This window comes from Bacillus sp. V5-8f, assembly GCF_002863565.1.
Lineage (GTDB): Bacteria > Bacillota > Bacilli > Bacillales > DSM-1321 > Peribacillus.
Map to the genome: position 1 here is coordinate 230,687 of NZ_PGUW01000004.1, position 229,422 is coordinate 460,108.

Consider the following 229,422-nt stretch of genomic DNA (forward strand, 5'->3'; position numbering starts at 1 on the left):
GCATAATTAGGCTTCAGAGTGTTAGCTTTGATGGAGGAAACTAAGAAACCATCCAGGATCATTGTTTCTGGATGGTTTTTTACATTTATTGTTCTTTTTTACCAAGCCCTTTTGTACTGTACAGGCGGTTCAACTTCATGCCGCAGTTCTTTAGCGGCATTTCTAGGCCAGTAAGGATCACGCAAAAGCTCGCGGGCAAGGAGTACTAAATCAGCCCGGTTATTTTGCAAAATTTCCTCTGCCTGGATGCCTGAAGTAATTAGGCCTACAGCCGCGGTATCAATGCTGGCCCCATGTTTGATTGTTTCACTGAATGGTACCTGATAACCCGGATAAGCCTTAATCTTTGCGGGAACGACTGCTCCTGAACTAACATCAATTAGATCGACTCCGTCTTCTTTCATCCAGCGGGCCATCTCCACATACTTCTCTGCTGTCATGCCTTCTTCATGATAATCATGGGCCGATAAGCGGACGAATAATGGGCCGTCCCAGACTTCCTTCACAGCGGCTATCGTTTCCTTAAGGATGCGGTAACGGTTTTGGGCGGCGCCCCCATACTCATCTGTCCGTTTGTTGCTTAACGGAGAGAGGAATTGGTTGATTAGGTAGCCGTGGGCAGCATGTAGTTCAATCACATCGAAGCCGGCTTTTATTGCACGCTCTGCGCCAACTTTAAAGGCTTGAACTGTTTCTTCAATATCCTTCTTTGTCATTTCTCTTGGGGTTTTATATTGATCGTTAAATGCAATTGGCGAAGGAGCTATAATCTCTTCTCTAACCTCCGATTTCCTCCCGGCGTGGGCCAGCTGGATTCCGGTCATGGCACCCTGCTCTTTTATCAATGAAACCAGCTTAGCCAACCCTTCAACATGCTCATCACTCCAAATCCCCAGGTCGTTGACTGAGATTCTCCCCTGAGCCGTGACTGCTGTCGCTTCGGTTATGATCAAACCGACACCACCGACTGCCCGGCTGGTATAATGGGTTTTATGCCAGGTTTGTACGAGGCCGTCCTCGTCAGGGCAGGAGTATTGGCACATAGGTGACATCACAATACGGTTCTTCAATGTTACATTCTTAATCTGGTAAGGTGAAAATAGCTTTGCACTCATGCTTCCACTCTCCTTGCATCTTTGGATTCAAATACAAGGTTAGTATATCAATCATTGTAACTGACTACTATAAATCTGATTGGTTCGCCTTATACTCTAATGCATTACCTGTTGGGCGCGTGCCCCCAACACGGTAATACGTTCGGACGCAGAATCCTTTCAGGCCATGTTAAGCTTTATCTTGCGTTTAATAAGCTTTCGGCTAGCTCATCGCTGATTTGCCGTCCCAATTTTTTAGATTGCATGGCTGCCTCTTGAATGCAGGAAATAACTGCTGCTTGAACACCGCTATCCTCCAAGACATTAAGACCAGCTTCCGTTGTTCCTCCCGGGGACGTAACCTCTTTGCGGAGAACAGCCGGGGACTTATCAGATTGGCTCAACATTGCCGCTGCACCGATCAACGTCTGGATAATCAATTGCTTGGCAGTCTCCGCGTCCAGCCCGATTGTCAGCGACGATTTTTCCATTGCTTCCACCAGATAGTAAATATAGGCCGGACCGCTGCCTGATAATCCGGTTACCGCATCCAGCTGATCTTCTTTGACGGTAGTGACAGTCCCAATTGTTTCAAAAAGCTCTTGGGCCAGATCAAGATCATGCTCACTTGCATGTTGATTGCCGGCAATAGCTGTTGCAGATTCTCCTACAGCCGCCGATGTATTTGGCATCGCACGGATAATAGAAACCTTCTTGCTGATTAGGCCCTCCAGGCTTGCGGTGTGAACGCCCGCGGCTACTGATATAAGCAGCATTTGTTCGCTGATAAAAGGCTTCGCCGCCTCCATTGCTCCAAGAATATCCTTTGGCTTTACGGCAAGGAATACAATATCGGCATCCTTAAGCAGCGTTTCTAATGATTCCGAAATAGACACCCCATACCGGCTTTGCAAAAAAGCAAGTCTATCTTTATCGCTCCTGTTTGTTATATAAATTTCTTTCGGTTTGACAATATCTTTCGCAACCATTCCTGATATGATGGCTTCTGCCATCGATCCTGCACCAATAAATGCAATCTTTCTCATAAAAATTCCTCCCTATGTAAAACGATTAAAATCAAAAAAGACCCTTCATCCAAATAAAGGACGAAAGGCCTTAGCTTCCGTGGTACCACCTTTGTTCATCTTCCTTTTAATATGGAAAGATACAACTCTTGTAACCGTTACCGCCGGTCGGACGCCAGGTTTTCCTGAAGGCTCATAAGGTAGGTTCAATATCCTAACGGAACTGTGAAGCCTTTCAGCCGATGGGCTTCACTCTCTTTAGCCATAGGGTATTTACTGGTCTTATTCATTGCCATGCCGTTTTAATTTTACTAGTGATTATGAGGTAAGGACAGGTCTCATGTCAACAAAGGATTGTTAGAAAAGTCAAAAAAATAATTCCAAACTATGTGAAAATAATGACAACCAACTTTCTTAGAGGTAATATATGTATAAATAAAATGTTTTGTACTTGTTTTTATTCCCGGCTTTCCAAAGGTTAAGAAAAGAAAATATCCTGCATGAACAGGTAGCAACCCTCCAACACAAACATTTAATAAGCATAAAGAAATCTAAAGTGGGGGATAACTGCCAGTCAATGTCCGAATGGTTCAATTAAACATCACGACGGCATGAACCATCCTTATGCGAGTTTTACTTTATATAAATATAACATTCAAGGTGGCAGAAAAATGACAGAATGGAACAATGGCGTTGCAAAAATCTCCTTGCCGACACCTTTTCCGGTAGGAGATGTAAATGTTTATCTCTTAAAAGGAGATGCTTTGACATTGATTGATACTGGCCTAAGCACAGAGCAAGGAAAAGAAGCGCTGATACGGGGCTTGGGGCAGGTTGGATTGAGGTTGGAAGATATTGAGCAAATTGTGTTAACTCATCACCACCCCGACCACGCAGGAGGCCTTGGACTTTTTTCACAGGATGTTCCGGTATATGGCCATCCGAATAACCAAAGGTTTCTTCTGATGACCGATGAATTTATTGAGGAACACGAGCGTTTTTACCTCGATTTTGCACGTAAGCTCGGGGTTCCTGAGGATTATAAGAAGATGATTGCCCAAATCCGGCGCTCTGCGAAATATGTCAGCCCACGCGTTCTTAGGTCTGGACTCATCGAAGGGGATGCAGTTCCGGCACACGCTGATTGGAAGGTGATAGAAACACCAGGTCATGCACAGAGCCATATCTCGTTCTACCGGGAAAAAGACGGTGTGATGATTGGTGGGGATCACCTGCTTGAAAAAATATCACCTAACCCGTTGATGGAGCCTCCCATTCATCCGGGGGAGGAACGGCCCAAGCCTCTGCTCCAATACAATGAATCGTTAAATAAATGGCTTGGCATCCCTATTTCTATGCTGTATACCGGCCATGGCAACGAAGTGTTTGATGTGCCGGGCGTCATTAAAAAACAGAGGGAACGCCAGCACCTTCGTGCGATGAATGTCAAAAAGATGCTTGAAGGAAAGGCCTTATCAGGCTTCGAGGTTTGCAGGCGGCTCTTTCCTGCTGTATATGAGAAGGAATTGGGCCTTACGCTGTCGGAAACGGTTGGGCAACTTGATTATCTTGAGAATTTAGGAGAAATTAAAGCAGAAGAAAAGTCAGGAACCATTCTTTATTCTGTTCGCCAATGATAAGGTGGGATTTGTATGGGTAGGCTGCAAGGAAAATGTGTGGTGATTACGGGGGCTTCCGGGGGAATCGGAAGAGAGACGGCCCTCCGGGCGGCAAAGGAAGGGGCGCGAGTTGTCCTTCTAGCACGAAGCATCGATAAATTAAATCAATTGAAGGACGAAATATCTGGCAGCTACCAAACAGAAGCCTTTGCGTTTAAGCTTGATGTAGCCGACACGGCAAAAATTAAACCGCTATTTGAAGAGATTACAAGAATTGCCGGTGAAATTGATGTGCTTGTGAACAATGCTGGTTTTGGGGTTTTTAAAGAAGCTCATGAGGCCGACCCAGAAGAGGTGAAAGCAATGTTCGATGTCAATGTGCTTGGATTGATTTCATGCACACAGGCTGTCATTCCCTCCATGGTGCGACGCAACTATGGACATATCATTAACATTGCGTCACAGGCTGGCAAAATCGCTACCCCGAAATCGAGTGTCTATTCGGCGACCAAGCATGCTGTATTGGGCTATTCAAACAGTCTCCGCCTCGAGCTGATAAGAGAGCATGTGTTTGTAACAACCGTTAATCCAGGGCCAATAGCTACGAATTTTTTTGATATTGCGGACCAATCCGGAACTTACGTAAAGAATATCCAAAAATTCATGCTGAAACCGGATTATGTCGCAGAAAAAATTGTTTCCGCCATGCTTACGAAAAAACGGGAAATCAACCTGCCCGGATGGATGAATCTGGGGAGCACCCTTTACACCTTATTTCCAAGAACTGTAGAAGCAGTTGGGAAAAATGCCTTTTTTAAAAAATAGAAGTCCGTTCCCTATGGCATAGGATCATTTCTCGTATCATCTCTTTTAAAAAAGGGACGATTTTCTTTACCAAATCTGGTTTTTTGTGTATGTTTCAAGTGTATTGTTTGAAATTCTTATGGTTTTAGAGTTTTCGCCTATTGGGGGAGTTGGAGGGAAGCAAATGAATACAAAAGCTATGTTGCTGCTGACTATTTTTAGTGTGGCATTTGCATTAGCTGGCTGCGATCCCGGGCACGGAACGAATAACGAAGAAATAAATAAAGGGGAAACCGGATATATCACTGACGTGGCTGATGCGAAAGAAGTGTTGATTAAAACCACCTATTACAAAGTATCAGAAAACACGTCGATTAAAGATTCAAATGGCGAAAAACTAAAAATAAGCGATTTGAAAATAGGGATGAAGGCTAAGGTCTGGTATGCAGGGGAAATGGAAGAATCGCTTCCAGGCCATGCAAATGCAAGGCTGATAATTATCCAGAAAGATGACGAAAGCTTGCAAGAACAGAACGTTGTGTCTTCCGTAATCTCAAATATCCAGGAAGGGGAAAACCAGCGTTTTTTTGTCTGGAAGCTGACATATCTTGCTGATGAACGGGCCTACCAGCTGGAAATGATGAGTCGTTCCAATTTGGATAGCTCTTTCACAGTGACGGTGGATGAAACATCATATAAAGTTTTATATAAGGAGTAAAAGGCTTTCAGCTTTTTAAAGGGAACAGGGGCGGTTTCTTACACATTTTTGCCCTTGTTTTGTTTTTACTTTTTATAGTTTTATAGGGTCCTTGCACCGAGATAACGCGGTCCCCAATATGTATTATTAAGGTATGCGATGGTTACTCATTTGGATGAAGTGGCGCTAATGAATTGTCTATTGCCGATGTAAATTCCAACATGGGATACACCTGATTTGTTAGAAGAAGTGTCAAAAAATACGAGGTCCCCTACAGATGGTGCCGATACTTTAATCCTACATTTGTATACAAGGATACGGACGTTGTAGGCAAGGTGATTCCCTGCGAGCTTTGGAATACATAATAGATAAATCCGGAGCAGTCAAAGCAACAGCGGTCGCGGCAATCCATTTTTTCATTATACAACTCGTCCTCCTAGTACATCCATCAATCTCTTATATTAATATCCTACAATGTTTTTTATCTGCGTTATGTGTCATTTTCTTTACAAAAGACAGAAAAATAGAATTATCACAAGACCTCTTGCCAAACCTCTGATTGTTGCCGCATTTCATGTAATTTCATCGTATTTGTTTAAATAAAAGAAATATTTTTCCAAAAATAACTTCAGATAATCTCAGCCAAAAATGGAATTTGTGCGGAAATCAGGTTAAAATGTTGAATTTTGCAGTGAAATTTCCATTGAACACGAACGTGTATTCGATTAAGATATGGGTATAATAAAAACGAACATACATTCTAGGGAGAGGAGGGGCGCAATGGTCGATTACACCACGATGCCAAAGCACCAGATTCTATGCATTGACATGAAGAGTTTCTATGCAAGCTGTTCCGCTGTCATGCTCGGCCTTGATCCCCTCGAATGCCATTTGGCTGTCATCGCCAACAAAGACCGCTCCGGCAGTGTCGTGCTGGCCGCATCCCCGAAGCTAAAAAAAGATTTCGGCATCAAAACCGGGTCGCGGATGTTCGAGATTCCGGATGATCCCCGGATTATATTGGCGGAACCTAAAATGGCCACTTATTTGCGGATATCCACTGAAATCACCCGGCTGTTTAATCGCTATGTCCCAAAGGAAGCAATTCACGTGTACAGCGTAGATGAAAGTTTTTTGAAGGTGGATGGCGCCCACCCTTTGTGGGGCGATGCCCGCACCATTGCCGCAAAAATCAGGGATGAGATCGAACGTGAATTCCAGCTTCCCTGCGCGATCGGAATTGGGCCAAACATGCTTTTGGCAAAGCTTTGTCTTGATTTGGAGGCCAAAAAGAAGGGGATTGCCGAATGGACATACGAGGATGTGAAGACGAAGCTCTGGCCGATTTCACCGCTTAGTGAAATGTGGGGAATTGGCAGGCGGGTGCAGAAAACGCTGAATGGGATGGGCATTTTCACCGTGGGGCAATTAGCCAACTACAGCCTTGAAAAACTCGAAGCCAAATTCGGGATTATGGGAAACCAGCTTTATTACCATGCCTGGGGCATAGACATGTCCGATATTGGCGCCCCGATTATGGAGGGGCAGATCAGCTTTGGAAAAAGCCAGATCTTGCTTCGGGATTACAAAGAAGAAGCGGAAATAAAGCACGTGATCCTGGAAATGTGCGAGGAGGTGGCAAGGAGGGCGCGCGCCCACCGGAAAGCGGGACGCACTGTCAGCCTTGGGATCGGTTACAGCCAGGAGGAATTTGGCGGCGGCTTTCATCGCTCCAGGTCAGTTGAAGAGCCGACAAATATTACAATGGATGTGTACAGGATATGTCTTGAACTGTTTAAGGAAAACTATATGCCCAAAACAGTCAGAAGCATTTCCATCACACTTTCAAACATTACCGATGATAATGAGATGCAGCTCACGCTGTTTGACCCGTTACGCTGGAAAAGAAGGAAGCTGGGTTATACTGTGGATGGTATTCGCCGCAAGCATGGTTCAAAGGCGCTGCTTAGGGCCGTGTCCTACACGGAGGCTGGAACCGCTCTCCATCGGACCAAGCTAGTTGGCGGACATAAGGCATAGGCGCGCGAATTTAAAATTTGGCGGGCATTGGCCTGCGGCGTGCAGGACTGGCCGGAAATACACTTGTCGAGCTTGCACAGGATGTCACCAAAAAATCAAAGATTTTTTTGGTTGCGAAGTGGTGATTCCTGGAAGCCTTCCTTGTGCTGACGTTGACGTTTGCCACAGGACAAGGAACACTGCGGAAGCGATACATCGCACGAAGGAAAGCGATAGCTTTTCGAGCACGTGGCAGAAGTTAGTCGACGTTCATTACAAAAGGGCGCTTCCGCTTTTCTAATAAGGAGGGACTTAACCAATGATTCGGGATCGGGGACGCATCAAATGGACATCAATGATGCTGCCTGAGCACGTAAAGCTGCTGCGTGATTGGGCCGAGGAGGATACCTATGAAGAAAGGAAGGAGTTGGACGAACAGCAGCTGGAAGAAATGAATATGGCAATCGGCGAGGCCATGGAAACCGGCTCAGCCGTTTTGATCACCTACTATAAAAACCGCCGGCACCAGCTATTGATTGGCACGATCCATTATTATAATGAGGTACAGCAAAAGCTACATGTTGTAGATCGGTTCGACGAGCCCCATTATGTCCGTATCTCTGACATTGTTGATGTGCGCTCTGCAGGAGACGTAATGTAGGACCCTGTGGTGAGCAGCACGTCCTTAAGAAAACTCGCCGACGTTGGCGAGTTTCCTTGCGAGATGCACGTTTTTGCAAGTACCATTATTCTTGTCCGTCTTCTTTGATAACGCGGACCTTTGACTCAAACTTGCCTTTATGTGAGCCGTCACAGAATGGCTTGTTTTGGGACAAACCGCAGCGGCATAAAGAGAAAGTTGGCTTCGTTTGAAAAACGTTGCCCTCCCCATCGAGCAGCTCGACATCTCCTGTAATCCTCAGCGAACCATTATCATTTACTTTGATTTGAACCTTCGACATCCTAAATTCCTCCTCATTATGCTTATATCACACATTATTATCCTAATCGCAGAAGTATTCATTTTCAAATATTTTCTAAAAAATAAGCGGTAATCAAAAAAGTTAACAGGATGAAAGTCGTTCGGTATAATAAGATTCTCCGATACTAGTACGCGAAATAGAAAGGGAATCGCACAATGAAAATAGAATGGACTGAACAAGCAATCAATAAAATTTCCGATAAAATCAAGGAAAAACAGGGGCATATCACGTTAAACTATGATACGGACGGATGCGGGTGTGTCGTGAACGGAGTAACAAACCTTTCATTTACGGATAGCCATGAACCCGACCATGAAAAAATAGAGACGAACTTTCTGCCAGTTTTTCTGGATAAAACAAAAATGATTTTCATGGATGAAGCTATGAAAATTGATTTTGTACCTGAAGTAAACACCTTTCAGCTGAAAAGCCCAAATGGGGTTCTGAATCCGCGTATGAGCTTTTTTGACAGGACGGAAGGGTGATCAGGGGAGGGCCATTTCAATGGCCCGTCTGTTCGGTGAGTTGTGGAAAAACCAGTTTGTTCAGGAAACTATCAATAACTTTTTCATATTCCTGGCTGTTTTCATTATAAGAATGGGCGTGGGCGCCGTTGGCAGCTATAAATAGCTGCTTGGGGCCTTCTTTTTCTTTGTATAGCTCCTCTGTCATAGAGGCTGGAATAAAATCGTCAAGCTCGCTATGGATGAACAATACCGGCTTTTTTATGTTTTTTATAAAGGAAATTGGCGATATGTCCTTCACTCGAAAACCGCCGCGGAGCTTCACAAAGGCAGCGCCGATCGGCAGTACCATCCAGGCTGGCAGCGGAACCTCCCTTTTTAGCTGATGCTTGATCTGGGCTTCAAAATCTGAAAAAGGGCAGTCCGCCACATAAAAATCGGCCCCGTCCTCGATTGTCCCGGCGTAAAGCAAAACAGTGGCGGCCCCCATTGATTCGCCGTGGATTCCAAGGGTGATATCATTGCCTTTTCTACGTTTTAACTCATCTACGACTGCTTTTAGGTCGAATTTTTCAAAATGGCCGTAGCTGCTAGTAAGGCCCCCGGATTCCCCATGTCGACGGTGATCATAAATAACAGCATTAAACCCGCGCTGCAAAAAAATGTTCATATATTTAATCGAATTGATTTTATTCTCCGTAACGCCGTGGCAAATGATTATCCATTTTTTCGAGTGGTGGGGCTCGGCAAAGACACATTTTAAATGATAACCAGACGGGGATGAAACCCAAATCTCTTCTTTTGGAAGCTTATCATAATCAGAAATGATAAACCGATTGGCTGCGATTTCCCGGTTCCGCACCAACTCTACGTCTTTCTTTTTCATGAAAAGTATCCTTTGGGAGAAATACATGCCTACAGCAACGATATAAGCAAAAAGGGTCCCAGCAATAACAAGCCATTTCTTCATGTGAATCCTCCATTTCTATGAAGTTGTTTCTGTATTTTACCATTTATGGAAGGCTGGATGCACACCCTTCCGCGGCAAATTGCAAAAAGTGAGGGCAATGCGTGATATAATAAAGATAAGTAAATGGGGAGGATATAAAAATGAAAAAGAAGCAGCAAAAAAATAGTAATCGCCATTATCAATCACCAAAAAAGGAAGATGACTCGTTGAAGCTTGGGGATCTTCTCGGTGGGGAGATCATGGACCGGCTTCGCGAAACACAAAAGCAGCTTTCTGACGCGGAAGCGAAGAAAAAAGCCGCTGAGGAAGCTAGAAAAAAAGAAGAGCGAAGATTAAAAGAGAAAAATAAATCTTTTGAAGAATTGCTAAATGAAAGCGGAATGGATTGGAAAAAATTTAAGTGAATATAAATGTAATGCTCCCTGTAACAATAACGTCGGCATCAATCGTCCGGTACGCCAGAGCTGTAATTGGTCGACTCAAAGCTACAGTTTCTATAATAACGCGGTTAGTAGTGCTTGTACGTCAAGCTTAGACATTCATGTATGTTGCAAATTTTATACATTCTTTTATTACAATAAGGGAACCATCTACCTACGTAGGAAATGGAATGGTTCCCTTATTTGCACGTTATTCCCGGTGTGCCTCATAAACGCCCGCTTTTGTCAGCTTTTTCAGCAGGGTCAATTCTTCTTCGGAAAGCGGCTTAGCGCTTGTAGCGCGGCAATTTTCTCGGAGTTGTTCAATTGAACTTGCCCCAGGGATAACTGCCCCCACAGCCGGATGTGATAAGACATACTGGATCGCAGTCTCGTTCAAACGCCTAGGAGCAAGCCTGTCCTTCAATGCAAGCAATAAATCCTTGAGATCTTCATAGCTATAATCTAAATAGCCATTCTCTTTGTTAGCTTTTTCAAGCATTTTATCGCTAAGAACACCTTTAGCTATAGGGCCTCTGGCAATGACGTGGATATTGTTTTCCATTAGAAGCGGCATCCATTCCTCCGGGCGCCGGTCAAGCAGGCTATACTGCATCATTACCGAAACGATCGATGATTTTTTTGCATATTGTTTGATGACGTTTGGACGAATGGAAGAAATTCCGTAATAGCGGATTAATCCCTCTTTCTTCAAGTCTTCAAACGCACCGATGGTTTCTTCTATATTGTCGTCCGATGTTCCGCCGTGAAGCTGATACAGGTCGATATAATCTGTCTCTAGCCGCTTCAGGCTATCTTTAACTGCGTTCTTTATGTACTCGGCCGACGGATCCCAGCCCCAACCGTCTTTTGATTCGTTCCAGCGGTTACCAACCTTTGTGGCAATGACGACCTGATCCCGGACTGATTTAAGGGTTTTGCCGACAATTTCTTCATTACGGCCGAAATCGTATAAATCTGCTGTATCGAAGTAATTGATCCCTTCGTCCAAGGCGGCGTTGATGATAGTAGCTGCTTGTTTCTCATCCGTTCCAAGAGACATGCATCCCAAGCCAATTTCCGAAACGGACAAATTGGAATTGCCCAGTTTTCTTTTTTTCAAACGTTTCGCTCCCTTTCGTGCTGGATTTTATATCATTGTATAGCAGGAAGGGCTCCAGCACAAAGGATACAGCCTTCTGCCTGATGGCTTGAATAACTAATTTCTTGAACAAACAAATTCGGTTTTAGATCCCGCAGCCGGAATTATTTTATCCGCTTTAATATTGGCAACAGTGTGTGTCCATTTACGTCGCGGACCCAATCATTTACATAAGTATACTTTGTCTCGAATTGTTTAAGCTTTTGCTTGATTTCCCAAGCCTTGCCGGCCATTATGATCCCATTATCGAACACATATACCTTCACAAACATGACCTCCCAATATATTAAATAAACATATCAGCCAACAAGATGCCTCACGCGGTGAAGTTCCTCAGTATTATGGTAAAATGTATGAACAAATATCCTTACATTAGAACAGGGAGGGTACAAATGAAGAAATTTGAGGAAAAAACCCTATCGTCAGAAAAAATATTTGAAGGAAAAGTGATCAGTCTGCAGGTTGATGAAGTGGAGCTTCCTGACGGAAACAGAAGCAAACGGGAGATCATCAAGCATCCCGGAGCGGTCGCTGTCATTGCAGTAACAAATGAAAATAAGATCGTAATGGTTGAGCAGTATAGAAAAGCATTGGAACGCAGCCTTGTTGAAATACCAGCAGGAAAGCTTGAAAAAGGGGAAGATCCGGTTGATTCTGCGTGCCGCGAGCTTGAGGAAGAAACTGGATATGGTTGTGAAAGCATGCAGCACATCACTTCTTTTTATACGTCACCGGGCTTTGCCGATGAAATTGTCCATCTATATTTTGCGCGAGGCATCCAAAAAAAACAAAACGCAGCTAGTGTTGATGAAGACGAATTTGTCGAGGTGTATGAACTTTCGCTTGAAGAGGCAGAGCAATATATGGAGGAAGGAAAAATCCGGGACGCAAAGACCGCTTATGCCGTTCAATATTTGCAGCTTAGAAAGGCGCTGGGATATTAAATGAATTTTTATTATGCCGATTTACATATTCATATCGGCAGAACCAAGACAGGAAAGGCTGTAAAAATTACAGGTGCAAAAACATTAACTCTCGAGAAATTGCTTAAGGTATCGCATGAACAAAAGGGACTTGATATGGTCGGGGTCATTGATTGCCATTCACCGGAAGTGATAGAAGAAATCGAGCAGTTGATTTCAAAGGGCGACGTCACGGAGGATACGGAAGGCGGCCTTCATTATGGGACAACCGCGTTCATACCTGGATCTGAAATTGAAATTTATGATAATAACTGCAAGGGGCCAATCCATGTGCTGGCCTATTTTCCGACACTTTCTGGCATAAAGGATTTTTCAAGATGGATGAGCGGCTTTGTTACGAACATCAATTTGAGCTCCCAAAGGATTTACTGTGATGCAAAAACGCTACAGCAGAAAGTGAAGCAGCATAGTGGCCTTTTTATTCCTGCGCATGTTTTCACTCCTTTTAAAAGCCTGTATGGAAAGGGTGTCACCAAGAGCCTTGAAGAGGTATTTGATCCCAATCTTATTGACGGAATTGAGCTCGGGCTTAGTGCGGATACGGAAATGGCCCAGAACATAGACGAGTTGAACCGTTTTACATTTTTAACAAATTCCGATGCGCACTCCCTAAACAAAATTGCAAGGGAGTATCAGGAGTTGAAGCTTGAAAAACCGAATTTCCGCGAGCTTGAAAAGGCATTAAAAGAAATAGACCGCAGGAAGATCGCTGCTAACTTTGGCTTAAATCCTCGACTGGGCAAGTACCATCGCACCGTTTGCCAGGCATGTTTACATCCGGTTGACAAGGCGGACGGAATCTGTCCGGAATGTGGAAGCGAAAAGTTCGTCAAAGGTGTTTCCAGTCGGATCAAGGAACTTTCAGATTCGGCTTCTTTAGTAGAAAAAAGGGAGCGCCCCCCTTATATCCATCAAGTGCCGCTAGAGTTCATCCCTGGATTAGGGCCGAAATCAATGGAGCGGCTGCTGGATGCCTTTGGAACAGAAATGAATATACTCCACCGTGTAAGTCTGGAGAAACTGAAGCAAGTCGTGCCAGAAAAAATTGCCGGCTTTATCGATTTAGCAAGAACAGGCAAGATGGCATTCAAAGAGGGTGGAGGCGGAAGATACGGAAGAGTTACAGCAGAATAAGAACCGGATTGTGGACCGGACGGATTTATCCAAAAACTAAAATAAACTTGCCAGCTTTTTGTCAAACAGTTTTTTTCTTTGTTTAAGCCTGGTTGTTAAAACAAAAAATAAAAAAGCAAGAAAATCTGTACAAGGAGCTGGTGATATGAAAGAGCAACAGGGCAACACACCTAAAAAGAGTGCAGGAGCTATTCGGAATGATGTATTTAATCGAGAAGAATTGAATAATGCACATGTCCAGCGTGGAACATCAACGGATCAAACCGGTGAAGATATGATTGATGGGGACAATTTAATGGCGAGAACATAAGAGAATCTCGTAATTGTAAAAGAGGGCAGCCTATGACCGGGCTGCCTTCTGTTGTTGTCATACCCAGTGGAACCGATGAAAACATCCCTTTCTTCGCGGTGAAATTGTGTGCGCAGATTTTTCAGCTCTATAAATCTTGTAACCAAAATGATAGTCATAAATAGCCCTCCTAAACATAGAATCTAGTAATGACAAGCGGGAGGATATAAGATGAAAAAAAGGTCTGCCATACAAAATGCTGCAAAAAAACATATCACCGAACATTCCTCATTATATGTTTTCATAACCGTGTTGTTTTTAATGGGTGTCATATTTGGGGCCGTGCTGGTAAATAGTCTAAGCTTTACGCAAAAAGAGGATTTATTTTATTATCTGTCCCGTTTTTTCGGACAGGTTTCACAAGGGAAAGTAGCCTCGGATCATGAAATGTTTATGACAAGCCTAGCTCATAATGTAAAATATATCGGGTTCATTTGGATATTAGGAATCTCTATCATTGGTTTGCCGGTTATTCTCGTTTTACTTTTTTTAAAAGGTATGGTCGTGGGTTTTACGGTGGGATTCCTGGTCAACCAGATGGGATGGAACGGCTTTTTACTAGCGTTCGTTTCCATCCTTCCGCAAAATATTTTTATCGTCCCCATTTTTATTATCATTGCGGCAATGTCTGTGTCGTTATCGATAAAAATGATCCGCAGGGTTTTATTAAAACAGGTACGTGAGCCGTTAAAGCCTATCATTTCGCGATACATCTTGTCCCTTGCCGTTTCTATCGTATTCCTTTCGGCAGCAGGAGCGATTGAGGCATACATGTCACCGGCTCTCATGAAAAGTGTTGTCAGCTTCCTTGGGAAATAGGTTTCAGAGGACAACATGAGCGTTGCATCGCACGAGAAATTCAGCTTTTCGAGGGTCTCATCACAAAAATCAAAGATTTTTTGACTGAGAAAACTTTCGCCGAAAACATTATCTGGTGACGTGAACGATGCTGCATGCTGTAGCGGGGTTAGTCGATATTCTTTACCTAAAAATGTTTTTTTTTACTATAAGAAAAATATAACTTGGCAGCTCTGGTGTTAGACGACGTAGCGGCGCCAAGTTTAGGAATAAAGTAGAACACAGGCTAATAACGCCACATCCCCATGTCTTCGCCTGTTTGACCCAGATCCTCACAAAGCTACTGCTTTATTTCTGCGATATAATGCTGCCGAAGCCTTCCTTGTCCTGTGCGCCTAACTACCCGTGTGACTTCGCCTTTACAAGGCTTGCCAATCGGCGAGTTTTCTAACGTTGTAACAATTGTATTTTGACAGTTTTCCCTCTTTTGTTATAATAATATAGATAGTGGCGCGGGAGGGAAAAGGTATGGAAAGCAGAATTGATAGAATAAAGAAACAGTTGCACTCGTCAAGCTATAAACTCACACCCCAGCGGGAAGCAACCGTCCGCGTTTTACTTGAGCATGAAGAGGATCACCTAAGCGCAGAAGACGTTTACCTCCTTGTCAAAGAAAAGTCGCCGGAAATAGGTTTGGCAACTGTATATCGTACACTAGAATTGCTTACCGAATTAAAAATAGTAGATAAAATAAATTTTGGAGATGGAGTGTCCCGATACGATTTAAGGCAGGAAGGAGCCGCCCACTTCCACCACCATCTAGTGTGCATCGAATGCGGTGCGGTTGATGAAATTCAAGATGACCTGCTTGAAGACGTGGAGGCCATCGTGGAACGGGATTGGAACTTCAAGATAAAGGACCATCGATTAACATTCCATGGGATCTGCCACAGATGCCAGGAAAAAATACAGGATGACGATGAATGATTACATAACCTTTTCCATGCGGAAGAGGTTTTTATTTATATAATCATCTTTTTCTTACTCCATTTCTTTCGGTAGTATGTATAAATCTTGTCCGAGCTGGCATAGATTGAAAGAAGAGAAGGTACGCACGAAACAGTATAAATATCGGAATACCAGAAATAGGGAGGGAAAAAGATGAGTTCTCCTTTTAAGGCAGTAGTCCACACAGTGAAAGTTTTCATTCTCTTCGTGGGCTTTACTGTTCTTTTTTACATCGGAATGATATGGTTGAACAGAGAGTATGAAAACTATCATCGGTATGAAGAGCCTAAGGGAGCGGCAATAAAGGTAACAAAAGCTGTGGAATCCAGCAGTGATTCCTGGTTTGACCGATTGATGCTTCTGTATCTAAATGGGGAGTAATGTTAATGGAAGACCAATTAAGAGATTTTATTCATTTTTTAACGGTGGAAAAGGGTTTGGCAAAAAATACGTTAATTTCTTATGAGCGTGATTTAAAATCCTATATGGCCTATTCAAGGAATGTGGAGCAGCTCACCTCCTGGAATGAATGCAGGCGGGTGCATATCATCCATTTTTTATCTCATTTAAAGGACCAGGGGAAATCGTCAAAAACGCTCGCACGCCATATCGCATCCATCAGGTCCTTTCATCAATTTCTGATTCGGGAAAAAGTGTGTGACCAAGACCCATCGGTTCATATCGAAACGCCGCAGGCAGAGCGGAGCCTTCCAAAGGTGTTAAGCATGGAGGAGGTTGAAGCTTTGCTTGAGGCACCTAAATTGAAGGATGAGTATGGTTTGAGGGATAAAGCAATGCTCGAACTCCTTTATGCGACAGGCATGCGGGTCAGCGAGCTTATTAACCTGGATGTTGGTGACATACATGCAACAATGGGATTTGTACGCTGCATAGGAAAAGGAAATAAGGAACGGATCATTCCAATTGGGAAAACGGCATTACATGCAATCGAACAGTATTTAAATAAGGGCAGGGGAAAGTTTGCTTCAGGCAGCAAAAAGACCGAGTCCCTTTTTTTAAATCATCATGGAAACAGGCTAACCAGGCAAGGCTTTTGGAAAATTTTAAAAAAGCTGGCCAAGGACGCACGTATTGAAAAAGAACTGACCCCTCATACGTTAAGACATTCGTTCGCAACCCATTTATTGATGAATGGCGCAGACCTTCGCGCCGTACAAGAAATGCTTGGCCATGCGGATATCTCAACAACCCAGATCTACACGCACGTGACAAATGTTCGGTTGAAGGAAGTGTATTCTAAGTTCCATCCACGTGCCTGAAACAATAGATTAATAGACCGTAAAGCAGCTGGCAAAAGAGTGAGTAATTAAAATTGTCTTTTCGGCCAGCTTTTTACATTTATTTTGTCGTTGAATCACAATTTATATTTGTCACGACGAAATTAAATTGTTTACAATATAGTTGTCAGACTTCTGACTTTTCGTTAGTTTACATATGTTTTAAAGGTTATTTGGGTTTTTTGGGGGTAAAATGAAACATTATAGAAGAAGAATTGAATACATAGGAGGGACAAACATGCAGGAAAATTCTCGTTTTAAAAGAATATTTTTAATTGTGATGGACTCTGTTGGAATCGGGGAGGCGCCAGATGCCGACTTATTTGGCGATGAGGGCTCCGACACCCTTGGGCATATCGCTGAGAAAATGAATGGATTGAATATGCCCAATCTAGGAAAAATGGGACTCAGTAATATCCGTGAAATAAAAGGGATTGAAAAGGCCGTTCAGCCAACCGCCTATTATACGAAGATGAAAGAGGCTTCCAGAGGGAAGGATACGATGACCGGACATTGGGAGATTATGGGGTTAAATATCAGCACACCGTTCAAGACATTCCCCAATGGATTTCCGGAACTACTGATTCAGGAACTGCAGGGAAAAACGGGTAGAAGCATCATTGGCAACAAGCCGGCAAGCGGTACGGAAATTATTGAAGAGCTTGGCGCGACACATATGGAGACTGGTGCGTTGATTGTATATACGTCTGCTGACTCGGTCCTGCAGATTGCCGCGCATGAAGAAATTGTCCCTTTAGAAGAATTATATAAAATATGTGAAATTGCGCGCGAGATCACAATGGCTGATGAATTCAAGGTTGGCCGCGTCATCGCGCGTCCATTTGTCGGTGAACCAGGGAACTTTAAGAGAACTGCAAACCGGCATGATTATGCTTTGAAGCCATTCGGCAGAACGGTCATGAATGAGTTGAAGGATGCGGGCTATGACATTCTGGCAATTGGTAAAATCTCCGATATATATGATGGTGAAGGTGTGACAGAGTCATTCCGGACGGTTTCCAATATGGATGGCATGGAGAAGCTGCTTCAAACAATCGATATGAACTTTACCGGGTTAAGCTTTTTGAATCTTGTTGATTTCGATGCCTTATATGGCCATCGCCGTGATCCACAAGGATATGGCGAGGCACTCGAGGAATTTGATGCCAGAATCCCTGAGGTACTAGGAAAATTAACAGATGAAGATTTATTGATAATTACTGCCGACCATGGAAACGACCCAGTTCATCCTGGTACGGACCATACACGTGAATATGTGCCGTTGCTTGTGTATTCCAAACGTTTTGGAGAGGGCAAAGAAATTCCTATCCGGGACACTTTCGCTGATGTCGGGGCAACTGTTGCAGCCAATTTTAATGTAAAAATGCCTTCTTTCGGCAAAAGCATTTTTGGAGATATGAAATAAGGAGAAAAATAATATGTTTGAGAAATTAAAAACTGCAGCTTCATTTATTGAAGGAAAGCTTAATGGCAAGCAGCCGGAAATAGGCCTGATTTTAGGATCCGGCCTGGGTGTGCTTGCTGACGAGATTGAAAATCCAGTGAAAATACCTTATCAAGATATTCCAGAGTTTCCGGTTTCAACAGTTGAAGGCCATGCTGGCCAGTTGGTCATTGGGCAGCTTAGTGGCAAATTGGTTGTGGCGATGCAGGGAAGGTTCCATTTCTATGAGGGCTATTCTATGGATAAAGTCACGTTTCCGGTACGGGTAATGAAGTTACTCGGTGTCGAGACGCTTATTGTTACGAATGCGGCAGGCGGCGTAAATGAAAGTTTTCAAGCCGGTGATCTAATGCTCATCACCGACCACATTAATAATACTGGGACAAATCCGTTGATCGGGCCGAATGATGAGCGTTTTGGCCCGCGTTTTCCAGATCTGTCGGAAGCCTACAGCAGGAATTTGCAAGCTATTGCTAAAAGGGTAGCAGAAAAATTGAATATTGACTTAAAAGAAGGAGTTTATGTGGGAAATTCCGGACCAACCTATGAAACTCCATCTGAAGTAAAGCTGGCTAGAATACTGGGTGGAGATGCGGTTGGAATGTCAACCGTACCGGAAGTCATTGTTGCAAGGCACTCAGCAATCAAGGTTCTAGGTATTTCTTGCATCACAAACATGGCAGCTGGAATTCTCGATCAACCGCTTTCCCATGAAGAAGTGATTGAAACCACGGAAAAGGTAAAATCCAGCTTTTTAAGCTTCATTAAAGAAATCGTCCACGAAATCTAAAATTACAAATTGGGTGAATACCTCCACAAAGGGTGATTGAAATGAGAATGGTTGATTTAATCGAAAAAAAACGCGACGGCTTGGAGTTATCAGCGGAGGAAATCAAGTTTATCATTGCGGGGTTTACGAATGGCTCCATCCCGGATTATCAAATGAGCGCCCTTTCGATGGCCATTTTTTTTAAGGGGATGACGGAAAAGGAACGTGCCGACTTAACGATGGCAATGGTTGAATCCGGTGATCAAATAGACCTATCCGCCATAGAGGGAATAAAGGTGGATAAACACAGCACCGGGGGAGTTGGTGATACGACTACCCTGGTGCTTGGCCCGCTTGTTGCTGCCGTAGGTGTACCCGTGGCCAAGATGTCAGGCCGCGGCCTCGGCCATACAGGAGGGACCATTGATAAATTGGAGTCCGTTTCCGGTTTCCATGTTGAAATTGAAAAGGAACAATTTATTGATTTGGTAAACCAAAACAAGCTTGCTGTCATTGGCCAAAGCGGGAATTTGACGCCGGCGGATAAGAAGCTTTATGCCTTGCGCGATGTAACCGCTACTGTGGATAATATCGCACTGATCGCAAGCTCCATTATGAGCAAGAAGATTGCTGCCGGTGCGGATGCCATCGTTCTTGATGTTAAAACAGGTGCTGGGGCATTCATGAAAACCCTTGAGGATTCGGAGGAGCTGGCCAGGGCGATGGTAAACATCGGAAACAATGTTGGCCGCAACACGATGGCTGTGATCTCTGATATGAGCCAGCCGCTTGGTTATGCAATAGGAAACGCACTCGAGGTAGAAGAAGCAATCAATACGCTTAAGGGAGAAGGCCCCCAAGACCTGACCGAGTTATCTCTCACACTAGGAAGCCATATGGTACTGCTAGGCAAAAAGGCAAAAAGCCTGACAGAGGCCCGCTCCTTACTCGAACAATCTATTCAAGACGGTTCAGCTTTGCGTGCTTTCAAGGTATTCCTTGAGGCCCAGGGAGGGGACGCGGCTGTTGTAGATGATCCTTCTAGATTGCCTCAAGCAAAATTTACCTTTGAGCTTCAAGCAAAACAAGATGGGTTTGTTTCAGAAATCGTAGCGGACGAGGTCGGTACGGCTGCCATGCTGCTTGGGGCAGGACGTGCGACAAAGGATTCTGTCATCGACCTGGCGGTAGGACTGGTTTTGCGGAAGAAAATTGGCGATGAAGTGAAAGCAGGTGAATCTTTAGTTACGATTTACAGTAATTTCGAAAACGTTGAAGAAGTAAAGGAAAAACTGTACCAAAACATTCTGGTTTCAAGTGAGAGAGTCGAAAAGCCAACTCTAATTTATAAAGAAATCATGGCATAATGACCTAATGAAAGCTGATTCAGCGGAGATACCTCCGGTTGAATCAGCTTTTTTTGCGTAAAGCAGAACACTCGATAACTCTGCCAAAATTCTTATTTTTTGCCTATTTGCACCCCATCCTTCCACCCAGAAATCAGCCCCGCCGTTTTCTCATACGTTCTTGGCTTCATTATTTCTTTAAGGCCTAAGCGTTCCACATAAAAACACCGTGGTGTTTTTGGTATTTTTCGAAAGCCGCAAATCGAAATGAGCGAGCTATAAACTCGAATTTATTATTGCATTCGCCAAATGGTTTAAATTAATTCTCTTTTTTTATGACCAAATCTGTATAAATTTGGCTCCGCTGGAAATGCTGTTAGCAGTATCGTATAGCAGTGGTTTTTCCTGCTGTTTCTGATTGTCAAATGGACTTATCCTTGCCGGCAGCTAGCGCCAATATCAGAAGCGTGCCGGAAGAAAGTCGTGCATTCAATAGGAGGGGTTTGTATGAAGAAGCGCTTTCTTATATTTTGCTTCTCAATAGTGGTTGCTGCAAGTACGGCTGTTCCACGAGTGGACGCCGCAGAGAAAAAGGGGGTTGATCTGGCTGAAAATGCGAGATCTGCAATCTTAATCGAACGAGATACGGGGGCTGTTTTGTATGAAAAGAATTCGAATCAGGAACTCCCTCCCGCAAGCATGACAAAGATTATGACGATGCTCTTGATTATGGATGCATTGGATAAAGGTGAGCTGAAATATACCGAGAAAGTACGTACGAGTGAATATGCGGCCTCAATGGGAGGATCACAAATATTCCTCGAGCCGGGCGAAGAGATGACCGTTGAGCAGATGATGAAGGGGATTGCAATCGGATCTGGCAATGATGCATCTGTTGCAATGGCTGAAAAAATTGCAGGGTCACACGAGGAATTCGTGGACAGAATGAATGAAAAAGCAGCTGAATTGGGATTGAAACATACAAAATTCCAAAATGCCACCGGTCTTCCGGTTGATGACCATTATAGCACGGCACATGATATGGCAATCATGGCGAAAGAGTTGCTTAAATACGACGATATTACACGCTTCACAGGCACGTATGAGGCATATTTGCGTGAAGATAGCGACAAAAAGTTCTGGCTGGTGAATACGAACAGACTCGTTAAATTCTATCCAGGTGTTGACGGCCTGAAGACAGGATTTACGAATGAAGCCAAGTACTGCCTGACCGCAACCGCTAAAAAAGGTGATATGAGGGTTATTGCTGTAGTCATGGGCGCCCCGACACCGAAAGAGAGAAACGCACAAGTAACAAAAATGTTGGATTACGCTTTTTCGCAATATGTAACACACCCTATTTATAAACGGGGAGTTGCCTTGAAGTCTGTCAAGGTAAACAAAGGAAACAGGAAAACAGTCACTGGTATAACGAGCGAGCCAATATCCCTTTTAACAAAAAGAGGGGGTAATGCAAAGGATTATACTAAAACGATCAAAATGGATAACAACTTGAACGCCCCGATCAAGAAGGGCGATAGGATTGGGACTTTCACGGTAATGAAAGATGGCAAGATATTGGTAAGTTCACCGATTATCGCAAAGGAAAACGTCGATAAAGCAAGCTGGTGGGAAATGTTTAAGCGTTCATTTGGTATGTTTACTCAAACTAAATAAGTTAAACCAACTGTACATTGATATTTAATGTAGTTATTTTTTAGCTCATTTATGCCCCAACTACATGGACTAAGGAAAAAGCGAGCTTTCTCTTGGTCCTGCAGCTGCAGTAACCTTTCCCTTTCAGCTATGCTGACAGGCATGTGAAACCCTTGGTTTCACATGAATGAGCCAAATATAATGTATCAGCATTTATAAGATTGCTGTCAAATAACATGAAACCGGAACTATTTTCGGCGAATGGCCACTAGTTTTGTCGCTAGGAAGGAAATTGCAGCGGAAAAAGCGAATTTGACTCATTATACGACAGATAAGGAGGCTGTATATAGTGAGTCTTGCTATTGATATGGAAGCCAAACATGATGTCCTCTGCATCCGGTTGAATGGGGAGCTGGACCATCACACAGCTGAACAATTGAAAAATCTCGCAAGTGCAGCGATTCAAAAGGAAGGCATTAAACATATCATCTTGAATCTTGAAGGGCTTTCTTTTATGGATAGCTCCGGGCTCGGAGTGATTCTGGGGCGTTATAAGCAAATCAAACAGAACCACGGTGAAATGGTTGTCTGCGCAATCTCGCCATCAGTAAAGCGATTATTTGAAATGTCAGGATTGTTCAAGATTGTTAAACTAGAACTTTCCGAGGAAAACGCTTTACAAAGATTGGGGGTTGCGTAGAGATGAAGAATAAGATGGAAATGCAATTTTCGGCTCTAAGCCAGAATGAGTCCTTTGCCCGCATTACAGTGGCTGCGTTCATTGCACAATTAGACCCGACTTTAGATGAATTGACCGAAATAAAAACCGTAGTTTCTGAAGCTGTGACAAACGCGATCATTCACGGTTATGAAAATGACTCAGAGGGAATTGTCTATATTTTCGTATCGATTGACGGGGACGTTGTCGAATTGACGATTAAGGATGAAGGAATTGGAATTGATGATGTAGATGAAGCCATCCAGCCATTATATACAACTAAGCCGGAACTGGAACGCTCCGGGATGGGGTTTACAATCATGGAAAACTTTATGGATGAAATGCAGGTCATTTCCAATAAGGGCGAAGGCACCATCATTCGTTTAAAAAAGCACTTATCAAAAAGTAAAGCTTTGTGCAATTGAGGGAGTTTTGCATATGGATGTGGAGGTTAAAAACACGAAGAGCCAGGTCCATTTAAAGGATGATGAACTCCGGAATTTAATCCGGCGCAGCCAGAGCGGGGACCAGGAAGCAAGAGACATGATTGTAAAAAGCAATTTAAGATTGGTATGGTCAGTGGTCCAGCGCTTTTTGAACAGAGGCTATGAACCGGATGACCTGTACCAGATCGGCTGCATTGGCTTGCTGAAATCAGTCGATAAATTCGACTTGTCCTTTGATGTGAAGTTTTCTACCTATGCCGTGCCGATGATAATCGGTGAAATCCAGCGCTTTATCCGGGACGATGGTACGGTAAAAGTCAGCCGTTCCTTAAAGGAAATGGCAAATAAAATTAGGCGTGCCAAAGAAGATTTGTCAAAGACACTGGGCAGGGTACCAACGTTGAATGAGTTGTCGCAGCATCTTGAACTGTCGCCAGAGGAAATTATCATGGCCCAGGAAGCAAGCCGAAGCCCATCTTCCATTCATGAAACGGTATATGAGAATGACGGGGACCCGATCACACTGCTTGATCAAATTGCAGATACAAATGAATCCAAATGGTTTGATAAAATCACGCTGAAAGAGGCGATTGCAGAACTGGATGAAAGAGAAAGGCTCATCGTCTATCTTAGGTACTATAAGGATCAAACCCAATCAGAAGTAGCTGTGCGCCTGGGAATTTCACAGGTTCAGGTTTCCAGGCTGGAAAAAAAGATACTGCAGCAAATGAAAAATCACATGGATCAATGATCCGTGTGTTTTTTTTGCGAAAAGGAGCATTTAGGTAAAAAATAATAAATAATCGTAAATGGTTGTTGATTTCACTTTAAAAAACGAATATTATATTACGTGGATTTCTATTTATTCGGCTTTTATGCACACACGGGGGTTAAACATGATGTTTGAACGATATTTTTCTTTAAAAGAGCACGGTACGTCCACCCGTACAGAGGTTTTTGCAGGAGTAACGACCTTTTTGACAATGGTGTATATCATTATTGTAAATCCTGCGATTCTTTCCTCGGTTGGAATACCGTTTGAACAAGTCTTTATGGCAACTATCATTGCTGTCATAACTGGTACTTTAATTATGGGATTCTTTGCTAAGCTTCCGATTGCTATTGCGCCCGGCATGGGATTGAATGCTTATTTTGCAAGTGTAGTGGGGGCACATGGCTTATCATACCAAACTGTATTCGGAACGGTATTCATCGCGGGATTATTGTTTATAATATTAAGTGTATCCAAGCTGCGTGAAACGATCATTACAGCTATTCCTGATTCCTTAAAGTATGGGATCACATCAGGGATTGGGTTATTTATCGCTTTTCTGGGATTAAGGCAAAGCGGTATTGTGGTGCCTAATAACGATACCATGATTACTTTGGGGAACTTGCATGAACCCGTAACATTTTTAACCATCATCGGGTTATTCCTAACACTTATCCTTATGGCAAAAAATGTAAAAGGTGCTCTATTCTTTGGCATGTTGGTTACCGCTATTATAGGATATTTTATGGACTTGCTAAATTTTGATAAAATCGTCTCAGCCCCGCCGTCACCGGTGTTTTACGACATTGATATTGCGGGGGTGTTTTCAAACAGTCTTTATGCGGTTGTGTTTGCTTTCTTGCTGGTAACGCTTTTTGATACTACCGGCACAATGATTGCGGTGACGGAACAGGCTGGGTTGATGAAAAATGGGAAGTTCCCAAGGGCAAAAAGGGCCTTCCTTGCCGACGCTATCGCTACCACGGTAGGATCCCTGTTTGGGACAAGCCCTTCGTCTGCGTATGTAGAATCCAGTACAGGGGTTGCCGCTGGGGGGAGAACAGGATTAACAGCCGTGGTCGTAGCTGTTTTATTTGCTATATCGACGTTCTTTTCACCGTTGATTGCCTCAATATCTTCACTTGCTTCGATCACAGCTCCGGTATTAATCATTGTTGGTTGCTTTATGATGGAAGGGTTGGCACGGATCAAGTGGAAAGAATTCGATGAAGCTTTTCCAGCGTTTATTATCATCCTGACCATGCCCCTTACATCAAGCATTTCAACCGGGATTGCAATTGGATTTATTACGTATCCTTTAATGAAAATATTTAGTGGGAAAGCTATAAATGTACACCCTCTTATTTATGTTTTTGGTGTAATTTTCTTGATTCAAATGGTTTTTTTCCCGACTCATTAAATCTTGTAAAAATATAAAGAATGATACCACAGACTTATCTGAGCTGTGGTATTTTTTTTTTTTTTTTTTCCAAATTGTGGTGCTCCTGTTTTTTCGTATGTTACCAGGCTGCCATATGCATACTACACATAAAGGAAATTGATGTACGAGGTGTGTGAATGATGGAAAACCTGCTGTATGTACGGATGCGTTACCGCGTGGAGGCAAAGACAAATCAGAAAGTAAAAATGAAAGATATTGCGAAAATAGTGGGTCCTCACAGCCTGGCCGCCGAACTTAAAGAGATAGATTTATTAACTGTCACCCATGAGGATAATAATATCATCATTGTTGACATTATCCAGATGATCGATAAAATCCGGGAGATAAACCCGGATATAGAGGTGCAGGCTGTGGGTCCATCCCATACAATCATTGAAGTGGTTTTGGAAGCTAAAAAGGTACCCTGGGGAATGTTTATCGGGGTTTGGCTGCTTTTGTTTATTGGCGCTGCCATCACGATCATGAACTTCCATGTTGACGTAAGCATGCAAACCGTCCACCAAAATCTGTTCAAAATTATAACAGGCAGGGAAGACAGTAAACCGCTGCTTATCCAAATTCCCTATAGCATTGGGCTTGGACTTGGAATGATGGTATTCTTTAACCATTTCTTTAGAAAGCGTTTTAATGAGGAACCTAGTCCGCTAGAAGTAGAAATGTTCAATTACCAGCAAGACTTGGACCGATACGTTACGATGTATCAAAACCAGGAAAGCATCAGACGTCTTGATGACAGGTAAAATCATCTTTGCGGCGTTCGTCGGATTTGCTGGTGGTCTGGCAGTTGGCGCCGGATTTGTAGCGTTCCTCACCGTTTTAAAAGTGATTCCGAGATTGACCCAGCTTACAAAAACAAGCAAAATGATCCACCATTATGAATTTGCGATTGTAGTCGGGGTCGTTGTCGGAGGGTGGTTAGGCCTTCAAAATGTCAGTTTAGGCTTAACGAAGTTCTTATTAATGCCAATTGGCCTTGCTGACGGGATTTTCAATGGGATGCTGGCTGCAGCGCTTACTGAAGTATTGAATGTATTTCCAATCATTTCGAAGCGCATCGGGGTCGATGACAAAATCGTATATCTCATGATGGCATTCGTTTTTGGGAAAGTTACGGGATCATTGTTCCAGTGGTTATATTATGTAGATCTTTAAAGCACATGGCGACTTAAACAATACTGCTGATTCATTCGATGGCTTTTGAAAGATGCTTGATAAGTGGGGCATTTTGCTGAAAGGATACTTGTTATGGAAGAAAAAAGAAAAGTCATTTTAATAACCGATGGCGATGTGTATGCAAGGCGTGCAGTAGAACTTGCAGCAAGGGCGGCGGGTGGAAGGTGTATTTCATTGTCGCAGGGCAATCCATCTGTTCTGACAGGAGAAGAGATCGTTTCGCTCATCAAAAGCACACCACATGACCCGGTCCTGGTTATGTTTGATGACAGCGGCCTGGTGGGAGAGGGCTGCGGCGAGACGGCAATGCGGTATGTAGCAAATCATGAAGACATTGACGTTCTTGGCATAATTGCGGTTGCTTCCAATACAAGACATGGGGAATGGACGAGGGTCGATGTATGCATTGATCATAACGGACAGCTTACTCCTTACGGGGTGGACAAATACGGCACCCCTGAATATGAATTAGGGCGAATCAACGGTGATACCGTATATTGTGTGGATGAGCTGCATGCCCCCATCGTGGTGGGTGTAGGGGATATCGGAAAAATGGCTGGAAAAGATGATTACCGAATCGGGGCACCCATCACAAAAATGGCAGTGGAAATCATTCTTGAAAGGAGCGGGTATCATGGTATCGGAAACCAAAACAGCAATGAAACCGATTCCTGACAGTGTCAGCGATGTAGAAACCTTCATGAAAGAGAGGGTAGGCCTTGGTGTCAGCTTCGACCTTGGAGTCCGTAAACTAAAGGTTCTAGGAAAAGATGTTCACGTGTATTATGTAACTGGTCTGCTCGAAGCTGGCGTTATGGTTGCGGTAGTTAAAAACATTATAGCCCTTAATAATCAGGATTTAAATACGACCAAGTTATATGACATTTTAAAGAACAGAATCGTTCATCAGCAGGTTAAAGAAGTTGAGACGATAGACGAAATGGTTGACCAGGTTCTATCCGGGCTAATTGCGGTCGTGGTGGATGGCACCCCAAAAGTACTGATTGTAGATGTTAGAAGCTACCCTGGAAGAACACCCCAGGAGCCGGATACGGAAAAAACAATCCGCGGGGCCAGGGATGGTTACACCGAGACCATCGTGGTAAATACAGCTTTGACAAGGCGGCGCATTAGAGACGAAAGATTACGATTTGAAATCACAAAAGTCGGAGAGAGGTCAAAAACAGATGTAGCAATTGGATATATAGAAGGCGTTGCCGATCCTGATCTTGTTGACACCATCCGGAAAGAATTAAAAAACATCGACATAGACGGGCTCACTATGGCAGATAAGACAATAGAGGAATTCATTGTCCATCAAGGATATAATCCCTTTCCGCTTGTCCGTTATACAGAAAGGGCTGATGTAGCGGCCACGCATTTATTGGAGGGGCACGTGATCATCATAGTGGATACTTCACCAAGCGTAATTATTACTCCGACCACAGTTTTTCATCATATGCAGCACGCGGAAGAATACAGGCAATCTCCTGCTGTAGGAACCATGATTAGATGGGTGCGTTTTGTCGGAATCTTCGCATCGTTATTTTTGCTTCCATTTTGGTTATTGTTTGCAATGGATCCATCCTTTCTTCCTGAATCGCTGGAATTTATCGGGCCAAAGAAACAAACCAGCATACCGATAGTTGTCCAAATATTTATCGCTGATTTCGGGATGGAGTTTTTACGAATGGCAGCAATCCATACCCCGACCCCTCTCTCGACGGCGATGGGTTTAATCGCTGCAATTTTAATCGGCGAAATTGCAATAAATGTTGGCTTATTTGTACCGGAAGTAATCCTGTACGTTGCTGTGGCAACAATTGGGACGTATGCTACTCCAAGTCTTGAGCTTAGCATTGCAAACAAGATTGCAAGGCTGTTTTTGTTGGCTCTAACAGCTTTCTTCCACGCACCGGGATTAATCATCGGCATTACCGTTTTTATTCTATATTTGGCAGGTAAAAAAACCGTAAATACGCCATATCTATGGCCGCTTTTGCCATTCTATCCCAAAGCTTTTTCCCATATTCTATTCAGGCGACCGGTTCCGGGTTCGAGCATCAGGCCAAGCATTGTCCATCCGTACGACAGGTACAGGCAGCCGAAGTAAACTTTATATTGATGTTACAAGAAACTTATGATAATTTATTATGAAGGATAAGCCAATATTAAATATGGGTATGACTGGCAATACGTTGAAATAGAAAAAAAATATGAGGCAGGCTCTAACAAATAAGGAATATCTCTGTTGCGGACAGTGTTCTTATATGGGTCCGCCTCATTTGTTTAGGGAGAAAAGCTCCTTACCAGCGGAAGGGGAAATAGACATGCACTTTTACGGAACAGCAAATGTAAATGACAAGGGGCACCTTGAAATAGGCGGTGTCGATACGATGGAGCTCGCAGCCCATTTTGGGACACCTCTTTATGTATATGATGTTGAACTGATTCGAAACAGGGCAAGAGGCTTTAACAAGACTTTTGAAAAGTTGGGGGTTAAAGCCCAGGTAGCTTATGCAAGTAAGGCTTTTTCGTCGATTGCCATGGTTCAGCTTGCAAAAGAAGAAGGCTTATCGTTAGATGTTGTCTCCGGAGGGGAATTGTATACGGCATTAAAGGCTGACTTTCCAAAGGAACGAATTCATTTCCATGGCAATAATAAAAGTGTTGAAGAACTAGAAATGGCTCTGGACCATGAAATAGGCTGTATCGTCGTGGACAATTTTTCAGAACTTTCCCTCCTTGAAGGGTTATGCGCTGCAAGAAGGCAATCTATTCAAATTCTGCTCCGGGTTACACCTGGAATAGAAGCGCATACTCATGATTATATTTTGACAGGCCAGGAGGATTCCAAGTTCGGATTTGACCTTTTAAACGGGCAAGCGGAACGCGCTCTAAATCAGGCGCTTCAAAGCGATTGGATTGAAGTGCTTGGACTGCACTGCCACATCGGCTCACAGATTTTTGAAACAACCGGTTTTATTCTGGCAGCAAGAAAAATAATCTCTCAATTAAAAAACTGGCACGCATCCTTTGGCTTCCAGCCGAGCGTACTTAACCTTGGCGGCGGATTTGGAATCCGTTATACGGAAGAAGATACACCGCTCCCAGCATCTGTTTATGTGGAGGAAATTGTGAAGGAAGTCAAGAATCAGCTTGAGGATTCCCAATTGGCTATGCCTGAGATCTGGATTGAACCCGGCCGGTCCCTTGTTGGTGATGCTGGAACTACCCTTTATAAAGTAGGCTCTGAAAAAGAGGTTCCGGATATCAGAAAATATCTTGCTGTTGATGGGGGCATGAGCGACAATATCCGTCCGGCATTATACGATGCCAAGTATGAAGCGGTTTTAGCGAACAGGCCGTTAGAAAAGCCGGAAGAAACAGTGTCCATTGCCGGGAAGTGCTGTGAAAGCGGAGATATGCTGATTTGGGATCTGCCTCTTCCAAAGGCAGACCGCGGAGATATTTTGGCTGTTTTTTGTACAGGGGCATATGGCTATTCAATGTCGAATAATTATAACCGGATCCCAAGGCCTGCTGTCGTTTTTGTAGAAAACGGCGAAGCAAGGCTGGTTATCAAGCGGGAAACATACGAGGACCTCATCCAGTTTGATGTCCCATTACAGGAAGCCATCAAAACTAAGTAATTAGTAAAAAAGCGGAACCAGGATATTCTGGTTCCGCTTTTTTATAAAATTCCTTTATAAAGATTACATCTTAAGAAAACAATGCTTTGATTGCATCGATCAAACTTCCGAAGAACTCTTTTAGTTTATCAAGGAATGTCTGGCCTTCTTCTGATTGCAGAAAGGTTGTCAATTTTTCTTTTGCCTTATCTAGTTGGTCCCCAACCTGGTTCCAGTCGATATTCAAGTCCTTTAGTTTATTGAATAAATCTACTAAACTTTGAATTTGTGCATCAGTAAGCGTAATGCCGAGGTCTTTTGCCGATGTTTCAATGATATCGCGGACCTCTGCTTCTGTTTCAGGCGGGTTTTCTGCCATATTTTCCTTTATCTTTGTCATTAGCGCCGCTGCTTGGTCAGAACCGACTTCGTCACCCAGCTTTGCTGTTTTAACCATTTCTTCATTGGCAGCCTGTTTTACATCCTCGGGAATCGCTTTGTCAGATGAAACTTCATAGGCTTTAATAATCCCTGTCAGGGCAGCTGTACCGGACACTGAGACCGGGGCAGTGATATATATGGAAGCATTTTTTACACCAGCTGTGGCCAGCGCATTTATATACATTTCTTCCGTTACCCAGTTGATATTCTTTGTTTGGACTTTAAGCCCTGTTCCTGAATCTTCATGTGTGATGGCAGATGATGAAATAGCCTTAGTCCCGATCAAACGTTTTGGAATATGATTCCCAAGATATTGATGTTCTTCTGCATTTGTAACAGTAAGGATTTCTACTCCTTCAGGAGCATTCATCTCGGCAAGAAGCGCCCGCTTTTGTTCCTCGGTCAAATTTTGGCCCAATGTAACGGTCATATCTCCAACAGCAGCATCAGCAAACGCCGTAATTGGCAGTGTAAAACTTACTAAGAGGGATAGGATCATCCAAGTTTTTATTAGTTTAGTTTTCATATTTCTCCTCCTTATTACTATAAGACGAAAACTGTTTACAAAAAGATTCATACTTTTTAATTTAAGAAGATGCCCCACTAGAACAGTATAATCAGATTGCCCCCCAGTTTCAAAAATTTTTTTCAGTTACGCTACTGTATAAGGCAATTTAAAAGGTGAATCGTTCCTTTATAATCGTGATTTGTCAGAAATGGGGAATGTATTGTAGAATATAACATTATACAAGAAAACGCTTCAGCAAATGATAGATTACTAGAAGAATCGTGAGGAACATACCGGTTAAAGCGGTATTGAAACGGAAACACTAATTCTGTATGATAGTAATTGGATCCACTTATACTTAGACTCACAGGAAGTGGGTCACACAGGCGTTGCTACAGGACGTAGCGATTTAGCCTGTGTTCTGCTTTATACAAGGAAGAAAGTTAATACTTCCTTCCCAAAAATAAGACGGTCTTTTGTAACGAGGGATAACATATGTTAATTAAATACAAAAAAAGCTATGAAAAAATTGCAATGGGCCTGTTATCATTTATGCCCACTGAAAAAGATATCAAAAAACTTCAGCAAACAATGAAATCTTATGAAAATGAAGAAAATATGCATCTCTTTTTATGGAAGGACGAAGATATTATCGGCCTAATAGGAGTGAGGGGGGACGACAGTCAGCATTTGACTATTCAACATATTTCGGTCAACCCGTCATTCCGCCAGCAAGGTGTCGGCAAACGAATGATAAAGGCTCTTAAGGAGCTGTATCCAGATAAAGAATTAAAGCCGAATGAATATACAGCCCCATTCATGGATCATTGTGATTGGGAGCACAGTGAAGATTTACAATAAGTTCAAATGGAACTAGTGGAAAAATATGGTAAACCTTATTCCGACGAGGAATAAGGTTCTTACGTTTTGCGGGCATTGCCACGATGCCTTATGGACAACTGATGTTCCCGTTCCTGGATGACATCGCTCCGGTCACGCAGGGAATGCCTGTTCACAAGCTGCGTATTGGCCAAGTCACTTTTTGAACGCCAAGGAATTCGCCGTTCCACACACATTTTTTTACAAGTTTCAATTAAAGCTGGCTCAATTAGAGGAAGATCAATGCTTTCATAATCAGCCTTGATGTTCATTCGATCTATCGTTTCAAAGAGCAATATTAGCATATCCTTGTGATTCATGCCCAGGTTCATTATTTCCGTAGGTTTCTTTTCTAGTATTGAAACTGCCTTTTTCATCGTTTTTAAAGCGCCCTTCACGTTCCTCCTCCTATAATGATAGAAAGAGACGGCAACCTGGATCAGTCCCACCCAATGCGATTCCCGTTCTCCTGGCGCAGCCTCTTTCCAGTACTCTTCCAAAACCTCATGGCATTCAAAGTAATCTCGGTCTCCATGAAAATGGACCAAGTATAATAAATATGGACCGGGATAGTTCAAATATTACCAGCTCCTTTTCTTATGTAGACAACATTGTAACATATTCAGACTGCTACACTAATCCTCTCTTGTTCCCTTATTCACAAAAGACTGACATCTCTTTGTCAGCAACCATCTGATTCCTGCGCAAAAACCAAGGTCCCAACTAAACAAGAAAAATCAATAATACGAAGATCAAACACGCGGTTGTTAAAAGTTTATCCACTATAGAGGCTCTTTCGTTCTCAATATTTTTCAACTGCATTCTCAAATTATGATAAAGTGCAAAAAAGTGTTTTTAGAAAATATTTGCGGCCTTAAATAGGGGGATACCTATTGGATAAGTTCCTGCAATCCACTATACTATGAATAGCCGCCAAATCTAGCAGGCAAAAGCAATATTGAATATAGCGGGGTTTTATATTATGTACAAAATTAAAATTGATGCATTTGAAGGGCCGATGGATCTGCTCCTTCATTTGATCAATCGCCTGGAGATAGATATATACGATATCCCAATGGCTGAAATCACCGAACAATATGTTGGATATATACATGCCATGAAAGAGCTGGAATTGGATGTAGCGAGTGAGTACCTGGTTATGGCCGCGACATTGGTTGCCATAAAAAGCAAGATGCTCCTTCCAAAACACGAAGAGGATTTCCATGAAGATAATGGAGAAGGATTTGGATATGAAGAGGATCCAAGGGACGAGCTAGTGGAAAAGCTGCTGGAATACCGGAAGTACAAAAATGCAGCCCATGAATTTAAGGCTCTAGAAGAAGAGCGGAATCTTGTCTTTACTAAGCCGCCAAGCGACTTATCCGAATTTTCACAGGCCGATGACTCCGCGAGGGTCGATTTAAACATCAGCCTTTATGACATGCTCGGGGCCTTTCAAAAGCTTCTCCGCCGTCAAAAATTACAAAAACCCTTATTTACCAAAGTTGCACGCCAGGAAATTTCAATTGAAAAACGCATGAATGAAATTGTGGCCGACCTGAGGGCATTCGGCGGGAGAAAAGCCTTCTTTGAATTATTTCCAAATCCTGATAAAGAACATATAGTGGTTACCTTTCTTGCAGTTCTTGAATTGATGAAGCTGGGTGAGATTTATGTGGATCAGGCAGGCAATTTTTCAGAAATATTTGTTGCAGCTAAGGATGGTGTAGAAGCAGTTGGAAGTTATTAATTGGAAAAGCATCCTAGAGGCGTTGCTTTTTGCCGCCGGAGATGAGGGGCTTTCCCCGAAGCAAATTTCGACGGTCCTTGACATCACTGAAATACAGGCCGTCGATATCGTTGAGTCATTAAAGGCCGATTATGAAGATGATACCCGGGGAATACACCTGTTGGAAATAGCCGGAGTGTATCAGCTTGCCACCAAAAAGGAGCATTCTGCTTATTTGAAACGACTGGTAGAAGCCCCTGGCGCTCACGGTTTGTCGCAGGCGGCGCTGGAAACATTGGCAATCATCGCCTATAGACAGCCCATTACCAGGGCAGAGATAGAGGAAATCAGGGGTGTGAAAACAGAGCGGCCCCTTTCTACACTTGTTTCAAAGGTTTTGGTAAAAGAAGTCGGCCGTGCGGAAGGCTCGGGCAGGGCATATCTTTACGGTACAACAAAGGAATTTTTGGATTACTTCGGGCTTAATTCCTTGGATGAGCTTCCACCACTGTCGGAAAATGGCGAGGAAGGCTACGAGCAGGAGGAAGCCGACCTCTTTTTCGGGAAATTCCAAGACACAATCGAATAACAATTTATTCAGAATTGTGATAATATACTAATAACAATATTTCTTCATTTTCGGAGGGATTGCATTGGTTATTAGAGAATGCAAGGGTTATGAGCTAGAAAAAGCGCAGTCCAATTCCCCGGAAGATTTTTTTAACCGGTCAACCGTAACCTACATAGAGGATGGTGAAGAGAAAACACTCCACGTATTATATGTACGTTATTTTGATGAATTTATAAATGAATTCACACCTTATTCTGGAAATCCACTTTTTTCAACCGCTGGAAGGCTGATCTTTTTATATGATATTGTAGCCTTGGTTTGCCTGGTGAAAAACCCTGGGTTCAAATCCAGGAGGCGGGCATTCATCAATTCTAAGCAGGAGTTCATTTCTTATTTTAATGGGGTGGATCTCGGGAAGCTGCCGGAAGTGTTTGAATCACTCGGACAGCATAAAGAATTTAGGCTGGTTCCCGGTTTTGCTTTCACATCTTGACCAATTTACCAAGATCTTAAGGAGGGTTTTCGGTTGGGGAATTTAATTGTTAAATCTCAGCTTGAGGACGTAAGGAGTTTTTTAGCAGACACGGTTGATAGGCTGGAGAATTTCTTAAATGAGACGACCTACTCGAAACTTCAGCAAGAAAAAAGCGGTGAGGAACATTACTATAAAGGGCTGTTATCAAGCATTAGAAGACTGCTTGTATATTGTGAAGAGGGTTTGGAAGCATGCCAAATTGTCCTGAAAAATGAAATGTTCAACAAAGCGGCAGCCGAAAAAACTTTGTACAGGATTTACCATCAATGCATCGAAGAATACTTTGCTCCAAAGTCTGACCGCTGGTATGAAGACAGCCGCAGTGCCTATACCGGAAAAAACTCCATTAAATTTCATTCCGAGGTACCCGAAAGCATTACGGCCTTACTAAAGGATCTCGAAGCAGGTTTCCAGGCTATGCGTGAAGATCTGGCATTCTATGAAACAGATTACCGTACGAAAATGATGCAATCTAAATAATTTTGTGAGAGACGGACTGACAGCATCCGTCTTTTTTTCTTGCTAGGAAAACTTCACTCTTGCTTCTTTTTTTCATAAGATACAATGTTTTACCAATTGTATGGGCTCTCGAATGTTGACACTTAACGGGTGAGCAGCATGGAGGAAGACCGGATATGAGAAAAAGGGACGGGAGGAAAGGAAATGAATGAATACCGCGACTATGGAACCCAAGTAGCACAATGGGCGGAAAGTATATCCGAGCAGCTGGATCAGCATGGATTGCAGGAGAAACTAGTTAGGCGCTTAGAGGAAGTGCAGGCCCTGTCCGCTTCCGTTATCCATGGAAATGCTTCCGAGGAAGAAATCGAATTATTGCGCCAGACTGCGCAATCACTGTATGACGAAGCTGATAAATTAATACAGGATGCAGCCCGTGGGGAGCATAATGAGAATCATAGAATGAAATCAATTGAACCCGGAAAACACACTTTGCCGCCGCTCCCATATCCATATGATGCATTGGAGCCTGCCATTTCAGCTGAAATCATGAGGCTTCATCATGATCGCCACCATAAGACTTATGTAGACGGTTTAAACAAAGCGGAGCTCATGATGAAAAAAGCCAGGGAGACGAATAATTTTGAGCTTTTGAAGCACTGGGAACGGGAAGCAGCCTTTCATGGCTCTGGCCATTACCTTCATACCCTATTCTGGGAAGTGATGGCACCTGGCGGGCGAGGAAGGCCGGAAGGAGAACTGCTGAAACAATTAGAAAAGGATTTTGGCAGCTTCGAATCGTTTAAAAAACACTTTAGCGAAGCTGCTAAACAAGTGGAGGCAGTCGGGTGGGCCCTGCTTGTTTGGTCGCCGCGTTCAAGACGATTGGAAGTATTGCAGGCAGAAAAGCATCAGAACCTGACACAGTGGGATACAATCCCTCTTCTGGTACTGGATGTTTGGGAACATGCTTATTATCTGCAGTATACAACGAACAGGGCGTCCTACGTAGAAAATTGGTGGAACGTCGTAAATTGGCCTCATGTTGCCGGAAGATTTGAAGCTGCCCGGAAGCTTGTATGGCCAGCTTTTTGACTTGGTTTATTCATGGATACGGAATTCACGGCCGATTGGCTCCTGCCGGTCGGTCTTTTTTATGATCAAAATTTTTCTGGGAAGCTTCCTTGTTGCTCGCGGGGCCTGTGCCATAGGTGATGATAGCCGGCATTCCTTTTTGATTATTTTTATTCATAACCCTTGTCCCCTTGCATAAACTTGTACAAAACATATAGGGACGAGGGAATATCCATGAATTTTTTATATAAAAGGATTCCAATATTTTTGATTATTCTTTTGACTATTTCTTTATATCCCGCCCGGTCGAATGCCTCACTGCCAGTCAGTGCACATAGCGCTGTATTGGTGGAACAGAAAAGCGGCAGGGTCATTTATGAGCATAATCCTCATGAAAAAAGCAGGATTGCCAGTATTACCAAGATCATGACGGCGATTTTGGCTATTGAATCTGGCAAGCTTGATGAAACGGTAACGATAGGAGGCCAGGCAGTAGGTACTGAAGGGTCTTCCCTGTATTTAAAAAATGGTGAGAAGATAAAGCTTGAGGATTTAACGTATGGGTTGATGCTCCGCTCGGGAAATGATGCCGCTGTTGCCATAGCTGAGTATGTTGGCGGAAGCTTGGATGGTTTTATATGGATGATGAACCGTAAAGCCGAGGAGATCGGCATGAAAAACACCCACTTTTCGAATCCGCATGGACTTGATAATACTAAGGCCCATTATTCAACAGCCTATGATATGGCGATGCTTACCCGTTACGCAATGAATAATGAAACATACAGGAAGATTTCTGGAACAAAGGTTCACCGTGCGCCAAATTCAATGGAAAGCTGGGATTATGTGTGGCGGAACAAAAACCGGTTGTTGACGCAGTTATATGAGTATTGTACGGGAGGAAAAACCGGATACACAAAGCTTGCCAAACGGACATTAGTGACTACCGCTTCTAAGGATGGCCTTGATTTGGTAGCAGTAACGCTGAATGCTTCAGATGACTGGAATGACCATATTTATATGTACGAGTCTGCCTTTAAGGAATATAAAAATACGGAAATTTTATCAGCCGGTTTGATAAAAGAGGTCAAAAAATCCCCATATAAGGGTAACGTTCATATAAAACATACTTTTTACTACCCCTTAAATGAAAAAGAACAGAATGATATTACGGTTAAAATAAAACTTCTTAAGCCGGAAAAACATTGGAAATCGAAAGAAGACTTTCCAGATAAAGTTGGGATGGCAAAGGTTTATTTAGGCCGGGAGTTGATCGGAACCAGGTCGATTTTTTACGGAAAAGCACGACAAACATCCATCAGACAATCGTGGGGCTCTCTATGGAAAGAAACGTTTATCTATACAATGGGGTTAAAGAAACATGGTTAATTATTTATGGGTTGGTATGACAGTCATTGGTGTATTGTTCGCCATGGTTAACGGAACGATTGATGAAGTCAACGAAGCCTTGTTCAGGAGTGCAAAGGATGCAGTCACCCTATGCTTTGGACTAATGAGTATCCTTGTTTTTTGGCTGGGCTTGATGAAGATCGCGCAGGAATCCGGCCTGCTTGATAAGCTGTCCGCGCTTTTCAGGCCAGTAGTGCGGCGGCTATTCCCTGAAGTCCCGCCGAACCACCCAGCAATGGGTTATATTCTTTCGAATATGATGGCCAATTTTTTTGGCCTTGGGAATGCAGCCACACCACTCGGGATAAAGGCAATGGAGCAATTAAAAGAATTAAACGGGGGCAAGGCGACGGTAAGCCGGTCGATGATCACTTTTCTGGCGATCAATACTTCGAGCATAACCTTGATCCCGACAACTGTGATTGCAATCAGAATGACGTACCACTCAGCAAGTCCTACGGATATTGTTTTCCCAACTATTATGGCAACTGCCATTTCAGCAGTGGCAGCCATTGCAATTGACAGGTATTTTTACTTAAAGCGCAGCCGGAATGGGGTGAAATAATTGCACTGGATGACCACGGTTTCGGTTTGGATGATTCCCCTATTAATCTGTTTTATTCTCATTTATGGAACCGCCAAAAAGATTCCTACCTATGAGGCATTTGTTGAAGGTGGAAAAGAAGGAATCACGATGTCCTTCTCGATCATTCCATTTTTAGTGGGGATGCTTGTTGCAATATCGGTTTTCCGGGCATCAGGGGCACTTGATTTCATTGTCCAATTTTTAAAACCGCTCCTGGAGTTGCTGCATATTCCTGCTGAAATTTTGCCCCTTGCTATTATCAGGCCGATTTCTGGGACTGCAGCGCTGGGAATGACAAGTGATTTGATTTCGTTTCATGGACCTGATTCATTCATTGGCAGGCTTGCAGCGACTATTCAAGGAAGCACAGACACTACCTTTTATGTCTTGACTGTATATTTTGGTGCCGTGGGAATTAAAAAGATGGGAGATGCCATCAAGGTTGGCCTGCTCGCGGACCTTGTGGGAGTTATCGCAGCTATAGTAGTTGTCACATTAGTATTTGGAACGAATTGAATGCTCGAAAAAAATGACAGCGAAAACGCTGTTTTTTTGCGTTTGCCGATTACTATTCGAAAGTTGTCAGAAAATATGAAATTTTGGTGAGAGAAATCTCCATATGGTAAACTCTTAAATGAAAGCAGGGTTCACGCTCTCACTGATGTAATTTTTTTATAACTGATGTAAACAATGAAGGTTAGGTGGGTGCGGAACTAACAATATATTTGTTTTTTACTGCAATGTCCCATAATGGATGAATGGCTGATGGGGCGGGAACAGAAATCTAGGGAATTTTAAGAGGTGAAAGCTATGGAGCGTTTACAAAAGGTTATTGCCCACTCGGGGCTTGCTTCAAGAAGAAAAGCGGAAGAAATGATCAAGGAAGGAAAAGTGAAAGTTAACGGAAAAATCGTTACAGAGCTAGGTACAAAAGTGGGTCCAACCGACAAAATTGAGGTCGATCAAGTTCCGGTTACAAAGGAAGTTCCGGTTTACTATTTGTTTTATAAGCCACGCGGGGTTATTTCTGCGGTATCGGATGATAAGAATAGGAAGGTTGTCACAGACTTCTTTCCTGAGGTAATAGAAAGGATATATCCCGTTGGCCGCTTGGACTATGATACATCCGGGCTGCTGATTTTGACAAATGACGGCGAATTTGCGAATACCTTAATGCATCCAAAGCATGAAGTGGATAAGGTATATGTGGCAAAGGTAAAAGGTATTCCTCTTCGCGAGAATCTACGCAAGCTTGAACGAGGGATAATTCTTGAGGATGGTAAGACTGCTCCCGCCAAAACAAAAGTATTGTCAATTGATAAGAAAAAGCAGACTGCTATAGTCGAAATCACCATTCACGAGGGAAAGAACCGGCAGGTAAGAAGAATGCTTGAAGCCATCGGACACCCTGTATTAAAGCTAAAACGGGAGAAATATGGTTTTCTTACATTGCACGGGCTTTCTGCTGGTGAGTCGAGGGAACTGACCCCCCATGAAGTGAAGCAGCTGCGGGCTTTGACAGTTACTGACCAAAATCGGTTGCGATGACTGACTTTTCAGGGATTATGTGATTTTTTCGAAAAAGTAAGAATATTGTCACATAACCTTCAAAAATGTGAACAAAGTGTTCATATTGTTAAATGATATAATGGAGGGACGAATATTACTGGAAGCAAGGGGAGTTTATATGGAGAAGAAAAAAAAACGCCTGGTAATAAGGACAGTCATCCTCTTGTTATTGGGGGCAGCTTTGATCTATACCTTATATGCTAACTTTACAAAAGACGTGAATAGTGCAGCAAAGATTGGCTCAGAGGCTCCGGATTTTGTATTGACAGACCTTCAAGGCAATAAGCATAAGCTATCAGATTACAGGGGCCAAGGGGTTTTTCTGAACTTCTGGGGCACATGGTGCAAGCCTTGCGAACGGGAAATGCCATATATGGATAACCAATATAAAGCATATAAAGATCAAGGTGTGCAAATTTTGGCTGTCAATGTAGGTGAATCCAATTATTCAGTTCAGAATTTTGTAGATAGACATAAACTATCTTTTCCAGTGCTAATCGACAAAAATTCACAGGTACAGACCGCTTATGATATCGACCCCCTTCCTTTTACCTTCCTTATTGATAAGGATGGAAAGATTGTTGATACTGCACAAGGGGAATTGACGGAAGAAATCATTGAGAATCATATGGAGAGGATTAAACCTTAATTACGGGGAGTTTTCTACATGGCTGATGTAAAATGCGAATGCGGGCATATGAATCCGCATGGAACGGTCCTTTGCGAGGCATGCGGCAGGATTCTGGATGAGTCACAATCAGAAGCGAAACTTGTGGACATGCGCTACGAGGGAAGTGCCAGACGTTCGCAGGTCTACAATAAAACGATTATTGATAAGATATGGAACTTTTTTTCCTCGGTTAAGGTCGGCGTCTGGCTAATTGTCATCACGTTGGTAGCTTCTGCAGCCGGTACGATTTTTCCCCAGGAAATGTACATACCTCCGACAGTGACGGCAGACCAGTACTATGAGCAGGAATACGGGTGGTTTGGAAAATTATATTACAATCTCGGCTTTCATAACCTGTATAGCTCATGGTGGTATTTAATATTAATAGCGTCTATCGGCATGTCAATCTTAATTGCGAGTATTGACCGCTTTTTCCCACTATCCCGTTCTTTGAAAAAGCAAAGAATAGCAAGGCACGACGGCTTTTTAAAACGACAGCGGATCTTTGGAATTACAAAGACTGAAGACAATGAGATAGATTTCAAACTGATTGAAAAAGAACTAAGGGGTCACCGCTACAATGTACGAGTGGAAAACGGAAACATCCTGGCTGAAAAAGGGCGTTTTTCCAGATGGGGTCCCTATGTCAACCATATCGGGTTGATCGTATTTCTTGTTGGTGCCATGCTCCGGTTTGTCCCTGGAATGTATATCGATGAGCTTCTGTGGATCCGTGAAGGGGAAACGAAGGAGATTCCCGGCACAAAAGGGGAATACTTCCTTTCCAGCGAAAAGTTCATCATTGAGGTATATGAAAAAGACAAAGAGCATGAGAACTTTTCCAATGCCATCGAAAAGAATGGAATGATAGCTAAAAACTATCAATCTAATGTTACTTTGTATAAGCGAGAAGGCAACACATTACCCGGGGAAGACCCGAAGCTTACAAAAATTAAAGACCATAAAATTAAAGTCAACCTACCGCTAAAATTTGACCATTATGCTGCTTACCAGGTCGACTATAAGCTGGATGAGCTTAGCAAAATGAAATTTCATCTCACAAACAAGGAATCCGGTAAAAAGTTCGGATTGATGATTGTGGATTTGTATGATCCAAAACCGAAATATGAATTGGACAAAGGCTATTCCGTGCAATTGATGAGCTATTTTCCGGATTTTGAATTTGATGAGAATGGAGAGCCGAGCACGAAATCAAAGATTCCCAATAACCCGGCATTCATCTTTAAAATGTTTACACCTGAGAAACCTAAGGGAGAGGTAAGTTTTGTGGCCATTAAGCAGACGCTGGAGCCTTTAGGCGAAAATGACTATAAGCTTGCATTCGCCGGAATCGATACCAAAAACGTTTCAGCCTTAACAATAAGAAAAGATTTAACTCTCGGTATTCTTATCGCGGGAGGAATCATCTTCATGGTCGGCGTAGTTCAGGGTGCGTATTGGAATCATCGCCGTATCTGGATTCACAAGAAGAATGGGGAAGTTTGGTGTGCTGCCCATACGAACAAAAACTGGCATGGCTTGAAACGGGAAATAAACCGGATTATCGAGAATACTAGTCTTATAGAACCGGCCGACCAGCTTCAAGACGGGAAGCCATCAAAAAAGGGGAAGATTAATAGTGGCTCAATTAAGCAGTAATCTTTTATATATTGCATTCGTTTTATATTTGGTTGCTACCTTTTTCTTTGCAGGTTCCATTAAGGATAAAAGAGGGCAGGCAGATAAAGGGCAAAATAAGTGGGCGTTCTTTGGTATCTGTGTAACATTAGCTGGATTCATCTCGCAGCTTGGCTATTTCATTGTAAGATGGTTGGCAAGCGGCCATGCCCCGGTAAGTAATTTATTCGAATTCACAACCTTCTTCGGCATGATGCTTGTCGGTGCTTTTATCATAATCTACTTTATTTATAAAACACCAGTGCTTGGTGTATTTACGCTTCCTGTAGCGGTTCTTGTTATCGCCTATGCCAGCATGTTCCCAAGGGATATTTCTCCTTTAATTCCTGCGCTGCAGAGTGACTGGCTTCATATCCATGTCACGACAGCAGCAGCCGGGGAAGCGATCCTTGCTATCAGCTTTGCGGCCGGGCTGATTTATTTATTGAAATCAGTCGACCAATCAAAATCCAATAAAAGCACATTTTGGCTTGAAGCCACGATGTTTACTTTAGTTACGACTCTCGGCTTTGTCGTAGTGGTGACTATTTTTTCATTCATGGATTATAAATCGGATTTCGCCTATATTGACAAGAATGAGGTAGAGGCCAAACTCACATATAATGTACCTGCATTGATCGGGCCTCATGAAGGAAAACTGTTGACAGCGGATCGAATGGAGCCTCTAATTGAAGTCCCTGCCATCATAAATGCCAAGAAATTGAACACGGTTTTATGGTCGATCTTTGGGGGAGTCGTGTTGTATGGCATAATCAGGCTTATCCTTCGAAAAAGGATATCTGCCCAGCTTCAACCACTTGTAAAGAATGTTAACCTAGACTTGGTTGATGAGATAGGCTACCGTTCGGTGTTAATCGGTTTTCCAATTTTTACGCTTGGCGCGCTTATTTTTGCAATGATTTGGGCTCAGATGGCCTGGACCCGTTTTTGGGGCTGGGATCCTAAAGAGGTATGGGCTCTCATAACATGGTTGTTTTATGCAGCCTTTCTTCATCTACGGCTGTCACGCGGCTGGCACGGGGAGAAATCGGCGTGGCTTGCCATGATTGGATTTGTTATAATCATGTTTAATTTAATAGCTGTAAACCTTGTAATTGCCGGGCTGCACTCATATGCGTAAAGCAATACCGGCGCAATGAGGATTTTCTGTACACTAGTTAGAAGGGGATGAAGTCGGGCTATGGAAAATGGAACAAGAATTTTAGTCGTGGATGATGAAGAAAGAATCCGACGGTTGTTAAGGATGTACCTTGAGAGGGAGGAATACATCATTGACGAGGCGGAAAATGGTAACATTGCTTTAATGAAAGCGTTTGAAAACGATTATGATTTGATTCTGTTGGACCTAATGATGCCTGGCAAGGATGGGATCGAAGTGTGCCGCGAGTTAAGGGAAAAGAAGTCGACTCCTGTTATCATGCTAACGGCTAAGGGAGAAGAAATTAATCGTGTCCAGGGGTTTGAAGTCGGAACAGACGATTATATTGTCAAGCCATTTAGTCCGCGTGAAGTAGTGCTGCGGGTCAAAGCTCTGCTTCGCCGTTCATCTAAAACAAGCTACATTCAAACAGAAACCACAACGAAGGATGTTATCGTCTTTCCACACTTAACAATTGACAATGATGCACACAGGGTTACCGCTGAAGGAAATGAAGTATCTCTGACGCCAAAGGAATATGAACTTTTATATTTTCTGGCAAAGTCACCTGACAAAGTTTTTGACCGTGAGCAATTATTGAAGGAAGTATGGCATTATGAATTCTTTGGAGACCTTCGGACAGTTGACACCCATGTGAAACGTTTGCGGGAAAAGTTAAACCGGATTTCCGAAAACGCCGCAAAAATGATCGTCACAGTTTGGGGCGTTGGATATAAATTCGAAGTGATCAATGACTGATGTTTTGGCGCAGTGTAGTCGGTAAGCTTTGGATAACAATATTGCTTTTGGTTTCGTTTGTCCTGATCATTCTGACGGTACTATTGCTAGAATTTTTTGAAAACTTCCAGATTAATGAAGTGGAAAATGAATTGACAAAAAATGCGAAGCGGATTGCAGAAATTGTTCACTCGAATAATAATACGGATCAGGCTCTCCATATTGCGTCAAACATGATCGGTGATGAAACAAAAATGCTGGTATTTGAAGGGGACAATGTCATTTTTTCAACCGACCAGAAAGACTCCGGTGTAACACCCGAGTTTTTAATGGAAGATAAGGACCTTGCTCAGGTATTTACCGGAGAAAAAACAATAAAAAAAGAGATGCCTTTACCAATAGCAGGTACAGATAACCAGAAATCCTCGGCTATTGTGGTTGGAGTGCCTCTGGAAGTGAAGGGTAAGTTTGATCAGGTTTTTTTGTACCAATCTCTTAAAGAAATGCAGGAAACAACCCGGTCAACAACTAAGTTTATTTTGCTTGCTGCAGGCGTCGCGATTATATTGACTACCATTTTTGCGTTTTTCCTATCAACGCGTATCACCTCACCGCTTAGAAAAATGCGGGAAGCCGCCTTTGAGGTCGCAAGAGGCAAATTCGATACAAAAGTGCCGATTTTGACACAGGATGAAATCGGCGAGCTGGCAACTGCCTTTAATCAAATGGGGAAACAGCTAAAGTTTAATATTCACGCTTTGAGCCAGGAAAAAGAGCATCTTGCAAGCATTCTTAGCAGCATGGCTGACGGGGTGATAACCTTTAACAAAGATGGAACCATCCTTGAGACCAATCCTCCTGCAGAACGCTTTCTTCAAAGCTGGCATTATGAAAAAGGATTCAATCGGGAAAATGGCAATACTGTACCATCCGTCCTGATGAACCTATTTGACCAGACGGAAATGCTTGGTAGAGAACAGATAGGCGGGATTTCGCTTCAGGGCCGGGATTGGGTTCTCATTGTCAGCCCGTTATATGGAATGGAACAAATACGGGGGGCTGTTGCGGTAATTCGCGATATGACCGAGGAACGGAAGCTCGATAAACTACGCAAAGATTTTATCGCAAATGTATCCCATGAATTAAGGACGCCAATTTCTATGCTGCAGGGATACAGCGAAGCGATTATCGATGATATTGCCCAGAGCGAGGAAGAGAAAAAAGAGATGGCGCGTGTGATTTATGATGAATCATTACGGATGGGGCGCTTGGTCAATGATCTTTTGGATCTAGGCAGAATGGAGGCCGGCCATATCACTCTCAATTATGATAGTGTGGAGTTGCATCCGTATTTAAACCGGATAGCTAGCAAGTTTCATGGACTCGTTAAGGAGAAAAACATTAAGATCTTAACCAAAATGGAGAATGAAGGCATTATTTGGGGATTTGACCCAGACCGGGTAGAACAGGTCCTGACTAACCTCATCGACAATGCCATCCGCCATACTCCTGAAGGCGGGACTGTGGAAGTCATCCAGCGATCAGAAGATCGGTACGGGCTTATCATTGATGTGAAAGATTGTGGGTCAGGAATTCCTCAGGAGGACCTTGCATTTGTATTTGAAAGGTTTTATAAAGCAGATAAAGCAAGAACAAGGGGCCGTTCAGGAACAGGTCTTGGCCTTGCGATCGCTAAGAATATTATTGAAGCCCACGATGGCTATATCGCCGTAAACAGCCTGGAAGGAAAAGGGACCACCTTTACTTTCAACCTGCCGCGAAAAATGAAAGAAAAGGAATAAGAAGAAAAAAGTTTGACGGATTTTCTTGTTTCACCAGAAACAAACAGGGAAGGGCTCGAATGCCCTTCCTTTTATTTTGCAAAAAGTCTATAGTTGAATTGTAACGTTTTGATTGAATATTTAGACTAACAGTATAACGGGGGAGGTGGATTATGGACTCCGTTTTTCAGGAAATCTATGAAAAATACCATCATCATGTATTTCAGTTTCTTTTTTATCTTGTGAAAAACAGGGAAACGGCTGAAGATTTAGTTCAAGAAGTCTATATTAGAGTCTTGAAATCCTATCACCGGTTTGAAGGAAAAAGCAGCGAAAAAACTTGGCTTTTTTCCATCGCAAGAAATGTAGCGATCGACCATTTTCGAAAGCAAAAAAGCTGGAAACAGAGATTGCTTGAAAGCTTTGACTGGAATCGGCAAGATGTACGAGACACCAGTCCCTTGCCAGAGGAGATTGCATTAAAGAATGAACATATCCGCGTGATTTATAAGAGCCTTGACCACTGTACTATAGATCAAAGGTCAGTCATTATACTCCGTTATATCGAGTCTCTTTCGATTACAGAAACGGCCCAGGTACTTGGTTGGACAGAAAGCAAAGTAAAAACCACACAGCACCGTGCTTTGAAGGCTATTAAAAAAATATTGGAAGAAGAAGCTGGAAAGGAGGGGCGGACGATTGAAAAAATCCCAATGGAATAAGGAAGACATAGAAGAACTATTGAAAAAACTGCCAGAAATTAAAGACAAACGCAATCCAAATGAAATGTTTCAAAGCGTTATGCTTAAAACAGGCAAGCAGAAGAAAAGAAATTGGATTCCTATAATTGCAGCAGTTTCAGCCCTCTTCCTGCTGGCAGTACTTGCTTCCACCCAGATGACAGGTCATAATCAAACGGCAACCGAGAATGCAAAAATTGAGAAAAAGGCGGAAAGTGGCGAATCACAGAGCGGCAAGGGAGCATCCATACATTCACAGGATCCTTCGCGAAGTGATGCATTCGAAGAAGATAAAAGAACTGGTAAAAATGAAAAAGAGGCTTCGGTGGCAGATGAACAGGAAGAAACTTCCCGGGACAATTCGGCAATAGAGGTCAAACGCAAGGGGGCAGTTTTGCTGAGCTCCTATTCAGTCATCGCTTCTAACGCAAAATCTGATTCTGTTATTACGGTAGGAGTTCCTGATAAACAGGCCAATTACGTGGTTCCTGTTACTTACATTGCGGATGAAGATGTTCCAGGCGGGAAGCAGGATCAACTATTGAAAGCCATGTCTGTTGTAGATGAAGAAAGCCTTGGTCTAGCAGAGTATTTTCCACTTAATGTGAAAATGACTCCGGAAAGTGAAGGCCGTACAGTTAACATTGATATTCCTGCCGGCAGTAAACTGTTGCTAGAGGACATGTTATTTTTTTCTGTTATGCAGGAAACATTTAAGTATCAGGACATCGAAAAGTTGACTTTTTCGTCTGAAGGAACGCCAGGTGTCGAGTTTTCTCATATGGGGCCTTTACAGGAATTAAAAATTAATCATACGGATAACAAGGCGTATTTGTTCTATCAATTGGATGATTCAGCACCTAAATTATTGGTTCCATCCATCAATGCCTATCAGTCGATGGAGGAAGCCATGGTGGCAATGAAGAACGGAACAGGAGATCAAACAATCCTTCCTTCCATTCCAATGGGCTTCACATGGAACAGTGTGGAAAAGCGGGGTAGCAATGTGATTATTGAAGTGAACGACGGTACAGACCTTAAGGATAATGATGAATATCTGAGGGCACTGGAGGCGATCCTTTTTACCGCAAAAAACTTTGGATATCAAAATGTAGAATTCAGAAATGCAAAACTTGAATCGATTGGTCCATATCATTTAAAAGAGCCAGTCCCTGTTCTTGTTGCACCTAACAGAATGAATTGAGTATTTATGATCCGTCTCTAGAAATTAGGCGGATTTTTGTTTTTTTAAAAGTAACCCGGCTCATCAAACAATAGAAGGATGCATAATATTTTAAAGCCCATCAATAATAAAGAGCATGGGGAGTAGCAGCAGGTATGTGTTTCCAGTTGCCAGCATATGATTTTTAGAGACTTTGCATTATAGCGGTAAATATGGCTGGGAGGCAATTGAATGGTTGACTATGCGAAACGTTTTTTGATTGTGGTCATTTTGGCTGTGTGTATCGGGCTTTTGTTTATGGGGGGAAAAATAGGACATGCTTCGCAGTTGGCTGGATCACCCCCTAAGGAGAATTGGTTGTGGCCTGCCAATGGGGTGGTAACAGACAACTTTGGCACAAGGGAAGGAACTCATAAAGGAATTGATATCGCAGCGGAATTAAACACAGATATTTTAGCTTCGGATGCTGGTACTATATCGAAATCATATTATTCAAGTAGTTATGGAAATGTTATTTTCGTAAAGCACAGCACCGGTTTTGAAACAATATATGCCCACTTGAATAAACGGATGGTCAAGGAAGGTGATGAGGTAAAGCAAGGTGAGGTGATTGGGAAAATGGGCAATACAGGGAGATCCCGGGGTGTACACCTGCACTTTGAATTGCACAACAAGGAATGGACAGCGGATAAAAGAAATGCCTTGAATCCCATGGTGGCCTTAACCAAATTCGGCAATGACTATCCTGGCGAGTTTAATAAAGAGAAGGAATCAATTGCTGTTTCAAGACAATTGGAAGAAAAAACGGCTTCATCACCTAATAGTAATGCCTTGGAGGCACAAAGTACTTCTATACATATTGTCCAGAAGGGTGAAACCCTATATAGTATAGCAAAGGTCCATTCTACAGATGTGAATAGTCTTATGAAGGTAAATCAATTGCAGAATGACACCATCCGTCCTGGTGCTGCTTTGATGGTTGGTAAAAATGAATAATCAACCTTTTGTGTAGAGGAAGTAAGCTCTGAGAAAAAAGCATTACTTCCCTTGATATGAAAAAAGCTGTATCGGCATTAAGTCGTACAGCCTTTTTACTTTTACAGAGACACTCTATACATGAACGAATGGATTCCTTCTTTCATGCACTGGGAACCAATTGAACCCATTTGCTTAATCAAATGATAGAACGGCTGGACCTTCTCAAACTGTCTTTTGAAATAGCACAAAGGCATAGAAAAATTAACTTTTAAGTTGCTACACAAACTATGAAAAATCGTATATACTGAGAAAAGAGTTAAATAATTTAATAGTCTATCTTCGGGGCGGGGTGTAATTCCCCACCGGCGGTGATGAAGCAAGTCCCTTCTAAGCCCGCGAGCCTTCTTGAGGCAGGATTTGGTGAAATTCCAAAGCCGACAGTATAGTCTGGATGGGAGAAGATGGAGGTTTCTAGAAGACGTTCACAAAACGTGCGTTTGAACGTTTATTTGATGCCGCCAAGTATCCCAATAATTCTAAGAATTATTGGGTTTTTTGCTGGACGGCAGGATATCAAATTTCAGGAGCCTTTCCTCTTTTTCGTGGGGTAGACAACACAAAAAGAAGGAGAGAATCATATGAATCACTCAAAAGTAAGAAAACTTGTGTCATTGGCTATGCTTGGCAGCATATCATATGCTTTGATGCTGTTAAATTTCCCTTTTCCCGGGTTACCGACCTTCCTCCTGATCGATTTTAGTGACATACCTGCGTTGATTGCTGCATTAATCTTCGGGCCTGTGGCTGGAATTATTGTAGAATTCATCAAGAATTTACTTGATTGGGTAATGACCGGAAGCCTGACTGGGATACCCGTTGGCCACATTGCCAATTTGTTAGCCGGTGTTCTTTTCATCCTTCCGACGTACCTTGTCTATAAAAAATTAAGCTCAAAAAGAGGGATGACCTTCGGGCTTATTTCAGGAACGCTAACTATGGCATCCCTAATGAGCGTGTTGAATTATTATGTATTCCTGCCTGCTTATACCATTTTCATGGGGTGGGAATCGATGTCCTCTCAAGAAGCGAGACAGTTTATTACTACTGCCATCCTACCTTTTAATATTCTTAAAGGTATCCTGATTACCGTGGTATTCATGCTTCTATTTTCAAAGCTGCAACCATGGCTTAATAAACAAACTTTTTATAAAAATGCTTAATGAGTAAGACATGACGAACATAGAGGGAAATTTTAAATTCTCTCTCTTTTACAAAGGCCAGCTTATGTACTCTGTAGGAGAGAGTATCAAGCTGGCCTTTAATAAATTTAATAAATAAAAAACCATCTCTTCTAAGAGATGGTTAAAGGCTTATTCAAACTTCAGCGGGTCCCCGTCAAAAGGATCATCAGCAACTTTAATTGAATCCGTAGGGCAGCCTTCGAATGCATCCATCATATCATCTATGAGTACATCCGGAATTTCTACGATTCCTTCGTTATCATCTAGCGTTACGAATGCGATCCCTTCATCATCATAATCATAAATGTCGGGTGCAGCAGCACCACAGGCACCACATGCGATACAAGTATCTTTGTCAACGATGGTATACTTCGCCATAAATTAACCCCTCCCAAAACAACAAATATTTTTCCTATAACAGAAACATGAAAATTCCAATTCACATACCTATTGTAAAACTGATACATAAACTTTTCAATAGAAATCTAGTTATAGTCCGTCTTATCAAAAGGGTTTACCGTATGGTCAATATAATAGCCCATCCTAAAAAATGTGAGAAAATTTCAGAATGTAATGACTGAATTGATCCATCTGTTTGTTATATTCTGTTACAATAGGAATGATGCATACTTTCGTATATTTTATTTCAAGGTAGTGATTGTTGTGTTAAAATCGACCTTTTTAGAATCAATTTTGCTAAGGTGCTTGAACCAATTTAATGGTGAAAGGAGCATCTTTGCGATATACCATTTATTAAAAGGGAAGAAATCATCCCAAACTATACAGGATTCACATCTTTTTGGCTTAAGAACGCTTTTTGCGGCCTACCCTATGATCGACAGGGGATATCTTCATTCCACATTGGGGGTTTTTTGTAAGAACGGTTGGGCCCTTCCGTTGGAAAGAAATCATCACTACCGACTGACAGATAAGGGGAAAGGCGTATTAGATTCATACATGAAAAACCAGCCTTTTCCTTCCTCCCTTGACGGCTGGAAATTTCATGACCTTCAATCCATCTTCTGGGGAAGGCTTTCGCTTCTTGTTCAGTCACTTTCTCATATTATCCACGAACAAAATCGATTCTATCCCATACAAAGAGAAGCTGGCATACAAGGTTGGGTCAAACAATTTTTGAATCAGTGTCCCTTCAGCAGGGACGACATAGGACATTCTTTATATGAAGAGCTGGCCAATCTTCTTGAAAGAAGAACGGAAATGGAACGATATATTTTTGTGATGCGTTTGTCGGGTGCACACAGAATAGGAAGCACCTACAGCCAAATATCAGAATCAATAAAGTCGGATGAAGTCTATGTTCGATTCGTTTTTCTGGGGACAGTGCATTTTATTCTTAATGAAATCAGAAACAAGCAAGAATTATTCCCGATTCTTTTTTCCGTAATTAAAGAATTTCCAGAAAGCTCAGACAAGCCTCTTACAGAATCGACAAAGCTGACCTTAAGAATGCTGGAGGAAGGAATGGGTCTGGATGAAATTGCCGTCTTAAGAGGTTTAAAGGCAGCCACAATTGAAGACCATATTGTGGAAATAGCGCTTGCCATGCCAGGCTTTTCAATCTCGCCATTTGTTTCCGCTGAAGATGTACAAAAAATACGTGAAGCTGTACATAAAGTTAACACAAAACAGCTTAAGGTAATCAAAAGTGAATTAGGAGACTTTCCTGTCTCTTTCTTTCAGATACGTCTTGTTTTGACAAGGGGAGGTGTTTTGTCTTGATGCTGGAGGAATCTTTAAATCAATATTTCGGATTTCAAACTTTTCGCCCTGGCCAAAAAGAAATCATCACTTCGCTGTTGGAAGGACATGATACTCTAGGTATGCTGCCGACTGGGTCGGGAAAGTCTCTGTGTTATCAACTGACCGCTTACCTGTTGAAAAAGCCTGTCGTGATCGTTTCCCCGCTTCTTTCACTGATGCAGGATCAGGCTGAACAACTCAGGTTTATGGGGGAAAAGAGCGTGCTGACATTGAATTCTTTTCTTGACCCGAGTCAAAAAAGGGAAAGCCTGAAACACATTAATCGGTATCGATTTATTTTTTTATCTCCTGAAATGCTTGCAGGAGAAAGTGTTTTACGGGCTCTAAAGAATGTAAATATTGGGTTATTTGTCGTTGATGAAGCGCACTGCATCTCCCAATGGGGATATGATTTTAGGCCTGACTATTTAAATCTCGGACATGTCCGAAATCAGCTTTCCAATCCTTTAACACTTGCTTTAACTGCTACAGCCACAAGGGAAGTAAGGGAAGATATCGCCAAACAGCTCTGCTTGGAAAATGTGCGGCAGCTCATTTCATCTGTTGACCGTGCGAATATAGCTTTATCGGTGGAAATGGTGCAAAAGCACGAAGATAAACTGCAAAGACTTTTAGCGCTTGCCAGGGAAACGGATGGACCCGGAATCGTGTATTTTTCCAGCAAAAAAGCGGCCGAATATACAGCCTCATATTTAAAGGAAAATGGTATTGAAAACGTCTCTTTTTATCATGGAGGAATGGAGCAGGAACAAAGGATACTCATACAGAGACAATTTTTGAACGGGCAATTGAGGATAATCTGCTCGACAAGTGCCTTTGGAATGGGAATTAATAAGGAGAATGTCCGGTTCGTTGTCCATTTCCACCTTCCACCCGGAATGGAAGCGTACGTGCAGGAAATCGGAAGGGCCGGCAGGGATGGCAAGCAAAGCGTAGCCATCATTTTATACAGTGAAGGTGATGAGGGGCTTCCCCTTCATCTTTTCGAGCAGGAACTACCGACAGAAGCACAATTGGAGGGGATTTTTTCTTATTTGGATATTGAAAGGGGTTTTTTGGGGAAAATCTCGTCAGCCATCGAGGAAACGATCATGAGGCAATTTTCTCTAAATGAATCGCAGTGGCGGTTTATCCAGCACTTCATTCGGCTAAATATAGAAAAATACGGCGGGGCTAAATTAAAGGATGTAATAAAGCGTTACGTGGCGATACGGAGAGAACATAAGACAGAGAAATTGCGTTTGTTTTTCAGGTGGCTTAGGTCGAAGGGTTGCCTGCGCGAAGGGCTTGTACGCTATTTCGAAGAGGCATCAGTACCTTTAAATACGAATTGCTGCTCAAACTGCGGACTGGATTCAAAGGTATTAGAAAACCAAGTCATACAAGAAGCTGGGAATATCGAAAATCCTTATAAAGGCTGGAAGCAGGAATTAGGGAAAATATTACTGAAAGCAGAAGGCAAATATGAAAAATAAGCAAGCCGAAATCATCAAGCAGCTAACAGACAGAGAGCTGCATATAAACTTATTTCTTACCCAAATCATTCTTTTGACAGTGTCGGCTGTTCTGGGAATCTTTTTATTCGAGGACCGATCTGCCTTTTTTAAGTTACTCCGTATCAAAGATTGGAACATCTTGTTAATAGGCGGTTCTGCGGCAATTATCGTCATTTTATTTGATCTTTTGGCGATGAAGCTTTTGCCCGAAAGCTACCAGGATGATGGGGGCGTAAACGAGAGGATTTTTAAAAGCCTTTCTTATCCAATGATTTTTGTAGTGGCTTTGTCGGTTGCGCTTAGTGAAGAGATATTGTTCCGAGGAGTGATTCAAACACATCTCGGGCTGTTTTGGGCAAGTTTCATCTTCGCTCTGGTTCATTATCGCTATCTGTTTAATTGGTTTTTGTTCCTGAATATCGTTGTGCTTAGCTTTTTTATTGGGGTGATTTTCGAAGCCACAGAAAACTTGCTTGTTACAATTTTCTCTCATTTTTTGATTGATTTTATACTTGGAATCATTGTAAAAACAAGGGATAATGGCAATTGAGGATTATAATGACAGAAAGAGGTTAAGAGAGCATGGAACCGGATTTTAACAAACCTCGCCAAGGCATGGTACCAGGGATAAATATAGAACAGGGGGCAGAAAGAAAATCTTTACCATCAAGAAGTGAATTGCAGCGAAGAAAAAAGAAAAAGAAGAAGCGTAAAATTAAATTTCCTATGCTTAAGCTTCTTGCCTTGTTCTTTGTTTTGATGCCAATTTCCTTTTACATGATTTATATGTACTATGGACAAGGTTCCACAAAAAGAGTACAGGAAGAAGCCCCTTTTGAAACGATTGAATGGAAGGGGGAGGCTGAAGAAGCCGGCCTTAATACTTCTACTGAAGATTCATTAGGTGATGCTGACAGCAGTTATCAGGAAGAGGAAAATGGCTACAAAGTTATTCGCCATACTGTCCAGGAACATGAAACTCTCGCCGGGATTTCGGAAGAATATTATAGCTCTGAAGAAGGCATTTCATTGATTAAGAAATGGAATGGTCTCGAAGGGTCTGAAGTCAAGCCTGGCCAAACTTTAAAAATACCAATAAAACAGTAATGGCAATGCCTTTCGGCGCAATGGAATACCAGCGCGCGGGAAGGCTTTTTTTGTTTACGGCCAGGTTTATGAGATTGATGGCATAAAAAAGAAAAAGGCAAATATATTTATTTTGAATGAACGTAGCAGGAGGAGGAACGGATTTGGAACCTTCTATGATTTTATTGGACGAACATACAGATCAGGCAACAAAGCAAATGCTGCACAATGTGATTGTAAGGAAAAGGAAATTTGATAAAGCAAAAAGGACTCACGAGCTGAGCATCTGGGCCTCCATGGGAATGGCGGCAATCATGCTGCTTTATTTGTATTTTTATATTGCCCGTCCTTATTCATATTCCTTTTTTGACATGTTCAGTGCGTTTGTCGATGATTTTAATCATTTCTTTTTTCTTGTGGCAACGATTGGCTTATATGGCCTTATGATTCTTTTTAAGCAAAAGCGTGACAAAGCAGAGAATGAATATCATGCTTTGCGCTGTGAAATCATCGATAAAAGCAAGGACCTTTGGAAGCAGGAGGCACAATGGAAAAACCGCCATAAAGTTTTTGAAATGATGAAGAACAACTATGACATCAACTTGTATCATGAAAATAAATAACGGTCTTGTGATTTTTTACTGCCTCTTACCTATCTCTGGTAGTCAAATGGTAAATAAACGAAGTTGGAATCGCTGATAAAGCATACCAGGGTAAATAATATTGAAATACTGTTTCATCCATTCTTCCGTAGAATCAAAGATAAAAACTCCAATGTCCTAATCCTATCGTCGGTTCGTTCAAGAACATCTTGTTGACACAACCTGAAGCGAGGGGATATTATTAGTGAGAAAAAGAATAGATTAACTACTAGGGGTGCCCTCTATATGGGCTGAGAGAAAAATGCACAATTTTCAACCCTTCGGACCTGATCTGGATTGTACCAGCGTAGGAAAGTAGTCAAGCGGAAATTTTTTCTGTTACTAACTAAGCCAGGTCCTTTTTAGGGTCTGGATTTTTTAATTTAGGAGGATGATGGGGATGGATTTGAAGAATCAAGTAGTGCTAGTAACAGGGGGCAGCCGAGGCTTAGGCAGTGAAATAGTTAAAGCTTTTGCCAGAGAAGGAGCTAAGGTTGTTATTAATTACTTTAATAGTGAGGAAAGAGCGCGGGATTTACAAAACCAAATCGGAAATCAAGCAATTGCTTTAAGAGCAGATATTCGGAATGCCGATGAAGTTCAATCGATGTTTAATCAGGCGAAAGAGCATTTTGGACAACCGATAACCACAACAGTTAACAACGCCCTGGTTAACTTTCGATTTGATCCCGTTGCAAAAAAGGATGCATCGGCGATTTCCTGGCAAGATTTCCAGGAGCAGCTTGAGAGTGCCGTCAAAGGCGCATTACATACGTTGCAGGCTGGACTGCCTGATATGAAAGCAATTGGCTTTGGAAGGATCATTAATATTGGAACCAACCTTTTTCAGAATCCAGTTGTTGCCTATCATGATTACACCACAAGCAAAGCCGCTTTGTTAGGTTTTACACGAAATATGGCCAATGAACTGGGGCAATATGGAATTAGCGTAAATATGATTTCAGGAGGGCTCCTGAAAATGACGGATGCAAGCTCGGCTACATCACCTGAGGTATTCGGATTAATTGAGTCCAGTACACCGCTTCGAAAAGTAACGGACCCCGCGGAAGTAGCCGATGCGATTGTATTCTTTGCATCGCCATGGGCAAGGGCTGTAACTGGGCAAAATTTGGTGGTCGACGGCGGCCTGGTAATGGATTAAATCAGGAGGTATGCGAAATGTTAAAGGGGAAAATGATCGAATCTTTAAAAAAGGTTAGGAATGAAAATCCGCTCGTACATAATATTACAAATGTAGTTGTTACAAATTTCACTGCTAATGGACTCCTTTCCCTGGGCGCGTCACCTGTTATGGCATATGCAGCAGAAGAAGTGGCCGACATGGCGAAAATTTCCGGTGCTCTTGTGTTGAATATAGGTACACTTACCCCCCTTGAAGTTGAATCCATGATAATAGCAGGAAAATCGGCAAACCAGCATGGGGTGCCTGTTATACTCGATCCGGTCGGTGCAGGAGCAACTGCCTATAGAACCTCTACAGCAAAAAAAATAATGGAAGAGGTAAACATATCGATCATAAGAGGCAATGCAGCTGAAATTGCAAATGTTTCCGGGGAACAATGGGGAATTAAAGGAGTAGATGCCGGACAAACCGAGGGAAATGTCGTGGACCTTTCGATATCTACAGCAAAGAAACTCGGTACCATTGTAGTGATTACTGGAAAAGATGACGTTATTTCCGATGGAACGACCACATATGCGGTTCATAACGGACATGCCCTTCTGACAAAAGTGACCGGCACTGGTTGTCTATTGTCTTCTGTTATTGGAGCTTTTGCTGCCGTGGAAAAGGATTTAGTTCTGGCCTCCTTATCCGCGCTCACGTTTTATGGAATTGCGGCTGAAGTGGCTGCCGCTAAAACCGCGGACAAAGGACCGGGAAGCTTTCAAGTTGAGTTTCTCAATCAATTGTCCATGATTTCTTCCCACGACATTGAACGAGGAAGTTCATTAACAAAGATAGAATAGAAAGGGGCCAAACAACTATGAAAAAAGCTTTAACAATTGCCGGGTCTGACAGCGGGGGAGGTGCCGGAATTCAAGCCGACATCAAGACATTCCAGGAACTGGATGTATATGGGATGTCTGCGATAACCGCTGTAACGGCACAAAATACACTGGGTGTGCAAGCTGTGTACCCAATGACAGCAGAAGCGGTGGCCAGGCAAATTGATTCGATTGGCGAGGATATAGGGGCGGATGCTATCAAAACAGGAATGTTATTTGATAATCAAATAATCGAAGCTGTCACAGAAAAAATAAAGCAATACCAATGGGAAAATGTTGTGGTAGATCCTGTGATGATTGCAAAGGGAGGAGCCTCATTGTTGCAATCAGAGGCTGTACATGCATTAAAAAAGCATTTATTACCTCTTGCCATGGTGATTACCCCGAACATTCCTGAAGCTGAAGTGCTGGCTGATATTACGATCCGTACCAGGGAAGATAAAGAGGAAGCCGCCAAAAGAATTTTGGCCTTGGGAGTGAAAAATATCATTATAAAGGGCGGTCATGACGAAGATCCCAGCCAATCGGTTGATTTATTTTTTGATGGCAGTAATTTTAGTACTCTCACTGCCAAGCGCATCCCCACAAAAAATACCCATGGCACGGGATGTACTTTTTCTGCGGCAGTTGCAGCCGAGCTAGCAAAAGGAGCCGGTGTTTCTCAATCTGTTGAAAAAGCAAAAAAGTTCATCCAGGCAGCCATTGAAGGTCAAGTACCAATAGGGCAAGGACATGGTCCTACCAATCATTGGGCTTTCAGAAAAAGTTCGATAAAGGAGTAGGAATCGAATGGCGAGAATTAGTGCGCATGAACTGAAGCAATTTTTAAAGGTGTATTTTATAATGGGGAGCACCAACTGTTCTATCCATCCAATACAGGTTATAGAGAATGCAATTGAAGGTGGGATTACCCTCTTTCAATACCGGGAAAAGGGTCCTGGTGCTCTGCAAGGTGAACAGAAATACATTCTGGCGAAACACTTACAGAGTATCTGTAGATCCAACGGTATTCCTTTCATTGTGAATGATGATATAGAATTAGCCCTGTCCATTGATGCTGATGGTGTCCATATCGGGCAGGAAGATGAGTCTGCGGAGATGGTAAGGAAGAGGATTGGTGATAAAATCCTCGGTGTATCTGTCCATTCATATGAGGAAGCCATGGCTGCCTTAAAATCAGGCAGCGATTACTTCGGACTAGGGCCCGTTTTTCCTACTTATACGAAGAAGGATACAACTCCTATTCAAGGTACAACGCTCATTGAAGAGTTTAGAAAAAGAGGAATTAAGACCCCAATCGTGGGGATAGGAGGAATAACCGCTGAAAATGCAGCTACTGTCATGAAAGCGGGCGCTGATGGTATATCCGTCATCACGGCAATAAGCAAAGCAAAATCTATCACTGACGCTGCAAGAGAATTGAGAAACAACGTTTTTTAAACATTTATATGTTGGCCGGTTGGTTTTCCTGTACAACCGGTCTATTTATATTCTAAAAAATGTAAGAAACAAAATGATTGTTTTCTATTTGACTAGTTTCCAACTAATAGAGGTTTAAGGACCGTTTTCTCATTTTTAATAATCTTCTTGTAAATCGTAACGATTTCTATTAAAGCAAACAAAATAAGAGGAAAAGTATTTTTACACACTAATAGACCTTTCGGAGTGCTGCAGGTTGGATACCATCGTAACAGTGGTTGATGCGAGTTCTCTCTGGAAAGACTTTGCGTCCGGAGAATCCCTGCTGGATGCGGAAACAGGCAAATGACGAAAACGATACGCACCACAAAAAATAAAAGAACTAAGCCAGATCGCGTTGAATTGAGTGAAGTACTGCCCTAGATTGAAAAGGCGTACCCTTCACAGAGAAACAAAGTAATGTTAGATGGTTCCCTCTCATAAGTTAAATAGGAGGGTTTTTATGCTGCAAAAAGGTACTCAACTGATAATAGGGACGTTATGCGGTTATTTATATATTAAATGGATGGATCTATCTTCACCATTCAGGCTAGCTGAATTTTGCGCCGGGCTTATTATGGATCCAATCAAATTTTTAGCGGCCACGGTCGCCTTTATTGTGGGCTTCATAAATCTGTCTGGCATTATGAAAAGCGTTGCAGAACATGTATTTCAGGTAAAGCATCATATTAGTATGAACAAAATGAATTGGATCATTGTTTCTTTGATAGTAGTCTCTTTTTTTGTATTATCCTGGATGAGTATGGCCCTCACAATAATATTTTTTATTTTTGCAGGGGTATATGGTATTATTTCGATAAAAATTCCCGGTAATGACAAGAGAGGTTAAAAATATGGCAGTCTTTTATTTGTTCATGGCGGTGTTCGTCATTGGTATGGTTTTCTTTATGCTTAAAACCGCTTTTATGGACAACGTTGTGGAAACTGACTTGGATTTTCACGAGTTTCCTGAAACATTTGGCACATTAAGCATTTTTTTTATTTCAGATGTTCATAGGCGTGTTATTTCAGACAAATTAATAGAACGTGTAAAAGGAAAAGCAGATATTGTCATCATTGGAGGAGATTTGACAGAAGGTGGGGTGCCGCTCACGAGGGTAGAGAAGAACCTAACAAAGCTTAAAAAGGTTGGCCCGGTTTATTTCGTTTGGGGAAATAATGATTATGAAGGGGATTACCATATGCTTGATGCTACCCTTTTAAAGTACGGAGTAAAAATTCTGGATAATACTGTGGTTACTTTTGAATCAGAGCAGGGAGAGAAAATCCAGTTCCTTGGAATCGATGATATATCAATGGAACGGGATCGGCTTGATTTGACGCTTGTGGCTTCAGAGCATGATGCATTTAAAATCCTGGTCAGCCACAATCCACTCATAATGAAACAAGTAAAAGAAGAAAACAAAATCAGTCTTGTACTGAGCGGCCATACACACGGTGGCCAAATCAGGTTTATGGGATTAGGCCTTTATCCATTGGGAGGGATCAGGAAAGAGGGCGGGACCATAATCCTTACCAGCAACGGGTACGGTACTACCAGCCTCCCTTTAAGGCTTGGTGCCGAGCCGGAAACACATCTCCTCCACTTGAAAAAAAGGGCTATTGCGTCACCTTAGAATTTGCCAATATAAAATGTATCGCTTCTGCAATCCTTCATATTTGTTTCATACACACATTCTAAAGATATGCACCCCTGAAAGTGGTCTTCATATGATGTATGAAGATGGTACCCAGGGGGCATTTTTTTATGAAGCTTGAGCGATTAACCAACAACAAAATCAAGATTTTTTTAACCTTTGATGATTTAATTGACAGAGGATTGACAAAAGAAGATATTCACGAGAATTCGCTTAAGGTTCACAAGTTTTTTCAGGAAATGATCGAAGAAGCTTGTGATGAATTGAGTTTTAAGATGAGCGGATCCATTGCGATAGAAATATTTGCTTTGCAGGCTCAAGGCTTAGTCATTATTGTAACCAAAGCAGAAGAAGACATAGTAGATGACGAAGAAGGGGAATTTCTTGATTTACATGTATTAGTTGGTGAACATCCGCATATTCTTTACTCCTTTTGCGACGTTGAGGATGTCATACAGTTATGCCATTCCTTGAAATCCATCGGAATTAGTCGGTCTTCCCTCTATTGTTTTGAAGATAACTATTATTTGTTGATCGAGGGTGTTGAGGAAAGTGATTATGATACCGTGATTTCCCTGGCGGCTGAATATGGGACTGTATCAACCATGACCCTTTTTCGCGTCCAGGAATATGGTAAAGCAATCGCAAGGAATGACGCGGTCGATTTACTAACGAAACATTTCCATAGATAGGGAGCCACCGGACAGGTTGTGAGTGTGCAATTTGCTTCGCACTGTTCTGTCCGGCCACTACAAAAAACCGTTTAGGTGAACGAGCTACAGGGAATGAAGGATAGATAAAGGAAACCTTTTTCTGGCGGCGTTTACATTGCCTTTTTATGAAGGATAGAGGTCACTTTTTTTGCTTTCCATAACTAGGGCTAAGGTGTATACTATGTCATGAAGAAAGCCGATTATTTGATTGTAGGAGGTACACAGATGGCAGGCGAAAATGGTACTGACCATACTAACCAAGAAGCAAAGCATGATGTGCTGAAATCAACTCAAACTGTAATACATAAAGCGCTGGAAAAGCTCGGTTATCCTCAGGAGGTTTTTGAGCTTTTGAAAGAGCCGTTGCGGCTTTTGACAGTAAAGATACCGGTGCGGATGGACGATGGATCAGTAAAAATTTTTACGGGTTATCGTGCACAGCATAATGATGCTGTAGGTCCAACTAAAGGCGGGATAAGGTTTCATCCCTCTGTTACAGAACGAGAAGTAAAAGCGCTGTCTATCTGGATGAGCCTGAAATGTGGGATTGTAGATTTGCCATATGGCGGAGGGAAAGGCGGAATCGTATGCGATCCGCGAAATATGTCGTTTCGTGAACTTGAAAAGCTTAGCCGTGGTTATGTTCGCGCTATAAGCCAGATTGTTGGCCCGACAAAAGATATTCCTGCACCTGATGTATTCACCAATTCCCAGATTATGGCTTGGATGATGGATGAATATAGCCGTATCGACGAGTTCAATTCACCGGGATTCATTACAGGGAAGCCGCTTGTTCTTGGTGGGTCACACGGCAGGGAATCAGCGACTGCGAAAGGTGTTACCATTTGCATTAATGAAGCCGCTAAAAAGAAGGGCATCGAAATTAAAGGAGCCAGGGTTGTTGTACAGGGCTTTGGGAATGCCGGAAGCTACCTTGCCAAATTCATGCATGATGCAGGGGCAAAAGTTGTCGGCATCTCGGATGCTTACGGTGCTCTATATGATCCCGATGGACTCGATATAGATTATTTACTAGACCGCAGAGATAGCTTTGGAACTGTAACAAAGCTGTTTAAAAACACAATATCCAATAAAGAACTACTTGAACTGGAATGTGAGATTCTAGTGCCAGCTGCGATTGAAAATCAAATCACAGACGAAAATGCACACAATATTAAGGCAAAAATCGTTGTGGAAGCTGCGAATGGTCCGACAACCATTGAGGGAACACAAATCCTGACAGACCGTGGAGTTCTGCTTGTACCCGATGTGTTAGCATCATCTGGCGGGGTTACGGTTTCATATTTTGAATGGGTCCAAAACAACCAGGGCTATTATTGGTCTGAGGAAGAAGTAGAAGAAAAGCTGGAAAAAATTCTTGTCAAAGCTTTCAATAATATATACGAAACTGCCCGAACACGCCGGGTTGACATGCGCCTTGCAGCCTACATGGTAGGAGTTAGAAAGATGGCCGAAGCATCCAGGTTCCGAGGCTGGATTTAACGGGTTAGCAGCACACCTAAACGCATCGAAATAATCTCCTGTCATGACTTATGGTGGGAGATTTTTTACATTTAAGAAAGGGAATGTCTTAAATAGATGAATGTATCGATTCATTAAAGAGAAGAACAAATTTATGGACACGGCTTGGAAAAGGAGTGGAAAGAAGTTGAACATAGTAGATGTAATCATCGTTGGTGGAGGTCCATGCGGTCTCGCAGCAGCAATATCATTAAAAGAAGCGGGTAAGAACGTGCTGGTGATTGAAAAAGGAAACATTGTCAATGCTCTATACCACTACCCAACCCATCAAACTTTTTTTAGCTCAGCAGAAAAGCTTGAAATTGGAAATGTGCCATTTATTACGGAAACCCGCAAGCCAGTACGCAATCAGGCATTAGCTTATTATCGAGAGGTGGTTAAACGCCAAGGCTTGAAAATCAATGCTTTTGAAAAAGTAGTGGAGGTCAAAAAACAAGAAAACGGCCATTTTCTTGTTGTGACCAATAAATCAGAATACAAAGCAGGGAAAATCGTTATTGCAACAGGTTATTATGATAATCCAAATTATATGGGGATCGCTGGAGAAGAGCTTCCTAAAGTTTTTCATTATTTTAAAGAAGGTCACCCATACTTTGATACGGATGTCGTCGTAATTGGCGGGAAGAACTCCAGTGTAGATGCGGCCTTGGAGCTTGTGAAATCAGGGGCGCAAGTAACAGTACTCTACCGTGGCAGTGAATACTCCCCAAGCATTAAACCGTGGATCCTTCCTGAATTCGAATCCCTGGTGAGGAATGGTACAATTACCATGGAGTTTAATGCCGAGGTAGATGCAATCACGGAGGACAGCGTTATTTATCATGTGAACAATGAAACCAAAGCGGTCAAAAATGACTTTGTTTTTGCCATGACAGGGTATCATCCAGACCATTCGTTTCTGCAGCGCATCGGTATTGAAATTCATCAAGAAACGGGCAGGCCTTTTTTTAACAGTGAGACAATGGAAACAAATGTTAAAGGGGTATATATTGCAGGTGTAATAGCAGCAGGAAATAATGCAAATGAAATATTTATTGAAAACGGCCGGTTCCATGGTGACCTGATTGCCCGGAGTATCGCAGCTGGTAATTGTTAAAAGGGGTGAAGGGATTTTGGACCGTTATCACAAATGGGATAAATGGGCCAAAATCCGTTTATCACGGCCCTTTTCTATTCGATATTATTTTAAGAAGATTTCCTGTATCTTTTCTCGTTCCGCTGTATGATGGAGGGCTATCAGCAGCTTTAACCTTGCCTTTTGGCCATTTAAGCCGTTTGAAAAAATAACCCCCATTTCTTTAAGCTGTTTTCCTCCACCTCTATAAGCATAGACGTCCTGAACAATTCCATTAAAGCATCTTGATACAATCACGATTGGGATTCGTGCATGTAAAAGAGACTGGACTCCATCGATGGTCTGCGGAGGGAGATTTCCCTGGCCCAGGGCTTCAATAACCAGGCCGTCAACTTTCATTTCTTTCAAAGCATAAAATAAGGAAGAATCCATACCGGCATGTGCTTTCAATAAGGCCACTTGTTTGGTAATGGTTTGGAGGCTGTATTTTTCAGTATTAATCGGTGAATGGTGAAAAACAATCCCACGTTTTGTGACAATGCCTATTGGTCCGTATTGGGGGCTCTGAAATGTGGATACATTGCTCGTATGTGTTTTTGTGCCGTTTTTTGCAGTATGCAATTCATCGTTAAGAACAATAAGTACCCCTTTTCCCCGCGAATGATCACTGGCAGCGACTTTAAGTGAAGAAATAAAGTTATATAATCCGTCAGATCCGATTTCATTGCTTGACCGCATCGCTCCTGTAACCACAATTGGAATGTCGGAATGAACTGTCAGATCAAGGAAATAAGCAGTTTCCTCAAGGGTATCGGTTCCGTGGGTGATCACTACCCCGTCCAACGATATTTCCTTGATATATTTCTCGATCAGGTTTTTTAATTGGAGCATCTCTAGAGCAGTGATATGCGGTGAGGGCAATGAGAATGGTTCCTCTATAAAAAGGTTCGCAGAGCTATCCATATTTTCGGTTGCACCTTTAATTGGATTTTTGCCGCCTGGTTTAACAGCCCCTGTCTTGGCATCTTCGTACATGGAAATTGTTCCGCCTGTATGTATCACCAAAATATTTTTTTTCATAAGTTACCAACCTCCAGTTCTGTGTCAAAAGAGTGCCAAGCGGCATTTCTTTCAATTTTCTTTTTCTCCATTCCATGATACGATTATTGAAAACAAAAGAAAAGAGGTCAGGACATGCTGGTCTTATTCTCGGCGGGTATTGCGCCTGGTCTGGCCTTACTCAGCTATTTTTACTTAAAAGATTACTATGAAACAGAGCCTGTTTCTGTTGTGATAAAATCCTTCCTTTTTGGCGTTTTCCTGGTATTTCCCATTATGTTTTTGCAATATGTGCTGAAAACAGAGGGCATATTCCAGGGGAATGCCGAGCAGGCCTTTATCTGGGCGGGTCTTTTAGAGGAATTTTTAAAATGGTTCATCTTGTTTTATGTTATTTATCCCCATGTAGCATTTGACGAACCTTATGATGGCATTGTGTATGGCGCTTCCGTTTCCCTTGGTTTCGCAACTATGGAAAATATCCTTTACCTCGTTGCAAACGGGGTGGAACATGCGATGACACGGGCGATCTTGCCGGTTTCGAGTCATGCGCTCTTCGGAGTAATCATGGGATATTATCTTGGCAAAGGGAAGTTTGCGAAGACAAATAAAAGGAAATACGTTTTCCTTGCTTTTGCAGTACCTTATTTGTTGCACGGTGTATATGATTACATTCTTTTAACCCAGGACTCCTGGCTTTATTGGATTATGCCATTTATGGTTTTCTTATGGTGGCTGGGTTTAAAAAAAGTGAAGATGGCAAGGATGCTTTCCGATTTCCATGCATCCGAAACACTATAATGATCAAAGGAGACAGCCTTTTTAGCCTGTCTCCTTTTTTATATTGAATGGAATAAAAACACCTTTTAAGAAGAAAATAGGGGTAATGTCAATATAAGAAAAGAGGGAGTGTAATTGATGAAAGGGATTTCGTCAAAGAGCAAATGTTTGCTTTTGTTATTTTTCTTATCAATCTGTATCTCTTTGACATTTGAAACTACGGCAAACGCATTTACCGGCCAAGTGATTCAAAGAGGGGCTGTTGGTGATGATGTTATTGAGCTTCAGGCACGCCTGCAAAATATCGGCTACTATAACGGTAAAATCGATGGAGTTTATGGCTGGGGAACCTATTGGGCCCTACGGAACTTCCAGAAAGATTTTGGATTGCCGATCGACGGGCTGGCTGGGCTGAAAACCAGGCAGAAACTTGTAGCCGCTTCTAACTTCAATGGCAAATGGGTACATACACAAATTGCAAAGGGAAATGATTTTACTTATTACGGAGGAACCCCTATCGAAAACCAGGTGAAGCCCAGAAAGAGGGCTGGAGGCAAAGCTGGCCAGAGGCAAAATGCGGGACAAACTGCAAGGCAAACGACGAGAAACAATGGCGCCAATAATGGAAATCGCAATAGGGCTACCGCTACTGCTGTGAATGTTCCGGGAGGCTTTTCACAGAATGATATTCAATTGATGGCGAATGCGGTTTACGGGGAAGCCCGCGGTGAGCCTTATATCGGCCAGGTGGCAATTGCTGCAGTTATTCTGAACAGGCTGGAAAGCGCTTCTTTTCCTAATACGATATCAGGGGTTATATTTGAGCCGCGTGCTTTTACTGCTGTTGCGGATGGCCAGATTTGGCTAACCCCGAATGAACGTGCCCGCGAAGCGGTAATTGATGCAATCAACGGCTGGGATCCGACCAGCAACGCAGAATATTATTTTAATCCGGACACAGCGACAAGCCCATGGATCTGGACAAGGCCCCAAATAAAACAAATCGGGAAACATATTTTCTGTAAATAAAATGAGGTGAACTGCATGATTCGTAATATTATGATAGCCGTGCTTGCCGTAGCGGTAATCGGCACAGGCTACTGGGGTTATCAGGAGCATCAAGAGAAAAATGCATTCATGGTTAATGCAGAGAATAACTATCAAAGGGCGTTCCACGACTTATCATACCAGATGGATGTCCTGCATGACGAAATCGGGAATACACTTGCGATGAACACAAGGAAGTCACTAAGCCCGGCGCTGACAGATGTTTGGAGGATCACATCAGAAGCGCAGCTCGATGTCGGACAGCTTCCGCTTAGCTTAATGCCGTTTAATAAAACAGAGGAATTCTTATCTGATATCGGAGACTTTAGCTACCAAACGGCTGTCAGGGACCTTGAAAAGGAACCGTTAAGCGATAAAGAATATAAGCGGCTGCAATCTTTGCACAAGGAAGCCGGTGAAGTACAGAATGAACTAAGAAAAGTCCAATATCAGGTAATGAAGAACAACCTAAGGTGGATGGATGTAGAGACAGCATTGGCAGCCAATGAGGAACCTGCAGATAATACAATCGTCGATGGTTTTAAAACGGTTGAAAAAACCGTGAAGGGATACGGTGAAACCTCCAATCTTGACCCGGATTACTCTAGCAGGCAACAAAAGCAGGAAAACTTTGAACATATAAAAGGAAAGCAAATCAGCAAAAAAGAAGCCGTCGCAAAAGCAAGGAAATATGCGAACATATCTGGATCTCCAAAGGCAAGGGTGGAGGAAAGTGGGAAAGGATCCGAATTTGGGTTTTACAGTGTAAGCCTTACGGACCCTAAAACGAAAAGTGAGGTAAATATGGATATCACAAAGCAAGGTGGATATCCGATCTGGTACATTAACACCAGGGATGTCAATCGTTCACGAATTGACTTAAATACTGCCAGCAATAAGGCGGTGGCTTTCTTGAAAGCCCACGACTTTGATTCACTTGATCTCTATGAAAGCGCGCAATATGATAATATTGGCCTGTTCAATTTTGTTACCTCTGTTGATGGAGTAAGGGTTTATCCGGACTCAGTCAAGGTAAAGGTAGCGCTTGATGATGGAAGCATTATTGGATTTTCAGCGGACGAGTTCCTAAAGTCACATAAAGTAAGGGAGATAGGAAAAACGTCTGTATCCTTAAAAGACGCAAGAGCAAAAATTAACCCTAATGTAAAGGTAATGGAAGAAAGAAAAGCACTGATCGAAAATGATCTTGGCGAAGAGGTTCTTTGTTACGAGTTCCTTGGTACAATTGGCGAAGATACGTACAGAATTTTTATCAACGCCAACACATCTGAGGAAGAGAAAGTAGAGAAGCTGAAAAATTCAGAACCCGTGTATGAAAATATCGTTTAAAAATGAAAGTAAAAGGAAAAGCCGATTGGTGCTTTTCCTTTTTTTTGATACATGCCATAATATGAGTAACCTAAATAAGGATTTAGTGGAGAAAAGTCCCTAGGTCGAAAATTTGATTATATATAAGCTGGAGATGGGAAAAATGATTAAAATCGGTGATACTCTGCTATTGGAACCTAAATATTCGCTGCAGCCTGAACAATACAAATCCATGGTAGTGGAAATGAATGAAAATAGCATTTTCATAGACTATCCAGTAAATACTTCAACCGGAAAAGTTGCTTTTCTACTCGATGGGTCCCAATTGAAAATTACAATTACAGATAGTAATCATGCCATCTATATATTTGATACGGAAGTACTAGGAAGGGTGAAAGCTCAAATCGCTATGATCCAATTGGCCCGCCCTCCTAAAGATTCGCTAGTAAAAATTCAGCGAAGACAATTTGTTCGGATAGAAACGCCGATTGATACAGCGGTTCATCCAGAAATAGGGCAGTTTCAGCCTTTTAGAGCGGTCACGGATGATATTAGTGCTGGAGGTGCGGCACTTAGAATACCAAAACAGATAAATGTCGGTGAAGCCTCAATTGTATATGTATGGCTGGCGATTCCTTTAAAATCTGGAGAAATCCATTATTTAAAGCTTAAAAGCAAGGTTATCCGCATAAGTGAAAGCTCAGAACGATTTAATAAATTGTCTGTACAATTCATGGATTTAAGCGAAGCAGACCGTCAAATTTTAATTCGTTTTATTTTTGAAAAACAAGTAGAATTGAAGAATAAAGGACTGATGGAATAGAGTGGATAAAATATATGTTTTTTTTCCATACTATCTGTAAAAGACAGTGGAGAATGGAATATGAAAACAATAGAACGCATGATCATTAAGCTGGTCATTATCCAAGCAATCAGTCTTCTGGCGTTCCAAGCCTTATTTCACCGGGAAGATTCTTTTTTGGAATTAAAAAGGATGGCACAATACGAAGGAGTAACAAAGAATAATTATAATAAAATTATTGAAACGTTTAACAGTTTAGGTGACTAGCAGGGACTCCCTGCTTTTTTCTTTTTGTACAGTTGGCAATGAAACAAGAGAATAGCTTAAGCGCTATTATGCGGGGAAAATATTTATTTTGCTGATGGGTTGTCCGGGCTTTTGTGATAAACTATAGGTGATGAATTACAGCTTGACTGGCAGGATTAGGGAGGAAGTATGGAAAAGAGAATATCAGTTGCGATTGATGGACCCGCTGCAGCAGGAAAAAGCACGGTCGCAAAAATCGTAGCACGGCAATTAAACTACATATACGTAGACACCGGTGCCATGTATCGTGCACTCACATATAAATCACTCAGCGAAGGCGTCGACATCGGAAATGAAATTGCTTTAAGCCATTTGCTAGCCGATACGGTTATCGAGCTTAAACCAAGTGGCCAAGGTCAACTTGTCTTCCTTGATGGCATTGATGTGACTGAACAGATCCGTAACAATGAGGTGACCGCCTCTGTATCCGAGGTATCCAGGCACAGGCTAGTAAGGGAAGAAATGGTCAAACGCCAGCAGGCTCTTGCGGAAAGTGGCGGCGTTGTAATGGATGGCAGAGATATCGGGACCCATGTACTACCGAATGCAGAGGTTAAGATCTTTCTCATTGCCTCCGTTGAAGAACGGGCACAAAGAAGGCATGAAGAAAATATTCAAAAAGGATTTGGCTCAGATATCGAGAAATTAAAAGAAGAAATAGCTTTACGTGATAAGCTTGATTCCGAAAGGGAAGTAGCTCCACTCCGAAAAGCGGTTGATGCTGTAGAAATTGATACAACTTCATTGTCCATACAAAAAGTGGCTGATAAAATTATGTCATTGATTGAGGAAAGGACAAGATAATTTTGAAGTTTTACACATTTGCCAAAAACATTGTAAAAATAGTTTTGAGCCCCGCTTTCAGGGTTAAAACAATAGGTAAGGAGAACTTTCCGAAAGACGGGGGAGTCTTGATCTGTGCCAACCATATTGATAATCTTGATCCCCCAATAGTAGGGATTACTTGTCCACGGGACATCCACTTTATGGCGAAAGAAGAAATCTTTCGTGTCCCTGTCCTGAAGAGCATTTTGCCAAGGGTTAACGCGTTCCCTGTTAAAAGGGGGATGAGTGACAGAGAAGCACTTCGGACCGGCCTTTCCCTGCTTAAGGATGGAAAGGTTTTGGGTCTATTTCCGGAAGGGACTAGAAGCAAGAACGGTGAGCTCGGCGAAGGGTTGGCTGGAGCTGGTTTCTTTGCGCTTCGGACAGATGCTAAGGTCGTTCCTTGTGCTATTATTGGACCTTATAAGATGTTTAGGCCATTAAAAGTGATTTATGGGAAGCCAATTGATTTTACGGAATACCGCTCAAAAAAGATATCCGCTGATGAAGCCACCAAAATAATCATGGATGAAATCAGGACATTGATATCAGCAGACAAGTAATCCTTCTTGCTTGACAATTCCCACATTTTATTGGAATTTATAAAATAAGGGATTATTCCGAATTATGAAATTATAAGAATTGAAATTCTGCCGAGCAGTCATGGGTTAAGGAGGAGTTCGAAATGACAGAAGACATGAACCAAGTGGAAGTAAACAACTATGAAGTTGGCGATAAGGTAAACGCCAAGGTAACCAAAGTTGAAGAAAAACAGGTGATTGTAGATGTGGAGAACAGTAAAACGGATGGTATCATCCCAATAAGCGAGCTCTCCAGCCTGCATGTGGAAAAAGCTACTGATGCGATTTCCGAAGGAGATGAACTAGAACTCGAAGTTATTAAAGTCGAAGAAGAAGCTCTTATCCTTTCGAAGCGTAAAGTTGATGCATTAAAAGCATGGGACGACCTCGAAAAGAAATTTGAAACTCAGGAAGTATTTGAAGCGGAGATAAAAGATGTCGTAAAAGGCGGTCTTGTGGTCGATCTTGGCGTTAGGGGATTTGTTCCTGCTTCCCTTGTGGAAGACTACTTTGTAGAAGATTTTGCCGATTATAAAGGTAAAACATTAACATTTAAAATCGTAGAACTGGATAAGGAGAAAAATCGTTTGATCCTTTCCCATCGAGCGGTCGTACAGGATGAAAAGGAAAAGAAAAAGGGTGAAGTGCTTGATTCCATCCAGGCTGGCCAGGTGATTGAAGGAACTGTACAACGAATCACTGATTTTGGTGCCTTTGTCGATATTGGCGGGGTAGATGGACTAGTCCACATATCACAGCTGTCACACGAGCATGTGGAGAAAGCTTCCGATGTAGTAAAAGAAGGAGATAAATTAAAAGTCAAGGTGCTTTCAGTAGACCGAGATAATGAAAGAATTTCGCTATCCGTTAAAGAGACACTACCTGGCCCGTGGTCTAATATTGCAGAAAGGGCACCTAAAGGCTCCGAGCAGGACGGTATTGTCAAACGCCTTGTTTCCTTTGGGGCTTTCGTGGAAATCTTCCCTGGTGTAGAAGGTCTTGTCCATATCTCACAGATCTCCCATAAGCATATCGGTACACCACATGAGGTCCTTCAAGAAGGCGAAGCTGTTAAGGTAAAAGTGCTGGATGTTAATGAACAAGAGCAGCGTTTATCCTTAAGTATAAAAGAGCTTCAGGAGCAGCAAGCTAATGAACAATCCAATTATGAGCTTCCGGAGGAATCAAATGGTTTCCAGCTTGGCGATATGATTGGGGAACAGCTGAAAAAATTCAAATAAATAATGGTGATGGGCTTGTCTAGAACACAACGAAAATTAGATCACATCAAATATGCCTTGGAAACAGGGCAGCATAGGTTATCAGGTTTCGAGGATATTTCGTTTGTTCATCAAAGTTTACCGGATTTATCAATAGAAGATGTTTCTCTTGATACAGAAATTGGCGGACTTCATGTAAGTTCGCCAATTTTTATAAACGCAATGACCGGTGGCGGCGGGAAAGAAACAGAAGAACTTAATAAAGATTTGTCGATAGCAGCAAGGGAAACGGGAATACCCATGGCAGTGGGCTCCCAGATGGCTGCGATAAAAGATCCTGGTGAATCGCGCTCCTTTGAAATTGTCAGGAAGATGAATCCACATGGGATTGTGATCGCCAACCTGGGCAGTGAGGCTAGTGTTGATGAAGCCATGAGGGCTGTTGATATGGTGCAGGCTGACGCGCTTCAAATTCACTTAAATGTGATACAGGAGCTTACAATGCCTGAAGGAGACCGTTCTTTCAAGGGCACTTTGCATCGGATTGAAAAAATCATTTCTGCAATTGGAGTTCCTGTCATTGTGAAAGAGACCGGATTTGGAATGAGCAGGGAAACTGTAAAAAAACTATCATCTGCCGGGGTGGCAGTAGTTGATATCGGGGGTTATGGCGGGACCAATTTTGCCAGGATTGAAAATGAAAGGCGCGAAAAATCTTTCTCCTACTTTAATGACTGGGGTATACCAACAGCTATTTCGGTTGCAGAAGCAGTTTCCGTATCCGATGGCATATCAACTATAGCCTCAGGCGGGATCCAGAATGCATTGGATGTGGCAAAGTGCATCTCTTTAGGGGCAGTTGCTGCCGGTGTGGCCGGTCAGTTCATAAGGATTTTGAAAGAAAAGGGGCTCACCGAGTTGATTAAAGAGCTAAGAGATACACATGACGAGTTGATTGTGATTATGACCGCCCTGGGTGCGAATGATATAAAGGCGTTGCAGGAGGCCCGACTCATTATTACCGGACAAACCTATCACTGGCTTACACAACGAGGAATAGACTGCTCTCGTTATTCCAGGTAGTTCTCAAAATGGTTTTTATACATATTTTCATGAAAAGCTGCAACTGACGGGTGCTACCCTGTCTATTGCAGCTTTTTTTATTTCGTGAACTGTTTTTGTCTAGCCTTTGTTTCTGCGGCGTGCTTCTTCTGGTCCCTCCATCTGTGTTGCTCCCGGTTTATTTAATGCAGGATCCCGATCCGATGCGACACGTCCACTTTCCCTAAGCTTTTTCTCTTGACGGTCTACTCCCATGTTTCCACCTCCTATAGTTAGCGTTACTTTTCCATAAAAAAATATGAGCACGTTTTTAAGTGGTTACAGAAAGGTTGGTGTACTAGTTTAAGTCTCCTTGGGAGAGAACATAATGGGGAGTATGGAGGGAATGATATGGAAGGAATGTTTTTTTATTGGATCTTATGGATTAGCTGGGTCGTTCTTATGTTTTTTGTAAAGGATACATATCAACCTCGTTATGCAATTCTATTCCATTTACTTGCCATTATGTGCCTAGCCGCTTATGAATTGCATATCTACCGCTATACCATCAATATTTCTTTTATTTATTTGTTTTTTATTTGTAGCTTTTATATAAGAAACTTTAGTTTGGCAAAAACAATGGGGTTCATAATTGGATGTCTGATTATTGCGCTTGGGTACAACAGCATTCAGCTGTTTGCCCTTCTAGACCCTATCTGGTTAGTGGTTAGAGTTGAGTGGATTTTGGGAATAGTAATGAATTATCTCGCGATTATCCTTTTTCAAGATTGGAAATTGAGGATTTGTGCCTTGGTAGACGGCCTAATAATAGGTGAGAGCCTATATGCAGGGGCATTGTGTATTAACAATTTACCATATGCAGCAGGGTCATATGCATGGATGGACATGGCAACACTTATCATGGTGCTCCATTTTGCTTGGGTCCTACTCGAATATACCACCTGCAGGATCCATGCTGCCACCGTACATCAACATGTGAAAAAAGGTACCGCCGCAGTAAAAGAGATACGCGTCCAGCCGAAATAGACAAACATTGTTGATTGCGGAAAAATTTGATACTATATGATAGTTAGAAAAGGCTGCAGCGTGTGTTGCACACCTGAATTTATGGGAAGGATCAAATACTATAGCTTTTGATGAAGAATGGTATCTAGGCAAATATGCAGTGGAATCCTGCTAGTATCTATATTATATTCCGATTGTTAGAGCGGTTCACAAGCTCCTTATAAAATCCATAAATATCATCAATTATGAAAGGATGGAAATAAATGCCAAAACCAGTAGTCGCGATAGTGGGGCGGCCGAATGTAGGAAAATCCACTATATTTAATAGAATAGTCGGGGAACGTGTATCGATTGTCGAGGATGTCCCGGGCGTGACAAGAGATAGGATATACAGCTCAGGCGAATGGCTAACATACGATTTTAACATCATTGATACCGGCGGAATAGATATCGGGGATGAGCCATTCCTCGAACAAATCCGTCAGCAAGCCGAGATTGCCATTGATGAGGCGGATGTTATCATTTTTATGGTAAATGGCCGCGAGGGGGTTACCTCCGCAGATGAAGAAGTGGCAAAGATCCTGTATAAATCAAAAAAGTCGGTAGTACTTGCGGTGAATAAGATTGATAACCCGGAAATGCGAGAACAGATTTATGATTTTTATTCACTAGGGTTCGGGGAGCCATTCCCGATTTCTGGTTCTCACGGCTTAGGTCTTGGAGATCTGCTTGATGAGGTGGCCAAAAGTTTTCCAAAGCATGATGAACAAGAGTATGATGATGACGTTATTAAATTCAGTCTGATTGGGCGTCCAAATGTTGGGAAGTCTTCGCTAGTAAATACGATTCTTGGGGAAGAACGCGTAATCGTTAGCGACATTGAAGGAACAACCCGGGATGCTATTGACACACCATATACATACAACGGGAAAGAATATGTAATCATTGATACAGCTGGAATGAGAAAAAAAGGAAAAGTATATGAAAGCACTGAGAAGTACAGCGTATTGCGAGCCTTGCGGGCAATAGAGCGATCTGATGTAGTGCTTGTCGTCTTAAATGCAGAGGAAGGCATAAGGGAACAGGATAAAAAAATTGCCGGGTATGCCCATGAAGCTGGACGAGGTGTGATAATTGTCGTTAATAAATGGGACGCCATCGAAAAAGACGAAAAAACAATGAAGGAATTCGAGGAAAAGATCCGGGCCCATTTCCTTTTCCTTGATTATGCACCAATTGTTTTTGTGTCGGCTAAGACAAAGAAACGGGTGCATGCAATGCTTCCGGTAATTGATAAGGTTAGTGAAGCCCATTCAATGCGGGTGCAGACGAATGTCTTGAATGAAGTGTTAATGGATGCCATAGCCATGAACCCGACACCGACCCATAACGGTCAGCGCCTTAAAGTATATTATACGACCCAAGTTGCCGTGAAGCCGCCGACCTTCGTCGTGTTTGTCAATGATCCTGAGCTCCTGCATTTTTCATATCAGCGTTTTTTGGAGAACAGGTTAAGAGATGCATTCAACTTTGAGGGCACACCAATCAAAATTATTGGCCGGCCAAGAAAATAGGGGAGGTGCGGGCAATATGCCTAAAAACACACAGGGCATTGCCGTCATCGGTGCTGGAAGCTGGGGTACGGCCCTAGCACTTGTACTTGCAGATAATGGTCACCAGGTAAGGCTCTGGGGCCATAAACAGGAACAAATAGATGAAATAAACGAGCGCCACACCAACCATAAATATTTGCCAGGTTTAGAGCTTCCTGCAGGAATCAAAGGGTACACCTCATTGAAGAAGTCCCTGGAAGGTATCACAGACATCGTACTGGCCGTTCCGACAAAGGCCATTCGGGAGGTGTTGGGAAGGATTGAAGAGGTAGCAGAAAGTCCGCTCACCATTATCCATGTAAGCAAGGGGATCGAACCTGACACACTGCTCAGGATATCCGAGATGATCGAAGAAGAGTTGCCTCAGGCTCTTCTTGCGGAGGTAGTTGTCCTTTCCGGTCCGAGCCATGCGGAGGAAGTAAGCCTGAGACATCCAACCACAGTAACGGTTTCTTCCCGAAATATGGGTACAGCCGAAAGGGTACAGGATTTATTTATTAATCAGAATTTCAGAGTCTATACAAACCCGGATATCGTTGGTGTAGAAATTGGCGGTGCTTTAAAGAATATTATCGCCCTTGCTGCGGGGATAACTGATGGACTTGGATACGGGGATAACGCGAAAGCTGCTTTAATAACAAGAGGCCTTGCCGAGATTTCCCGATTAGGCACGGCGATGGGTGCAAATCCTCTGACTTTCTCAGGCCTCGCGGGTATTGGTGATTTGATCGTTACCTGTACAAGTGTACACTCCCGAAACTGGCGCGCGGGCAATCTGCTCGGAAAAGGGCAGAAACTCAATGAAGTGCTAGAAAATATGGGAATGGTCGTGGAAGGAGTCAGGACAACAAAAGCAGCTTACCAGTTGGCCAAGAAATACAACGTCGATATGCCGATTACTTCGGCACTTTATCATGTATTGTTTACTGGTGAAAATGTAAAAGAATCTGTAGACCGTTTAATGAATCGGACGAAAACAGCTGAGATGGAGGATCTGGTTAACATACTTGGTTCGAGGCTGGGCGATTAAATCTCATGCGCTCCATTAATTATTTTTTTTATATGGGCGTTAGAGGATACGGTTTCCTCCTGTGCTGCATACAATGCATCGTAGTAAACTGGTAATCTGACCTGGTTTATGGGGGGATTTAGTCAATGGCAGAAGATGGGTAATTTCTATCTTCTGCTTTTTTTTATAGATCAAAAATGTGACGGAAATTTTGAAGTATTCGACAAACTCTGCCTATGGTATAATATTCTCGGATTACATAATCAGATAAAGTAAGTTGTTTTAGACATTTATTGTGAGTCTCTTTATAAAAAAATCTTATAAAAAGTCTTCTAAAAAAGGAGTGTAATAAATGACACCAGCTCTACAGAAGATGTGGATTTCTTTTGCTGCCATGATTTTTATGTTTATTTCCATTATAACGATTTATTTCAGCCGTTATAAGCTTAAGGGTATCCTTCGAATTTTGACTGCGGTAATTGCTTACATATTGATGATTTCAGCTGGCTTAATTATATTATTTGTCGTATTAAGCGGACCGACTGCATAGTGAGGCTGGATAAAATGAAGAGAATGAAAGTAAAATTAACGGCGATTTTTTTAATGGCTATTTCATTATTAACTGGCTGCCTGTATCCGGAACAGAGATCAGTGGAAAATCAGGTGCCGTACAAGGAGCAAATCCAATCTGTCCAAAGTGCGATTGACCAGTTTAGGAAAGACGAGGGTGGAATTCTGCCGATAAAGACCAAACCGGGGGATACCCCATACTATCAGAAGTACCTAATCGATTTCAAGAAACTTGTTCCAAAGTATATGGCTGAACCTCCAGGGAATTCATATGAATCAGGTGGAGTATTTCAATATGTAATTATAGATGAGGAAACAAATCCGACAGTGAAAATATTTGATATCCGGATTGCCCAGCAGCTGCAGGACCTTAACCTTCGTCTAAGAATTTATAGGGAGAATAATAGTTACCCCCCATTTAAAGAGCAGTTGGCCAATGATGTGTTTACTCTGGATTTTAGGAAAATGGGTCTTAAAGAGGATCCGGCTATCACAAGCCCTTATTCCGGGAAGCCGCTTCCAGTCGTGGTGAATGGGGAGGCTGAATTGTTTGTAGACTATACGCCTGATTTAGTTGAAGCTACACAAAAAACAGATAAACAGTTCAAGTCTGGGGAGGATATCCGGCCGCTGTTAACCGGCACATCTGAGTTCGTTCCCGCTTACTCCCTTCCCTATACCATTGATCAAAAAACGAAAAAGCCAATCTTCTTAACAAAATAGGCATAACCCTTTTTCTGCAAAATATATTGTAGGGGAAGGGTTATTTTATTAGCTTCTGAAAATCCTTAACCTTACAATTAAAAGTACTCATATAAAACCAATCCGGCAGCGGTCAAAAGGAGGATGTGTAAATAAAAATTCAGGAATATATATTTAGGACAACATCATAGACTTATAGTGTCCTAGATTGTATAGACGGATGATGTTATCCCAGCAACTCTAATATCGGGAGGGGATACCTTGGAAAAGGTAGATATTTTTAAAGATATAGCTGAGCGTACCGGTGGAGATATATATTTAGGTGTTGTTGGCGCAGTGCGTACCGGTAAATCTACATTTATAAAAAAGTTTATGGAACTGGTGGTTATACCGAACATTAGCACAGAAGCGGACCGTGCAAGGGCGCAGGATGAGCTTCCGCAAAGTGCCGCAGGAAAAACCATCATGACAACAGAACCGAAATTCGTCCCGAATCAGGCAGCTTCCATTCATGTCGCGGAAGGACTGGATGTAAACATCAGGCTTGTTGATTGTGTGGGTTATACAGTGCCAGGAGCAAAAGGATATGAAGATGAAAACGGCCCCCGGATGATCCATACCCCATGGTACGAAGAGCCGATTCCTTTTCATGAAGCTGCAGAAATAGGCACAAGAAAGGTCATTCAGGACCATTCAACTCTCGGTGTCGTCATAACGACTGATGGAACAATCGGGGAGATACCGCGAAGCGACTATATTGAGGCGGAAGAAAGAGTCATTGAAGAACTGAAAGAAGTCGGCAAACCATTTATCATGATTATCAACTCGGTACAGCCGCATCATCCTGATACAGCCATCTTGAGGGAGGAGCTTCAAACCAAATATGATATCCCGGTCTTGGCTATGAGTGTGGAAGGAATGCGCGAAGTCGATGTACTTAATGTTCTCCGTGAAGCATTATATGAATTCCCTGTACTGGAAGTGAACGTTAACCTTCCAAGCTGGGTATTGGTTCTAAAGGAAAACCACTGGCTTCGGGAAAGCTACCAGGAGGCTGTTAAAGAAACAGTAAAGGATATTAAGCGGCTGCGTGATGTCGACAGGGTCGTAGGGCAATTCAACGATTTCGACTTCATTGAACGCGCCAGCCTCGCGGGAATCGAGATGGGCCAGGGCGTAGCGGAAATCGATCTTTATGCCCCGGATGCCCTTTATGATGATATTTTAAAAGAGATTGTCGGTGTTGAAATCCGTGGCAAAGATCATCTTCTTTCGCTGATGCAGGATTTTGCCCATGCGAAGGCGGAATATGATCAAGTCTCTGATGCCCTGAAAATGGTTAAGCAGACTGGCTACGGGATCGCAGCACCCTCGTTAGCGGATATGAGCCTTGATGAGCCGGAGATAATTAGGCAAGGATCACGGTTTGGAGTCCGTTTAAAAGCGGTCGCCCCTTCCATCCATATGATTAAGGTAGATGTGGAGTCTGAATTTGCTCCAATCATCGGCACAGAGAAACAAAGTGAGGAGCTTGTTCGCTACTTGATGCAGGATTTTGAAGACAATCCTTTATCAATCTGGAATTCCGATATATTCGGCCGCTCATTAAGTTCGATTGTAAGGGAAGGGATACAGGCAAAATTATCTTTAATGCCGGAAAATGCGCGCTATAAATTGAAAGAAACGCTGGAGAGGATTATAAACGAAGGTTCCGGCGGACTGATTGCGATCATTCTATAGGTTTTTGCACGGGAACCAGCCTTCACGGCGCTGGTTCTTTTTGCGCTGCATCCAGATCTCTTCCCATTCAGGTGGCTTTAGAACAATAACTAAATAATATATGTTTTTTTACAGAAAAGATTCCCATAATTAATTTAATTCCCTTGCTAATGGAATGGCATTTGTGATAATCTACATTAAGAAAACGCGTTATAACGCCATTTTTACCTAAATGGGAAATTTCACCATCTGCTCCAATGAATAATTTCCTACGCTTAATTTAGGATAAAAGGAAATTTTAACATAGTAACAAATCACTATTATACAGTGTTTGTAATATTGATTTTTTTACAAATCCTTTGGGAGGAGGTGAATGGCATGAACAAGACAGAATTGATTAACGCAGTTGCTGAAGCAGGAGAGCTTTCCAAGAAAGATGCGACAAAAGCGGTTGATGCTGTTTTTGATACAATCTTAGACGCTTTGAAAAACGGTGATAAAGTACAATTAATCGGTTTTGGTAATTTCGAAGTCCGTGAGCGTGCTGCTCGTAAAGGCCGTAACCCACAAACAGGCGATGAAATCGAAATCGCGGCAAGCAAGGTACCGGCATTCAAACCAGGTAAAGCACTTAAAGACGCTGTGAAGTAATTACATACGGTACTTTAAGCCGAAAGGGACCACTCGTGAGGGGTCCCTTTTTTGCTTCTTTTTTTAAAAGTATGTTAAAATTGGTTAATATGTCTTTTTTGCATAAGCTTTTGTTTTAAGGAGGAACATCCATGGGAAACGTTAATCATGCCCAAATAGAAAAGGCTGTAAGAATGATTTTGGAAGCAGTCGGTGAAGATCCGGATCGTGAAGGTCTTTTAGATACCCCAAAACGAGTAGCAAAAATGTATGAGGAAGTATTTTCGGGCCTAGACCAGGATCCGAAAGAATATTTTGAAACAATATTCGGGGAAGACCATGAAGAGCTTGTCCTTGTGAAGGATATTCCATTTTATTCCGTATGTGAACATCACCTTGTTCCTTTTTATGGAAAGGCGCATGTTGCTTATATACCAAGGAATGGGAGAGTGACCGGTTTAAGCAAACTGGCCAGGGCTGTTGAAGCTGTTTCAAGGAGGCCGCAGCTGCAGGAAAGGATCACGTCAACTGTGGCAAATTCCATCATGGAAAATCTTGAGCCTCATGGTGTGATGGTTGTTGTTGAGGCGGAGCATATGTGCATGACCATGCGCGGGGTAAAGAAGCCTGGCGCTAAAACAGTGACTTCCGCTGTTCGCGGAGTTTTTGCAGAGGATGCTCGTTCAAGGGCCGAAGTACTTGCTTTCATTAAAGGTTAATCAGATCGGTAAAAACTTTAGGATATGGAGGCATACATAATGGAGGATAAACTGATTAGGGATTACGTTGTAATCAAGGCAGTGGATGATGGAGTCAATGTAATTGGATTGACCAGAGGGACGGATACAAGGTTCCACCATTCTGAAAAACTCGATTCCGGTGAAGTAATGATCGCCCAGTTCACTGAACATACTTCAGCAATAAAAGTTAGAGGAAATGCAAAGATTTATACTCCTTTTGGAGAGGTTCAAAGTGAAGCCAAAAGGAGCCAGCCAGGTAAATAGACCCCATTTAAAGCTGTGTCCTCTGTTTTTACCAATCTGGCCGGCATAACCAGGCTACTGGAGGCCATCCTTATGCCAGCTTTTTTGGACACTGCATAAACAAAATAGTACACCGAAAGGTACTTTCCTATTATTTTATGTTATAATGATTTGTGCTCTTAAGCCGGTCTACAGTACCGGCAGTGCGGATTATAATTTATCTTACGACGTATGCAAGGGTGATCACATTTGTTAAAATTACCTACTCTTTTGGCAGAATTGAAAGATTTGATAGAAACAAAAGCGAATCATCCTTATTTGCAGATGTTTTTGGAAAAGCCGAAGATTGATGAAGATAAGCTGCTCCTCTTGGCAGGATTGTTTAATGATATGGAGATTACGGAAGCTGACCGGAAAAAATATATTATATCCACCATGCTTGTTCAAATGGCCCTGGATGTACATGAAACGGTAACAAATTCTGATCCAGGTGAACAAGATGGAAGCCGGTTGAAAAACCGGCAATTGACAGTGCTGGCAGGGGATTATTACAGCGGTTTGTACTACCAGCTGCTAGCCGAGGTAGACAATATCCCATTAATCCGCGTGCTGGCAAGCGCAATTAAAGACGTAAATGAACATAAAATATTACTTTACCAAAAGTCTTTAACCGATTTGGGCGGACTTATTGATACATTAACAGCGATCGAATCGTCATTGATTAGAAAAGTAGCCGACAATATGGGCATCCCTAGTTGGAAGGAGCTTGCCGCTGATATTCTTCTTTTGAAACGTTTGCATCGCGAAAAGAAGAGCTACCTGGAAGGTGGTCAATCCATCATATTCGAAAGTTTAAAAAAGATCTCATATCCGAAAAAGGACAAGCACGGCCATTTATCAAACGAACAGGTTACTGTCGTTTTGAATAAAATGGATCAGTGCATTGCAAGCGCGCACGCTTCTCTGCGAAGGACGTTGGAAATGAACGTTCCGGAACACGGGATCTTCTTAAGCAGGATAGAGGAGATTTTGAATTATACGGCGGTTACGGCAAAATCATTTGTGGAAGAAGGGTAAAACAATGGATGAGTCGAAGGAACAAAGGGTACATCATGTCTTTGAAAAAATCTATCATAATTATGACAAGATGAACTCTGTCATCAGCTTTAAGCAGCATATTAAATGGCGAAAAGTCACCATGGAACATATGAACGTCCCTCACGGTGCCAAAGCGCTTGATATTTGCTGTGGCACAGCCGACTGGACCATTGCCCTGGCGGAGAAAACTGGGCCTACAGGAAAGGTTACAGGCCTTGATTTTAGCAAAAATATGTTGAAAATAGGGGAAGAAAAAGTAAAAAAGCTGGAACTAGGAAATTATGTGGACTTAATTCATGGAAATGCTATGGAGCTTCCATTTGAAGATAATACATTTGATTACGTAACCATTGGTTTCGGCCTTCGTAATGTTCCGGATTACATGCAAGTACTCAAAGAGATGTACAGAGTACTAAAACCTGGTGGGATGGCGGTATGCCTTGAAACATCCCAGCCGACAATGCCTGGTTTCAAACAGCTTTATTATTTATACTTCCGTTATATAATGCCAGTGTTTGGGAAGCTGTTCGCCAAAAGCTACCAGGAGTATTCATGGCTGCAGGAATCGGCGCGTGATTTCCCGGGAATGGACGAATTGGCATCCATGTTTAGGACAGCCGGTTTTGCAGATGTAAGCTATAAACCCCATAGTGGCGGGGTGGCTGCTACACATTATGGTCGTAAAATTTAAATAAGCATGAAAAGCATTTACAAAGCTGGGTGGAGTGTATGAAACTTAAAATGTTGTATTCTGATTTGAATACAGATTTGAAAATAATCGAAAAAGAATTAGAAGCTGCCATACAGGCCGATTCACCTGTTCTTAGACAAGCTTCTCTGCATTTGCTGCAATCAGGGGGAAAGCGGATTCGCCCAGTTTTTGTATTGCTGGCTGCAAAGTTCGGCAAATATGATATTCAAGTAGTGAAAAACGCCGCGATTGTTCTTGAACTGATCCATATGGCCTCGCTGGTCCATGATGATGTGATAGATGATTCAGACCTGCGTCGGGGAGCACCAACCATTAAATCAAAGTGGGATAACAGGATCGCCATGTACACGGGCGATTATATTTTTGCGCGTTCTCTCGAAGTAATGTCCAATTTTAATAACCCACTGGCACACCAGTTATTGGCGCATACGATCGTGGAAGTATGCAAAGGTGAAATTGAACAGATTAGGGATAAGTATGACTTTGACCAGAATCTAAGGACGTATTTACGGAAAATAAAGCGTAAAACAGCGCTTCTTATCGCATCTAGCTGCCAGTTAGGAGCAATAGCGGCCAATGTTGACGAGAAGGTGCATAAACAACTTTTTCGGTTTGGCTACTATGTAGGAATGACCTACCAGATCACAGATGATATCCTCGATTTTACTGCTACGGAAAAGGAACTTGGAAAGCCTGCCGGTGGAGACCTGCGACAAGGAAATATTACACTCCCCGTTTTGATTGCGATGAAGGACCCGGCCATAAAGGTTAAGGTCGAAAGGGTACATGAGCACATTTCTAAGGAAGAATTGGCTGATCTGCTATCTTTGATCAACTCATCCGGTGCGATCGAACAAGCTTCAGAATTGGGAAATGCTTATCTTGAAAAGGCCTATAAAGTGCTCGCAGAACTTCCTGAGAACCGTGCAAAGAAAACGTTATCTGATATCGCCAAATTTATAGGTAAGCGAAAGTATTAATCAATCTTATCCGACAGGTTGCGCAATTTTTAAAAAAATGATACTATTTTTTGGGATTGCCTAAAAATGGGCATCTATCATTTATACATATTAGGGAGTGGACTTTCATGGAAAAAACATTTCTAATGGTTAAGCCTGATGGTGTACAGCGCAGCCTGATCGGTGAGATTGTATCACGTTTTGAGAAAAAAGGGTTCCGTTTAGTAGGCGCAAAATTGATGGCGATTTCACAAGAACTTGCTGAGGAGCACTATGGTGAACATAAAGAGAGGCCATTCTTCGGAGAATTAGTGGAATTCATTACTTCCGGGCCTGTGTTTGCAATGGTTTGGGAAGGTGAAAATGTAATCGCAACCGCACGTCAGATGATGGGGGCAACGAACCCAAAAGATGCGGCACCAGCTACCATTCGCGGCGACTACGCATCCACAGTGGGCAAGAATGTGATCCATGGATCTGATTCCCCTGAAAGTGCAGCACGTGAAATCGGCTTATTCTTCACACAAGAAGAATTAGTAGATTACTCTAAACTCATTAGCCAATGGGTTTATTAATAGAATCGTAACAAGGAATAAGCTTTGCCGGCTGGCAGGGCTTTTTTTGTGTCCCAATAAAAGAATTTCAATAAATACTCCTTAAATTGCAAACTTCTTTTCATTTCCTTCCGATATACTTAGTTGAGACCACAAAAAATGAATGTTTTTGAAGGAGCAACAATCTATGCCTGATGAGTATATGGATTTTATAGCAAAAATAAAAAAAATGACGGGGATCGATTTATCTCTTTATAAAGAAGCCCAGATGAAACGCAGGCTAGTATCGCTGTATGAAAAAAAGGGGTATAAAACATTTGGCTCATATTTTCAAGTAATTGAAAAGGATAATGGGGCGTTAAACGAGTTTCTGGACAGGATGACAATCAATGTTTCCGAGTTTTACCGCAATGCCAAGAGGTGGGAAGTCCTCGAGAAAAAAATCCTTCCAAGATTGCTCGGAACTTCGAGGAAACTTAAAATATGGAGTGCGGCATGTTCAACCGGTGAGGAACCGTATACGATTGCGATGGTTTTATCCAATCTTCTACCTTTGTCGCAAATTGAAATTCATGCGACAGACATTGACGAGAATGTTCTAGCAAGGGCCAAGATGGGCATTTATCCTGCTCGCTCCTTAAATGAGGTTCCCAGCGATATAAAGGCAAAGTATTTTTCGAAAAACGGGGATTTCTACGAGGTTGCAGATGAGATCAAGCGGACAGTCAAGTTTAAAAAACATAACCTGCTTGCCGATAGGTTCGATTCTGGATTTGACTTAATTGTGTGCCGTAATGTGCTCATTTATTTTACAGAAGAAGCAAAACATACCCTTTACAATAAATTCAGTGAGTCCCTTAAAGAAGGGGGAGTTTTCTTCGTCGGAAGTACGGAACAGATCTTTAACCCTACCACTTACCATTTTGATACCGAAGATACCTTTTTTTATAAAAAGCAATCAGATAAATTCGCGCTAAGTACAGGCAGAAAAGGCTGATTTTCCCTTCGCAGGAGAATCAGCTTTTTTTAAATTTTCTAATTTTAAAGAATGATTACAGTTCCCACTTTTCGAAAAACTATGTTATATTGATACATAAATCCTTTAAAGAGAAAAAGGGGGAAACTTTATGAGATATTTAACGGCTGGGGAATCCCATGGACCGCAGTTGACCACTATCATTGAGGGGCTGCCTGCCGGAATGCCGATTACGAAGGAAGATATAAACAATGAACTTGCCCGCAGGCAGAAAGGATACGGCCGCGGAAGAAGAATGCAAATAGAAAAAGACCAGGCTTTTGTTGCATCCGGAATCAGGCACGGGTATACACTTGGTTCTCCTGTAGCGTTAGTGGTGGAAAACAAGGACTGGACACACTGGACCAAAATTATGGGCAGTGAGCCATTAAGCGAGTCAGAAGCCGAAGAAGTGAAAAGGAAAATAACACGGCCAAGGCCTGGTCATGCCGATCTGAACGGCGGCATTAAGTATGGACATAGGGACTTACGGAACGTGCTTGAACGCTCGTCAGCAAGGGAAACGACTGTCCGGGTTGCCGCAGGGGCAGTTGCAAAGAAGCTATTATCTCTTCTAGGCATTCAAGTAGCATCCCACGTAATTGAAATTGGAGGGGTGAAAGCTAACCCGCCTGCGTATGCATCCATACAAGAGCTGCAGGAACGGACGGAGGCATCTCCTGTTCGCTGCTTTGACAGCAATGTAGAACAAGCGATGATGGATGCGATCGATCAAGCCAAGAAAAATGGCGACTCGATTGGCGGGATCGTTGAAGTGGTAGTTGAAGGAATGCCTGTAGGTGTGGGAAGCTATGTGCATTACGACCGAAAGCTGGACGCAAAGCTTGCGGCTGCAATTGTCAGCATAAATGCTTTTAAGGGTGTGGAAATTGGGATTGGTTTTGAAGCGGCCCATCTTCCTGGAAGTGAAGTACATGATGAAATTCTATGGAATGAAAAAGATGGCTACTACAGAAAAACAAATCGGCTGGGTGGCCTTGAAGGCGGTATGACAACCGGTATGCCTATCGTTGTCCGCGGTGTCATGAAGCCCATTCCAACCTTGTACAAGCCTTTGCAAAGCGTGGATATCGATTCAAAAGAAACATTTACCGCTAGCATCGAGCGTTCAGACAGCTGCGCAGTCCCTGCAGCGGCTGTAGTGGCGGAAGCCGTGGTTGCATGGGAGCTTGCCAGCGCCCTTGTAGACCAATTCCCGGCTGACCGTTTCGAAAAATTAGCCGAGGCCATAGAAACCCATAAGGCAGAGGCAAAGGAGTACTAATAGGCCATGGAAACCATTGAAATAAGTACGCCATCCAAGTCCTACCCTGTCTTCATCGGTAGAAATGCCGCCACCTATATGCCGGATTTTATTCGGGAAAATTTTTCACAAGTAGGAAAAATCCTGATCATCACAGATGAAAAAGTTGCCAACCTTCATTTACATACCGTAAAGGAGCTGTTGTCTGGTACCGGCATTCCAGTGTTGGAATACGTCGTACCTGAAGGAGAGCATGCGAAAACATTTGATGTATTTTACGAATGCCAGAGCTATGCACTGTCCCACAACCTTAACCGAAAATCCATGATTGTTGCACTTGGGGGTGGAGCAGTCGGCGACCTGGCCGGATTTGTTGCAGCGACTTTCATGAGAGGTATCCCGTTTATCCAGGTTCCCACTACATTGCTTGCACATGACAGCGCAGTTGGCGGGAAGGTCGCTATTAACCATCCGCAGGGAAAGAATATGATTGGCGTTTTCTATCAACCGGAAGCTGTATTTTTTGATGTATCTTTTTTGGAAACCTTGCCTCCAAGGGAGTTAAGATCGGGTTTTGCAGAGGTTGTAAAGGAAGCTCTGATCCAGGACCAGGAATTTTACAAGTGGCTATTGTCGAATGTAAGCAGGCTTGATAGCCTGTCAGAAGTTCAGCTTTTGCATATGATTAAAAGAGGGATTGAAATTAAAGCGGCAATCGTTTCAGAGGACGAAAAAGAAGCAGGTGTACGAGCCTATCTGAATCTTGGCCACACCCTAGGGCATGCCATTGAGGGGTTGGCTGGATATGGAAAAATCGCACATGGTGAAGCGGTAATGATTGGGACCATATTTGCTTTGCATTTGAGCATGAAAAAGACCCGGTTGGATTTCAACATAGAAGAGTTTATTCATTGGGCCGAGAGTCTGGGTTATCAAACGGGTATTCACGAAGGTTTTAACAATCAAGATATGCTTTCTTTTATGAAGCGGGACAAAAAGGTTACCGGAGACAATGTTACATTTGTTTTGCTTGAAAAAGTGGGCAGCCCAAAATTAGAGAATTTATCTGATAATGAAATTATTGAAAACCTTTCAACCATGTATACAAAAAGAAAATGACTACGAAACCAAGGGGGAGAAAAATGATTCGAGGAGTCAGGGGTGCGACAACAGTAGAAAAGAATGATGAACAGGGGATAATCACCGCTACGGAAAAACTGCTCGCGAAGATGATTGCCGACAATGAGATAGAGCCTGAAAATGTTGCTTCTGTTTTTATTTCTGTTACGGATGACATTGACTCAGTCTTTCCGGCCAAGGCCCTTCGCAAATTTGATGGCTGGACTTATGTGCCGGTTATGTGCATGAAGGAAATACAGGTAAATGGTTCCCTGCCGTACTGCATTCGGATCATGCTCCACCTGAATACAGAAAAAGCCCAGCAGGATATTCAGCATGCGTATTTGGAAAAAGCGATAGCATTGCGCCCTGATTTGAAAGACTAAACAGAATGGTAACCAATAGTTGTAGTGAAACATGAGCATTAGCAAAAAATAAAAAAACTGTCGTGGTTGCCGCGTATTAGTATGGTATAATATCTATATACTTTGTTGCTTTAAAGCGTTGATTTATAAAATGAGGTGAATGAAATGAAGTGGAAAAGTGCTGTGCGACAGCTGAAGCCCTACCAGCCCGGAAGATCCACCCAGGAAGTGAAAAGGCAATATGGCCTAGAGAGCATAATTAAACTTGCATCGAATGAAAATCCTTTTGGCTCTTCGGAGGCCGCTAAGGAAAGCATCCGAAACTTTAGCGATTCGTTTGCAATTTATCCTGACGGATACGCAACCTTTTTGAGAACAGCTGTGGCAAATCACGTAGGTGTGAAGGAAACGGAACTGATTTTTGGTAACGGGTCCGATGAAATCATCCAAATCATCTCCCGAAGTCTTCTTTATCCAAAAACCAATACGGTAATGGCTGCCCCAACTTTCCCTCAATACCGTCACAACGCAGTAATAGAGGGGGCTGAGGTAAGGGAAGTTCAGCTTATCGATGGTGCTCATGATTTGACAGGAATGCTAGAACAAATAGATGAAAATACTGCTGTAGTCTGGTTGTGCACACCAAATAATCCGACAGGTGTCTATATCCCAACTGATGACCTTGTTGCCTTCCTGGATAGGGTGCCAAAAGATGTTCTAGTAGTTATTGATGAAGCATACTTTGAATATGTTGTTGCTGATGATTATCCGGATAGCGTAAAGCTTATCAACTCTTATCCAAATCTTATTGTTCTAAGGACTTTTTCTAAAATTTATGGCCTCGCAAGCCTTAGGGTTGGGTATGGAATTGCAAATGAGGAAATTATACGTATGCTCGAGCCGGCACGCGAACCATTCAACACGAACACATTGGGGCAGTTAGCGGCAATTTCTGCTATAGATGATCAGGAGTTCGTAACAAAATGCAAGCAGGAAAACCGTAAGGGGCTTCAGCAGTATTACCGCTTTTGTGAAGAAGAGAACTTAAAATACTATCAATCTCAGGGGAATTTCATCTTAATAGATTTTGGCACGAGTGGTGACGAGGTATTTCAATTCTTGCTTGAAAGAGGATTCATTGTGCGGTCTGGAAACGCGCTAGGTTTTCCGTCCTCAGTCAGGGTAACAGTCGGTTCGCCAGAACAAAATGAAGCCATTATTGCCATCATGAAGGAATACCTTGCATCCAAAACCGTCAATGCCTAACAATGCAATAAACCGTTCATATCGGGGTGAGACAAGGTGAAGGGAAACGTTTTGATAATTGGACTCGGCCTGATTGGAGGGTCCGTATCTTTAGCGATAAAACAACAGCATCGTGAAGCTTTCATATTCGGCTATGATGTGAATGAAAAAAATATCAGGCTTGCCAAAATGCTTGGGATTGTAGATGAAGGGGCTGTAACTATAGAAGAGGCTGCCGTGGCCGCAGACCTAATAATCTTATCGGTTCCGGTTGCTGAAACGAGGAAAATCATGGCTTCCCTTTCATCTATATGCTTAAAGCCAGGTGTCATCATTACTGATGTAGGCAGCACCAAAAAGAAAGTGGTCGAGTCGGCGAAATGCCTGACAGAAAAGGGGATTTGTTTCATTGGGGGACATCCAATGGCAGGATCCCATAAAAGCGGACCGGGTGCCGCGAAGGCAAGGCTTTTTGAGAATGCTTTTTACTTATTGACTCCTGAAGAAAATACAGAAGAAGAAAAGATCAATGAACTGATGAAGTGGCTAGAAGGGACACAAGCCAATTTCCTGGTCGTTACACCTGACGAACATGATAGACTCACTGGAATCATCAGCCATTTTCCTCATATTATTGCGGCGGGGCTCGTTGGCCAAGCAAAAAATTATAATATGAAAAACAGCCTTGTGTCCCGTCTGGCTGCTGGAGGATTCAGGGACATCACCAGGATTGCCTCGAGCAGCCCGGTTATGTGGCGGGATATACTGATGCAAAACAAGCCGGTGCTTTTGGCTTTGATGGACGATTGGCTAAAGGAAATGGAACACATAAAATCGGTTCTTGAATTGGATGACTACGAAGGCATTTTTCAATTTTTCAAAAGTGCTAAAGAATTTCGTGATGAACTTCCCGTACATGCCAAAGGAGCGATCCCTGCATTTTATGATTTATATATTGATGTACCTGATTACCCAGGGATCATATCAGAAATCACCGGTTATTTTGCCCATGAAGGCATTTCAATTACAAATATTAGAATTATGGAAACACGGGAAGATGAAATTTACGGAGTGCTGGTTGTAAGTTTCCAGACGGACCGTGACAGGATAAAAGCGGAAGAATGTATCAAGCATTATACAAACTATGAGACGTTTATCGCATAAGTGCCATAAGCTTTGCTGGAAGGATGGTCATATGGAAAGCCGAAGGTTACACACGAATATTACATCACTAAATGGCATTCTCAATGTGCCTGGAGACAAATCAGTTTCCCACAGATCGATTATGTTTGGGGCTATCTCTCATGGCGAAACAACAGTGGAAAATTTTCTGCCGGGGGCCGATTGTTTAAGCACAATTTCCTGCTTTAGGAAGCTCGGTGTCAGGATTGAAGAAGATGGCTCGTCCGTGCGGGTTTTTGGAAAGGGTTTAGAAGGGCTTCAAAAACCAACGGAAATGCTGGATGTCGGGAATTCAGGTACGACGATCCGGCTCATGCTTGGTATTCTGGCTGGCAGGGAATTTGAGGTTGAGCTTGCCGGCGACCATTCAATTGCTAAACGCCCGATGACGAGGGTGGTTAAACCATTAAGGCAGTTAGGGGCAGTAATTGATGGGAAAAACAATGGGGAATTTACCCCGCTTACCATTAAGGGCGGAGATTTGAAAGGTATCACGTATGAACTGCCGGTTGCAAGCGCCCAGGTAAAGTCCGCTATCCTGCTTGCCGGGCTCCAGGCTGAAGGTGAAACGGTCGTGATTGAGCCGGAGAAAACAAGGGACCATACTGAAAGGATGATCAGCGAATTCGGTGGCCAGGTTACAAGGGACGGAAACCGCATAACGGTAAATGGAAAACAGACGCTTACCGCAACACATATCGACGTTCCAGGAGATATTTCATCAGCCGCTTTTTTTATGGTTGCTGCTGCAATTACTGAAAACAGTGAAGTAAAACTGATGAATGTCGGCCTGAATCCAACCCGTACAGGCATAATTGATGTGATGAAGAATATGGGCGCCGATATTGATGTTGAAATCCTTAAGCATGAGGGAGAGCCCTCCGGAAATATTACCGTACGTTCTTCAAACCTACAAGGGACCGAAATTTCTGGCGACCTTATCCCACGCCTGATTGATGAGATACCGGTTATAGCCTTGCTTGCAACTCAAGCCCAAGGCGTAACCGTTATAAAAGACGCCCAAGAACTGAAAGTGAAAGAAACGAACCGGATTGATACAGTGGCAAAGGAGCTTGCGTCACTCGGAGCAGATATTACGCCAACCGAGGATGGCTTGATTATTAAAGGCGGTCCTGCTTTAAAGGGGTGCACAGTTTCCAGCCACGGCGACCATCGCATAGGAATGATGCTAGCGATTGCGGCCCTGGTTACACACGGCGAAATGGAGTTGCATGATCCTTCTGCAATAGAAGTGTCGTATCCGGGATTTTTCGAACACCTATCCACTTTAATAAATTCATGACCGGGGAGTTCTCTCCGGTTTTTCCACATGGGTCGATAGTAAAAACTACTCGACATTCAGCATAAATCCCTGAAATTGTCATAGCCTTTCTTAAGGACAAGTTTAAGAGGTGGGTATATGGCATATATCATTGAGGATGCGAAATTGTATCAGCATGGCAAGCTTGTGGAAACATCCATCGTAGTAAAAGAAAATAAAATCTATTCAATACATTTGCCTGTCACTCGTCTTCATTTCCCAAGGATGAAGGCTGACAAGTTTATAATGGCTCCTACAAACGTAATGGTTTCTATGTGCATTCCGGTACAACCGGTTGACAAATACTGGTCAGATACGTTTATATCCAATGGAGCAACCACAATCATGGTTCCGATACCGGTGAAATACGAGTACCAGCTAACCTCCATGCTTGAGGCATACCGAACACGGTTCAAGCTTTGCCCACTGGACTATCTATTCACAATTTGCATCCCCCAAAGCCTTGTCACGCCAAATGTTATCAGGTTTTGCAAAAAACAAAAAATCCCTGCCATCTTCATAAAAATAACTGACCCTTCATCCTTTGACAACATTGCCTGGAGCTGGATAAAGCAGGCAGCCTTTCCCTACAATCCTGTTTTCATACCTTCCTTGGAAACAGGAGTAGATACCGGCGTGCTGCTGCATCACTGGTGCGAGGTGCTGTCTCAACATAAAATCCCGCATTTAACATCTCCTTTAGAAGAAACTCAACCATTAACCATCAATGATATGAAAAAAATTGGCATTTACCCGCAAAGAGGAGATTTACACTCCAATGGAGAAATAAGCTATAACTTGTTTTCCAAAGATGCGTTGTTAAACACTGAGAATGGAATTCCCGCTTTTAATTATGATAAACTATTTGTTACTGTGTTGAATGGCAAAGTAATAAGGGCCGGGTCTGTCATTGATCTATCGGGATATAAAGGGAAAGAACTTACAATATCCACCCCAGGCTTTTTTGTATCTGACTAACTTTAGATCTATTAGGAAAGGAAACTCCGATGAATATAGTAAAAGAAACTGTCCAACTTTTGATAAACGGTGAATTTGCCCGGGCAGAACACCAAATAGGACGCATTAAGGCATCTCAGTCTCCCGAAGACATGCATTTACTAGCAGAGGAATTGCTGCAACTTGGGTTTTGGGATAAAGCAAAAGACCTTTATGAGGAATTATTAAAGCTGTTTCCAGGTGAAGGCGAACTGATTTTGTCTTTAGCAGAAATTTTAATTGAAGCTGACCAGGAAGATGAGGCCTTTGCCTTGCTTGAACAAATCAGCCCTGAGGATGAGATGTATCCAAGTGCACTTCTACTTGAAGCGGATCTTTACCAGATGCAGGGCATGGATGAAGTAAGCGAACGGAAACTGCTTCAGGCAAAGCAATTGCTCCCTGATGAACCGCTCGTCGATTTTGCGCTTGCTGAACTGTTTTACCAGCAGGGAAGGAATCTAGATGCCGTTGCAAGTTACCTGAAAGTACTGGAAGCTGACACGGAAATAAACGGCATCAATATCAACCAGCGTATTGCAGAGTCTTTGAGCGGTGCGGGCAAATTTGAGGAGGCACTTCCTTACTTTAAGAAGGCCTTGGAGGATCGTCTGGAAATCAATACTTTGTTTGAGTATGGGTTTACGGCGTATCAAGCCGGATTCTATGAAACAGCCTTAGATACATTTACAGAGTTAAAAGAGCTTGACCGGGAATATTATTCTCTGTATTTATATTTAGCTAAGGCATATGAGCATATAGAACACCTCGACCGTTCTCTGGCTGCAGTAAAAGAGGGGATTGCAGTCGATGAATTTAACAAGGATTTGTATTTTTACGGCGGCAAGATTTCCCTTAAAAAAGGAGAACCAGAAGAGGCAGAGGAATTCTTCAGGCAAGCACTTGCCTTAGATCCAGGTTTTTTAGAAGCCTCGCTAACGTTAATTAAACTGCTCATGCAACAAGAGCGCTTTGAAGATGCACTGGAATGCCTGGAAGAAGTCAGAAAATATGGTGAAGACGACCCGCAATTTGATTGGTTGTCAGCCGTAAGCCGCCAAAAATTAGAGCAATATGATGAGGCATTAAATGACTATCATAAAGCATATAATTCCTTTAAGAACAACCAGGATTTTCTTGAAGACTATGGATTCTTTTTAATTGAAGAAGGAAACAAGCACACCGCTAGAGAAATATTTAATAAGCTTGCAAGTGCCGATCCATCCAATGACGAATATGCAATGATTTTGGAACGACTTACGGATGGGCCGGACGAAATGTAGGAAGCCATAATCCGGGACAATATTATTACAGAGGAGGGAACTGATGATGGCTGCCCCTGTATCTGTGCACGAAAAGAAAGATTTTATTCGCTGGTTTTTGAATCATTACCAACTGAAAAGACGAGAGTGCGTATGGATCTTGAACTACCTTATGAGCCATGACCAATTGATGAAGAAGGTTCATTTTGTAGAACATGCCCAATATTGCCCCAGGGGGTTGGTCATGTCAACGCACTGCGTTGAAGAAGCCCCATTCAGGTTCTATAAGTCCAATATCATGACCACAGATGCAGAGAAATCCTTCCACGATATCAGGCTTAATCGCGAGGAGGAAATATACATCCAGCTGAACTTTAAATCAGCCTATTCTTCTTATCAATATGCAGCCGTGTTGGAGGATAATCCATTTATGCCGAAAGTAGGCGCAAGCAATGAAAAAGACAAGATCCTTGCTGAGCAATTTCTTGAAAAGTCAATCCTCTCTTTCCAAAGGAAAAAAATTCTACAGGAGATTGACGATGCATTGGACCGGCATGACCAAGAAGCCTTCCTACGGCTGTCTGAACAGCTGAACAAAATGGGAAAATGAATATATAGAGAAGCTCTGAATCCTCGCCCTTTAAAAAGGGGAGGTTTCTTTTTATTAGGGGGCACAGAGCCTCTGAATAAGTCAATTATATGTGAAGGTTGCTATTTTTCCTGGATGCCCGGCGGTTTGGAAAAATGAAGTTGTTTTTAGCAGATTCCGGAAACTTTACCCTGTTCAAATGGGTTTCGGCCATATCGTTCTATTAGAAACGTAAAGATGGTAATATGGTGATTGATGTTAATGTTAACAGGAGGAGGAATTTATTTTGAAATGGACACCAAGGGATTTAAAAACGTTCGATGATGCAAAGGAGTATATTGATACTGTAGTTGTCCCGCTCATACCCGTTTCCCTTCAAAATGACCGGAATCAATCAGCATCCATGTATGAATTCATCGACAGGCTTACTGGCAGTATTGAAAACCAGTTTAAAGGGCGGGTTATGTTAATGCCTCCATTGTCTTATCTGGCCAGTGGTGAAATTGAGCAGAAAATGGAGGCTGTCCATTCTTGGAGGAAAGAATTAGAAAGCTTCAAATACATTTATTTCATTACATCGGACAATGAATGGAAAGCGTATGAACAGGATTTCGAGGGGACATTGATCTGGATGCCATCCATCCCACTTGAGCATTTGGATGAGGGACAAGCGCGGTCAATGATAGTCGATCAGGCACGCCAAATATTTAACTTATTCACCCGAAAATGGAAAGAATCGTAATCTATATTTTTTTGAATTTTTAGAAACTTAGACACATTGTTGCCATCTTTTAGAATTATGGAAATATTGACCTTATTCAATTATTGATATATCATTGTAATGTCCTAGTTTTATAGTGTTTCTATTATTTGGTCCGTTGGACTCGAAGCTTAGTGATAGAGGGGGGGAAAATGCATGAGCAAGCATAATGTTTCAAGACGTCAATTCCTTAGTTACACACTTACTGGAGTAGGTGGGTTTATGGCGGCGGGTATGTTGATGCCGATGGTGCGGTTTGCTGTTGACCCTGTATTGAAAGCGGGTGCAGGTAGTGACTTTATCGCTACTAAACAAAAAGTGTCTGAGATCACAGGTGAACCAAAGCGTGTCGACTTCACATTTGAACAGGTTGACGCCTGGTACAAGTCTGAGGTTACAGGGAGCGCATGGGTTTACAAAGATGATAATGGAAAGATCGTTGCATTGTCACCTGTGTGTAAACATTTGGGCTGTACTGTTGACTGGAATACAGACAAGTCGAATCCAAACCAGTTTTTCTGTCCTTGCCACTATGGCAGATACACAAAAGACGGTATGAATGTAGCGGGCACTCCGCCGGTTAAACCGTTGGATGTGTATGAGTACAGAGAAAAAGACGGATATCTTCAATTAGGTCCAATAAAACCGCATGAGGGGGCGTAATAATTGCTAAACAAGATTTATGACTGGGTAGATGAGCGGTTAGATATTACGCCGCTATGGCGGGATATTGCTGACCACGAGGTTCCCGAACATGTTAACCCTGCACATCATTTTTCAGCGTTTGTTTATTGCTTCGGCGGGCTGACATTTTTCATTACCGTAATCCAAATCCTTTCAGGCATGTTCCTGACTATGTATTATGTACCTGATATCAAAAATGCCTGGGAATCAGTATTCTATTTGCAAAATGAAGTCGCTTTCGGGCAAATCGTCCGCGGAATGCACCACTGGGGAGCAAGTCTTGTTATCGTCATGATGTTTTTACATACTTTACGCGTGTTCTTCCAGGGAGCCTACAAAAAACCGCGTGAGCTTAACTGGGTAGTTGGAGTTTTAATATTTTTCGTAATGCTTGGCCTTGGTTTCACAGGCTATTTGCTGCCTTGGGATATGAAAGCGCTATTTGCTACCAAGGTTGGACTTCAGATCGCAGAATCCGTCCCATTTATGGGTACGGCAATTAAAACATTACTCGCAGGTGACCCAACGATCGTTGGTGCGCAAACGCTTACCCGCTTCTTTGCGATTCATGTGTTCTTCTTGCCAGGGGCATTGCTCGGTTTGATGGCGGCCCACTTCCTGATGATCCGTAAGCAGGGGATTTCAGGTCCGCTATAATAGATTAACCAAAATGAATGTATTATATTTGTAGCTTTTCATAAAGGAGGGGATTGTTCCATGCATCGTGGAAAAGGGATGAAGTTCGTGGGAGATTCACGGGTTCCGGCGGCTCGTAAGCCGAACATTCCGAAGGATTATTCAGAATATCCGGGTAAAACGGAAGCATTTTGGCCTAACTTCTTATTAAAGGAATGGATGGTTGGAGCCGTTTTCCTTATTGGTTATCTATGTTTAACAGTTGCTCACCCGTCTCCTTTGGAGAAGATAGCCGATCCGACCGATACTGCATATATACCATTGCCTGACTGGTATTTCCTATTTCTCTATCAATTGCTTAAATATACCTATGCATCCGGCCCATACAATGTCATTGGGGCTCTTGTCATCCCGGGACTTGCGTTTGGAGCACTGCTGCTCGCCCCATTCATAGACCGCGGGCCACAACGGCGTCCTTCTAAGCGGCCATTTGCAACAGGATTCATGCTGCTAGCGGTTGCCGCAGTATTTTACTTAACTTGGCAATCCGTTGTGACACATGACTGGGAAGCTGCTAAAAAGCAAGGGCAAATCGTTGCTGAGAGCTCTGTTGATAAAGAAAGTGACGGGTACAAGCATTATAAAGCAAGCTGTGCCGGCTGTCACGGAAATGAACTTTCAGGTGGTACCGGACCAAAATTACTAGACACCGGACTTGCGCCTGAAGAAGTTGCAAAAATCGCAAGGGAAGGTAAAGGCGCTATGCCTCCTGGCGTTTTCAAAGGTAGTGACGAAGAATTGAAGGTATTGGCTGAATTCATTTCGAACGCGAAAACAGAATAGAGTTTCGGGGACTGGCGGAGTGATCCGTCAGTTTTTTGTCTTATGGAGTATATGATACGCTATCCTTGGAAAATCATCCAGTTATGGGTAAGATGGAAACATAATGATTGTAAGGTCGGTTGTTTGGAGAGGGAAGAGGGAATAGAAATGAATATCCTATACGCGTTTATCGCCAATAAAAACATTTTGGTTTTACTGCTTATCATAAATATACTCGGAACCATATACGGATACTATTGGTACATACCTCAATTACGTGAGACCCCGGGCATCTTCCTGCCTTTTGTTCCGGATAGTCCGACCGCGAGCCTGTTTTTTGTGTTGGTATTGATTGCTTTTTTATTGAAGCGGAATTGGGGACTGATAGAAGCACTTGCAATCGTGACTTTGTTTAAATATGGAGTATGGGCTGTTGTCATGAATTTTCTAACGCTTTACACCACGGGGTATTTACCATGGCAAGGATACATGCTTGTTGCTTCCCATGCCGCCATGGCCATTCAAGGGATTCTTTATTCCCCATTTTACAAGATAAAAGTCTGGCATCTGATGGTGGCAGCCATATGGACGGTGCATAACGATATGATCGATTATGTGTTTAATATGATGCCGGTCTACCGTGACCTCATGCAGTATATGGACCAAATTGGTTACTTCACATTTTGGTTAAGTATTATATCCATATTCATCGCGTACTACTTTGGACTTAAAGAAAATCGCCATACCCTTTCCATATAATTTTTTGTTTTATTAAAATCATTCCGCATCCGAGTTAGGCTAAAAATAAATCAAAAGGTGTTGGTCTACTCCAAAATTCTCTTTCATATTGTTATATAGAGGAATGAGGAGGGACAAGGGTATGGTAAAAAAAATCCTGTTGCTGGCAGCCATTATATTTGCGGTTAATTTCTCTAATGTACATGCACAATCCTCTTCTAATTTAGTAAAATTAGATGAAATCGCTGATGAAGCGTTGCAGCTTGCAAAGCTAGGGAGATATGAAGAAACGGAAAAAATGCTTTCTTACTTTTCAGACAGATTCATAAAAGTTACCGCAAAAGAACAGATCTTCAGTATGGACGAACTCCGGATTATCACTGTCTCCCATAACCAGGCAATGCAGGCTGTAAGAAACACGGGCGTCTCCGATGCGGAAAAAACGAATTCCGTAACAAAGTTCCGCCTGGTCATCGATGCAATTAAATCTACACATCAGCCATTATGGACCGCAATGGAAGAACAAATGATGGGGACTTTTAGTCAGGCCCAGGCTGCCCTGAAGAAACAAAATTCTGAAGAATTCCATGTAAAACTAAATGCATTATTATCGCAATATGATATGATCCAGCCAAGCCTAAAGGTTGATGTTGCGCCAGAAAGAATTCTGAAACTCGATGATAGGCTGCAGTATATTAATCAAAACAGCACACAGGTTTTTTCCCAGAAGGGGAGCCAAAAGGAAATGGATGCCCTTGGCCAGGATTTAAAATCCATTTTTGATGCGCAAGAAGATGAAGCGGATCCCTCTTTATGGTGGGTTATCATTACAACGGGAAGTATCATTATTTTGACTTTATCCTATGTTGGATGGAGAAAATATAAAGGTGGAAAGGAAAAGTCAATAAAAGAGCGGAATGATTGACACAAGTGTATAGAAAGCCATAAAATTACGGTAATATTAAACGACATCAGGAGGAAGATATGTATCTCATCTATTTGGCGATCGTTATTCTTATCCCGATCTATGCGCAAATGAGGGTTAGAAGCTCATATAAGAAATATTCGCAGGTACCCTCTTCATCACGAATGACCGGCGCCCAGGTGGCAAGGCAGATTCTTGACCAGAATGGCCTTTACCATGTTACTGTAGAAGAAACAGGCGGTGTTTTAAGCGATCATTATGATCCGCGTTCTAAAACGGTCAGGCTGTCATCAGATAATTTCCACGGCCATTCCGTGGCAGGTACGGCAGTGGCAGCACATGAAGTGGGGCATGCCATTCAAGACCAACAGGATTACTCATTCCTTCGGATCCGCCATGCATTGGTGCCTGTTGCGAATATTGGGTCGAATTTATCATGGATTTTAATTTTGATCGGTATTTTTGCCCAATTATCGGGCTTCCTATTAGCAGGAATTGTGTTTATGGCAGCTGCTGTGGTGTTTCAAATCGTTACTCTGCCCGTCGAATTCAATGCTTCCTCAAGGGCGATGGATCAGGTCGTTTCCTTGGGCATTATCAGAAATGATGAAGAACGGGAAACGAAAAAAGTCCTCAACGCCGCCGCATTAACGTATGTGGCAGCAGCCGCTGTCGCGGTATTAGAACTAGTCAGGCTGATCCTGATTTATACGGGAATGACTCGAAGCGAAGACTAATTTATGAAAAAAACCAACTTTAGGCAACATGCCAAAGTTGGTTTTTTTGTGCAAACGTTTCTACCGTTCGATTGGGTTTTTGTTTTCATCCAATGTAAATCCTTCTCCTAATACATCATGGACAACACTGACGGAAACAAAGGCATGCGGGTCGACCGAAGTAATTACATTTTTTAGCCGTACAATTTCGTTTCTTCCAACAACACAATAGAGTACCTCTCGATCAGTCTTTGTAAACGAACCGTATCCTTTTAAAACCGTTACGCCCCGCTCCATCTCTTTCATGATCCTATCGGCGATATCCTTGTTTTTATCGGAGATGATCAGTGCACCCCTGGCTGTATATGCCCCTTCCTGCATAAAATCTATTACGCGTGCAGCGATGAAAACCGCTACCATTGTATACATTGCTTCGCGGTAATCGAGATATGTAATAATAGAAAGTGTGATAACTACCGCGTCAAATAAAAACATTGTCCTTCCCATACTCCATCCAAAAAAATGAAGCATAATCCTGGCAATTATATCGACTCCGCCTGTAGTTCCGCCGAAACGAAACGTGATCCCAAGCCCGATTCCTATGAAGGCTCCAGCAAACAATGCAGCTAGCATTAGATCCTCGCCAAGGGGTATGTGAAATTGGTACCGTTCAAATATCCAAAGCCAGACTGACAAACTAACTGTACCTACAATGGTGTAGATAAAAGTTGTCCTTCCAAGAAACTTCCAACCTAGAAAAAAGATTGGGATATTCAGGACCAGGTTGGTTATGGATGGATTGATGCCGGCCAATTGATAGATAATCAACGTGAGTCCGGTAAATCCTCCTTCCGCAAGATTATTTTGAATATTGAAATGGATAAGGCCAAAACCGAATATAGCAGAGCCAAACAATATGAAAAGGATATTTTTAAGTTTTACTCCGGTGAACATATTTTTTACCTCCATGATCCTATGTTTTTCCAAAACGGCACGTGACCATAATTATAAAGGAATATACATCCAGTCGCAATTAAGGCATCTGCGGCGAATATGTTGTCATATAACTAAGTTTTAGCTAACATTAATGAGGAATGGACTGGGCTTTAATGCTTTAATATGCTGTTTAGTATGCCACAAAATGAATCGCCCACTAATTAGTAAACATAAAATACATAAAGGAAAATACTAAACGTCCAAATAAGAACAGCCAATCCAGCAGGCAAAAGCATTGAAAAGGGTGATATAATGGGCAATAATAAGTCATTGCGTGAAATGCAGGCGGAAGTAGATGAGTACATCGGCCAGTTCAAGGAAGGCTATTTCAGCCCTCTGGCGATGCTTGCACGGCTATCTGAAGAACTCGGGGAGCTCTCGCGCGAAGTAAACCATTTTTATGGAGAGAAACCAAAAAAAATGTCCGAAAAGGAAAATACGGTTGAGGAAGAACTCGCAGACATGCTTTTCGTGGTAATCTGTTTTGCAAACTCTTTAAATATTGATTTGCAAGAAGCACATGATGCGGTCATGCATAAATTCGAAACACGTGATAAAGACAGATGGACAAGAATTGGGGAAAAAGGAGAAGAGGTAAATGGAAATGGAAACAATTAAGATCATTATAGCTGGGCCGAGGGGGAGAATGGGCAGGGAAGCAGTTAAAATGGTCCAAGAAACAGAAGGATATCGGCTTGTAGCTGCCCTTGACAAAAAGCATGGTGGAATGAATATGAATGATATCGAAGGCTTTCACGGCATTGATGCACCAGTTTATTCCGACCCTGAAAAATGTTTCTCTGACGTTAAAGCTGATGTTTTAATCGATCTTACAACACCGGAAGTTGGTATGCTTCACGCCGAGACTGCGTTAACCCATGGAATCCGGCCGGTCGTTGGAACAACGGGTTTTACCAATGAAGACCTTGAGAGGTTAGACCGGTTGACAAAGGAAACAGGGCTGGGTTGTATCATTGCGCCTAATTTCGCAGTTGGGGCCATCCTTATGATGAAATTTTCCCAAATGGCAGCAAAATATTTTGCTGATGTTGAAATCATTGAGCTGCATCATGACCAAAAATTAGACGCACCTTCAGGAACAGCCGTTAAAACGGCGGAAATGATCAAAAGTGTAAGGCAAAGCAAGGAACAGGGGCATCCAAACGAGAAAGAAACGATTGAAGGAGCGCGCGGTGCCAATATTGATGGCATGCATGTACATAGCGTAAGGCTTCCAGGATTAATCGCCCACCAACAGGTGATGTTTGGGGCTGACGGGCAAATGCTTACTTTGAGGCATGATTCTTTTAACCGTGCCTCATTTATGTCCGGCGTAAAGCTTTCGGTGGATACAGTAGTAAAGCAGAATAGCCTTGTTTACGGTTTGGAAAATATCATCGAATAGGAGGCGGATCACAGATGAAAATTGCATTAATCGCTCATGATAAGAAAAAAGAAGACTTAATTCGCTTTGTGACAGCCTATAAGGATATTTTCGCCCAACATGATTTATTTGCCACCGGTACCACAGGAAAGAGAATAACAGAGGAAGTATCCCTTCCGGTACATAGATTCAACTCAGGACCGCTTGGAGGGGACCAGGAAATTGGAGCGTTGGTTGCAAGGAACGAAATGGATATGGTGATCTTTTTCCGCGATCCTTTGACTGCTCAGCCCCATGAACCGGACGTTACAGCTTTAATCAGACTTTCAGATGTTTATAATGTACCACTCGCTACAAACATGGGAACTGCAGAAGTGCTCGTCCAAGGGTTGAAAAATGGTTATATGGCTTGGAGGAACATCGTAGAAAATGAAGGTGAGCCAAGTGGAAAATAAAATTGATATCCTTGCTTTCGGGGCCCATGCGGACGATGTGGAAATTGGCATGGGCGGCACAATTGCTAAATATGCTGCGATGGGTAAAAAAATACTAATATGCGACCTGACAAAAGCGGAGTTGTCTTCAAACGGTACGGTTGAAACGAGGATGGAGGAAGCCAAAAAGGCGGCCTCCATCCTCGGCGTAGAAAGAATTTCCCTTGATTTGCCTGACCGCGGATTGTATTTGACAGCAGAAGCCGTGGAAAAAATTGCAATGGCCATCAGGCAATACAAGCCGAAATTGCTGTTTGCCCCATATTATGAAGACAGGCATCCCGATCACGGCAATTGCGCAAGGTTGGTCGAAGAAGCCGCCTTTTCTGCAGGAATCCGTAAATATATAGAACATACGGGAATAGAGGCCCATAAGGCTGAAAATTTGTATCTGTATATGATAAATGGTTTTCATAAGCCTGACTTTGTTGTTGATATTTCGGCTACAATGGGGAAAAAGCTGGACAGCCTCCGTGCATACGAAAGCCAATTTCAAAAAAGTAAAACCGGAGTGATGACACCGTTGGTCAACGGGTACATAGAATCGGTTGAAGCAAGAGAACGGTTGTTTGGACAGGGAGCGGGAGTGGACTTTGCTGAGGGGTTTATTTCGAAAAAACCGATCCTGCTCTCTTATGATTTATTAGGAGAATAATTATGAAACTAAAAATTGGAATTACCTGTTACCCGACCGTTGGTGGTTCAGGTGTAGTGGCTACCGAGCTCGGGAAGCTGCTTGCCGAGAAAGGCCATGAAATACACTTTATTTCTTCAAGCATCCCTTTCCGGCTAAACAAGATGTACCATAATATTTTTTATCACCAGGTGGAAGTCAACTCTTATTCAGTCTTCCAATACCCTCCCTATGATCTTGCACTCGCAAGCAAAATGGCCGAGGTTATTAAAAGGGAACAGCTGGATATCCTCCATGTTCATTACGCAATCCCGCACGCGGTGTGTGCCATCTTAGCAAAACAAATGGCTGGCACTGACATCAAAATAGTGACCACCTTGCATGGTACAGATATAACAGTGTTAGGATATGACCCTTCTCTAAATGATTTAATTAAATTCGGAATTGAAAAATCGGATATCGTTACAGCGGTTTCCGACGCCCTCTCCATCCAAACAAGGGAGTTAATCGCCCCGGATAAGGACATTCGTACTGTTTATAATTTTATTGATGAACGAGTCTATCAAAAAACGGATTCGCATCACTTGAAGGAAATGTACGGAATAAGCGAATCCGAAAAAGTATGTATTCACGTGTCTAATTTTCGAGCTGTCAAACGGGTACAGGATGTTGTTCGAGCTTTTGCTTCCATTCAGGAACAAATACCATCTAAATTGCTTCTTGTTGGTGATGGCCCTGAAATGACAGTCGTTTGCAGAATGGTCCAAGAACTTGGACTTGAAGAAAAAGTCCTTTTTCTTGGCAAGCAGGATAAATTGGAAGACCTGTATTCCATCAGTGATTTAATGCTTTTGCTCTCCGAAAAAGAAAGCTTTGGCCTTGTTCTACTAGAAGCCATGGCTTGCGGTGTCCCTTGTATAGGTACTAATGTCGGAGGAATTCCGGAAGTCATTGACGATGGGAAAACCGGATATGTAATAGATTTGGGTGATACTAAGACTGTGGCCGAAAGGGCTGTGGGTTTGTTGGCTGATCCAGATTTGCATAGTCGTTTTTCAGAAGAGAGTGTTAAGAGGGTGAAGACCAAATTCCGGTCTGACATCATAACGGCCCAATATGAATCAATATACCGGGAATTAGTGACTCAGAACGAAATCAATCAATAAAGGAGATTCTCCTTATGCACAAGATATTCCAGAAGGCTGTCCCCATTCTCGAGCAAATTGAAGAAGCAGGCTTTGAAGCATATTTTGTAGGTGGGTCGGTACGCGATTACATATTACAAAAAGAAATAAATGACGTTGATATTGCTTCCTCAGCAACACCGTACGAAATTAAGAAGATATTTGCCAACACTGTCGATGTCGGGATTGAACATGGAACGGTGATAGTACTGCATGAAGGTGAAGGCTATGAAATCACGACGTTTCGGACGGAGGGCAACTACAGCGATTTCCGCCGTCCCGATACAGTGGAATTCATTCGCTCTCTGATGGAGGATCTTAAACGGCGGGACTTTACTATGAACGCAATGGCAATGGACAAGACTGGCCAAATTCAGGACCCTTTCCATGGAAAAAAAGCAATTGAAAGCAAAATGATTGTAACTGTAGGTAATCCTGATGAAAGATTCAGGGAGGATGCGCTACGGATGATGCGGGCTATCCGCTTCGTGAGCCAGCTATCATTTGATGTGGAGGGACAAACTCTTCAGTCAATGAAACAAAACAGTTTTCTGCTGGAACAAATTGCTGTTGAACGATTATATATAGAGTTTAATAAACTACTAAAGGGCAATAACAGGAAGACAGCCTTTCTATTGCTGGTCCAAACCGGGCTATATAAGTATTTACCTGGTTTCACAAGTATTCAAGAGGCGCTGCAGATTGTTCGAACCATAAATACAGGACAACTGGATAATCCTGTAGAATTTTGGGCTTTGTTACTGTCAATTGGGAAAATTGACGATACGGAAGCTTTTTTAAGGGTCTGGAAAATGCCTGTTAAAAACATAAGGGAAATAGGGCGTTTGTGCTTCCATGTTGAAAATAAAACAGACTTTATAGCGGATAAGAAAGCTCTTTTCAGTTCTGGGCTAAATGAGGCCGTTAAAGCCACTAAAATCCATGCCGTCATGAATCATAATCATGCAGAAGACGCAGCTAATAAGGTGAGGGAAGCCTATCGAAGGCTGCCGATTCATTCTATAAAAGAATTGGATGTAAATGGAAATGATCTTGTAAGCTGGTTCGGGAGACGTCCCGGTCCCTGGGTGAAGGAAGAAATGGAGCGGATTCTTTCAGCCATTCTCTGGGAAGATATAATCAATCGAAAAGAGGATATAAAGGAGTGGCTCAAACGTTGCAATCGGATGTAAGAACGAAGCTCATCGAAGCATTCTCAAAAGCGGACGGAAAATTTATTTCAGGGCAGGAAATTGCTGAATATATCGGCTGCTCACGGACAGCGGTGTGGAAACATATCGAAGATTTGCGAAGTGAGGGATACATATTGGAGGCAGTTCGCAAAAAAGGCTACAGGATCGTTAGCAAACCCGAAAAGGTAACAGCTAATGAGATACAGCTGGGACTCTCAACCGAGATTTTTGGAAAGAACGTCCATTATGAAGAAACAGTCGATTCCACACAAAAAATTGCACACCGTTTGGCAGGCAGCGGTGTTCCTGAAGGCACCCTAGTTGTCGCTGAAGAGCAGACGTTCGGTAAGGGGAGGCTTTCAAGAAGCTGGTACTCCCCAAAATATACAGGTATTTGGATGAGTCTAATTTTAAGACCTAATATTCCATTTCAACAGGCACCTCAGCTCACATTGCTGGCAGCCGTTGCTGTGGTCCAGGGTATAGAGGAAGCTACGGAATTAATGCCGGGAATCAAGTGGCCGAATGATATCCTGATAAATGGCAAAAAAGTTACTGGAATTCTTACAGAGCTACAGGCCGAAGCTGACCGCATACATTCTGTAATCATCGGTATCGGGATTAATGTCAATCAAAAACCCGGGGATTTTCCTGAGGAACTACTGGAAAAAGCATCTTCATTATACATTGAATCAGGTCATCCAGTTTCACGCGCAAAGCTCATCCAACACATTTTGAAGAAAATGGAGAATTTGTATAAGCTCTATTTGGAACAAGGATTTGCACCAATCAAAGTGCTGTGGGAAAGCTATGCCGTAAGTCTTGGAAAGGAAATTAAGGCTTCTACCCTTACCGAAACAATCATTGGCACTGCACTGGGAATTACAGATGAAGGCGTTCTCCTTGTTGAAGGCCAAGATGGGCAAATTCATCGTATATATTCTGCTGATATCGAAATCCCTTAGAAATACAGAGTTCATTACAAAAACATATAAGAATCTTTTAAAGCTGTCTATGATAGTGATAGCTTTTTAAATTGGAACTTGTTATAATTTCTTTGGGCAGTATCTTTGCGAACTGCACCTTTCATGTATTGATAATAGAATTTTCTGCCTTGATCCGGATATGCCGGACGGGGACGGAGGGATGAAACTTCTGGATGTTAACAAGAGGCCGGCTTGGATAAGCAGTTTAAGGGAAAACCTGTTGTTACGGTATTTTGCAGCTTCACGCAAAATACCGTACAAGAGGGAATCTTTCGCTGTGTTTTCCTTTAGTCAGCCTCTTTTTATATGCTTTGGAAGTGGTAAGGGCAGCAGCTTAACGCTGGTGTTTCATCTCCTCTATCACAAAAGGAGGATACGAAATTGAAACTCTCTGGACAATTCATAAAAATGAAGCAAAACAATGAAAAGATTGTCATGTTGACAGCTTATGATTTTCCGACCGCAAAGCTTGCCGAGCAATCGGATGTAGACATGATCCTCGTCGGTGACTCCCTCGGAATGGTCGTCCTGGGTTATGAATCTACGATACCGGTCACCGTAGACGACATGGTCCATCATTCGAAAGCTGTCAAACGCGGGGCCCGTGATACCTTTGTGGTAACGGACATGCCTTTCATGAGTTATCACCTTTCTATGGATGAAACCTTAAAAAATGCAGCTCGTATTATCCAGGAAGGACAAGCTGATGCAGTGAAGGTTGAGGGTGCAGACGAGGTTATCGAAAAGATTAAGGCTTTAACAAAAGCTGGTGTACCTGTAGTCGCCCATCTCGGTTTGACACCGCAATCTGTCGGCGTACTTGGTGGTTATAAAGTACAGGGAAAAGATGCTGAAGCTGCTGAAAAGCTCCTCGATGATGCCAAAAGGTGTGAAGAAGCCGGAGCAATCGCTTTAGTGCTTGAGTGTGTTCCCCACCAGGTTTCCGAAATGATAACGAGGGCGCTCGATATTCCGACGATAGGGATTGGCGCTGGGCTTGCGACTGACGGTCAGGTTCTTGTTTTTCATGATGTCGTAAATTACGGAGTGGATCGTGTGCCTAAGTTTGTCAAGCAATACGGAGATGCAAACAGATTAATAGCGGCTGCCCTATCACAATATGTAAAAGAGGTAAAACAACAGGAATTTCCTGAGGACAAGCATAGCTTTTCCATGAAAGAAGAGGAAGTCTCTGCATTATACGGAGGAAAAGTATGAAGATCATCACAACCGTGCGTGAAATGCAAGAAGCGATCAGGACCGGGAAGAAGCTTGGCAAATCGATCGGTTATGTCGCGACGATGGGGTATCTTCACGATGGACATTTAAGTCTATTAAAACGTGCAAGGAAAGAAAACGATATTGTCGCCCTTAGCATATTCGTGAATCCTATCCAGTTCGGACCTAATGAGGATTTTGAAACGTATCCCCGAGATATGGACAGGGATGAAAAAGTAGCAAGAGAAGCAGGTGTGGATTATATTTTCTTCCCATCAGTCCAGGAAATGTACCACGATGAAGCTTCGATAAAAATTACCGTTCAAACTAGAGCAGACGTGTTATGCGGCAGGCAAAGGCCCGGCCATTTTGACGGAGTTGCAACAGTTCTGACAAAGCTATTCAATATTATCAATCCAGATAAGGCATACTTCGGCATGAAGGATGCCCAGCAAGTCGCTGTAGTAGATGGATTGATCCGTGATATGAATTTCGCTATTCAGCTCGTCCCTGTCCCAACTGTGCGGGAAGAAGATGGACTGGCGAAGAGTTCACGGAATGTGTACCTGCTGGAGGAGGAACGCAAGGAAGCTAAGGAACTATACCAGAGTCTGCTACTTGCCGAGCAAGCTATCATAAATGGCGAGGACCGTCCGGAAGAGGTTATCCGGATGATGAAGGAACATATTGAAAACAATACAGGCGCTGAGATCGATTATATCGAAATCTATTCTTATCCTGAGCTTAAACCTTTGAAAAGTTTGCAAGGGAAAATACTCATTGCGCTTGCAGTGAAGTTCACGAAAGCAAGATTAATAGATAATATTACGTTGACATTATCCTAAAAAAGGGGTGTTTTGAATGTTCCGCACTATGATGAATGGAAAAATACATCGTGCCCGTGTAACGGAAGCAAACCTAAATTATGTGGGAAGCATAACGATTGATGAGAATATTTTGGACGCGGTCGGCATGCTCCCGAATGAAAAAGTAGCGATTGTGAACAACAATAATGGGGCAAGACTTGAGACTTATATAATACCGGGGGAAAGGGGTTCGGGTGTTGTTTGCCTGAACGGGGCAGCAGCACGTTTGGTACAGCCCGATGATATCGTTATTATCATTTCTTATGTGATCGTTCCGGAAGAAAAGGTTCTTGACCATAAGCCAAAGATTGCCATTATGGACGAAAATAATAAAATCGTTGAACTGATAGCCGAAGAGCCTGAAGCAACGATCTTATAACATGCATCCCTCATTTTGAGGGATCTTTTTTATACATATCGAAACTTTCGGGGAAGGTAAGTGTAGCAATGCAATATTTAACCTTTCCTTTAAATTGAAATAAATGATATGGTATAAAAAAAGAACAGCTTAACGATTTCAATTGTTTTAGGCAATTTTTAGAGGTGTACAAAAACATGGCACAGAGATATGCAGTAATTGATTTGGAAACTACGGGGAATTCATCAAAAAAGGGCGACAGGGTTATCCAGTTTGCAGGGGTGGCCATTGAAGATGGCATAATTGTTGAGGAATTTTCCACATTCATTCGACCAGGGCAGGATATACCAGTATTTATCGAAGAGCTGACAGGTATAACGAATGAAATGGTTAAGGATGCCCCTGAATTCCAAGAGGTAGCTTCAAGAATCGTTGAATTCCTCCGTGATTCATGTTTTGTTGCCCATAATGTACTATTTGATCTTTCTTTCCTTCAGGACGAATTAATCCGCTGCGGGTTTGAAGGGTTTTATGGATCGGCAATTGATACGGTGGAACTGGCGAAAATCACGAAACCGACATCGGATGGTTATAAGTTGAACCAACTGGCAAAGCAGGAAAACTTGCAGCATGACCGACCACATCGCGCGGACAGCGATGCTTATGTTACTGCACTGCTATTCTTGGAATTAAATAAAAAACTTGCCGCACTTCCGCTAATTACACTTAAAAAGCTACATAAGCTTTCTTTTTCATTAAAAAGCGATATCTCGGATTTGCTTGAAGAACTGATGTCTGAAAAAACGGCAAAAAACGAGGTTCGTTGCCCTGATTTAAACATATTCCGAGGGATTGCCTTGAGAAAGTCAATCCATGAAGATGGAAATCATCATGTAGGAATTTCACATAGTTATCCTTTTGACCATGCCAAAAAGGCTGCATTAATGCAAACTGCAATCCTTCATATGGAATATAGGCAGCAACAGTTTAAAATGATGGACTTGGTGTATGAATCCTTTCATGAAGGCCGCCATACTATTATTGAAGCCGGCACTGGTATCGGGAAATCATTGGGATATCTAGTTCCGGCTGCTTTTTTTGCCAAACATCACGGGAAAACTGTTTTAATTTCTACTCATACCATACAATTGCAGAATCAGCTTATTCATCAGGAAATACCGAAATTAAAAGTAATGCTTCCTTTCGATATTCATACTGTTCTGTTGAAAGGAAGGGGCAATTACTTATCCCTTGCGAAATTTGAAAGGGCACTCCGCGAAAAGGATGACAATTATGAAACAGCCCTAGCAAAGATGCAAATTCTGGTTTGGTTAACTGAAACAGAGACAGGCGACAAAGATGAACTGAATTTAACAAGCGGCGGCAAGCTTTTTTGGGAAAGGATTCAAAGCGGCGGTTATATCGATCCGGAACTGCTGCAGCCCTGGTCTTCTGTTGATTATTATGAAAGGGCTACGCGCCTTGCACAGAAGGCTGATTTCATCATCACCAACCATGCCTATCTAGCTTCGGGTTTTCTTGAGGATGAGAGAATGAAACCAGTCGAAGGCTTCGTGATCCTTGATGAGGCACAGTATTTAGAACAGGCAGCTTCTAAGTATTTAGGTAGCAGGCTCGACTACATTTCAGTTAAGACATTACTTAATAGGCTTGGGACCTATGAACAGAAACTTTTACTATACAAGCTGGAGAAGCTGGTCAGGGAAAACAAACTGAAAGGGTTAAAAAGCATCACAATCCTGAATGAGGCACTGAATAATGTTATTTACGATTTAGATCACTTATTTTATTTGCTTGCCGGGATCGCAGAGAAGCACCTAAGCGGGGAAGGCACGGGACGAATGGCGATTCAAGTCAAGGAGAAGCCTGAGTGGAGACAGGTAACGACGCTCGTTAATAGAATGAACAATCAGTTACACTATTTTATAAAAGAACTGGTTGAACGGCTCGACGCTCTAAAGCAGAAAGACTCATTGGGAAAAAATCCTCGTTTCTTCATCGGGGAATTTGAAATGAAGGTCGAACAGTTGAGGGAAATCGAGTTACTGTTAAAGGAATTTTTTATCGATCCTACGCAATCTTTTATTTATACAATGTCCTATGTGAAATCCGCTCCGCATCATGGCCTATCTTTATCATCCCAGCCAATAACAGCAGGAGCCGCCTTATGGGGTACTTTTGTTGCTTCCCAAAATAGTGTGGTTATGACATCAGCAATATTATCTGCAAAGAACTCTTTCCAGTTTTTCAAAACGCAGCTTGGTATTGAGGATATGGACATCAAAACAAGATGTCTTCCCTCCCCATTTGATTATTCCAACTGCGTTAAAGGATTGATTGCGTCAGATATGCCGGATATAAATGCAGTCCCCTTGGATGAGTTCGTAAAGGGTGCGGCTCGCCACATTATATCTGCTACCAAGGCAGCGCATGGCAGGGTGGTTATAATATTTGATTCAGATAACATTCTGCGGAAAACCTATCAATATGTGAAGGATTTGGGGGAACTAGAGGAATTCACCATGTTAGCGCAGGGAATAACGGGAGGAAGCAAGCTGAGAATGCTCCGTAATTTTCAATCTTTTGAAAAGGCTCTTTTATTCGGTAAAACAAGCCTGTGGGAGGGTATTGAGATCCCAAGGGATAATCTTTCATGTCTCGTATTTGTAGGCCTTCCGTTTTCACCGCCTGATGAGCCAGCCACTGAGGCTAAATGCTTACTAATTGCAAAGCAGGGGAAGAATCCATTCTTGGAATATTTACTGCCTGAAGCAATCTTTAGAGTTCGCCAGGGCTTCGACCAATTGGTAAGATCCAGGCATGGTAAGGGTGTGTTGCTTCTATTGGACCCGCGTATCAGTACGGCCGGATATGGCAAGGAGTTTATGGAGGCGATTCCGGGATTAAAATGGGAGGAAGTATCCTTACATACTTTGGAAAGAAAAATAGAAGAATGGAGCTACTTGTAGTTCAGTCTCAAGATGAAAAGGTTTTTGCCAAAGAAGTAGGGATAATATACAAATAAAACAGGTAATCTATGGATAAAGTTGTTAATACGGAGGATGCTGTAGTGAATGTACTTCTTTCCATGATGCTTTTTTTCACCGGATTACTGCCCATTTCAGGCGAGGAAACTGCGGTACCAGAGGAAATTCAAAAAATAGATTTGAACCTGATGGAGAAAGAATATGCGATTACATTCTTTGATTTAAATAAGGGGGATTCTTCCATTATCCAGGGGGCTGGGGGATCGACCATCATGATCAATACTGGAGCGACCGAGGATTATGAAGATTTGAAAGAATGGCTTAGGCTCTATGGAGTTAAACAGATTGATACAATTATACTGACCAGGCAGGGTGATGGTTACGACAGTAATCTGCAAGATATTGTCGATCAATATAAAGTTTCACGAGTAATAGCAGGCAAGGGAATGGTTAAAAAGGTCAACAGGCTTCTATATGAGGTTCCGGACATAAAAATTGATGTCTGGGATAGCCAGTCAAAAGAAACCTTTTTAGATGAAGTAGCAATTGGTGTGCTTCATGAGGAAGAAGGGAAAGGACAAGAACTGGATTTAACGATTCATATCAGGGCTAATCATCTTTTATATGTGACGTCGTCTTCTGGGGTTATTAGAGAAAAACTTCTATCATTGACACCGTCTAGTGTTCAAATTGTCCGGGCTCCGTTTACAGCGATGCCACTCGAGGTTGCAGAGCATTTGGATCCGCAAGCCGTTATCCTTGATGAGCATCAAGAAACACATGCTCAGAATGAAATGGTGAAGAAATGCCATGAACTATGGATAGAGGTTCTAAACATTGCTGATCAGGGAACTGTAACAACAAAATTTACCGAAGCAAACCATGAAATTTTTCCGATAAGGAATTTTTTGCATTCAAAAAATTGAACAAATACATGGGAAATGGCGAATTTTATACATTCTCGTAAAAGAAATTCCCAAAAGAGTGAATATTTATAACAGAATTTATTCTAAGCTGTTATAATGAATTCTATATCCTGTTATCAATGTTCAAGCAGAGAAATCAAGACTTATTGGAGGAATCAAGCGATGGACAGCAAAATTGAAGTGCTTTCGACAGTACGGTGTAAAACTGACCTGAATTATATAAAATTGTCGATGCGTTAAACCGCACTTTAAGTGAAAAAGATTTGATGTTCGGGCTGGGGCTTGAATCGGATAATCAAGAAAAAGCAATTTTTACGATCTATCGTACATAGAAAGAGTGAGCGCATTTTGAAAAAATGGCTGATTGGTATTGCCGTAGCGATACTTTTTGTGTTCGGAATTGTTGCAGGTACTTATATAAGTGCCTTAGGGCCAAAAAAGGATTCTGAACAGGAGGCGTTCCGTGTTGCACAAAAGGAAGCTGGCCTTGTCACTATGGACGAATTTTTTATTTATAATGGCAAGGATTCCTATAAGGTTCTCATAGGCAAAACGGCAGATGGCGGGAAAAAGGCCGTGTGGCTGCCAAATGATGACGATAAAAAGACGGTCACCGCAAATTATGACTCCGGCAAAACAAAAGAAGAGATCTTGAAGATTGCCAATAAAAAACCCGATGAGATTATTTCTATAAAACTTGGAATGGAAAACAACACACCGCTTTGGGAAATCACATATCTTGATGATTCAAACCGGTATAATTATGATTATTATGATTTCAAAACAGGGGAATGGCTTAAATTTTACCGAAGCATATGAATGGGGGATATTTTTCATGAAATTAGCTAGCCGTGTACAGGCATTGACACCATCTACAACGCTGGCAATAACAGCCAAGGCTAAGGAACTTAAGGCACAGGGCCACGACATTATCGGTCTAGGTGCCGGGGAGCCGGACTTTAATACACCAAAGTATATCATCGATGCCGCCTATAAGTCTATGATAGAGGGCCAAACAAAATATACCCCTTCAGCAGGGCTGCCGAAGTTGAAGGAAGAAATTGCAGCCAAGCTAAAAAGAGATCAAGGAATTGACTATAAGCTGTCCGAAATCATGGTCGGATCGGGCGCAAAGCATGTACTGTATACATTGTTCCAGGCTATTCTCGATGAAGGTGATGAAGTTATCGTTCCGATTCCATACTGGGTGAGCTATCCGGAGCAGGTCAAGCTTGCGGGTGGAATACCGGTTTATGTTGAAGGAAAAGAAGAAAACGACTTTAAATTAACAAGAGAACAGCTTGAAGAAAGCATTACAGCAAAAACCAAGGCGATCGTGATCAATTCGCCAAGCAATCCTACTGGCATGATTTATACAGAGGAAGAGCTTCGTACCCTTGGTGAAGTATGCTTGGAAAATGATGTATTGATCGTGTCCGATGAAATCTATGAAAAACTTTTATACGGAGGCGCGTCCCATGTTTCAATCGCGTCATTGTCCCCTGAATTAAAACAGCAAACGGTTCTGATTAATGGTGTGTCCAAATCGCATTCAATGACCGGCTGGAGAATTGGGTATGCTGCGGGTGAGGAATCAATCATTAAGGCAATGACCAACCTGGCAAGCCACAGCACATCGAATCCAACAACTACTGCACAATACGGTGCCATTGCAGCTTATGGAGGCCCGCAAGATGAAGTAGAGCAAATGCGTACTGCCTTTGAAGAAAGGCTTAACATTATTTATGATAAGCTTGTCGCAATCCCAGGAATTACATGCTTGAAGCCCCAAGGTGCTTTTTACCTGTTCCCAAATGTAAAAAAAGCTGCGGAACTCACAGGTTACCAAAGTGTAGATCATTTTGTGGAAGCTTTATTGGAAGAAGCGCTAGTAGCTGTCGTTCCTGGTTCAGGCTTTGGAGCTGATGACTATATTCGTCTTTCTTACGCAACTTCGCTTGAACAGCTGGAAACCGCAGTGGAGCGCATTCATAAGTTTGTGGATAATAAGATGGCTTAGACTTTTTCTTCAAACTCGCCAATCGGCGGGTTTTTCTTTTTTGAGACGATAGGAACCCGCGCAGGTGATTTGCCTGTACTGTTGTTCTAAATGTATAATATAGAAGGTAAAATTTTTAGTTTTGGGTTGTAAATTTGGAGGGAAATATAACGTGAAAATTACGATTGCGGAAGCTAATAAATATGTTGATGAGCAAATCAAGATTGGTTGCTGGCTGGCAAACAAACGCTCAAGCGGAAAAATCGCATTTTTGCAGCTTCGTGACGGCTCCGGTTTTATCCAGGGGGTTGTCGTACGCGAGGATGTAGGCGAGGAAGTTTTTGCAAAGGCAAAAGCATTGACACAAGAATCATCCTTGTATGTATCAGGGATCGTTCAAAAAGATGAACGTTCTCCTTTTGGCTATGAAATGCTTATAAAAGATATTGAAGTCATTCATGAATCAGTCGATTATCCGATTACACCTAAGGCCCATGGAACCGAATTTCTCATGGATAACAGGCATTTATGGTTAAGGTCTAAACGGCAGCACGCGGTAATGAAAATCCGCAATGAAATCATAAGGGCTACTTACGAATTTTTTAACAAAGAAGGCTTTGTTAAAGTTGATCCCCCTATCTTGACAGGCAGTGCACCGGAGGGAACATCCGAGTTGTTTGCTACAAAATACTTTGATGAAGACGCTTATCTTTCCCAAAGTGGACAATTGTATATGGAAGCGGCAGCGATGGCGCTAGGAAAAGTCTTTTCATTCGGCCCTACCTTCCGTGCCGAAAAATCAAAGACGAGGCGCCATTTGATCGAGTTCTGGATGATCGAACCCGAAATGGCTTTCTACGAATTCGAAGATAATCTCCAGGTTCAGGAGCAATATGTCTCCCATATCGTTCAATCTGTCCTTAAAAATTGTAAGCTTGAACTGAACACTCTTGGGAGGGATACATCCAAGCTTGAACAAATTAAAGCACCTTTCCCTCGTATAAATTACGATGATGCCATTAAGTTCCTTCATGAAAAAGGCTTTGATGATATTCAGTGGGGCGATGATTTTGGGGCACCACACGAAACGGCGATTGCTGAAAGCTATGATAAACCAGTTTTCATCACGCATTATCCTACATCAATAAAACCGTTTTATATGCAGCCTGACCCTGAACGGGAAGAAGTGGTGCTTTGCGCAGATCTTATCGCACCTGAAGGGTATGGCGAAATAATTGGCGGTTCACAGAGGATCCATGATTATGATCTGTTGGACGCGCGCATTGAGGAACACGGCCTGAGCAAGGAAGCCTATAAATGGTATCAGGAATTGAGACAATTTGGCTCTGTTCCGCACTCCGGCTTCGGTCTAGGTTTAGAGCGTACAGTCGCCTGGATAAGCGGAGTAGAGCATGTACGTGAAACGATTCCATTCCCGCGATTGTTAAATAGACTGTATCCATAATTGGTCTTTCATTTTTTACTATAATCCTTAAGAAATAAATTCTTTAATTTACTTTAGCTTCCTTGGAAGGCATGGGAAAATTCATTACTCAACCAAAAATTACAGTGGCAAGCGCTAGAAATTGTCATTCCAGTCATATGTTAATTTGAACGGTTTTGCCGCTTTTCGGCTGCCGTTCTTTTTTTCATCATGGGAACCCGATGTTGTTAAAACTTTCATCTTATTTGGCGCTTATTTCGTGAATCCATTTCGTGTTATACTTGATGAGAGGTGTCTTATGATGAAGGATAAATTATTTGCATGGTTTAAGGAAGGTACGATCACGATTCCTTCTTTTCTTTTTAGCCATTATAAAGTAATGGGGCTAAATGAAGAAGAGGTCATGCTATTATTGCAGCTCCATAATTTTCGGGAAAATGGAAACGAGTTTCCGACGCCGGGGCAAATTGCAGAAAGAATGACGTATGGAGAACAGGATTGTCTGGGGATGATCCAAAGGATGATCCAACGAGGCTTTATAGAAATCAACGAGGAGTATCCCGGTTCCATCCTGCACGAAAGCTATTCCATCGAACCGATGTTTGAAAAAATGATTGAATGCTTCCTCAAAACGGTAAACCAGGCAGAAACCGAAAAGAATGCGGAAGATAATCAAAGCCTATATACAATTTTTGAAAAAGAGTTCGGCAGGCCGTTGTCTCCATTTGAATGCGAAACACTTGCCATGTGGATGGAAGAAGATCACCATGCTGAAATCATTAAAGCGGCGTTAAAGGAAAGTGTATTATCTGGAAAGTTGAATTTTCGCTATATTGACCGGATCTTGTTTGAATGGAAAAGAAACGGGATTAAAACAACTGAGCAAGCTAGACAGCATAGCGAAAAATTTCGTATCCACCAGAAACGGGAAAAAAGGGTGAAACCAGCCACTGCGCCCTCTAAGGAAATCCCTTTTTATAACTGGCTGGAGCAGTGATCTATGGTTTAAAGGAGTAAAAACATGCTTAATAAAGCGCAAATACGAAAGTGTCTTGAGACAATAGGGGAAATGTTTCCGGATGCACATTGTGAGCTGAACCACTCAAATCCGTTTGAACTAGTCATTGCGGTTGCATTATCGGCCCAATGTACCGACGCTTTAGTCAATAAAGTTACAAAGAATCTCTTCCAAAAATATAAAAAGCCAGAGGATTACATAAGTGTGCCTCTTGAAGAACTTGAGAACGATATTCGTTCGATCGGCCTGTACCGAAACAAGGCAAAAAATATTCAAAAGCTCTCCCGAATGATTATCGAAGATTATGATGGAGAAGTCCCAACAGACAGGGATGAATTAACAAATTTGCCCGGCGTTGGAAGGAAAACTGCCAATGTTGTTGTTTCCGTTGCTTATGGTGTCCCTGCCATAGCGGTCGATACTCATGTCGAAAGAGTGAGCAAACGCTTGGGTATATGCCGATGGAAAGACAGCGTACTGGAAGTGGAAAAGACATTAATGGCGAAGATACCGAAGGAAGAGTGGTCCATTACGCATCATCGTCTTATTTTCTTTGGAAGATACCATTGCAAGGCACAGTCACCCAAATGTGAGACCTGCCCGCTGTTGGATGTATGCCGGGAAGGGAAGAAACGCATGAAGGTGAAAGTTGTGAAATGAGAGGGCCAATTACATGCAGCATACCTGAGGAGCTAAAGCATCCATTATTTTTTTCCGGAGAAGATGCTGTAATTTCACCGGCCGCATTACAGGATAGGGGAATTGCTGGTGTTAACCCCTATTTTGCCTATGAACTATTATATTGGAACGGTTTAAACGGATACCGTCCATGGGAGGCGGACCAATTGTCGCTCGTTGAGATTTTTTCACACTGGAAAAGGATAAATCAAAAGGCAGGTTTACTCTTTTCTGACAGAAAAGCAGAAGATGCTTGCATTTATATGATAGAGGGATTATCTTTATTCTTCTCGGCACTTTTTTGGTTGAACAATAAGCCGGTTAGTCTCAAAAATTGGGAAGCTGCCATTGAGTCTTTTCCATTCAAACCTGTAAACACATCTGATAGGTTAAGTTTTATCTTCTTTCGGCCCGGCCTTTATCATTCCTATGTGCAGCTTGCAGAATTATTTGCCGAATTGGAAAAACTATACTATAAAAAAGAAATATTATCTAAAAAAACGTCTAAGCATCAAGCCTAGACGTTTTTTGTCCTTCTATTGGTTATCCCGAGAATCAGTGCCTGGAGGGTTCGTTCCATCTCCACCGCTCCATGGCCAGCTTTGAGATGGGTTCCCTTGATCTGCATTGCCGTTTCCAGGATTTTCGCCTTTTCCGGGACTGTTGCCATTTCCAGGACTATTATCATTTCCAGGACTGTTGCCATTACCAGGAGTGTTTCCATTTCCTGTACCATTTCCGTTGCCAGGATTGTTATTGCCATTTCCCGGGGAGTATTCATCAACAGGTGGCCAGAACTGGTCAGGATCTGTTTCCGGCAATTCTTCAGCTATACTTGGATCAACGATATCAATTGTAGTTGTTACAGGGTCGCTCCGCTGGCCATCTGCGGTGGCAGTAACGGTGAATGTATATTTAGCTCCTGGTATGACACTTCGAACCTTTATCTCATGCTCTGTGAGGGTAATTTCCCTTTCGCCAGCTTTATCACTTGAAATTTCGACTTGAAACTCTGGATCTTGCTCCTCACTTTCCGGATAATCCCACGTTAAAGTAATTTCATTGGCAGTCTGGTCATAAACCGCGTTCAAATTAAACGGCGCTTTAAGTTTGTCGAATTTTTTCGTGACTTCGGTTGGTTCATTTCCTTTTAGAAAATATTCATAAACAATTTCAGTTTTTGGTGTATATTCATTTGGCAGCATGGCAGGATCCGAGCCTTTGACGACTCCGACTTTTACAACGCTGCTCGGTTTTTTAAAGTCTTTCGTTTCTTTCCCTTGGGAAACATGCTGGATTAGCTTGCGAAATACTTCCTTTGGGATTCCCTGAGAGCTTTTGCTAAGGAAATTTGATTTATCTTCATAACCTGCCCAGATTGCGGCAGTATAATTTGTTGTGTAGCCGGCGAACCAGGAATCGAGCGCTCCGCCAGGCTCAACATTGTACTTTCTTTTATCTTCCGCAGAATAGTTTGTTGTACCGGTCTTGCCAGCAACCGGTAGTCCAGAAATATTTGCAAGCACACCGGTACCGTAACTTTCCTTCAATACACTTTTTAGCATATCGGTTACCATGAATGCGGTTGAATCCTTCATAACAGCCCTTGACTCCGGTTTATTCTTTATCGTTGTACTTTTATCCCGCAGCACGATCTTCTTAACAGAGTGAGGCTCATTATAAATACCGGTATTTCCAAAAGCACTATAAGCGCCCGCCATTTCAAGTGAGGAAACCTGCAGCTTGCCGCCTCCAATTGAATCAGCTTCAACCAAATCCTCATTGATCGGGAGCCCCATGTTCTTGCCAAAGTTTTGAGCACGGTTAGTTCCAACCTCCTGGAACGTTTTAAGGGCTGGGATATTTAACGATCGCCCGAGTGCCTCTCGGATGCTCATCTTGCCGTAATGCCGCCTTGAGGCATTGTTTATTTGTACACCGTTAGAATAGGTATATGGTTCGTCAACGATTTGCTTATATGTTGACCATTTCTTATACTCGATAGCTGGACCATAATCAAAAATCGGTTTAATTGTTGACCCAGGGGGTCTTTTTGTATCCGTTGCATAGTTCCATCCACTGTTGAAATCAGCGCTTCTAGACCCACCGATTGCTCGGATTTCACCGGTTTTCGTATCTAAGAGGGTAATCCCCGCTTGAAGCTTATTGCTAGGGAATGTAATAATTTCGTTTGTGGTAAGCATTTTGTGTACATATTCCTGGGCATCCCTATCAAGGGTAGTATGGATTTCCAACCCGTCAGCGAAAATATTGTAATCGCCCATTTTTTCGACTTCCTTGATAACCTGGTCAACGAAAACTTCGTAAGGCGTGCTGTCCATTTGATTCTGCCCTTTTTTTACCAGTCCCTGTTCAATTGGAATTTTTTGAGCTTTTTCCATTTCTGCCTTTGTGATGAATCCATGCTTATTCATTAAATAAAGTACAACATTCCTGCGTTTCTCTGCCCTTTCTGGATATTTATACGGGTTATAACGAGCAGGGCTTTGCGGCAGACCGACAAGCATGGCTGCTTCATGAAGCTCAAGATCTTTCAATTCTTTTCCATAATAGATTTCAGCGGCGGTTCCAATACCATTTGCACGGTTTTCAAAAAAAATTTTATTGATATACATTTCAAAGATTTCTTGTTTTGTATATTTTTGTTCAAGCTGAAGGGATAGCCACATTTCTTGCGCTTTTCGTTTCAGGGTTTTCTCTGGTGAAAGATACGAACGCTTTACCACCTGCTGGGTGATTGTGCTTGCACCCTGTGATCCAAACCCTTGGGTGATGTTTGCCATTACTGCACCGCCAAGGCGCATGATGTCCACGCCGTGGTGTTTATAGAAACGGACGTCTTCTGTTGCGAGGAACGCGTTTTCCACAAGCTTTGGGACATCTTCATATTCTACATATACCCGTTTTTGCCCAACCTCCTTAAACGGTTTTCCTTCTATATCAAGAAGCGTTGATGGAACCGGATCTTTCAGCAGATTTTCATCAAGCTTCGGTACATCGCTGATGAAATAGGCAAATGCCGCCCCTCCTGCAACCATACCGATGATTCCCAAAGTGACCAGAAAGAGAAAAACCCTTTTAAATAGGCCCTTGGGCTTTTGTTTACTATCTTTCTTCTGCTTCTCGGTTTGCTTGCGGCGCTCTGTTCTCGTTTTATACTTCTCAGCCATTACAGCTACCTGCCTTTCTAACAACGGTGAATCAAATTAGGACAGTATTGAATCTATTGCTTTAATATAGTCAATCCTTGGTTGAAAGCCTAGAGGAATCATAATCGAACAACTTTCCACTTCAGCTTTTGTAATCGATTTTCTACCGCCGGACAGCATCCTGTTCCAAAATTTTGAAAGGTCCTCTAATTGCATTAAGAAAGTTTCTTCCTCCACAGTGAACTTCATGATGACAAACGCAATCCCGCCTTGGTTAACAACACTTTTCATATGCTCGATTTGATGCTGGTGAAAATTCTTAAGCGGAAAGGAAGTAGGGTTCGCCGTTTCCTTTGCTTCAAAATCAATATATCTTCCTTTGTAAACGCCATTATAATCTGTCGTCGACGCCTGTTTGAAATAAGCTTCCTTAATTACAGCTGCACTTCTTTTAGGATAGTGCACATCTACAATTTGAATGGGAACCGGTTTTTTATGGATAACCGCAATGCCATTGGACAGATAATACTGGTTGCTTTCGTTTAAATCATCCTCCAGCGTTTTTCCGCGATTGCTGTAGCTTATTTGTTTTGCCGGACGGGCGCTAGGATCCTTTTTTGCCGGGACGAACCTCCGGCCATTTGGGTAGTGAAAAGCCAAAGTTTACCCCTCCTTTTTTACACTCATCTATGATAGCAAAAAAGAAAGTCGGTTGGTGAATAAATTTGTTTATTTCCCAATACGCTAACACTTGTACAAAAGGCTACAAAATGAGCGTTCTCCTAAATTATGCACTTTCAAAAAGGCAACCAATGCTTTTGAAACATCTCAGGACTAGGATAAACCTCATTCTCACATGGCCTGCTATGTTGGAAAGTAAATCCACAAATGGCACCAATATTAATCTATTGTACTTAATTATTTAGTCAACTTTTTTACAAGAGAGAGGTGAAACACATGGTGCAATGCAACAATATATGGAGCCTGACCCCAAAGGAACAAAAACTGATTAAAAAAATTACATGGCTTACGGAAAAATGGAATAAAGATAACATATCAAGGACGAAAGCCTATGAATATTTCTTTTCGATCCACCCTGAGATTAAATGGGCTTTCCTTGCCAGCATGGTTTCACGAAATGCCGGATGGAATATGTGCGACCTTGAGGGGGCATGGCTTCCGAAGGCTGTTTCCCGCCACTTTAGGCATTCCTTGTTTATGACTTATGAACGCGCTAACTGGCTGATTTTCCATGATGCCTTTCCTCAGCTAATGCTTTATCATTATTCGACGAAATATCGTATCCCTTTGTTTCATTTGTCGAGACATTTTTCGATTTCCAGTTTTTCAGAACATGAATGGAACGCCTTTTGGAATTCCAGGGATGAAACCCGATTGCTGTATGCCCTGATTATAAACGAGCAAAATGTCATTGAAGAACCCGTAATCAGACACCAGTATTACAATCCGTTTATATTTCACTCGTTTCTTTTCGAATTACAGGACTGGATGCATTTCAGCACTGTGCTATTTCCAATGTGCTGCGGTGAATTATATGGGCACTCGGTATCGGACTTCCGGAACGTGGATGCCCGGATTGAACTTGGAAAAATGCTTTCATTGATTCTGTTCCACGAGGATTTGTTTCCGTTTTTCTACGAATTTGCGCGTCTGACAGAGCCAACCGGCTCCCGGCACGATTATGAGAAATATTTTCAAAACAAAAAGAGAAGGGAAACACCGTTTTTGAGAATGGTTTATCCCGTCATTTCCCATTCAGTACAAAGAATGGAACTATGGGACACGAAAACAGATATAAATGCGATTTGGTTTAATATGCCCAGCCTTCCTAAAGAAATAAAATTGAACGATTGGTACCGCAAGAAGCAGAAACAGCTTCACTTTTTTATCAAAGCGAAGGACTTTTTCCTGCGATATTAGGAAAAAATGGCTTTGCTTTAGGATTTGCATAATCATTTGAAACATTCAGAGATGTTGTCGAAATGAAAGGGGAAATTTCAGCAAAATTCACTTTCTTTGACGATTTCCTTCTAGTTTTGTCGCCGTTGAAGGTACTCGTGATCAAAGCCAAGAATAATAAAAACAAAGAGAAGAGGAGGTTTGTTTATGGAAATAAAAAAAGTAGAGACGAAAGAGATCCTGGAGTTGCTTGGTGAAATAACCGTGCGTTTGGAACAATTGGAGGAAACAGTAGGTGAAAATTATAACACCGGCCGCTGCCGGCTCTGGGGGAGTCAAATGGCAATGGTTCATTCCGCTCAAGTTGCGTTTGAGAAGGCAGAACAGGAATGGAAAGTAAAAGATTTCGAAAACAAGTCCTACATTTTGAGAAAAGCAAGCGCCATGAATCAGAAAATGCCGATGAACCCTAATTTGGGTTACTAGATAGTTACCTTTGCAGCTTGGGTTAGCTGCTTTTTCTTTTTTTTAGGGCCAATATTTTTCAATTCCCTCACATTCATATATACTTTAGTGATCAAGGAGAAGGAGGAAATAATGGAGGCTGAAAAATACGTTTTGCAGTTAACGAAGAAATTAATCAATCTTTGTGAGGAAGCAGACCAGATTTATGATCTGGTTCGTGAATCTGGAAAGGAGCATGATTTTTATACGGAAGTAAAGCCTTTTGCGGACAAGGTCCACGATTTAACAACGGAATGGTCCGAACAAATGAAGAAAAGGATGAAGGAAGAGCATTTTAGGTACATCTTTCCTCAACAGATTGATCAGACGGCGCAAAACCTGACTGATATCTCGGTGCAGGCTTTTTTTTCTAAAACGAGCTATAGCAGATTCAAGAGCCATGTTCAATCGGTTAAATTCATTTTAAAAAGTGTGGAAACAGAAATAAACAATAATATGTAAAAGGATCGAAGTGTGCCTAAAGGGTTACTCACCAATCTATTTCTACATTCATATAGTATAGCAGCTAATGCCATGAAGAGGAGGAAAGGCTTGTGATGATTAACAGGAATTACATTCCCGGAGATGAGTGGGGGAGCGGATACAATAGCTATTCGGTTCCGGCCTTTTTAAATGAATATCCGTATTATCCGCAACAGTTTGAACCTGGCCTGGATAACCCGGCAATTGAGCGTAATGCGATGAATATGTACCAGGAAGCCTACTATGCCCCCGCCGGTTTTCATCCCATGCACGGGGGGGCTGGTTACTATCAGATGGAACTGCCCAATAATCAGGGACATATTAATGAGGGTCCGTCTTATTTCCAAAACGGCGGACAACCAATGAATCATTTTCAAGGTACGCCCATTCCTTTACCCGCAAATCAACATTTTCCCGGGTTTTACATGAATGGAGGTCCCACGCACTTACCTTCCCAGCAGTTCCCACAGCAACTAATGCCCTATCAGCCTGCCGCTTACCAGCAAGAGTCTACAAAAAAGAACGGACCCAATCCCTTTGAGAATCCACTTCAACCTATCCAGAAAAGGCCGCCTTTGCAGCAAGCATTCGCAAATCCGTATCCCAGCCAGCAGTTCATGAAACAACCACCTTCTGGCTTCCAATCTATACTGAACCAATTCAAGACACAGGATGGATCAATTGACGTAAATAAAATGATGAATACTGCCGGGCAAATGATGAACACCTTCAGCCAGATGTCATCAATCGTCAAAGGGTTTGGAGGAAAACTGCTTAAAGTGTAACCCTCAATGCAATTAAAAGGCCAAAACCCAAGAAAACGTCAGGAGCTTCTTGAGCTTCTGTTGTTTTCTTAGGCTTTGGCCTCCTTGATTTTGGTTAGATGTCAGTCGTTAATCGTAATCCGCTTGCCTTTTAGCTTTGGAATTTTAATTTCCAATACCCCATCACGATGATTGGCTGTTGCCCTTTGTTCATCGATTGGTTTTGCAAGGTTGATGGTTCTTGAAACAGTGTTTGGAGATGGCCTTCGTTTTGGTGCTTTGTTTGCGGTGAATTTTACAGCCTGTACATAGTTTTTTACACTGATGACAACTCCTTGAGAAAGCATTTCAATATCTATTTGTTCCCGTTTGATTCCGGGAAGCGCAGCTTTGATATGGTAGTACGTATCTTTCTCGCTGATCTCAACAGGAAAGCTCCGTTCTATTGACCCGAAAAAATCATCCATCGATTGAAGAATGCCTTTTAGCGGTTTTTCTGCAAAGAGCCGGTCCATGGTCGTCATAAATTCATTAAACGTCTGCCCATGTGAAGATTTCCGACTCTTATGTTTCTCTGAATCAGACATTTGTCAGTCTCTCCTTTCAACTTTATACCGCTGCTATTTAGGCTATGTAAGTCCGAATTTAATGGTGAATTGTAAAAACAATTTTCTATTTGTCTTTATTTCATAGGTTATTTTTTTCATCATGTTATTCTTTGTATCATAAGGCTGTGACGATTATTAAGTGAAAAAAAATGTTAAGTAAATAAGATGTTAATCATTACCAAAAAAAGGGAATGATATTTTTCTTTTTTATCGAACGTTCATTCGTTAAAATAATACTATTGGGGTGAACGATAATGAAATTACGAGAAAACTTGCAGGAAATAATTGCAAGCTTGAAAACCGATGAAAAGTATAAAGACAATTTCGTCCACTGGCATACAATTGATCCTCGGGAAGCAACGGTTGTCCCGTTCCCAGAACGAATGGACAAAAGGATAAGACAGGCGTTGGCAAACAGGGGAATAAACGGGCTTTATACCCATCAGGCTACTGCTTTTAATGCGGCTGTGGAGGGGAAAAGTTTAGTTGCAGTAACACCAACAGCGTCTGGAAAAACATTTTGTTATAATCTTCCTGTATTGCAGTCCATCATAGAAAATGAAAAAACACGGGCTCTTTATATCTTTCCTACAAAAGCACTAAGCTACGATCAGAAAAGCGAGCTCCATGAGATGATCGATGAGATGGAAGTGGGTATTAATAGTTATACCTATGACGGGGATACCCCTTCAAATATCCGTCAAAAGATCCGTAAGGCAGGGCATATTGTGATTACCAACCCGGATATGCTGCATTCTGGAATTTTGCCGCACCATACGAAATGGGTATCGCTGTTTGAAAATCTGAAATATGTCATTATTGACGAGCTTCACATATACCGGGGTGTTTTCGGGAGCCACACTGCAAACGTGATCAGGCGGCTGAGACGGATTTGCAATTTCTACGGCAGCGACCCAGTGTTTATTTGCACATCGGCAACAATTGCAAACCCGAAGCAACTTGCCGAGGAGCTTACCGAGAAGGATATGCTGCTGGTTGATAATAACGGAGCGCCAAGCGGAAAAAAGAATTTCGTCTTTTACAACCCCCCTGTTGTGAACAAGGCGTTAAATATCCGCAGGAGCGCAGTGTTAGAGGCTCGAAGCCTTGCTACGGAATTTTTGCGGAATAAGATCCAAACGATTGTATTTGCACGGTCACGCGTAAGAGTCGAAATCCTGCTTACTTATTTGCAGGAATTGGTCTCAAAGCAACTGGGGCCTAAGTCTATAAGGGGTTACCGCGGGGGGTATCTTCCGAAGCAGCGACGAGAAATCGAAAGAGGGTTGAGGGAAGGAAGCATTTACGGGGTTGTGAGCACTAACGCCCTGGAGCTTGGCGTGGATATTGGCCAGCTGCAAGTATGCATCATGACAGGCTATCCCGGCTCCATCGCAAGCGCTTGGCAGCAGGCCGGGCGAGCGGGGAGAAGACATGATGAGGCGTTGATCATCATGGTAGGAAGCTCCAGTGCACTTGACCAATATATGATCCAAAATCCGGATTACTTCTTTTCAAGAAGTCCAGAAACAGCAAGAATTAATCCGGACAACCTGGTAATTCTTGTAGATCATATCAAATGTGCGGCATATGAGCTGCCTTTCAAAAAAGGAGATACATTTGGCACGGCAGAAATCATGGATGTGCTTGAATTTTTGACCGAAGAAAGAATCCTTCACCAAAATGGTGACAAATGGTATTGGATGAATGATGCTTTTCCAGCCCATAATATCAGCCTGCGCTCAGCATCCCAGGAAAATGTCGTCATCATTGACCAGACAGAGGCTCCGGAAAACAAAGTGATCGGTGAAATGGATACATTCAGCGCGATGACGTTGCTTCATGAAGAAGCCATCTACCTGCACCAGGGGATTCAATACCAGGTCGAGCTGCTTGACTGGGAGGAGAAGAAGGCGTATGTCCGGGAAGTGAACGTTGACTATTATACTGATGCAAACCTGGCCGTCCAGCTTTCTGTGTTGGAAGTGGATAAGCAAAAAAACTGCAGTACGAATGAATCTGCATATGGAGATGTATCGGTAAGGGCAATGGCTACAATTTTCAAAAAAATCAAGTTTGAAACACATGATAACATCGGTTCAGGGCCAATTACCCTGCCGGAAGTGGAGCTTCATACGAATTCGGCAATGCTTTCCCTTAACACGGTGATACTTGGTTGGGATGATAACAGGATGGAACAAGGGTTGATAGGCGCGTCCCATGCCTTGAATTATATGATTCCCCTTTTCGTGATGTGCGACCCGCACGATATCCATGTCTATCCCCAGGTAAAAGCCAGCCATAATGAAAAACCGACCATTTTTATTTACGATAGTTATCCTGGCGGCATAGGACTTAGTGAAAAAGTATATGAAAATGTTGAGCTAATAGTAAACGAAACCCGCAATATGGTGGAACGATGCCAATGCGAGAGCGGTTGCCCTTCCTGCATAGGAACAGATACAGCCTCTGAGGGAGCAAAGAAGGACGCCATCCAGCTGCTTAGCATGTTCACCAAGGGGCTACCGGTTGACACGCCTGTATTATACTGACGAAATAAGATGGTTTAGTCAGGATTCGAGGTGATATTATTGTCGTTAAAAAATAAACTGGGACGTATGAAAAGCCATATGAAATTGGACAGCCAGGAAAGGGAAGCTGCTGTCCAGGAAAATAAAAACCTAGTGAATGAGATCCCTTTTATTGATAAATGGCAGGAGAACGAAACATCTGTCTATTGGTTTGATCATCAACATTGTTACATCAGGGAGGTACGTTATCCATTAGATTACCTTCACGGCAAGTACATGTTCAAGGACTTGCTCGATGTTGTCGAGCTTTGGAACAACTCATCTCTTGATCACCCTCTATCTGCCAAGGGCCATGGCGCGATGGATTTATTTTTCTTCGATACAGAGACAACGGGTCTGGGTGGAGGTGCGGGAAATACAATATTTTTGCTTGGATATGCATTTGTTGGGAACCAAGAAATCGTTGTAAGGCAGCATGTTTTGCCACAACCCGGGAACGAAATTCCCCTATACCAAAGCTTTTTGGAAAATATCAATTATGACACCCTTGTCACGTACAATGGAAAAGCATTTGACTGGCCGCAGCTAAAGACAAGGCATACTCTGATACGGGAGCATGTCCCACGGTTGCCGGATTTTGGTCATTTTGACTTGTACCATGCTTCAAGAAGGCTTTGGAAAAACAGGCTGGAAAAAGTGAAGCTTTCAGCAGTTGAAGAGGAAATACTAGGATTAAAAAGGGAGAATGATATCCCAGGCTATTTAGCGCCCATGATATACTTTGATTTTGTTGAAAGAAAAGATCCGGAAATATTACTTGGCGTCATGAAGCATAATGAAATAGATATTCTCTCTTTGATTACACTTTATATCCATTTGTCAAGGCAAATCCTCCAAGTTGAGGGATATGGTCAGGAAACCCTCGAAATTGCACGCTGGCTTAGTTATCTAGGAAAAAAAGAAGAGGCTAATGAAACCTATCACCGTCTCCTTAAGCATGGATCAAAAGAGGAGCGAATCACGGCCAGTCACGCCATAGCGTATGAAATGAAAAAGAAAAAAGATTACGACACTGCTTTAAAGATTTGGCTAGAAGTGGCTGAAAGAGGAACCCAAAGAGAAAAACACGAAGCATTGCATGAAATGTGTAAACTTTTAGAACACCAATACAAGCAACATGACAAGGCCCTTCAGCTTTCATTAAAGCTGCTTGAGGAACTGGAGGCTCTCCCTAATCCTTCAGCATCTCTAATACAAGACCTGTATAAACGCTGTGAACGGCTGAAAAGGAAGCTTGCCCGTTCTTAGATGATAAGCATTGTGAAAATTTATCTGTCAGTTTTGATAAAGAATCATTGTTCCGTATTATCAATGTGTGTAAAATGTAAGGATGTGAGAGGTCGCCATGCGTTTATAGAACGTATTGCAATGGCACCTCCAGATTATAGGACGGGGCGGGAAACATGTATAAAGCGATTTTATTTTTATTCTTTGTTGTTATTTGTTTAACTGGTTTTGTGTTTTCAACATTGAAGGACGGTTTTTATTCCTTTTTATCATAAATATAGGTCTTTTTATTAGTACAACTGTACCTCTAGATTCATAGTCTGTTAGTGTAAATGAAACTATGAAGAAAGGGGACGCTTTTTGTATGGAACATATGAAAAAGCAATCTAACGTAATGGGAGCCCAAATGGGACCAAATGTTATGGGAGCCCAAATGGGTCCTTCTGGAAAAGGTCCTTCAGTAATGGGTGCTCAAGCTGGTCCGTATGGAATGGGACCACAGCCAAGTCCTGCAGTAATGGGTGCGCAGGCAGGCCCTTACCCAGGTATGGGTCCTGGGGTTTCACCGGCAGGTATGGGTCCTGGGGTTTTACCGGCAGGTATGGGTCCTGGGGTTTTACCGGCAGGTATGGGTCCCGGGGTTTCGCCAGCAGGTATGGGACCAGGTCCATTTGGTCCGGTCGGTCCAACTAATGTTGCACCTGCCCAAGTGATGCCGGGAACTGTTTCACCAACGCAGAATTTTGTGAATACCAACGTGATTCCACATGTTGTGCCGCATGTGCATCCATCACACACAACAAATGTGAATCAACACGTTTTTACTCACCAGCATTACTTCCCGCACACTGCATCAGTCGTTAATCAATGTTTTGAACAGCATGTGGTTTGTCCGGGCAGGCCTCCGGTCGCACCTCTCCATCCTTGCCTTCCGCGGCCATTTTGTTAAAGGGAAACAAGGGCAATAGCCCTTGTTCTTTATTATTAAAAGAAAGGAATCATACGGATTGAACGTAATATACATAACTGGCTATAAACCTTTTGAAATTGGCATATTTAAAAATGATCATGAGGGTGTAAAATATATAAAACGGGCAATAAAACGTCGGTTGGTTCCTTTAATTGAAGAGGGTGGCGAATGGGTGATTGTTTCCGGCCAGCTTGGTGTTGAGTTGTGGGCTGCAGAGGTTTTGATTGAGCTGAAAAATGAATATGATCATGTAAAGCTGGGTGTATTGACACCATATTTGCAACAGCAAGAGGCTTGGAATGAAGCGAACCAGCAGTATTATGAGAATATTTTGGCGCATGCGGATTTCGTTGATTCTATCTCGAAAAAGCCATACGAAGGCCCGCAGCAGCTGAAGGCAAAGAATCTTTTCATGGTTCACAAAAGCGATGGTATGATTATCGTGTATGATGAGGAGAAGGAAGGTACTCCCAAGTACGCTTTGGCAGAGGCGGTAAGATACAGTGCTGACAATCCTTATCAAATTATTCGTATTTCATTAGATGACCTTCAGCAGGCTGCAGAAGAAGATCAATGGAGTTGAAAAGGTAACGCGTCCAATACCGCCCCCAAATGAAGATGTGCCGTTGACAAATCAAGGGTTATTTGAAAAAATAATAAGTACAAATTGATGTATCGCGAAAGTATTGAGGTGAATCTTATGCTATCTGATAAGATAAAATTATCGGCTAAAGACATTCTTGAAAAAGATTTTAAGACGGCAATGCGCGGATATAAACCAGAAGATGTTGACCAATTTCTCGATTTAGTCATAAAAGACTACGAAGCATTCCACCAAGAGATCGAAGAGCTGAAGCAGGAAAACCTTAGGCTAAGAAAACAAGCGGATGATATCTCTAGGCGCCAAACACAACCGACAACCAGTGTAACACCGGGAACGACTAATTTTGACATCCTAAAAAGGCTATCAAACCTGGAAAAGCATGTGTTCGGAAGCAAATTGTATGACTGAGCTTGTTATAAGTTTAAACGAATAATCAATCTTTCATAAATTATTTGATTGATTTTTTCGCTCATTGTGGTATAATCTTTACTGGAAAGAGCAGAGAGAGTTGTTAAGCCTATGCAAGTTGAGTGTATCAGCTTTGCAGTACGGCATGTGAACACAGGGCTCACATGAAAAAAGCAAAAGCCTAAAATTCATGATTCGATCCAGAACCATATCTCGTAAGAGATAAATTAGTTTGATTTACCATTGATGTTTTATCAGCAATTTATTATAATAGTTTATGTTGTGAATGACGTTCAGGTAATCGCTGCAGCTTTCGGCTGTAGAGGAAAGTCCATGCTCGCACGGGCTGAGATGTCCGTAGTGTTCGTGCCTGGCGAAAAAATAAGCCAGGGCAGCAAGTTGTTTGCTGACGGCTGGGAAAATGCCTAAGTCCTTTATGGATATGGTATGAATACCTTTAAAAGTGCCACAGTGACGGAGCCTTTCCGGAAACGGAAAGGGTGGAACGAGGTAAACCCCACGAGCGAGAAACCCAAATTATGGTAGGGGAGCTTTCTTCCTTGGAAAAAATGAACGAGGGAGAAGGACAGAAGCTTATGCATCTGTAGATAGATGATTACCGCCGAAGTACGAGATGGATAATCGCTTGCAGTACTGAGGAACAAAACATGGCTTATAGGACGTTATCATAATATATCCTTTTAAAACGAGCAACTCTCCTTTCGTAAAGGAGAGTTTTTATTTTTATACATAAGGATTAGCTAAGAATCCAAAATTCGTCTTTTTTATGAATGTTTGGCGATATTTAGCGAAAATCCTCAAAATAATTACATACGGAAAAGGAATTTTACATTATCATTATATCTATAATGCCATCTCAGTGGGATTCAGGTAGGTGATTATTGTGATCAATTTGGAGCTAGAAATTATTTCCCGTGAATTCACGGCAATGGCTGATCTGCTCTTCAATCAGGTCAAGGAAGGGGTCATTTTGCTGTCAGGGGAAGGTGATATCTTGGAGTGCAATGCCGCTGCAGCAGAGATTACAGGGTATTTGCCGGATGAACTGAAAGCCCAAGGATTTTCGTTATTGTTAGAGGAAAATCATTCCTCCGATTATTTGAGGGAAATGAAAGAACGTCCAGATGGAGCGTTTGAGAAACTTCAAATGATTCGCAAAAACGGTACGGTATTTCCTTGTTCGATAAAATACCGTTTGTTTTCATACGGAAATGGCAGCAGTTATTTTCTTCTCACCTTTTCGGAAAACGCTCGAAAAAACCGCTGGAATCAAGAAAGCAAGCTAAGTGAAAAAATATTCGAGAATATTGAAGAAGGCGTTATGATCACCGATGCTGACAAGAGGATCCTTTCCGTTAACCCGGCTTTTCAAATCGTTACGGGCTACTCGTTGGAAGAGGTAATTGGAAAGACGCCAAAGATTCTTCAATCTGGATTACATAATAAGCGATTCTATGATGAAATGTGGAGTGAAATTAATCAAAAAGGGCGATGGAATGGTGAGGTCTGGAATAAACGGAAGGACGGAGAGGTTTTCCCGGAATGGCTGACAATCAGTTTGATCAAGGATGAAAATGAGGAAATAACGAATTTCGTTGCTGTTTTTTCAGATATTTCCGAACGCAAGAATGCCGAGGACCAGCTTAGAAAGCTGGCGCATTACGATTCCCTGACCGGCGCTGCAAATCGCTATCTTCTTAATGAACAGCTCGATCGGCTGCTGGTCACGGCGGAAAGGTACAAGCAGCTTCTAGCCGTATTATTCCTTGATTTGGACCGATTTAAAATGGTTAATGATACGTTGGGACATAACTATGGTGACTTGCTCCTTAAAAAGGTTTCAGCTCGCTTGAAAGGGCTCTTAAAGAATAAAGATATGATAGCCCGACTTGGCGGTGATGAATTCGTTATTGTGTTACCAAACATTAAACACCCTAAAGAGGCTGCTCATATCTCAGGAGAAATCATCCGCTCTTTGGAACAGCCGTTTATACTGGAGGATAAGGAAGTGTATACATCCACATCAATCGGCATTGGAGTCTTCCCTTTTGATGGAAAAGATACGGATACATTGATCAAAAATGCCGACAGGGCCATGTATGTGGCAAAGTCGAATGGCCGAAATAAATTTGAGTTTTATCATTCGGGCCAGCATCAAGAAAATGAGAGCAGGAAATTGTCTGTTGAAAATCGGTTGCGTAAAGCCATTGAAAACAAGGAATTATCTTTATATTACCAGCCGCAGGCTCTTGCAAATACCGGAGAAATCACCGGTGTAGAAGCATTGCTTAGATGGAACGATAAGGAATTGGGCAACATATCCCCTGGAGAGTTTATTCCAATTGCTGAAGAAACCGGGTTAATCGTTCCCATAAGTGAGTGGGTCATTGACCAAGCGTGCCAGGATATTAAATTCTTGCATGTATCCGGGCACCCTGTTTTAAAGGTTGCTATTAACATATCCGGAATCCATTTCGGTCAAGATGATTTTGTGAAAAATGTAAGCCGAATCATTGAAAAAACGAATATTAAAACACATCTTGTGGAATTAGAACTAACAGAGAGCACAATCATGCCAAATGCTCCTGAATCCATAAGCAAGCTTGTCAAGCTAAAGCAGCTCGGTATCAAATTGTCAATAGACGACTTTGGCACAGGGTACTCATCTTTAAGCTATCTGCATCGCTTTCCAATTGATTCGTTAAAAATTGACCAAAGCTTTGTAAAAAATCTTTCTATTTATAAAGAGGATGCATCGATTGTAACGGCAATCATTACGATGGCCCATACATTAAACCTCGAGGTAGTTGCCGAGGGTGTCGAAAATAATAAACAACTGAAATTCCTGAAAAAAAATGGCTGCGAAACCATTCAGGGTTTTTTCTTAACGAAACCACTCCCTTTTGAAGAGTTAAAGACTCTCCTTCAAAGCTGGGAGCCTTGGATTTAATCTGAAAGATGGTGTTCTTATGAAGTATGATATTATTGCTACAGCTGCGATGGGCCTTGAATCGGTTGTTGCCAAGGAAGTGCGCGGCCTTGGATATGACTGTCAAGTAGAAAACGGAAAGGTTATCTATAGAGGTGACGCACAGGCGATTGCCAGGTCCAATATGTGGTTGAGGACCGCCGACCGGATAAGAATAAAAGTTGGCGAATTTAAGGCGACTACATTTGATGAACTGTTCGAGAATACAAAATCGTTGAACTGGGAGGACTATTTGCCTGAAGATGCAGAATTCCCTGTTAGCGGAAAATCAGTGAAATCCACACTGTTTAGCGTGCCTGATTGCCAGGCGATCGTAAAGAAAGCAATCGTGAACAGAATGCAAACTTCCTATAAACGTACATCCTGGCTAGCGGAAAATGGCCCTCTTTTTAAGGTGGAAGTATCCCTGCTGAAGGATATTGCTACACTTACCATTGATGCAAGTGGTGCGGGGCTGCATAAAAGGGGATATCGGGCAGGGCAAGGGGAAGCGCCTTTAAAGGAAACACTGGCAGCAGCGTTAATTATGTTGACGAACTGGCACCCCGACAAACCGTTTATCGATCCTTTCACAGGTTCGGGAACCATTCCGATAGAAGCCGCATTGATCGGACAAAATATTGCTCCTGGATTTAATCGCGGATTCGTATCCGAGAGCTGGCCATGGATCGGCAGCAAAACCTGGGAAGAAGTAAGACAGGAAGCGGAAGACCTTGCAAAATATGATGAACCGGTTGATATCTCCGGGTTTGACATTGATCATAAAATGGTTGAAGTTGCAAAGGCAAACAGCATGGAAGCAGGCCTCGGCGAATTAATCAATTTTAAACAAATGCAAGTCAGAGATTTTGCTACACAAAAAGAATATGGTGTAATTGTTGGAAATCCCCCGTACGGAGAACGTCTGGGAGAGAAAAAGGCCGTGGAAAAAATGTACCAGGAAATGGGGCAGGCTTTCAGTAAGCTTGATACCTGGTCCATTTATATTATTACTTCCCATCCTGACTTTGAAAAGCTATATGGAAGGTCTGCCACGAAAAAACGGAAGCTCTTCAATGGATTCATCAGAACGGATTACTACCAATATTGGGGAAAGCGACCGCCAAGAACTAATTAAAGACGAATGGTGAAAGTATTACTACCTCATTAAAATAAAAGCATAACTTCTCCCCTTTCCGTATAAAATGTATATATCTTTTTCTCCAGCGGATTGGGGGTGGCTCAAGTGGATACAAAATTATTTGATTTCGGATTAATTACCAGGGCTTTATATACTTCCTATGAGTCAATAAAGCTTGACGGGTACGACAAGAACTCTCTGACGAAACTAATGGATGCAGAGAAAAATCTTTTTCAAGCATTGTCATTCCATTTGCAAAGAGAACATGGCAAGGACGACTAAATAGCATCAAAATTGCTGGAGCCTCCCAGCAATTTTTTTATTCTCGTCTGTATACTGTTTTCTTGACCAATAATCAATAGTACGTAATAATAGCATTTTGCACTAATACTTCATAAAAAGTTAACAGCTTGTTAGCTTATATAATAAAGGGGAGAACGGGATGTTGCAGACGCTGCCTTTTCAGGTAACGAAGGAAGATTCTTTCTATGAAAAATTTTCCGAGTGGATTGGAGATGTTTTTTACGATATTCTTCCTGAAAAGGGATTCGAGGAACGCGATGAGCAGATTTTTATGGCATTCCAGCTGGAAAAAGCCTTTAAAGAAAAGAAAATTGTTTTTGCTGAAGCCGGAGTAGGGACCGGCAAAACGCTCGTTTACCTTCTTTATGCAATCTGCTATGCCAGGTATACTAATAAACCTGCAATTATTTCATGTGCTGATGAAACACTTATCGAACAGCTGGTAAAAGAAGAAGGGGATATTAAAAAGATTAAAAAAGCCCTGGGCATTGATGTTGACGTACGGCTTGCGAAATACCATGACCAATATGTTTGCCTTAAAAAACTGGAGCATGCTGTTAATACAGTGGATTCTGAAGGCATTGACCAGCTTCATGAAGAACTCCCTAAATTTGTTTATGGCAGCGGCTCAATGTCGGCTTACACGCCTTATGGTGACCGAAAACAATATCCTTACCTGGATGATGAAGACTGGGCAAAGGTCGGCTGGGACCAGCTGCAAAACTGTTTTACATGTGATATGCGGCATCGGTGCGGCCTGACGCTTTCTAGGGATTTCTATCGTAAATCCACAGACTTAATCATCTGTTCCCATGATTTTTTCATGGAACATATTTGGACAAAGGACAAGAGGAAGCGGGAAGGACAACTTCCTTTGCTGCCGGAGCATAGCTGTGTAATTTTTGATGAAGGGCACTTGCTTGAATTCTCCGCACAGAAAGCGTTGACCTATAAAATTGGTGAAGCAACCCTATCAAACGTGCTTGAAGCATTGACCGCAAACGATGTTCGTGACGAGACACTGTATGTCATTGAAGAACTAATCGATATAAACGAAGAGTTCTTCCATATCCTGGGGCAAGTTGCGATTCCGGTACCAGGATCTGGCCGCTATAGGATCCCTTCTTCTGAACATGTCAACCAGTTTGCAAAAAAACTGCATCAAAAAGTCGAACAGCTAGAAGAAAGCTTAGTATTTGAATCAGAGATGTACACCATCAATGAGTATGACTTGAAGGTCACTGAAGAATATTTGGAACAATTGGGTTACTCTCTTTCATTGTTTCTTAGGAACCAGCAGGCTGTAACCTGGTTTGAGAACAACGGAGGCTCTAAAACCCTCGTGATCATGCCACGTCTTGTGAAAGATATACTGGGGGAAGAAGTTTTTTCCAAAAACATGCCATATGTATTTTCGTCTGCGACTCTTTCAGAGAATAAGTCCTTCGACTACATTGCAGAGAGCTTAGGCATAAATAAATACACAAGCTTTTCGGTGGATTCTCCATTCGATTACGATGATGCCATGAAAATTTTCATTCCTGTTTTTGAAAATGGCAACCAATATCAAAAGATGGAATATGCACGAAAAACGATTGAGGAAGAACAGGGAAGGACCCTTGTCCTTTTCCGTTCAAAAGAAGAATTGCAATGGTTTAAGAAAAACACCGCGCCTTCGGACTATTCATTCTATTATGAAGGAGAATCGGAAATCAGCGATCTAGTGAAAAAATTCCAGGAAGAAGAGCATTCCGTTTTACTGTCCTATCATTTGTGGGAGGGATTGGATATTCCGGGAGAATCGTTAAAAAATGTTGTGATTTTCTCACTCCCATTCCCTCCGCATGATCCGGTATTTGAAGCGAAGCGCGCAACGGCAAGCGATCCCTTCAAACAAGTCGATCTGCCATACATGCTGCTTCGCCTTCGCCAGGGAATCGGCCGGTTGATAAGGACATCCCATGATTCTGGAAAGGTTCACATTCTTACGGAAAAAAACCTTCCTGAAAATGTTTTGGAAAGTATCATTTCGGTTCTACCGACAGCACCTCAATAAGTGTTAAAGCCGGGGTTAATTCCCCGGTTTTTCTAAAATTAATAATTATTTCTTTCTTGCTGCATTTCAATATTGAGCCATTTCATCCTCTTTGGCACAGTCATAGCAGATGAGTCCATTCCTTTTTTATACTCCCTCAAAAAATCCATTCCGGCAATAAATCTTCTTTTCGCATTTTTTACAAAAACCAACTATCTCATGAGTAATAGCTTTTTTTGTTTGTTAGAAATTAAACCTAAAGAATGGTAATTTTAGTTATAGTATATGTTAGAATTAACCCGTAACGCAAAAGGAGGAATCGTTGGTGTCCGCTTCTGTTGATAAAATTGAAAAAGAATTTTTGGAATATGTAAAAAAAATATCGGCCTATGGAGAAGCATTGTCATTGGTATATTGGGATATGAGAACTGGCGCCCCAAAAAAGGGGATTGATCAGAGGTCGGAAGTAGTCGGAGTACTATCTTCTGAGGTGTTCAATATGTCGACAAGTGAAGACATGGCAGCATTTATTGCGAAACTTTCTTCTACTGCAGCAAAAAAAGAGCTTTCCCATATTACAAATAAAATCGTTGACGAGTGTAAAAAAGAGTATGAAAGAAATAAAAAAGTTCCGGCAGAGGAGTATAAAGAGTTCGTAGTTCTTCAATCAAAAGCGGAAAGCGTGTGGGAAGATGCTAGGGAGGCAAGCGATTTTGCGATGTTTCAGCCTTACCTTGAACAGATTGTAGCCTATACAAGAAAGTTTGTTGGATATTGGGGCTATGAGGGAAATCCATATAACACGCTTCTGGATATGTATGAACCCGGCATGACCGTCGAGGTACTTGACCAGGTTTTTGGCGAGCTTCGTGAACGGATCGTACCATTGGTCAAAGCGATTTCTGAAAGCAAAAACAAGCCTGAAACTTCATTCTTGTTTAAAAGGTTTCCAAAAAACAAACAAAAGGAGTTCAGTCTTGACGTTTTAAAACAGCTTGGGTATGACTTTGAAGCAGGACGTTTGGATGAGACAGTCCACCCGTTTGCTACAGGGCTTAATGTGGGAGATGTACGAATAACAACCCGATATGATGAAGACGATTTTAGGGGAGCGATTTTCGGCACGATACATGAATGTGGACATGCCATCTATGAACAAAATATTTCAAAGGAACTGACAGGAACATTATTAGATGACGGCACCTCAATGGGAATCCATGAATCCCAATCCCTTTTCTTTGAGAACTTCATCGGCCGTAATAAAAGCTTTTGGAAAAAACAGCTTCCTCTTTTAAAGCATTATGCACCCGGTCAATTCGAAAATGTGGAATTGGAGGAGTTTTATCGTGCGATCAATGAATCCAAACCTTCATTAGTCCGGGTGGAGGCGGATGAACTTACATATACCCTACATATCATGATTCGTTATGAAATCGAGAAAGCACTATTCAATAACGAGCTGGAAGTGAAGGATTTACCCCAAGTATGGAATAGAAAGTATCAAGAATACCTAGGGATTACACCTGAGAACGATGCAATCGGTGTATTGCAGGATGTACACTGGTCTGGTGGCAGCTTTGGATACTTTCCGTCTTACGCGTTAGGCTACATGTATGCGGCACAAATAAAACATGCCATGCTTAAGGAAATAGCGAATTTCGACGAGCTGCTGGAAGAGGGAAATATTGTTCCGATCAAAAGCTGGCTGAATGAAAAAGTGCACAAATACGGAAAAACGAAAAAACCACTGGAAATCCTAGAATCAATTACGGGCGAAGGATTAAATGCAGCATATCTGATTGATTACCTGGAAGATAAATATAAAAGTGTTTATCAATTAAAATAATCGGCAGGGGATGCAGTGCCATGTCCCTATGTAAAAGGAAGAGAGAATGAGAAATCTATTACCGGTTTTTGCAGTGGTTGCGGCTGCTTTCTTATGGGGAATCATCGGTGTTTTTGTTAAAGGCCTGGTGGCGGCAGGTTTAACAGCAATGGAAATCGTTACGGTCAGGGTGTGTTGCGCAAGCCTTTTTTTACTTTTAATTGGCTTTATAAAGAACCCAAACCTATTAAAAATAAAAATATCAGACATTTACTTATTCATCGGTACGGGTATCCTCAGCATTGTCTTCTTTAACTGGTGTTACTTTACAGCCATGAACATGCTGTCCATTTCCACAGCAGTGATTTTGCTGTATACCTCTCCGGTGTTTGTCATGATATTATCGTGGGTGTTCTTTAAGGAAATCATAAATATGCCGAAAATATTGCTTCTTGGCTGTACTTTTTTAGGCAGCATTCTTATAGCTGGAGTAAACGGACTTGCTGCTTCAGATTGGGACGGGATCGGCTTCTTAATTGGGATCGGTTCAGGGCTTGGATATGCTTTGTACAGCATCTTTGGAAAGCTTGCGCTTAAAACATACCATACATTCACAATAACGGCATATACTTTTTTTACTGCATCTATTTTCTTGCTTCCTGCAACAGGAATTTGGCATCTGACGGATCAGATAATAAAACCGAAGCCGTTGATTCTAATACTGGGGCTCGGTTTGTTTTCCACCGTAATTGCCTATTTGCTTTATACATGGGGGTTGGGCAAAATGGATGGTAGTAAAGCGGCTGTGATTGCTACAGTAGAACCTGTTACTGCGATGATCCTTGGATTTGTCTTATATGGAGAAAGACTATCAGTTTTGCAGTTGGCTGGTGCTTTTATAATTCTGGGAGCGGTGCTTTATTATAATAATATGTCTGAAAGCAAAATTGGCAAGGTTGACACAGGGAATAATCCATCGATTTAAAAGAAGCAGGCATGTTAAACGAATGCCTGCTTCTTTGCCTATTACCATAATTTGAATCCTTTTTGGCCAGGAGGTGCGTTTTGGATCATATCAATCAGCGGGATTGTGTAAGCGAATAGAATCAATACGACCGTGACTCCAAGCCATATTTTCCAGTTCTCGAAAACCAATGGTGTTTTTTCCGCTGTTTCTGCCGCCTCTCCAACAGGGAATTCCTGTTCTCCTTTAGGTGCAAAAAATGCCAGGTTAATAAAAATAATCAAAACTAAGATAATAGCAATAAAGAGGATTGTACCCCCAACTGCTTGGGCAAGTTGATATGGAATCCATTCAGCTGCTTGTGAAGAACCACCGTACGTTGAGAATGATGAGCGGCGTGGTGCTCCAAGAAGACCTGCAGCATGCATCGCTCCGGACATGAAGGTCATTCCAATGGCCCAAAGGCAACCTTGGACGAGGGCCAGTTTATTCATTTTCTTAGTTAATATACGACCCGTCAGGTGAGGAATCAACCAATAAGAGATGCCGAAAAATGTTAGGACAACTGCAGTGGCAAGTGTTAGATGGAAATGCCCAGTTACCCAGATTGTGTTATGCACAACCTGGTTCATTTGGTGCGATGCGTTCACCATTCCGCCTGCGCCTGCTGGGATAAATGCAACCATTCCAATAAAAGGCACTGTAAATCTTGCATCACCCCAAGGGAGCTTTTTAAGCCATCCGAATAATCCTTTTGCTCCTTTTTGGCGTCCGTATGTTTCAAATGTCCCAAACAAAGAGAACGCTGTCATTAACGATGGAATGACAACTAGGAATGTTAAGGCAACCTGCAAGAACTTCCATACTGGATCAATGCCAGGTTCGGTTAATTGATGGTGAAAACCAACAGGAATAGAGAATAGCAAGAATAAGATGAAAGACATTCGTGCCAATGAATCTGAAAAAATTTTGGCGCCAATAATTTTTGGGATGATTACGTACCAGCACATATAAGCAGGCAATAACCAGAAATATACAAGCGGATGCCCAAAATACCAGAAAAGGGTACGGCTAATCAAAACATCAATCGTTTCCACAAGGCCTAACGACCAAGGAAGCATTTGCAAAAGCACTGTAGCGGCCACACCAATGGTTGCGACAATCCAAAGAAGTGTATTGACTACTACCATGAAGCTTAATAATGGGCTTACTTTGCCGGGATTGTTTCTGCGCCATCTTATATACGAAGTAAGCAAAGCTCCACCTCCAATCCAGCTGCCCACTACGATTAACGTCAATCCGCCATAGAAGATAGGATGGGCCTGGAGCGGTGCATAGAAAGTAAAAAGTACAGATGCTTTATTTAACAAAACCATCGCCGCAGCCATGGACGTTCCAATTGTCATTAACCAGAAACCAGCCCATCCGGACTTTCTTGCCCCGTTTGACAAGGTACCGGCTGTACGGCTCATTGCTGCTATTTGGAACCCAATAATAAAGAATGTTGTAAGGACAAGTCCCAGTAATACACCATGGACGGTTAATACTTGATAGTAAGTAATCGGGGCAGGGAGCTCGAACTTTCCCGAACGCACTAACACCTGGAAAAGCCCTGCAAGGCCTCCAAGCGCTAATGCAATAAACGCAACATAGAAATGGGCCATGGATAGCCTGGCATCGCGCGGGTTCACTTTATTTATTCCGGCTGTGCTTTTCATTATTTAACCACCTCAATTCTGGAGCTCATCATATGGTGACCAACACCACAATATTCATTACATAGAATTAGGAATTCCCCTGTCTTGTTGAATGTGGTAACATATTCGCTGACATAACCCGGTTCAAGCATCATATTGATATTTGTTCCAGCCACTTCAAAACCATGGATGACATCCTTCGTGGTCGCCATGACCTTTACCTTTGATCCCTTGGGAACTTCAACTTTTGCCGGATTGTAGGAAAATGCGGATGCAACGAACACTAATTCATAGTCCCAATCCTTGCCTTCAACCTTGTTAAGCCCTGGTTTATTGAAAGGCTTAGTAGTATCTACCTTTTGGGGATCTATCGTGGTTAAACAACTAGGCGGTTGGTTCCCCATGAAGAATGCGCTTACACCAACGACGGTAAGGAACAGAAGAAGCGACCCTATACCGAACACGAGCCAAAATTTTTCGAACTTATGCATATGCATAATTTTTCCCCCTTACATTCCTATAAACGGTCCAAATACAAGAAATACACACTGACCCATGTAATGATGAGAATAAATCCAAGAATGAAAACGGATGCAAGAGTTCCAGTAAGCGAAGAATGGTTATCCTCCACTTTTGTTCGGGTTTTGGTGTTTAATTCTGGTGACGCCATATTTTTCACTCCTTCCTAGAAAATTCAGAAATTGGATGTGTACATTCTCATCATACAAGACAATTTGTTAGATTCTAGTTGGTTTTTCTCGTTTCACATATTGTTCAATCTATACTTATTTAACATGATAATAGGGGAAATTTGATTTAGCAGTGACTTTCATCACTTTTTCCATTTATGAAGTTGTGAAAGAAATGTGATGTTACGATTAGTCTTAAAAATTCTTAAAATTGTTTATTGCCTTCACGGCTTTACAATAAAAGGAATGTACAACCAGTTTAGACCAAAATAAGCCAAGGAATCTTGCTTCACTCCGGAATGGGTAAGAGCAGGGTCCTTGGCTTTTATGATTCTGGTAGCGATAGTTAGTTTGGTGGAATCGACTGAAGTTTTTTATGCGCTAGGGGAGATTTGAAAAAAGGAAGTATCGCAGGAGAAGTTGGAGAAGGGTTATCGGGCAGAAGGGCTAGCCATCATTCTTGGTGGTTTCTTTAATGCGTTTGGATACACAACTTATTCCCAAAATGTCGGTGTCCTGCAGATTTCAGGTGTAAAGAGCAAAAATGTCATTTATACAATGGCCTGCATGCTTATCTTGATTGGATTCCTCAAAAATTGGATCTCTGACTACGATCATTCCATCCGCTGTGCTTGGAGGGGCAATGATTGCAATGTTCGGTATGGTCATGGCATATGGTATCAAGATGCTTAGCAGCGTGGATTTTACTTCCAAGGAAAATTTTTTGACTATTGCTTGTTCTGTAGGAATGGGACTTGGCGTTACAGCAGTGCCGGATTTATTTGCTAAAATGCCTGAAAGCGTTCAGATCCTTACAGGTAATGGTATTGTAGCAGGAAGCCTAACAGCTATTTTAATGAAAGTATTCTTTAATATTGAAAAAATAACAAAAAAATAGAAATAGTTACTGTTACGGAACAGAGAGTAAGTTAAAACAACGCTGTCTACCATTTACTTTTGTTAGTAAACTGTGTAGACAGCTTTTTATCTCTAAGTTTTTTGGAAAATATGACGTTTGCAGTGAAAAGGGCTGCCAATGAGTCGTCATTCATGATTTAGCCGAAAGCTCAGGGAATGTAATAGGCGTTGACAGAGAATGACCGTCCTTGTAAGAACGAAAGGATACTATACTTTGTTCACCTGTGCAAGCATCCAGATGCAGGACGGCAGAATTCTTCTTTTCCATATAATATTCAATATCCCCATCCCTTAGCCGGTAAAAGGAGTACATTTGTCCTAACATCGGCTTGCCGCTTCGTTTAGTGTCAGGATGGTTCTCAATGTACCCGGCCAATTGGCTCAACGTTATAGAAGAAGTACCTGTGATAGAAAATATCGCTTCTTTCACATTTGCGGTAGCTTGGCCTATAGTGGCTTTCGCTTTGTCAATGACTTGATTCAAAAAACTGTTCATGTTTTGCCTCCTCCTTGCCTAAATAATTAAACTTCTTTTTTGTAATTCCCAATTATCAAGCTCGTAAACAATTAAGTACAAACAGCAGCATAAAATTATGGATATACCTTAAAACTGCTATCTTAAAAAAATAAATGAGTGGAACTAATTAAGTCACTTTTGCATAGAATGAAATAATATTAGTTGAAGGGGACTGTAGCATGATGGAGCAAAAATACTGCGTGTACTGCCGGACCTTGCATAATGAAGAAAGCAGTTGCCGTGTATGTGGGAAAGAGGACTTTCAATCAATTGAAATTAACGTTCAGTTCCAGAAAAATCGAGAAGGTGAATAGTTTTGGGTAAATCAGGTTGAACCCTCTTAGCACAAGAGAACAGCCTGATTTTTTTTCGGAATAAAAGATCATATATAATGGTTCTATATTGTCTTTGAACTGAACCAAAGCTGGCCAACCGGTAGGTGTCTACCCCTTTTTGGGCATTTCAATTTTGAAAAGAATGTTGTTGTGCTATTTAATACATTCGTTATTGTTAAACTGGCAGCCATGATGAGCCTCCGAACATTTTAAACAATAATAACAATGAATAGGTAGAATATACGTTTTAAATGTTAAAAAATGGGGAACTTTCAAGATATTATCACGGAAAATGCGGAATAGTAAACATAATAATGTTGTAAAGGTGTGAATTCATTGCCTTATATTCTTTCGTCTTCCCATATCAAGTTACCTCATAAAATAACCCAGGAAGCTGTTATGGAATTTGCCAGGGAAATGTTTGGTTCTTCCTATAAGAATCTGGAAAGGCTTTTACGGGTTTTTAAAAACGGCCAAGTTAAAACGCGCTATTTTTCAAAGAATATAGAATGGTTTAACGGGGAGCACAGTTTTGAGGAAACAAATGAAGTTTATATGGAGCAAGCGGTGCATTACGGGTGCCAGGCAGTAGTAGAATGCTTGGGCAATTTGGACTTTCTACAAAGAGTTATTGAACCAGAGGAGATCAATGCATTTTTTTACATATCAAGCACCGGATTGGCTACACCAACAATCGATGCCAGAATCATGAATTTGCTTCCGTTTAGAGACAACACAAAAAGAATTCCGATCTGGGGGCTTGGATGTGCGGGAGGGGCAGCCGGATTGTCAAGGGCATTTGAATATTGCAAAGCCTTTCCAGATGCTCTGGCCCTTGTTCTTTGTGTGGAGCTTTGTAGCTTGACCTTTCAGAAGGATGATGTTTCAAAAAGTAATATAATTGGAACCTCCCTATTCTCCGACGGGATCGGCTGTGCGCTGATTGCCGGAGACGAGGTACAAAGAGAATTGCTTTCTAAACAGGCTGCTAAACCGAATATACTGTCCACCAGATCTACATTAATGAGAGACTCACTTGATGTCATGGGATGGGATGTAAAGGATAAGGGACTGCATGTTGTGTTCTCAAAAGATATTCCGACTATTATAAAAGAATGGTTAAAACCAAATGTAGAAGGTTTCTTAACGGATCATGGACTATCCTTGCAAGACGTAGAACATTTTATTGCGCACCCAGGGGGCATGAAAGTAATTCAAGCGTATGAAGAGGCATTAGGATTTGATGAGCAAAAAACGGAAATTTCAATGAAGATCCTACAGGATTATGGAAATATGTCGTCAGCTACGATTTTATACGTGCTCGAACAGTTTCTGCATAAAGAGCCGAGAAAAGGTGATTATGGCCTCGCCGCCGCTCTTGGTCCCGGATTTTCGTCCGAGTTGTTATTGATGAGGTGGGAATAGTGTTTTTTTTGCTGTTTATTTCAATTGTCGGCATGCAGCGTCTTCTTGAATTAAAGATTGCGAAGCGAAATGAACGATGGATGAAGGCGCAGGGAGCCATTGAATTCGGTAAGTCCCACTATCCGTGGATGGTTATGATGCATATAGGCTTCTTCACTATATTAATTTTGGAAGTTTCGTTAAGAGGTTTTGGTCTCTCATCTATATGGCCGTTTTGGATTGTTCTTTTTATCCTGGTCCAGTTAATAAGGGGATGGATTATTACATCTCTTGGAAAGTTCTGGAATACAAAAATTATTGTCCTCCCGAAGTCCGAAATTACTGCAAAAGGCCCGTATAAGTTCATGAAGCATCCAAATTACCTAGTGGTTGCCGTAGAAATTATTGTAATCTGCCTGCTGTTCAATGCCTATTTTACAGGCGCTTTGTTTACTTTATTGAACATGTGGATGATGGCCGTCCGCATTCCAGAGGAAGAGAACGCTTTGGGAAACCTGACCAGGTATAATACCGTTTTTGCACAAAAAACTGAAAAGTGAAAAATTTGAATCTTCTCATTGAAAATGATTATCGTTCATGATAATATTAACACTGAAGATGAAAATTATTCTCAATGAATAAACAACCAGAATAGAAAAGGACGGTGTTCTTTATGATTTTACTATTCGTTTTATTGACGATTGTTTCATATTTATTGGTGATGAGATACGTACTGAGGAATATCCAGCAGCCTGTACAAACTGCTCCTCAACATACATACATACAAGAACCAACAAGGACAGAATTGGTTCCAGCAGCTACAACCAGGTAAAGATACATACCTGGTTTTTTTATGGCTTTTTATTTTTTTAATAAATATAGGAAACCAAAACGAAATCGATTACAATAATATGAGTATTAACAATACTCAAACGACTAAGGGGAAAGCATAAATGGTCCAACAATCAACAAAACAGGAAAACAATTTAGAATCTTTAATTTCACTGTATGAGGCGTTCGAGTCCGGAAAGGATTCTTCAAATGCCGCCAAAATAAAGCAATTGATCCTGAAGCTACATAAAAGGGAGACAACGATCGCTTTTTGCGGGCATTTTTCCGCCGGCAAATCCAGTATGATCAATTATTTGCTAGGTAACGATGTTCTTCCTTCCAGCCCGATCCCAACAAGTGCGAATACAGTTAAACTCCAACGCGGCGATGATTATGCGAAGGTGTATTACTATAACGCCAAGCCTGTCCTTTTTCCTGCACCCTATGATTACAGAGAGGTAAAAGCTTTTTGTAAAGACGGGAACAGCGTATCTTCGATTACTATCAGTTCCAGTGAATTTCCTCTGCCTGATACTTGCGCGGTCATGGATACCCCTGGAATAGATTCAACTGATGATGCGCATCGGGTTGCCACTGAATCGGCGCTTCATTTGGCAGATGTAATCTTTTATGTAATGGACTACAACCATGTACAATCAGAAGTGAATTTCCATTTTACAAAAGAATTGCAAGAAGCAAATAAAAACATTTACTTGATCATCAATATGATCGATAAGCACGAGGACACTGAACTTAGTTTTCAGGAATTCAAGAGCTCTGTTATTGACGCCTTTGCTAACTGGGGAGTTTACCCAAGTGGGTTTTTCTTCACGTCTCTAAGGGATCTGGAAAATGAAAATAATCAGATTGAGGAAGTGAAGGATTTTATCTTTAAACAGGGGGAAATGGGAGAGGAAGCAAGTATTCGATCTGCAATGGAAGCTGCTGGCAGGCTTGTGGAAGACCATACAATCCGCTTCAGGGAAGCACTGGAGGAGGAGAATGCGCCATCACTGGAAATTTTGGCGGAGCTCCCAGCGGAGAAACAACAGGAAGTTACCAGCCGCCTGTTTTCCCTAAATGAAAAAAAGAATATGATAAATGAGCTTCCAGAGCACGTAAAAAAGGAATTTCTTGATGGACTGGAATCAATCCTGAAAAACGCTTATATCATGCCGGCACAAACAAGGGATTTGGCAGTTCGATATTTGGAGTCCAACCAACCCGAATTCAAGGTAGGGTTGTTTTTCTCAAAAAAGAAAACAGAAGAGGAACGGGAAAAGAGAGAGCAAGCATTCCTATCCGACCTTCAGGAAAAAGTAAAAACCCAGCTCGATTGGCATTTAAAGGAACTGGCAAGAGGCACCCTCAAGGAAGCTGGGATTTTTGACAGTGCGCTTGAAAAGGCAGGACAAGGAATAGAGGTAATGGTTTCTAAAGAAATACTTGTTAATTCCCAAAAGTCTCAGGTAAATATTACTGGGGAATATGTTCTGAATTACACAAATGAGATTGCTTCTGCGGTAAAAAAGGCTGCAAGGAATGAAGCAGACCGCTTTCTTGAAGCACTTGTCACTTTTTTAAGAAATAACACTTTTGGGGAAATAGATTCTATTGAACAAGAATTGAAAAGCTATGCTCGTTATCAACAAGCTATTGAAACGGTGTCATTACTGAAAGATACCGTGGAACAAAGAAAAAGGACGCTTTTTGATATACTTGCACACAGAGGGCTATCCCAGGAAATTATGAACTCGGGGAAGCTGCTCGAAAAATGGCTAAGTGAAGAAAACGATGTAACCGTCCTTCATACCGATATAGCAGCGGCCAACCGACAATGTCGGGAAGATACCCTGCAAAGGGATATAAAAGATCTGCCTGATTCTTCTGAAGCGACCGTTGTAAAAGAGGAGCAAAAATCCCAAGATGTGACCGGAAAGGACAAATTGCATAAAACTTCTACTGCGTTAGAGAAAGCCGCGGGGCTGATTCAGCCTTTGAAGGGTTTTCAATCCTTGTACAATGAGCTGAAAGAGAAAGCGACACGGCTAAATTCTCAAACCTTTACTGTCGCACTTTTTGGAGCGTTCAGTGCCGGGAAATCATCGTTCGCGAACGCAATGATGGGTGAAAGTGTATTGCCTGTATCGCCAAATCCGACTACTGCGGCAATTAATAAAATCATGGCGCCAAACGATCAGAATGCCCACGGTACAGCAACTATAACGCTGAAGACCGCAGAAATGCTGCTAGAGGACGTGTCAATTGCCCTTTCCGCATATGACATCACAGCAGGTTCTCTGGATGAGGCTTATCAGATGGCAGGTGAGCTGTTAAATCAATCTTCAGTCGGGGATACTGGTACGATACACCTATCATTTATTAAAGCTTTTGTGAAAGGCTATCCTGAATACCAAGATAAATTTGGCGCAAACTTTCAAGTTGGGATCGACGGCTTTAAAAGCTTTGCGGCAGAGGAATCAAAATCGTGTTTTGTAGATTTAATTGAGCTGTACTATGACTGTGAATTAACGAAACAGGGAATCGTGCTTGTAGATACGCCGGGGGCCGATTCAATCAATGCTCGTCATACGGGAGCAGCGTTCGAATATATAAAAAATTCAGATGCCATACTTTTTGTGACTTACTATAACCATCCGTTTTCAAGGGCTGACAGAGAATTTCTCATCCAGCTCGGCCGTGTAAAGGATTCCTTTTCAATGGATAAGATGTTTTTTATCGTTAATGCTGTTGATTTGGCGCAAACCAGTGAAGAGCTTGAGGAAGTGACAGAATATGTAAAGGGACAGCTGAATGGTTTTGGCATCAGATTTCCTAAACTGTTCCCACTCTCAAGCAAGGGGGCACTTGCAGAAAAATTGGAAGGCAAGCCGTTTTCCCATCATTTTCTACATGATAGTGGACTCCCTAATTTTGAGTTGAAATTCAAAGAATTTATCGAGAATGATTTAACCTTGCTTGCCATACAGTCTTCCCAGGCAGCACTATCAAGAGTGTTACAGCTTCTGGAAGACGTTATTGCTACCGCCCTCCAGGATGAACGCTCGAAAAATCTCGCTTTAGCAACCTTGCACGGTGAATTGGACCAAATAAAAGAAGTTCTGGATAATTTGGAGGGGGATACTGAAAAACAAAGGCTGAGGAAAGAGATTGATGAGCTTGCATTTTACAGTAAGCAGCGCGTATTTTTCCGTTTTCCCGACTTTTTTAAAGAATCCTTCAATCCTGCTGTGTTAAAGGATGATGGCCGTGATTTGAAGGCCGCATTGCGAAAATCATTAAAAGAGTTTCTGGGCTCGCTCGGCTTCGATTTATCCCAGGAGATGAGAGCAACAGCACTGCGAAGTGAACTTTTTGTCGGAAGCCTTTTAAAAGAAAAGCATTCAACCCTGAGTGTATTGATTACAAGAATTAGGGAAAATCTTCAAATAAGGGACTATGAGCCAGCAAAAAGTAAAACAATGGAATTTAAACAGGCGTTTGAAGGTCTTGATGAGGCTGACTTTAAGAAAGAATTGGCTATATTTAAGAACACGAAGTCATTTTTTGAGAAGAATGAAAAAGTAAAGATGAGTGAAGCCTTGCAAAATGCACTTGAGCAGCCTGCTTTAACATACACAACAGACCAAAAAGAACAAATGTATACCTTCTATTCCGAGCTTTTTGAAACAGGCTTGCAAAAGCTTAAACAAGATTCTGGTTCTCAAATAGAGGAAGTTTACAGTGGGCTCCGGTCTGCTTTGGAAGAAACGATCGATATTGCGTTTTATAAGACAATCGTAAAGCAAATAAAGGACCTTACACAGGACTGATGGCAAATGGATGCTGTTTCACTTTTAAGAAGGATTGAAAAAGAAAATCAGGTTTATATTTGGATGGCTGCTGAAACCGGCAGCCATTCGTTTGGCCTTCAAACACCAGAATCAGATTGTGACATCCGGTTTATCTTTATGCAAAAAAATATACGTGAATACCTTTCATTAAAACCAAAGCGTGAGATTATTACGTTCAAGAATCAAGATTATGAAATTGAGGGGTGGGATTTGTTCAAAGCTTTCCGCCTCATGCAAAAGAACAACCCCGGACTTTTCGAATGGTTTTATTCTCGTACATTCGATCTTACAAACCACGAATTTGTAAATAAAATTAGAGCACTTATGCAGACCTGCTATTCTAAGCGAACTCTTGGATTACATTATTTTAATATGTCCCGTAACAATCTTGTATTTACGGGGCATATAACTGATGAGGGGAAAAAAGCGAATAAAACGATGGTCCAGGCGGCCCGATGTTACTTAATGGTGTGTTACATTTTGCAAAAAAAGACTCTGCCGCCACTGGGAGTAGACCAGCTGTTAGCTGAGACCACTTTCCCCAGTCCAGTACGACTTGCTATCGAGAAACTTTTTCGGTCAAAAAAAATGAATCGATATTTACCAGGAAATTTTTTGGTGGAGACATCCGTTTTACTTGAAGCCGAATTGGACGCTATTAAAAGTATTCTGCCAGATCTGCCTGAAGGAAATGAAATGGAAGAGGAAATGAATCGTATTATATGGAACTGCCTTGGTATTTGAACCAGGATTCCAACAAGTATTTCGAAAAACACCCCGCTATGGTATAATAGATAGGTGACTTTTTGAATAAATTCTTAACTTTATATAAAAATAGGAGGGATTTTGGTGATTAGAAATGAAGAACAAACGCCCTCCTTCATGCTTGTAGATGGAATGGCGCTTTTGTTCCGGGCATTTTTTGCGACGGCTGCGACCGGGCAGTTTATGATTAATAAAAATGGTGTTCCGACCAATGCAGTTCAAGGATTTCTAAAGCACATGCTGACAGCGGTTGACCACTTCTCGCCCACTCATGTAGCGGTATGCTGGGATATGGGAAGCAAAACCTTCCGCAACGAACTTTTCGGCGACTATAAAGCCAACCGTTCTGCTCCGCCGGTAGAAATGATTCCCCAGTTTGATCTGGTAAAGAAAGCAGTGGAAGCATTTGATATTCCAAATATCGGCTTGGAAGGCTTTGAGGCCGATGATTGCATTGGTACAATTGCGAAAGCATCCGCCTCTGATAGTGAAGTCTATATCTTATCCGGTGACCAAGACATGCTTCAACTGCTGGATGATAACATATCGGTTGTACTCTTAAAAAAAGGCTTCGGTAATTACGAGGTCCATAGTTCGGAAAGCTTCTTTGAGTGGAAAGGAATCAGCCCCCGGCAAATGATTGATTTAAAAGCGCTAATGGGCGACCCATCCGATAATTATCCTGGTGTAAAAGGCATTGGCGAGAAAACTGCTTTAAAGCTTCTCATCCAGCATAAAAGCATTGAAGGCATACTGGAAAACGTCCATGCCCTGACGAAAACTCAGCGGGCGAAAATTGAGGAAGCGGTTGACATGCTCCATATTTCGAGGAGACTGGCCGAAATAAAATGCGATGTGCCTGTATCTTGCTCGCTGGAAGAAGCCGAATTTAGTTATGACCGTGATAAAGTCCTGCAAATGGCTAGGGACCATGGGTTTAGAACCGTCCAAAAATTGATTATATAGAAAGCAAACCGCTTTCCAAGATATAATTTGCTCCTGGGAATTAGACAGATGAAATTAACGTCTGTGTACTTTGTTAGGAGCATTTTTCTCGAGAATACATTCGTTATGGAAGTTTTGGACAGAAGATGAAAAGTGTTAGTAAACCATACATGAAAATGACTAGACATCCTTAGCTCTTAAAAATACACAGCTAAGGTCCTTTAAGAAAGGTCCGTTGTCTACTTAACAGACTGCAAGATAAGTGTAGTCAGAAGTCTATGTGTTGTTACTTTGTATTATTCCTCTTTGCTGCATTTTCAAGCTTCGTTTTCGGATCCCTGGCCCTTTCAGCACCAGTAGAATAGCCTTGTGGATTAACGCCGCTATGTGCCGCGGCCCCTCTATTACGATGTTTGCTCACCTAAAATCACCTCCTTAAATGCTGAATTTGCGCAGGCGATTTCTACTTCTCATATTTTTTGTTTAAACAGGTGTAAGTATAATGGGAACTTCTGTCGAAAAATATATAGGCAATTCGTGATTTTTGAGGTAAGATTTATGGTGAAATTGCTCGATAGGCTGGTGTTCTTTATGGGAAAAACGGTTGAGGAATATATTAGCTTCCTTGAATCGAAAGGATTTTCATTCGGTGAGGATGATATTGGTTTTATATATTTTGGAAAACAATATACAAATGCAAGCGATATTCTTGTGAATGCCGCAATAGAAATGACTTTGAAGGCACAAAAGGATTTTGACGGGAGCTTTTATATATCCCTGCTTGAAGCGCTAAAACAAAGTAATTTGGCTACCCGTTCGGAAGTAGAGATGTTCGTTAAGAAAAGGGGTCTGCTCACATAAAAAACGGCAGAGTTTCTGCCGTTTTTATATGCCTGCCACCGGGTTATCTTCTTTTGTTTTATGTGGCAGTTCGACCAGGATCATTCCAAGCAAAATAAAAAGGCAGCCGGCAATGGTAACATAGGTAAGTCGTTCTTGAATCCAAAAAAAAGACGTGACGGCGGCAAATACTGGCTCCATGGCAAAAATCACCGCGACCCTTGTTGGTGAGGTATATGCCTGGAAATACGTCTGGGCTACAAATGCAAAGGCGGTGGCTAAAGAGGAAGTTACAAACAAAGCAAGCCATACCTCTGTTTTTAGCATCACTCCGGAATCAAATACAACTGAAACATCCTCAAATAGTGCGCATGAAAAAAATGATAAAAATGAGACCGTACAAATCTGGACAATCGTCAGCGGGAGCGCCGGGTAAACTCCTGCAAATTTTGCTGTAGTTATGATATGCATCGCAAAACTGATGGAACAAAGAAAAACCAGGAAATCACCGATTGTTAAAGCAGAACTTTCAACTATAGTCATTAAGTACAGGCCAACGGTTGCTGCCATCACACCAAGCAAGGCATATCGTGTCGGCTTTTGCTTTAATAGCATCAATGAAAATAACGGTACCAGCACCACGTTTAAGCCGGTAATAAATCCAGCCTTCGCCGGGCTTGTGTATAGGAGGCCAAAAGTTTGGAAAGCATATCCAAGAAATAACCAGACCCCGAGCTTGGTCCCTGCAAAAATTAGTGAACTATTCCAAATAAACCCTTTCTTTCGAAAAAATAAAAAATACCAAATAACAAGCAACAAAAAAGCCAAGAGAAAACGGACCGCATTGAAGCTGAACGGCTCAAGGAATGAAATGGCGTTCTGTACCATAACAAAGGTTGCTCCCCAAATAAAAACAACGAATAGCAACGTAAAATCAGATATGGTTGTTTTTTTCATGGTTTTTCCCTTCATTCATGCGAATCGCTCTTCTTGCCAAATCATCTGCAGACTTGTTTTCGCTGCTTGGAATCCATTTTATGAAAAATAGATCAAGTTGGCGTGTTAGTTCAAGGGCTTTATCCAGTAGAGGAGAATAACGTTTGTTTTTGACAAATTCCTTTTCGACGGCCCTGTTGATCAATTGCGAATCGGTGCGAAATGATACGGTTCTGTACTTTTTTTCTATGCAAATCTCCAATGCCTTTATAAGAGCATGATATTCGGCCTCGTGGTTCTCCATCATACCGAGCGGAATCGAATATCGTTCCACCTCGCCATTATTTTTTATGAAAATGCCCGCACCGCTAGGACCTGGATTGCCCGCACTTGCCCCGTCGGTATATACTTCAATCATGGTTGTCCCCCTCTGTGTGCAAAATGAACATTTTCTCCATTGTATAGTAAGAAAAGGAAACAAACAATGGTCTTAATCAGTGGGCGCCACACGGTTCAATGATCTTCTCTCCTTTTAAAAAATGCATTCATAAGAGAAAATACAATCATGAGGCTTTTAAAACAAAAAATAAGGGAATTTAGTTTTCAAAGCAGGTTTTTTCCTGCTTATATTCGAACATAGATATAGATATGAGAGAAAGCAGGTTGAATGATGAAAGTAATCATGTCCTGGACATACGGAAGCGCCAAAAAGCCAACTTGTGAATTTTTTTCTGATTGGCTAGACGCCGAGAATGCCCTTATCATTACGGATGACCTGGAAAAGGCTGGCCGGCTAAAACAGGTTGAATTTAGAGATGAAGCTGGTATTTCCTGGTCAAAAAAAGAATTAAGAAAATTGCTCGTCGAGACTGAAGATGAGCCGCAAGATGTCACGATTTATTTTGACGGGGGCTATCAGAAAGAAAATGGATTAACCGGTATCGGGATTGTCATATATTATAGTCAAGGCAAAAAAAGATGGCGGATCCGTATGAATGCACTGCTATCAGAACTGGTTTCGAACAATGAAGCAGAGTATGCCGCTATGTATGAAGCTGTAAGGCAGCTTGAAGAATTAGGGGTTCGCAACCGTCCATGCACATTTAGAGGAGATTCCCAGGTTGTTCTTAATCAGCTTACGGGCGAATGGCCAGTTTTCGAGGAAAATATGAACCGCTGGCTTGATCGAATTGAGGAAAAAATCAACAAGCTCGGGATTAAGCCATTATATGAGCATATAGCCAGAAAAGAGAATGCTGAGGCTGACAGGCTTGCAACCCAGGCACTGAATGGTGAAGAAATCTTCAGCAAACTAAATGTAAGCGAAAACTAAAAGGAGCAATGCAATTGAAGAATCGAAAAGACATCTATTCTGAATTAGAAACAATCCTTGAGGACTACTGCAAGGGTTGCTTTCTGTATTCCACAATACGAAAAGAAAAAGGGAGAAGCACAGCCCATAAATTCTGTATCTCTCAATGTACAGTTGGAGAAAAAATAAGGACCATCGGCTCTCAGCTAACAGATATGCCAAAAGGCTAGCTTTACTTTTACAATTTTCTATAGAAAAAAAAGATACAATTATAAGGGGGAAACGGGTGCTGCTGTCGAACAGTGAATACGGTGAAATCATTTTGATCAATCCTTATGACCCTTACATTCTCTGGTGAGAACCGAAAGAGGCATTGTTGGCCTAAAAATCGAAAAGGAAATAGAAATAGAGAAGGTTATTGGGTGATAAAGGATGGGTCAAGAAGGAAAAAGGCGGAATAGACCGATTCCTATCGGAAACGGTCTATTAGTCATGTACACTTGTCTTCAAGTCAAAAAAATCTCTGAGCATAACTTTATTTTCAAGGATGTCCTCTAGTGTATAGTCATCAAGCACTTTCAAAAAAGCATCCAGCGCTTTGTTAAAAACATGCTTTAGAGAGCAGACAGGCGAGATAACGCAATTATTATGGCCCTGCTCAAAGCATTCAACAATATAGAAATCCTCTTCCGTTTTGCGGATAATCTCTCCGATATTAATCTCAGATGGCCGCTTGGCAAGACGAATGCCACCATTACGGCCTCGGACCGTTTCAATATACCCCATTTTTCCTTGGTTATAAATGATCTTCATTAAATGATTCTTCGATATATCATAAACCTCGGCTATTTCTTTTATATTGACTAGCCGTTCATTTTTCTGGGATGCCAAATACAGCAAAACCCTTAGCGAGTAATCTGAATAAGTGGTTAAACGCATAGATTCTCCCCCACTTTCTTTCTGCCCTATCATAACATAATTGTGACGAATTCATAAACGTTTACCTTTTTCAGTCAAAAAGAAGTATTTAATATATTGCTTTTTAACTTGCCGGCTCTTACTATAAAGATGTATTTAAAATACTTATTTAGAAAAAGGGGATTTAACCATGTTATCTCAAAAAACGATTGAGATTATTAAATCAACTGTACCTGTCTTGGAAGTGAAAGGTACGGAAATCACAACTGTGTTCTATAAAAATTTATTTGAAAGCCATCCGGAATTATTAAATATTTTTAACCATGCCAATCAAAAAAGGGGACGTCAACAAACGGCTCTGGCCAACACAGTCCTAGCGGCAGCTACATACATTGATAACCTTGAAACGATCCTCCCGGTCGTTAAGCAAATAGCCCATAAACACCGCAGCCTCGTCATCAAACCGGAGCATTATCCCATTGTCGGCCAGCACCTCCTGGGAGCCATTAAACAGGTTCTTGGAGAGGCTGCTACAGATGATATCATCAATTCCTGGGGAGAAGCTTATGGTGTAATTGCCCAGGTATTCATCGACATTGAAAAAGAAATGTACCAAGAAGCGGTTAGCCAGGAAAACGGCTGGGCTGAATATAAAAATTTCAAAGTGGTGGATAAAGTAAAGGAAAGTGAAGTCATCACATCGTTTTATTTAAAGCCGGCAGACGGTTCCGCAGTGCCTTCGTTTCTACCAGGGCAATACATTACGATAAGATTGGAAATACCGGGAGAAGAGTACTTATTCAACCGCCAGTACAGCCTTTCAGTTTCCCCTGGCAAGGAATATTACCGTATCTCTGTAAAAAGGGAAGCAGAAGGCACTTCACCAGATGGAAACGTCTCCAACTACTTGCATGACCACATCAATACAGGTGATGTTTTAGAGGTTACCGCACCTGCTGGAGTATTCACTCTGGATGCTCAAAGCCTATCTCCTGTGGTATTTATTAGCGGGGGTGTGGGCATAACGCCTTTCATGAGCATGGCAAACGCAATTGCGGAAGCAAACCCTGAACGCCAGGTGCAGTTCATCCATGCGGTCAGAAGCGGCAAAGTCCAGGCGTTTAAAAACGAATTAGAAGCGCTAAAAAACACGATGAAAAACTTAGAATTGTCCTATGTTTACGAACAACCTACGGAACAAGATCGAAAAGAACTGTTCTTCGCCAAGGATGGTTTTATTGACGCTGAATGGCTGCAAGATTATATTACAGACAGAGAGGCTGATTACTTTGTATGCGGACCGGTGCTATTCTTGCGGGCAATCGTCGGAAGCCTGAAAAAGCTGGGCGTTGAGGATACACATATCCACTTTGAATTCTTTGGCCCTGCAGCTAGTTTGGAAGCTTAATAGTTTTTTGGTGGAGCCATTTGTCCCTAAAAGGGCAGCTGGCTCTATTTTTATATAAAAGCTTAACTTCTGTATTTGTCATAAAAAGAGTCCAGAATATACCTGCCACTATAAAGACATTAAACATCTCAAAAGGTTATAATGTGTTATATAAGTTTTTTTTGAAGGTGAATCTATGAAACTGATTATTGCTGAAAAGCCCGATCAGGGGGCTGCTCTGTCCAAGCAATTTAAAACAAAAAAGCAACAAGGATATATTGAAATTCTGCCTAACGAACTTTTTGAAAAAGGAGCATATGTAACATGGGCTGTGGGCCATTTATGCCAGCTCGTATCCCCTGAAACATATAGGGATGAATGGAAAAAGTGGACACTCGAAACCCTTCCTATCATCCCGGAGCGATTTCAATACGAAGTCACAAAATCCAAGGCGAAGCAATTTAATCTGGTGCGTTCTCTTATCAGGAAACCGGAAGTAACTGAAATCATCCATGCAGGGGATGCAGGGCGGGAAGGTGAGTTGATCATCAGGAATATTGTCAACCTTAGCGGTGTAAAGAAGCCAATGAGACGCCTGTGGATTTCATCTTTGACACCCAAAGCTATCTATGAAGGATTTCAAAACCTGCTGGATGAGGAAAAAACAAGAAGCCTATTTTATGAGGCATACACTAGGGCCTGTGCCGATTGGGTGGTTGGAATGAATGCTTCAAGGGTGTATAGCATTCTGCTAAAAAAGCAGGGAATGTCGGATGTTTTTTCTGCCGGCCGTGTACAGACACCGACTCTGGCTTTAATTGTCAAACGGGAAAAAGAAATCGAAGAATTCAAGCCCGAGCCATTTTGGGAAGTGCTCGCCCAGTTTAATATACAAGGGAAGAAAATTGAAGGGAAATGGCAAAAAGATAATGAGCCACGTATTAAAGACGAGGAAATGGCAAACAAGATTGCCGCTTTTTGCAAGGATAAACCGGCCTTAATTGGAGAAGTACAAAAGGAACGCAAGGAGTTCCAGCCCCCGATGCTTTTCAACCTTTCATCCCTGCAGGCAACAGCGAATAAAATCTTTAAATTTTCCCCTAAAAAAACACTGGACGTTTTACAAAGCTTGTACCAAAAAGGGATTGTTTCATATCCTCGTTCCGATTCGAATTATGTGACCAAAGGAGAGGCTGAGATATTTCCTGATATTCTTCAAAAGCTTGGTGACCTCCCTCAATATAAAGGATTATTCCCATTGCCGAATTCCTCGATTATAAATAATAAACGCTATGTCAATGAAAAAAAAGTGACGGATCACTATGCGATCATCCCGACGGAACAAGTCAAAAATCCAGATCAGCTTTCGGCTGATGAACAGAAAATTTATGATTTAGTGATCCGACGACTGATTGCAGCCCACTATGATCAGGCGATTTTCGATTATACAACGGTTACAACTATTGTGGACAAACGGGCAGAGTTCGTATCAAAGGGAAAACAGCAAATTCAGGAGGGTTGGCGGAAAGTCATTTATCAAAAAGAGAAAGACGATGATGTTATTTTACCGATTCTTTCAGAGGGTGAAGAAGGAAAGGTTGCAAAAGTCCAAGTAAAAGAAGGAAAAACACAGCCGCCGAAACGTTATACCGAAGGGCAATTGATTACCCTTATGAAAACCGCGGGAAAGCACTTGGATAACGAAGAGCTGGAGAAAGTTTTAATGAAGACTGAGGGCCTAGGCACCGAAGCAACCCGAGCTGGAATCATTACGATGTTAAAGGATCGAAAATATATAGATGTAAAGAAAAATCAGGTGTTTGCTACTGATAAAGGAAAAGTATTAATTAGTGCGATCGGCGATAAAATCCTCGCTTCACCTGAGATGACAGCCAAGTGGGAGCAGCGGCTTAGGGAAATTGGGGAAGGAAAAGCGTCGCCGGCAACGTTCATGGAGCAGGTAAAAAAGCTCTCAGCTAAAGTAATCGAGGATGCGAAGGTAATGTCACAGAAATGGAATTTCGAAGGCTTGGACACAGAATCCATTCAAAGAACAAAATCAAAGGGGTCTCTGGGAAAATCGGTTGGCAAATGCAAGGTTTGCAATGGCACGGTTATCGACAAAGGAGATTTCTATGGATGTTCAAACTATAACAACACACGATGCAGTTTTACCCTGTCCAAAAAACTGCTTGGCAAAACAATTTCGCAATCGAATATAAAGAAACTTCTTGATCATGGAAAAACAGATTTAATAAAAGGCTTTAAAAAAGGGAACAAAACATTTGATGCCTTTTTGGAGTGGAATGAAGAGGAAAAAAGGATCAGTTTTGTGTTTAAATAATCGGGTCAAGCTATTTAGCCTTGGCCCTTCATGCAATACGTTCCTTGTTTCAATCCATACAATATAGTAAAATTTTAATGATTGGGATTTGAAATGGAGGATGCGCCAATGCCTACACCGAGCATGGAGGATTACATAGAACAAATATATTTACTAATAGAAGAAAAAGGGTATGCACGCGTTTCCGACATCGCCGAAAACCTGTCTGTACATCCTTCCTCCGTTACGAAAATGGTTCAAAAGTTAGATCAAGAAAAGTATTTGGTCTATGAAAAATACCGAGGGCTGATCCTGACACCAATTGGCAAAAAAATAGGTAAACGCCTCGTGTACCGGCACGAATTATTGGAACAGTTGCTTAAAATTATCGGGGTCAAGGAAGAAAACATATATCAGGATGTAGAAGGAATCGAGCATCATCTAAGCTGGGATTCGATTGATCGAATAGGGGACTTGGTACAGTTTTTCAATGAATCAACGAAAAGGGTTGAGGAATTGAGGGCCATCCAGAAACAAAATGAAGCTGAGGAATAAGCCGAAATTGAAGGCTTATTTTTATTGGCTTTTCAATTTAAAACCGCAGGCAGGATTATGTTTAATTTTATAGAATCAACCCTATACATGTTTTTAGCTTCGGCTATATAAACTGAAAAATGCGGGGTGTTTAAATGAGCAACCATAATTGGCATGGTGAGGCTGAGAAAAAGTGGGATTCATATTCTGGAAAATGGACAGAAAATTCGCGGGACATGTGGGAGAACGGGAGCCGCAAGAAGATTATCCCCCTGTTTAAAGAGCATATCCCAGGTGGCGGAAGAGTGTGCGATCTTGGTTGTGGCGACGGTTACGGCTCTTTGCTGCTCTCCAATAACGGATATAATGTGACCGGGCTGGATATTTCCACTGAAATGATTGAAACGGCAACCAAAAGGGCTGCCGGAAATAATCGCTTGACTTTTATAAGGGGAGACCTTGTCAATCTGCCATTTAACGATGATGAGTTTGACGCCGTCATGGCCATCAATTCAATAGAGTGGACGGAGTCCCCGCTTAAGGCTTTGGGTGAAATATACAGGGTTGTGAAACCGGGGGGCCATGCTTTATATGGCATACTTGGCCCCACTGCCGCACCGAGGCAGCAAAACAGCTACAGAAGGTTATATGGAGAAAAGGTGATCATGAACTCGATGCAGCCATGGGAATTCGAACAGCTGGCTAAAGAAAATGGATGGCAGCTTTCCGCTGAAGCAGGAGTGGAAAAAAGAGGAGTTAACTTTGATCAATTAGCCTTCCTGCCAAAGGAATTATGCCAGGCTATTTCCTTTATGTGGCTGTTTATCTTCAGGAAGACTGAGGTCTTGTAAAAAATTAAGGAAACCAGGCTGCCTATTCCCTACTCTGTATGGAAATAGAATATAATATATTTGTAATAAAGGAGGCAGTTTAATGACAACAAAGAAAATCACAAAAGAGGAAGAGATGAAGCTTCCGGTTTTCAATAGCCATCTGGATGCAGTGAACCATTTTAAAAAGAAGTTTGGCGAAGACTTTGTGTTGAAAAGCCAGGGTGAAAAAAATGGGGAGAAAATCTATATTTACGTCCTGTTATTGGATAGGGAAGCATTTAAAACGGGCCAAGAAAAGCTAGCGAGGTTTGAAATGGTCCCCCCTGAATTCACTAATAGCTTTCAGTCTATTGAAATAAAAGAAAATGGAGATTTCCGGATCGCTCATTAACTCATATGAAGCCAAAAAACAACCTTGCCCGAAAACGGACAAGGTTGTTTTTTATGTCGCTAGTTTAGTTGGTATTCGCCCGTTAGTTTTAATCCCATTCATAAGGAGTTTCCTGGTAAACGTAATAATTCAGCCAGTTGGAGAATAATAAGCTTGCATGGCTTTTCCAGCGGTAAATGGGTTTTTTTTCTGGATCGTTGCCAGGAAAATAGTTTTCAGGGATCGAAATCGGCGCTCCTTTTTGAAGGTCACGATAGTACTCAGTTGACAGAGTATCAGCATCATATTCGAGATGGCCGGTAACCATGATTTTTTTTCCGTCTTTTGAGGACACTAAGAAGATGCCTGCCTGTTCCGATTTAGAGACGACCAATAGGTCATCATGGTTTTCAAGCTTTTCCACATCAATATCGGTATGCCTGGAATGAGGTGCAAGAAAGATTTCATCGAATCCATGCACAAGTTTAGTGTTTGGCAAAAGCACCTCGTGCTCAAATACGCCGAAACATTTTTGTGGAAGAGAATGTTTTCCAATTCCATAATGATGAAACAGAGCAGCTTGGGCCCCCCAACAAATGTGTAACGTTGATGTTACGTTATTGCTTGTCCAATCCATTATTTCCTTTAGTTCGTCCCAATAATTCACTTGTTCGAATTCCAGTTTTTCCACCGGGGCACCAGTAATAATCATGCCGTCGAACTTTTTATTCTTTACCTCGGAAAATGTTTTGTAAAACTGGTCGAGATGCAGCTTGCTTGTATTTTTGGATTCGTGCGAAGTCAATCGCATGAAGGAGATATTCACCTGCAAAGGTGTGTTACCAAGAAATCTTAGAAGCTGGGCCTCGGCTTTTTCCTTCTCGGGCATCAGGTTTAAAATAATAATATTTAAAGGACGGATATCCTGGCTGATCGCACGGTCTTCGTCCATTACGAATATATTTTCATTCTCCAGTATTTCCTTGGCAGGCAGTTGTGATGGTATTCTTATCGGCATCCATAGGCCCCCTATTCTTAATATTCGAAATTGCATTATGTCCATTATATAAAAGTTGGGAGCCAGCCGCATCATTTTTGAAAAAATATTGCAATTTCCTTCCACAAATAAGGGAACATGATAAAATGGTTAATAGCTTAAGCGAGAGGCGGCGACACAAAAATGAACCAAAAAGCAACATTTAAAAGCGATATTGACATTGCATTAAGTTCAGAGATGAAACATATAAAAGAGATTGCTAAAAGAATCGGAATAGGGGAAGAAGATTTAGAGCTTTACGGCAAATATAAAGCAAAGCTATCATTTGATATGCTTAATAAACTAAAGACAAAAGACGAGGGCAAGCTCATCCTTGTAACCGCTATTAACCCAACAAAGGCAGGTGAGGGAAAATCTACGGTAACAGTCGGACTAGGGGATGCATTGAATAAAATCGGCAAAAAGGCAATGATAGCCATGCGGGAACCATCGCTCGGTCCTGTAATGGGCCTGAAGGGCGGTGCGGCTGGTGGAGGTTATGCGCAAGTATTGCCAATGGATGAAATCAATTTACATTTCACCGGTGACATACATGCAATCACAACGGCGAACAATGCATTGGCTGCTTTGATTGATAACCATCTCCAGCAAGGAAACGAGCTGCAGATTGACCCAAGAAGAATCGTCTGGAAGAGGGTACTCGATATGAACGATCGCGCTCTCAGGAATGTCGTGGTTGGACTTGGAGGACCTGCCCACGGAATACCAAGGGAGGATGGGTTCGACATTACAGTCGCTTCAGAAATCATGGCGATTTTATGTCTTGCGGAAGATCTGAAGGATTTGAAGGCGCGTCTTGCAAGAGTTGTAGTTGCATACGATTATAGCCAAAATCCAGTGACCGTCGGTGATTTACAAGTGGAGGGCGCCCTGACATTACTGCTCAAGGATGCGGTAAAGCCAAATCTGGTTCAGACAATTGAACACACGCCGGCGTTAATCCATGGAGGGCCATTTGCAAACATTGCACACGGCTGCAACAGCGTTATTGCGACAAAGGCTGCCCTTAAGCTTGCCGATTATGTTGTAACTGAAGCGGGCTTTGGAGCCGATCTTGGAGCGGAGAAATTTCTACATATTAAAGCGAGAAACGCCGGAATTAAACCTGAAGCTGTTGTGATTGTAGCAACAATCCGTGCGTTAAAAATGCATGGGGGGCTGCACAAAGAAGAGCTAGGCAGAGAAGATCTGGCAGCTCTTCAGGCCGGTTTTGAAAATCTAAGGAAGCATATTGAAACGATTGATGCATTCGGGCTCCCATTTGTAGTAGCCCTAAATCGCTTTAGTACAGACAGCAGCCTGGAAATATCGTTATTTGAAAAGCTTTGTAAAGAAGAAGGTATTCCCTGCGCAATGGCAGAAGTTTGGGAAAAAGGTGGCGAAGGTGGAGTAACCTTGGCGGAAACTGTTGTAAAAGAAATTCAAAATAACAAGAAAACCTTTGAACCGCTATATGATCTATCCGATTCGCTAGAAGATAAAATAAACACCATTGCCCGAAAAGTTTATGGGGCTGCAGGCGTAGATTTCAGTAAGGAAGCAAAGGCACAGCTCCTTCAATTCGACAGGCTGGGCTGGTCCCATTTGCCTGTCTGTATGGCAAAAACTCAGTATTCCCTTTCAGATGACCCGGCAAAGCTTGGGCGCCCTGAAGGGTTCGTGTTAACAGTAAGGTCTTTAAAGCCTTCCATTGGTGCGGGTTTCATCGTTGCTTTGACGGGGGATATCATGACGATGCCGGGACTTCCTAAAAAGCCCGCTGCTATGAATATGGATGTGGATGAAACTGCTAACGCAACAGGCCTTTTTTAATTTATTAGAACTATTATTGCTCGTAATCGTTACACGGAGTAACCTAATTTGGCAACATCGAGGTGTTTAGGCAATGTTCGATCCTACAGCGTTTGAAAATATGAAGGTGGTATTAGAAGGCGCTATATATGATAAAGAATTTAACGGTGAAACGGTCGTAACGAATAGAATGGATAACGTTAACCTGTCCAGTCTCTCTAGGCAGTATGAAATTGAAATCGCGCTCTCTAAAGAAAATCCAATAAGGGCTAGCATAAGCTTACAGGCAAGTTTAGAAAATCTAGCATCAGAGCTTCTACCGGGTTCAAGCATTAGTAGTGGTTCAAAAGCCGGATGCATTGTATCTGTTGCTTTTGGCCTTCCATTTTTCGTGGAACAGGAGAAAGCAGCCTCTATAATTGGTTCGCTTGAAGCAATTTGGGGTAAAGAAAGAACCATTACATTGACTAGCTCTGTAGAATATTCTAATAAGTCTGTCCGTTCCATGTTTTCCAGGGTTGCCGTATCTTTCGGCAGATTGATTACGGAAGAACAAATGGATGATCTTCTAACGATGGTAGATTACATGGCAGACTCACTTTTCATGCTTGAATCTTTAGAGTTCGAAAAGAAATAGGGAGTCGTCCATTAAAATTGTACTGTAAGGTAACGAAGAAGAGGGGAGTGGTACTTAGAAAATGTCGGTATATGACTTTGAAGCTAAAAAGATTGATGGTGAAGTGATTTCCTTGAATCAATTTAAGGGAAATGTAACTCTAATTGTCAACACCGCGAGCAAATGCGGGTTTACCCCTCAGTATGACGACCTGCAAAGCCTGTACGAAAGATATGAAGAGAAAGGATTTACGATATTGGGATTTCCTTGTAACCAGTTTCTTAGCCAGGAACCAGGTGATGAGCTCGAAATTGACTCTTTTTGCAGGTTGAATTACGGAGTTACTTTCCCAATGTTTGCAAAAGTGGATGTAAAAGGCAAGGAGGCGCATCCGTTATTTGAATATTTAACGGATAACGCGCCAGGAGTAATGGGCTCAAAGGCGATTAAGTGGAATTTCACCAAGTTTTTGGTTGATAAAGAGGGCCGGGTCGTAAGAAGATATGCACCACAGACGAAACCCTTTGACATCGAAGGCGATATAAAAGAACTCCTCTAAATCCGGGGCCCTTCATGATGAAGGGCCTTCTTTTTTTATCCGCTTCACGTAAAAGGAATAAAGTTTTCCGGTAGCAAAATATAATGGAATATCATGAAAGGGGAGGGGCTGGCATGCGGGAAAAAATAGCTTGGATAACTGACAGCACCGGTTTTCTGCATGATGAACATAAAAAGAATCCTGATGTTTATGTGGTTCCGATGATTGTTATTATTAACGGCAAAGAATATAAAGATGGTGTGGATTTGATGCCTGAACAACTTTTTAGCTTCATGAAACAAGATAAAGTTATACCAACAACCTCCCAGCCGTCTGTAGGAACCTTTGCTGACCTGAGTACGACCGAATTGTCTCTGTCCATGTTTCCAGCAGCCTTAGTGGTGCAGTGGCTGCAAGCCAGCAGGCAGCTGAACTGGTTTCCATACCGGTCCATACATTCGACTCACTCCTTATTTCTTTCCCAATGCCCTCGAAAATTTCTGTTAGTAAAACAAACTCGTGTTAAAATAGTACCCGAGCATATTAAAGGAGAAATTAAATGAATCGATTTTACATAGAACAAGCCGAAGCGTTCGTGAAGAATCAGCTTGGAAATGATACATCCGGCCATGATTGGAATCATATAGACCGGGTAAGGAAGCTAGCCTTGCATATAGCAAGGGGGGGAAATCAAGGGAATCATTTCATCATTGAAATGGCTGCTCTTCTGCACGACATACCGGACGGCAAACTACATGACAGTGAGGATGAAGGCTGGAATATTCTCATGAACTGGTTTTCGCAAATAAAATTGCCGCCAGAAGCGGAGAGAGCCATCATAGATATTATCTCAACGATTTCTTTTAGTGCCGGTGTTGATGTGCTTCCATCGGTAGAAGCAAAAATTGTACAGGATGCGGACCGGCTTGATGCGATCGGTGCCATCGGAATTGCAAGGACTTTTGCATATGGCGGGAAAAAAGGACAAGCCATCTATGATCCGGACATTGAAGTCAGGGAGCATATGTCGAAGCAAGAGTATCGGTCTGGTCGAAGTTCTTCCGTACACCATTTTTACGAGAAACTGCTAAAATTGAAAGGAATGCTGCATACCGATACGGCCAGAAAAATCGCTAACGAGCGGCATGAATTTATGGAGACATTTTTACGGCAATTTTATAAAGAATGGGATGTTACAGAATGAAAGTTTTTAGCATAGAGAATCTTGAAAAAATGCAAGGAGAAAAACTGCTATTTAAAGATATTTCTTTTTCCATAACAGAAGGGGATAAAATCGGAATTATTGGCGTCAATGGAACCGGCAAGTCAACACTGCTGAATATTATTGCGGGTATCGAGGATAGTGACCGGGGGTCAGTAGACCATCCCAGGGATTATACCATTTCATACTTGTCGCAGGCCCCGATGTTTGAAGAAGGGCTTTCAGTGCTTGAATATTTATTTGCAGCCGAAACCCCGATTTTCTCTTTAATTAAGGAGTATGAGAAAGCACTTCTATTGCTCCAAAAGTGTCCTGAGGATGCAAAAGTGCAGGAACGGCTGTTAAAGCTGCAGCAATCCATGGACGAAAACAATGCCTGGGATACAAATGCGAATGCAAAAACGATTCTTACGAAGCTGGGTCTTTACGATTTTTCTAAAAAGCTTTCAGAGATGTCCGGCGGGCAAAAGAAAAGGGCTGCGCTGGCACGGACGCTGATTGAAAATCCGGACTTGCTGATTCTTGATGAACCTACCAACCATTTAGATTATGAGAGCATTACTTGGCTTGAGGATTATCTGGTAAAATACCAAAAATCCGTACTGTTTGTAACCCATGACCGTTATTTTCTTGATAACGTATCAAGAAAAATATGGGAGCTCGCTCAGGGCTACTTGCATGAATACAAAGGGAACTATGCGGATTTTCTAGAAAGTAAAGCGCTCCGCGAAGAAAATGAATCCGTACAGCGGGCTAAGAAGGAGAGTTTGTTTAAAAAGGAATTGGCATGGATCAGAACGGGGGCAAAAGCGCGGACCACAAAACAGAAGGCAAGAATTCAGCGCTTTGAGTCGCTAGAAGGAGATCTAAAAGACAAAAACTCGTCGGAAAGCCTTGAAATCGAATTAAATGGTTCTCGCCTTGGAAAAAAGGTTCTGGAGTTGAAAGATATATCCAAATCATTTGGCGGCCAGCTGATATTGAATAATTTCTCTTTCCTGTTTAAGCCGGGAGATCGTATTGGGATCGTCGGTAATAATGGTACCGGTAAATCAACATTGTTGAATATTTTTTCCGGAAGAGTGAATCCAGATGAAGGTGAAATCGAAACAGGGCAGACTGTGAAGCTTGGGTACTATACTCAGGAAAATGAAGACATGGATGAAAACCTGCGGATGATTGAATATATCCGGGAAACGGCGGAATCCATCACGTTAAAGGATGGAAGCCACATTTCAGCTGCCCAAATGCTTGAGCGGTTCCTGTTCCCAATGAATACACATGGAACACTGATCCGCAAGCTTTCCGGCGGGGAAAAACGCCGTCTTTATTTACTCAAGATCCTTATGTCATCTCCAAATGTGTTGCTTTTGGATGAACCGACAAATGATCTTGATACCCAAACGCTCACGGTTCTTGAGGATTACTTGGAGTCTTTTGCAGGAGTGGTTATTACTGTTTCGCATGATCGTTATTTCCTTGATAAAACCTGCAAGCAGCTTTTGGTTTTTAAAGGAAAAGGCAATATTGACTTCTATTTCGGCCAGTTTTCGGAGTTTCTTGAGGAATCAAAGGCCCAGGCAGCTGCAGCGGCTAGTCAAAAGCCCTCACCTGCAGCTACAGCGGCGGTCAATGATAATAAAAAGAAGAAAAAGCTGTCTTATAAAGAAACAAAAGAATGGGAAGAAATTGAAGGGAATATGCAGGAGATTGAAGACAGGCTTAAGGCCATCTCTGAGGAAATGGCGATTGCAGGGAGTGACTATGCAAAAGTAAAGGATCTCTCTGATGAGGAAAGGGAACTTACAGATAAGCTGGACGAAATGATGGAACGCTGGGCTTACCTAGCGGAAAAAGTGGAAGGATGAAGAATGGAGCTGCAGGGCGTTGCCACCGCAGCTCTTTTTCATGAACGGGAAACATGATTTTAACAAACCTCTATGTTAAAATCAGAACTAAAGTCCTTGATACACGTAAAAGGAGAGAAAACTTTGAATATTAAGTCAATAGAACCAACACCAAGCCCAAATACGATGAAAATAAATCTTACCGAAGAGCTTCCTTCAGGCAAAAGTAATAATTATAAGAAAGATAACGCTGATTCAGCTCCCCAAGTGATAAGAGAAATCCTCCAAATTGACGGCGTAAAAGGTGTCTATCATGTCGCTGACTTCCTGGCCGTAGAAAGGAATCCTAAATTTGATTGGAAAGGTATCCTGATAAAAGTAAGGCAGTGCTTTGGCGAGGATGTTAGCAAGGAACAAGGTGAAAACACAACACTCGACCATTATGGAGAAGTGTATGTCTTAATCCAGCAGTTCAAGGGTATTCCAATGCAAATCAAATTAAACGATGGGATTACGGAAAAACGGTTCGGCCTGCCTGATCATTTCGTCAAAGCAGTCTCAGATGCGCAGCTGCCTGACGATAATGTAGTCGTTCTCAGAAAGTGGAAGGATTATGGCGTTCGTTATGGCGATATGGAAGCAATTGGTGCGGAAGTTGCTGAAGAGCTGGTTGCAGCTTACCCGAAGGATCGTTTGGACAGCCTTGTTGAAGCGGCTCTAAACAGCGATAAGAAGGGTCCGATCATTAAGAGAGGCAAGATTAAACTTACGGACGGACTGCTCAATGACGAAGATTGGGAAAAGCGTTATCAGGCACTTGAACAAATGGATGACCCAACTGTCGAAGATATCCCCTTGCTCGAAAAGGCGCTTGATGACCCTAAAATTTCCATTAGAAGACTTGCCGTTGTCTATTTAGGAATGATCGAAGACAACAGAGTACTCCCTGCCCTTTATAAGGGCTTAAATGATAAAAGTCCTGCCGTCCGAAGAACAGCTGGAGATTGTTTGTCTGATCTTGGTTTTCCTGAAGCGATGGAAGAAATGGCAAAAGCACTATTCGACAAAAATAAATTGGTCAGATGGAGAGCCGCCATGTTTTTATTTGAATCCGGGGATGAAAGCGTCCTGCCTGCATTAAAAAAAGCAGAAAATGATCCTGAATTTGAAGTGGCGATGCAAGTTAAAATGGCAATCGAGAGAATTGAAACTGGTGAAGAGGCCAAAGGCTCCGTTTGGAAACAGATGACAGAAACCCGCCAGCAATAAAGAAAAGTGGAAGCGCCCTGTATTAAGGAACATCGATTAATTTCTCCCACGTCCTGTGGCAACGCCGGCACTAGCACATCCTATGCGTAGAGGCTGGATGCTGGAACTAGACATCAATACTTGTTGAAAATTTAATACTTTCTTATCTTAGAAAATGAAAATGGTTTCCAGACCTGGTTCTGGAGCCATTTTTTTCTTTTTTTGTCCAATATTTTATCTTAAAAAAATAATATTTTTAAAATTATACGAAAATTATTGAAAATATCTCTAAAGTTTTCTATATTGGAAAGAAAACAAGAGGAGGCACAAGTACAAATGGCAAAAGATTTAAGAATACGCAGTAAGGTAATCAGTGAAGGGGAGACAAGGGTACCTAACCGGGCGATGCTGCGTGCTGTAGGTTTTACCGATGAAGATTTCAAAAAACCGATGATCGGGATTGCGAGTACGTGGAGCGAGGTTACTCCATGTAATATACATATTGACGAACTGGCAAGAAAAGCAAAGGCAGGGGCACGAGAAGCAGGAGGAGCCCCAATGATTTTCAATACAATTACTGTATCTGATGGAATTTCCATGGGTACAGAAGGAATGCGTTACTCCCTGCCAAGCCGAGATTTGATCGCGGACTCGATTGAAACAGTGGTCGGCGGTGAAAGCCTGGATGGATTTGTGGCGATCGGCGGCTGTGATAAAAATATGCCGGGCTGTATGATGGCAATTGCAAGGATGAACTTGCCAGCTGTTTTCGTATACGGAGGCACAATAAAGCCAGGTAAACTAAAGGGGAATGACGTTGATATTGTTTCTGCATTTGAAGGTGTGGGCCAGTATAATGCAGGCGCAATTGACAGGCAAGAGCTTCATCAAATAGAATGCCATGTTTGCCCAGGTGCCGGTTCATGCGGCGGTATGTATACGGCAAACACAATGGCAAGTGCAATTGAAGCATTAGGAATGAGCCTTCCGGGAAGCTCTTCTAATCCGGCAGAAACGGATGAAAAGCATAATGATTGCTTCCGATCCGGGCAAGCAGTATATAACCTGCTTGAAAAAGAGATTTATCCGCGAGACATCTTAACGAAGAAGGCATTCGAAAATGCCATCACAGTTGTTATGGCGCTTGGAGGTTCAACAAATGCGATCCTGCACTTAATGGCGATTGCCCATTCAGCTGAGGTCGATTTATCTTTGGATGATTTCAACCGCCTGCAGAAGAAGGTGCCTCATATCGCTGACCTTAAGCCAAGCGGAAAATACGTAATGCAGGACTTGCACAACATCGGCGGGGTGCCTGGGGTTATGAAGGTGTTATTGAAGGAAGGCTACTTGCATGGAGACTGCTTGACTGTAACAGGCAAAACACTTGCCGAAAACTTAGAGGAGTTCCCGGATTTAACAGAAGGGCAAGAAATCATCTCTCTTGATAAGCCGAAAAGAGAAGATGGGCCTCTTGTTATCCTGAAGGGGAATCTTGCGCCTGAAGGAGCAGTTGCAAAAGTGTCCGGTTTAAAAGTTACATCATTAACAGGCCCTGCCAAGGTTTTTGATGATGAACCAAGTGCAACTGAAGCAATCTTGAATGATGAAATCCAGCCGGGTGATGTCCTTGTTATCCGCTATGAAGGGCCTAAGGGAGGCCCGGGAATGCCCGAGATGCTTTCAATCTCCGGTATCCTTGTAGGAAAAGGGCTTGGCGAATCAGTTGCCTTGCTTACCGATGGACGCTTTTCAGGAGGTACGCACGGCCTTGTAATCGGGCATATCGCTCCGGAAGCTCAGGTGGGCGGCCCAATCGGACTCATAAAAACAGGCGACATCATCACCGTTAATGCAGATGCCCAGGAACTATCCGTTCAACTGTCTGACGAGGAGCTACAAGCCCGGAAGCTGGATTGGAAAGCGCCGCCGCTTCATGCAAGAGGGCAGCTTGCTAAGTATGCAAGATTGGTATCTTCCGCTTCCAGAGGTGCGGTAACGGACTGGTTTGAAGAAGAAAAAGCGAAGAAATAAACAGTAAGTCCACAAAATAATAATGAAATACCCGGCGGGATACAAATTTTCCGCCGGTTTTATTTTTTTGGTTATCTCAACGTCTATTTTCAATATGTCAACTGGCTGCAGTATTGGTTGTTCTTTAAGATTGTTTAGCGTTTCATTATCTACACAATTATTTAACCTTAAAAATGGTTATCATAAGCATGAGCTTTGCAGAATAATAACAAGATATAGTATTCTAACACTACCAATGTAATAACAGGAGGTATTTCTCATGTCAATGGCATATGAAGAATATATGAGACAAATGGTAAAACCGATGCGGCAGGAGCTCGTCCAGGCCGGCTTTGAAGAATTGACCACGGCAGATGAAGTGGAAACGTATATGGACAATGCCGAGGGCATAACACTAGTTGTTGTAAACTCAGTTTGCGGGTGTGCGGCAGGACTTGCCCGGCCGGCTGTAACGCAGGCGGTTGTCCGGGCGGAAAAGCAACCCGACCATCTAGTCACCGTTTTTGCCGGACAGGATAAAGAAGCCACTGCCAAAATGCGTGAATATTTTGTGGGATATGAACCATCCTCACCTTCTATGGCTATCTTGAAAGGGAAAGAAGTTGTTCACTTTATTCCACGCCATGAAATAGAAGATCATTCAATGGAAGCGATCATGGAAAATCTGCTGACTGCTTTTGAAAAAGAAGTTTAAGATATCAATACAATTTAGGGGAGTGCCATGGGCATTCTCCTTTTTGCTAAACAAGGAGACATATATGTTTGTAACCACCGCCGGAAGGACAGATCAAGAATCAATCGCAAAGGCAAGGCACACCGCTTCAGAATTAAAGGTACCATATATTCCGAGGCATAAGCGTTCTGTTGCACAGCTTCAAAAGATGTACACCGGGGATTGCTTGGTTGTCGGAAAGGATCGGCTTGATTTATATAAAGAAATGCATAAAGAACCTTTTTTCTTTCACCCGAATGTCGCCATGCTGAGGATTAAAAGGCTGCTTAAGGGAGAAGAGGACCCTTATGTTTGTGCTGCGGGGCTGCACAGCGGCTCCACCGTTCTGGATTGTACGTTGGGATTAGGTTCGGATGCCATCGTTGCTAGCATTGTCACAGGAGAGGGCGGAAAAGTACGTGGAATTGAAGAAAATCCGCTGCTTGCCTACGTTGTCAAGCGCGGGTTTGAGACATACCTGTCGGGTATACCCCTGATCGATCAGGCGTTAAGGAGGATAGAAGTCTTAGCCGGCGACAGTCTTGATTTGTTAAAGTCATGTGATGATAAAAGCTTTGATGTCGTTTATTTCGACCCAATGTTTGAAGAGAGCATTATCGAATCAAACGGAATTAGGCCATTGACTAATTTTGCCTACACAAATGAATTAACAGAAGAGTTATTCGGACACGCAAAACGGGTGGCAAGAAAAAGGGTTGTTATGAAAGACCATTTTCGAAGCCAGAGGTTTGAAAGATTCAATTTTCAGGTGAATGTCCGTAAGACATCTAAATTCCACTTTGGTTATATTGAAATATAGACTATAGACATGGAAAACGGCAGGCCACTGTTACAGGACCTGCCGTGCTCATAAATTAGTAATCTTCCTCATTTAATCCAGTAGCTTTACCTTCCCGGCTGGAATCTGCCGCACCAAACATAGTCCCATCTCCATGATTAATTTGGATCCCCTGTACATTGCCAATAGGATGAGGGACGTCGTTAAAGGCAAATCCCATTGACTCAAGTCGGCCTTTAGCAACCATATCTATGCCTGCTTCCCATTCGATATGCGGCCCCATCGGTGTAAAAATGCGGGGTTCTTCAATAGCATCCTTCAGGTTCATATTAAAATCGAGCACATTAATGATTGTTTGGGATACCGAACTTATGATGGTAGGTCCGCCTGGCGATCCCAATGTAAGGACAGGTTTTTCATCTTTGAAAATGATGGTAGGGCTTTTGCAGCTTACCGGCCGTTTTCCTGGTTGAACCTCGTTCATGCCTCCGGGGATAGAATCAAAGTCAGTAAGCTCATTATTCAAAACAAACCCATATTCCGGTACCATGATGCCAGAACCGAAAGGATGTTCAACCGTGGATGTGCATGCGACAATATTTCCCCATCTATCATGCACGGTAAAATGGGTTGTCTCGCTCCTTTCAGGTTCTTCAGGCTGCCAGACGACATCTCTTTGTTTCACGGTATCGTATTTCCACGGGTTTCCAAAATCAATTTTTGCATTCATTGCCTTGAAATCAATGAACTTTCTCCGCTCGGCAATATAGTCTTTATGAAACAAGCCATTTAAAGGTAGGTCCGCAAATTCAGCATCTGCGAAGAATGCTTTTTTATCAGTAAAAGCAAGCCTCATTGCTTCGGCAATCAGATAGTATTTCTCCCATGACCTTACGTCGTATTGTTCAAGGTGGAAATCTTCAAGGATTTTGAGGATTTGAAGAACCGTGAATCCCCCAGCACTCGGTGAATAGGAGGATGCGATCTGATAGCCTTTATAAGTACCCCACATTGGCTTGTCCACTGTAATACGGTAATCGGCAAGGTCTGAAAGCTCCATGAAACCGCCAAATTCCTTTAAAGCCTTGATGATGCCCTCGCCGATTTCACCTCCATAAAAAGCCTCTATCCCTTTTTTCTGAAGGATGCGGTAAGTGTTTGCCAGCTTTTCCTTCTTTAGAATTTCTCCTTCCTGTATCCTACGTCCGTTTGGCACAAAAAGGACGTTTGCTTCATCGCCTAATCGGTAATGGAAATTCTCCAACGCGTCAGAAAGTACCCAATTCACTGCGACACCCTTTTCGGCAAATTCGATCGAAGGCTCAATTAATTCAGCTAGCGTCATGGAGCCATAAGTCTTCCGCGCTTCTTCCATTGCCTTCAATATCCCGGGAATTCCTACTGCGGTGGCACTAGTAGAGCGTTTCCTGAAGGGGATCACTTCTTTATTTGCGTCTAAAAAAATTTCTGGATGTGCAGCTTTAGGTGCCCTTACATGTCCGTCAAAGATTTTCGTTTCATCTTGGCCTTTATTGTAAACCATCATAAATCCGCTGCCGCCGATTCCAGTCATCATCGGTTCTACTATATTTAAGGCAAACTGTATGGCAATGGCCGCATCCACCGCGTTGCCGCCGTTCTTTAAAATTTTTTCTCCTACATCGGTCGCTATTGGGTGGGCTGTCACCACCATTCCTGCATTTCCAGTTGCTGTTTCTCTTTTATAATCACTATTTTTTGATCGTCCCAGGTATTCTTTTTTATCTAAAGCCATTTATAACCCTCCCCTTATTTGATGTTTACTGTGGTAGATGGATATTGTGGATATCTATGGAATGTAAGGCCTAAAAGAAAGAAAACCTTGTCAATGACAAGGATCAGAGTTTTTCATATTCACTAATCGGCAAATGACAAGTAAACGAAATACATCAGCATTAAAATGCTGAGAAGTGTGATTGCTACAGACCATTCCATAATAGGCACTCCCTTAGTAATCATCGTAGTTATTTGATTTAAATTTTTATTCTTATGCATTTCAAATTATGTTAAAGGTGAATATTTAAGATTTCGTTTACTACTAGTCTCTTTTTATCCTTTTTTCATTTATTTGAAACACTGGTAAGAAAAATTCGAAATGTGGTCTGCTGGCTTGTATACTTAAGATATATAACGCATACATAATTGATTTGGCCGAGGACAATAGATTTGTAAGGGGATAGGCTATGAGAACCACAAACTGGCTGAAGAAAAGCCTTGTTGTATTAGTATCCATATTAACGTTCGGGATGGTCACCCCTTCGGATTTCCATTGGTGGGCGCAGGCCGACGGCAAACACCCGAAAAAAGATTCCATCCAGGAAGCGGATGCAGACCCAAATTATGAGATTCTAGTGACAGAATCACCGGTTTTCTATTCCCCTATAGACAGGGATTCGTTTGTCGAGGGAATGATGCTAAAAGCGGAGGAACAATCCTTTACGAAATTTGGCAGGAAGATCGCTTCGAAAATCGAAGATGAATTCAGGGGTGCAATTCTACCGAAAATCGAAGAAGCCATTACACAGGTTTCCCTGCAATTGCCTGAAGAAAAGCTCATACAATTAGCAATATCTGAAAAGCCTTCCTTAGGCAGGGGCGAGAAAATTTTCCACATTTACAATGAGAAAACAAATGAAGATATCATTCGTTTCCATGTCCGGCAGGAAAAACCACCCCAAGAAGGGTATTGGTTTAACTTTCATTACCATACATTCCATGATGAGTTTTCAAGCCATTATGAGCTTGGACGCATATACTGGGATAAGAACACGCCTCCCGCATGGTCTGATGGTTCCAATCTCTCCTAACTCCCAGAATAAAAATATCGCTCAATAAAACGAGGGGCGGCCAATTTACGGCCATCCCTCGTTTTTTGCAGTTTATCGACTATTTTTACATAAAAGCCTGAATAAAACAGTAAAAACCGTAAAGAAAACAGGTGACACTAGTTTACGCTGTCCAAATAGAATTCGCTCGTAGAAAGAGGAATATTCCGAGGAATACGGCCAAGCAAGTTACTTATATCCCAATTAACTACACCGCTCTTCCATAAATTTATAAAATAATCCGCTGAAGTTTATTTATGTCCATATGCTATAATTCTAGTAAAATAGCAGAAGTTTTGTGTAAAACGGGCTTACTTCTTGAAAGGGTTATCAATATGTATGTGAAAAGGTTGACAATTGTTGCATTGGTTTCCGTTCTCCTTTTTTCTTTCTATACATTCACTTATGCATCGGAAGAGGAAGGGGTATCCTGGAGTGAGCTTCCCGGCAGCCATCCATTAAAACAGAAGAAAATTAGCAAAAACAATGAAAATCTTATGAATCTATTTTTGTTTTCCAATCTTTCCTTTGATAGTGAGGAGGCTTTTTTGATAATAGATGCAATCAACCAAATTCCCTCTTCCATCATTGATAGATTGCTTCAGCATGGTGTAAAGGTAAAATTGTTCACAGGACACTTGACCGACAACAAATCAGCCAGGCACCTGAAAGGCCAGGTCCCAAGAGGGTATAAAGATGCCAGCCGCACGTGGGATGACGTTCCGGGGATGGGCGGATCGAGGAATGTACTTGTGAAAATAGGTGCGAGCCGTAAAGGGAGCGGCCATGGTTCTGTTAGCCTGGAACTTCATGAACTGGCCCATACAATTGACACGATCGTGTATGGAAAGATTCGTGATGACGAGGAATTTTTACGAATTTGGAGAAAAGAAGCCCCGGTCCTTTTTCCCGGAGAATCCTATTTTCTTCTATACCCTGAAGAATATTTCGCAGAAAGTTTTGCGATGTTTTATAAGGACAAAAAATATAACGATTTATTAAAAAGGAAAGCACCTGAGACATTTGAATACATTCAACAATTAAAATGATCTTATCAACGGTTTGGCAACAGATACCTAAGATGGTAATCTTATAGGTAACGATTTTTTAGAGGGTGGGTTAAGGATGAAGCAATATTTGGAATTATGTAAGCATGTCCTTGAAAACGGGACAAAAAAAGAGGACCGGACTGGAACAGGAACAATCAGTACGTTCGGTTATCAGATGAGGTTCGACCTCGAAAAGGGTTTTCCGCTTTTGACGACAAAAAAACTTGCATTGAAGGCAATCATTCATGAATTGCTCTGGTTCCTGAAAGGGGATACGAATGTGGCGTACCTTCAGGACAATGGCGTTCGTATTTGGAATGAGTGGGCGGATGCAAATGGAGAGCTTGGCCCGGTCTATGGCCGACAGTGGAGATCGTGGGGAGCGGCGGATGGAAGGCAGATTGACCAAATTTCTCAGGTGATCGAGCAAATAAAAACGAATCCCTACTCACGGCGTCTGATTGTAAGTGCATGGAATGTTGGAGAGCTGGAAGAGATGGCTTTGCCGCCCTGCCACGCGTTTTTCCAGTTTTATGTGTCGGACGGAAAGCTTTCCTGCCAGCTCTACCAGCGGTCCGCTGATGTGTTTTTAGGGGTGCCTTTTAATATTGCTTCGTATGCTTTGTTAACGATGATGATTGCACAGGTTACGGGGCTTAAGCCGGGCGAATTTGTCCATACTTTTGGCGATGTGCACATTTATGCAAACCATGTTGAGCAGGTTGAATTACAGCTTACACGGGAGCCGAAAAAACTACCGCAGATGAAGATTAACCCGGAAGTGAAGAATATTTTTGATTTCACCTTCGAGGATTTTTCCCTGGAAAATTATGACGCACATCCGCATATTAAAGGAGTAGTTTCGGTATGATTTCTCTGTTGGTTGCAATGGATGAAAACCGCGTGATTGGTAAGGACAACAAACTGCCATGGCATTTGCCAGCGGATTTACAGTATTTTAAAAACGTTACGATGGGACACCCGATCGTGATGGGAAGGAAGACTTTTGAATCAATCGGCCGGATACTTCCTGGAAGAGAGAATGTTATTGTCACCCGCAATATTGAGTTCAGACCAGAGGGAGTATCGGTTCTTAACTCAATCGATGAAGTCATCAAACTTGCGGAGTCTACAGTTGAGGAAATTTTTGTTATTGGCGGAGCGGAGATTTTCAAGGAAATTCTGCCTGTGGCAGACCGGCTGTACATAACGGAGATCCACCATGTATTTGCAGGTGATACATTTTTTCCTGAAATAAATGAAGCAGAATGGGAACAGCTTTCATTTAACCGGGGCAAAATCGATGAAAAAAACCGTTATCCCCATGACTTCATCGTTTTGCAACGAAAGACAGAGATTTGATTGGGTAACGTTAATAATTCGTTATAAAAAAGACGGCGGCTCTTCTATCCTGAGGGCCGCTTTCATGTGGAAACAAACTTCAATTATCTGAAACAAGAATGTTTAGAAAAATCTGTTGATTAATTGATGCAAAGTGTTATAATTTACAAATTAAATACTTGATTGAAAAAGAGGGATATAATGAATCAGGCAGCTTCGGTAAAAAAGCGGCTTCACATCGAGGACATTCTTATCGCATACCAGGAGTTGAAAGATATTGTTTCCCACACTCCGTTACAGAAAAATAGCCGCCTTTCGGACAAGTATCAATGCAATATTTATATAAAGCGGGAAGATCTCCAGCATGTAAGGTCATTCAAGCTCCGCGGTGCTTACTATAAAATGAAAAGCCTGACTGAAACAGAAACGCAAAATGGGATTGTTTGCGCGAGCGCCGGGAACCACGCCCAGGGTGTTGCCTTCGCCTGCAATGCCTTAGGAATCCATGGAAAAATTTATATGCCTGCTACCACTCCAAAACAAAAGGTGAATCAAGTGCGGCTTTTTGGAAAGGAAAGCATTGAGATTATCCTGACCGGGGATACCTTCGATGATTCATTTGCCAAAGCGGCAGAATGTGCCGAGGAAGAAAACCGGACATTCATCCACCCGTTTGATGATGAGAAAGTAATTGCCGGCCAAGGAACAGTCGCCGTAGAGATATTGAATGATTGTGATGAAAAAATAGATTATGTTTTTGCGGGCATTGGCGGCGGCGGGTTAATGGCTGGTTTGTCTACGTATTTTAAAAGTGTGTCGCCTGAAACCAAATGTATCGGTGTAGAGCCTGAAGGAGCACCCTCTATGAAGCATTCTCTTCAAGTCGGCAGGGTAGAGAGCCTGGACGAAATAGATACATTTGTGGACGGGGCAGCAGTGAAATGCGTGGGGCAGCAGACATACAGCATATGTCAGGAAAATGTGAAGGATGTCGTGGTAGTCCCAGAAGGCAAGATTTGCACGACAATTCTTGATTTATATAATCAGCATGCGATTGTTGCTGAGCCTGCGGGAGCACTGCCGATTGCAGCCCTCGATTTCTATAAGGAGCAGATAAAGGGGAAAACGGTGGTCTGTGTGATCAGCGGAGGCAATAATGATATTGGCAGAATGCAGGAAATTAAAGAAAAATCAATGCTCTACGAGGGGCTTCTGTACTATTTTATCGTGAATTTTCCGCAGAGGGCAGGAGCATTGCGTGAATTCCTTGATGAAGTCTTGGGGCCGGATGATGACATTACAAGATTTGAATATACAAAAAAGAATAATAAAGAAAGCGGACCAGCGCTCGTTGGGATTGAATTGAAAAACAAAGCGGACTTCACTGGCCTCATTTCTCGGATGGAACAAAAGGGGTTCCCATTTATTGATGTTAATAAGGACATCAACCTGTTTAATTTGCTGATATAACCTGGAATTACCTAGGACATTCAGGTAATATAAAATTGGAGTGGCTTCCGTACACTCAAAAGGATTTTATTAAGCTAGTGTTTTGTATATGTGAAATAAGTATGAAGAATCAGGGTTTCGCTTTCATTCAAATTTAAAAAATACTATAATGGCAGTAGAAGTTAAGATATTAAAGGGGATGTTTACATGCTTTCGAATATTGGGGTACCCGGTTTAATTTTAATCCTTGTTCTTGCTTTAATCATTTTTGGGCCTAAAAAACTCCCTGAGATTGGAAGGGCCTTTGGCCAGACTTTACGAGAATTCAAAAAATCAACCCGTGAGTTGACAAGCGATGTTATGGAAGAATTCGAAGAAGAAAAGAAAAAAGCTGTAAAATAATATATTCCTTTCGGGTGCGAGATGTTTTGTCTTGCACTTTTTTATGCCCGAGAAAAGAGAGGGCAGCCTTGTTCGTTTCTAACTCTAGAGAAGGAATGATTATTTTGGCAGATAAAGAGTTAAATCTTATCGAGCACTTGGATGAGCTTAGAAAAAGGCTGATCATCACAGCCGTTTCTTTTGTGGTCTTCTTTATATTGGCTTTTATTTATGTGGAAGATATTTATAAATGGCTTGTAAGGGACCTGGAAGTGAAATTGATGGTACTCGGGCCGAGCGATATCATATGGGTTTACTTTATGCTTGCTTCAGTCATTGCGATTGCGGCAACTATTCCGGTATTCGCGCTACAGCTTTGGCTATTCGTGAAGCCAGCATTAATGCCAAATGAAATCAAAGTTACTTTATCTTATATTCCTGCACTTTTCTTTTTGTTCATTGCGGGTCTTTCGTTTGGCTACTTTATCATTTTCCCGACCGTGTTGAATTTCCTTGTAGACTTAGGCGGCGATTTGTTTGTGACAAACTTTACCGCCGACAAATATTTCCGTTTCGTCATGAATATGACAATCCCGTTCGCTATACTGTTTGAACTTCCGGCTATCGCGATGTTCCTCACATCAATCGGGATTATCAACCCATATGTCCTCCAAAAGCTTAGAAAATACGCTTATTTTGTTTTGATACTGATAGCCATTACTGTCACGCCGCCCGATTTCATGTCTGATTTCTTAGTGACAGTTCCTTTGCTTCTTTTATACGAAATCAGTATCACTCTCTCAAAAGTGGTATTCAGGCGTAAACAGAAGAAGGACTTGCTTGAAGCAGAACAACAAGAAGGGATTTAAATGGACTGGGAGCACTAAGATGCTCTGATTGTATATTTGTTTAAGAAATACTGATGGCCATAATAAAGCGGCCGTTTCTGTACAACTTTCCATACGGAATTACTTAATAACGTAGTGCAGTAAGCTGTCCATAAGTGGTATATATGGACAGCTTTTTCATTTGTTTATTCATGACGGGGTCTGGACTTAATCAAATTAAGAAAATTATCGATTTTTGTAATATTATTTTTTATATTCAGTTTGAATGGTCAAGCTTAACAGGTATAATACAAGAGAATTGTAATCATAGGGATGTGAGTATATGGGCAAGGTGAAAATAGTAACAGATTCTACGGTCGACATGAGCACAGAAGAATTAGAAATGTATGGAGTTGAAATGATTCCCCTATCCATTTCGATTGATGGTGAGGTTTTTTTAGATAAAATAGAAATTGGCAATGAAGAGTTCCTGGAAAGAATGAGAAATTCAAAGGAATTGCCGAAAAGTTCTCAGCCCTCAACTGGTGCGTTTTTGGAAGTTTATAATAAACTCGGTGCCGATGGAAGTGAAATTCTATCTATACATATGACAGGGGCAATGAGCGGGACTGTCCGCTCAGCAGAAAGTGCGGCTGCCATGTCTGAAGCCAAAGTAACTGTAGTTGATTCGAAATACATTTCGAAGGCACTGTCTTTTCAAGTGATTGAAGCAGCCAAAATGGCAACGGAAGGAAAAACTGCAGCGGAAATTAAAGAAAGGCTTGAAGTGATCCAAAACCAAACAGGGCTGATCATTGTGATTGATACACTTGATAACCTTGTCAAAGGGGGCAGGGTAGGAAAGGCTTCTGCATTTATCGGTTCTCTGCTTAACATAAAACCGATAGCGACTCTTCAAAACGGGGCTTTGAATCCCTTAACTAAGGCGCGGAGCCAGTCCCAAATTGTGAAGAAGCTCGTGAATAAATTTCTTGAAGACACAAAAGGGAAAATCGTAAGGGGAGTAGGCATTGCCCATGCCAATGGGTTTACCTTATCGGATAAGGTAAGGGAGGCCATTAAAGAAGTGTCAGGGGTAGAGAATATCCAAATTGAAAGTACAACACCGGTTATCAGTACCCATGCAGGCGAGGGAGCAATGGCCCTCATGTATTACTGGGATTGATGCAAAAAACACAGGAAAACCCCGCTTGTGATTCAAGTGGGGTTAAACGCTTTAACCTTTAGGCTGTGGAGTAGGTGTTGGCTCCGGGTATCCTTCTTTGTATTTATTATCAATATACTCCCGAATTTCCTTTATGCTCTTACCTTCATTTAATTGGTTGATCGATTCTGCTGCGGTAATAAGGCATACACCGCATTTTGTGCCGTGGTCATCCCAGACAACGGCTCCATTATTTTTGTTTTCATGAATGAAGCAATCATAATTATCGCGATGTCCAGCCGAATCGTTGCAGCCACAATAGCACGGGATATGTTCAAGCAGCTCCTGGTATTTTGGGGCCGCTGCATAAATCGCCGCCATTTCCTCCGGTTTGCCGTTTAAAAAGTCCGGCATCACATTTGCGGTTTTGGTTTCCTCTTGAATATCTCCGCTGCTCGTATGGTGTTGATGTTCCTCTTTATGGCTGCTTGTCTCTTTTCCAGCTTGTTTACCTTGCTGTGAGGATGTTGTTTCGTTTCCACAGCCTGATAAAAAGAGGAAGGATGAAAGAATCATAGAGGCAACAATTCCAAACTTTTTCTTCATTCGCTTTCACCTGCTTTGTATAGTTCGAATATTTGTTATCTTATCATAAAAATACTGTTTACTGATGTTGTTTCAACATTTTATCATCGTTAAATGGTGGAAACAGTAAGGTAATGATTAGGTTAGGAAAATCTGTTTTCTATTTTCTGCGAATTTCCTTCATGTATCTGTAGCCATTAATTTGTTAAACTATTTTTCTTCAACGCTTCTTTTCTGTCTGATATAATTAACTGGTTATTACATAAAAGGATGGGAAAACAATGAAGAAACTGAAACTATCAGCCGCCGCCATTATTTTTGGTACCATCCTGCTGCTGGCTGCATGCGGTCCTGGAAAAGTTCCTGATGCGAAAAACTGGGATGTTGACAGCTTTACCTTCACCGACCAAGATAGGGAACCCTTTTCGAAAAGTGACCTGAAAGGCAAGGTGTGGGTTGCTGACTTTATTTTTACAAATTGTGAAACTGTTTGTCTTCCCATGACTTCGAATATGGCCAAGCTTCAAGAACGGGTTAAGGAGGAAGGATTGGCAGATGTGGAGTTTGTATCGTTTTCGGTTGACCCCGAAATGGATACACCCGACGTATTGAAGAAGTACGCGTCGACGTTTCATGTGGACTTTTCCAATTGGCACTTTTTGACAGGTTATGGCCAAAAAGAGATTGAACAATTTGCCATGGAAAATTTCAAAACAATTGTCCAGAAACCCAAGGAACAGGACCAGGTCATTCATGGGACGGATTTTTACCTGGTGGACCAGGATGGAAAAATCATCCGTTATTATACCGGCCTTAATAAAATCCCAATGGATGAAATCATCAAACACATAAAAATTTTGCAAAGTAATTAAATTGGCCTAGGGAAGGCCTTTTTTTTATGGATAAAAGGGTGCATTCATAATGCATGTGCCGAAAGTAAACTTTGTATCCGTGATATAATATAAATAATATTAGAAAACTCGCCGATTGGCCAGCCATTTAAGGCGAAGACAAAGGCGTAGTTAGGCCCACAAGATGTGGGTCACACAGGCGAAGACATGAGGCCGTGGCGCAGTTAGTCTTGGTTCCGAAGTATGCAGGAAAGAACTTTCTTTCCTGCCAAAAGGAAGGTGAGAGCCTTGAAATTAAAAGTCACCTGTCTTTTCTTTTGTGCGATGTTCTTTTTGTCTGCCTGTTCTGATGCAAGGTGGGTTGATCAGGACAGCAATGGTCTTCATAAAAGTAGAATCAGTATGGAAATGAAAGAGGCGGTTCCTGTATCCTTTTTTCCTGACCCGGTCCAGATCGTTTCAATCGGTGATTCGCTCACTCAAGGGGTTGGCGACAGCACAAACCAAGGCGGTTATTTGCCATATTTGAGAAAAAAGCTTGAAAAAGAGCCAGAAGTGACCGCCGCGTATATGATCAATCATGGAAAACGTGGTAACAGGACGGATCAACTGCTAACCAGGCTTGATGGTGAAAAAATGAAAGAGGACATCCAAAATGCAGAATGTATCATTATTACGATCGGTGGTAATGATGTCATAAAGATTGTGAGGGATCATATTTCGAATCTCACAATGGATCAGTTCACACAAGCTAAGACCGGGTATAAAGAAAGATTGATAAAGATAATGGACAAAGTACGTTTGTATAACCAGGATGCTGATATTTATCTAGTTGGATTATATAATCCTTTTTCGAACTGGTTGAGTAACTTTAGGGAACTGGATACGATTATGTACGAGTGGGATGGAATATCCAGAGAAGTTGTGACCAATTATTCCAATGCTTATTTTATTGAAATAGGGGATATCTTTAAAAACACGCAAGAGGATTTGCTTTTTGATGAGGATTTATTCCATCCAAATGATCGTGGCTATGAAATGATTGCGTCACGAATCTATGGTACGATGGAAAGTAACCGTTTTGGGGAAAATAGTTTGGAGGCGAGCGCTAAAAAGGATGAAGAATAACAGAATGGAACGCCATATGAAGTGGAAAAATTTATTTTTTTCCTTACTTGCGCTTAATTTGATGGCATTTTTTATCGTGTTGTTTTTTGCTTTCCAACCTGTCAAAGATGACAAGATCACTCCTGGATATTCAAGCAGTGAAGATATTCAGTTCACCGTTGATACAAACAAAAAAGACTTAAACCGGCTTATTAACCGGTACTTGGACAAAGAAGGATTTTCCGGCCTGATTCATTATGAAGTATTTTTGCATGATGATGTTCAGCTTTTCGGAACTCTGCCGGTCTTTGGAAAAAATCTTGAACTGCAAATGGCATTTGAACCAATAGCCCTCGAGAACGGTGATCTGGAGCTAAGGCAAAAATCCATTTCAGTTGGTCAAATGAACCTTCCTGTTTCCTATGTGCTAAGATTTGTGAAGGAACGCTATAAAATCCCCGATTGGGTGAGCATCCGGCCAGGGGATGAATTGATCTATGTTTCCCTGCAAAATATGAAGCTGAAAAGCGATATCAGGATTAAGGCAAAAACATTTAATTTGAATGAGGACGATATCTCCTTCTTGTTGACAGTCCCTTCACAAAAATAAATGATTTGTAATTGATCCTCTTTGTTTTTCTAGCTACTTCTTGCCGCATGTTTTCCAGGTTCTCCAATGCTTGTTTAGGGGGTTAACATAATCGCAGTTAACTGAGATGCTTTTTCCTTGCTGGCAAGCAAATAAATTGTGTAACTAACATCCTTTTCAAATCTAATTCTTTCGAGTGGGAGTATAACATCGCGGCTGCCAGCAACCCTCACCTCCAGATCGACTGCCATTGGGGTTAGCGCAAGGTAATCGGTGGCATTTCGAAATGCTACTTTCTGAAAAACGACATCTCCGTTTTTAACCGCGATATCCAGGTCTGGCGTTTCCAGAGAAAAATGGGCAAACCGGATTTTAGTTTCTTCTGCCGGTACGAAGGGATCATCCTGAATGGCGTCCACATGCAAGTTTTCCGGAGAGCCGGATACCAGCAGTGTATAAATGTTTCCAGACAGTATCGTGAATCTCGGTGTGGAAGCAGCTGGATTTTTTTTATCTGCCTGTAATATATTAAAGTGATGGCAGCCCTCAGGGAGAGAGGCATAATTGCTTATCGTTTGGCTCTCGACATTTTGATAAACAGGATTTTGGTTGATAAAGATATTCATTGCTGGGCTGTCTGGAGCTGTTAGGAGAACACGGGCGGTGGCAATTCTCTTTTCAGGCAGCGCCAGTCCAGTGCTTGCATAGAAAAATGCATTCTGCATGCTTAAAAGATGCAGTTGGTAATAATGGACATGCAAGTCTGGCCGAGTATATTTATAATAGTTAGCAAGGAAATCATACATAACTGCGTTCTGAAAAAAATTGCCATCAATTGGGAGCATCCTACCCCACTCCTATCGTTTAAGTTTCCATAAAATATGCAAACTGTTGTTCATATGCTACTGAATACGTTTTAAACGAAAACCAAATAGCTTTATCCACTGCATTTCATTTTCTTACAGCAAATCATTTTACAGGCTTGGAAAAAAACGATAAAATTCATTAGATAAAACAGGTATAAGCCGGAATGGAGGATATTCGACTATGTCTAAAGAATACGAAAAAGCAACCTTTGCAGGCGGCTGCTTCTGGTGTATGGTAAAACCGTTCCATGAACAGGAAGGTATTATATCAGTTGTGTCCGGTTATACCGGCGGTACCAAGGAAAATCCAACTTATGAAGAAGTATGTTCTGGCACGACCGGGCATTATGAAGCTGTGCAAATTACGTTTGACCCAGAAGTATATCCTTACGAAAAGCTGGTTGAATTATTCTGGCAGCAGATTGACCCGACTGATGAAGGCGGCCAGTTTGGAGACAGGGGAAGCTCTTATCAAACGGCAATCTTTTATCATAGCCAGGAACAAAAAGAAATCGCTGAGCAGTCAAAAGCAATGCTACAGCAAAGCAGACATTTTTCTCGCCCAATCGTCACACCTATCTTGCCGGTAAAAGAATTTTATGCCGCAGAAGAATACCACCAGGATTACTACAAGAAAAAGCCTGATCACTATAAAGCCTATCGTGTAGGCTCCGGACGGGCTGCTTTTATTGACAAACATTGGGGTGAATCTAATGAGTAAGTTTGAAGAAAAAAAGAAAAAGCTGACACCAATCCAATATGAAGTAACACAGAATAGTGGGACCGAACCGCCTTTCCGCAATGAATTTTGGAATCATAAAGAGGAAGGGCTTTATGTTGATATCGTTTCGGGAACACCCCTTTTTACTTCAAAGGATAAATTTGATTCAAACTGCGGATGGCCAAGCTTTACCAAGCCGATCGGAGAAGAGGAAATCATTGAAAAAACAGATTTAAGCTTTGGGATGAGGCGTACTGAGGTCCGCAGCAAAACGGCGGATTCGCATTTGGGGCATGTATTTAATGATGGGCCAGGACCAACCGGATTGCGTTATTGCATTAATTCCGCAGCCCTGAGATTCATTCCAGTATCAGACCTTGAGAAAGAAGGATTCGGCGAGTACAAAAAGCTGTTTAGTTAACGGCTCTCAACTGTATCCTAATAAAAGTAGCAGCATGGGTACGACATTAAATGAATAAGGTTGGTGTATGTATTGTTTAAGAAGTTATTTGGCAAAAAGGCCGAAGAAGAAGTGATAACCGCCCCTATTACGGGAAAGCTCGTGCAACTTGAAGATGTTCCGGATCCCGTTTTTTCCGAGAAAATGATGGGAGACGGGCTGGCGATTGAACCGGCGGAAGGGGTAGTGGTTGCACCAGTTAATGCAAGGGTATTGCAAGTGTTCCCTACCAAGCATGCTGTTGGTCTGGAAACAAACAATGGGATAGAAATTTTGATCCATATCGGGTTGGAGACTGTCACTTTGAATGGCGAAGGATTTGAAAGCTTTGTCAAAGAAGGGGATAAGGTAAAACAAGGGGACAAGCTTATCTCTTTTGACCTTGATATTATAAGGGAAAAAGCGAAGAGCACCGTAACCCCAATCATCCTTACGAATGGAGAAAAAGCAGAAAGCTTTAAAAAAACGACTGAAACACTATTAACAAGAGGGCAAACCCCATTCTTCACGGTAAAGCCAAAATAAATAAAAAAATAAACTCCGGGTCCGGAGTTTATTTTTTTATTCTCGAGTGCTTGAAATAATGGAGGATATCCGAACCACGGATCTGCCTGTGGCATTATACTGCGGTATGTTTCCTGATACCTCGAAACGCACCGTGTGCTTGCCGTCGGATAAAGAGCTTGTTACATACAATTGCCGTTCCCGTTGAAAAGGCCACCATGTGCTTAACGTTGTAATGAATTCTCCGTCAATATATACGTTGACTTGTCCTCCATCTGGGCCTCTAACCAGCTTTACCCCTAAGATATTGCCCACAAAATCGGATTCCAGGAAGCTTCCTTCCCTTCCGCTTGTCATATATCCATTCTCCAATGTGAATCCTTCTTTTGACTGGAAGGAAGAAATCGTTCTGTACGAATAAAATAAGCGTTCATGTAAAGGTTCAATAAACGCTGCAATTTCTTTTTCGTTTTTGCTATTCGCTATTAGCTGCTTATATATAGTTTCGGCATATAATTGATAGCCCCTGCCGTTAGGATGCACTAGATCCCTTGTCAGCTCTTTCGGAGGCAATCCGGTATTTTTAAACACAGGCCGCATATCAACATGGGCAGTATGATAATGGGACGATATCTTTTCAATCTCCCAGGCAAAATCCTCATAGGAAAGGCTGCTCTCCGTAATCGTCATGATTTCGGCGTTAGGGAAAACAGATTTGGCTTTTCTGATCAAGGATTCATATAATATGCCAAAATCCCTCGTTGACATATACTTACGGTCATTTTCACCGAAGACGATGAAGACAAGATCCGATTTCTCGGGATTTGCTAATGATGAAAGTCTATATAATCCTTCGAATGCAGTAGCGCCGCTCTGGACGATATATTCACCGGACATGCGGACTCCACGCTCTTCCATTTTTCTTTCCAGTATCTTGAACCATCGTTGATCGGAAGTATCAGCCCCTGAACCGCGGCCGATACTGTCGCCAATCACTGTATATCTGATAGGTTTTTGACCACTTATCTTTTCATATACAGTAAGGGAATTATCGAATCCATATGTTATATGGGCTTTTTGCAAGGTAAAAGAACATATCACAATAAGTAGGGTAGCAACAATTGTGTTAGGGACAGTGAGACGGTTCTTTCTTATCAAAAAGTGTTCCCCCATAATCTCAATATTTTGATTAGATTTTTATCAATTCGTTTTCAAATTATACTTTATTCGTTACGTGATTGAAATACAAAAGTAAAAAAACCTTAATCTTTATGATTATGAGCTCAAGCACAAACCATAAAGGGCTAATTGACATATGGTAGGGTGTAAAGAAAATCCCGAACAACAGGAGTGGAATTTATGTACGGATACGGCCCAATGGGTTATGGGTATGGTGGTTATGGCGGTTATGGAGCTGGCTGCTGCGGCTTAGGCGGAGGCTTTGCCATAATAGTTGTATTGTTCATTCTTTTAATCATTATAGGTGCTTCATTTTACGCATGAATAACCTGACCAAAACCGGCCTTGCAGAGAGGCCGGTTTTTCATTTTTTAAAGACAAAACGCGACTAATTTCTGGCCTCTATGTGGACTGGGCTAGGGGCTGAGATTACACGTGGGGCTTACCCAGGCAGACGCTTGGGAGTATGATCACTCATGACGTTGTATAGGAATCAAAAGGAAAGACTGCAGTCGCAGATATGCAGTGCAATCGTATAATTTAGAGGAGGCTGGTTTAAAAGATGGCAGTCTTTTTGCCTTTCAACAAAGATTAATCCGAAATAGTATGAAAGAATCGTCAGACCCCTTCATAGAATTTACTATATTGCTATTTGTCTTGAAGACGAACAAGGAGCGTGCTAAAAAGATGAATCGCACATCTCTCATAAAGCCTGTCCTGGATGGAGTATATCCAATGGTCAGCCATGGCAAAGGAGTTTATTTATACGATACTAACGGCAACGAATACCTCGATGGCTCATCCGGTGCGGTAACCGCCAATATTGGACATGGCGTGGAAGAAGTTTGGGCGGCAATGGATGGCCAGGCGAGAAAAGTATCATTTGTCTATCGCTCCCAATTTACGAGTGAGGCGGCTGAAGAGCTCGCAGCAAAAATATCTGCCATGACAAATGGCAGGTACTCCTGGAGCTTTTTTGTCAATAGTGGTTCGGAAGCAACGGAAACGGCACTCAAAATCGCTGTGCAGCATTGGCAGGAAAAAGGATTGCCAAAAAAAAACAGGATCATCTCCAGATGGATGAGCTATCATGGGATCACTCTTGGAGCGTTGTCTATGTCAGGCCACCCTCAACGCAGGGAACGCTTTACCTCAATCTTGGAAACCTATCCTTCAGTTTCGGCGCCGTATTGTTATCGCTGCCCTTATAACCTGGAGCCTGGGGGCTGTGAATTTCCCTGTGCAGATGAATTGGAGTGGGCCATCAGGAGAACCGGCCCCGACAGTGTGGCAGCGTTTATTGCAGAACCGGTTATCGGTGCAGCAGGTGCTGCAATCTCCCCGCCGGATGGGTATTTACAGCGCTTAAAAGCAATTTGTGAAGAATACGACGTATTGTTTATTGCGGATGAAGTGATGACTGGATTTGGCAGGACCGGAAAAATTCTTGCTAGCGGCCATTGGGGGGTGGAGCCTGACATTATCGCCTTTGGAAAGGGGATGAGTGGAGGATATACGCCAATAGGGGCTGCAGTTATGACAGAAAAAGTCATGGAACCAATCTTAAATGGTTCAAAATCCATCATGGCGGGGCACACTCTAAGTGCAAACCCACAATCCTGTGCGGTTTCACTAGCTGTCCTTGATTATGTAGAAAAAAAAGGACTAGACGAAAAAGCATTAAAATCAGGCATTTATCTAAGAAATCTTTTAGAAAAGCTTTCGTACAGGTATCCTTTCATTGGTGATATCCGTGGCAAGGGCTTACTGTTAGGAGTCGAGTTTGTACAAGATAGGGAAACAAAGGAACCATTTCCGGCTGATATCGATGTGACGAACAATATCATACGCCTAGCGCAAGAAAACGGACTGCTTTTATACCCGGCTTCTGCAGGGGTGGACGGCGTGGGGGGGGCAGCTATTATCATTTCTCCTCCTCTAACCATTACAAAACGGGAAATCGAAGACCTTATGCGGAGGTTGAATCGTACATTGTCCCAGTTTGAAGAAAGATTGCAGGCAGGTACGTAACAACTTCTTTACGGGGAAGTGAAAAGAGTTGATTCAAAATACATTTCAAAAAATATGTCACTTTACTGATCTTAAGCATTTGTTTGAAGACGGAATGAGCATCATGTTTGGAGGTTTCGGAGGGATTGGCACCCCGCCCGGCCTAGTTAGCCTTATTCTGGAGTTGGGAATCAAGGATCTCACATTGATTGGAAATGATACGGGGTTTCCACAAATCGGAATTGGAAAACTAGTGACAGAAAAAAGAGCAAAAAAAATCATTGCCTCCCATATTGGTTCGAATCCAAACGCTGTAAGATATTTGACCACCGGGGAGCTTGAAGTTGAATTTTCACCGCAGGGAACTCTTGTTGAAAGAATGAGGGCCGGGGGAATGGGACTTGGAGGTATCCTGACGGATATCGGTGTGGATGAAGAAATCGTTAAGCGGGATAAGCAAACCATCAAACTGGGTGGGAAAACGTTTCTCGTTGAAACAGCACTTACGGCGGATGTTTCGATTGTTTATGCGGAAAAAGCGGATCCTTTTGGAAATCTTGTATACGACAAGAGTGCGCGAAACACAAATCCATTGGCTGCCATGGCTGGGACAGTGACAATAGCTGAAGCCAAAGAGATTGTGCCTCTCGGTAGGCTTAATCCCGAAGAAATTGTGACACCGGGTGTATTCGTTGACCATATTGTCGAATCGGAGGGGGTTGATTGGCAATGGGTTTGGGAACGGAAATAAGGCATAAAATCGCACAGCGGGCCGCAATGGAAATTAGTGACGGTATGCTTGTTAATCTTGGAATTGGAATTCCTTCGCTTGTACCAGATCATTTACCGGCCGGCCATTCCATTATGTTCCATGCAGAAAACGGAATTGTCGGAATGGGGAAATCCCCTAAAGAAGGGGAGGAAGACGCCCATTTATGCAATGCCGGCGGCTATCCGGTTACGTTAAGGAACGGCGGTTCTTACTGTGATAGCACAACTGCCTTTGGGATGATTCGAAAGGGTTTGATAGATGTGACAATCCTTGGTGCGCTGCAGGTTAGCGAAAATGGGGATCTTGCTAATTGGATCGTACCAGGAAAAAGAGTCCCTGGCATGGGAGGGGCGATGGATCTCGCCGCAAAAGCAAAGAAAGTAATTGTCCTTATGAATCATAGAGACAAAAACGGAAAATCAAAGCTGGTAAAACGCTGCACCTTACCGCTGACAGCAAAAAGGTGTGTTCATATGGTCATAACGGAAATGGGTGTGTTTTTAGTTATGAAAGACGGTCTGCTGCTAACAGATTTGTTTTTACCATACACAATTGATGAAGTTAAAGCTAGTACAGAGGCAAAGTTTGATATCTCCGATTCATTAACCCTATTAGGAGAGTAGCAAGCGCAGAAGGGGGATGTGCATATGATTCATAACCAGACTATTCATGAATGGCTAAAGCAAAATGGCATGAGGGGAATCAGACTCTTACAGCGCCTCGTGCAGGAGCCGAGCAAAAGGGGGCAGGAAGGCAGGGCCCAAGCAATCATTTTAGAAAAATGCAGGGAACTAGGCCTTTCCATTGATTTATGGGAATTAGGTGATGATTCATTACGGAACCATTCTAATTTTTATTGTGACAGAACGGATTTTAAAGGAAACCCAAATCTTGTGGCTGTTCTAAAGGGCTCAGGCGGTGGAAAATCACTGATTCTAAACGGGCATATTGATGTGGTGCCAGAGGGCAACCCAAAGGACTGGGATGACGATCCTTTCAGCGGTATATTGAGGGATGGAAAGGTATATGGCCGCGGGACAACAGATATGAAGGGAGGAACAGTCTCACTGCTTTTGGCTCTCGATGCCATTCTATCACTCGGTATCACGTTGAAGGGCGATGTCATATTTCAAAGTGTCATAGAAGAGGAAAGCGGAGGTGCCGGTACTCTTGCTGCCGTTTTACGGGGGTATCAGGCAGATGGTGCGATTATTCCTGAACCAACCAATATGAAATTTTTTCCACTTCAACAGGGGTCAATGTGGTTTAGGTTGACTGTAAAGGGGAAATCTGCCCATGGAGGAACGAGATATGAAGGAGTAAGTGCCATTGATCTTGCGCTCGAAGTGGTGAACGAAATCAAGGCCCTGGAGAAGTATAGAAATGATTCCCTTGATCATCCTCTATATAAAGATATAAAAATTCCGATTCCTATTAATATAGGAAAAATCGAAAGTGGTTCATGGCCTTCATCTGTTCCGGATAAAGCCATTATTGAAGGGCGTTTCGGTATAGCCCCAACAGAAACAATGGAATCAGCACAGAGGGCTATGGAGGATTGTATTGCTAGTTTAAATGCAGAACATGAATGGTTCCACCAAAAGCCGATAGAAATAGAATGGTTTGGTGCGAGATGGCTGCCGGGAAATCTCGACTTGCATCATCCATTAATGGAAACGCTTTCAAATAACTTTAGCAAAGTGATGCAGAAGCCTCCTGTCATCGAGGCTTCGCCGTGGGGTACGGACGGAGGCTACTTATCGAATGTAGGTGGTATCCCGGTCATTGTGTTTGGGCCAGGGAAAACCGAGGTTGCCCATGACGCAAATGAATATATAGAAATAGACAAAGTGATTGAAGCGGCGGAAATCATTGCCCTAGCGATTATTGAATGGTGCGGAGTGGATCAAGCTGGAACAAGCCTATTAGAAAATTAAAAGGATAAAGGCCTGATTTCTTCATGATCAGGCCTTTTGTAGCAGTTGGATTATAAACCACCAATTCATAACATGGAGGAAGCTATGGAAAGTCAACAAAAAGTTATCAAGAAGCGCGGCTTCACATTGAATCTCACCCTAGACCCGTATAATCGCAGGGTCAGAGTAGATGATTACCTTGGAGACTTTACTAAGTGCGTGGAAGAAGCACAAAAAGCCGTAGCTGGTATCGCTGCTGATAAACTAATTTTTAAAGCCAGAAAGGAAAATTTTTCACAGCTTATAAGCCGAGGGTTTTTATTAGAAGGAGTGCTGGACCACTATTTCTCGGGAAGCGACTGCTATTTTTTTGTGAAATATTTTCAGGATGAAAGGAGAAGCAGCGGTAAATGGGCGGAAGAAGACTTAATTTTACAGGGAGTCTTATCGCTTCAACCAAAAAATGAATCGTTGTTGCCGCCTGTAGGATATATAGCCAGGAAAGCAAAACAAGAGGATGCGGAACAGCTAGTAAAATTTTACCGCAAGGTCTTCGATGTTTATCCGGTGCCGATCGAGGATCCGCAATATATAAAAAAATGTATGGAGAGCGGGACTGTTTTTTATATTTATGAGTTTGAAGGACAAATCGTCAGCAGTGCTTCTGCCGAAGTGAACACTAAATATCATAACGCTGAAATCACAGACTGTGCCACCTTGCCGGAGCATCGGCAGTTTGGCTTAATAAAACTTTTAATCAGTCAGCTTGAAGATGACCTTGCTAGCAATGAGATTTATTGCGTGTATTCCATTGCACGGGCGCTTTCCTTCGGTATGAATGCTGCTTTTTATCAGCTTGGCTACGAGTACAGGGGGAGGCTGGCAAATAACTGTTTCATTTTTGACAAAATCGAAGATATGAATTTATGGGTTAAGAATAACAGTTAAGTGACGGATTTTTAGCACAGGATGGCAAGATTTCGGCACTTTCTCATATATATGAATACAGGCCGGTCTATAAGGAGTGAGAAAGTGTCAGTCGAATTATATAACACCCGTAAAGTGCTGGAGGCAATCCTCTCAAGTATCGATGAAGGGATTCATGTAATTGATATGAACGGGTTAACGATTTTTTATAACGCCGTCGCCGCCTCCCATGACGGGATGGAAGTTTCCGAGGTGCTTGGAAGGCCGTTGCTTGAGGCGTTTCCTTCATTGACCAGACATTCATCGACCCTGTTAAACGTTGTTAAGACAGGTAAACCGATTGCATTCAAAGAACAGTCATATGTGAATCTACATGGGAAAAAGATCGAAACGATGAATAGTACGCTTCCTATCTATGTAGAAGGACAACTTATCGGTGCTGTTGAAATAGCAAAGGATATTTCCAAGCTGCGCGTAATGTCAGAGCATTTACTTGACCTTAAAAGCACGCTCACAAAGCAGAAAAAGAAAATCTTGGACCATAACGGTGCAAAATATAATTTTGATGACATATTGACAGATAACCCTCAATTCCGTACTGTCATTGAACAAGGAAAAAAAGCAGCATCCTCTTCATCGTCAGTACTTGTGTTTGGTGAAAGCGGTGTTGGGAAGGAATTATTTGTACAAAGCATCCATAATGCGTCCGCACGGAAGAAAGGCCCTTTCATTGCCCAAAACTGTGCCGCATTACCGGAAACACTTCTTGAAAGCCTCCTGTTCGGCACAGCTAAAGGAAGCTATACCGGCGCCATCGATCGTCAAGGGCTGTTTGAGCTTGCCGATGAAGGAACTCTTTTCCTTGATGAGCTTCAATCCATGCCCATCGAACTCCAATCAAAGCTGTTGAGAGTGCTTGAGGATGGACTGGTTAGGAGGATTGGCGGAACGAAAAGCATCTCTGTCGATGTGAGGGTGGTTGCTGCCATGAATATCCATCCTGAAGAGGCATTAAAGAAAAATAAACTCCGTGCTGATTTATTTTACCGGCTGAATGTCATGAGTTATAAACTTCCCCCATTAAAAGACCGAAAAGAGGATCTTCTTAAACTGTCCTGCCATTTTATTTCTTTATATAACGGTATGCTCGGGAAAAACGTAAAAGGTCTGAAGCCAAGCGTGAAAACAGCATTCCTGGCACACCATTGGCCAGGAAACGTCCGTGAGCTAAAGCATACAATTGAATACATGATGAATGTCACCGAAGGAACTATTCTAACGGAAAATGAGCTTCCTGTTTTTTTCAATGGCTATTCTGGCACTGACAATATAAGCGCACTTGTGCCTTTAAGAGAAGCATTGAAAAAAACAGAAGAAGATTTAATCCGAAGGGCATTAGCCCAAACAAACGGTAATGTCCTTCAAGCTTCAAAAATCCTTGATATTCCAAGGCAAACCCTGCAATACAAGATAAAAAAGAGCAATATCGGGGGTTAGTCCCCCGGTACGGTAATGCGTTAAAACAGTGGGGGGTCTGACTGATCCCCCGAAAGGTGTAGCTCGACTGATCCTGAAAACCTTTGGCACACTTCTTGCATTTAATATTAATAATTAGATACAGGAGGGTGTGCCATGCTAGCTAATTTATATAAGCCTGATCGCCATTGGAAGGATATTGAGCTTTGGAAAGATGTCCCGGAGGAAAAATGGAATGATTGGATCTGGCAGCTGACCAATACAATCAGAACCGTGGATGACCTAAAAAAGGTAATAAACCTTACGCCTGATGAAGAAGAAGGCGTAAGGATCTCAACAAAAACGATCCCTTTAAATATAACCCCTTACTACGCCTGGCTGATGAATCCTACAGATCCAAGATGCCCGATAAGGATGCAATCTGTCCCAATCTCACAGGAAATGAATAAAACAAAATACGATATGGAGGACCCTCTCCACGAAGATGAAGATTCCCCGGTTCCAGGATTGACTCACCGATATCCGGACCGCGTGTTGTTCCTTGTAACAAACCAGTGCTCTATGTATTGCCGCTATTGTACGCGCAGAAGGTTCTCAGGGCAAATAGGGATGGGTGTTCCTAAAAAACAGCTAGACGCGGCGATGGGCTATATCAGGGAAACACCCGCTGTCCGCGATGTGCTGATATCAGGGGGAGACGGCCTTCTAATAAATGATACGATACTAGAATATATCTTAAAGAATTTGCGGGCCATTCCCCATGTTGAAATTATCCGCATCGGCACGCGGGCGCCGGTTGTGTTCCCGCATCGAATTACTGAAAACCTCTGCAATATACTAAAAAAATATCACCCCGTTTGGCTGAATACACATTTCAACACGTCGATTGAAATTACGGGAGAATCCAAAAGAGCCTGCGAAATGTTGGTGAATGCTGGCGTTCCTGTAGGCAACCAAGCTGTTATTTTGACAGGAATAAATGACAGTGTGGCGATCATGAAAAAACTCATGCATGACCTGGTAAAGATAAGGGTGCGCCCATATTATATCTACCAATGTGACTTATCAGAAGGGATTGGCCATTTCCGGGCCCCTATATCTAAAGGGCTTGAAATCATGGAGGGCTTGCGCGGTCATACTTCCGGGTATGCCGTCCCAACCTTTGTCGTCGATGCACCAGGCGGTGGAGGCAAGATATCACTGCAGCCAAATTATATCATTTCACAATCAGCATCCAAAACTGTCCTTCGCAACTTTGAAGGTGTGATAACAACCTATCCGGAACCAGAAAATTATACCCCTGGCAAGGCGGATGATTACTTCAGGGAAATCTATCCGGACATGGATGAGAAAAGATCAGACATCGGTATTTCTGGATTAATGAATGATCGGCAGTTCAACCTTGTACCTGAAGGCTTAAAGAGGATGGACAAAAGAAAAGATTATGATTTGAATCCACAGCATGCCTCATTAAAGGACCAGCGTGGAAAACGAGACGAATTAAAAGAAAAAAAATTTATGGCACAGAAGACTAAAGAAACCAGCAAGCCGGAGACTGGAAAGGAAAAAGGGTGACATGATGGAAATCTGTCCATGGTGCGAACAAGGAACGCTTTCAGATATTTTCGATACGGTTTACTGGGAACTCCCAGACGGGACAAAAGCCATCGAAATAACAGATACACCCTCAAAGCTGTGTGGAGGCTGCAGTGCGAGGTTTCAGGCAGACGACATTGTAAAAGAAATAGAGGACCAGCTATTTCTAATTAATACATCACAGCTGGGCAAGTCTATTTCTTTTGAACAACTGATGAAGGTCGAGCGATTGTTAAAAAGAAATTATTTTGATTTTTCTTAACTGTGGCCAGTTGCGAATTGGTTTCACAAATTGTTCATGGTTCCTCCGGCTTCCCCTATCCTTTTTTATTACAATAAAATGAAGAGAGCTATGGGGATAAAGGGGAGAGTCGAATGTATTTTGTGCTTGTCATTATGATGGTTTCCTCGCTTTTTGTGCTTTTCCTTTGTGGATATTACGTTGGCGTCATAAAGGAAAAGTACGGGGGGAACTGGCTTTATGCCGTACCGGTAACAGTAGCGATTTTAATGGTTAATATTATCTGGGCACTGATGGAGATGTCGAAATCTGGAAGATGGCAATAAAAATTAACCCGAAAAGGGTTTTTTTTATTTATTTTTCCGAAGAGATCATTATAATATAACGGAAAGTCCATGTGTGAATTTTCGAGGGGGATATCTTTGAAACCATTCTACCATTTTTTAATGAGGTACCGTCAGCCCAAAGATATGGATGACATTACAGCTTTTGCTAACCATGCCTATGAAGATCATGGTTTTCCGAAGCAATCTTCAAGCTATGACGAAATCAGTCGTTACCTGGAAATGAACGGCGATTATCTGGAAAATATGGCTGTTTTCGATCAAGCGTGGGACCTATATCTTCAGCACGAAGGATAAGCCTGTACAATTTGTATAGGCTTTTTTCTTGTTCTTGACATGGTTGGCTTTTGTGTTAACCGGTATATTTCAAACTGCATATACTATGGTAATTATACAAAAGGACCATGCCTAAGGGGATGTCTCGAATGGGAAAGAAAAAAGAACCAAAATTCAAGAAAGGTGATACTGTGGTCATTACAATGTATGGAACGGTCGGAAAAGTAACGGACGTACAGTACATCGATGGCACTTATGTGTATGAAATAAACCACAGTAAAGGCTTATACCTAGAAAGTACGCTGCAGCATATCCATGAATACAAAGGCGAAGTGCTATCCAACGATAGAGAACAGATTGATATTGAATACCAATTTTTCTTTGGCGACTTGGTCCAGGTCGAAGGGTATGGCAATGATTATTTTAAGGTGATTGGATTTCGCACGGAAATTTGGCGTTATAAGGAAAATGCTTGGGAAGATGTCATCTATGAATTATCCAGAATATCGGATGGAGAGTGGCTTGAAGCACATGAGGAAGAAATGACCTTGATCGCCGACGCGGAAAGGGCGGATAAAATTATACAAAAACTTGGGCTGCTCCATCCGATGAATAAAAATACAGGAAAGAAAGAGGGTGCCAGCCAGTCAAAGGCTCTGCCCCGCCTGGATGAAAAGCAAAGGCTTGAAGCGATTGCAGAGAAAAAACAACTCATCGATGGACTGCTAGACTTATATAATGATTACTCAACTCTTTATCAAATCTTCCAAGACGAGGAGTATAAGCATGTAATGAATTTGGCAATCATGAAAATAAAGAAATTGGCGGAGGATCTTTACCCCAATGGCAAAAAGAATCTGCCCAATTAATATGAGATACAAGCAAGGAATAAATGGCTGCCTTCTTTCATACATCTTTAAATAAGGGGGCGATGACATGCGGGAAATAGAAGTCTTTATAGATACAGAAGAAATTGCTGAATTCTTTTTTCAGGCTCTTATGAAGCGAGGGTATATCCCTACAGAAAATGAATTGGAAGACCTAGCCGATATTACATTTGATTACTTGATCGAAAAATGCATCATCGACGAGGATACTGATGAATAATCGGCATCAGGCCGCATACTTGCCCTTGGCAAAATTAGCGGGGAAACACGGCGGAAATCCGCCGTTTTTATTTTGGCCAAAAAAAATCTGAAACCTTTCGGGTACATGTTTCGTAAGAAGTAGTAACACGAAAAGGAGGGTATTTACATGCTAAAAAAACTAATCAAGAATTTGTTCAACGGCGGACATTCCAAATATAAACATTCAAGCAGCGATTGGAAGCATAGACCAATGAAAAACCATCAGCACCATGGATACAAACATTATAAGAAAAAGGGGTTTTTTACTTCTTCAAGAAGCTTTTTCAGCAGTTGATAAAGGAGTATACACATGGTGTTAAGGCGGATGGCAAATCCGATTATTGACTTATTTTTTAAGCGTACCTTTTTTAAAAAGGAAAAATGGCAGTTCGTTAAAAAAATAGGCAGTGGCAGCTATGGAACCGCATATTTAATAAAGGATCCATCACTTGATCAGTTATATATTTTAAAAAGGATGAATCTTCATAAGCTGAACTCAGTGGAGGCAAGGGATGGTTTTCAGATTGAAATAGAATTGCTATCCGAACTCACTGATCGTGCTTTTCCTGAAATTATTGAAAAAGGGAGTTTCAAAGGAACACCTTATTTCGTAATGGGATATAAAGCAGGTAAAACGTTTGAGCAATTAATTTTCTACGAGGGAGAAGTATTTAGCGAGCAAGAGTCCTTTACCATTGCTTCCCGACTACTTACTAAGCTGTTAGTTCTTCATGAAAGAGGCATCGTCCATCGCGACCTAAGAATTCCCAATGTCCTTGCAGCAGGGGAAAACCTTTCTATTATTGATTTTGGCCTGGCACGCAAACTTGGGCAAGGGGAAACAGAAGCAGAAGCGGAGCATCCTAGAAAGCGAGTTCATTTTACAAGTGATTTATATTCCCTGGGCCATTTTCTGTTATTTCTTCTTTATTCAGGTTATAAACCCGGCTTTAAGAAAGAAAGGACATGGGAAGAAGAACTGGAGGTCCTTCCTGATTCGAAAAGGATTATCAGGAAATTGCTTATGAGTGATAGGCCATATGGCAGCAGCATAGAAGCGTTAGAGGATATAAAAAAACATATAAAAAACCAATGGGAGTGAAGGGGATGTCAGTATTTAACAAAGTGTTAGCAAGCATTGGTATTGGGAATGCCCAGGTGGATACAAAACTGGCAAAGGATACATTCTGTCCTGGGGACATCGTCATGGGCGAAGTCGTCATTAAAGGAGGAAGCGTCAGCCAGAAAATCGATGAAATATATCTGACATTACACACATCCTATGTGAAAGAGCATGATGATAAAAAATATCTCCAGATTGCGACAATCGAAAGGATTAGGTTGAACGCACCGTTTGAAATCTCCCCGAATGAGAGGACGGAAATTCCTTTCAGTATGCAACTTCCTAATGAAACCCCTGTCACCTATGGAAAGACAAAAGTTTGGATTTCTACCGGGCTTGATATAAAAAACGCCATTGATCCTAAGGATGAGGATTTTATCCGTATCGAGCCGAACAGCCTTGTGCAATCTATTATTTCAGCTTTAGACGAGTTGGGATTCAAATTAAGGAATGCTGATTGCGAGGAGGCCCCATATAGATTCCGAAACCGGATGCAGTTTATCCAGGAATTTGAATTCGTTCCGTATTCCGGTGACTATCGAGGTAAATTAGATGAACTCGAAGCCGTTATTTTTATGAAAAACAAAGACGAGGCCGAAGTTTATTTTGAAATTGACAGAAAAGGAAAAGGGTTAGCGGGGCTGTTCGCCGAAACGTTGGAAATGGATGAGACAAAGGTGCGCGGGATTATTTCATTCTCGGATATTCCTGTGATGGCGAAGAAATTAAATGGGATTATCGAACGCTATGCTTAAAAAGTAGAGTATATGTCGGTACCGGCCCTGGGGTCGGTATTTTACCATTTCTCCTATTAAATCCTTGTTTTTGTATATTCAGAAATTGAAACCAGAAGAGTTTATGATAAAATGATGATAGGAATGTGGTGTCCGTAGTTTAACTACTAACGGTTCCCATTAAATATTTATCCACGACCAAGGAGAGAATCATGGAAAAAGTTTTAGTCTTCGGACACAAAAACCCAGACACTGATACGATTTGTTCAGCCATTGCCTATGCTGAATTAAAAAGGAAAATAGGCATGAATGCAGAACCTGTCCGATTGGGGCAAGTGAATGCCGAAACACAGTATGCGTTGGATTACTTTAAGGTAGAAGCGCCACGTTTTGTGGAAACCGTGGCAAATGAGGTTAACGGAGTTATCCTGGTTGACCATAACGAACGCCAGCAAAGTGCTGAAGATATTGACAAAGTACAAGTGCTTGAAGTAATTGACCATCACCGCATCGCGAACTTTGAAACTAGCGATCCTTTATATTACCGTGCTGAACCGGTTGGTTGTACTGCAACCATATTAAATAAACTGTACAAAGAAAAAGGTGTTGAAATTACGAAGGAAACGGCAGGTTTGATGCTGTCAGCAATCATTTCCGATTCCTTGCTTTTCAAGTCCCCGACATGTACGGAAGAAGACATCCAGGCAGCGCGTGAGCTGGCGGAACTTGCAGGGGTGGACAGTGAAACATTCGGTCTTGAAATGCTAAAGGCCGGTGCAGACCTTAGCGAAAAAACTGTTCAAGAATTGATTACGCTTGATGCAAAGGAATTTTCAATGGGAGATAGCAAGGTTGAGATTGCACAGGTTAATGCTGTCGACACAAATGAAGTCCTTACCCGCAGGAGTGAGCTTGAGGATGTAATTTCATCCAGGATTGAAGAAAAGAACCTCGATTTATTCCTCTTTGTCGTAACGGATATCTTAACAAATGATTCAATCGGCCTTGCACTAGGAAAGGCTGCTAATGTTGTAGAGAAAGCATACAATGTACAACTCTCTGATAACACAGCCGTATTGAAAGGTGTCGTATCACGTAAAAAACAAATCGTTCCTGTATTAACAGAAGCTTTTCAATCACTTTAATATTTATAAGCGTGGAAACACCGTTGCCTAAAGCATCGGTGTTTTCCATTTTGTTTTAGACTGGTTGGTTATGGCTTTCTTCTTTTTGCCGAATATTCTTTTGCATGTGCTTCATGCTCCGCAATGATGGCTTCCGGCGGTATATGATTATTTTTTTTTGGGGTTAAGCGGTTCCTGTGTTTTTTTCCCATGCTGTCCTCCTCTGGACCCTTTTTGGCGATAAGTTGTTTGTGCCCAGGGATCTTCTCCCCTGTTAATAGCTTGGGGTGATTCAGCAAAAACTAAACAGAAAACGAACGATAGTGAAAGGGTTCTTTTTACCAAACATGGGGACAATTATGTTATAGTGAAAAAGGATGACACGGTATCGTGTCACCCACTTAATAGGAGGTATGGCAAATGAGTGTGCATATTGGTGCAAAGGAAAATGAAATAGCCGAAACGGTGCTGCTTCCCGGAGACCCGCTTCGTGCAAAATATATTGCTGAAACGTTTTTGGAAGATGCAAAGCTATATAACGAAGTCCGTAACATGTTTGGATACACGGGTACATATAAAGGGAAGCGAATTTCTGTGCAAGGGACTGGCATGGGTGTTCCTTCTATTTCCATTTACATTAATGAGTTAATGCAAAGTTACAATGCCCAGAAGCTGATTCGGGTAGGGACAGCCGGAGCGATCCAAAAAGATGTAAAAGTCCGGGATGTAATTCTTGCGATGAGTGCATCGACCGATTCCCAAATGAACCGTCTCACGTTCGGCGGCGTGGACTATGCACCAACAGCGAGTTTCGAATTGCTCAAGAAAGCTTATGACGCGGGCGTATATAAAGGCCTGCATTTAAAGGTGGGAAATGTATTTACTGCCGACCAATTTTATAACGATAACAGTGAACTGGAAAAGTGGGCGAAATATCAAATCCTTGCCATTGAAATGGAAACAGCCGCGTTATACACTCTTGCGGCCAAGTTTGGACGCCAAGCGCTGTCGATATTGACGATAAGCGACCATGTATTGACCGGAGAGGAAACAACCGCTGAGGAAAGGCAAACTACATTCAATGAAATGATTGAGGTTGCGTTGGAAGCAGCTATTCAGGAATAAATAAAGCTTACTGATAAGCGTGCAGTGAAAGTGGTGAATTGTTAGTGGAAGAGGAAAAAAAACACCAGGAGCCAAACGAAGCTTCTAAATTCATAAGGATAAAGAAATTCCCATTTATAGTAGGGGTTGTATTGCTTATAGTGGTTACAGCTGGCATTACTGCAATGGCCCTATCGTTTGGTGATGATCAAGTTCAATCTTTCACCCCGGTAGCTGCGAACGAACGGGATGAATTTGAAAAATTATATTCAACGTATGACACATTAAAGAAGAATTATTATAAAGAAGTCAATGACACAACACTGGTGAATGGGGCCATAAACGGAATGCTTGAGTCATTGGATGACCCTTATTCAGATTATATGAATGAGAAAGAAGCAAAAAGCTTTCATCAAAGCATTTCATCCTCGTTTGAGGGAATAGGGGCAGAAATTCAGGAACAGGATGGACGGATCATGGTCGTATCGCCCATCAAAGGCTCGCCTGCCGAGAAAGCAGGAATCAAGCCAAATGATATCATTTTAAGTGTAAATGGCAAAAGTTTGCATGGGTTGAGCTCATCTGAAGCTGTTACGCATATTCGCGGGAAAAAGGGCACGAAAGTAGAATTAATGATATCTCGCGGCACGTCCGAACCGATTAAGATCAGAATTGTCCGCGATACGATACCAATCGAAACTGTCTATGCAGAGATGCTGCCTGACGGGATCGCTAAGGTACAGGTTACGAGTTTTTCTGAAAATACCGCCAAAGACCTGCGCACCGCTTTGGAGGATATGAAGGAAAAAGGCATGAAGGGGTTGATTCTGGATCTTCGTGGAAATCCTGGAGGCCTCCTTGACCAGGCTATGGAAATTTCCAGCATGTTTATTCCCGATGGAGAGGTCATCCTGCAGGTGGAGGACCGGGCAGGAAAGAAAGAAGTCATTAAATCGGAAAATGACGGGGAATTGAAGAATCCTACGGTGGTATTAATAGATAAAGGCAGCGCCAGTGCATCTGAGATTGTTGCCGCGGCTGTTAGTGAAGCGGAAGGGATCAAGCTGATCGGTGAAAAGTCATTCGGGAAGGGAACCGTGCAAACGGCAGAAGACTTTAAAGACGGCTCTAATTTTAAGTACACTGCAGCAAAATGGCTCACCCCAAAAGGGAACTGGATTCATGAAAAAGGGATAAAGCCAGACATCGCTGTTGCCTTGCCTAGTTACGCCAATTTACTTTATATCTCCCCAGATAAGGAATTAAAGCAATCATCCTCATCAGCGGAGGTCAAATCAGCGGAGGAAATGCTAAAAGCAATCGGTTTTGACCCTGGCAATATAGATGGCTTTTACGACCAGGATACAAAAGCCGCGGTGACCAAGTTTCAAACAGACAACAAGCTTGAAGCCACCGGTATATTGAAAGGCAGCACTACCATGAAATTGATGGAGCAATTAAGGGAAAAAATTCATCAAAACGATACACAAGTGCATAAAGCAGTACAAGTTCTGAAACAGGAAATCAAATAAGTGCAAGGCCATTCCTTATTGGGAATGGCCTTTTTGCGGTCTCTATTATTTCTTAAATCCATCTACTTCAAAGGATTATATTCAGGGTGAAACCAAGGGGGTATATATCCCAGTAAAACGGGAAATGATATGGATACTTTTCCTAAGCTGAGGTGATCTTTATGAGATTACGTATATTTGTCATATTTGCCTACCTCTTGATTATCACGAGCTGTAGTAAATTACCGGTAGACGATAAGACAAAGCAAGAGGAATCCAATGTGGTCTACCCGGAACAAGTTGCAGGGGCAGACTCTGAAGGTCATTTGAAGCGTGAAAAAATCTACTTGTTGCTCGGAACAGATTCAAGAGGGGAGCCTGATTCAAGGTCGGATGCAATTCTGCTCGCTCGTTATGATAGTGCTGGCAATAAAATGAAGCTTGCTTCCATCATGAGGGACAGCTATGTGAAGATTCCTGGTTATAAAAACGGTTTTAATAAAATCAATATGGCGTATTATCTTGGTGGAAGCGAGCTGCTGAAACAAACCATTTATGAGAATTTCGATATTAAGCCTGATCATGTAGTTACAATTGATTTTGACGGCTTTATCCAACTAGTGGACCTCCTGGCACCTGAGGGAATAAAAGTAGATGTAAAGCCTGAAATGATTGAAGATATGAGTATCGAAACAGTACAAGGTAAACAGACTTTGCATGGGGAAGGAATTTTGAAGTACGTCCGTTTTCGCCATGACAGTGAAAGCGATTTTGGCAGGGTAAAGCGACAGCAGGAGGTACTTGTTCAGCTGAAGGATGTAATGTCGGAGCGCCTCTACTCAGTGAATGGGATCATCTCAATGCCATATATAATGAAAGAGGCTATCGCCTTGACTGAAACAGATATGGGCCTAAAGGAAATAGCGGAACTGGGATCCACTGTGCTTTTTCATCCAGTACAACATGTTAGCACGTTACGAATTCCTATTAAAGGAAGTTTTTCAGATCAATCCTTTCCTCATTCAGGGGCTGTACTTAAGATGAATCAGAAAGAAAATTCTCGGGCTTTAAGAGAATTTTTTGGAAAAGAAGAAGAGGATATGTGATAGGAGGAGGCTCGCTATTCGCTTATCCTCTTGCTTGATGACAAACCTTTTTGAGAATCGCTTTCATTTAGTGGAATACTATGGCAATAGCGTATAAACTTGTCAAGTAGGAAATGTAAAACTCTTCAACAGGCTAAGCGTTTTGAGATTCTATAAGATTAAAATATATTCTTAATAAAATTCGGGCCGACGATCCTGGAAAACCGGAATCATGTTCCGAACTTCGGATGTTTTATTAAAATCAATGTCGGCGGCCAAAATTTCTTCTTTTTCACCGGCTTCGCCTATGACCTCTCCCCAAGGGTCAATGATAAGGGAGTGGCCTGCGAATTCGTTTGCTGGGTCGCTTCCTGCACGATTCACTCCTATAACAAAGCATTGATTTTCAATAGCGCGCGCGATTAAAAGCGACCGCCAATGGGCAAGGCGTGGTTTGGGCCATTCAGCTACCACGAAAATAGCCTGCGCCCCTTTCGACGTATGGGTTCGGATCCATTCAGGAAAACGAATATCATAGCAGATAAAACCAGCCAACAGTATATCTTCCAAATGAAACAGGCCATCTTTCTGCCCGGGCTGAAGAAAATGGTGTTCATCCATTAACTTAAACAGGTGCAGTTTATCATACTCCTTCACCAGTTCTCCTTTGTTATTTACAATCAACAGTGTATTATAGACTCCCCCTTGTGTTTTTTTTGCGACGGATCCCCCGATAAGGTGCACCTTATATTTCTTCGCGCTTTCCTTAAGAAAACGAATTGTCCGTTTAGCCTCATGGTCCGCAATTTCGTCCAACCTGGTTAAATCATAGCCGGTGGTCCATAATTCCGGTAATACAATGACATCTGCACCGGTATTTGCTGCCTCCGACAATTTAGCTTCCACTGAACGGTAATTGGCATCCGGTTCGCCGAATGTTATATCCAGCTGAATACAGGCGATTTTCCATTTCATTTCTATCCCTCCATTATTTTCTTGAAAAAAGAGTTATATTATATTAGATTAACGATATATCAATTTTGGTTTAAATTTCAAGAAATTTCAGAAGTAGGTGAAAAAATGACATATTTCGAGAAGTCAGCTATATTACAAACACTCCCAAAACAGTTTTTTGCCTCGCTTGTTTCCAAGGTAGGGGAAATTTCAGCGGCGGGGCACGATGTGATCAATCTGGGCCAGGGTAACCCCGATCAGCCGACACCCGCACACATTGTTTCAAAGCTACAGGAAGCGGCAGAAAATCCCATCAACCATAGATATTCACCGTTTCAGGGATCACAATACTTAAAGGAAGCTGTTTGCCAGTATTACAAAAGGGAATTTGGCGTAGAGCTTGATCCAAACAAAGAGGTAGCGATCCTGTTTGGCGGCAAGTCAGGCCTTGTAGAATTGCCGCAATGCCTTTTGAATCCTGGTGATACAGTGTTGGTACCTGATCCGGGTTATCCGGATTATTGGTCAGGAGTCGTTCTTGCCCGTGCAAAAATGGAAATGATGCCGTTAAAAGAAGACAACGACTATTTGCCTGACTATGATGAATTGGATAAGGAAGTTTTGGAACAGGCAAAAATGATGTTCCTAAACTACCCGAATAATCCAACAGGAGCGGTTGCGACAGAGGAGTTTTTTATGGAAACGGTGGAGCTTGCAAAGAAAAATTCGATCTGTGTGGTACATGACTTCGCATATGGGGCTATTGGATTTGACGGGAATAAGCCGGTAAGCTTCCTGCAGATTGAAGGGGCAAAAGAAACCGGGGTTGAAATTTACACGCTGTCAAAAACATATAATATGGCTGGCTGGCGTGTTGGATTTGCCGTAGGAAACCAAAGTGTTATCGAAGCGATTGAGCTAATACAAGATCATTTATACGTAAGCTTGTTCCCGGCCGTACAGGAAGCGGCAGCAGAGGCCCTATTAGCACCGCAGGATTGTGTGATGGAATTAGTAACAACCTATCAATCCAGACGGAACATTTTTATTGGCGGGTTGCAATCCATTGGCTGGGATGTGAAGGCTCCTGCAGGATCTTTCTTTGCCTGGCTGAAGGTGCCAAAAGGTTACTCCTCCCAGATTTTTTCCGATTACTTGCTGAACCAGGCACATGTTGCCGTGGCACCTGGAATTGGTTTTGGGGAATTCGGGGAAGGATATGTGCGTGCCGGTCTGCTTACAACCGAGGAAAAGCTGTTAGAGGCTGTCCGCAGGATTGAAGCACTTGATATGTTTAAATAAGCCATAGTGTTGCCCAAAGTTTCCTCGAAACCCTCCCCTTTTTCTCATTGGGTGAAGGTGAAGGGATCTGGCCCGACAAAAGCCGGAAATCGACTATAAAACCATTTAGGATAGGGAAGAACTCTCCGTTCAGTCGAAAACGCCCATACTTAGTTCTATGGCTATAAAGGCAGAAAAATGTTAAGAAACTACATGAAAAATTTACAAAATCCCTGCCATTTTTAGCGGGGATTTTTATGCATACGGCTGTTAATTTAATTTCTTTTCATTATTTAGGTTCTGACTGCCTTGATTAAGTAAATCTATCGATTTTTGAAGGCTTTCCATTTTTTTAGCAATTTCGTTGATTTTTACTATGTCTTCATGAGAATTGAGAAATGAAGATGAAAGCTGTTGTCCGCGGGGGTTAGGATTTGTTCCTTTCTTATCATCTCTATAATCAATCCATACTTGACCGTCTGAATTGACTTGAAATAAGAAAATGTCATTTGCGTGTACCTGTTTTGATTTCAGCTGCTCATCAAGCCATTTTTTATCATATCCGGAATTCGAAAGAGCGTCTATGTCGATCTTTCCGTCAAAAATAACGGTATATAATTTTTTATTTTGTTCTATTGATAATCCAATATCTGCAGCTGTTAGTGGTTGTTTCTCTTTTTTTAATAGGACGCTAATATCACCACGTTCTTCCAAAATAGCTATTTCAACATCCTCGATATTGAACACATTTTTTTTTCGTAGCAGCGAGGAAAGTTCTTTATAAGTATACTTCTCTTTTTTTAAATTCTCTTCAAGAATTTTTCCGTTTTTAATAATAACTGTGTGTTTACCCTCAACGAAGTTACTGAATTTTCTGCTTCTTATTGAAATCCAGTCTACAATAAGCGTCATTAGGGTCAATAATCCGATACCGATCACACCATGCATAAGATGATTATCGAGCCCCATCATGATTTCAGCTGCTATGCTGCCTGTCGTAATTCCTGAAATGTATTCAAAATACGAAAGCTCTGATATTTGTTTTTTCCCCAGTATTTTCGTAAAAATGAAGAGTATCGTAATAAATAGCAAGGAACGGAGCAATACATCAAGCCAACTTATCATGAGGTGCACCCCCTTTCGACAAATTTACAAAAATTGTAGAAACCTATGTAAAAGTACGTAAAAGCAAGTTAAACTGAAGGTATAGGGATGGATGGCCGCATGCCATCAGCTTTTTTAACTACCTCATATTCATGGCCCCGAATGCAGAAAAGGTTCTTTCTTCTCCAATAGAACCACAGATGCCGCATTGTACTCGGAGATTCGGCCCTGTATACGGCAGATGGAACGGATCAAGTGCCTCATTTGTAAATTGCTGAAGGACTTCCCCTGTATTTGGGTCTTTTTTAACTGGGATGACAACTTGCTGGATTAAGTTAAATCTTGATTTATTCGTTTTACAATTCGGGCAACGATATACTACTGACACAATGATCACTCCTTTTTTAAGAATTATTTTTGCCAGGGAGACCAGGATTATGTACCATACGAGGAAAACGTGAAAGAATAGGCAAAGGGAAATGAAGATTCATAACGAAGGAGAATGATTGGCCATCTATCTACGTCTATGGAACAATAGATCAGTACAAACAAACTAACTGAATTTGACGGGATTTTGCGCCAGTTAATCCGCGAGGGAGCTTCTCGATGAGTATGCGTATCCACGTACATGGAGAACAAAACGTGAAAAGTTCTACCTTAATGTAAAAGAGACCTTCCATCAAGAAAGGCAAATTTGGTTTCTGTTTATGTAAAAATAATGGATGATTTGTGATCCTTAAAAATCATTCTGAATTATTTCCTCACTTATTCAATCTTATAGGATATGTTAATTAAGGGTAGGCAAGAAATCAAAAAGGGGTATATAGATATGAAGAAATGGTATGTACCGGCACTGATCATATGTGTTCTTTTGGGCGGTTGTTCTAAGGCAGTGGAAAAAGATGAGACCCCCAAAATGCTGAATGTAGATTTAAAGGTGAATCCAGAAACATCAAAACCTGGTGATCAGGTTCGTTTTGAAGCGAATGTGTCATACGGGAAAGAAAAAGTAGCTGATGCCGATGAAGTTACTTACGAGATATGGCGTTCTCAAAGTGAAAATCATGAAAAAATAGCCGCTCATAACGGAAAAAATGGTTTATATGACCTTGAAAAGTCATTTGACGATGAAGGCACATACTATGTATATGTACATGTGACAGCCAGAGGCATGCACGCAATGCCAAAAAAAGAATTCGTGGTTGGAACACCGAGCGAACCAGAAAAAGAGGGAAGCGGCAATCAAATGTTACACGGCAACCATCAGGAAAGTGAAGAAAAGGAACCCACGCATGGCCACTAGAATCCTGGAATTCCAGGATTATTTTAATGCCTCAATAATTTTACATACAATATTAATTTTGCTTAATGATTGTAATAACCTTGTAATGTATATTACAGAAGGCTAGGAGTTTTAAATATTGTCAATACTAGTTTACTAGTAGGTAGATGGAAACCAAGTATGGTGCCTGCCAGCTGTAGGAAAAATAAGTGAATCTATGAAATCATCCCCATAACTGCGATATCCCTTGTCCCCATAGCATTTTTTTATATATTAAAAGAAATTCGTGCATTTTCTTTTCCCCTGACGCAGACTCTTGAAACTTCATGGAAATTCATGGTCCCATTATTACAAAAAACGCATGTTATGATGATTTTGCAAGAAACAAACCAATAATTTTATGGGGAGGATCTAGTTTATGAAAAAGAAATTATTTCTATCAGCTGCTGCAGCTGCTGCAGTCATTCTATCAGGAGCAGGAGCAAAACAAGCCGATGCATCTACTATAAATTGCCAAGTTCAACCACAAGCATACCAGGTTTCTAACCAGCAAGAAGCTCAACAATTTGTAAATCAATACCTTTCAAACTTTACTAAGCAATTCCAACAATTCAATGTACCACAGCAACAACAAGTGCAAAAGCCTGTTGAACAAAAACCATCACAAACTGCCGCACCGCAAAAACCAGCTGCAGAAAAGCCCGCTAATACTTCAGCACCAACAAGCTCTGAAGTAAGCCAATATGAAAAGCAAGTTGTAGAATTAACAAATGCAGAACGTGCAAAACAAGGCCTTAAAGCCCTTCAAATTGACAATGAGTTAAGCAAAGTAGCACAAGTAAAATCTCAGGACATGAAAGATAAAAACTATTTTGACCACAATAGCCCAACTTACGGTTCACCGTTTGATATGATGAAGAAATTCGGTATCAGCTATAGCTATGCAGGTGAAAACATCGCCATGGGCCAAAAATCTCCACAAGAAGTTGTACAAGCTTGGATGAACAGCCAGGGACACCGTGAAAACATCATGAACCCTAACTTCACTCACATTGGAGTAGGACATGTCGCTTCAGGAAACTACTGGACTCAAATGTTCATCGGTAAATAATAAGTATTTCATTTTTAGACCAAACCTTCATTCGGTTTGGTCTTTTTTAGTGTAGATAGGAAGCATAAATCTTTTTGCCATTATAAATAAGTAGACAGAACTCTCAGGTCTTCGCCTTTATGACCGTTGTTGTGGACCTTTTAACATTTCTGTTTCACTTTTACGTTGGTCCAAGTTGTATTTTTTATTTTTCCTATAATCCAATATATTATTCCTTCCTTGGCTGAAGTTTGATTTCAGGAATATCAGAAATTTTTTCGTGTAATTTTGACATCATTTTTTCCGCTTTTTCCGCTTTTTCCGTTTTAATTTCACCTTCATGACTGGTTCCGATATTTAATTTGCCTTTTAGTTCCTGAATGCCGAGCTGTCCGAAATTGTTACTATACTCCAGCTTTTGAACTACTATTTTGTCTACCCGCAACTGTTCTATTATAATTGGCGGATTTTTAGCATCTGAGAGCCTTAAGTCTTTTTTATCACTTTTTGGTGGACTGGTGATTTGTTGCTGTAATGTCAATTCCAGTTCATCCTTTAGTTGTTTAAAAAGGGAGGAAGCAGATTCATCACTGATTTGTGATAAGTTGGTCTCTATTGTTTTTAGTGTTTTTTCAATCAAATTAATTCTTTTATCCATATTTTCCCTTATGGGTTCCTTTTTAGTAAAGAAACGTCTAATTGGCGTCATGATTAAACATCTTGCTGGCTAATGTCAATCTGGACAGGTTCATCTTCCCTAACTGGATAAGAAACGATAATGAGGCCATGCTGGAATCTAAATTGCGGCTTTTCAATTTCCGGCAAATAAGGAAGTTTAATTTTTCGTTCGAATTTCTGGTTTCTTCTTTCCTTTACGTAATAATGGATACCTTCCACAATTGTTTTTATATTGCCGCTGACCACCAATGTATCCTCTTGTATGGATAGCTGAATTTCTTCCGGCCGCATTCCTGGTATTTCAATTATGATCCAGATTATTCTGTTATGAAGATACATATCGTAAAGCGGCCATTCGGATACCCGCTGTTTCGGTCCTTGGAAAAAGGATTGATCAAACTGATTTGGGGCCGCATCGGCATTTTTCTGGGAAAAAACCTGTCTCCAGAATTGTTCTGACTGATATGATTGCGACAGTTCGATCCATTGTTTAAGTTTCTCCATATCCATAATGGTGCCACCTTTCAGTTTCTTCGTGCTTATAGTATATTTTGGCAAATGCATTTTCAGAAGAAGTACAAAGCTAATTACGGGCAAACGTTAGCCTATATTTCTGTAACATCAATTTGGGAATATTGAAAATCAGTATTTTTCACTAGCCGAATTTCAAGTGTGTCATCTTTGTATTTCGCAGTAGAACCTTTTTTCTTCACAATCGCCGGTAGGGTGATGACATGTTTATCCTCTTGGTCTGGGATCCCCTCAATGATGGATTGGTTGGTAGTATGAAAAATCTTAACTTGTTTAACCCATTCAGGATCTTTAATGGGAACTCGTACGTATACTTCTGAATGGGTTTCGAAAACGTCGGCATTTAACGGGTGATTATTTCGCTTACTGTTTTGGACATTTTGTTTAGAATTTTGAACACCCTGGTTGGTATGCTGATCCATCATTTGCTGTAGGTTGTCGGGGATGACCTGGGAAACTACCTGGTTAATAAGAGACTGGATATCAAAAGGGAATGACTTTGGCAAATTGTCGCGATTATTTTTAAGAAAAGGGAAAAGAAAATTCCATGGAAACATTTTGCATTCCTCTCTCCTGGAAACTCGAACGCGTTAAAATTGATTTGCAACCGGCATGGAAGGGGTGGCAATTTGGTCTTGATCGGTGAAATCGGGATCCAACATACCGTTAGCCATACATGAGCCGGAAAGGGAAAAATCTCCAAAAGCAAAATTTGATCCAATTTGCTTAAAATTGGATGTGTGGCTGTTATGGATAGTAGGGCCAATATCAACGTTGGCATTATTCGTGATAACGTTTGTTTTGATATTGAAGATGTTAATTTGATAAGGCATTGGGAATCATCCTTTACGCTTGATTAGATATCACCGGAGCAGGGTTTGCAATATCGCCTTGATCATTTAAATCAGGATCGATATACACATTTTCCATCTGGGCATGCGGTGGGGCATAATCTCCATATGAAGAGTTTTGCCCAGTCGATTTCGTATTGGCAGTCGGTGAATTGTGAAGCGACTCACCTATATTAATACTACCGTTGCTTGAGATATTATGGATCTTAAGGCTGTATATATTGATAACAGTCTGCATCCTCACAAATCCCTCCTGAAATTGATGTGTTATTCTATGCCAGCACCTGCCTAATCGTTAATGAATATCTTTAGCGATGGATTGAAATTTAGAGAATGAAAGAAATTTATGTATAATAAAATAAACATTCCAAAAATAAAGAGGTAATTTTCTGTGATGGAAAAAATAGCTTTGATAACGGGCGGGGCCACAGGTATTGGTCGAACAACTGCAAAAGTGCTTGCGGAATCCGGGATTTCCGTTGCATTCACCTATCGAAAAAGCAAAGCAGAAGCGGAGAATCTGGCAAATGAACTTGCAAGCGTATATGGAGTCAGTGGATTTGCTGTCAAAGCGGATGCAGCTGATGAATCTGAATGTAAGAGGGCAGTCAGTGATATCATGGGAAAATACGGAAAAGTTGATATCTTGATCCATAATGCCGGCCCTTACATTCATGAACGGAAATCGATGGCCGAATATACCAGTGAAGAATGGAGATATTTAATTAACGGTAATTTAAATGGTTTTTTTTATATGGCGAAAGAAATCATTCCGCATATGAGAAAGAATAAATGGGGAAGAATTGTGACATTTGGCTTTGAAAAGAGTGAAACAGCCCCTGGATGGATATATCGCTCCGCTTTTGCTGCCGCAAAAAGCGGACTAACCTCACTAACCAAGACGCTTGCTTTGGAAGAAGCATCATTCGGCATTACGGTAAATATGGTTTCACCTGGAGATGTCATAGGCAAATGGAAAGAAGAGAGCATAGACTCGGCTAAGGAGCGAAAGGACGAAACGGTGCCTGTTGGCAGGCCTGGTACTGGTGAAGATCTTGCAAGGGTAATTCGCTTCCTTTGTGATGAGAAGTCGGACTTTATCACGGGAAGTGTGATTCCGGTAACAGGAGGGAAAGATGTATTACATAAAATTTATCAAGAATAAAAAAGCTGACTATTCTAAGTCAGCTTCTTATTTTACCGCATATTGTTTTGGATATTTGATCCGTTGAATGTAAAACAAGCGGCCTGATAGACCGATGGCACCCATGGCCAAGCCTGTAATAAGACCGATCCAATAGCCGAAAGCACCTAAGTCCGCGATGTTTGCGAGCACATACCCCGTCGGCAAGCCAATCACCCAATAGGATACAAGGCTCATCAAAAAGGTTACATTTACGTCCTTATAACCCCGAAGCACTCCCTGAATCGGTGCAGCAATGGCATCCGAAAGCTGAAAAAATACCGCATAAATTAAGAACTGGGCGGTAAGCTGCATTACCCTTGCATCTTCCGTATAGATGGAAGCGACAGGCTCCCTGAAAAAGAAAATGGCTAGTGCACATAGTAATGACATCGAAACAGCAGTGATGATGCCGATGAGGCTGTATGCCCTTGCATCCTGCAGGCGTGCGGCCCCCACTTCAAAGCCAACAACAATGGTAAGGGCCATCGATATGCTTAAAGGCATCATATATAGGAATGATGCGAAATTCATAGCAATTTGGTGGGAAGCGATGGTAACCGTATCAAATTCACTCATGAAGAGTGTGACTGCAGCGAATATGCTTGTTTCGAAAAAAATGGAAAACCCGATCGGCACTCCGATTTTTAATAAAGAAGCCCATTCTTTAAAGGAAACTCTGTAAAACGTTTTAAAAATCTGGTAATCCGAAAAAGGGTGGATTTTTATAATTACCGCAACTGTAATTATAGTAATAATCCAGTAAGTAATCGCAGTAGCATAACCTGACCCGATACCTCCAAGCTCTGGAAAACCAAACTTTCCATAAATAAATAAATAGTTTAATCCAACATTAATTGGAAGTGCCAGCAATGTAATGATCATGGATACTCTCGTCTGGCCCAAAGAGTCGATAAAAGAGCGAAGGGCATTGTAGATAAATAAAGGAACCATACCGATTGAAAGAGCAATCAAATAATCATGTGCAACCCGCTCAACAGTTGGTGTCAGACTCATGGCTTCTAGGATTGGATTCAACATAACAGAACCGATCATCATTACCACAATAGCCATTGCTGCTGCAAGATAAACTCCCTGAATGACAGAGTAGGGAACCGATTTTTTGTTCCTGGCTCCGATCAGCTGTGAAACGATTGGAGTTATCGCGAGCAGGATTCCGCTCAGCCCGCTATAGACCGGAACCCAGATGGAACTGCCGATTGAAACTCCCGCAACATCATCTGTGCTGTATTTGCCAGACATCATGATATCGAAAAAATTCATCGAATATAGACCGAGCTGGGTAATTAATATCGGCAGTAAAATAACAAAAAACTGCCGCAATTTTTCTGACCTGTTACGTGTGATGTTCATTCATTATGTACCTCATTGTATTTTTGTCATAGAAGGAATTATAACATATCAAAAAAGAAAAGCTGCCTCAAGGACAGCTTGACAGCTTTTCTTAGCTGCGTGATTTTTCGAATATGTCTTGGGATTCGGTTGATTCCGTTTGGACAATAAGCGTCCTTGTAGGGAATGCAAGCTTCACATCTTCTTCTTCAAAAATCTCCATGATCTTAAAGTTGATATCTTCCTTTATTTCTAAGTAAGAGGCGAAGTCTGTCAGGCTCGTAAAGAAATACAAATAGATGTCTAGGCTAGAGTCGTTGAATTTATCAAATTTGACAAGGATTGTGTCGGGATGAACCAGTTCATGGTGGGTAAGCATATTTTCAATTCGTCGAATGACCTGCTCCAGTTGGGCTTTAGGCGTATCATAAGACACCCCTAGATGAAAAGCCACCTGTCGTTTCCCCATTTTAGACCAGTTAATGATCGGTTCATTTGATAAGGTTGAATTCGGAACAGTTACCAACGCTTGTGCAAATGTTCGTACCTTAGTACTGCGGAATGTGATATCCTCAATGGTTCCTTCGACGCTTGGTGTCTTTATCCAATCCCCAATCGTAAAAGGTTTTTCGGTGACGATAACCAAGCCTCCAAACAGGTTGCTTAACGTTTCTTTGGCTGCCAGGGCAAATGCCAATCCGCCAAGCCCCAGCCCTGCAACAAAACCATTTACATTGTAACCCCATTCTTCAGCTACAATACTTGTCGCCAGAGCAAAAATAATAATCTTCAGCATTTTTGTGATAAATGGTACTACAATCTGGTCGACATCCATGTCTATTTTCTTCATAAGTTTCGGAAACAAAACAGTGCCGATCGAGCTGAGATTAATCAAGCTCCATGCAGTAAGTACAATGAAACCGGAACGAAACAATTTTTTTTCAGTCTTATCTTCTATGATTTCATATGGAAAATAGCTCAAGCTGATAAAAATACCGATCAAAACAATTAGCCAACGAACCGGCTTTTCAAGTGCCAACATTATATTGGCGGCAGTATGAATGTTTCTCTTTTCAGCAAAGCGTAGGAAAAACTTGAATATGTATGTGGTAAAAGCCTTTCGTAAACCGATGAATAAAAGAAAGATGCCGATTGCAATACCAATCTGTATCCATAGATTTGGGCTGATAAAATCTGTAGGCAATGTAAAACCTCCTGGATAATCTAAGTGTTTTCTAGTTTCTAAACTGAATGCATATGGGAAAGAAAAACTACCATAAAATAGGATAACAAATAAATAAAATGGATGCCACCGAAGAGTAGCTACAGTAATAGTATAGTAATTGATAATGTTTTCCGGTTAAAAGGTACAAAAGATGTAGGAAATCGGTCTGACTCGCTGCTTATTTTCATACTATGTATAACAACCGGGAAAAGGGGGGAACCTATGGCACATATCTATTCAAAGGGCTGGTTCATCCAACGCCTGACAGAAGCTGGAATTACTATGCATCCTGTTGAAAGGAGAAAATTACAGCTTTATAAAACATATGTGCTCCGCAATCTTTATAAGGATATAATCGAAAGTAAGCAAGAATAAGAGATGTCAAAGTAAAAGCCGGCGCATTTGCACCGGCTTTTATGCTTCCAGGAGTTGATGTGTATTGTCCTCGTTATGGTCCTGCCTAAGAATATGGAGGTTATACAAATCCTTCGGAATTTCGAATAAATCGTAAATCTCGCCATCCTGGTTTAACTTATCGTATAACGATTTCCTCGTTTCATTCGCTTTGATTACATAAGGTAATTTTTTGGCCGCGCGAATTGAGCGATGGTTCAGCTTGCGGATTCGCATATACACGGTATCAATGCCCAGATCAAAAAACAGTTCATTGAAAAAAGCCTCTTTAGCCAGGGAATTATATCCTTTACCATGATAAGGCTTGCCAAGCCAGGTAGCTAAAAATCCTGCATTGTCCTCAATATCAAACAACGAGATCGTGCCGATTGGCGTTCCCCATTCATCCGTAATAGTACGGGAAATCAATTCCCCATTTTCTTCAGCTTCCATCGTTTGCTTTGTTACAAATAAATATTCTTCATATGAATCTGTTTTATGGCGCACGAAAGGGAAGACATCTGGATGTTTCATCAATTCAAAAAGAGGATTACAATCTGATAAATCTCTTCTTTTTAACATTTCCGTCCCTCCGCATGAGGGCAGTCTTCATGTGTACTCTGCCCACCCTCGAAATTTTTTAAATCATGCATCAAAAAATTTCGGGGTGGGAATCGAACCCACTAGAACCGGAAACCGGTGGCGCACCATTTGCCTTCCCTATGTTATTTTTACTTGCATTTCTTAGTATAAACTTCCCTTAAAAAACTAATTTTTTTGTTGCTACGAAGGTATCATACTAAAAATATTTAAAAAAGAAAATAGGTATCTTCCCTTTTTTTTTCGTCAAATTTCTCCAGTTTTTATTCGGGAAGTTTGCCTACTGAAAAAGTGATCTTTCTCCCTTATTTAGTCTTTGCTAAAATACCCCAGCTGCTTGAAGTACAAGAATCAGCCCGCCCAGGGTCCAGACATATACAGAAAAAACTTTAAGTGATTTTTTTTGAAGGAATGAAATCATCCAGACGACAGCAATATAGCCGAACAAGGCTGCGGAAAGCGTGGCTACCAGCATGGAAGAAAAAGATATATATTCTGCACTTCCATTTAGCAGTGGTTTCATTTGGAAAACAATACCGCCTGCAATTGCCGGAATAGAGAGCATAAAAGAGAAGTAGGCAGCAGTCGAGCGGTCCAATCTACAGAATAGGCCCGCAGCAATAGTAAGGCCGGAACGCGATAAAGCCGGCATGATGGCGGCGGCCTGGAAAGTGCCGATAATGACAGCATCCTTAATGGAAATATTCTGCATCGATTTACTGCCGGACTTTACGCTATCGGCCAACCATAGTATCAAACCTGTCACAAGAAATTCCCAGCCGATTGTTATACCTGTCTTGGATATCTCATCAAAAAAGTCGCTAAACAGGACGCCAAATATTACAGCCGGAACCGTCCCACATATGAGCAGGAGCATTGTCTTTGAAAAAGGGTTTTTTAAGAGTGTGAATAGCTCATGTTTATATACGACAATAAGGGCCAACAGCGTGCCAATATGGAGCATCGTATCCAGAAAAATTCCCGCTTCGTCCAAATGGAACAGATGGCGTCCTAAATATAGGTGTCCGGTGCTCGAAATAGGTAGAAATTCGGTTAAACCCTGTATCAACCCAAGAATAAACGCTTGAAATTCACTTAACAAATCCTCACCTCATTTGTGCTTGGGACAATCTTTAACACAAATGTATGCGTATATGAAAATAAACATGTTTAAAACTGTCAAAATGGCAACAAAAATAACAGGATTAATGAAACATTGAACACACTCATACGTATATAGTAACAGGAAAAATTGGGGGGATGTTCAAGTGGTAAATAATAATGAAAGGCTGCTAGCAGCGCTTATATATTTCATTAGTTTTTTTACGGTATTTATCGGGCCGCTTATTATCTGGTTGATCAAAAAAGACGATTCTCGTTTCATTGATTTTCATGGCAGGGAATATTTGAATTTTATGATTTCCTACACTTTATACACAGTTATAGCAACCATCCTTTGTTTCGTATTAATTGGTTTTCTAGTTATCCCAATTATAGGGATTATTGCTTTCATCTTTACAATCATTGCGGGGGTGAAGGCCTATGATGGAAAAGAATATCGAATCCCATTTATTTTCCGTTTTTTATAAGCATCAAGGTACCTGAAAAGGTGCCTTTTTGGTTTGATTTTACGTTCTTTTGTTCTATACTCGTTTTGCCATTCTATCTTTCCAGCAAGCAGAATATAATCTAGTGAAAGTGGTAATTATCATAGGTTTTATACAATTACAATAAGTTTTAATATAATAAGCGCCAGATGAACAAAGGAGAACAAAATGAATATACGGACATATTATGAGAAAACCGCCAGCATGTGCTTCCATGCTTCCTGGATTGCCTTGATCATCGCAGTCTGTTTCTTTATTCTGCATGCAAGCAATCTGTTTCAGGGAAATATTCTAGCTATTACAACTCCATTTTTGATAGTGAGTATCGTGCAATTCACCGGGTCAAGAATATATGAACATCGAATGAAAGATTTACCCGCAGAATATGCCACGAGAGCCTCCTCTCCTTTAGAAACGAAGGATATTTTGCTGACATTCATGCCTGCCCCCACCTTACGTGTGCTTCTATTCCACCCGGACGGTTCGCTGCTTGGTGAAATAAAGGACCGTAATATGCACTGGTTCATGTGGATGGTTCCTAATTCTCTTTCAATGATTATGCCGAAGAGATATATATTAACGGATGCAGATGGGGAGGTGCTTGCTGAATATATGTTGAAAGGCGGAATAAGCCCAGCCTTATCGATTATTAATGGAAACGGTTCTCCCATTGGGACCTATAAGGAAAACCTAAGGGAATCTTTCATCCGTATAAAGGGCATGATATACACGGCGGACGGCAACGAATGGATACCGGTTAATGTAGGCGGGCTTCTTACGGTATTTGAATTAAAAACAGCTGCAGGAAAACCGATTGCAGCCTTCCAAAAGGGCTGGATGCCACTGGATTGGGGGAAAAGGTTCAAGGATCTCAATACGCCGATACTTACTTTTCATGAAAAGGCCACCGCGAATGACAAAATAGCGTTTTTCGGTTTCTGCGCATCCGCTTTTAATCATCGTTCCAACTAATTGGACGAGCACAAGTATAAGGTTTTATAAGAGTATTTTTTTCGCATATCTGATATAATTTCCTAGCATAATAAATAGGAAAGTGGTGTTCTAGAATGAGTTTATTAAGTGATGTTCTTGAGTTTAATGAAAAGTTTGTAGAGGACAAGCAGTACGAACAATACCAAACGGATAAGTTTCCGGATAAAAAAATGGTAGTTATTAGCTGTATGGATACCAGGCTTGTAGAATTGCTGCCTAAAGCAATGAATTTAAAGAATGGTGATATAAAGCATATCAAAACAGCAGGGGCTGTGGTCTCTCATCCTTTTGGAAGCGCAATGCGAAGTATCCTTGTTGCTATTCACGAATTGAAAGCCCAAGAAGTATTTGTCGTTGGCCACTATGATTGCGGCATGTCATCAATCAACGCTGATGCAATGATTGAAAAAATAATCAACCGCGGAATTTCAGAAGAGACAATCAAAACCATGGAGAATTCAGGTATTGATTTGAGAAGTTGGCTTCGTGGGTTTAATGATGTTTCAGAAAGTGTAAACAACAGTGTTTCCATCATTAAAAATCATCCACTTATCCCGAAAGATATAGCTGTTCACGGGCTGGTAATCTCCCCGGAAACAGGAAAGCTAGATACAGTCGTGAACGGCTACGAAAGCTAATCCGAATAGAATCGCGGCATTGTTGATAAACTAAGTTAGAAAACAATATTCGAATCATTCGTTTAGTGCGGTTTGTCACTATTACAAACGGGCGGGAGAGGGCTATTACATACAAGAGGACACATCATGTATAAGTCTTTTTTTAAAAGGATTTTTCAGCTATCTGAAAATGGAACAACGATCAGACGGGAAGTTCTGGCAGGATTTGTTAGCTATTTTACAATCGTCTACATCATTGCAGTCAATTCGTTGATCCTTTCTGAAGCAGGGATGCCGATGGACGGTGCGATTTTCGCTACGATCCTGCTTTCCGCTGTAAGCTGCATCCTGATTGGTTTATGGGCGAACGTACCAATCATTCTCGTTCCGGGAATGGGCATAAATGCTTTTTTCTCCTATACTATGGTTGAAAGCATGGGGATGTCCTGGCAAGCTGCACTAGCAGCTGTTTTCGTTACCGGATTGATTTTCCTTATTGTGGCATTCAGCCCTTTTTCAAGTATATTGAGCGACGCTATCCCGGTCTCCTTAAAGGAAGCTATTACCGTTGGCTTGGGTTTATTCCTAATGCTGCTCGGATTGGAGAAAGGCCGGCTGATCACAAAAGGCGAAACCTCGATAATCACTTTTGGAGATCTGGGTGATCCATATGTGGTCGTTTCTGTCTTGACCCTGGTGATTGCCTTGGTTTTATTTGTCCGTAACATACAGGGAAGCTTCCTGATCACAATTGTTTTAGGCTGTATAATCGCAGCTTTGTTCGGTACCATTGATTTTTCAGGCTTTGAGTGGGGCGGCCTTGATTTCGCCTCCTATCAAAAGGTGTTCCTTTCCATGTCATTTTTGGAAATGGGGAAGTTTGAATTTTGGATAGCGGTATTTTCCCTGGCGATGGTCATCATATTTGAAAATATCGGCCTTGTCCACGGACATGTAGCCAGCATTAACCACCCTGAGCGATATCAGAAAGCTTTCCGTGCAACCGGTGTATCTGTACTTTTATCCGGCATCTTTGGTTCCAGTCCTACCGTGGCAACAGTTGAAACCGCTGCAGGGGTTGCGTCAGGCGGCCGGACGGGATTCACTTCGGTAATTACCGGGCTCTTATTCATCTTGTCCATACTGTTTATTCCTGTGATCAAGATGATACCGGATAGTGCTATTGCTCCCATATTAATCATAATTGGTATCTTAATGCTTCAAAATATCAAGCATCTTGATTTTGATGATTTGTCCGAAAGCATTCCAGCAATTATGGTCATCGCAATGATCCCTTTCACTTATAGCATTGCAGACGGCATGGCAATCGGATTTATTCTTTATCCAGTCCTCAAGCTCATGCTGGGCAAGGGAAAGCAGGTTTCCGTAGTACTGTATATCATTTCTGCATTGTTCTTGGCATATTTCGTTTTTAGGGCAATAGGCTGAAGCTCACTGAAGCGGCCTTTGAGAAATTACTGCTTGCCGGCAGGGAAATTGCTCAATGGTTCGCTTCTTTTTTATGCCAGGCTGGGTATCACAAAAAAGGTTTTTGCGGCTTGATATAGCGTCTGAGTTCTATCAGCAGCATTTTTTTCATTGTGGGTGTACCATCGATAGAATGGATGTCCCCGGGCAAGGGGAAAATTCCAAATTCATTTAGGTCTGCACGTAATTCGCCTTCCCAAAGCAGCTGTTTATCCATGGTGTATACTTTTGAAGACACAACGGCCCTTTTGGTTTCATTATCCAGCTCAACAACTCTTTCAACAAAAAAATCAAAAAGATACGTATACTTTTTGAATGTAGATTTCACTTTCACCTGCTGGTACTTCCTTTCTTAAGATGCTATTATAGTTAAACGGAACGCTTTGATATGTTATTAATAGAATAGTATAACATCTTACATATTTTGTAACGTATAAGATAAAGGGAAGTGACTGCTATGAAGTTGGAATTGTTAAAATGCCATGGTTCAGGAAATGACTTTTTATTAATCGATGAACTGACAAATGATCTCTCTTTTACAGAAGAAGAACGAAAGGACCTTGCTCAGCTTTTATGCAACAGGGAAACTGGTCTAGGTGCTGATGGGATTCTTTACGTGCTTAAAAGTCAAAGCTGCGATGCGAGAATGCGCGTTTTTAATGCAGATGGCTCAGAAGCATCGATGTGCGGAAACGGACTCCGATGTGTGGCTCGATTCGCCCATGAGGTGATTGGCAAAGATAAATTGCTTATCGAAACAATGAAAGCTAACTTGGAAGTGGAGAAAACAGCAGATATTTATAAAGGTATTCCAACTTTCAAGGTGGAAATTTCACCGGTTTCGTTTGATACAGCGGACCTTCCGCTTCAGATTGAAAATGACACACTGATTAATGATAAACTTCCGCAATTATCTGATTCGCTTGTATTTACAGCACTTGCGGTACCCAACCCTCATCTTGTATCTATTGTAACGGATGATGTCCTTCATTCGGATGTCCAGGAAAAGGTCTCCAAGAAGGTAAATAGCCCGAATGATTTATTTCCCGATGGTGTGAACGTCAGTTTCATAAAACCAATAGAAGAAGGCCATATTTTTGTTAGGACATTTGAAAGAGGGGTAGGTTTCACGAATGCATGCGGAACAGCAATGTCTGCATCAACCTTGGTGACATGCTTGAATGGAATCAACGCTGTTGAACAAGAAATCTCCGTATACAACAACGGAGGCAAGGTAAAATGTGTCGTTCATCATAATCAGGAAGAAGACCAATACAAAATTGATTTGATTGGAAATGGAACGTACGTTTATCAAGCTTCCGTTGAGATTAAACTTGGAGATTCCACAGATTTTTCATTACTATCACAAGAAAATTTTGACCAGGAGACACAACTCTACTCTGAATTCCAGGAAGAGGTACAATCATATTTGAATAATAACTAAATGGAGAAAGCCGATCTGCTTTTCAAGCAGGCCGGCTTTTTTTAACTTATGAATTTCTCCCTTTCAGAAATTGGAGCACTTCTTCAAATGGCTGTTCTCCCCTTGCTTCTTCATAGCCTGAAAACGGGCAGCCCAGGCTTCGGATCCTTTGAGGGACTGTCCATACTGTATAGTCTTTTATCGATAAATTCTCCGATAATTCCTCCCAATACAGCGGAGTCGCCACGCCGGCAAAATCGTTTCCACGGGGGGAGTATGGAGAAATGATGGTCTTTCCTTCACTATGTTGTACAAAATCGAGATAAAGCCGGTTATGGCGATTTTTCTTAAGCCTCTCAACCGTAAAAATATCTGGATGGGCATCTGTTAGGAAATCAGCCAGGAAGTTGGTGAATATTCGAGTATCCCGGTAACTGAAGGTGTCGGCTGGAAGGGGAATATGGATTTGCAGCCCTTTATTACCCGAAGTCTTAATAAATGACTTAAGATTAATCGAATCAAGTACGTTTTTACTTTCTAGAGCTGCTTTAACAGCTAAATGAAAAAGATCGGGCGAGGGTGGATCAAGATCCAGGACAAGCTCATCAGGGTGAGTCTTCCCGGCCTTTTGATAAGGCGTGTGGAACTCCAGGGCCAACTGGTTGCCAAGCCAGATTAACGTTTCCAAATCATTGCATAAAATATAATCGTTGCCGTCCTCTGATGAGAAGGACTCTACAAAATCCGGGGCATAGTCAGGCCGATTTTTTTGAAAAAATCGCTCCTCTCCCCTTAGTGTGCCATGTGGATACCTGATCGTTGTTAATTCCTTGCCTTCAAGATGATGCAGGAACCACGATGAAACGTCGCGTAAATATTGAAGGTATTCAATTTTCGTGATGAGTTTATTCTGTAATTTCCAGATTGGTTTATCCGGTGAAGTAACCGGTATGGTGGAAGGGAAAGTATATTGGCCTTCGGTAAACCGTTCCCACGTACATTCTTCAGGCTTTACTGTTGTCAAAAACTCTTTAAATTGCGGTTCACGCAGATCTGTGTCTTCATAGGCATGAAGAAAATTGACAGCTAAACAAATGGAAGGATGAATATAATACTCATTCCCATGTACCTCAGTTGCGTTATGTTTGATAATCTGTTGAAGGATGGAGCGGTCATGCTGGCATATCCCGTTTTTCACCTGGCCTATAATTAGGGGATCGCCTGCCCTGTATACTCCTAAAGTAAAATACCCGTTTTCAATGTTCATGGAAGTAATAAAGCATGGAACCGTCCTCCAATTTTTTACTTTTATCCAGCCGCTTGTGCGCTTTCCTTCCTCCCACAAACTGCTTTCATGTTTCGCGATTATTCCTTCACCGTCATGGAGCACCACTTTCTCTAATATTTCCTCCAAATCCTGAAAAATAGGTATGAACTGTATTATTGCCATATCCAGCGGATTTGGTTTTAGCGGCAAATTGAGATTTATGCAAAGCTTTTCAAGCTCTCTTTTCCTTTTCCTAAACGGTGTTGATTTCCATGATTTCCCTTCCTGAAGTAAAAGGTCAAATGCCAAAAAGCGAGATGGTGATAAACTGGCAGCTTCTCGAATAGGCTGTTTGGTCTTCAACCGGCCTCTCCATTGCAAGTGCATGAAGTCTGACTTTAATGGGTTAGAAAGCCAGACGAGTTCCCCATCAATTGCTAATGGCAAGAACGGATTAAGCTTAGGTTTGATTTCTTCAACAAAACGTTCAATCTCTGGGAATGCGGGAAGCAATTCCTTTCCGTTCCTGCTGGTCAGGGAGGTTTTATCTTGATGAATGCTTAGAATGGCCCGGAACCCGTCATATTTTACTTCGTAGCCCCATGGCTTTCCGGAAGGAGCTTCTGGCTTATAAGTCGGAAGCATTGGTTTCACCTGGATCACTCTTTCTGTATGTTTTCTAATGGGCTGTTCGGTGCCAAAAGAAACGGCCATTACCAATTGTTTTTATGAGTTATTTTAAGGCGGGAAAGAAAAAATATGCTATACAGAGCATTATTTTTACAGGAAGAAGGTGAAAGCGTGCACACGATGTGGAAGGGCAGCATCAGTTTTGGCTTGGTAAACATACCGATCAAGTTGCATGCAGCAACAGAAAACAAAGACATTTCGCTCAGGACGCTCCATAAGGAATGCCATTCTCCGATCAAATATGAAAAAGTTTGTCCCGTTTGTGAAAAAGAGGTAGGAAGTGAAGACTTAGTCCGTGCTTTTGAATATACGAAAGGCAAGTTTGTGGTTATCGAGGACGAAGAATTAGAGGAATTAAAGAGGGTGAATGAAGAACGGGCAGTGGAAATAATCGATTTTGTCAAGATGGAGGAAATAGATCCAATCTATTTTAATAAAAGCTATTATATGTCCCCTAACGAAGGGGGTGTAAAAGCATATTCCCTTCTTAGGGCAGCCCTTCAGGACTCGAAAAAAGTCGGCCTGGCCAAAATTATTATCAGGGCAAAGGAACAAATGGCCGTTATCCGGGTGGTTGAAAATACGTTGTTGATGGAAACCATCCATTACCCTGATGAAGTACGTCCTGTAGCGGATGTACCCAATGTTCCGGCAGGGGAAAATGTCACCCAAAAAGAACTGGATACGGCCATTATGCTCATTGACCAGTTAACGACGAAATTTGAACCTGGGAAGTACAACGATGACTACCGGACCGCTTTATTGGAACTTATTGAATCCAAAAAAGAAGGCAGAACAATCACTCCGAAAGAACGGGATACCCCAGCAGCTGCCAATGTTACAGATTTAATGGCGGCTCTCCAAGCATCCATTGACAGGACCAAACCTGAAAAACCAGCAGCCAAAAAGAGGGCAACGCGTAAAAAGGTTGTGGCCAGGAAGAAGGAAGCTTAATTGTTTAAATCGATCCAGGGCATCAAAGAATGCACTGGATCGTTCATTTTCTTATGATAAGTATTAATGCTTGTTTACATATCGCCCGGTGAGGTATATTTCTAACAAACGATAGTTGCTACATTTAGGGGGATTCTGAGAGATAAAAAAATGACATATTTTGTTTCTTTTGAAAAGGGTTTTTAACAGGGAACGTCCGTTTTCCCTTCAGTATCTGTTAAAAAAGAGGTACATGACAGTCATCATTTTTACAGAAACTGGAATGTCCGAGATGCATTCCATTTTTTCGTTGCGGCTGTTTTTGGCTCTTCCTTCCTATAAAAGCGGTTAACTTGCTTTAATAAAAGGAAAATTACGAAAGAAATAATGAAAAAGTTTATGACATTGTTAATGAAAAGTCCGTAATTGATTGTTGCCGCTCCCGCTTCCCGGGCTGCAGCAAGTAACCTGTATTCTGTTTCCGACAGGTTTATAAACAAGTTGCCGAAATCAACTTTACCAACTATGAGCCCGA

250 protein-coding genes, 1 other RNA gene, 3 pseudogenes and 2 riboswitches (2 of these 256 only partly in view) are annotated in these 229,422 nt (G+C 42.0%); of the genes and pseudogenes, 207 read left to right on the forward strand and 47 right to left on the reverse strand.

Going from position 1 to position 229,422, the window contains the following annotated elements; all coding sequences use genetic code 11:
• Positions 1-10, forward strand: partial view of a ribonuclease Z gene (gene rnz / locus CUU64_RS05105; protein ID WP_101632194.1) — the end only. 929 nt of this gene lie to the left of the window's left edge; the window shows 10 of its 939 coding nt (coding positions 930-939); its start codon lies off the left edge, out of view; it ends in the stop codon at positions 8-10.
• An 88-nt stretch (positions 11-98) separates the two neighbouring features.
• Here the strand turns inward: rnz and namA are convergent, their stop codons facing one another.
• Positions 99-1,115: an NADPH dehydrogenase NamA gene (gene namA / locus CUU64_RS05110; protein ID WP_101632195.1), complete on the reverse strand. Its 1,017-nt coding sequence runs from the start codon at positions 1,113-1,115 to the stop codon at positions 99-101.
• A gap of 176 nt (positions 1,116-1,291) precedes the next feature.
• Positions 1,292-2,140 carry a pyrroline-5-carboxylate reductase gene (gene proC, locus CUU64_RS05115; protein WP_101632196.1) on the reverse strand — a complete coding sequence of 283 codons (849 nt, stop codon included), beginning with the start codon at positions 2,138-2,140 and terminating at the stop codon, positions 1,292-1,294.
• Positions 2,141-2,790: 650 nt separating this feature from the next.
• On the opposite strand from proC, the gene CUU64_RS05120 reads away from it, so the two are divergent.
• The 3 genes from CUU64_RS05120 (at position 2,791) to CUU64_RS05130 (ending at position 5,260) form a co-directional block, all read left to right on the forward strand.
• Positions 2,791-3,756 (forward strand): MBL fold metallo-hydrolase, encoded by a 966-nt coding sequence (locus tag CUU64_RS05120; protein WP_101632197.1) that lies wholly within the window; start codon positions 2,791-2,793, stop codon positions 3,754-3,756.
• 15 nt (positions 3,757-3,771) lie between these two features.
• A complete protein-coding gene (locus CUU64_RS05125; protein WP_101632198.1) occupies positions 3,772-4,563 on the forward strand; it encodes an SDR family NAD(P)-dependent oxidoreductase in 792 nt (263 codons plus the stop codon).
• Between the two features lie 163 nt (positions 4,564-4,726).
• Complete coding sequence (locus CUU64_RS05130; protein ID WP_101632199.1) at positions 4,727-5,260, forward strand: DUF3221 domain-containing protein; 534 nt, start codon at positions 4,727-4,729, stop codon at positions 5,258-5,260.
• Between the two features lie 146 nt (positions 5,261-5,406).
• On the opposite strand, the gene CUU64_RS05135 is transcribed toward CUU64_RS05130, so the two are convergent.
• On the reverse strand, positions 5,407-5,556 hold the full coding sequence (locus tag CUU64_RS05135) for an NlpC/P60 family protein (RefSeq protein ID WP_308302341.1): 150 nt from the start codon (positions 5,554-5,556) through the stop codon (positions 5,407-5,409).
• On the reverse strand, positions 5,511-5,651 hold the full coding sequence (locus CUU64_RS22900; protein WP_308302342.1) for an NlpC/P60 family protein: 141 nt from the start codon (positions 5,649-5,651) through the stop codon (positions 5,511-5,513). Before CUU64_RS22900 ends, CUU64_RS05135 begins: the two co-directional genes overlap by 46 nt.
• Before the next feature lie 368 nt (positions 5,652-6,019).
• On the opposite strand from CUU64_RS22900, the gene CUU64_RS05140 reads away from it, so the two are divergent.
• Both CUU64_RS05140 and CUU64_RS05145 read left to right on the forward strand, forming a co-directional pair.
• On the forward strand, positions 6,020-7,279 hold the full coding sequence (locus CUU64_RS05140) for a Y-family DNA polymerase (protein WP_101632200.1): 1,260 nt from the start codon (positions 6,020-6,022) through the stop codon (positions 7,277-7,279).
• A 298-nt stretch (positions 7,280-7,577) separates the two neighbouring features.
• The gene (locus tag CUU64_RS05145; RefSeq protein WP_101632201.1) at positions 7,578-7,919 is read left to right on the forward strand and encodes a YolD-like family protein; all 342 of its coding nucleotides are present in this window, start codon (positions 7,578-7,580) and stop codon (positions 7,917-7,919) included.
• Positions 7,920-8,004: 85 nt separating this feature from the next.
• Here the strand turns inward: CUU64_RS05145 and CUU64_RS05150 are convergent, their stop codons facing one another.
• Positions 8,005-8,220, reverse strand: a complete 216-nt coding sequence (locus CUU64_RS05150; protein WP_101632202.1) for a CDGSH iron-sulfur domain-containing protein — start codon at positions 8,218-8,220, stop codon at positions 8,005-8,007.
• 176 nt (positions 8,221-8,396) lie between these two features.
• Here CUU64_RS05150 and CUU64_RS05155 point away from each other — a divergent pair, with 176 nt between their 5' ends.
• Positions 8,397-8,726: an iron-sulfur cluster biosynthesis family protein gene (locus CUU64_RS05155; protein ID WP_101632203.1), complete on the forward strand. Its 330-nt coding sequence runs from the start codon at positions 8,397-8,399 to the stop codon at positions 8,724-8,726.
• Positions 8,727-8,742: 16 nt separating this feature from the next.
• Here CUU64_RS05155 and CUU64_RS05160 read toward each other — a convergent pair whose 3' ends face one another.
• On the reverse strand, positions 8,743-9,675 hold the full coding sequence (locus CUU64_RS05160; protein ID WP_101632204.1) for an alpha/beta hydrolase: 933 nt from the start codon (positions 9,673-9,675) through the stop codon (positions 8,743-8,745).
• 140 nt (positions 9,676-9,815) lie between these two features.
• Between CUU64_RS05160 and CUU64_RS05165 the strand changes: the two genes are divergently transcribed.
• Complete coding sequence (locus CUU64_RS05165; protein WP_101632205.1) at positions 9,816-10,079, forward strand: YqkE family protein; 264 nt, start codon at positions 9,816-9,818, stop codon at positions 10,077-10,079.
• A gap of 226 nt (positions 10,080-10,305) precedes the next feature.
• Here the strand turns inward: CUU64_RS05165 and CUU64_RS05170 are convergent, their stop codons facing one another.
• A complete protein-coding gene (locus CUU64_RS05170) occupies positions 10,306-11,217 on the reverse strand; it encodes an aldo/keto reductase (protein WP_101632206.1) in 912 nt (303 codons plus the stop codon).
• A 143-nt stretch (positions 11,218-11,360) separates the two neighbouring features.
• Positions 11,361-11,522, reverse strand: a complete 162-nt coding sequence (gene mciZ, locus CUU64_RS05175) for a Z-ring formation inhibitor MciZ (RefSeq protein WP_101632207.1) — start codon at positions 11,520-11,522, stop codon at positions 11,361-11,363.
• A 126-nt stretch (positions 11,523-11,648) separates the two neighbouring features.
• On the opposite strand from mciZ, the gene CUU64_RS05180 reads away from it, so the two are divergent.
• The 20 genes from CUU64_RS05180 (at position 11,649) to lysA (ending at position 30,286) form a co-directional block, all read left to right on the forward strand.
• Positions 11,649-12,200, forward strand: a complete 552-nt coding sequence (locus tag CUU64_RS05180) for an NUDIX hydrolase (protein WP_101632208.1) — start codon at positions 11,649-11,651, stop codon at positions 12,198-12,200.
• Positions 12,201-13,373 carry an endonuclease Q family protein gene (locus tag CUU64_RS05185; protein WP_101632209.1) on the forward strand — a complete coding sequence of 391 codons (1,173 nt, stop codon included), beginning with the start codon at positions 12,201-12,203 and terminating at the stop codon, positions 13,371-13,373.
• A 145-nt stretch (positions 13,374-13,518) separates the two neighbouring features.
• Complete coding sequence (locus CUU64_RS21860; RefSeq protein ID WP_180954467.1) at positions 13,519-13,683, forward strand: hypothetical protein; 165 nt, start codon at positions 13,519-13,521, stop codon at positions 13,681-13,683.
• Between the two features lie 210 nt (positions 13,684-13,893).
• Positions 13,894-14,541, forward strand: a complete 648-nt coding sequence (spoIIM, locus tag CUU64_RS05190; RefSeq protein ID WP_101632210.1) for a stage II sporulation protein M — start codon at positions 13,894-13,896, stop codon at positions 14,539-14,541.
• Between the two features lie 507 nt (positions 14,542-15,048).
• The gene (fur, locus tag CUU64_RS05195) at positions 15,049-15,507 is read left to right on the forward strand and encodes a ferric iron uptake transcriptional regulator (RefSeq protein WP_101632211.1); all 459 of its coding nucleotides are present in this window, start codon (positions 15,049-15,051) and stop codon (positions 15,505-15,507) included.
• Between the two features lie 174 nt (positions 15,508-15,681).
• Positions 15,682-15,909: a YqzK family protein gene (locus CUU64_RS05200; protein WP_101632212.1), complete on the forward strand. Its 228-nt coding sequence runs from the start codon at positions 15,682-15,684 to the stop codon at positions 15,907-15,909.
• A gap of 5 nt (positions 15,910-15,914) precedes the next feature.
• Positions 15,915-16,808, forward strand: coding sequence for a site-specific tyrosine recombinase XerD (gene xerD, locus CUU64_RS05205; protein WP_101632213.1), 894 nt, complete (start codon positions 15,915-15,917; stop codon positions 16,806-16,808).
• Positions 16,809-17,064: 256 nt separating this feature from the next.
• Positions 17,065-18,252 (forward strand): phosphopentomutase, encoded by a 1,188-nt coding sequence (gene deoB / locus CUU64_RS05210; RefSeq protein ID WP_101632214.1) that lies wholly within the window; start codon positions 17,065-17,067, stop codon positions 18,250-18,252.
• 13 nt (positions 18,253-18,265) lie between these two features.
• Positions 18,266-19,081, forward strand: coding sequence for a purine-nucleoside phosphorylase (locus tag CUU64_RS05215; protein ID WP_101632215.1), 816 nt, complete (start codon positions 18,266-18,268; stop codon positions 19,079-19,081).
• 41 nt (positions 19,082-19,122) lie between these two features.
• A complete protein-coding gene (locus CUU64_RS05220) occupies positions 19,123-20,427 on the forward strand; it encodes a pyrimidine-nucleoside phosphorylase (protein ID WP_101632216.1) in 1,305 nt (434 codons plus the stop codon).
• A 486-nt stretch (positions 20,428-20,913) separates the two neighbouring features.
• Positions 20,914-22,083 carry a D-alanyl-D-alanine carboxypeptidase family protein gene (locus CUU64_RS05225; RefSeq protein WP_101632217.1) on the forward strand — a complete coding sequence of 390 codons (1,170 nt, stop codon included), beginning with the start codon at positions 20,914-20,916 and terminating at the stop codon, positions 22,081-22,083.
• 328 nt (positions 22,084-22,411) lie between these two features.
• Positions 22,412-22,762, forward strand: coding sequence for an anti-sigma F factor antagonist (spoIIAA, locus tag CUU64_RS05230; RefSeq protein ID WP_101632218.1), 351 nt, complete (start codon positions 22,412-22,414; stop codon positions 22,760-22,762).
• Positions 22,763-22,764: 2 nt separating this feature from the next.
• Entirely contained in the window at positions 22,765-23,205 is a 441-nt protein-coding gene (gene spoIIAB / locus CUU64_RS05235; protein ID WP_101632219.1) for an anti-sigma F factor, read from the forward strand.
• A gap of 13 nt (positions 23,206-23,218) precedes the next feature.
• Complete coding sequence (gene sigF / locus CUU64_RS05240; RefSeq protein WP_101632220.1) at positions 23,219-23,977, forward strand: RNA polymerase sporulation sigma factor SigF; 759 nt, start codon at positions 23,219-23,221, stop codon at positions 23,975-23,977.
• Between the two features lie 148 nt (positions 23,978-24,125).
• Positions 24,126-25,418, forward strand: coding sequence for an NCS2 family permease (locus CUU64_RS05245; protein ID WP_101632926.1), 1,293 nt, complete (start codon positions 24,126-24,128; stop codon positions 25,416-25,418).
• A 161-nt stretch (positions 25,419-25,579) separates the two neighbouring features.
• A complete protein-coding gene (locus CUU64_RS05250; protein WP_101632927.1) occupies positions 25,580-26,200 on the forward strand; it encodes a stage V sporulation protein AA in 621 nt (206 codons plus the stop codon).
• Positions 26,190-26,612 carry a stage V sporulation protein AB gene (locus CUU64_RS05255; RefSeq protein WP_101632221.1) on the forward strand — a complete coding sequence of 141 codons (423 nt, stop codon included), beginning with the start codon at positions 26,190-26,192 and terminating at the stop codon, positions 26,610-26,612. Before CUU64_RS05250 ends, CUU64_RS05255 begins: the two co-directional genes overlap by 11 nt.
• A 93-nt stretch (positions 26,613-26,705) precedes the next feature.
• Positions 26,706-27,308 (forward strand): stage V sporulation protein SpoVABEA, encoded by a 603-nt coding sequence (gene spoVAEA / locus CUU64_RS05260; RefSeq protein WP_101632928.1) that lies wholly within the window; start codon positions 26,706-26,708, stop codon positions 27,306-27,308.
• Positions 27,268-28,746 carry a spore germination protein gene (locus tag CUU64_RS05265; RefSeq protein ID WP_101632222.1) on the forward strand — a complete coding sequence of 493 codons (1,479 nt, stop codon included), beginning with the start codon at positions 27,268-27,270 and terminating at the stop codon, positions 28,744-28,746. The genes spoVAEA and CUU64_RS05265 overlap by 41 nt, the downstream gene beginning before the upstream one ends.
• 217 nt (positions 28,747-28,963) lie before the next feature.
• Entirely contained in the window at positions 28,964-30,286 is a 1,323-nt protein-coding gene (gene lysA, locus CUU64_RS05270) for a diaminopimelate decarboxylase (protein WP_101632223.1), read from the forward strand.
• A 70-nt stretch (positions 30,287-30,356) separates the two neighbouring features.
• On the opposite strand, the gene CUU64_RS05275 is transcribed toward lysA, so the two are convergent.
• The gene (locus CUU64_RS05275) at positions 30,357-31,232 is read right to left on the reverse strand and encodes a DUF1002 domain-containing protein (protein ID WP_257985431.1); all 876 of its coding nucleotides are present in this window, start codon (positions 31,230-31,232) and stop codon (positions 30,357-30,359) included.
• Between the two features lie 477 nt (positions 31,233-31,709).
• Here CUU64_RS05275 and CUU64_RS05280 point away from each other — a divergent pair, with 477 nt between their 5' ends.
• A complete protein-coding gene (locus tag CUU64_RS05280; protein ID WP_101632224.1) occupies positions 31,710-32,075 on the forward strand; it encodes a GNAT family N-acetyltransferase in 366 nt (121 codons plus the stop codon).
• Positions 32,076-32,134: 59 nt separating this feature from the next.
• Here CUU64_RS05280 and CUU64_RS05285 read toward each other — a convergent pair whose 3' ends face one another.
• On the reverse strand, positions 32,135-32,671 hold the full coding sequence (locus tag CUU64_RS05285) for a DUF309 domain-containing protein (protein ID WP_101632225.1): 537 nt from the start codon (positions 32,669-32,671) through the stop codon (positions 32,135-32,137).
• Between the two features lie 401 nt (positions 32,672-33,072).
• Between CUU64_RS05285 and CUU64_RS05290 the strand changes: the two genes are divergently transcribed.
• The 5 genes from CUU64_RS05290 (at position 33,073) to CUU64_RS05310 (ending at position 36,482) form a co-directional block, all read left to right on the forward strand.
• Positions 33,073-33,843 (forward strand): segregation/condensation protein A, encoded by a 771-nt coding sequence (locus CUU64_RS05290; protein WP_308302343.1) that lies wholly within the window; start codon positions 33,073-33,075, stop codon positions 33,841-33,843.
• Positions 33,830-34,411, forward strand: a complete 582-nt coding sequence (gene scpB, locus CUU64_RS05295; RefSeq protein WP_101632227.1) for an SMC-Scp complex subunit ScpB — start codon at positions 33,830-33,832, stop codon at positions 34,409-34,411. The genes CUU64_RS05290 and scpB overlap by 14 nt, the downstream gene beginning before the upstream one ends.
• 64 nt (positions 34,412-34,475) lie before the next feature.
• Positions 34,476-34,886 (forward strand): hypothetical protein, encoded by a 411-nt coding sequence (locus CUU64_RS05300; RefSeq protein WP_101632228.1) that lies wholly within the window; start codon positions 34,476-34,478, stop codon positions 34,884-34,886.
• 33 nt (positions 34,887-34,919) lie between these two features.
• The gene (locus CUU64_RS05305; protein ID WP_101632229.1) at positions 34,920-35,408 is read left to right on the forward strand and encodes a YpuI family protein; all 489 of its coding nucleotides are present in this window, start codon (positions 34,920-34,922) and stop codon (positions 35,406-35,408) included.
• A gap of 183 nt (positions 35,409-35,591) precedes the next feature.
• Positions 35,592-36,482 carry a superoxide dismutase gene (locus CUU64_RS05310; RefSeq protein WP_101632230.1) on the forward strand — a complete coding sequence of 297 codons (891 nt, stop codon included), beginning with the start codon at positions 35,592-35,594 and terminating at the stop codon, positions 36,480-36,482.
• Positions 36,483-36,507: 25 nt separating this feature from the next.
• Here the strand turns inward: CUU64_RS05310 and CUU64_RS22475 are convergent, their stop codons facing one another.
• Positions 36,508-36,639 carry a hypothetical protein gene (locus CUU64_RS22475; protein ID WP_257985432.1) on the reverse strand — a complete coding sequence of 44 codons (132 nt, stop codon included), beginning with the start codon at positions 36,637-36,639 and terminating at the stop codon, positions 36,508-36,510.
• Between the two features lie 56 nt (positions 36,640-36,695).
• On the opposite strand from CUU64_RS22475, the gene CUU64_RS05315 reads away from it, so the two are divergent.
• The 13 genes from CUU64_RS05315 to CUU64_RS05375 all read left to right on the forward strand — a co-directional run bounded on the left by CUU64_RS05315 (position 36,696) and on the right by CUU64_RS05375 (position 50,172).
• On the forward strand, positions 36,696-37,850 hold the full coding sequence (locus CUU64_RS05315) for a D-alanyl-D-alanine carboxypeptidase family protein (RefSeq protein WP_101632231.1): 1,155 nt from the start codon (positions 36,696-36,698) through the stop codon (positions 37,848-37,850).
• Positions 37,843-38,436, forward strand: a complete 594-nt coding sequence (locus CUU64_RS05320) for a nucleoside recognition domain-containing protein (protein ID WP_101632232.1) — start codon at positions 37,843-37,845, stop codon at positions 38,434-38,436. Before CUU64_RS05315 ends, CUU64_RS05320 begins: the two co-directional genes overlap by 8 nt.
• 9 nt (positions 38,437-38,445) lie before the next feature.
• The gene (locus CUU64_RS05325; RefSeq protein ID WP_257985453.1) at positions 38,446-38,973 is read left to right on the forward strand and encodes a spore maturation protein; all 528 of its coding nucleotides are present in this window, start codon (positions 38,446-38,448) and stop codon (positions 38,971-38,973) included.
• A gap of 294 nt (positions 38,974-39,267) precedes the next feature.
• Positions 39,268-40,005, forward strand: coding sequence for a pseudouridine synthase (locus CUU64_RS05330; protein ID WP_101632234.1), 738 nt, complete (start codon positions 39,268-39,270; stop codon positions 40,003-40,005).
• Positions 40,006-40,144: 139 nt separating this feature from the next.
• Positions 40,145-40,675, forward strand: a complete 531-nt coding sequence (gene resA, locus CUU64_RS05335) for a thiol-disulfide oxidoreductase ResA (RefSeq protein ID WP_101632235.1) — start codon at positions 40,145-40,147, stop codon at positions 40,673-40,675.
• Positions 40,676-40,693: 18 nt separating this feature from the next.
• Positions 40,694-42,355 carry a cytochrome c biogenesis protein ResB gene (gene resB / locus CUU64_RS05340; RefSeq protein ID WP_101632236.1) on the forward strand — a complete coding sequence of 554 codons (1,662 nt, stop codon included), beginning with the start codon at positions 40,694-40,696 and terminating at the stop codon, positions 42,353-42,355.
• Positions 42,336-43,514, forward strand: coding sequence for a c-type cytochrome biogenesis protein CcsB (gene ccsB, locus CUU64_RS05345; RefSeq protein WP_101632237.1), 1,179 nt, complete (start codon positions 42,336-42,338; stop codon positions 43,512-43,514). The genes resB and ccsB overlap by 20 nt, the downstream gene beginning before the upstream one ends.
• A 60-nt stretch (positions 43,515-43,574) precedes the next feature.
• A complete protein-coding gene (locus tag CUU64_RS05350) occupies positions 43,575-44,291 on the forward strand; it encodes a response regulator transcription factor (RefSeq protein WP_101632238.1) in 717 nt (238 codons plus the stop codon).
• Positions 44,288-46,072 (forward strand): ATP-binding protein, encoded by a 1,785-nt coding sequence (locus tag CUU64_RS05355; protein ID WP_101632239.1) that lies wholly within the window; start codon positions 44,288-44,290, stop codon positions 46,070-46,072. Before CUU64_RS05350 ends, CUU64_RS05355 begins: the two co-directional genes overlap by 4 nt.
• A 152-nt stretch (positions 46,073-46,224) precedes the next feature.
• Positions 46,225-46,773: an RNA polymerase sigma factor SigX gene (sigX, locus tag CUU64_RS05360; RefSeq protein WP_101632240.1), complete on the forward strand. Its 549-nt coding sequence runs from the start codon at positions 46,225-46,227 to the stop codon at positions 46,771-46,773.
• Positions 46,751-47,995: a hypothetical protein gene (locus CUU64_RS05365; RefSeq protein WP_101632241.1), complete on the forward strand. Its 1,245-nt coding sequence runs from the start codon at positions 46,751-46,753 to the stop codon at positions 47,993-47,995. Before sigX ends, CUU64_RS05365 begins: the two co-directional genes overlap by 23 nt.
• 210 nt (positions 47,996-48,205) lie before the next feature.
• Entirely contained in the window at positions 48,206-48,970 is a 765-nt protein-coding gene (locus CUU64_RS05370; protein WP_101632242.1) for a M23 family metallopeptidase, read from the forward strand.
• Between the two features lie 313 nt (positions 48,971-49,283).
• Positions 49,284-49,419, forward strand: a riboswitch (FMN riboswitch).
• A gap of 171 nt (positions 49,420-49,590) precedes the next feature.
• Complete coding sequence (locus CUU64_RS05375; RefSeq protein ID WP_101632243.1) at positions 49,591-50,172, forward strand: ECF transporter S component; 582 nt, start codon at positions 49,591-49,593, stop codon at positions 50,170-50,172.
• 150 nt (positions 50,173-50,322) lie between these two features.
• Here CUU64_RS05375 and CUU64_RS05380 read toward each other — a convergent pair whose 3' ends face one another.
• Positions 50,323-50,571: a ferredoxin gene (locus tag CUU64_RS05380; protein WP_101632244.1), complete on the reverse strand. Its 249-nt coding sequence runs from the start codon at positions 50,569-50,571 to the stop codon at positions 50,323-50,325.
• A gap of 285 nt (positions 50,572-50,856) precedes the next feature.
• Here CUU64_RS05380 and CUU64_RS05385 point away from each other — a divergent pair, with 285 nt between their 5' ends.
• From CUU64_RS05385 to CUU64_RS05455, 15 genes and pseudogenes are all read left to right on the forward strand, one after another.
• Entirely contained in the window at positions 50,857-51,933 is a 1,077-nt protein-coding gene (locus CUU64_RS05385; protein WP_180954468.1) for a YpbB family protein, read from the forward strand.
• Positions 51,933-53,450, forward strand: a complete 1,518-nt coding sequence (locus tag CUU64_RS05390; RefSeq protein ID WP_257985454.1) for a RecQ family ATP-dependent DNA helicase — start codon at positions 51,933-51,935, stop codon at positions 53,448-53,450. Before CUU64_RS05385 ends, CUU64_RS05390 begins: the two co-directional genes overlap by 1 nt.
• Positions 53,440-54,021: a CPBP family intramembrane glutamic endopeptidase gene (locus CUU64_RS05395; protein WP_101632247.1), complete on the forward strand. Its 582-nt coding sequence runs from the start codon at positions 53,440-53,442 to the stop codon at positions 54,019-54,021. The genes CUU64_RS05390 and CUU64_RS05395 overlap by 11 nt, the downstream gene beginning before the upstream one ends.
• 32 nt (positions 54,022-54,053) lie before the next feature.
• Positions 54,054-54,578, forward strand: coding sequence for a LysM peptidoglycan-binding domain-containing protein (locus tag CUU64_RS05400; protein WP_101632248.1), 525 nt, complete (start codon positions 54,054-54,056; stop codon positions 54,576-54,578).
• 143 nt (positions 54,579-54,721) lie between these two features.
• A complete protein-coding gene (locus CUU64_RS05405) occupies positions 54,722-55,180 on the forward strand; it encodes a YpbF family protein (protein ID WP_101632249.1) in 459 nt (152 codons plus the stop codon).
• A gap of 239 nt (positions 55,181-55,419) precedes the next feature.
• Positions 55,420-55,529, forward strand: a riboswitch (TPP riboswitch).
• Positions 55,530-55,598: 69 nt separating this feature from the next.
• Entirely contained in the window at positions 55,599-56,360 is a 762-nt protein-coding gene (locus tag CUU64_RS05410) for a 3-oxoacyl-ACP reductase (RefSeq protein ID WP_101632250.1), read from the forward strand.
• 17 nt (positions 56,361-56,377) lie between these two features.
• Complete coding sequence (gene thiM / locus CUU64_RS05415) at positions 56,378-57,187, forward strand: hydroxyethylthiazole kinase (protein WP_101632251.1); 810 nt, start codon at positions 56,378-56,380, stop codon at positions 57,185-57,187.
• A 17-nt stretch (positions 57,188-57,204) separates the two neighbouring features.
• A complete protein-coding gene (gene thiD, locus CUU64_RS05420; RefSeq protein WP_101632252.1) occupies positions 57,205-58,008 on the forward strand; it encodes a bifunctional hydroxymethylpyrimidine kinase/phosphomethylpyrimidine kinase in 804 nt (267 codons plus the stop codon).
• A 7-nt stretch (positions 58,009-58,015) separates the two neighbouring features.
• Entirely contained in the window at positions 58,016-58,666 is a 651-nt protein-coding gene (gene thiE / locus CUU64_RS05425) for a thiamine phosphate synthase (protein WP_101632253.1), read from the forward strand.
• A 324-nt stretch (positions 58,667-58,990) separates the two neighbouring features.
• Positions 58,991-59,105, forward strand: a pseudogene (rpmG, locus tag CUU64_RS05430) (50S ribosomal protein L33).
• A 42-nt stretch (positions 59,106-59,147) separates the two neighbouring features.
• Positions 59,148-59,534, forward strand: a complete 387-nt coding sequence (locus CUU64_RS05435; RefSeq protein ID WP_101632254.1) for a hypothetical protein — start codon at positions 59,148-59,150, stop codon at positions 59,532-59,534.
• A gap of 4 nt (positions 59,535-59,538) precedes the next feature.
• Positions 59,539-60,321, forward strand: a complete 783-nt coding sequence (locus CUU64_RS05440; protein ID WP_101632255.1) for a metallophosphoesterase — start codon at positions 59,539-59,541, stop codon at positions 60,319-60,321.
• 131 nt (positions 60,322-60,452) lie between these two features.
• Positions 60,453-61,034, forward strand: coding sequence for a genetic competence negative regulator (locus CUU64_RS05445; protein WP_101632256.1), 582 nt, complete (start codon positions 60,453-60,455; stop codon positions 61,032-61,034).
• A 246-nt stretch (positions 61,035-61,280) separates the two neighbouring features.
• Positions 61,281-62,558, forward strand: a complete 1,278-nt coding sequence (locus CUU64_RS05450) for a Glu/Leu/Phe/Val family dehydrogenase (protein WP_101632257.1) — start codon at positions 61,281-61,283, stop codon at positions 62,556-62,558.
• 166 nt (positions 62,559-62,724) lie between these two features.
• Positions 62,725-63,693 carry a YpdA family putative bacillithiol disulfide reductase gene (locus tag CUU64_RS05455; protein ID WP_257985433.1) on the forward strand — a complete coding sequence of 323 codons (969 nt, stop codon included), beginning with the start codon at positions 62,725-62,727 and terminating at the stop codon, positions 63,691-63,693.
• 84 nt (positions 63,694-63,777) lie between these two features.
• Here the strand turns inward: CUU64_RS05455 and CUU64_RS05460 are convergent, their stop codons facing one another.
• Entirely contained in the window at positions 63,778-64,752 is a 975-nt protein-coding gene (locus CUU64_RS05460) for an asparaginase (protein WP_101632259.1), read from the reverse strand.
• A 114-nt stretch (positions 64,753-64,866) separates the two neighbouring features.
• Between CUU64_RS05460 and prsW the strand changes: the two genes are divergently transcribed.
• The 9 genes from prsW (at position 64,867) to fni (ending at position 72,704) form a co-directional block, all read left to right on the forward strand.
• Entirely contained in the window at positions 64,867-65,532 is a 666-nt protein-coding gene (gene prsW / locus CUU64_RS05465; RefSeq protein ID WP_101632260.1) for a glutamic-type intramembrane protease PrsW, read from the forward strand.
• A 117-nt stretch (positions 65,533-65,649) separates the two neighbouring features.
• On the forward strand, positions 65,650-66,540 hold the full coding sequence (sleB, locus tag CUU64_RS05470) for a spore cortex-lytic enzyme (protein WP_101632930.1): 891 nt from the start codon (positions 65,650-65,652) through the stop codon (positions 66,538-66,540).
• Between the two features lie 15 nt (positions 66,541-66,555).
• Positions 66,556-67,908, forward strand: a complete 1,353-nt coding sequence (ypeB, locus tag CUU64_RS05475; protein WP_101632261.1) for a germination protein YpeB — start codon at positions 66,556-66,558, stop codon at positions 67,906-67,908.
• Positions 67,909-68,050: 142 nt separating this feature from the next.
• Complete coding sequence (locus CUU64_RS05480) at positions 68,051-68,710, forward strand: flagellar brake protein (RefSeq protein WP_101632262.1); 660 nt, start codon at positions 68,051-68,053, stop codon at positions 68,708-68,710.
• A 60-nt stretch (positions 68,711-68,770) separates the two neighbouring features.
• A complete protein-coding gene (locus tag CUU64_RS05485) occupies positions 68,771-68,956 on the forward strand; it encodes a YpfB family protein (RefSeq protein ID WP_101632263.1) in 186 nt (61 codons plus the stop codon).
• A 168-nt stretch (positions 68,957-69,124) separates the two neighbouring features.
• Positions 69,125-69,799, forward strand: a complete 675-nt coding sequence (cmk, locus tag CUU64_RS05490; protein ID WP_101632264.1) for a (d)CMP kinase — start codon at positions 69,125-69,127, stop codon at positions 69,797-69,799.
• 2 nt (positions 69,800-69,801) lie between these two features.
• Entirely contained in the window at positions 69,802-70,383 is a 582-nt protein-coding gene (locus tag CUU64_RS05495) for a lysophospholipid acyltransferase family protein (RefSeq protein ID WP_101632265.1), read from the forward strand.
• Positions 70,384-70,505: 122 nt separating this feature from the next.
• On the forward strand, positions 70,506-71,642 hold the full coding sequence (gene rpsA, locus CUU64_RS05500; protein ID WP_101632266.1) for a 30S ribosomal protein S1: 1,137 nt from the start codon (positions 70,506-70,508) through the stop codon (positions 71,640-71,642).
• Between the two features lie 15 nt (positions 71,643-71,657).
• On the forward strand, positions 71,658-72,704 hold the full coding sequence (gene fni, locus CUU64_RS05505; RefSeq protein WP_101632931.1) for a type 2 isopentenyl-diphosphate Delta-isomerase: 1,047 nt from the start codon (positions 71,658-71,660) through the stop codon (positions 72,702-72,704).
• 99 nt (positions 72,705-72,803) lie between these two features.
• Here fni and CUU64_RS05510 read toward each other — a convergent pair whose 3' ends face one another.
• Positions 72,804-72,938, reverse strand: a complete 135-nt coding sequence (locus CUU64_RS05510; RefSeq protein ID WP_101632267.1) for a YpzI family protein — start codon at positions 72,936-72,938, stop codon at positions 72,804-72,806.
• A gap of 135 nt (positions 72,939-73,073) precedes the next feature.
• Between CUU64_RS05510 and CUU64_RS05515 the strand changes: the two genes are divergently transcribed.
• The 30 genes from CUU64_RS05515 (at position 73,074) to CUU64_RS05660 (ending at position 99,897) form a co-directional block, all read left to right on the forward strand.
• A complete protein-coding gene (locus CUU64_RS05515) occupies positions 73,074-73,709 on the forward strand; it encodes a YphA family membrane protein (protein WP_101632268.1) in 636 nt (211 codons plus the stop codon).
• Positions 73,710-73,951: 242 nt separating this feature from the next.
• Positions 73,952-75,262: a ribosome biogenesis GTPase Der gene (gene der / locus CUU64_RS05520; RefSeq protein ID WP_101632269.1), complete on the forward strand. Its 1,311-nt coding sequence runs from the start codon at positions 73,952-73,954 to the stop codon at positions 75,260-75,262.
• Positions 75,263-75,278: 16 nt separating this feature from the next.
• Positions 75,279-76,331, forward strand: coding sequence for an NAD(P)H-dependent glycerol-3-phosphate dehydrogenase (locus CUU64_RS05525; RefSeq protein WP_101632270.1), 1,053 nt, complete (start codon positions 75,279-75,281; stop codon positions 76,329-76,331).
• 331 nt (positions 76,332-76,662) lie between these two features.
• Positions 76,663-76,860 (forward strand): DUF2768 domain-containing protein, encoded by a 198-nt coding sequence (locus tag CUU64_RS05530; RefSeq protein WP_101632271.1) that lies wholly within the window; start codon positions 76,663-76,665, stop codon positions 76,858-76,860.
• A 14-nt stretch (positions 76,861-76,874) separates the two neighbouring features.
• Positions 76,875-77,603, forward strand: a complete 729-nt coding sequence (locus tag CUU64_RS05535) for a hypothetical protein (RefSeq protein WP_180954469.1) — start codon at positions 76,875-76,877, stop codon at positions 77,601-77,603.
• 240 nt (positions 77,604-77,843) lie between these two features.
• Entirely contained in the window at positions 77,844-79,322 is a 1,479-nt protein-coding gene (gene spoIVA, locus CUU64_RS05540) for a stage IV sporulation protein A (protein WP_101632272.1), read from the forward strand.
• A 357-nt stretch (positions 79,323-79,679) separates the two neighbouring features.
• The gene (locus CUU64_RS05545; RefSeq protein ID WP_117321719.1) at positions 79,680-79,952 is read left to right on the forward strand and encodes an HU family DNA-binding protein; all 273 of its coding nucleotides are present in this window, start codon (positions 79,680-79,682) and stop codon (positions 79,950-79,952) included.
• A gap of 131 nt (positions 79,953-80,083) precedes the next feature.
• On the forward strand, positions 80,084-80,650 hold the full coding sequence (gene folE / locus CUU64_RS05550) for a GTP cyclohydrolase I FolE (protein ID WP_101632274.1): 567 nt from the start codon (positions 80,084-80,086) through the stop codon (positions 80,648-80,650).
• A gap of 39 nt (positions 80,651-80,689) precedes the next feature.
• Positions 80,690-80,935, forward strand: coding sequence for a trp RNA-binding attenuation protein MtrB (gene mtrB / locus CUU64_RS05555; RefSeq protein WP_101632275.1), 246 nt, complete (start codon positions 80,690-80,692; stop codon positions 80,933-80,935).
• 228 nt (positions 80,936-81,163) lie between these two features.
• The gene (locus CUU64_RS05560; RefSeq protein ID WP_101632276.1) at positions 81,164-81,991 is read left to right on the forward strand and encodes a heptaprenyl diphosphate synthase component 1; all 828 of its coding nucleotides are present in this window, start codon (positions 81,164-81,166) and stop codon (positions 81,989-81,991) included.
• A 4-nt stretch (positions 81,992-81,995) separates the two neighbouring features.
• On the forward strand, positions 81,996-82,703 hold the full coding sequence (locus tag CUU64_RS05565) for a demethylmenaquinone methyltransferase (RefSeq protein WP_101632277.1): 708 nt from the start codon (positions 81,996-81,998) through the stop codon (positions 82,701-82,703).
• Between the two features lie 38 nt (positions 82,704-82,741).
• Positions 82,742-83,704: a heptaprenyl diphosphate synthase component II gene (hepT, locus tag CUU64_RS05570; protein ID WP_101632278.1), complete on the forward strand. Its 963-nt coding sequence runs from the start codon at positions 82,742-82,744 to the stop codon at positions 83,702-83,704.
• A 107-nt stretch (positions 83,705-83,811) separates the two neighbouring features.
• Entirely contained in the window at positions 83,812-84,258 is a 447-nt protein-coding gene (gene ndk / locus CUU64_RS05575) for a nucleoside-diphosphate kinase (protein WP_101632279.1), read from the forward strand.
• Positions 84,259-84,424: 166 nt separating this feature from the next.
• Positions 84,425-85,234, forward strand: coding sequence for a CheR family methyltransferase (locus tag CUU64_RS05580; protein ID WP_101632280.1), 810 nt, complete (start codon positions 84,425-84,427; stop codon positions 85,232-85,234).
• A 130-nt stretch (positions 85,235-85,364) separates the two neighbouring features.
• Positions 85,365-86,537, forward strand: a complete 1,173-nt coding sequence (gene aroC, locus CUU64_RS05585; protein WP_101632281.1) for a chorismate synthase — start codon at positions 85,365-85,367, stop codon at positions 86,535-86,537.
• A 6-nt stretch (positions 86,538-86,543) separates the two neighbouring features.
• Complete coding sequence (gene aroB / locus CUU64_RS05590) at positions 86,544-87,635, forward strand: 3-dehydroquinate synthase (RefSeq protein WP_101632282.1); 1,092 nt, start codon at positions 86,544-86,546, stop codon at positions 87,633-87,635.
• A gap of 23 nt (positions 87,636-87,658) precedes the next feature.
• On the forward strand, positions 87,659-88,021 hold the full coding sequence (gene aroH, locus CUU64_RS05595) for a chorismate mutase (RefSeq protein WP_101632283.1): 363 nt from the start codon (positions 87,659-87,661) through the stop codon (positions 88,019-88,021).
• 144 nt (positions 88,022-88,165) lie between these two features.
• A complete protein-coding gene (gene hisC, locus CUU64_RS05600) occupies positions 88,166-89,266 on the forward strand; it encodes a histidinol-phosphate transaminase (RefSeq protein WP_101632284.1) in 1,101 nt (366 codons plus the stop codon).
• Between the two features lie 36 nt (positions 89,267-89,302).
• The gene (locus tag CUU64_RS05605; protein WP_101632285.1) at positions 89,303-90,409 is read left to right on the forward strand and encodes a prephenate dehydrogenase; all 1,107 of its coding nucleotides are present in this window, start codon (positions 89,303-89,305) and stop codon (positions 90,407-90,409) included.
• Positions 90,410-90,440: 31 nt separating this feature from the next.
• Positions 90,441-91,730: a 3-phosphoshikimate 1-carboxyvinyltransferase gene (gene aroA / locus CUU64_RS05610; protein ID WP_101632286.1), complete on the forward strand. Its 1,290-nt coding sequence runs from the start codon at positions 90,441-90,443 to the stop codon at positions 91,728-91,730.
• A 117-nt stretch (positions 91,731-91,847) separates the two neighbouring features.
• Positions 91,848-92,726, forward strand: a complete 879-nt coding sequence (locus CUU64_RS05615; protein ID WP_101632287.1) for a hypothetical protein — start codon at positions 91,848-91,850, stop codon at positions 92,724-92,726.
• Between the two features lie 29 nt (positions 92,727-92,755).
• The gene (locus CUU64_RS05620; RefSeq protein ID WP_101632288.1) at positions 92,756-94,027 is read left to right on the forward strand and encodes a tetratricopeptide repeat protein; all 1,272 of its coding nucleotides are present in this window, start codon (positions 92,756-92,758) and stop codon (positions 94,025-94,027) included.
• Positions 94,028-94,073: 46 nt separating this feature from the next.
• The gene (locus CUU64_RS05625) at positions 94,074-94,616 is read left to right on the forward strand and encodes a ReoY family proteolytic degradation factor (RefSeq protein WP_101632289.1); all 543 of its coding nucleotides are present in this window, start codon (positions 94,074-94,076) and stop codon (positions 94,614-94,616) included.
• Between the two features lie 265 nt (positions 94,617-94,881).
• Positions 94,882-95,337, forward strand: coding sequence for a YpiF family protein (locus tag CUU64_RS05630; RefSeq protein ID WP_180954470.1), 456 nt, complete (start codon positions 94,882-94,884; stop codon positions 95,335-95,337).
• A 174-nt stretch (positions 95,338-95,511) separates the two neighbouring features.
• On the forward strand, positions 95,512-96,018 hold the full coding sequence (locus CUU64_RS05635) for a QcrA and Rieske domain-containing protein (protein ID WP_101632291.1): 507 nt from the start codon (positions 95,512-95,514) through the stop codon (positions 96,016-96,018).
• A gap of 3 nt (positions 96,019-96,021) precedes the next feature.
• Positions 96,022-96,696 (forward strand): menaquinol-cytochrome c reductase cytochrome b subunit, encoded by a 675-nt coding sequence (qcrB, locus tag CUU64_RS05640; RefSeq protein WP_101632292.1) that lies wholly within the window; start codon positions 96,022-96,024, stop codon positions 96,694-96,696.
• Positions 96,697-96,756: 60 nt separating this feature from the next.
• On the forward strand, positions 96,757-97,518 hold the full coding sequence (locus CUU64_RS05645) for a menaquinol-cytochrome c reductase cytochrome b/c subunit (protein WP_101632293.1): 762 nt from the start codon (positions 96,757-96,759) through the stop codon (positions 97,516-97,518).
• A 147-nt stretch (positions 97,519-97,665) separates the two neighbouring features.
• Positions 97,666-98,256, forward strand: coding sequence for a lipoprotein heptaprenylglyceryl N-acetyltransferase LhaT (lhaT, locus tag CUU64_RS05650; protein WP_101632294.1), 591 nt, complete (start codon positions 97,666-97,668; stop codon positions 98,254-98,256).
• A gap of 121 nt (positions 98,257-98,377) precedes the next feature.
• Positions 98,378-99,160 (forward strand): sporulation protein YpjB, encoded by a 783-nt coding sequence (ypjB, locus tag CUU64_RS05655; protein ID WP_101632295.1) that lies wholly within the window; start codon positions 98,378-98,380, stop codon positions 99,158-99,160.
• A 59-nt stretch (positions 99,161-99,219) separates the two neighbouring features.
• Positions 99,220-99,897 (forward strand): zinc metallopeptidase, encoded by a 678-nt coding sequence (locus CUU64_RS05660; RefSeq protein WP_101632296.1) that lies wholly within the window; start codon positions 99,220-99,222, stop codon positions 99,895-99,897.
• Positions 99,898-99,957: 60 nt separating this feature from the next.
• Here the strand turns inward: CUU64_RS05660 and CUU64_RS05665 are convergent, their stop codons facing one another.
• Positions 99,958-100,830 (reverse strand): YitT family protein, encoded by an 873-nt coding sequence (locus tag CUU64_RS05665; RefSeq protein WP_101632297.1) that lies wholly within the window; start codon positions 100,828-100,830, stop codon positions 99,958-99,960.
• Between the two features lie 294 nt (positions 100,831-101,124).
• Here CUU64_RS05665 and CUU64_RS05670 point away from each other — a divergent pair, with 294 nt between their 5' ends.
• The 19 genes and pseudogenes from CUU64_RS05670 to CUU64_RS05760 all read left to right on the forward strand — a co-directional run bounded on the left by CUU64_RS05670 (position 101,125) and on the right by CUU64_RS05760 (position 118,783).
• Positions 101,125-101,490 carry a nucleotide pyrophosphohydrolase gene (locus tag CUU64_RS05670; protein ID WP_101632298.1) on the forward strand — a complete coding sequence of 122 codons (366 nt, stop codon included), beginning with the start codon at positions 101,125-101,127 and terminating at the stop codon, positions 101,488-101,490.
• Positions 101,477-102,277 (forward strand): 4-hydroxy-tetrahydrodipicolinate reductase, encoded by an 801-nt coding sequence (gene dapB, locus CUU64_RS05675; protein WP_101632933.1) that lies wholly within the window; start codon positions 101,477-101,479, stop codon positions 102,275-102,277. Before CUU64_RS05670 ends, dapB begins: the two co-directional genes overlap by 14 nt.
• 14 nt (positions 102,278-102,291) lie before the next feature.
• Positions 102,292-102,711 carry a methylglyoxal synthase gene (gene mgsA / locus CUU64_RS05680; RefSeq protein WP_101632299.1) on the forward strand — a complete coding sequence of 140 codons (420 nt, stop codon included), beginning with the start codon at positions 102,292-102,294 and terminating at the stop codon, positions 102,709-102,711.
• Positions 102,686-103,405, forward strand: coding sequence for a bacillithiol biosynthesis deacetylase BshB1 (gene bshB1 / locus CUU64_RS05685; RefSeq protein WP_101632300.1), 720 nt, complete (start codon positions 102,686-102,688; stop codon positions 103,403-103,405). Before mgsA ends, bshB1 begins: the two co-directional genes overlap by 26 nt.
• 2 nt (positions 103,406-103,407) lie before the next feature.
• Positions 103,408-104,550 carry an N-acetyl-alpha-D-glucosaminyl L-malate synthase BshA gene (gene bshA / locus CUU64_RS05690; protein ID WP_101632301.1) on the forward strand — a complete coding sequence of 381 codons (1,143 nt, stop codon included), beginning with the start codon at positions 103,408-103,410 and terminating at the stop codon, positions 104,548-104,550.
• Positions 104,551-104,564: 14 nt separating this feature from the next.
• Positions 104,565-105,761: a CCA tRNA nucleotidyltransferase gene (locus tag CUU64_RS05695; protein WP_101632302.1), complete on the forward strand. Its 1,197-nt coding sequence runs from the start codon at positions 104,565-104,567 to the stop codon at positions 105,759-105,761.
• Positions 105,746-106,726 carry a biotin--[acetyl-CoA-carboxylase] ligase gene (locus CUU64_RS05700; protein WP_101632303.1) on the forward strand — a complete coding sequence of 327 codons (981 nt, stop codon included), beginning with the start codon at positions 105,746-105,748 and terminating at the stop codon, positions 106,724-106,726. The genes CUU64_RS05695 and CUU64_RS05700 overlap by 16 nt, the downstream gene beginning before the upstream one ends.
• A 402-nt stretch (positions 106,727-107,128) precedes the next feature.
• The gene (panB, locus tag CUU64_RS05705) at positions 107,129-107,965 is read left to right on the forward strand and encodes a 3-methyl-2-oxobutanoate hydroxymethyltransferase (RefSeq protein WP_142383596.1); all 837 of its coding nucleotides are present in this window, start codon (positions 107,129-107,131) and stop codon (positions 107,963-107,965) included.
• Positions 107,962-108,810: a pantoate--beta-alanine ligase gene (gene panC / locus CUU64_RS05710; RefSeq protein ID WP_101632304.1), complete on the forward strand. Its 849-nt coding sequence runs from the start codon at positions 107,962-107,964 to the stop codon at positions 108,808-108,810. The genes panB and panC overlap by 4 nt, the downstream gene beginning before the upstream one ends.
• A 16-nt stretch (positions 108,811-108,826) precedes the next feature.
• The gene (panD, locus tag CUU64_RS05715; protein WP_101632305.1) at positions 108,827-109,210 is read left to right on the forward strand and encodes an aspartate 1-decarboxylase; all 384 of its coding nucleotides are present in this window, start codon (positions 108,827-108,829) and stop codon (positions 109,208-109,210) included.
• Between the two features lie 176 nt (positions 109,211-109,386).
• Positions 109,387-112,179 carry an ATP-dependent DNA helicase DinG gene (gene dinG / locus CUU64_RS05720; protein WP_101632306.1) on the forward strand — a complete coding sequence of 931 codons (2,793 nt, stop codon included), beginning with the start codon at positions 109,387-109,389 and terminating at the stop codon, positions 112,177-112,179.
• A gap of 68 nt (positions 112,180-112,247) precedes the next feature.
• Entirely contained in the window at positions 112,248-113,123 is an 876-nt protein-coding gene (locus CUU64_RS05725; RefSeq protein WP_101632307.1) for a ComEC/Rec2 family competence protein, read from the forward strand.
• Between the two features lie 162 nt (positions 113,124-113,285).
• Positions 113,286-113,455: pseudogene (locus CUU64_RS05730) on the forward strand (YpmA family protein).
• A 16-nt stretch (positions 113,456-113,471) separates the two neighbouring features.
• Positions 113,472-113,942, forward strand: coding sequence for a cell wall elongation regulator TseB-like domain-containing protein (locus CUU64_RS05735; RefSeq protein ID WP_101632308.1), 471 nt, complete (start codon positions 113,472-113,474; stop codon positions 113,940-113,942).
• Between the two features lie 16 nt (positions 113,943-113,958).
• On the forward strand, positions 113,959-115,143 hold the full coding sequence (locus tag CUU64_RS05740) for a pyridoxal phosphate-dependent aminotransferase (RefSeq protein ID WP_101632309.1): 1,185 nt from the start codon (positions 113,959-113,961) through the stop codon (positions 115,141-115,143).
• Positions 115,144-115,294: 151 nt separating this feature from the next.
• Positions 115,295-116,587 (forward strand): asparagine--tRNA ligase, encoded by a 1,293-nt coding sequence (asnS, locus tag CUU64_RS05745; protein WP_101632310.1) that lies wholly within the window; start codon positions 115,295-115,297, stop codon positions 116,585-116,587.
• A 277-nt stretch (positions 116,588-116,864) separates the two neighbouring features.
• On the forward strand, positions 116,865-117,563 hold the full coding sequence (locus CUU64_RS05750) for a DnaD domain-containing protein (RefSeq protein ID WP_101632311.1): 699 nt from the start codon (positions 116,865-116,867) through the stop codon (positions 117,561-117,563).
• Between the two features lie 24 nt (positions 117,564-117,587).
• Complete coding sequence (gene nth / locus CUU64_RS05755) at positions 117,588-118,244, forward strand: endonuclease III (protein WP_101632312.1); 657 nt, start codon at positions 117,588-117,590, stop codon at positions 118,242-118,244.
• Entirely contained in the window at positions 118,241-118,783 is a 543-nt protein-coding gene (locus CUU64_RS05760; RefSeq protein ID WP_101632313.1) for a YpoC family protein, read from the forward strand. Before nth ends, CUU64_RS05760 begins: the two co-directional genes overlap by 4 nt.
• 15 nt (positions 118,784-118,798) lie before the next feature.
• Here the strand turns inward: CUU64_RS05760 and CUU64_RS05765 are convergent, their stop codons facing one another.
• Complete coding sequence (locus tag CUU64_RS05765; RefSeq protein ID WP_101632314.1) at positions 118,799-121,453, reverse strand: penicillin-binding protein 1A; 2,655 nt, start codon at positions 121,451-121,453, stop codon at positions 118,799-118,801.
• A gap of 36 nt (positions 121,454-121,489) precedes the next feature.
• A complete protein-coding gene (gene recU, locus CUU64_RS05770) occupies positions 121,490-122,092 on the reverse strand; it encodes a Holliday junction resolvase RecU (RefSeq protein ID WP_101632315.1) in 603 nt (200 codons plus the stop codon).
• A 297-nt stretch (positions 122,093-122,389) separates the two neighbouring features.
• Here recU and CUU64_RS05775 point away from each other — a divergent pair, with 297 nt between their 5' ends.
• From CUU64_RS05775 to CUU64_RS22905, 4 genes are all read left to right on the forward strand, one after another.
• Positions 122,390-123,373 carry a DUF2515 family protein gene (locus CUU64_RS05775; RefSeq protein ID WP_101632316.1) on the forward strand — a complete coding sequence of 328 codons (984 nt, stop codon included), beginning with the start codon at positions 122,390-122,392 and terminating at the stop codon, positions 123,371-123,373.
• Between the two features lie 186 nt (positions 123,374-123,559).
• Positions 123,560-123,838, forward strand: coding sequence for a hypothetical protein (locus CUU64_RS05780; protein ID WP_101632317.1), 279 nt, complete (start codon positions 123,560-123,562; stop codon positions 123,836-123,838).
• A gap of 111 nt (positions 123,839-123,949) precedes the next feature.
• Complete coding sequence (locus CUU64_RS05785) at positions 123,950-124,318, forward strand: YppE family protein (RefSeq protein ID WP_101632318.1); 369 nt, start codon at positions 123,950-123,952, stop codon at positions 124,316-124,318.
• Between the two features lie 95 nt (positions 124,319-124,413).
• Positions 124,414-125,124 (forward strand): YppG family protein, encoded by a 711-nt coding sequence (locus CUU64_RS22905; RefSeq protein ID WP_308302344.1) that lies wholly within the window; start codon positions 124,414-124,416, stop codon positions 125,122-125,124.
• A gap of 101 nt (positions 125,125-125,225) precedes the next feature.
• Here the strand turns inward: CUU64_RS22905 and CUU64_RS05795 are convergent, their stop codons facing one another.
• On the reverse strand, positions 125,226-125,690 hold the full coding sequence (locus CUU64_RS05795) for an Hsp20/alpha crystallin family protein (RefSeq protein ID WP_101632319.1): 465 nt from the start codon (positions 125,688-125,690) through the stop codon (positions 125,226-125,228).
• A 275-nt stretch (positions 125,691-125,965) separates the two neighbouring features.
• On the opposite strand from CUU64_RS05795, the gene CUU64_RS05800 reads away from it, so the two are divergent.
• From CUU64_RS05800 to CUU64_RS05855, 12 genes are all read left to right on the forward strand, one after another.
• Positions 125,966-128,263, forward strand: coding sequence for a DEAD/DEAH box helicase (locus tag CUU64_RS05800; protein ID WP_101632320.1), 2,298 nt, complete (start codon positions 125,966-125,968; stop codon positions 128,261-128,263).
• Between the two features lie 30 nt (positions 128,264-128,293).
• On the forward strand, positions 128,294-129,550 hold the full coding sequence (locus CUU64_RS05805; protein WP_308302334.1) for a ribonuclease H-like domain-containing protein: 1,257 nt from the start codon (positions 128,294-128,296) through the stop codon (positions 129,548-129,550).
• A gap of 343 nt (positions 129,551-129,893) precedes the next feature.
• Complete coding sequence (locus CUU64_RS22910) at positions 129,894-130,478, forward strand: CotD family spore coat protein (RefSeq protein WP_308302335.1); 585 nt, start codon at positions 129,894-129,896, stop codon at positions 130,476-130,478.
• Positions 130,479-130,536: 58 nt separating this feature from the next.
• Positions 130,537-131,082, forward strand: coding sequence for an SLOG family protein (locus tag CUU64_RS05820; RefSeq protein ID WP_101632937.1), 546 nt, complete (start codon positions 130,537-130,539; stop codon positions 131,080-131,082).
• Positions 131,083-131,199: 117 nt separating this feature from the next.
• The gene (gene gpsB / locus CUU64_RS05825; RefSeq protein WP_101632322.1) at positions 131,200-131,511 is read left to right on the forward strand and encodes a cell division regulator GpsB; all 312 of its coding nucleotides are present in this window, start codon (positions 131,200-131,202) and stop codon (positions 131,509-131,511) included.
• 289 nt (positions 131,512-131,800) lie between these two features.
• Positions 131,801-132,192: RNase P RNA component class B (gene rnpB / locus CUU64_RS05830), an RNA gene on the forward strand.
• A 214-nt stretch (positions 132,193-132,406) separates the two neighbouring features.
• A complete protein-coding gene (locus CUU64_RS05835; RefSeq protein ID WP_257985434.1) occupies positions 132,407-134,482 on the forward strand; it encodes a sensor domain-containing protein in 2,076 nt (691 codons plus the stop codon).
• A gap of 19 nt (positions 134,483-134,501) precedes the next feature.
• Positions 134,502-135,638, forward strand: a complete 1,137-nt coding sequence (locus tag CUU64_RS05840; RefSeq protein ID WP_101632323.1) for a THUMP domain-containing class I SAM-dependent RNA methyltransferase — start codon at positions 134,502-134,504, stop codon at positions 135,636-135,638.
• A gap of 108 nt (positions 135,639-135,746) precedes the next feature.
• A complete protein-coding gene (locus CUU64_RS21865; RefSeq protein WP_180954471.1) occupies positions 135,747-135,923 on the forward strand; it encodes a hypothetical protein in 177 nt (58 codons plus the stop codon).
• A 160-nt stretch (positions 135,924-136,083) separates the two neighbouring features.
• Positions 136,084-138,000, forward strand: coding sequence for an ATP-dependent DNA helicase (locus CUU64_RS05845; protein ID WP_101632324.1), 1,917 nt, complete (start codon positions 136,084-136,086; stop codon positions 137,998-138,000).
• A 304-nt stretch (positions 138,001-138,304) separates the two neighbouring features.
• Complete coding sequence (locus CUU64_RS05850; RefSeq protein WP_101632325.1) at positions 138,305-139,825, forward strand: carboxypeptidase M32; 1,521 nt, start codon at positions 138,305-138,307, stop codon at positions 139,823-139,825.
• 46 nt (positions 139,826-139,871) lie between these two features.
• Entirely contained in the window at positions 139,872-140,789 is a 918-nt protein-coding gene (locus tag CUU64_RS05855; protein WP_101632326.1) for a DMT family transporter, read from the forward strand.
• A gap of 41 nt (positions 140,790-140,830) precedes the next feature.
• Here CUU64_RS05855 and CUU64_RS05860 read toward each other — a convergent pair whose 3' ends face one another.
• Genes CUU64_RS05860 through CUU64_RS05870 form a run of 3 tightly spaced genes read right to left on the reverse strand, consistent with a single transcriptional unit; the run spans position 140,831 to position 143,135 of the window.
• A complete protein-coding gene (locus tag CUU64_RS05860) occupies positions 140,831-142,486 on the reverse strand; it encodes a b(o/a)3-type cytochrome-c oxidase subunit 1 (protein WP_101632327.1) in 1,656 nt (551 codons plus the stop codon).
• Complete coding sequence (locus CUU64_RS05865; protein ID WP_101632328.1) at positions 142,486-142,962, reverse strand: cytochrome c oxidase subunit II; 477 nt, start codon at positions 142,960-142,962, stop codon at positions 142,486-142,488. Before CUU64_RS05865 ends, CUU64_RS05860 begins: the two co-directional genes overlap by 1 nt.
• 20 nt (positions 142,963-142,982) lie before the next feature.
• Positions 142,983-143,135: a cytochrome c oxidase subunit 2A gene (locus tag CUU64_RS05870; RefSeq protein ID WP_101632329.1), complete on the reverse strand. Its 153-nt coding sequence runs from the start codon at positions 143,133-143,135 to the stop codon at positions 142,983-142,985.
• Positions 143,136-143,481: 346 nt separating this feature from the next.
• On the opposite strand from CUU64_RS05870, the pseudogene CUU64_RS05875 reads away from it, so the two are divergent.
• Positions 143,482-144,052 (forward strand): annotated as a pseudogene (locus CUU64_RS05875) (solute carrier family 23 protein); the annotation flags it as partial.
• A gap of 150 nt (positions 144,053-144,202) precedes the next feature.
• On the opposite strand, the gene CUU64_RS05880 reads toward CUU64_RS05875, so the two are convergent.
• Complete coding sequence (locus tag CUU64_RS05880; RefSeq protein WP_101632330.1) at positions 144,203-144,568, reverse strand: hypothetical protein; 366 nt, start codon at positions 144,566-144,568, stop codon at positions 144,203-144,205.
• A 200-nt stretch (positions 144,569-144,768) separates the two neighbouring features.
• Between CUU64_RS05880 and CUU64_RS22490 the strand changes: the two genes are divergently transcribed.
• The 7 genes from CUU64_RS22490 to CUU64_RS05905 all read left to right on the forward strand — a co-directional run bounded on the left by CUU64_RS22490 (position 144,769) and on the right by CUU64_RS05905 (position 152,744).
• A complete protein-coding gene (locus CUU64_RS22490; RefSeq protein WP_257985435.1) occupies positions 144,769-144,903 on the forward strand; it encodes a hypothetical protein in 135 nt (44 codons plus the stop codon).
• 357 nt (positions 144,904-145,260) lie between these two features.
• On the forward strand, positions 145,261-146,349 hold the full coding sequence (locus CUU64_RS05885) for a type III polyketide synthase (RefSeq protein ID WP_374702702.1): 1,089 nt from the start codon (positions 145,261-145,263) through the stop codon (positions 146,347-146,349).
• Entirely contained in the window at positions 146,349-146,888 is a 540-nt protein-coding gene (locus CUU64_RS05890; protein WP_308302336.1) for an isoprenylcysteine carboxyl methyltransferase family protein, read from the forward strand. The genes CUU64_RS05885 and CUU64_RS05890 overlap by 1 nt, the downstream gene beginning before the upstream one ends.
• Positions 146,889-147,001: 113 nt before the next feature.
• Complete coding sequence (locus CUU64_RS21870; RefSeq protein ID WP_180954472.1) at positions 147,002-147,160, forward strand: hypothetical protein; 159 nt, start codon at positions 147,002-147,004, stop codon at positions 147,158-147,160.
• A gap of 121 nt (positions 147,161-147,281) precedes the next feature.
• Positions 147,282-150,992: a dynamin family protein gene (locus CUU64_RS05895; RefSeq protein ID WP_101632331.1), complete on the forward strand. Its 3,711-nt coding sequence runs from the start codon at positions 147,282-147,284 to the stop codon at positions 150,990-150,992.
• 6 nt (positions 150,993-150,998) lie between these two features.
• A complete protein-coding gene (locus CUU64_RS05900; protein WP_101632332.1) occupies positions 150,999-151,757 on the forward strand; it encodes a nucleotidyltransferase domain-containing protein in 759 nt (252 codons plus the stop codon).
• A gap of 138 nt (positions 151,758-151,895) precedes the next feature.
• Positions 151,896-152,744 (forward strand): 5'-3' exonuclease, encoded by an 849-nt coding sequence (locus CUU64_RS05905; RefSeq protein ID WP_101632941.1) that lies wholly within the window; start codon positions 151,896-151,898, stop codon positions 152,742-152,744.
• Between the two features lie 265 nt (positions 152,745-153,009).
• Here CUU64_RS05905 and CUU64_RS05910 read toward each other — a convergent pair whose 3' ends face one another.
• A complete protein-coding gene (locus CUU64_RS05910; RefSeq protein WP_101632333.1) occupies positions 153,010-153,144 on the reverse strand; it encodes a small, acid-soluble spore protein L in 135 nt (44 codons plus the stop codon).
• A gap of 137 nt (positions 153,145-153,281) precedes the next feature.
• Between CUU64_RS05910 and CUU64_RS05915 the strand changes: the two genes are divergently transcribed.
• On the forward strand, positions 153,282-153,584 hold the full coding sequence (locus tag CUU64_RS05915; protein ID WP_257985436.1) for a DUF6123 family protein: 303 nt from the start codon (positions 153,282-153,284) through the stop codon (positions 153,582-153,584).
• Between the two features lie 24 nt (positions 153,585-153,608).
• Here CUU64_RS05915 and CUU64_RS05920 read toward each other — a convergent pair whose 3' ends face one another.
• A complete protein-coding gene (locus CUU64_RS05920; protein WP_101632334.1) occupies positions 153,609-154,520 on the reverse strand; it encodes a DMT family transporter in 912 nt (303 codons plus the stop codon).
• The gene (locus CUU64_RS05925; protein WP_101632335.1) at positions 154,498-154,917 is read right to left on the reverse strand and encodes a reverse transcriptase-like protein; all 420 of its coding nucleotides are present in this window, start codon (positions 154,915-154,917) and stop codon (positions 154,498-154,500) included. The genes CUU64_RS05920 and CUU64_RS05925 overlap by 23 nt, the downstream gene beginning before the upstream one ends.
• Positions 154,918-155,169: 252 nt before the next feature.
• Here CUU64_RS05925 and CUU64_RS05930 point away from each other — a divergent pair, with 252 nt between their 5' ends.
• Together CUU64_RS05930 and CUU64_RS05935 are read left to right on the forward strand one after the other, a co-directional pair.
• Positions 155,170-155,832 (forward strand): reverse transcriptase-like protein, encoded by a 663-nt coding sequence (locus CUU64_RS05930; protein WP_101632336.1) that lies wholly within the window; start codon positions 155,170-155,172, stop codon positions 155,830-155,832.
• A gap of 8 nt (positions 155,833-155,840) precedes the next feature.
• Positions 155,841-156,041, forward strand: coding sequence for a zinc-finger domain-containing protein (locus CUU64_RS05935; RefSeq protein ID WP_101632337.1), 201 nt, complete (start codon positions 155,841-155,843; stop codon positions 156,039-156,041).
• Between the two features lie 256 nt (positions 156,042-156,297).
• On the opposite strand, the gene CUU64_RS05940 is transcribed toward CUU64_RS05935, so the two are convergent.
• Positions 156,298-156,750, reverse strand: coding sequence for an RrF2 family transcriptional regulator (locus CUU64_RS05940; RefSeq protein WP_101632338.1), 453 nt, complete (start codon positions 156,748-156,750; stop codon positions 156,298-156,300).
• A gap of 169 nt (positions 156,751-156,919) precedes the next feature.
• Between CUU64_RS05940 and hmpA the strand changes: the two genes are divergently transcribed.
• From hmpA to CUU64_RS05965, 5 genes are all read left to right on the forward strand, one after another.
• Positions 156,920-158,137, forward strand: a complete 1,218-nt coding sequence (gene hmpA / locus CUU64_RS05945; RefSeq protein ID WP_101632339.1) for an NO-inducible flavohemoprotein — start codon at positions 156,920-156,922, stop codon at positions 158,135-158,137.
• A gap of 175 nt (positions 158,138-158,312) precedes the next feature.
• Positions 158,313-160,460: a DNA topoisomerase III gene (locus CUU64_RS05950; protein WP_101632340.1), complete on the forward strand. Its 2,148-nt coding sequence runs from the start codon at positions 158,313-158,315 to the stop codon at positions 160,458-160,460.
• 108 nt (positions 160,461-160,568) lie between these two features.
• Positions 160,569-160,994, forward strand: coding sequence for a transcriptional regulator MntR (gene mntR, locus CUU64_RS05955; RefSeq protein WP_101632341.1), 426 nt, complete (start codon positions 160,569-160,571; stop codon positions 160,992-160,994).
• 134 nt (positions 160,995-161,128) lie between these two features.
• Positions 161,129-161,824, forward strand: coding sequence for a class I SAM-dependent methyltransferase (locus tag CUU64_RS05960; RefSeq protein ID WP_101632342.1), 696 nt, complete (start codon positions 161,129-161,131; stop codon positions 161,822-161,824).
• 82 nt (positions 161,825-161,906) lie between these two features.
• Positions 161,907-162,197 carry a hypothetical protein gene (locus tag CUU64_RS05965; protein WP_101632343.1) on the forward strand — a complete coding sequence of 97 codons (291 nt, stop codon included), beginning with the start codon at positions 161,907-161,909 and terminating at the stop codon, positions 162,195-162,197.
• Between the two features lie 88 nt (positions 162,198-162,285).
• Here CUU64_RS05965 and metA read toward each other — a convergent pair whose 3' ends face one another.
• Positions 162,286-163,194 (reverse strand): homoserine O-acetyltransferase MetA, encoded by a 909-nt coding sequence (gene metA / locus CUU64_RS05970; RefSeq protein WP_101632344.1) that lies wholly within the window; start codon positions 163,192-163,194, stop codon positions 162,286-162,288.
• Positions 163,195-163,356: 162 nt separating this feature from the next.
• On the opposite strand from metA, the gene CUU64_RS05975 reads away from it, so the two are divergent.
• The 10 genes from CUU64_RS05975 to CUU64_RS06020 all read left to right on the forward strand — a co-directional run bounded on the left by CUU64_RS05975 (position 163,357) and on the right by CUU64_RS06020 (position 174,061).
• The gene (locus CUU64_RS05975; RefSeq protein WP_101632345.1) at positions 163,357-165,045 is read left to right on the forward strand and encodes a formate--tetrahydrofolate ligase; all 1,689 of its coding nucleotides are present in this window, start codon (positions 163,357-163,359) and stop codon (positions 165,043-165,045) included.
• 73 nt (positions 165,046-165,118) lie between these two features.
• A complete protein-coding gene (locus tag CUU64_RS05980) occupies positions 165,119-165,661 on the forward strand; it encodes a hypothetical protein (protein ID WP_101632346.1) in 543 nt (180 codons plus the stop codon).
• Between the two features lie 61 nt (positions 165,662-165,722).
• A complete protein-coding gene (locus tag CUU64_RS05985) occupies positions 165,723-166,199 on the forward strand; it encodes a glutathione peroxidase (RefSeq protein WP_101632347.1) in 477 nt (158 codons plus the stop codon).
• A 113-nt stretch (positions 166,200-166,312) separates the two neighbouring features.
• Entirely contained in the window at positions 166,313-166,741 is a 429-nt protein-coding gene (locus CUU64_RS05990; RefSeq protein ID WP_180954473.1) for a DegV family protein, read from the forward strand.
• Positions 166,738-167,382 (forward strand): HD domain-containing protein, encoded by a 645-nt coding sequence (locus CUU64_RS05995; protein WP_101632349.1) that lies wholly within the window; start codon positions 166,738-166,740, stop codon positions 167,380-167,382. Before CUU64_RS05990 ends, CUU64_RS05995 begins: the two co-directional genes overlap by 4 nt.
• Positions 167,379-169,268 carry an ABC-F family ATP-binding cassette domain-containing protein gene (locus CUU64_RS06000; protein WP_101632350.1) on the forward strand — a complete coding sequence of 630 codons (1,890 nt, stop codon included), beginning with the start codon at positions 167,379-167,381 and terminating at the stop codon, positions 169,266-169,268. The genes CUU64_RS05995 and CUU64_RS06000 overlap by 4 nt, the downstream gene beginning before the upstream one ends.
• A 123-nt stretch (positions 169,269-169,391) precedes the next feature.
• Positions 169,392-170,516: a conserved virulence factor C family protein gene (locus CUU64_RS06005; RefSeq protein WP_101632351.1), complete on the forward strand. Its 1,125-nt coding sequence runs from the start codon at positions 169,392-169,394 to the stop codon at positions 170,514-170,516.
• A gap of 315 nt (positions 170,517-170,831) precedes the next feature.
• Positions 170,832-172,529, forward strand: a complete 1,698-nt coding sequence (gene ilvD, locus CUU64_RS06010) for a dihydroxy-acid dehydratase (protein ID WP_101632352.1) — start codon at positions 170,832-170,834, stop codon at positions 172,527-172,529.
• A gap of 259 nt (positions 172,530-172,788) precedes the next feature.
• Positions 172,789-173,223 carry a BrxA/BrxB family bacilliredoxin gene (locus CUU64_RS06015; RefSeq protein ID WP_101632353.1) on the forward strand — a complete coding sequence of 145 codons (435 nt, stop codon included), beginning with the start codon at positions 172,789-172,791 and terminating at the stop codon, positions 173,221-173,223.
• Positions 173,224-173,287: 64 nt separating this feature from the next.
• Positions 173,288-174,061, forward strand: a complete 774-nt coding sequence (locus CUU64_RS06020) for a class I SAM-dependent methyltransferase (RefSeq protein WP_101632354.1) — start codon at positions 173,288-173,290, stop codon at positions 174,059-174,061.
• 55 nt (positions 174,062-174,116) lie between these two features.
• Here CUU64_RS06020 and ggt read toward each other — a convergent pair whose 3' ends face one another.
• Entirely contained in the window at positions 174,117-175,814 is a 1,698-nt protein-coding gene (ggt, locus tag CUU64_RS06025) for a gamma-glutamyltransferase (protein ID WP_101632355.1), read from the reverse strand.
• Between the two features lie 448 nt (positions 175,815-176,262).
• Here ggt and CUU64_RS06030 point away from each other — a divergent pair, with 448 nt between their 5' ends.
• The 8 genes from CUU64_RS06030 (at position 176,263) to CUU64_RS06065 (ending at position 183,137) form a co-directional block, all read left to right on the forward strand.
• Complete coding sequence (locus CUU64_RS06030) at positions 176,263-176,886, forward strand: YpjP family protein (RefSeq protein WP_101632356.1); 624 nt, start codon at positions 176,263-176,265, stop codon at positions 176,884-176,886.
• A gap of 353 nt (positions 176,887-177,239) precedes the next feature.
• Positions 177,240-177,953, forward strand: a complete 714-nt coding sequence (locus tag CUU64_RS06035) for an anthrax toxin lethal factor-related metalloendopeptidase (RefSeq protein WP_101632357.1) — start codon at positions 177,240-177,242, stop codon at positions 177,951-177,953.
• Between the two features lie 76 nt (positions 177,954-178,029).
• Positions 178,030-178,824 carry a thymidylate synthase gene (locus CUU64_RS06040; RefSeq protein ID WP_101632358.1) on the forward strand — a complete coding sequence of 265 codons (795 nt, stop codon included), beginning with the start codon at positions 178,030-178,032 and terminating at the stop codon, positions 178,822-178,824.
• A complete protein-coding gene (locus CUU64_RS06045; protein ID WP_101632359.1) occupies positions 178,821-179,315 on the forward strand; it encodes a dihydrofolate reductase in 495 nt (164 codons plus the stop codon). The genes CUU64_RS06040 and CUU64_RS06045 overlap by 4 nt, the downstream gene beginning before the upstream one ends.
• 180 nt (positions 179,316-179,495) lie before the next feature.
• Positions 179,496-180,764, forward strand: coding sequence for a threonine ammonia-lyase IlvA (gene ilvA / locus CUU64_RS06050; RefSeq protein ID WP_101632360.1), 1,269 nt, complete (start codon positions 179,496-179,498; stop codon positions 180,762-180,764).
• A 186-nt stretch (positions 180,765-180,950) separates the two neighbouring features.
• Complete coding sequence (locus tag CUU64_RS06055) at positions 180,951-181,145, forward strand: twin-arginine translocase TatA/TatE family subunit (protein ID WP_101632361.1); 195 nt, start codon at positions 180,951-180,953, stop codon at positions 181,143-181,145.
• 104 nt (positions 181,146-181,249) lie between these two features.
• Positions 181,250-181,993 carry a twin-arginine translocase subunit TatC gene (tatC, locus tag CUU64_RS06060; protein WP_101632943.1) on the forward strand — a complete coding sequence of 248 codons (744 nt, stop codon included), beginning with the start codon at positions 181,250-181,252 and terminating at the stop codon, positions 181,991-181,993.
• A 301-nt stretch (positions 181,994-182,294) separates the two neighbouring features.
• Complete coding sequence (locus tag CUU64_RS06065) at positions 182,295-183,137, forward strand: DegV family protein (protein WP_101632362.1); 843 nt, start codon at positions 182,295-182,297, stop codon at positions 183,135-183,137.
• A gap of 51 nt (positions 183,138-183,188) precedes the next feature.
• Here CUU64_RS06065 and CUU64_RS06070 read toward each other — a convergent pair whose 3' ends face one another.
• Positions 183,189-183,722, reverse strand: a complete 534-nt coding sequence (locus tag CUU64_RS06070) for a PCYCGC motif-containing (lipo)protein (protein ID WP_101632363.1) — start codon at positions 183,720-183,722, stop codon at positions 183,189-183,191.
• A 260-nt stretch (positions 183,723-183,982) separates the two neighbouring features.
• Between CUU64_RS06070 and CUU64_RS06075 the strand changes: the two genes are divergently transcribed.
• The 3 genes from CUU64_RS06075 (at position 183,983) to CUU64_RS06085 (ending at position 186,269) form a co-directional block, all read left to right on the forward strand.
• Positions 183,983-184,573 (forward strand): SCO family protein, encoded by a 591-nt coding sequence (locus tag CUU64_RS06075; protein WP_101632364.1) that lies wholly within the window; start codon positions 183,983-183,985, stop codon positions 184,571-184,573.
• A 267-nt stretch (positions 184,574-184,840) separates the two neighbouring features.
• A complete protein-coding gene (locus tag CUU64_RS06080) occupies positions 184,841-185,680 on the forward strand; it encodes an SGNH/GDSL hydrolase family protein (protein WP_180954474.1) in 840 nt (279 codons plus the stop codon).
• 4 nt (positions 185,681-185,684) lie between these two features.
• Complete coding sequence (locus tag CUU64_RS06085; protein WP_257985437.1) at positions 185,685-186,269, forward strand: YpmS family protein; 585 nt, start codon at positions 185,685-185,687, stop codon at positions 186,267-186,269.
• A 74-nt stretch (positions 186,270-186,343) separates the two neighbouring features.
• Here the strand turns inward: CUU64_RS06085 and CUU64_RS06090 are convergent, their stop codons facing one another.
• On the reverse strand, positions 186,344-187,093 hold the full coding sequence (locus CUU64_RS06090; protein ID WP_101632367.1) for a DUF4397 domain-containing protein: 750 nt from the start codon (positions 187,091-187,093) through the stop codon (positions 186,344-186,346).
• A gap of 202 nt (positions 187,094-187,295) precedes the next feature.
• On the opposite strand from CUU64_RS06090, the gene msrA reads away from it, so the two are divergent.
• The 3 genes from msrA (at position 187,296) to CUU64_RS06105 (ending at position 188,820) form a co-directional block, all read left to right on the forward strand.
• Positions 187,296-187,835 (forward strand): peptide-methionine (S)-S-oxide reductase MsrA, encoded by a 540-nt coding sequence (msrA, locus tag CUU64_RS06095; protein WP_101632368.1) that lies wholly within the window; start codon positions 187,296-187,298, stop codon positions 187,833-187,835.
• The gene (gene msrB / locus CUU64_RS06100; protein ID WP_101632369.1) at positions 187,828-188,256 is read left to right on the forward strand and encodes a peptide-methionine (R)-S-oxide reductase MsrB; all 429 of its coding nucleotides are present in this window, start codon (positions 187,828-187,830) and stop codon (positions 188,254-188,256) included. The genes msrA and msrB overlap by 8 nt, the downstream gene beginning before the upstream one ends.
• Before the next feature lie 72 nt (positions 188,257-188,328).
• Positions 188,329-188,820 carry a PTS sugar transporter subunit IIA gene (locus CUU64_RS06105; RefSeq protein ID WP_101632370.1) on the forward strand — a complete coding sequence of 164 codons (492 nt, stop codon included), beginning with the start codon at positions 188,329-188,331 and terminating at the stop codon, positions 188,818-188,820.
• A gap of 36 nt (positions 188,821-188,856) precedes the next feature.
• Here CUU64_RS06105 and CUU64_RS06110 read toward each other — a convergent pair whose 3' ends face one another.
• Positions 188,857-189,957 (reverse strand): SGNH/GDSL hydrolase family protein, encoded by a 1,101-nt coding sequence (locus CUU64_RS06110; protein WP_180954475.1) that lies wholly within the window; start codon positions 189,955-189,957, stop codon positions 188,857-188,859.
• Between the two features lie 219 nt (positions 189,958-190,176).
• Here CUU64_RS06110 and CUU64_RS06115 point away from each other — a divergent pair, with 219 nt between their 5' ends.
• The 17 genes from CUU64_RS06115 (at position 190,177) to CUU64_RS06190 (ending at position 203,665) form a co-directional block, all read left to right on the forward strand.
• Complete coding sequence (locus CUU64_RS06115) at positions 190,177-190,302, forward strand: YjcZ family sporulation protein (protein ID WP_101632944.1); 126 nt, start codon at positions 190,177-190,179, stop codon at positions 190,300-190,302.
• 306 nt (positions 190,303-190,608) lie between these two features.
• Complete coding sequence (locus tag CUU64_RS06120) at positions 190,609-192,009, forward strand: aspartate aminotransferase family protein (RefSeq protein ID WP_374702706.1); 1,401 nt, start codon at positions 190,609-190,611, stop codon at positions 192,007-192,009.
• Between the two features lie 31 nt (positions 192,010-192,040).
• Positions 192,041-192,739: a CoA transferase subunit A gene (locus tag CUU64_RS06125; RefSeq protein WP_374702707.1), complete on the forward strand. Its 699-nt coding sequence runs from the start codon at positions 192,041-192,043 to the stop codon at positions 192,737-192,739.
• The gene (locus tag CUU64_RS06130) at positions 192,718-193,383 is read left to right on the forward strand and encodes a 3-oxoacid CoA-transferase subunit B (protein WP_101632373.1); all 666 of its coding nucleotides are present in this window, start codon (positions 192,718-192,720) and stop codon (positions 193,381-193,383) included. The genes CUU64_RS06125 and CUU64_RS06130 overlap by 22 nt, the downstream gene beginning before the upstream one ends.
• 24 nt (positions 193,384-193,407) lie before the next feature.
• Positions 193,408-194,697 carry a peptidase gene (locus CUU64_RS06135; protein ID WP_101632374.1) on the forward strand — a complete coding sequence of 430 codons (1,290 nt, stop codon included), beginning with the start codon at positions 193,408-193,410 and terminating at the stop codon, positions 194,695-194,697.
• Between the two features lie 84 nt (positions 194,698-194,781).
• Positions 194,782-195,624 carry a putative beta-lysine N-acetyltransferase gene (ablB, locus tag CUU64_RS06140; protein ID WP_101632375.1) on the forward strand — a complete coding sequence of 281 codons (843 nt, stop codon included), beginning with the start codon at positions 194,782-194,784 and terminating at the stop codon, positions 195,622-195,624.
• Positions 195,625-195,708: 84 nt separating this feature from the next.
• Positions 195,709-197,100, forward strand: a complete 1,392-nt coding sequence (locus CUU64_RS06145; protein ID WP_180954476.1) for a sigma-54 interaction domain-containing protein — start codon at positions 195,709-195,711, stop codon at positions 197,098-197,100.
• A gap of 135 nt (positions 197,101-197,235) precedes the next feature.
• On the forward strand, positions 197,236-198,654 hold the full coding sequence (gene kamA / locus CUU64_RS06150; RefSeq protein ID WP_101632377.1) for a lysine 2,3-aminomutase: 1,419 nt from the start codon (positions 197,236-197,238) through the stop codon (positions 198,652-198,654).
• 4 nt (positions 198,655-198,658) lie between these two features.
• Positions 198,659-198,937 (forward strand): YokU family protein, encoded by a 279-nt coding sequence (locus tag CUU64_RS06155; RefSeq protein WP_257985456.1) that lies wholly within the window; start codon positions 198,659-198,661, stop codon positions 198,935-198,937.
• A 113-nt stretch (positions 198,938-199,050) separates the two neighbouring features.
• Positions 199,051-199,242, forward strand: a complete 192-nt coding sequence (locus tag CUU64_RS06160; RefSeq protein ID WP_101632379.1) for a hypothetical protein — start codon at positions 199,051-199,053, stop codon at positions 199,240-199,242.
• Positions 199,243-199,338: 96 nt separating this feature from the next.
• Positions 199,339-199,557, forward strand: coding sequence for a YozE family protein (locus CUU64_RS06165; protein WP_101632380.1), 219 nt, complete (start codon positions 199,339-199,341; stop codon positions 199,555-199,557).
• Between the two features lie 128 nt (positions 199,558-199,685).
• On the forward strand, positions 199,686-200,405 hold the full coding sequence (locus tag CUU64_RS06170; protein WP_101632381.1) for a hypothetical protein: 720 nt from the start codon (positions 199,686-199,688) through the stop codon (positions 200,403-200,405).
• 67 nt (positions 200,406-200,472) lie between these two features.
• Positions 200,473-200,643 (forward strand): YozD family protein, encoded by a 171-nt coding sequence (locus CUU64_RS06175; RefSeq protein ID WP_101632382.1) that lies wholly within the window; start codon positions 200,473-200,475, stop codon positions 200,641-200,643.
• Between the two features lie 147 nt (positions 200,644-200,790).
• A complete protein-coding gene (locus CUU64_RS21875) occupies positions 200,791-200,958 on the forward strand; it encodes a hypothetical protein (RefSeq protein WP_180954477.1) in 168 nt (55 codons plus the stop codon).
• A gap of 15 nt (positions 200,959-200,973) precedes the next feature.
• Positions 200,974-201,765, forward strand: a complete 792-nt coding sequence (locus tag CUU64_RS06180; RefSeq protein ID WP_101632383.1) for a serine/threonine protein kinase — start codon at positions 200,974-200,976, stop codon at positions 201,763-201,765.
• Between the two features lie 5 nt (positions 201,766-201,770).
• On the forward strand, positions 201,771-202,541 hold the full coding sequence (locus CUU64_RS06185) for a sporulation protein (protein ID WP_101632384.1): 771 nt from the start codon (positions 201,771-201,773) through the stop codon (positions 202,539-202,541).
• 191 nt (positions 202,542-202,732) lie between these two features.
• Positions 202,733-203,665, forward strand: coding sequence for a manganese-dependent inorganic pyrophosphatase (locus tag CUU64_RS06190; RefSeq protein WP_101632385.1), 933 nt, complete (start codon positions 202,733-202,735; stop codon positions 203,663-203,665).
• 68 nt (positions 203,666-203,733) lie between these two features.
• Here the strand turns inward: CUU64_RS06190 and CUU64_RS22495 are convergent, their stop codons facing one another.
• A complete protein-coding gene (locus tag CUU64_RS22495; RefSeq protein WP_233522550.1) occupies positions 203,734-203,856 on the reverse strand; it encodes a hypothetical protein in 123 nt (40 codons plus the stop codon).
• Between the two features lie 208 nt (positions 203,857-204,064).
• Between CUU64_RS22495 and deoD the strand changes: the two genes are divergently transcribed.
• From deoD to CUU64_RS06205, 3 genes are all read left to right on the forward strand, one after another.
• A complete protein-coding gene (gene deoD / locus CUU64_RS06195; protein WP_101632386.1) occupies positions 204,065-204,769 on the forward strand; it encodes a purine-nucleoside phosphorylase in 705 nt (234 codons plus the stop codon).
• Positions 204,770-204,813: 44 nt separating this feature from the next.
• Complete coding sequence (locus CUU64_RS06200; protein WP_101632387.1) at positions 204,814-206,280, forward strand: lmo1851 family serine protease; 1,467 nt, start codon at positions 204,814-204,816, stop codon at positions 206,278-206,280.
• A gap of 161 nt (positions 206,281-206,441) precedes the next feature.
• Positions 206,442-207,365 (forward strand): LCP family protein, encoded by a 924-nt coding sequence (locus CUU64_RS06205; protein ID WP_101632388.1) that lies wholly within the window; start codon positions 206,442-206,444, stop codon positions 207,363-207,365.
• Positions 207,366-207,536: 171 nt separating this feature from the next.
• Here CUU64_RS06205 and CUU64_RS06210 read toward each other — a convergent pair whose 3' ends face one another.
• Positions 207,537-208,319, reverse strand: a complete 783-nt coding sequence (locus CUU64_RS06210; RefSeq protein ID WP_101632389.1) for a carbon-nitrogen family hydrolase — start codon at positions 208,317-208,319, stop codon at positions 207,537-207,539.
• Between the two features lie 105 nt (positions 208,320-208,424).
• Here CUU64_RS06210 and CUU64_RS06215 point away from each other — a divergent pair, with 105 nt between their 5' ends.
• Positions 208,425-209,600 carry a pyridoxal phosphate-dependent aminotransferase gene (locus CUU64_RS06215; RefSeq protein ID WP_101632946.1) on the forward strand — a complete coding sequence of 392 codons (1,176 nt, stop codon included), beginning with the start codon at positions 208,425-208,427 and terminating at the stop codon, positions 209,598-209,600.
• A 249-nt stretch (positions 209,601-209,849) separates the two neighbouring features.
• On the opposite strand, the gene CUU64_RS06220 is transcribed toward CUU64_RS06215, so the two are convergent.
• Positions 209,850-210,704, reverse strand: a complete 855-nt coding sequence (locus CUU64_RS06220; protein ID WP_101632390.1) for a DUF421 domain-containing protein — start codon at positions 210,702-210,704, stop codon at positions 209,850-209,852.
• A gap of 118 nt (positions 210,705-210,822) precedes the next feature.
• The gene (locus CUU64_RS06225) at positions 210,823-211,071 is read right to left on the reverse strand and encodes a DNA alkylation repair protein (protein ID WP_101632391.1); all 249 of its coding nucleotides are present in this window, start codon (positions 211,069-211,071) and stop codon (positions 210,823-210,825) included.
• Positions 211,072-211,512: 441 nt separating this feature from the next.
• On the opposite strand from CUU64_RS06225, the gene CUU64_RS06230 reads away from it, so the two are divergent.
• Positions 211,513-211,986 (forward strand): FixH family protein, encoded by a 474-nt coding sequence (locus tag CUU64_RS06230; protein ID WP_101632392.1) that lies wholly within the window; start codon positions 211,513-211,515, stop codon positions 211,984-211,986.
• A gap of 397 nt (positions 211,987-212,383) precedes the next feature.
• A complete protein-coding gene (locus CUU64_RS06235) occupies positions 212,384-213,076 on the forward strand; it encodes a CAP domain-containing protein (RefSeq protein WP_101632393.1) in 693 nt (230 codons plus the stop codon).
• A 208-nt stretch (positions 213,077-213,284) separates the two neighbouring features.
• On the opposite strand, the gene CUU64_RS06240 is transcribed toward CUU64_RS06235, so the two are convergent.
• The 5 genes from CUU64_RS06240 to CUU64_RS06260 form a co-directional block, all read right to left on the reverse strand.
• Positions 213,285-213,764 (reverse strand): hypothetical protein, encoded by a 480-nt coding sequence (locus CUU64_RS06240; protein WP_101632394.1) that lies wholly within the window; start codon positions 213,762-213,764, stop codon positions 213,285-213,287.
• A gap of 2 nt (positions 213,765-213,766) precedes the next feature.
• Entirely contained in the window at positions 213,767-214,243 is a 477-nt protein-coding gene (locus CUU64_RS06245) for an Hsp20/alpha crystallin family protein (protein WP_180954478.1), read from the reverse strand.
• Between the two features lie 95 nt (positions 214,244-214,338).
• A complete protein-coding gene (locus CUU64_RS06250; protein WP_101632396.1) occupies positions 214,339-214,821 on the reverse strand; it encodes an Hsp20/alpha crystallin family protein in 483 nt (160 codons plus the stop codon).
• 33 nt (positions 214,822-214,854) lie between these two features.
• Complete coding sequence (locus CUU64_RS06255) at positions 214,855-215,097, reverse strand: spore germination protein (protein ID WP_101632397.1); 243 nt, start codon at positions 215,095-215,097, stop codon at positions 214,855-214,857.
• 13 nt (positions 215,098-215,110) lie between these two features.
• The gene (locus CUU64_RS06260; protein ID WP_101632398.1) at positions 215,111-215,353 is read right to left on the reverse strand and encodes a spore germination protein; all 243 of its coding nucleotides are present in this window, start codon (positions 215,351-215,353) and stop codon (positions 215,111-215,113) included.
• A 153-nt stretch (positions 215,354-215,506) separates the two neighbouring features.
• Here CUU64_RS06260 and CUU64_RS06265 point away from each other — a divergent pair, with 153 nt between their 5' ends.
• Positions 215,507-216,280, forward strand: coding sequence for an SDR family oxidoreductase (locus tag CUU64_RS06265; RefSeq protein WP_101632399.1), 774 nt, complete (start codon positions 215,507-215,509; stop codon positions 216,278-216,280).
• 27 nt (positions 216,281-216,307) lie between these two features.
• Here CUU64_RS06265 and CUU64_RS06270 read toward each other — a convergent pair whose 3' ends face one another.
• Positions 216,308-217,672 (reverse strand): MATE family efflux transporter, encoded by a 1,365-nt coding sequence (locus CUU64_RS06270; RefSeq protein WP_101632400.1) that lies wholly within the window; start codon positions 217,670-217,672, stop codon positions 216,308-216,310.
• Positions 217,673-217,763: 91 nt separating this feature from the next.
• Positions 217,764-218,855, reverse strand: a complete 1,092-nt coding sequence (locus tag CUU64_RS06275) for a mechanosensitive ion channel family protein (RefSeq protein WP_101632401.1) — start codon at positions 218,853-218,855, stop codon at positions 217,764-217,766.
• Between the two features lie 243 nt (positions 218,856-219,098).
• Here CUU64_RS06275 and CUU64_RS06280 point away from each other — a divergent pair, with 243 nt between their 5' ends.
• The gene (locus tag CUU64_RS06280) at positions 219,099-219,251 is read left to right on the forward strand and encodes a YflJ family protein (RefSeq protein ID WP_101632402.1); all 153 of its coding nucleotides are present in this window, start codon (positions 219,099-219,101) and stop codon (positions 219,249-219,251) included.
• 39 nt (positions 219,252-219,290) lie between these two features.
• Here CUU64_RS06280 and CUU64_RS06285 read toward each other — a convergent pair whose 3' ends face one another.
• Entirely contained in the window at positions 219,291-219,851 is a 561-nt protein-coding gene (locus CUU64_RS06285) for a GNAT family N-acetyltransferase (RefSeq protein WP_101632403.1), read from the reverse strand.
• 337 nt (positions 219,852-220,188) lie between these two features.
• Positions 220,189-220,971: an undecaprenyl-diphosphate phosphatase gene (locus CUU64_RS06290; protein WP_101632404.1), complete on the reverse strand. Its 783-nt coding sequence runs from the start codon at positions 220,969-220,971 to the stop codon at positions 220,189-220,191.
• A 166-nt stretch (positions 220,972-221,137) separates the two neighbouring features.
• Between CUU64_RS06290 and CUU64_RS06295 the strand changes: the two genes are divergently transcribed.
• The 4 genes from CUU64_RS06295 (at position 221,138) to CUU64_RS06310 (ending at position 224,535) form a co-directional block, all read left to right on the forward strand.
• On the forward strand, positions 221,138-221,458 hold the full coding sequence (locus CUU64_RS06295) for a DUF4870 domain-containing protein (protein ID WP_101632405.1): 321 nt from the start codon (positions 221,138-221,140) through the stop codon (positions 221,456-221,458).
• A 186-nt stretch (positions 221,459-221,644) separates the two neighbouring features.
• Entirely contained in the window at positions 221,645-222,448 is an 804-nt protein-coding gene (locus CUU64_RS06300; protein WP_101632406.1) for a hypothetical protein, read from the forward strand.
• Positions 222,449-222,543: 95 nt separating this feature from the next.
• Positions 222,544-223,107: a beta-class carbonic anhydrase gene (locus CUU64_RS06305; protein WP_101632407.1), complete on the forward strand. Its 564-nt coding sequence runs from the start codon at positions 222,544-222,546 to the stop codon at positions 223,105-223,107.
• 126 nt (positions 223,108-223,233) lie between these two features.
• Entirely contained in the window at positions 223,234-224,535 is a 1,302-nt protein-coding gene (locus CUU64_RS06310; protein WP_101632408.1) for an NCS2 family permease, read from the forward strand.
• Between the two features lie 88 nt (positions 224,536-224,623).
• Here the strand turns inward: CUU64_RS06310 and CUU64_RS06315 are convergent, their stop codons facing one another.
• The gene (locus CUU64_RS06315; protein ID WP_101632409.1) at positions 224,624-224,908 is read right to left on the reverse strand and encodes a hypothetical protein; all 285 of its coding nucleotides are present in this window, start codon (positions 224,906-224,908) and stop codon (positions 224,624-224,626) included.
• A 123-nt stretch (positions 224,909-225,031) separates the two neighbouring features.
• Here CUU64_RS06315 and dapF point away from each other — a divergent pair, with 123 nt between their 5' ends.
• Positions 225,032-226,018: a diaminopimelate epimerase gene (gene dapF / locus CUU64_RS06320; protein ID WP_101632410.1), complete on the forward strand. Its 987-nt coding sequence runs from the start codon at positions 225,032-225,034 to the stop codon at positions 226,016-226,018.
• Positions 226,019-226,064: 46 nt separating this feature from the next.
• On the opposite strand, the gene ligD is transcribed toward dapF, so the two are convergent.
• Positions 226,065-227,909, reverse strand: a complete 1,845-nt coding sequence (gene ligD, locus CUU64_RS06325) for a DNA ligase D (RefSeq protein ID WP_257985457.1) — start codon at positions 227,907-227,909, stop codon at positions 226,065-226,067.
• 156 nt (positions 227,910-228,065) lie between these two features.
• Here ligD and ku point away from each other — a divergent pair, with 156 nt between their 5' ends.
• Entirely contained in the window at positions 228,066-228,908 is an 843-nt protein-coding gene (ku, locus tag CUU64_RS06330) for a non-homologous end joining protein Ku (RefSeq protein ID WP_101632947.1), read from the forward strand.
• A gap of 248 nt (positions 228,909-229,156) precedes the next feature.
• On the opposite strand, the gene CUU64_RS06335 is transcribed toward ku, so the two are convergent.
• On the reverse strand, positions 229,157-229,422 hold the 3' portion of the coding sequence (locus tag CUU64_RS06335) for an MscL family protein (protein ID WP_257985458.1). It continues 10 nt past the right edge of the window; only the last 266 of its 276 coding nucleotides appear in the window; its start codon lies beyond the right edge, outside the window; its stop codon occupies positions 229,157-229,159.

What these genes read in the sequence shown, in the direction of transcription:
- CUU64_RS05665 (WP_101632297.1), bottom strand. Translation starts at nt 100,830, where the DNA reads ATGTTCACCGGAGTAAAACTTAAAAATATCCTTTTCATATTGTTTGGC.
- kamA (WP_101632377.1), top strand. Translation starts at nt 197,236, where the DNA reads ATGCTAGCTAATTTATATAAGCCTGATCGCCATTGGAAGGATATTGAG.
- CUU64_RS06035 (WP_101632357.1), top strand. Translation starts at nt 177,240, where the DNA reads ATGTATGTGAAAAGGTTGACAATTGTTGCATTGGTTTCCGTTCTCCTT.
- deoB (WP_101632214.1), top strand. Translation starts at nt 17,065, where the DNA reads ATGCAGGAAAATTCTCGTTTTAAAAGAATATTTTTAATTGTGATGGAC.
- CUU64_RS06075 (WP_101632364.1), top strand. Translation starts at nt 183,983, where the DNA reads ATGAAGAAACTGAAACTATCAGCCGCCGCCATTATTTTTGGTACCATC.
- CUU64_RS22900 (WP_308302342.1), bottom strand. Translation starts at nt 5,651, where the DNA reads ATGGATTGCCGCGACCGCTGTTGCTTTGACTGCTCCGGATTTATCTAT.
- ablB (WP_101632375.1), top strand. Translation starts at nt 194,782, where the DNA reads ATGGAAAGTCAACAAAAAGTTATCAAGAAGCGCGGCTTCACATTGAAT.
- CUU64_RS06180 (WP_101632383.1), top strand. Translation starts at nt 200,974, where the DNA reads ATGGTGTTAAGGCGGATGGCAAATCCGATTATTGACTTATTTTTTAAG.
- CUU64_RS06215 (WP_101632946.1), top strand. Translation starts at nt 208,425, where the DNA reads ATGACATATTTCGAGAAGTCAGCTATATTACAAACACTCCCAAAACAG.
- CUU64_RS22495 (WP_233522550.1), bottom strand. Translation starts at nt 203,856, where the DNA reads ATGGGAAAAAAACACAGGAACCGCTTAACCCCAAAAAAAAATAATCAT.
- namA (WP_101632195.1), bottom strand. Translation starts at nt 1,115, where the DNA reads ATGAGTGCAAAGCTATTTTCACCTTACCAGATTAAGAATGTAACATTG.
- CUU64_RS06285 (WP_101632403.1), bottom strand. Translation starts at nt 219,851, where the DNA reads ATGTTAAAAAGAAGAGATTTATCAGATTGTAATCCTCTTTTTGAATTG.
- CUU64_RS05995 (WP_101632349.1), top strand. Translation starts at nt 166,738, where the DNA reads ATGAATCGATTTTACATAGAACAAGCCGAAGCGTTCGTGAAGAATCAG.
- cmk (WP_101632264.1), top strand. Translation starts at nt 69,125, where the DNA reads ATGGAAAAGAGAATATCAGTTGCGATTGATGGACCCGCTGCAGCAGGA.
- CUU64_RS05315 (WP_101632231.1), top strand. Translation starts at nt 36,696, where the DNA reads ATGAATTTTTTATATAAAAGGATTCCAATATTTTTGATTATTCTTTTG.
- CUU64_RS05795 (WP_101632319.1), bottom strand. Translation starts at nt 125,690, where the DNA reads ATGTCTGATTCAGAGAAACATAAGAGTCGGAAATCTTCACATGGGCAG.
- CUU64_RS05750 (WP_101632311.1), top strand. Translation starts at nt 116,865, where the DNA reads ATGATGAAGGATAAATTATTTGCATGGTTTAAGGAAGGTACGATCACG.
- resB (WP_101632236.1), top strand. Translation starts at nt 40,694, where the DNA reads ATGGCTGATGTAAAATGCGAATGCGGGCATATGAATCCGCATGGAACG.
- dapF (WP_101632410.1), top strand. Translation starts at nt 225,032, where the DNA reads ATGAAGTTGGAATTGTTAAAATGCCATGGTTCAGGAAATGACTTTTTA.
- CUU64_RS05620 (WP_101632288.1), top strand. Translation starts at nt 92,756, where the DNA reads ATGAATATAGTAAAAGAAACTGTCCAACTTTTGATAAACGGTGAATTT.
- CUU64_RS05900 (WP_101632332.1), top strand. Translation starts at nt 150,999, where the DNA reads ATGGATGCTGTTTCACTTTTAAGAAGGATTGAAAAAGAAAATCAGGTT.
- CUU64_RS06040 (WP_101632358.1), top strand. Translation starts at nt 178,030, where the DNA reads ATGAAGCAATATTTGGAATTATGTAAGCATGTCCTTGAAAACGGGACA.
- CUU64_RS06245 (WP_180954478.1), bottom strand. Translation starts at nt 214,243, where the DNA reads ATGGATATGGAGAAACTTAAACAATGGATCGAACTGTCGCAATCATAT.
- gpsB (WP_101632322.1), top strand. Translation starts at nt 131,200, where the DNA reads ATGCTATCTGATAAGATAAAATTATCGGCTAAAGACATTCTTGAAAAA.
- CUU64_RS05660 (WP_101632296.1), top strand. Translation starts at nt 99,220, where the DNA reads ATGTATCTCATCTATTTGGCGATCGTTATTCTTATCCCGATCTATGCG.
- CUU64_RS06220 (WP_101632390.1), bottom strand. Translation starts at nt 210,704, where the DNA reads ATGATAAGTTGGCTTGATGTATTGCTCCGTTCCTTGCTATTTATTACG.
- hisC (WP_101632284.1), top strand. Translation starts at nt 88,166, where the DNA reads ATGAAGTGGAAAAGTGCTGTGCGACAGCTGAAGCCCTACCAGCCCGGA.
- CUU64_RS06015 (WP_101632353.1), top strand. Translation starts at nt 172,789, where the DNA reads ATGTCAATGGCATATGAAGAATATATGAGACAAATGGTAAAACCGATG.
- CUU64_RS06210 (WP_101632389.1), bottom strand. Translation starts at nt 208,319, where the DNA reads ATGAAATGGAAAATCGCCTGTATTCAGCTGGATATAACATTCGGCGAA.
- CUU64_RS05310 (WP_101632230.1), top strand. Translation starts at nt 35,592, where the DNA reads ATGAATGAATACCGCGACTATGGAACCCAAGTAGCACAATGGGCGGAA.
- CUU64_RS21875 (WP_180954477.1), top strand. Translation starts at nt 200,791, where the DNA reads ATGCTAAAAAAACTAATCAAGAATTTGTTCAACGGCGGACATTCCAAA.
- msrB (WP_101632369.1), top strand. Translation starts at nt 187,828, where the DNA reads ATGAGTAAGTTTGAAGAAAAAAAGAAAAAGCTGACACCAATCCAATAT.
- CUU64_RS05545 (WP_117321719.1), top strand. Translation starts at nt 79,680, where the DNA reads ATGAACAAGACAGAATTGATTAACGCAGTTGCTGAAGCAGGAGAGCTT.
- CUU64_RS05460 (WP_101632259.1), bottom strand. Translation starts at nt 64,752, where the DNA reads ATGAAAAAAAATATTTTGGTGATACATACAGGCGGAACAATTTCCATG.
- CUU64_RS06280 (WP_101632402.1), top strand. Translation starts at nt 219,099, where the DNA reads ATGGCACATATCTATTCAAAGGGCTGGTTCATCCAACGCCTGACAGAA.
- CUU64_RS05780 (WP_101632317.1), top strand. Translation starts at nt 123,560, where the DNA reads ATGGAAATAAAAAAAGTAGAGACGAAAGAGATCCTGGAGTTGCTTGGT.
- CUU64_RS05840 (WP_101632323.1), top strand. Translation starts at nt 134,502, where the DNA reads ATGAAGTATGATATTATTGCTACAGCTGCGATGGGCCTTGAATCGGTT.
- CUU64_RS05905 (WP_101632941.1), top strand. Translation starts at nt 151,896, where the DNA reads ATGCTTGTAGATGGAATGGCGCTTTTGTTCCGGGCATTTTTTGCGACG.
- ndk (WP_101632279.1), top strand. Translation starts at nt 83,812, where the DNA reads ATGGAAAAAACATTTCTAATGGTTAAGCCTGATGGTGTACAGCGCAGC.
- CUU64_RS06260 (WP_101632398.1), bottom strand. Translation starts at nt 215,353, where the DNA reads ATGCAGACTGTTATCAATATATACAGCCTTAAGATCCATAATATCTCA.
- CUU64_RS05760 (WP_101632313.1), top strand. Translation starts at nt 118,241, where the DNA reads ATGAGAGGGCCAATTACATGCAGCATACCTGAGGAGCTAAAGCATCCA.
- CUU64_RS05635 (WP_101632291.1), top strand. Translation starts at nt 95,512, where the DNA reads ATGAGCAAGCATAATGTTTCAAGACGTCAATTCCTTAGTTACACACTT.
- thiE (WP_101632253.1), top strand. Translation starts at nt 58,016, where the DNA reads ATGGCGAGAATTAGTGCGCATGAACTGAAGCAATTTTTAAAGGTGTAT.
- CUU64_RS05525 (WP_101632270.1), top strand. Translation starts at nt 75,279, where the DNA reads ATGCCTAAAAACACACAGGGCATTGCCGTCATCGGTGCTGGAAGCTGG.
- mtrB (WP_101632275.1), top strand. Translation starts at nt 80,690, where the DNA reads ATGGAGGATAAACTGATTAGGGATTACGTTGTAATCAAGGCAGTGGAT.
- CUU64_RS05255 (WP_101632221.1), top strand. Translation starts at nt 26,190, where the DNA reads ATGACAGGTAAAATCATCTTTGCGGCGTTCGTCGGATTTGCTGGTGGT.
- CUU64_RS05860 (WP_101632327.1), bottom strand. Translation starts at nt 142,486, where the DNA reads ATGAAAAGCACAGCCGGAATAAATAAAGTGAACCCGCGCGATGCCAGG.
- metA (WP_101632344.1), bottom strand. Translation starts at nt 163,194, where the DNA reads ATGCCGATAAGAATACCATCACAACTGCCTGCCAAGGAAATACTGGAG.
- CUU64_RS22905 (WP_308302344.1), top strand. Translation starts at nt 124,414, where the DNA reads ATGATTAACAGGAATTACATTCCCGGAGATGAGTGGGGGAGCGGATAC.
- CUU64_RS05435 (WP_101632254.1), top strand. Translation starts at nt 59,148, where the DNA reads ATGCTGCAAAAAGGTACTCAACTGATAATAGGGACGTTATGCGGTTAT.
- CUU64_RS05940 (WP_101632338.1), bottom strand. Translation starts at nt 156,750, where the DNA reads ATGCGTTTAACCACTTATTCAGATTACTCGCTAAGGGTTTTGCTGTAT.
- CUU64_RS05480 (WP_101632262.1), top strand. Translation starts at nt 68,051, where the DNA reads ATGATTAAAATCGGTGATACTCTGCTATTGGAACCTAAATATTCGCTG.
- CUU64_RS05150 (WP_101632202.1), bottom strand. Translation starts at nt 8,220, where the DNA reads ATGTCGAAGGTTCAAATCAAAGTAAATGATAATGGTTCGCTGAGGATT.
- spoVAEA (WP_101632928.1), top strand. Translation starts at nt 26,706, where the DNA reads ATGGAAGAAAAAAGAAAAGTCATTTTAATAACCGATGGCGATGTGTAT.
- CUU64_RS06065 (WP_101632362.1), top strand. Translation starts at nt 182,295, where the DNA reads ATGGGCAAGGTGAAAATAGTAACAGATTCTACGGTCGACATGAGCACA.
- CUU64_RS05185 (WP_101632209.1), top strand. Translation starts at nt 12,201, where the DNA reads ATGAATTTTTATTATGCCGATTTACATATTCATATCGGCAGAACCAAG.
- sigX (WP_101632240.1), top strand. Translation starts at nt 46,225, where the DNA reads ATGGACTCCGTTTTTCAGGAAATCTATGAAAAATACCATCATCATGTA.
- CUU64_RS05395 (WP_101632247.1), top strand. Translation starts at nt 53,440, where the DNA reads ATGAAAAATAAGCAAGCCGAAATCATCAAGCAGCTAACAGACAGAGAG.
- CUU64_RS05370 (WP_101632242.1), top strand. Translation starts at nt 48,206, where the DNA reads ATGGTTGACTATGCGAAACGTTTTTTGATTGTGGTCATTTTGGCTGTG.
- CUU64_RS06070 (WP_101632363.1), bottom strand. Translation starts at nt 183,722, where the DNA reads ATGAAGAAAAAGTTTGGAATTGTTGCCTCTATGATTCTTTCATCCTTC.
- dinG (WP_101632306.1), top strand. Translation starts at nt 109,387, where the DNA reads ATGGCACAGAGATATGCAGTAATTGATTTGGAAACTACGGGGAATTCA.
- CUU64_RS05215 (WP_101632215.1), top strand. Translation starts at nt 18,266, where the DNA reads ATGTTTGAGAAATTAAAAACTGCAGCTTCATTTATTGAAGGAAAGCTT.
- ilvA (WP_101632360.1), top strand. Translation starts at nt 179,496, where the DNA reads ATGAATCAGGCAGCTTCGGTAAAAAAGCGGCTTCACATCGAGGACATT.
- proC (WP_101632196.1), bottom strand. Translation starts at nt 2,140, where the DNA reads ATGAGAAAGATTGCATTTATTGGTGCAGGATCGATGGCAGAAGCCATC.
- CUU64_RS05200 (WP_101632212.1), top strand. Translation starts at nt 15,682, where the DNA reads ATGAGTTCTCCTTTTAAGGCAGTAGTCCACACAGTGAAAGTTTTCATT.
- CUU64_RS05960 (WP_101632342.1), top strand. Translation starts at nt 161,129, where the DNA reads ATGAGCAACCATAATTGGCATGGTGAGGCTGAGAAAAAGTGGGATTCA.
- aroB (WP_101632282.1), top strand. Translation starts at nt 86,544, where the DNA reads ATGGAAACCATTGAAATAAGTACGCCATCCAAGTCCTACCCTGTCTTC.
- panC (WP_101632304.1), top strand. Translation starts at nt 107,962, where the DNA reads ATGAAGATCATCACAACCGTGCGTGAAATGCAAGAAGCGATCAGGACC.
- CUU64_RS05965 (WP_101632343.1), top strand. Translation starts at nt 161,907, where the DNA reads ATGACAACAAAGAAAATCACAAAAGAGGAAGAGATGAAGCTTCCGGTT.
- lysA (WP_101632223.1), top strand. Translation starts at nt 28,964, where the DNA reads ATGCACTTTTACGGAACAGCAAATGTAAATGACAAGGGGCACCTTGAA.
- CUU64_RS05165 (WP_101632205.1), top strand. Translation starts at nt 9,816, where the DNA reads ATGAAAAAGAAGCAGCAAAAAAATAGTAATCGCCATTATCAATCACCA.
- CUU64_RS06185 (WP_101632384.1), top strand. Translation starts at nt 201,771, where the DNA reads ATGTCAGTATTTAACAAAGTGTTAGCAAGCATTGGTATTGGGAATGCC.
- CUU64_RS05400 (WP_101632248.1), top strand. Translation starts at nt 54,054, where the DNA reads ATGGAACCGGATTTTAACAAACCTCGCCAAGGCATGGTACCAGGGATA.
- deoD (WP_101632386.1), top strand. Translation starts at nt 204,065, where the DNA reads ATGAGTGTGCATATTGGTGCAAAGGAAAATGAAATAGCCGAAACGGTG.
- aroC (WP_101632281.1), top strand. Translation starts at nt 85,365, where the DNA reads ATGAGATATTTAACGGCTGGGGAATCCCATGGACCGCAGTTGACCACT.
- xerD (WP_101632213.1), top strand. Translation starts at nt 15,915, where the DNA reads ATGGAAGACCAATTAAGAGATTTTATTCATTTTTTAACGGTGGAAAAG.
- CUU64_RS06090 (WP_101632367.1), bottom strand. Translation starts at nt 187,093, where the DNA reads ATGCTCCCAATTGATGGCAATTTTTTTCAGAACGCAGTTATGTATGAT.
- CUU64_RS05985 (WP_101632347.1), top strand. Translation starts at nt 165,723, where the DNA reads ATGTCGGTATATGACTTTGAAGCTAAAAAGATTGATGGTGAAGTGATT.
- CUU64_RS05145 (WP_101632201.1), top strand. Translation starts at nt 7,578, where the DNA reads ATGATTCGGGATCGGGGACGCATCAAATGGACATCAATGATGCTGCCT.
- CUU64_RS05225 (WP_101632217.1), top strand. Translation starts at nt 20,914, where the DNA reads ATGAAGAAGCGCTTTCTTATATTTTGCTTCTCAATAGTGGTTGCTGCA.
- CUU64_RS06250 (WP_101632396.1), bottom strand. Translation starts at nt 214,821, where the DNA reads ATGTTTCCATGGAATTTTCTTTTCCCTTTTCTTAAAAATAATCGCGAC.
- CUU64_RS05670 (WP_101632298.1), top strand. Translation starts at nt 101,125, where the DNA reads ATGGGCAATAATAAGTCATTGCGTGAAATGCAGGCGGAAGTAGATGAG.
- CUU64_RS05265 (WP_101632222.1), top strand. Translation starts at nt 27,268, where the DNA reads ATGGTATCGGAAACCAAAACAGCAATGAAACCGATTCCTGACAGTGTC.
- ggt (WP_101632355.1), bottom strand. Translation starts at nt 175,814, where the DNA reads ATGGCTTTAGATAAAAAAGAATACCTGGGACGATCAAAAAATAGTGAT.
- panD (WP_101632305.1), top strand. Translation starts at nt 108,827, where the DNA reads ATGTTCCGCACTATGATGAATGGAAAAATACATCGTGCCCGTGTAACG.
- CUU64_RS05800 (WP_101632320.1), top strand. Translation starts at nt 125,966, where the DNA reads ATGAAATTACGAGAAAACTTGCAGGAAATAATTGCAAGCTTGAAAACC.
- CUU64_RS06130 (WP_101632373.1), top strand. Translation starts at nt 192,718, where the DNA reads ATGGGTTTGGGAACGGAAATAAGGCATAAAATCGCACAGCGGGCCGCA.
- CUU64_RS05220 (WP_101632216.1), top strand. Translation starts at nt 19,123, where the DNA reads ATGAGAATGGTTGATTTAATCGAAAAAAAACGCGACGGCTTGGAGTTA.
- spoIIM (WP_101632210.1), top strand. Translation starts at nt 13,894, where the DNA reads ATGAAAAAAAGGTCTGCCATACAAAATGCTGCAAAAAAACATATCACC.
- sigF (WP_101632220.1), top strand. Translation starts at nt 23,219, where the DNA reads ATGGATGTGGAGGTTAAAAACACGAAGAGCCAGGTCCATTTAAAGGAT.
- CUU64_RS05775 (WP_101632316.1), top strand. Translation starts at nt 122,390, where the DNA reads ATGGTGCAATGCAACAATATATGGAGCCTGACCCCAAAGGAACAAAAA.
- CUU64_RS06300 (WP_101632406.1), top strand. Translation starts at nt 221,645, where the DNA reads ATGAATATACGGACATATTATGAGAAAACCGCCAGCATGTGCTTCCAT.
- CUU64_RS06240 (WP_101632394.1), bottom strand. Translation starts at nt 213,764, where the DNA reads ATGACGCCAATTAGACGTTTCTTTACTAAAAAGGAACCCATAAGGGAA.
- hepT (WP_101632278.1), top strand. Translation starts at nt 82,742, where the DNA reads ATGAAACTTAAAATGTTGTATTCTGATTTGAATACAGATTTGAAAATA.
- CUU64_RS05975 (WP_101632345.1), top strand. Translation starts at nt 163,357, where the DNA reads ATGAACCAAAAAGCAACATTTAAAAGCGATATTGACATTGCATTAAGT.
- CUU64_RS06055 (WP_101632361.1), top strand. Translation starts at nt 180,951, where the DNA reads ATGCTTTCGAATATTGGGGTACCCGGTTTAATTTTAATCCTTGTTCTT.
- mgsA (WP_101632299.1), top strand. Translation starts at nt 102,292, where the DNA reads ATGAAAATTGCATTAATCGCTCATGATAAGAAAAAAGAAGACTTAATT.
- CUU64_RS05920 (WP_101632334.1), bottom strand. Translation starts at nt 154,520, where the DNA reads ATGAAAAAAACAACCATATCTGATTTTACGTTGCTATTCGTTGTTTTT.
- dapB (WP_101632933.1), top strand. Translation starts at nt 101,477, where the DNA reads ATGGAAACAATTAAGATCATTATAGCTGGGCCGAGGGGGAGAATGGGC.
- CUU64_RS05325 (WP_257985453.1), top strand. Translation starts at nt 38,446, where the DNA reads ATGACCACGGTTTCGGTTTGGATGATTCCCCTATTAATCTGTTTTATT.
- CUU64_RS05645 (WP_101632293.1), top strand. Translation starts at nt 96,757, where the DNA reads ATGCATCGTGGAAAAGGGATGAAGTTCGTGGGAGATTCACGGGTTCCG.
- CUU64_RS05275 (WP_257985431.1), bottom strand. Translation starts at nt 31,232, where the DNA reads ATGAAAACTAAACTAATAAAAACTTGGATGATCCTATCCCTCTTAGTA.
- CUU64_RS05785 (WP_101632318.1), top strand. Translation starts at nt 123,950, where the DNA reads ATGGAGGCTGAAAAATACGTTTTGCAGTTAACGAAGAAATTAATCAAT.
- fur (WP_101632211.1), top strand. Translation starts at nt 15,049, where the DNA reads ATGGAAAGCAGAATTGATAGAATAAAGAAACAGTTGCACTCGTCAAGC.
- CUU64_RS05615 (WP_101632287.1), top strand. Translation starts at nt 91,848, where the DNA reads ATGGCATATATCATTGAGGATGCGAAATTGTATCAGCATGGCAAGCTT.
- CUU64_RS05450 (WP_101632257.1), top strand. Translation starts at nt 61,281, where the DNA reads ATGGCAGGCGAAAATGGTACTGACCATACTAACCAAGAAGCAAAGCAT.
- CUU64_RS06020 (WP_101632354.1), top strand. Translation starts at nt 173,288, where the DNA reads ATGTTTGTAACCACCGCCGGAAGGACAGATCAAGAATCAATCGCAAAG.
- ypjB (WP_101632295.1), top strand. Translation starts at nt 98,378, where the DNA reads ATGGTAAAAAAAATCCTGTTGCTGGCAGCCATTATATTTGCGGTTAAT.
- aroA (WP_101632286.1), top strand. Translation starts at nt 90,441, where the DNA reads ATGGAAAGCCGAAGGTTACACACGAATATTACATCACTAAATGGCATT.
- CUU64_RS05925 (WP_101632335.1), bottom strand. Translation starts at nt 154,917, where the DNA reads ATGATTGAAGTATATACCGACGGGGCAAGTGCGGGCAATCCAGGTCCT.
- ypeB (WP_101632261.1), top strand. Translation starts at nt 66,556, where the DNA reads ATGATTCGTAATATTATGATAGCCGTGCTTGCCGTAGCGGTAATCGGC.
- CUU64_RS05125 (WP_101632198.1), top strand. Translation starts at nt 3,772, where the DNA reads ATGGGTAGGCTGCAAGGAAAATGTGTGGTGATTACGGGGGCTTCCGGG.
- CUU64_RS05510 (WP_101632267.1), bottom strand. Translation starts at nt 72,938, where the DNA reads ATGGGAGTAGACCGTCAAGAGAAAAAGCTTAGGGAAAGTGGACGTGTC.
- CUU64_RS05915 (WP_257985436.1), top strand. Translation starts at nt 153,282, where the DNA reads ATGGTGAAATTGCTCGATAGGCTGGTGTTCTTTATGGGAAAAACGGTT.
- mntR (WP_101632341.1), top strand. Translation starts at nt 160,569, where the DNA reads ATGCCTACACCGAGCATGGAGGATTACATAGAACAAATATATTTACTA.
- CUU64_RS05280 (WP_101632224.1), top strand. Translation starts at nt 31,710, where the DNA reads ATGTTAATTAAATACAAAAAAAGCTATGAAAAAATTGCAATGGGCCTG.
- CUU64_RS05695 (WP_101632302.1), top strand. Translation starts at nt 104,565, where the DNA reads ATGCACAAGATATTCCAGAAGGCTGTCCCCATTCTCGAGCAAATTGAA.
- CUU64_RS05855 (WP_101632326.1), top strand. Translation starts at nt 139,872, where the DNA reads ATGAGAAATCTATTACCGGTTTTTGCAGTGGTTGCGGCTGCTTTCTTA.
- spoIIAB (WP_101632219.1), top strand. Translation starts at nt 22,765, where the DNA reads ATGAAGAATAAGATGGAAATGCAATTTTCGGCTCTAAGCCAGAATGAG.
- rpsA (WP_101632266.1), top strand. Translation starts at nt 70,506, where the DNA reads ATGACAGAAGACATGAACCAAGTGGAAGTAAACAACTATGAAGTTGGC.
- CUU64_RS06175 (WP_101632382.1), top strand. Translation starts at nt 200,473, where the DNA reads ATGCGGGAAATAGAAGTCTTTATAGATACAGAAGAAATTGCTGAATTC.
- CUU64_RS05160 (WP_101632204.1), bottom strand. Translation starts at nt 9,675, where the DNA reads ATGAAGAAATGGCTTGTTATTGCTGGGACCCTTTTTGCTTATATCGTT.
- CUU64_RS05445 (WP_101632256.1), top strand. Translation starts at nt 60,453, where the DNA reads ATGAAGCTTGAGCGATTAACCAACAACAAAATCAAGATTTTTTTAACC.
- CUU64_RS05390 (WP_257985454.1), top strand. Translation starts at nt 51,933, where the DNA reads ATGCTGGAGGAATCTTTAAATCAATATTTCGGATTTCAAACTTTTCGC.
- CUU64_RS22910 (WP_308302335.1), top strand. Translation starts at nt 129,894, where the DNA reads ATGGAACATATGAAAAAGCAATCTAACGTAATGGGAGCCCAAATGGGA.
- ilvD (WP_101632352.1), top strand. Translation starts at nt 170,832, where the DNA reads ATGGCAAAAGATTTAAGAATACGCAGTAAGGTAATCAGTGAAGGGGAG.
- aroH (WP_101632283.1), top strand. Translation starts at nt 87,659, where the DNA reads ATGATTCGAGGAGTCAGGGGTGCGACAACAGTAGAAAAGAATGATGAA.
- CUU64_RS21860 (WP_180954467.1), top strand. Translation starts at nt 13,519, where the DNA reads ATGAAAGAGCAACAGGGCAACACACCTAAAAAGAGTGCAGGAGCTATT.
- CUU64_RS22475 (WP_257985432.1), bottom strand. Translation starts at nt 36,639, where the DNA reads ATGAATAAAAATAATCAAAAAGGAATGCCGGCTATCATCACCTATGGC.
- CUU64_RS06135 (WP_101632374.1), top strand. Translation starts at nt 193,408, where the DNA reads ATGATTCATAACCAGACTATTCATGAATGGCTAAAGCAAAATGGCATG.
- CUU64_RS05740 (WP_101632309.1), top strand. Translation starts at nt 113,959, where the DNA reads ATGAAATTAGCTAGCCGTGTACAGGCATTGACACCATCTACAACGCTG.
- der (WP_101632269.1), top strand. Translation starts at nt 73,952, where the DNA reads ATGCCAAAACCAGTAGTCGCGATAGTGGGGCGGCCGAATGTAGGAAAA.
- thiM (WP_101632251.1), top strand. Translation starts at nt 56,378, where the DNA reads ATGTTAAAGGGGAAAATGATCGAATCTTTAAAAAAGGTTAGGAATGAA.
- CUU64_RS05155 (WP_101632203.1), top strand. Translation starts at nt 8,397, where the DNA reads ATGAAAATAGAATGGACTGAACAAGCAATCAATAAAATTTCCGATAAA.
- CUU64_RS06160 (WP_101632379.1), top strand. Translation starts at nt 199,051, where the DNA reads ATGTATTTTGTGCTTGTCATTATGATGGTTTCCTCGCTTTTTGTGCTT.
- resA (WP_101632235.1), top strand. Translation starts at nt 40,145, where the DNA reads ATGGAGAAGAAAAAAAAACGCCTGGTAATAAGGACAGTCATCCTCTTG.
- CUU64_RS05935 (WP_101632337.1), top strand. Translation starts at nt 155,841, where the DNA reads ATGCAATTGAAGAATCGAAAAGACATCTATTCTGAATTAGAAACAATC.
- nth (WP_101632312.1), top strand. Translation starts at nt 117,588, where the DNA reads ATGCTTAATAAAGCGCAAATACGAAAGTGTCTTGAGACAATAGGGGAA.
- hmpA (WP_101632339.1), top strand. Translation starts at nt 156,920, where the DNA reads ATGTTATCTCAAAAAACGATTGAGATTATTAAATCAACTGTACCTGTC.
- CUU64_RS21870 (WP_180954472.1), top strand. Translation starts at nt 147,002, where the DNA reads ATGATTTTACTATTCGTTTTATTGACGATTGTTTCATATTTATTGGTG.
- CUU64_RS06305 (WP_101632407.1), top strand. Translation starts at nt 222,544, where the DNA reads ATGAGTTTATTAAGTGATGTTCTTGAGTTTAATGAAAAGTTTGTAGAG.
- CUU64_RS05515 (WP_101632268.1), top strand. Translation starts at nt 73,074, where the DNA reads ATGGAAGGAATGTTTTTTTATTGGATCTTATGGATTAGCTGGGTCGTT.
- CUU64_RS05880 (WP_101632330.1), bottom strand. Translation starts at nt 144,568, where the DNA reads ATGAACAGTTTTTTGAATCAAGTCATTGACAAAGCGAAAGCCACTATA.
- sleB (WP_101632930.1), top strand. Translation starts at nt 65,650, where the DNA reads ATGAAAGGGATTTCGTCAAAGAGCAAATGTTTGCTTTTGTTATTTTTC.
- CUU64_RS06235 (WP_101632393.1), top strand. Translation starts at nt 212,384, where the DNA reads ATGAAAAAGAAATTATTTCTATCAGCTGCTGCAGCTGCTGCAGTCATT.
- CUU64_RS05250 (WP_101632927.1), top strand. Translation starts at nt 25,580, where the DNA reads ATGGAAAACCTGCTGTATGTACGGATGCGTTACCGCGTGGAGGCAAAG.
- CUU64_RS05725 (WP_101632307.1), top strand. Translation starts at nt 112,248, where the DNA reads ATGGATAAAGTTGTTAATACGGAGGATGCTGTAGTGAATGTACTTCTT.
- CUU64_RS05120 (WP_101632197.1), top strand. Translation starts at nt 2,791, where the DNA reads ATGACAGAATGGAACAATGGCGTTGCAAAAATCTCCTTGCCGACACCT.
- ligD (WP_257985457.1), bottom strand. Translation starts at nt 227,909, where the DNA reads ATGCTTCCGACTTATAAGCCAGAAGCTCCTTCCGGAAAGCCATGGGGC.
- folE (WP_101632274.1), top strand. Translation starts at nt 80,084, where the DNA reads ATGGGAAACGTTAATCATGCCCAAATAGAAAAGGCTGTAAGAATGATT.
- CUU64_RS06255 (WP_101632397.1), bottom strand. Translation starts at nt 215,097, where the DNA reads ATGCCTTATCAAATTAACATCTTCAATATCAAAACAAACGTTATCACG.
- CUU64_RS06030 (WP_101632356.1), top strand. Translation starts at nt 176,263, where the DNA reads ATGAGAACCACAAACTGGCTGAAGAAAAGCCTTGTTGTATTAGTATCC.
- CUU64_RS05130 (WP_101632199.1), top strand. Translation starts at nt 4,727, where the DNA reads ATGAATACAAAAGCTATGTTGCTGCTGACTATTTTTAGTGTGGCATTT.
- msrA (WP_101632368.1), top strand. Translation starts at nt 187,296, where the DNA reads ATGTCTAAAGAATACGAAAAAGCAACCTTTGCAGGCGGCTGCTTCTGG.
- CUU64_RS06000 (WP_101632350.1), top strand. Translation starts at nt 167,379, where the DNA reads ATGAAAGTTTTTAGCATAGAGAATCTTGAAAAAATGCAAGGAGAAAAA.
- CUU64_RS05930 (WP_101632336.1), top strand. Translation starts at nt 155,170, where the DNA reads ATGAAAGTAATCATGTCCTGGACATACGGAAGCGCCAAAAAGCCAACT.
- CUU64_RS05410 (WP_101632250.1), top strand. Translation starts at nt 55,599, where the DNA reads ATGGATTTGAAGAATCAAGTAGTGCTAGTAACAGGGGGCAGCCGAGGC.
- CUU64_RS06230 (WP_101632392.1), top strand. Translation starts at nt 211,513, where the DNA reads ATGAAGAAATGGTATGTACCGGCACTGATCATATGTGTTCTTTTGGGC.
- CUU64_RS06115 (WP_101632944.1), top strand. Translation starts at nt 190,177, where the DNA reads ATGGGTTATGGGTATGGTGGTTATGGCGGTTATGGAGCTGGCTGCTGC.
- thiD (WP_101632252.1), top strand. Translation starts at nt 57,205, where the DNA reads ATGAAAAAAGCTTTAACAATTGCCGGGTCTGACAGCGGGGGAGGTGCC.
- bshA (WP_101632301.1), top strand. Translation starts at nt 103,408, where the DNA reads ATGAAACTAAAAATTGGAATTACCTGTTACCCGACCGTTGGTGGTTCA.
- CUU64_RS05895 (WP_101632331.1), top strand. Translation starts at nt 147,282, where the DNA reads ATGGTCCAACAATCAACAAAACAGGAAAACAATTTAGAATCTTTAATT.
- CUU64_RS05535 (WP_180954469.1), top strand. Translation starts at nt 76,875, where the DNA reads ATGAAGAGAATGAAAGTAAAATTAACGGCGATTTTTTTAATGGCTATT.
- lhaT (WP_101632294.1), top strand. Translation starts at nt 97,666, where the DNA reads ATGAATATCCTATACGCGTTTATCGCCAATAAAAACATTTTGGTTTTA.
- CUU64_RS05530 (WP_101632271.1), top strand. Translation starts at nt 76,663, where the DNA reads ATGACACCAGCTCTACAGAAGATGTGGATTTCTTTTGCTGCCATGATT.
- CUU64_RS05625 (WP_101632289.1), top strand. Translation starts at nt 94,074, where the DNA reads ATGGCTGCCCCTGTATCTGTGCACGAAAAGAAAGATTTTATTCGCTGG.
- CUU64_RS05485 (WP_101632263.1), top strand. Translation starts at nt 68,771, where the DNA reads ATGAAAACAATAGAACGCATGATCATTAAGCTGGTCATTATCCAAGCA.
- CUU64_RS06155 (WP_257985456.1), top strand. Translation starts at nt 198,659, where the DNA reads ATGGAAATCTGTCCATGGTGCGAACAAGGAACGCTTTCAGATATTTTC.
- CUU64_RS05180 (WP_101632208.1), top strand. Translation starts at nt 11,649, where the DNA reads ATGAAGAAATTTGAGGAAAAAACCCTATCGTCAGAAAAAATATTTGAA.
- CUU64_RS05990 (WP_180954473.1), top strand. Translation starts at nt 166,313, where the DNA reads ATGCGGGAAAAAATAGCTTGGATAACTGACAGCACCGGTTTTCTGCAT.
- CUU64_RS05320 (WP_101632232.1), top strand. Translation starts at nt 37,843, where the DNA reads ATGGTTAATTATTTATGGGTTGGTATGACAGTCATTGGTGTATTGTTC.
- CUU64_RS05380 (WP_101632244.1), bottom strand. Translation starts at nt 50,571, where the DNA reads ATGGCGAAGTATACCATCGTTGACAAAGATACTTGTATCGCATGTGGT.
- CUU64_RS05765 (WP_101632314.1), bottom strand. Translation starts at nt 121,453, where the DNA reads ATGGCTGAGAAGTATAAAACGAGAACAGAGCGCCGCAAGCAAACCGAG.
- CUU64_RS05950 (WP_101632340.1), top strand. Translation starts at nt 158,313, where the DNA reads ATGAAACTGATTATTGCTGAAAAGCCCGATCAGGGGGCTGCTCTGTCC.
- CUU64_RS05375 (WP_101632243.1), top strand. Translation starts at nt 49,591, where the DNA reads ATGAATCACTCAAAAGTAAGAAAACTTGTGTCATTGGCTATGCTTGGC.
- CUU64_RS05845 (WP_101632324.1), top strand. Translation starts at nt 136,084, where the DNA reads ATGTTGCAGACGCTGCCTTTTCAGGTAACGAAGGAAGATTCTTTCTAT.
- CUU64_RS05865 (WP_101632328.1), bottom strand. Translation starts at nt 142,962, where the DNA reads ATGCATATGCATAAGTTCGAAAAATTTTGGCTCGTGTTCGGTATAGGG.
- CUU64_RS05580 (WP_101632280.1), top strand. Translation starts at nt 84,425, where the DNA reads ATGCCTGATGAGTATATGGATTTTATAGCAAAAATAAAAAAAATGACG.
- CUU64_RS06310 (WP_101632408.1), top strand. Translation starts at nt 223,234, where the DNA reads ATGTATAAGTCTTTTTTTAAAAGGATTTTTCAGCTATCTGAAAATGGA.
- CUU64_RS06085 (WP_257985437.1), top strand. Translation starts at nt 185,685, where the DNA reads ATGGAACGCCATATGAAGTGGAAAAATTTATTTTTTTCCTTACTTGCG.
- CUU64_RS05350 (WP_101632238.1), top strand. Translation starts at nt 43,575, where the DNA reads ATGGAAAATGGAACAAGAATTTTAGTCGTGGATGATGAAGAAAGAATC.
- CUU64_RS05140 (WP_101632200.1), top strand. Translation starts at nt 6,020, where the DNA reads ATGGTCGATTACACCACGATGCCAAAGCACCAGATTCTATGCATTGAC.
- CUU64_RS06045 (WP_101632359.1), top strand. Translation starts at nt 178,821, where the DNA reads ATGATTTCTCTGTTGGTTGCAATGGATGAAAACCGCGTGATTGGTAAG.
- prsW (WP_101632260.1), top strand. Translation starts at nt 64,867, where the DNA reads ATGCTGGTCTTATTCTCGGCGGGTATTGCGCCTGGTCTGGCCTTACTC.
- CUU64_RS05565 (WP_101632277.1), top strand. Translation starts at nt 81,996, where the DNA reads ATGGATGAGTCGAAGGAACAAAGGGTACATCATGTCTTTGAAAAAATC.
- CUU64_RS05330 (WP_101632234.1), top strand. Translation starts at nt 39,268, where the DNA reads ATGGAGCGTTTACAAAAGGTTATTGCCCACTCGGGGCTTGCTTCAAGA.
- CUU64_RS06270 (WP_101632400.1), bottom strand. Translation starts at nt 217,672, where the DNA reads ATGAACATCACACGTAACAGGTCAGAAAAATTGCGGCAGTTTTTTGTT.
- CUU64_RS06170 (WP_101632381.1), top strand. Translation starts at nt 199,686, where the DNA reads ATGGGAAAGAAAAAAGAACCAAAATTCAAGAAAGGTGATACTGTGGTC.
- CUU64_RS05870 (WP_101632329.1), bottom strand. Translation starts at nt 143,135, where the DNA reads ATGGCGTCACCAGAATTAAACACCAAAACCCGAACAAAAGTGGAGGAT.
- bshB1 (WP_101632300.1), top strand. Translation starts at nt 102,686, where the DNA reads ATGAAGGTGAGCCAAGTGGAAAATAAAATTGATATCCTTGCTTTCGGG.
- CUU64_RS05440 (WP_101632255.1), top strand. Translation starts at nt 59,539, where the DNA reads ATGGCAGTCTTTTATTTGTTCATGGCGGTGTTCGTCATTGGTATGGTT.
- CUU64_RS06190 (WP_101632385.1), top strand. Translation starts at nt 202,733, where the DNA reads ATGGAAAAAGTTTTAGTCTTCGGACACAAAAACCCAGACACTGATACG.
- CUU64_RS22490 (WP_257985435.1), top strand. Translation starts at nt 144,769, where the DNA reads ATGATGGAGCAAAAATACTGCGTGTACTGCCGGACCTTGCATAATGAA.
- CUU64_RS05245 (WP_101632926.1), top strand. Translation starts at nt 24,126, where the DNA reads ATGTTTGAACGATATTTTTCTTTAAAAGAGCACGGTACGTCCACCCGT.
- CUU64_RS06205 (WP_101632388.1), top strand. Translation starts at nt 206,442, where the DNA reads ATGAGATTACGTATATTTGTCATATTTGCCTACCTCTTGATTATCACG.
- CUU64_RS05980 (WP_101632346.1), top strand. Translation starts at nt 165,119, where the DNA reads ATGTTCGATCCTACAGCGTTTGAAAATATGAAGGTGGTATTAGAAGGC.